Genomic DNA, 230,061 nt, shown 5'->3' with positions numbered 1-230,061 from the left:
GACCGATTCCTGGTGACAAACCGCCCGGATCGGGAACAGTGGGTACATCGGGGGAATCGGACCGTGTTCCCGAGGTGATGCCGCTCACTGCGGACCGGCCGAGTGAGCCACATCACGCCTAAATGCCCGATTTAATACGCTACTTGGGGATATCAGTAGCTGCCGGGCGAGCCGCCGATCCGGCCGTCGAGCGACCTGCTGAGCCGGTACGCGACCGGCCGGAAGCCGACCGCGGGCCAGTGCCCCGCCGCCAGCGGTGAGGCGGAGTGCCAGCGGGCCGACATGTAGCGGTGGCCGTGGTCGTACGCCCAGGCCAGCGCGGTGGCGAGCAGGACGCGGCTGACGCCCTCGCCGCGCGCGGAGGGTTCGACGTACGCCTCGGCCAGCTCCACGCAGGACTCGGGGATCACCGGGTCGGGCGTGGCGGGGACCAGCAGCACCATGCCGATCTCCTCGCCCCTGCGGGAGGCGATCCAGGCGGCGCTGCGCGGGTCGCCGAGCGCGTCGGCGTAGTAGACCCGCAGGGCGGCGAGCGCGCGTTCCGGCTGGGGCTGGAACACCGCGGACTCGCGCTGCCTGCGCGAGGACTCGGCGGCCATCCGGCCGATCTGCGGCAGGTCGCCGACGCCCGCGCGCCGGATGCCGAGCCCTTCGACGCCGCGCGGCTGGCGCCCGCGCGCCTTGACCGCCATCAGACCGTGCACCAATTCGCGGCCGAAGCCGAGGTCGGCCCAGGGCAGGGTGGCGGTCTCCCCCGCGGGCACGTCGACGTAGTGGACCAGCCGTCGCTCCGCGACGAGCCGGGCCGCGACGCGGGCGTACAGCGCGCGCAGCACCTCCGACTCGCGTCCGCCGGGCAGCGCGTGACCGCCGTGCGGGACCAGCGCGGAGTGCGGGTGGCTGCGCAGCCCCGCCGGGTCGTCCTGGGTGAGGTCCACCGGGACGGCGGCGAGGTGTCCGATCAGGCCGCCGTCGCCGTCGAGCGCGCGGGCGGCCTCGAGACCCGGAACGCCGATCAGCTTGCCCAGCAGCTCCTCACCGCGCACGGGGCCGTCGGCGAGCCACGAGCGTTGCGACGGCGGGCGGCGGGCGCGCGCGAACCAGCGGTCGTAGCGCTGCACGGCCTGGGGTATGTGCTCGGTGGTCAGCGGCGCGATGGCGACAGTCATGGTGGATGGGGACGCTAGCGGGGTGCGCGGTCCCACGGCAAGGCGAGGCCGGACCGGCGGCGGCCGGGAGGTCAACGGGCTTACGCGCGAGGGTCGTTCAGCCTGTCCAGGCGGGGTGTCGCGGGTCGTCGGCACGTACCAGGACATCGGCGGTCTGTTCCGGCATCGCCTCCCGGTCGTAACGGTCGAATGCGGGCAGCGTCCACCGGTCGGCCTGCGCCGTGCGCCGCTCCAGCGCGGCCGGGGACAGCCGCAGATGGACCGTCAGATCGAACGGCAGCCCCTGCCCGAGGAGCAGCGGCCCGTCGAGTACGAGGACGCCGCCGGGCGGCAGGCGCACGTAGTCGGCGCGCGTGGCGCGGTCGGTGGCGGCGTCCCACAGTGTCGGCAGGACGCGGCCCGAGCCGTCGGTGCCGAGCGGGTCGAGCACTTCGCGGCGCAGCGCGCCGGTGTCCAGCCAGAGCTGGTAGTACGCGTCGGCGTCCTGGTGGCCGTACTCGTAGCGCAGGGAGGCGGGCCGCAGGAAGTCGGCGGCGCGCACCCGGAGCGCGCGGCGGCCGAGAGCGGGCAGCGCGGCGGCGACGGCGTCCGCCAGATCGCCGGGGCGGGCGGCGTCCGCGCCGTCGACGGCCACCCGCCACCAGGGCCCCGGCCCGTCCGCGCTCACCCCCGCGGTCGCGTCCGCGATCCGCTCGGCGAGGGTGTCGGCCAGCCGTGACCAGGTGATCGGGGTGAGCTGCACACCGGCCATCCTGCACCGCCGTCACCCGTTCGGGCGACTTCGCTGCGCCAGGAGCGGGGCGGGGGGCGCGGTGGGCACATGCACCGGTCCTGGCGGGCAATGCTCGCGCCGGGCACCGTTCGCCGCCTCCCCCACATGGTGGAAATTCGCTACAAATCACTCATTTGCCACCGTGCGTGATCTATTACTTTTTGTGAGCCTGGAAGAACTCATGGTGACCGTCCCCATCACCCAGGAGAAAGCCCAATGATCCTGTCGATCTCCGGCGTCGTCCTTCTCGGCGTCATCTGCTTCCTGTTCTTCCGCAAGGACGGGCTGAAGGTGTCCCACGGCCTCGTCTGCGCCCTCTTCGGCTTCTACCTCGCGGGCACGGCCATCGCCCCGAGCATCAAGGCGGGCGGCGCGAGCCTGGCCAGCCTGCTGGGCGGGATCAAGGTCTAGGGCCCCGGCCCGGGACCTGGCCGTCGCCGGCGGGCGGCCACTCCAGTACGGGCCCGGCGCGGTCGTCCGCTCCGGGCCCGTGTCCATTCCGGCCGCCGCCCGTCCCCCCGCCGCACCCTCAGGGCGCCGCCCTTCCCCACGCGGCCCTTCCCGCACCCGAAGCCCGAACCCGAACCACCCATGGAGCACCCCGTGGCCAGGCGTCCCCTTCCCAGCATTCTGACCAGCCGACCCGCGCTCGTCCGCGGGCGCGATCTGGCGCGCACCGCGGCAGACAGCGCCACCGACGTGCTCCATCCGGTCATCACCATCGCCCGCGGCATGCGCAAGCAGGTGCTGTGGGCGGGCGGCTGGTGGGGCCGCACCCCCAAGGACCGCCGCGGCCCCGCGCTGCTGCTGGCCGCCGCGGGCGTGGTCGTCGTCGTGATGATGCCGTACGGCCCGCTGCTGGCGATCGGCGCGATCATGGCGTCCGCCGCGTGGATGGGCCGCGACCGCACCCCCGCCGCCCCGGCGGGCCCGAGCGAGGCCGAGACCGGCCGGCTCCAGGCGCTGTACGAGGCGCTGGTGCCGTACCTGTCGGACGCCGGGGACCCCGCGCCGCTGTACGCGCACGAGGGAAGCTGGGAGAAGGTGTTCAGCGAGTACGAGTTCCAGGGCGGTCGGCTCGCCCGGCTGCACCTGCGCTACCCGGCGTACTTCACCGACGGCGAGGCCGAGTCGCGCGCCCGGGTGGAGCAGCTTCTGCACGCCAAGGCGGGCCGGGGCCGGGAGTACCGTTTCGACTGGAACGAGGAGGAGAACCACCTCACCCTCACCGCGCTGGCGCCGCTGCCGACCGACATCGTCGCGCAGCGCTTCATCACCTCGCCCGGCGAGACGGTCCTCGGCTTCACCGACGCCGGTGCCGTCCAGCGGACGGTGCCGGTGACCGGCGGCGAGGGCACCAGGGACGCCCCGCCGGTCGTCTGGCGCACCGGCCCCCGCTCCACCGAGCCGCACCTGCTGGCGCTCGGCCAGCCCGGCACCGGCACCACCAGCCTGCTGCGGTCCATCGCGCTCCAGGCGCTGGTCCACGGTGACGTGGTGGTCGTGGACGGCAGCGGCACCGGTGAGTACGCGTCCCTGATCGGGCGGCCCGGCGTCCTCGCCGTGGAGGGCGGCCTGTCCGGCGCCTCCGCAACCCTCGAATGGGCCGCGCACGAGACGGAACGGCGGCTCATCGCCGTCAACCGGGCGCGGCAGAACGGCGATCCGGTCTCCGAGGACGTACGCCGTCCGCTGTGGATCCTGGTGGACCGGCCCACCGCGCTGACCCAGCTCGCCCTCGCCGAGGGGCGGCCCGATCCGCAGACCCTCCTCGACGTCCCGCTGCGGCACGGGCGCGCGGCCAATGTCGCCGTCGCCGTCGCCGACCAGCTCGACGCCACGGAGGCGCTCGCGCCCGTCGTGATCGCCCAGACCCGGGCCCGGGTCGTCCTCGGGCCGCTCGCCCCCGAGCACGTCGAGGCCGTTCTCGGCGCCCCGCAGCGCACCACCCCGGCCGCCGACGTTCCCCCCGGCCGCGGGTACGCCCGGCTCGGCACCGGGCCCGTCCTGCGCCTCCAGGTGCCCTCCACTCCCGACCCCTACGACGACGAGTGCGCCCAGTCGCACCGCGACGCCGTCCTCGGCCTCCTCCCCACCACCTCCGAGGCCGAGGCCGACTCCGACTCCGTCGAGGTCCCCGAGCCCGAGGAGTCCTCTCCCGCCGTCCTCGAACCGGCCCCCGTCGCCCTCCGCAAGGACGCCGTCGTCCGCACCGTCGCCGACCTGGAACTCGGCTAGCCCCTAGCCCCTAGCCTCGCGGCGGGACGTGCCCCGTAGGGGCGCGGGGAACTGCGCGACCAGCCGTCGCGGCGGCGAGCTGTGAGAACCGGCCCCGGCGGGGCAGTCGCTGTCGTGTCCGGGCTGACAGCCCGTCGTGGCTGGGCACGCAGTTCCCCGCGCCCCTGAAAGAGCGGCGCGCCGCCCCGGCGCAAAGGGGGCCGCAGAGGGGCCCTAGGCCACGAAGAGGCCGGTGGTTTCGCCGTCGGCGGCGCCGCCGGAGCGGACGACGTGGGCGGCTTGGGCAAGCCGGGCGGCAGCCTCAACGGCGGCGGCCCCGCTGACGGTGAAGGGAAGCCGGATGTACGGCTCAAAGGCGCCGTCGACGCCGAAGCGCGGCCCGGACGGCACGCGGACACCGAGCCGTTCACCGGCGACGGCCAGCCGCGAGCCGGACACGTCACCGGTGTGGACCCACATGGTCATACCGCCGCGGGGCACCGCGAAGTCCCAGTCGGGAGTGTGCTCACGCAAGGCGGCGACGAGGTCGTCGCGACACTCGCGGGCCCGCTCGCGGCGAGCCGCGAGGGCCAGGTCCCAGCCGCCGCCGCGCAGCAGCCAGGCGACGGCGAGCTGGTCGACGACGGGCGAGCCGATGTCGAGGTAGGCGCGGGCCGAGACCAGGCGGCGTACGACGTCCGGGGTGGTGCGGACCCAGCCGATCCGCAGCCCCGCCCAGACCGCCTTGCTGGCGGAGCCCACGGTCATGACGGTGCCGCCGCGGTCGAAGGCGGCCATCGGCCGCACCCCCGACTCCTCACCGTCCAGGACGAGTTCGGCCATCGTCTCGTCGGCCACGACGACGGTGCCCGCCGCGCGCGCGGCCTCGACCAGGTCGCGCCGCTGGTCCTCGCCGATGAGACTGCCGGTCGGGTTGTGGAAGTCCGGCATGACGTACGCCATGCGCGGCGCGGCGTCCCGCAGCACGCGCCGCCAGGCGTCCATGTCCCAGCCGCCGAGCCCCTCGCGCAGCGTGACCGGCACGAGCCGGGAGCCGGTCTCGCGGAAGAGCTCCAGCACATTGGCGTAACTGGGCGACTCGACGGCGACCCGTTCGCCGAAGCCGACCAGCCGCCGGGCCGCCGCCGCGATGGCGCCCATCGCCCCGGTGGTCACCATGATCTGCTCCGGCATGGTGGGCACACCGCGCGCGGTGTAGCGGTCGGCGATGGCCTCGCGCAGCACCGGCAGCCCCGCGGGGAAGTCGCCGTGCGTGGCGGCGTAGGCGGGCAGTTCGGCGAGCGCGCCCTCCATGGCGCGGGTCAGCCACGGCTCGGGCGCGGGCAGCGAGGCGCAGCCGAGGTCGATCACGGACCCGGCGGCGTCCGGCGGCAGCGGCTCCAGGCTGCGCGAGGGCAGCACATGGCCGTCGGGGATCGCGGTCCAGCTTCCGGCGCCGCGCCGCGAGCGGGCGAATCCCTCGGTGCGCAGCGCCTCGTAGGCGGCGGCGACGGTGGTCCGGCTGACGCCGAGCGCGAGAGCCAGTTCCCGTTCCGCGGGCAGCCGCGCGGCGACCTGTACCCGGCCTTCGAGCACCAGCAGCCTGATCCCGTCGGCCAGCCCCCGGTAGGCGGGCAGTTTCCGCCCGTGGCCCGTCGCCGCTCCGGCGCCGCGGCCGCTTCGCGGGCGCGGTTCGAGAAGCCGGGCGAGGTGCGCGGCGCCGACCGTCGCAGTCCACTGGGACACAGAAATCAGTCCACCTTCCACAGATTGGCCGTGGATCCGAAGCACTTACAGGCCACAGAGTGGCATGTGCGCCAACACGTCCGCCAGGGGGGTTCCGTTGTTCTCGTCGTTCCCGCACCCGTCGCTCTCGCCGGTCCCGTACCGCCGCCTCGTCCGTCTCTACGTCGGGCTGGTCCTGTACGGGGCCAGCTCAGCGCTGATGATCCGCGCCGCGCTCGGCCTGGACCCGTGGGACGTCTTCCATCAGGGGCTGTCCCGGCTGACCGGACTGAGCATCGGCGTCGTCTCCATTGTCGTCGGCGCGGCCGTTCTCCTCCTGTGGTGGCCGATCCGGCAGCGCCCCGGACTCGGCACGGTCTCCAACGTCTTCGTCGTGGGCCTGGCGATGGACGGGACCTGCCGCCTGGTGCCGCACGTGGAGGCCCTGGCCGTACGCGTCCCGCTGCTGGTGGCCGGGGTGGCGCTCAACGGCCTGGCGACCGGCCTCTACATCACCGCCCGTTTCGGCCCCGGACCGCGCGACGGCCTGATGACCGGCCTGCACCGCAGGACCGGCCGTTCCGTACGGCTGGTGCGTACCGGCATCGAGGTGACCGTGCTGGCCGCCGGTTTCGCGCTGGGCGGCGGCGTGGGGGTCGGTACGGTGCTCTACGCGCTGGCCATCGGCCCGCTCGCGCAATTCTTCCTGCGGGCCTTCGCGGAACCGGAGGGAGCGCCGGGTCCGGGCGTGGCCAAGGACGCGAACAGGGACGGGGCCACGGACGCGACCAGGGACGGGGAGGCGAATTCGGATACGAATTCGGGTGCTGACGCGGGCTCGACCCCGGACGTAATGCCCGCTTCTGCGGTGATTCGTCGGGACGCGCCCGAACGTGCTGCGGTCGATCCGATTTAGCCGGAGGCGGTGCGGACCGGTAGTGTACGCGGTTGGCCCAGCAGCTTGACCGTTACTGCATGCAAAAGATATGACGACACCGGGTGACATCTCCGCTCAGATGTGACAAACCGGGCACCGGTGGGTACAAACAGGGGCGACACGACGGGCGACGCATCTCCCTAAACGGGAATCTTCACCGCCGACCGGACGTTGACCGGATGACGACGACAGCGACACCTGTCCTGTGGGCGACCAAGCCCGGGAGGCACGATTCATGAGTGAGCGAGCTCTCCGCGGCACGCGACTCGGGGCCACCAGCTACGAGACCGACCGCGGTATCGATCTGGCCCCGCGCCAGACCGTTGAGTACGCATGCCGGAACGGACATCGATTTGAGATGCCGTTCTCGGTTGAGGCCGAGATTCCGCCGGAGTGGGAGTGCCGCGCCTGCGGCCAGACCGCCCTGCTGGTGGACGGAGAGGGCCCGGAGGAGAAGACGACCAAGCCCGCGCGCACGCACTGGGACATGCTGATGGAGCGGCGCACGCTCGAGGAGCTGGAGGAGGTGCTGGCCGAACGGCTGGCCGTCCTGCGCTCCGGAGCGATGAACATCGCCGTGCATCCGCGCGACAACCGCAAGAGCGCCTGACAGCGCGGGCTCACCCATGGGGGCGCCCCAGGGATCACCTCCCCGGGGACCAAGGCCCCCCGACACTTCCCCGCCGGGGGCGGAGCACCTGCTCCGCCCCCGGCGGGTTTTTGCGTGGCGCGGCGCTGATCCCGAGATCCGCGGGGCGCGGACCGCCGGACCCGCGCGCGTGATCAGTCCCGGTGGTCGACGACCTCGCCCTGGATGACCTTGCCGTCGGGCTTGTGGATCCGGATCTGCTCGTTGGCGTCCCGCGCCTGCTGGAAGAGGTCGCCGACGGAGCCGGGCTCCCCGGCGGCGGGCCGCGCCGCGAGGGCGCGGGCGTTGAGCCGGTCGACGCCCTTGCCGATGAGCCTGCGGGTCGGCGGGAACAGCAGGAACAGCGCCACGGCGTCGGAGAGGAAGCCGGGGATGATCAGCAGCAGGCCGCCGAGCATCGCCAGTCCGTTGCGCCCCTTGCTCTCGGCGGGCGGGGTCGGGGCCGCGTTCGGGTCCCGCGCGGCCTGCGCCTGGGCGGCCTGCACCTGCGCGGTCAGATTCCGCCACGCGCTGCGCCCGGCCCGCTTGACCGCGCTCGCGCCCAGTATCAGCCCGGCGACGATCAGCAGGAAGACCGTCAGCCCGCTGGTCGCCCCCGCCACCACGATGAGCAGCCAGATCTCCAGCACCGCCCAGGCCGCGACAGCCAGCGGCAGGATGGTGCGGACGCGCGAACGGCGCCGTCGCCGCGGGCCGGGCTGCTGCGGACGGACAGAGGGCGGAGTGCTCATCGTCATAGCTCAAGTGTGCCAAAGATCAGGTAAAGACCGGATCGGTGGACGCTTCCCTCTTCGGCTTCCGCGGGGGATTCCCGCGGACGCCCGTGCGCACGTCCGCGCGTCCCGCCCCCGCATGCCCCACGAAGGGGCTCAGGGGGCCGTGGGCGGCCTTACGCCTTGCGGCCGACGATCTTGCCCGCCCGGGAGCCCACGCCCCACGCGGTGACCCGCCACAGCGCCTCGACCACGATGTTGCGGCTCATCTTGCTGTCGCCGCGCTCGCGTTCGACGAAGGTGATCGGCACCTCGACCACGTGGAAGCCGCCCTTGACCGCGCGCCAGGCGAGGTCCACCTGGAAGCAGTAGCCGGCGGAGGCGATCTCGGCCATGCCGAGACCTTCCAGGGTCTCCTTGCGGAAGGCGCGGTAGCCGCCGGTCACGTCACGGATCGGGACGTCCAGCAGGAGCCGGGAGTAGGTGCTGCCGCCGCGCGACAGATACTCGCGGGACTTCGGCCAGTTGACGACCCGTCCGCCCGGGATCCAGCGCGAACCGAGCACCAGGTCCGCGCTCTTGAGCGCGGTCAGCAGCCGGGGCAGTTCCTCCGGCTGGTGGGAGCCGTCCGCGTCCATCTCGACCAGGACGCCGTAGCCGTGGTCGATGCCCCACTGGAAGCCGGCGAGGTACGCCGCGCCCAGGCCCTCCTTGCCCTGCCGGTGCAGGACGTGGACCTGCTCGTCGGCGCCCGCCAGCTCGTCGGCGAGCTTCCCGGTGCCGTCCGGGCTGTTGTCGTCGGCGACGAGGATGTGGGCGTCGGGTACCGACGTGCGCACCCGCTGCACGATCGGCTTGATGTTCTCGGCCTCGTTGTAGGTCGGGATGATGACCAGAACCTTGCCGAGCGGCCCGAAGCTCCGCTGCTCGCCGTCGTTCACTACTGCCCCTTTGCCATGCCCATGCGTGTGCGGTCGCGCCTGCCGAGCGCGAAGGCGACCGCACAGGACAGGAGCCCAACAATAGCGAGTGACCACTCAGGAAACGTACCGACGCGGTCGGCGAGAGTGATCTCGTCGCGCAGCGGGATGTCGGCACTCAGCACCTGCTGGGTGAACTCCGCGCTCTGCTGTTCGATCTTGCCATCAGGAGCGACGATCGCGCTGATTCCGCTGGTCGCGGCGGTGACGATGGCGCGGCCGTGCTCGACGGCGCGCAGCCGGGACATGGCGAGCTGCTGTTCGGGCTGGCCGGTGCGGCCGTAGGTGGCGTTGTTGGTCTGGACGACCAGGGCCCGCGCCCCGGCTTTCACCGTGTCGCGCACGATGCCGTCGTAGGCGACCTCGAAGCAGATCACGTCGCCGAGTTCGGCCGGACCGATCCGCATCACGCCGGTGCCCTTGCCGGGGTAGAAGTCCCGCGGGATCTGGTTGAGCATCGGGACGACCTTGGTCAGCGCCTTGCGGAAGGGCACGTACTCGCCGAACGGCACCGGGTGCTGCTTGGTGTAGTGGGCGCCGGGGCCGGTGACCGGGTCCCACACGATGCCCTCGTTCTGCACGTGGTCCTCGTCCGGGCCGTCGACCAGGGCGCCGACCAGCACCGGCACACCCACCGCCTTCACGGCCTCGGTGATCTTGTCGTACGCCTCCGGGTACGTGAAGGGGTCCAGGTCGGAGGAGTTCTCCGGCCACAGCACGATGTCGGGCTTGGGCACCTTGCCCGCCTCGATGTCGGCGGCGAGCTTGAGGGTGGCCTGTACGTGGTTGTTGAGGATCTGCATCGGTCGGCCGAGGAAGTGCATGCCGGGCTGCTGCACATTGCCCTGGACGACGGCGACGCGCACGTGGCCGACGGCATTGGTGTGCACCGGCACGAGCAGGCCGGACAGCAGGACGGCCACCGACAGGGCCAGGGCGGTCACGCCCGGCAGGACGGCGGCGCGGCGGGCTTTGTACGCCCGGTACCCGGCCAGGGCCGCCGCGGCCAGCAGCGTGCCGCTGAGCGCCACCGCGAAGGTCACCAGCGGGGCGCCGCCGAGCGCGGCGAGCGGGGTGTACGGGGAGGCGGTGTTGGCGAACGCCAGGCGCCCCCACGGGAAGCCGCCGAACGGCAGCCGGTCGCGTACCAGCTCCTGTGCGACCCACAGGCACGCGGTCCACAGCGGCCAGCCGGGCAGCCGCCGGGCGAGCACGATCAGCGCGGCCATCAGCACGAGATACGCCGCCTCGACCGCCGACAGCAGCGGTACGGCCAGCCAGATCACCGAGCGCAGCCACACCAGGAGCCACAGGAAGAAGGGGAACGCGAAGGCGAAGCCCAGCCAGGCCGCCTGGCGCACCGTCCTGCCCTCGAGCACCAGTGCCAGGGCCGCCACCGCCACCACCGACAGCGGCCACACCCCGTACGGCGGAAACGCCAGCGCCAGCGCGCAGCCGCTCACCGCGGCCACCGCCGACCTGGGCGCGGCCGCCCGCGCCGCCGCCGCGAACCGCTCGCGGCGCGACGCCTTCCCCTCCGCCCCAACCCCTGGCGCCGCTGACGGCTCCGTCAACGGCTCAACCGCGGTCGCCGCGGAAACGGTGTCGGGTCGCGGGCGCACGTCGCGGCCTTTCTTGCAGGTGAAGTGGTGATGAAGGCGACGGTACCCCGCCCCACCCGCCTGGGGGCACCCCCGGACGAAGTCTGGGGGTGCCCCCAGGCCGCGGAACAGAGAGCGGAAGGGCAGCGGAACGGGCCCGGACGCCCTTCGGGCCAACGCGGGACCCTCCCCCAGACTGCGGGAGGGCAACGGAACGGGCCCAGGCGCCCATCGGGCCGACCTGGGACCCTCCCCCAGACTGCGGGAAGGCAACGGAACGGACCCAGGCGCCCATCGGGCCAACGCGGGACCCTCCCCCAGACTCCGTCCGGGGGGACCCCCAGACTGCGGGAGGGCAACGGAACGGGCCCGGACGCCCTTCGGGCCGACCTGGGACCCGCTGGCTGCGGGTCAGTACCAAGGCCGTTGTCTACTGGGCGTCCGGGCCCTTCCCGGGTCACACCTGCCGACCGGGGCGCGTACGCGTTCCGGCGCCGCTGACGCTGGACCTGGCTGCCAGTGGCGGCGTGCACGTGCGGCGCGGCGCCCCATGGCCCAGCGGCGGTCGACAGAACCGCGGAGGGCCCCCGGTCCGACGTCCTGTGGTGGACTTGGCCGAACCTACTCGCCTCCGACCATCGGCTGTCAACACCCCCTTGACCTGCGGGGTTTCGCCAAATCAGCAGGTCAGTGCGGGGCCTTGCGACACGCCGCGACAGGCCGAGGGCACACCGTTCGGCCGCATGTGCCGAGCGATGGTCACCCGTTCGGCCGCTCGAAGACGGTACGGCCGCCGACGACGGTGCGCAGGGCGGACGGAAGCGGGCGTCCGGGGGTGAGATCGGGCAGGCCCGGGGTGCCGGAGCGCGGGTCGGTGGACCAGTTGGCGACACGTTCGTCGGGGGCCTGGACGACGAGGTCGCCGCTGTCCCAGACGGCGTAGTCGGCGGGGGCGCCGGGGACCAGGACGCCGGTGTCGTCCCGCCCGATGGCGCGCCAGCCGCCACGGGTGTGGGCGTTGAAGGCGGCGCGAGCCGAGACGCGGTGCTCGGGGGTGCGGTGGAAGGCGGCGGCGCGGACGGCGCCCCAGGGGTCGAGCGGGGTGACGGGGCTGTCGGAGCCGAGGACCAGCGGCACCCCGGCACGGGTCATGGCGGCGAAGGGGTTGAGGTCGCGGGCCCGGTCGACGCCGAGCCGGTCGGCGTACATGCCGTCCTCACCGCCCCAGGCCGCGTCGAAGGCGGGCTGTACGGAGGCCACGAGGCCGAATTCGGCGAAGGCCGCGATGGTGTCGGGGGTCATCAGTTCGGCGTGCTCCACGCGGTGCCGCAGTGCCCTGACGCGTTCCAGGCCGACGGCCGCGGCGGCGGCCCGTACGCCGTCGACGACCGCGCCGATCGCCGCGTCCCCGATGGCGTGGAAACCGGCCTGGAGGCCCGCTTCCGTGCAGAGGGTGAGGTGGCGGGCGATGGTCTCGGCGTCCAGGTAGCTGACGCCGGTGTGCGGCGCGTCGGCGTACGGGGCGTGCAGGCAGGCGGTGTGGGAGCCGATCGAGCCGTCCACGAAGAGGTCGCCGCCCGCGCCGATCGCGCCGAGGTCCCTGACCCGGTCGAGGTCGGCGGGGGTAGACGCGGCCTGCGCCCAGTAGCCGAAGACCCGCGGCCCGGCGTCGGCGGCGGCCAGCGCGAGGAGGCCGGTGAGGTCGTCCTCGGAGGAGATGTCGGGGCCCGCGCACTCGTGCAGCGCGCCGATGCCCTGTTCCGCGGCGTGCAGCAGCGCGGCGCGCTGGGCGGCGGCGCGCTGGGCAAGGGTGACGGCGGCGTACGCGGCGCGGCGTACCGCGTGGTGCGCGTCGCGGGTCAGCGGCGCCTGCGGGTCGAAGCCGGGCTCGTCCCGGACGCCGGGCACCAGGTCGAGCAGCGCGGTGCTGACGGCGGCCGAGTGGACGTCCGTACGGGTCAGGTAGAGGGGTCGTCCGCCGACCGCCTCGTCCAGCTCCGCGCGGGTCGGTGTGCGCCGCTCGGGCCACCGGCTCTCGTCCCAGCCGTGGCCGAGCAGCACGCGGTCGGCGGGCCGCTCGGCGGCGTACGCGGCCGTACGGGTCAGCGCGTCGGCCAGCGACGCGGCGCCGGACAGGTCGAGGCCGGTGAGGGCGAAGCCGGTGGCGGTGGTGTGCACGTGCGCGTCGGTGAAGGCCGGGGTCACCAGCGCCCCTTCGAGCCGGACGACACGGTCCACGCCGTCCGCGAAGGAGTCCGCGGCCCCTTCGGAACCGACCCACGCGACGGTGCCGCCGTCCACGACCATCGCGGTCGCGAAGGGGTCGGCGGGGCTGTAGACGGCGCCGCCGCGGAGCAGGACGGTGCCGGTCGGCGCGGGGGTGGCGGGGGGCTGCGGGGTGGAGGTGCGGTGCATGGGCACAAGTCTCCCCCGGTCGGGGCGCGCGCCGGACTCCGGGGTGGCGCCCCCGGCGCCTGCGCGCCTCCCGTGACGGCGGGTCGGCGGCGGCCGGACGCACGGCTCAGACGCGCGGCGGCCTGGCCTCGTACGCCGTGGACAGGACGACCGTGGTGCGGGTGGAGACGCCCGCGAGGGTGCGGATCCGGGTCAGGAGGTGTTCCAGCTCGATGGGGGCGGAGACCCGCACCTTGAGGATGTAGTTCTCGTCGCCCGCGACGCTGTGGCACGCCTCGATCTCGGGGACCTCGGCGAGGCGGTCCGCGATGTCGTCGGGGGCGCTGGGGTCGAACGGTTTGACGGAGATGAAGGCCGTCAGGGACAGGCCGACCGCCTCGGGGTCGACGATGGCCGCGTATCCGCGGATCACGCCGCGCTGTTCGAGCCTGCGCACGCGCTGGTGCACCGCCGAGGTGGACAGGCCCGTGGCCTTGCCCAGGTCGGTGTAGCTCATGCGCCCGTCGGCGACGAGAAGTTCCACGATGTGCCGGTCCAACTCCTCCATAGCGGATGACCTTACCCATAGGCACAGCGCCGCGTTACGTATGCATGTGCACGGTTCGGTCACATCCCGCGCCGGGTGTCGCCGTCGCGCTCACGCGGGCAGCAGCCGGTCCAGGTGGGCGTTGCTGAAGGTGCGGCCCGGATCCAGCTCGGCGGCCAGCGCCCGGAAGTCCGCCATACGGGGGTAGCGGGACCTGACCTCGGCGGGGTCGGCGACGTAGACCTTGCCCCAGTGCGGGCGCGGCGCGTACGGCGCGAGGCGCTGTTCGAGGCGGGGGAGGACGGCGGCGGTGTCCGGCACCCAGGTGAAGTGGAAGGCGACGCAGTCGTGCCCGTAGGCGGGGCTGAGCCAGAGCCGGTCGGCGGCGACGGTCCGCACTTCGCAGATCTGGAGCAGCGGCGCGATGTCGGCGCCGAGCCCGGCGAGGGCGTGGAGCGCGGGCAGGGCGTGTTCGCGGGGCAGCAGGTACTCGGACTGCAACTCGGCGCCGCTGCTGGGGGTGAATCCCGGCCTGAAGTGCGGCAGTCGCTCGTGCCAGGGTCCGGCCACGCCCTGCTGCGCGGTGCAGTTCACCGGGTCGGCGCCGGGGACGGGGTGCATCGGCCCGGTGGCGGGCGCGGCCCAGGGGAATTCAGGCGCGGGCGCGTCGGCGAGTTGCTTGAGCCAGACCTGCCCGAAGCGCGGCGCGCGCCAGTCGGTGAACATGCTGACGCTGTACGCGGCCCCGGTGATCGCGTCGAAGTGGCCGTCCAGGTCGGCCAGTTCGAGTCCGGTGAAGACGTGCTGGCGGAGGGCGAAGTCGGGGACCAGGTCGAGGGTGAGGGCGGTGACGACGCCGAGCGCGCCGAGCGAGACCACGGCGCCGTCGAAGCGGTCGCCGTCCTTGTCGCGGCTGAGCACGGCGACTTCGCCGTCCGCGGTGACGAGTTCGAGGGCGCTGACGGAGGTGCCGAGGCCGCCGTTGGCGTTGCCGGAGCCGTGGGTGCCGGTGGCGACGCTGCCCGCCACCGAAATGTGCGGCAGCGACGCCATGTTGGGCAGCGCGAAGCCGGACTCGTGCAGCCGCTGGGCGAGTTCGGCGTAGCGGACGCCCGCGGCGACGCGGACGGTGGCCGCGGCCGTGTCGATGTCGATGTCCGGTGGCAGGCCGGAGAGTTCGACGAGGGCGCCGTCGGTGTCGGCGATGTCGTTGAAGGAGTGGCCGCTGCCCAGCACCCGCACGCGGCGGCTCGCGGCGACCAGGGAGCGCAGGGCGCCGGTCGACTCCGGGCGGTGCACCCGTTCCGCCGAGAAGGTGATGTTCCCGGCCCAGTTGGTCCGCATCCCACCGTCACGCATTACGCCGCCACCCGTCACGCATCACGTCGCCACGCATTCTGCCGAGCCGCTTCCACCGGTCGGCGGGGCCCTGCCCGGCCACGCCCGGTCGCACCTTATCCGGCACTCCCGCAAGATGCCGCGCGGGGGCACGAGGGGTGCGCGGAGGCATGGTGAGGGCGCATGGACCGGCCGAAAGGCGGGATGTGACGAAGGCCACACCCCATGCATCCCTATGAGGTCGATGGCGTGATTACCCGCGTAGCGCGGCGGGAAGTGCTCGCTATGGCCGCGGGATTGACGCCGGGCCGGCCCGATGGAGGGCACATCCGTCCGATGGGGGAGACGCGAATATGCGTAACCATGTGCGCCACAACCGCAGTGAGCGGACCCAGCCGGCGCCCGAGGAGGGGCACGAACGCGAATTCGCGCTCGCGCTGCTGCCGGGACTGCCGGACGCCGACGACACGGATGACTCGTTCGAGGACGATCTCGACCTGGTCCGGGTGGACTGCCCGGAGTGCGCGCGGCCGATCGCGGTCTTCGCCGACGAGGACCGGCTTCCGGAGCACGCCCTGTGCCCCACGCCGTGGAACCCCTTCGGCCTGACCGTCTGCTCCGGCTCGGGCCGCCCCGTCGAGGAGGCCCGCCCCCTCGACGGCTCCCTGCCCGGTGAGGTCCACGACCTCGACCTCGGCACCCTCCTGGTCCTGCCCGACACCCTGGACTGGCGCACCCAGCCCTTCTCGCACGTGGGCGGCCCCGGCTCGCGCCCCTTCCGGGTACCGGCGCCCCGCGCGGCCTGATCCGGCGCCCCGACCGGGGCGCCGGGGTACCGCCCGCCGCCGGGTGACCGCTCAGCTCCGCGACTCGGGGCCCGCCACGTGGCGCGCGATCACCATGCGCTGGATCTGGTTGGTGCCCTCGACGATCTGCAGCACCTTGGCCTCGCGCATGTACCGCTCCACGGGGAAGTCGGCCGTGTAGCCGTAGCCGCCCAGGAGCTGGACGGCGTCCGTCGTCACCTGCATCGCCGCGTCGGTGCAGAAGAGCTTGGCCATGGCGGCCTGCCGGGAGAAGTCGAGACCGGCGTCGCGGGTCCTGGCCGCGGCCAGGTACAGGGCGCGGCCCGCCTCGATCTTGGTGGCCATGTCGGCGATCATGAAGCGCAGCCCCTGGAAGTCGGCCAGGGGCCGGGCGAATTGGCGCCGCTCCTTGACGTACGCGAGCCCGGCGTCCAGCGCGGCCTGGGCCAGGCCGACGGCGCAGGCGGCGATGCCGAGCCGCCCGGCGTCCAGCGCGGCCAGCGCGATGGCGAACCCCTGGCCCTCCTCGCCGATGCGGCGGCTGTCGGGGACGGTCACGCCGTCGAAGTGCACCTGCGCGGTGGGCGAGCCCTTCATCCCCATCTTCCGCTCGGGCGCGGCGGCGCTCAGGCCCGGCGCGTCGCCCGGCACCAGATACGCGGAGATGCCGCGCGCGCCGTCGCCGCCGCTGCGGGCCAGGACGGTGTAGAAGTCGGCGACCCCGCCGTGGGTGATCCACGCCTTGGTGCCGTCGATCGTCCAGTTCCCGCCGTCGCCGCCCGCCCCGCCCCCGTCCGCGCCGCCGCCGGTACGTACGGCGCGCGTCCGCAGGCTGGCCGCGTCGGAGCCCGCGGCGGGCTCGGAGAGGCAGTAGGCGCCGAGGAGGCTGCCGCCGAGCATGGCGGGCAGGTGCTCGGCGCGCTGTTCCTTGGCGCCGAAGTGCGCGAGCGCGTGGCAGGCGAGGGTGTGGACGCTGACGCCGAGGCCGATGGTGAGGCGGGCCGCGGCCAGTTCCTCCAGCACCTGGAGATAGACCTCGTACGGCTGACCCCCGCCGCCGTGCTCCTCCGCGTACGGCAGGCCGAGCAGTCCGGTCTCCCCGATCAGCGCGAAGGTCTCACGCGGGAAGTGGCCCGCGTCCTCCTCCGCGGCGGCCGCGGGCGCGATCTCCCGCTGGGCCAGGTCCCGGGTGAGCGCGAGCAGATCCCGCGCCTCCTCGGTGGGCAGGTGGCGGACAACCGGCTGCGGGCCGTGCTGCGACATCGCGGCACGCTCCTCCCTGTCGGGGGCGTCGGCGGCACGCCCTGGGTGTGGCGGCGCCGTCGGTGGGCAGTGCCCATGAACCGATGGTCCCCTGCCGGGTCGCGGCACGCGGTGATCAGCGGTTCTGGCGCGTTGGAGTATGCCTGATCGGACGCGCCACGTCACGGGCGCGAGTGTGTCTTGTCTTTCCCGCCCGCCCACCCGTGCGGGTGCTTTCTTCGTCTGCGGGTGCCGCCTGTGCCTGGTCGGTGCCGGGCCGGGGCACCTCCTCGAAATGCGGCTACCTGGCCTTGCTCATCCGGCACCCTTCTTGTCACCGCATTTCTGCGGGGGCACCCCGCCCCGTCCCCTCCTCGCCCATCGGCGTCCGCCTGTCCGTGGATGGCCGGGGTGGGTGTCCAAGACCGTGAGGGCACCCCGAACGTCCTCCACCCAAGGGGCCGCATGGGTGGCCCCCTCACACGGTCCGCAGGCGGACGGGTGCCCAAGACCGTCAGGGCCCCCGAGCGTCCCCCACCCAAGGGGGTGGGTGGCCTTCTCGGACGGTCCGCAGGCGGACGGGTGCCAAGGACAGGCGGCTTCCGCCGATCCCCACGGCGGAGGAACAGTCGGCCACCCTCACCGGTCATTGACACCTCCCTCAGCCGCAGCGCACGGGCGCATGCCGACGTCCCCGAGCACCCCCTCCCCCGCAACCCTCACCGACAGGCGGACGCCGACCACCTCACCCCCACGCACCCCCTCCCGGGACCCCCACCGGACCGCCCGACGCCGACGTACCGGAGCCCACCCACCCCCCCTCCCGGCCACACCCACCGGACAGGCGGACGCCGACGTACCCGGAGGGGACGGGCCGGGGTGCCCCCGCAGAAATGCGGTGACAAGAAGGGCACTGGATACCCACGACCAGGTAGCCGCATTTCGAGGAGGTGCCCCGGACCGGCACCGACCAGGCACAAGCGGCACCCGCAGACGACAAAGCACCCGCACGGGTGGGCGGGCGGGCGGGAAAAGAAGCAAGACACGACTGGAGTGACAGGTGAGTACGGCGACGGAGGCGGATGAGTACGATCACGCTCCCACGGGGCCGCAAGCGGCCCTACGCTGCTGCCCATGGAGAGCTTGGACGCCACGGATCCGCGCACAGTCGGCGGATACCCGCTGTTCGCGCGGCTCGGCGCGGGCGGCATGGGACAGGTCTATCTGGCGCGCACCCCCGCCGGGAGGGCACTGGCGCTGAAGACCGTACGGTCCGAGTTCGGGCTCGACCCCGGCTTCGGGGAACGGTTCGCGCGGGAGATCCGCCACGCGGACCGGGTGCGTTCGCCGTGGACGGTGGCGGTGGTGGACTACAGCCCGCCCGGCACCCGCCCCCCGTGGCTGGCGACCGAGTACGTGGCGGCGCCCTCACTGGCCGAGTGGGTCTCGGCGCACGGCCCGCTGCCGGAACCGGCCCTGGCGTCGCTGGCCGCCGAACTCTGCGAGGCGCTGCGGTCGGTGCACGCGGTGGGTCTCGCGCACCGCGACGTGAAGCCGTCGAACGTACTGCTCGGCCCTGACCGGCCGCTGCTGATCGACTTCGGCATCGCGCGGGCCGCGGAGGACTCCCGGCACACCAGGACCGGCGGGGTGATCGGCTCCCCCGGCTACATGGCGCCCGAGCAGGCGACCGCGGGCGCGTCCGCCGAGCCCGGCGACCTGTTCGCGCTGGCGGCCGTACTGGTCTACGCGGGGACCGGGCACGGCCCGTTCAACCGGCCGGGCGAGGAGCCGTCGACGCCCGCGCTGATGTACCGGATCGTGCATGAGGACGGCGACCTCACCGGGCTGCCCGACGCGGTGGCGCCGCTGGTCCACGCGTGCCTCGCCAAGGAACCGGCCGACCGGCCGACCGCCGAGGAGGCGCTGGCGCTGCTGCGGGAGGCGGGGCACCGTACGGGCGTGTGGCACGAGGTCCCGCCGCCCGGCCTCACCGACGAGCTGCGCGGCCGAGAAGCGCGGGTCCGCACGCTGCTGGCGGACCCGACGGCCGCCGTAGGGCCGTCGCCGTACTCCCCCACGGCGCCGCTGACCGCGCCCGGCCACGGCCCCGGCTCCGGAGGCCAGACCCCCGCTCCCCCGCACGCCGCGTACGCGCCGCCGCGTACACCGCCGCCCGTGTCGGGCCCCGTCCGGCCCACCGGGCCGTACTCGGGGCCGCAGCCCGCGCCGTGGGGTGCTGCGCGCCGCGCGCCGGGGATGGGCCGCGGTGCCCGCGTCGGACTGGTCGTCGCGGGCGTGCTGGCCCTGTTCGTGGTGGTCGGCGTGATCCTCGACCAGCAGCGCGGCTCCGGCGACGACAACAACGGGAGTCCCGGCCCGAGCACGAGCACCCACACCTCCGCGCCCGCCGACGCGCTGCCCGCCTCGTGGGTCGGCACCTGGGTCGGTACGGGGCCAGGCAATCCGAGCGGCAGCGGGGGCCAGCCGCGCAGCGACCGGTTCACCGTCACGCTCACCCTGCACGCGGGGGCGCGCGGCGAGGCCGTCGGCCAGGACGTCAGCAACATCCCCGAGGCGGGCACGGGGGCGGAGCGGGGCTGTACGGAGGCGCTGTCGCTGGCGCAGGTCCGGGGGAACACCATGACCTTGCGGGTCACCGCCGCCGAGCCCACGGACCCCGACTCGTCGCTGACCTGTCTGACAGGGCATGAGTACTCCGTCTCCATGACGGACGCGCGCACCCTGCGGATCGAGGCGGGGCCGCAGGCCGAGGGCGCCCCGAGCACGCTCACCAAGCGGAGCTGACGGGGAAGGCGCCGGTCAGGTTCCGGTGAGCCGCAGGCCCGCCCAGAGCGCGACCGTGGAGGCGATGAGCGTCGGCGGCACCGTGAGCAGCCCGAGCCGGGTGAAGGTGCCCAGGTCGGAGTCGGTGCCGTGGTCGCGCAGCACGCGCCGCCACAGCAGGGTGGCGAGCGAGCCCGCGTAGGTGAGGTTGGGGCCGAGGTTGACGCCGATGAGCACGGCGAGCACGGGGCCGGGGCCGCCCGCGGCGGCCAGCGGGAGCAGTGCGAGCACGGCGGGCAGGTTGTTGATCAGATTGGCCAGGACGGCGGCGAACGCGGCGGTCCCGAGCAGCGCGAGCAGGCCGCTGCCGTGCGGCAGCACCCGGTCGGCGGCGTCGGACAGCCCGTTGTCGACCACGGCCTTCACCACGACGCCGAGGGCGAGCACGAACAGGCAGAACAGCGGCCCGGCCGCCGCGACCAGGCCGCGGACCGTCGCCCGGCGGCGGCGCAGCGCCCGTACGCCCAGGACCAGCGCGCCCGCGAGCGCCGCCCAGGCGGGGTTGAGGCCGCCGAGCGAGGTGACCGCGAAGCCGGCCAGGGTCAGGCCGAGGACGACCAGCGTGAACACCGGTACGGCCGGCGGCTCGCCCTGCTCCGGCGGGTGCTCGCGGACGGCGAGGTCGGCGGCGAAGTAGCGGCGGAAGACGGCGTATTCGATGCCGACGGACAGCAGCCACGGCAGGGTCATCAGGAGCGCGAAGCGGGTGAAGGACACGCCGGCGGCCGTGAAGGCCAGCAGATTGGTGAGGTTGGAGACCGGCAGGAGCAGGGAGGCGGAGTTGGCCAGGTGCGCGGTCGCGTACAGGTGCGGGCGCGCCTTGGCGCCCGCCCGTGCGGCCGTCGCGATGATCACCGGGGTGAGCAGGACGACGGTCGCGTCCAGGCTGAGCACCGCCGTGACCAGCGCGGCCACGACGAACACCCCGGCCAGCAGCCGCTTGGGCTCGCCCCGGCAGGCCCGCGCGACCGCGTCGCCCGCCGCTGTGAACAGACCGTCGTCGGCGCACAGTTCCGCCAGGACGAGCACGGCCGCCAGGAAGCCGACGACCGGCAGCAGTTCCCTGGTCTCGTGCCAGGCGGCGGACGGCGTCACCGCCCCGATGCCGATGAGCAGTCCCGCGGCGGGCACCGCGGCCACCGCCTCGGGCCAGCCGCGCGGGCGCAGGACGGCGAAGCCGAGGACCAGCAGGAGAGCGAGGGCGGAGATCGTCTCCGCGACGGCGGTGTTCAGGGGGCTCTCCTCGGACGGACCACGGGCTCGCGTACCGCCTGATTCCACCACGTGGGCCGCGCGGCTCCGCCCCGACGCCCGCCCGACGCACTCAAGTGCGTCGTTTCTCACGGCCCCGCGCGCTGGCGGAGCCGTGACGGCGGACCGGGCGGCTAGCTGGCGTCGGCCAGCGACAGGGTGTGGAGCCGTTCCGGCGGGCCGGGGCGGGCGTAGTACCAGCCCTGGCCGGTGTCGCAGCCGAGGGCGCGCAGATGGTCGGCCTGGGTGCGGGTCTCGACGCCCTCGACGGTGACGGTCAGGTTGAGGGCGTGGGCGAGGGAGACGATGCCGCCGACGATCTTGAGGTCGACGGGGTCGGCGGCGTGGCCGCGCATGCCGCGGGTGAAGGAGCGGTCGAGCTTGAGGACGCTGACGGGGAGCCAGCGCAGGGAGGACAGGTTGGAGTAGCCGGTGCCGAAGTCGTCGAGGGCGATGGAGACGCCGAGGTCGACTATCTGCCGCAGGGGCTTGAGGGTGTCCTCGTCGGCGCCGATCAGAGCGCTCTCTGTGACCTCGAGGCAGAGCGAGGCGGGGTCGAGGCCGGTGTCCTCCAGGACGCGGGAGACCTCCTGGACCAGCTCGGGGTGGTGCAGCTGGATCGGTGAGAGGTTGACGTTGACCCGTGGCGGCGGACCGCCGCCGATGTGCTCGCTCTGCCAGGCGTACGCCTGGCGGGCGGCCCGCTCCAGGACCCAGCGGCCGAGGCCGACGATGTGTCCCGTGCTCTCGGCGAGCGGGATGAACTGGTCGGGCCCGAGTATGCCGTGGGTGGGGTGGCACCAGCGCACCAGCGCTTCGGCGCCGTGCACGGCGCCGTCGTCGAGGCCGACGAGGGGCTGGTACTCGATGAAGAACTCGTCGTGTTCCAGGGCGCTCGGGAGCTGGTTGGTCAGGCCGTGCCGGGTGATGGCGCGGGCGTCGGCGACCGGGTCGGCGACCTCGTACCGGTTGCCGCCCTGTTCCTTGGCGCGGTACATCGTGATGTCGGCGCTGCGCAGGACGTCGGCGGCGATCCGGGACTCGACGGGGCCGTGGACGATGCCGATGCTGCCGTGGACGGGCAGTTCGCGGCCGTCGAGCAGGACGGGGGCGGACAGCGCGTCCAGGATGCGTTCGGCGAGCGCGGTGACGGCGGCGAGGCTCGGCGGGTCGGTGTAGAGGGCGACGAATTCGTCGCCGCCGATCCTGGCGACGAGCTGGTCGGGCGAGGTGACGCAGGACTGGAGGCGTTCGGCGACGGCGACGAGGAGCTGGTCGCCCACCGCGTGGCCGAGGCTGTCGTTGACGGCCTTGAACCCGTCGAGGTCGAGGTAGCAGACGCCGATGCGGCTGGTGCCGTTGGCGGGGTCGGCGTCGAGCGCGGCGTCGAGGCGTTCGAAGAACAGGGCGCGGTTGGGCAGTCCGGTGAGCGCGTCGTGGGTCGCCTGGTGGCGCAGTCGGCGCAGCAGTCCGCGCCGTTCCGTGACGTCCTCGACGAGCGCGAGCTGGTACTGCGGGCGGCCGGTGGCGTCGCGCAGCAGGGACGCCCGGACGTTGGCCCACAAGATGGTGCCGTCGACCCGCTGGTAGGCGCGCTCGACGTCGTACGTGTCGCGTTCGCCGCGTACCAGCTCGCCGTTGAGCCGGCGGGTGCCGGTGCCGGTGCCGTCGTCCGTGTGGACCCACTCGGTGACATTGCGGCGCATGGTCAGGGATTCGCTGCCGAACATCCGGGTCATCGCGTCGTTGACCTCGAGGACTTCCCCGTCGAGGTCGGCGATGCCGATGCCGAGGGCGGCGCCCTCGAAGACGGCGCGGAAGCGGGCCTCGCTGGCGGCCAGGGCGCCTTCGGCGTCGCGCTGGGCGTCCAGGGCGGCGCGGATGATGGACTCCTGCTCGCGCAGAGTGCGTTCGCGCAGGGCCCGCGAGAAGCCGACGGCGACCGCGTGCTGGAGGCGTGAGCAGCGGGCCCGGCAGTCGTCGGTGTCGAGGCCGGGGCCCGGCGGGCAGTACAGGACGAGGTAGGCGTCGATGACCCCGAGGATGCTGGGCAGCGCCTCGGGGTCGGTGCAGTGCGCGGCGACCAGGGCGGTGCCGACCTCGGCGGCCGGGCGGGGGTCGAACGGGCGGCCCCTGAGGGTGTCGCTCAGCACACGGGTGAGCGGCACCAGGTGGTCCTCGAACTCGGCGCGGGTCATCGAGGTGACCGTCACCGGGTAGATGGCGCGTGCCCAAATGGCGGCGAATCTGCGCAGATTGTCGCCGGGGCGTGCGTCGGGCGCGGGCGCGCCCTCGTTTCCGGCCGCGGCCGGGAGCGCGGTCACGCTTTCAGCCCCACACCGGCGAGACCGTGGAGTACGGCGGGGTCGTCGTCGTCGCTGAGCGGGGCCTCGGGGCGCCAGTGCGGCAGCGGGACGACGCCGGGCTCGACGAGTTCGAAGCCGTCGAAGAAGCGTTCCACCTCTTCTTTGGTGCGCATGATCAGCGGGGTGGCGGTGCGCTGGTAGACGGCCTGGACGCCGCGCTGTCCGGAGGGAACGGGGCCGAACTGGAGGGTGGCGTGGGTGACGACCAGGACGCTGCCGGGGGCCAGCGCGTCGCGCAGCGCGGCGACGACCTCGTTCGGATGGTCGGCGTCGGACAGGAAGTGCAGGACGGCGACGAGCAGCAGGCCCATGGGGCGGTCGAAGTCCAGCAGCCGCTTGGTCTCGGGGTTGTCCAGCACCGAGCCGGGGTCGCGGAGGTCGGCGGCGGCGATGGTCGCCTTGTCGTTGCCCTCCAGGACGGCGCGGCTGTGGGCGACGGCGACCGGGTCGTTGTCGACGTACACCACGTGGGCGTCGGGGTTGGCCCGCTGCACCACCTCGTGCACATTGCCGAAGGTGGGGATGCCGGAGCCGATGTCGAGGAACTGGTCGATGCCGCGGTCCATCGCGAAGCGCACGGCGCGGTGCATGACCGCCCGGTTGGCCTGGCCGATCTTGGGCGCCCCCGGCATGGCCCGCATGGCCAGCCGCGCCGCCTCCCGGTCCACCTCGAAGTTGTGCGAGCCACCGAGGAAGTAGTCGTAGATCCGGGACACGCTGGGCACCGTCAGGTCGATGCCCTGCGGGGCCCAGGAAGGACGGTCGGTCACGGTTGCTGTCTCCAGGTCATCGGGCTCAACGGGCGCGTCGCACACGGTGTTTCGGCCGACGGGCGCGCACCTGTCTACCCTGTGAGGCTACTGATCACGTGTTCGGAGTGAAACACGCGACCGGAGATCCAGGGTCCGTTTTTGGTCAACAACCACCAGCATGTGCATATGCGAAAACGCGCAGATGCGGACTCGCGCACACACCAGCGCGGGTCCGCTGCCGGTGACGGCCGCGGACCCGCGATAGATTTTCGGACAGCATCAGACCAGTTCAGACCAGTTCGACCGACAGCGGTTCGGCGGCCTGTGCGGTCGCCGCCCCGGAACGTCGGACGGTCGCGGCCGGCGGCCGGTCAGCAGGTGCCCTCGTCCTGCCACACGCCCCACTCACCGGTGGTGCCGGGCTCCTCGTTGGTGGTCCACCACTTGGCCTTCCACTTGTGACCGTTGTGCGCCACCTCGTTGCCGCCGACGTAGACGGCGGAGGCGGCCCACTGGGCGACCGTGCAGGTGCCGCCGCCGGGCGGGCTGGTCGGCGGTGTGGTCGGCGGCGTCGTGGGCGGGTTGGTGGGAGGCGTGGCGCCCGCGAACTTCACCGAGTACTTGGCGAAGTCCCAGGAGTTCTGCGCCACGCTGCTGCACGTGCCCGAGGTGCTGCCGTTGTTGTCCGGCGGGCTGCACTGGCGGTCGCGGTTGAGCGACCAGAAGGTGAAGCGGCCCATGCCGTGGCTGGTCGCGTAGTCCAGCACGGTCTGGAAGTCGGCCTGGTAGAAGAACTCGCCGGTGTCGCTGCGGCCGTTCATGCCGGAGAAGCCCTCGTGGGCGTACGCGGTGGCGGTGTCCCAGCCGAAGGTGGTCTTCAGCAGGCCGTTGAAGGCGGTGAGCGCGCTGGTCTGCGACGCCGCCCCGTTGAAGCCGCCGTCGAAGGGCATGATCGAGAAGTTGTTGGGGGTGAAGCCCTGCGACTTGGCCTCGTTGAGCATCTGCTGGCCGAACCAGCCGGTGCCCGCCGCGGTGCCCGCCGTGGTCACCGAGATGAACAGGCCGGGGTTGTTCTGCTGGAGGATCTTGGCCGCGCCGATCTCGCGCGCCACGGCCGCGGTGTTCTCGTACTCCGGCTCCTCCAGGTCGAAGTCCATCGCCTTGAGCTGGTACTTGGTGATGACCTGCTGGTACGCGGCGGCCGTGGACGCGGCGTCGGAACACGCCTGGCCGAGCTTGGTGCCGCCGTAGCCGCCGATGGAGACGGACACGTCTCCGCCCTTGGCCCGGATCGCGGAGATCACGTTCGCCACCGCGGTGTCGGAGGACACCGCACTGGTCCCGTCCCATGTGGGGCTGCACCCACCGCCGTTGGGGGCGAGGATGAAGGCGAGCTGGAACGCCTTCAGGCCGGTCGCGTCCATGATGGCGGTCGCGCTCGGCGGGTTGTTGTCGTTGGGCATCAGATACGGGGCGGCGGCGTACCAGTTGTTGGTCAGGGCGTTCGTCGAGACCGTGGCTCCGCTGGCCTGACTTGGGCCGAGAGCGGCAACGGTACCGAGCCCGGCCACGGCCAGGGCGACGGCGGCCACGCCCGAGCCGATTGCTTTGAGACGGTTCACGTCTAGCCTCCTGTGGGGGAACGTGGCAGACAGAATCCTGCGGTGACGCGAACCCGTCAATAGTTGGTCCAGACCTTTGGACTAAACCACGAATTGGTCTCTACCACTTCGAGTCCAATTCCCCACGTGCGACGGCCTGTCCGCCCCCGCACGCACCCCGCACGCACCCGGCCCCGCCCCTCGCGTACGAGGAGCGGGGCCGGGCCGGAAACGGCCGGTCGGCCGGTCGGACAGACGACCGGAGACGGCTGGACGGACGGACGTCAGACGATGCCGACCGCCGCCAGCGCGCGGCGCTGGCCGGGGCTCGGCTGCGCCGGGAAGTAGACGTAGGCGACACCGCCGGTGCCGCCGCTGACGCCGCCGGTGGCGTTGATCCGCTTGGTCCTGAGCCAGATGGTCTCGAACTGGGCGCGCTTGTAGATGTTGCGCACCGCGTCGTCGCTGGAACTGGCCGGGTCGTTGGCGACGACGTCGCCGTCCGCGGTGAAGCCCGCGATGCACATCAGGTGGCCCGAGGTGCCGTATCCCGCGCCGTCCAGTTCGGTGGCGAGGAAGGACTGCGAGGTGATGACCGGGATACCGGCCTTGATCAGCCGCTCGATGTCGTCGAGCGAACGCAGCCGGGTGATGACGCCCTGGAGGTCCTTGTACGTGGCCGCGTAGGCCGCGTTGAAGGGCCAGTTGCCGCAGCCCTCGTACTGGTAGTCGTACGTGTAGCGGGCGCCCTGGTCGACCTGGGGGTCGGCGTAGGCGGGGTTCACCCAGGCCAGGTCGGCGGCCGTGGGGCCGCGGCCCCAGTACTCGATGACCATCGTCGAGGAGGTCGGGCTGCACCAGGCCTCGCCGCCGTTGTCGTACTCCGGGTACTCGCCCTTGTGGATGTTCTGCGAGTAGCGCGGCACCGGGAGTTCGACGCCCTTGGCCACGCCCGGCACCGACGCCGGGACGGTGAAGCGGTCCGGGATGTTGGACGCCATCGCGCCGAGCCGCCATACGGTGGGCGTGGCGCGGCTGCCGGGCTTGCGGAAGAGCGTCAGCCGCAGCCGGTACGAGGCCAGCAGCGGCCCGGCGGTGGTGTCGTCGATGGAGAAGGTGTCGGTCCAGATGCTGCTCTTGCCGTCGGTCTGGTCGTCCACCGAGGTGCGGCGGATGTCCTCGGGGCCGTCGCCCGCGGTCCACCGGCCCATGACGTACGCCGGGGTCGCGGTGCCGTCGGTGTAGGTGCCGAGCAGTTCGATCTGGATCCAGGTGCCCGCGGGGGTGTGCGCGTTCCAGGACGCGATCAGCTCGCTCGCGGGGTGCGGCACCCGGCGGACCGGCGAGGTCCAGGTGGCCGACTCCCACGTCGCGGTGGTGCCGGTGTGCGGGTCGGTGTAGTCGAGCGTGCCGGTGGCGCGGCCGATGACCACGCCGGGCCGGCGGCCCGGCAGCGGCAGCGTGCCGCGGTGGGTGCCGAACAGCCAGTCGGGCAGCGAGGTCCAGCCGTGGTAGTCGACGGGGGCGGCGTCGGGCGTGCCGCCGCCTGCCTGGTGTCGCGCGGCGTCGGGAACGGCCGCGCCGGAGGCGGTGGCCGGGGCGGCGGAGGCGGACTGCGCGGACGCGGTCGCGGTGGCCGCGGCCGCCGCGAGCGCGGCGGTCAGTACGGCACGCCGGGGCGCGGGTCTGGTCATGGCGGTGTTCCCCTCGATGTGATCGGGAATTCCTGCCCGCTCCTACGAGTGCATGACAGGTGGCCCCAACTATCGTCGTTCACCGGCCGTTTCCACCAGGGTTTCCGGCCGCGCGCCGGGAACAATATTGGACTGGACCACTGGCGCTCAACAGGGAAGAACCACCAGGTCACGCCCTGTCAGATTGAGCCGCTCGCCACCGCTTTCCGTACAGACGGCAATATCCTCGATGCGGGCGCCGAAGGTGTCGGGCAGATAGATGCCCGGTTCCACGGAGAACGCCATTCCCGGCTCCAGGGGGCGTTTGCTGCCCGCCACGATGTACGGCTCCTCGTGGGTGTCCAGGCCGATGCCGTGTCCTGTGCGGTGGATGAAGTGCTCGCCGTAGCCCGCGTCGGTGATGATGTCCCGGCCGACGGCGTCCAGTTCCTCCGCGGTGACACCGGGCCGGACCGCCGCGGTCTGCGCGGTCTGGGCGCGCAGCAGCACGTCGTACAGCTCACGGAAGGCGGCGGGCGGCTCTCCCACGGCGTAGGTGCGGGTGGAGTCCGAGCAGTAGCCTTCCGCGGTGGTGCCGCCGATGTCGATCACCACCGGGTCGCCCGCCCTGATCACGCGGTCGGACACCTCGTGGTGCGGGCTCGCGCCGTTCGGCCCCGAGCCGACGATCACGAAGTCGACCCGCTCGTGGCCCGCCTCGATGATGGCGTCCGCGATGTCCTTGGCGACCTCGCGCTCGGTGCGGCCGGGCACCAGCCACTCGCCGATCCTGCGGTGCACCCGGTCGATCGCCGCGCCCGCGCGGCGCAGCGCCGCGATCTCCGCCGGGGTCTTGCGCATCCGCAGCTCCGCCAGCACGTCACCGGCGAGGACGGCCTCGGCGTCCGGGAGCGCGGCCCGGAAGGCGAGCAGCTTCTCCGCCCACATGTGGTTGTCGACGGCGAAGCGGGCCACCGCGGCGGGCAGCCGCCGGGCGATGAGCGCGTACGCGTCGTCGGTCTCGTCGAAGCCGACGATCTCGATGCCGAGCCCGCCGGCGGGCGACGCCTGCGCGGCGGGCTTCTCCAGTCGCGGCACCACCAGGAAGGGCTCGCCCTCCACCGGCACCACCAGGCATGTCAGCCGCTCCAGCGGCAGCGCCTGATACCCGGTGAGGTAGCGCAGGTCCGCGCCGGGCGCCACCAGCAGGGCCTGGACGCCCGCCGTTTCGGCCTCGGCACGCGCCCTCGCCAGGCGCTCGGAGGTGTACAGCACGGATGCGGCTGCGCCGCCGCTCTCGGAGTGGGTCACCTTCGCACCGTACCGGGGCGCCCCCGGCGGCGCGTGCAGCGGTGGCGGGTCAGCGGCCCCGAGCCCCCGGCCACGCGACGGCGCGCGGGCCGCCGGGCGGGGCCCGCCGTAAGGTCGGGGGGTGAACGGACTGACGGTACGGGAGCTGGGGCGGCTGCTCGACGGGGCGGAGCCGTCCTGCGGGCGGACGCGGCTGATCGCCGTGGACGGGCACGCGGGCTCGGGCAAGAGCACGCTGGCCGGGCGGCTGGCGGCGGAGCTGGGCTGCGCGCCCGTCGTCCATCTGGACGACCTGGCCACGCACGAGGAGCCGTTCGAGTGGACCGGCCGCCTGGTCGAACAGGTGCTGACGCCACTGAGCGAGGGAAGGGCCGCCCGGCACCAGGTGTACGACTGGACGGCGCGCCGTTTCGCGGGCGAGCGGGAGATCCCGGCCGCGCCGGTCGTGCTGCTGGACGGCGTCGGCAGCGGGCGGCAAGCGCTGCGCCCGTATCTGGCGTTGCTGTTGTGGCTGGAGGTGCCCCCGGCGACCGCGCGGCAGCGCGGACTGCTGCGCGACGGACCGGAACTGGCGCATTTTTGGACCGGCTGGACTCGCGCGGAGGACGCGCATTTCGCCGCCGATCCGTCCCGCCCCTTCGCCGACCTTCTGGTGCGCCAGACCGACGACGCCGACGGCTGCCGGGCCGTCCCGAACCCCGCCCGTGATCACCGGGAGTGACGGCTCGGCGGCAGCCCGCCGCCACTCCCCCGGCGCCGGGCACACGTCCGTCAACACCGCTTGACCGGCCGGGTATCCAGCACTTACGTTTTCAACAAGCGGCCGGAGACGGCCGTTGACAAGACGCGGAGCCCCCGGTTGTTCCCCCGTGACCGGGGGCTCTGCCCTGTCTCCGGGCCGGAATCGGCCCGTCGAGAGCCGGTTTTTCTCACTCACGGTCACCGCCCGACGGCCGTACGTCGGGGCCGAGTTCCCCGCGCTCGCGCGGATTCCCGCTGTCCCGCAGGTCACGGCACCCTACGGCCCGCGGGACATCGCGGGTACGATGCGAAAAGGGCGGACCGGCAGCCGGGGGTGGACTGTCGCCTGTCCCAACTCCCGCCCGGTGCGCACGGGTTGGGACAGCGGGCGACAGTGCGGCGCGGGGGAACGATTGGTGGGGACTTGATGGACTTCGGCACCGAGCGTCCGGGCGCCCCGGCCGATCTCGCCTGGCTGCGCGGCGTCGACGCGTACACGATGGGCGCCTACGTCCAGGCCGAGGAGGAGTTCAGGACCGCGGTCCGGATCGACCCCGGCATGGCGGACGCCTGGCTCGGGCTGCACGCGCTGCGCGCCGACACCGCCACCGCGCTGCTCCAGATGTACCGGCACCGCGACCGCTTCGGCGAGCAGCGGGCCGCCCACCGCAGGACCCTCAACTCCTGGTACTGGCTGGGCTGGTGGGTGCAGCCGGTGCTGGAGACCAGCCGCGACCTGCTGCTGGCGCACGCCTCGCACTGGCTGGACGGCCGCCATGTCGCCGAGCTGGACCGGGCCCTGGCGGACTGCCCGCCGGTCGACACCGATCCGCAGGTCCGCTTCCTGCACGCCTGCCGCGCCTATCTCGTCAAGGACTGGGAGCGGCTGGTCCGGCACACCGAGCCGCTGCTGGGCGATCCCGTACTGGGCATCGAGGCCGGGCTGTTCGGCGGCATGGCCAGGGTCAGGCTGGAGATGTGCGGCCAGGCCGAGCCACTGCTGGCCGCCGCCTTGATGCGCTGCCGCAGCGAGCAGCCGCAGCGCAAGGAGTTGCGCTACTGGCTGGCCCGCGCGTACGAGGGCACCGGGCGTACGGCGGCGGCCGTGCCGCTCTACCGGGCGGTGCACCGCGTCGACCCCGCCTTCATGGACACCTCCGCCCGGCTGGCCGCGATCCACGAGACCGACGACGGCCTCGACGAGGGCGTGGGGCTGGCGGCCGTATCGCTGGCCGGGACCGGGCAGGCGATGCCGGAGGGCGGCGCCGACATGGAATCCGCGCTGCTGGCCGACCCCGGCGAGGGCCGCGGTCCGGGGCCGGAGCCCGACGAGTCGCTGCTGGCCGCGGGCCCGCTGGACGACGACGTACGCGACCGGTCCGCCGCCCCGCTCGGCGGGTCGCTGCCGGTGCAGGTCCCGATGGGCGGCTCCGACCCGGTGCTGCTCACCCAGGCGCTGGCGGAACTGGACAGGATGGTCGGTCTGGAGCCGGTCAAGCGCCAGGTCAAGGCGCTGTCCGCGCAGTTGCGGATGGCCCGGCTGCGGGCCGGGCAGGGCCTGCCGGTGCAGCCGCCGAAACGGCACTTCGTCTTCTCCGGGCCCTCCGGCACCGGCAAGACCACCGTCGCCCGCATCCTCGGCCGGGTCTTCTACGCGCTCGGACTGCTCGGCGGCGACCACCTGGTGGAGGCCCAACGCTCCGATCTGGTCGGCGAATTCCTCGGCCAGACCGCGGTGAAGGCCAATGAGCTGATCGACTCCGCGCTCGGCGGCGTGCTCTTCGTGGACGAGGCGTACGCGCTGTCCAACTCCGGCTACAGCAAGGGCGACGCGTACGGCGACGAGGCGCTTCAGGTGCTGCTCAAGCGCGCCGAGGACAACCGCGACCGGCTCGTGGTCATCCTCGCGGGTTACCCCGAGGGGATGGACCGGCTGCTGGCCGCCAACCCCGGGCTCAGCTCCCGCTTCACCACCCGCGTCGACTTCCCCAGCTACCGGCCGCTGGAACTCACCCGGATCGGTGAAGTCCTCGCCGCGGAGAACGGCGACCGCTGGGACGAGGAGGCGCTGGAGGAGCTGAAGGCCATCGCGGGCCACGTGGTGGACCAGGGCTGGATCGACGAGTTGGGCAACGGACGGCTGCTGCGCACCCTGTACGAGAAGAGCTGCGCCTACCGGGACCTGCGGCTGTCCGAGTACCCGGCCTCACCGAGCCGCGACGAACTGTCCACCCTGCGCCTGCCCGATCTCATGCAGGCGTACGGCGAAGTCCTCTCCGGGCGCGGGCCCGGAGCGACCCCGACCGACCCGGTCGAGTAGCACCGGGCCGCCGGGACGAGATCCGGAAGGGGCGTGCGGACCGCGTGTTCAGCGGTTCCGCACGCCCCTTCCGGGCACCGCCTACCGGACCAGTTCGCCGGAATCCTCCGCGGCGTGCGGGACGGGCACCTCCCGGACGGGGGAAGGCGCGCGGTGGGCGGGGTCCTTCACCTCGCCGACGAGCATTTCGAGGACGTCCTCCAGCGCGACCAGGCCGAGGACCCGCCCCGAGGCGTCGGCGACGGCGGCCAGGTGCGAGGCGGCGCGCCGCATCGCGGTGAGCGCGTCGTCCAGCGGCAGGTCGGCCCGCAGGGTGGTGATCGGCCGCCAGAGCCGCTGCGGCACGGGCCGGTCGAGGTCGTCCACGTCGAGGACGTCCTTGACGTGGAGGTAGCCGAGGAAGTCCGCGCCCGCGCCCGCGATCGGGAACCGCGAGTACCCGGTGCGCACCGTCAGCTCCTCGACCTGCCGCGGGGTGGCGGCCGGGTCGAGGGTGATCAACTCCGCCGGGGTGAGCAGCACTTCGGTGACCGGGCGGGTGCCCAGCTCCAACGCGTCCTCCAGGCGTTCCTGCTCGTCGATGTCGAGCAGCCCGGCCTGCCGGGCGTCCTCGACCAGCACGGTCAGCTGCGCGCTGGTGAACACGGAGTCGACCTCGTCCTTGGGCTCCACGCCGAAGGCCCGCAGGATCAGCCGGGAGCAGGTGCCGAGCACCGAGATCACCGGGCGGAACACCCTGGCGAAGCCGACCAGCCCCGGACTCAGCCACAGCGCGGTCTTCTCCGGCGCGGCCATCGCCAGGTTCTTCGGCACCATCTCGCCGATCACCAGGTGCAGGAAGACCACGACGGCCAGCGCCAGGACGTATCCGATCGGGTGCACGAAGTCCTCGGGGACGCGCACCGCCTCGAAGATCGGTTCCAGCAGGTGCGCGACGGTCGGTTCCGCGACCGCGCCGAGGGTCAACGAGCAGACGGTGATGCCGAACTGGGCGGCGGCCATCATCTGCGGGAGGTGTTCGAGGCCGTACAGCACGGTACGGGCCCTGCGCTGTTCGGCGGCGAGCGGTTCGATCTGGCTGCGGCGGACCGAGACCAGGGCGAATTCCGCGCCGACGAAGAAGCCGTTGCCGAGCACCAGCAGGACGGCGAACAGGAGTTGGAGAGCGCTCATCACGAGGTCGCCTCCCCCGCGACGCGATCCGTACGCACGATCCGTACGCGTTCGGCCCGGTGGTGGGTGACATCGCGGACCAGCAGCCGCCAGCCGGGCAGTTCGGCCTCGTCGCCCGGTTCGGGGATCCGGGTGAGCAGGTCGGCGACGAGGCCGGCGACCGTCTCGTAGGGTCCCTCGGGGGCGAGCAGGCCGATTCTGGCCAGGGTGTCGATCCGGCAGCTTCCGTCGGCGTCCCAGGCGGGACCGTCGGCCTCGGCGGCCGGGACCTGCGCCAGTTCGGGCAGGTCGGCGGCGTCGTGCTCGTCGCGCACCTCGCCGACCAGTTCCTCGACGATGTCCTCCAGCGTGACGACCCCGGCGGTGCCGCCGTACTCGTCGACGACCACGGCGATCGGCTGCTGGCTGCGCAGCAGCTCCAGGAGCTGCTGGCCCGGCAGGGTCTCCGGGACGAGCAGCGGGGCGACCGCGATGGTCCCCGCGGGGACGCGGTCGCGCCGCTCGGCGGGGACGGCGAGGGCGTCCTTGAGGTGGACCATGCCGATGATGTCGTCCAGCCGCTCCCGGTAGACCGGGAAGCGGGACAGGCCGGTGGCCCTGGTCAGATTGAGCACGTCGGCGGCGGTGGCGGTGTCCTCCAGCGCGCTGACCCGGACGCGGGGCGTCATCACGTTCTCCGCGATGAGGTCGCCGAGCGACAGGGTGCGCACGAAGAGGTCGGCGGTGTCCTGCTCCAGCGTCCCGGCGAGCGCCGAGTGCCGGGCCAGGGAGACCAGTTCCGTGGGGGTGCGGGCGGACGCCAGCTCGTCGGCGGGCTCGACGCCGACCAGCCGCACCAGCCGGTTGGCGGCGGTGTTCAGCACCTCGATGACGGGCCGGAAGACCCGCGAGAAGGCGCGCTGCGGTCCGGCCACCACACGGGCGACGGCCAGCGGGCGGGAGACCGCCCAGTTCTTGGGGACGAGTTCGCCGATCACCATCTGGACGGCGGAGGCGACCATCATGCCGACGACGACGGCGACGCCGGGGGCGGCGCCGTCCGGGACGCCGGCCGAGGTCAGCGGGCCGGTCAGCAGGTCGGCGAGTGCGGGTTCCGCCAGCATGCCGACGACCAGCGAGGTGATGGTGATGCCGAGCTGGGTGCCGGAGAGCTGGAAGGAGAGTTTGCGCAGGGCGGCCACGACACTGCGGGCCCGGCGGTCACCGGCCGCGGCGGCGCGTTCGGCCGCTGGGCGCTCCACGGTCACCAGGCCGAATTCGGCGGCGACGAAGAAGCCGTTGGCAAGGATCAGGACGAGGGCTGCCGCGAGCAGCAGCAGTGAGGTGCTCATGAGGCCGCCGCTCCGGATTCCCGGGAGGGAGGGGCGGCGCAGGTACTACCGGACGGTTCGTCCATCGGGGTGTGAGTGTCACTCCTTGGTTGGTCGGGGCCCCGCGGGCGGTGCTCCAGGGGTGCGGGGCAAGCGCGGTGGGCGCCGTTCGTCCCCCAGAGTAGCCATTGGTGCCGCGCCCGCGAAGGACGGCGGGGGCCGGGTTCACGGAAGGGTTCACGGACGGGTTCGCGGAAAGGTCACGGACGGATCGCGGGCCGCTTCGCGACCCGGTCCGTGGACGGAGCGCCCGCGGACGCGTGGGGCGGCGCGCACCGCCGCGCGCTCAGTGGCCGGCGGACGTCGTGCCCTGCGCCTCGCCCAGCGTCTCCACCAGCGAGCGCAGCAGCCTGGCGTCGTGCAGCGCCTGCTCCTTGGCGATACCGGGCTGGATGCCCATCACGGGCAGCGTCGTGCCGTCGGCGAGGTCGAGGTGGACCCAGGCGTCGCCCGGCCGCAGATTGACCCGCACCACCTCGGCCCACGCCAGCCGCCGCTTCACCGTGAGATTCACCACGGTCACACCGTCGGCCGTCACCGTCACCTTGGGGCGGCTGAGCAGCGCGAGCACCGCGGCGATCAGCACGCCCATCATGATCACGGTGATCCGGTCGCCGGTGCTCCAGGGCCCGGCGCCGTCGTGCGGCATCATCAGCGCGACGACGGTGAGCGCCACCACCAGCGCGGCGCCCAGGGACAGCAGCACCACGCGGGTGACGACGGGTCGGAAGGTACGCGGCAGCCCGTCGAGCGCCGCCCGCGTACGGTCCTCGGCGCCGGTCACAGCCGCGCGGCGTGGATGCCGGTGGTCAGGATCGCGCGGGCGCCCAGGTCGTACAGCTCGTCCATGATCCGCTGGGCGTCGCTGGTCGGGACCATGGCGCGGACCGCGACCCAGCCCTCGTGGTGCAGCGGGGAGACGGTCGGCGACTCCAGGCCCGGGGTGAGGGCGACGGCCTTCTCGACCTGCTCGACGCGGATGTCGTAGTCCATCATCACGTAGCGCCTGGCGACCAGGACGCCCTGGAGGCGGCGCAGGAACTGCCGGACCTTGGGCTCGTCCGGGTCGGCCCCGGTGCGCCGGATCACCACGGCCTCGGACTCCATGATGGGTTCGCCGAAGGCTTCGAGCCCGGCGTTCCGCAGCGAGGTGCCGGTCTCCACCACGTCGGCGATGGCGTGCGCGACACCGAGCTGGATGGCGGTCTCGACGGCGCCGTCGAGGTGGACGACGGACGCCTCGATGCCGTTGTCCGCGAGGTGCTTCTCGACGACGACCTCGTACGAGGTCGCCACCGTCTTGCCGTTGAGGTCCTGGACGGTGTCGGCGGTGCCGGGCTCGGCGGCGTAGCGGAAGGTGGAGCGGGCGAAGCCGAGCTGGAGGATCTCCTCGGCGACCGCGCCGGAGTCCAGCAGCAGGTCCCGGCCGGTGATGCCGATGTCGAGGCGGCCGGTGCTGACGTAGATCGCGATGTCGCGCGGGCGCAGGTAGAAGAACTCCACCTCGTTGTCCCGGTCGACCAGCACGAGCTCCTTGGACTCCTTGCGCTGCCGGTAACCGGCCTCATGGAGCATGGCCGCCGCGGGTCCGGACAATGAGCCCTTGTTGGGGACGGCGATGCGCAGCATGAGGACGGTTTCCTTCTCTGAAGAGAGTCTCGGCTCGTGGGCAGGGCTGTGGAGCGGTACGGGTGACAGCGGTACGGGTGGCAGGGGTGGTGGCCGGCTGTCTCTGAGCGCGTACGGGTCGCGTACGCGCTCAGAGATGGGCGTAGACGTCGTCGAGGGAGATACCCCGGGCGACCATCATCACCTGAACGTGGTACAGCAGTTGGGAGATTTCCTCGGCGGTGGCGTCGGCGCCCTCGTACTCGGCGGCCATCCACACCTCGGCGGCCTCTTCGACCACCTTCTTGCCGATCGCGTGCACGCCCTTGCCCACCAGCTCGGCGGTGCGGGACGTGCTGGGGTCGCCGGTGGCGGCCTTGTGCCGCAACTCGGTGAAGAGCTGCTCGAATGTCTTGTTGGCCATGGTGGGCCCTAGCCTACGGGGAACCGCCGCCTGCTCAGCGCCAGGGTTCGGAGACCGAGCGCAGGATGGTGGCCGTGGCGACGGCCGCGGTGACCGCTTCGTGCCCCTTGTCCTCATTCGAGCCCGGCAGTCCGGCGCGGTCCAGCGCCTGCTCCTCGGTGTCGCAGGTGAGGACGCCGAAGCCGACGGGCACACCGCTGTCCACGGCGACCTGGGTCAGCCCGGCGGTGACGCCGTGGGAGACGTACTCGAAGTGCGGGGTGCCGCCGCGGATGATGACGCCGAGCGCCACGATCGCGTCGTAGCCGCGGCCGGCCAGCACCTTGGCGACCACGGGCAGTTCGAAGCTGCCGGGCACGCGCAGCAGCGTCGGCTCGTCGATGCCGAGGTCGTGCAGGGCGCGCATCGCCCCGTCGACCAGGCCGTCCATCACCTGGGTGTGCCACTGCGCCGCGATCACGGCCACACGCAGGTCGCCGCAGTTCTTCACGGTCAGCTCGGGGGCGCCCTTACCGCTCACTTCTCTCCTCGGTGCTCGATGTGCTGTCGTGCCGGTTGTATCAAGCTGATCGCCCGTATCAAGGCCATCAGGTGTCTCATGGCAATCGTCCGTATCAGGACGTGGTCAGGATGTGGTCAGGACATGCTCAGGACGTGCTCGGAACATAGTCGGGACGCGTTCGGGACGCGCTTCGGACGCGCGGTCCCGCCGGCCCGGCCGGGCTACTGGTTGGCGCAGGTGGTGCTCTGGCCCGCGTCGAGCCACGGCAGGTCGTGACCCATCCGGTCCCGCTTGGTCCGCAGATAGCGCAGATTGTGCTCCCCGGCGGCGACCGGCATGGGTTCCCTGCCGAGGACGTCGAGGCCGTGCCGGACCAACGCGCCGGTCTTGGCGGGGTTGTTGGTCATCAGCCGCAGCGAGCCGACCCCGAGGTCGGTGAGGATCTGCGCGGCGGCGCCGTAGTCGCGTGCGTCGGCGGGCAGGCCGAGTTCGAGGTTGGCGTCCAGGGTGTCCCGGCCGCGCTCCTGGAGTTCGTACGCGCGCAGCTTGGACATCAGGCCGATGCCCCGGCCCTCGTGGCCGCGCAGGTACAGCACCACGCCCCGGCCCTCCTCGGCGACCTTGCGCAGCGCGGTCTGGAGCTGCGGGCCGCAGTCGCAGCGCTGCGAGCCGAAGACGTCACCGGTCAGGCACTCGGAGTGCACCCGGACCAGGACGTCGGTGCCGTCGCCGATGTCGCCCGCGACCAGCGCGATGTGCTCGACGCCGTCGGTGGTGGAGCGGTAGCCGAAGGCACGGAAGTCGCCGAAGGCGGTGGGCAGCGTGGTCTCGGCCTCGCGGCGGACGGTGGGCTCCGACGAGCGGCGGTACGCGATCAGGTCCTCGATGGAGATGATCGACAGACCGTGCTTGCGGGCGAAGGGCACCAGTTCGGGCAGCCGGGCCATCGTGCCGTCCTCGCGGGCGATCTCCACGATGGCGGCGGCCGGGTGCAGTCCGGCGAGCCGGGCCAGGTCCACGCCCGCCTCGGTGTGGCCGTTGCGGACCAGGACGCCGCCGGGCCTGGCGCGCAGCGGGAAGACGTGTCCCGGCCGGACGAAGTCGGTGGCCCGCGAGGCGGGGTCGGCCAGCAGCCGTATCGTGGCGGCCCGGTCGGCGGCCGAGATGCCGGTGGTGACGCCGTGCTCGGCGCTCGCGTCGACCGTGACGGTGAAGGCGGTGCGCATCGACTCGGTGTTGGCGTCGACCATCTGCGGCAGGTCGAGCCGGTCGAGGTCGGGGGCCTCCAGCGGTACGCAGATCAGCCCGCGGCACTCGGTCATCATGAAGGCGACGATCTCGGGCGTGACCTTCTGCGCGGCCACGATGAGGTCGCCCTCGTTCTCCCGGTCCTCGTCGTCCACCACCACGACCGGGCGGCCCGCGGCGATGTCGGCGATGGCCTGTTCGACCGGGTCGAGCACCAGGTCACCGTCCTCGTACCAGTCGTTGTGCAGTGCGGTCACGGCGTTCATGCCGTCACTCCCTCCGGAACGGTGTTCTGCGAGGTGGAGTCGGAAGCGGCTGCGTCGGAAGCGGTGGTGGCCGCGGCGGCCCTGGTCTGCTGCCACCAGGCGTACATCCCGACGATCACCAGGAAGAAGTAGATGATGTAGACCAGGCCCGAGAACGGCAGCCCGCTGTGGAAGTTGAGCGGTACGCCGACGGCGTCGACCGCGAGCCAGGCGAACCAGAACTCGACCCAGCCGCGGGCCTGGGCGACCATCGCCGCCAGCGTCCCGACGAAGATGTACGCGTCGGGCCACGGGTTCCAGGACAGCGACGGGTAGGCGAGGAAGAGCGAGGCGACGGCCACGGTGCCGAGCCCGGTGGCGACGACGAGCACCGCGCGCTCGCGCCAGGTGGCGAAGCGGACCGCGAGCCGTCCGCTGCCGTCCCGGCCGCGCCGCCACTGGTACCAGCCCCACACGGCGACGGTGATCACCACGAACTGCTTGCCGACGCCGCCGCCGAGGTGCGCGGCCCAGAAGGCGGCCACCAGCACGGCACCGGAGAGCAGTTGGACCGGCCAGGTGAGCATCGCGCGCCGCCAGCCCAGCGCCAGCGCGCCGAGACCGAGCAGATTGCCGATCATGTCCGACCACATCACGTGCTGGTCGAAGGCGGTGAACGCCTCGCTGTTCAGCCAGTGCAGGGCGCTCACTTCACGGCCTCCGGTTCCGGATCCTGCCCGGTGACGGCCGCGCGCTCGCCCAGCATCCGCTCGACGTACTTGGCGATGACGTCCACTTCGAGGTTGACCGGGTCGCCGGGCTGCTTGAGGCCGAGCGTGGTCAGCGCGAGGGTGGTCGGGATGAGGCTGACGGTGAAGAAGTCGGCGCCCGCCTCCACCACGGTCAGGCTGATGCCGTCGACGGTGATGGAGCCCTTCTCGACCACATAGCGGGACAGGTCGTCGGGGAGCGAGATCTTGACGATCTCCCAGTGCTCGGCGGGCTTGCGCTCGACGACCTCGCCGGTGCCGTCCACATGGCCCTGGACGAGGTGGCCGCCCAGCCGCCCGCCCAGTGCCATCGGACGCTCCAGGTTGACCCGCGAGCCGGGACCGAGCGCGCCGAGGCTGGAGCGGTTCAGCGTCTCGGCCATCACGTCGGCGGTGAAGTCGTCCTCGCCGAAGTCGACCACGGTCAGGCAGACGCCGTTGACGGCGATGGAGTCGCCGTGTTTGGCGCCTTCGGTCACGACGGGTCCGCGGACCCGGAAGCGGCTGGCGTCGCCCAGGTCCTCGACGCCGGTGATCTCACCCAGTTCTTCGACGATTCCGGTGAACACTTCAGCGCTCCTGAGGAGAGTGGGAGGAGTGGGACACGGCCGGTACGGCCGTGACGCGCACGTCGGGCCCGAGGCGGGCGACATCGGTCACGTCGAGCCGCAACGTCTGCGCGATGGTGGTGATTCCTGCGTCGCCGAGCGCGTTGGGCCCGGCGCCGAGCAGCGCGGGCGCCAGGTACGCGGTGACCGCGTCGACGGCTCCGGCGGCGACGAACGCCCCGGCCAGTGTCGGCCCGCCCTCCAGCAGTACCGAGCGCACCCCGCGCATGTGCAGTGCGGCCAGGAGCGCGGCCACGTCGACGCCGCCGCCCTCCGTACCGTCCTCGGTCCTGGCGTAGGGCAGACGTACGGTGTCGACGCCCGGCAGGTGGGAGGTGTCGGCGTCCTCGCCGACGGCGATGAGGGTCGGTGCCGCGTCGTCCAGCACGCGGGCGTCGGCGGTGGTACGGGCCCGGGTGTCGACCACGACGCGCAGCGGCTGGGTCACCCCGTCGATACCGCGTACGGCCAGATGGGGGTCGTCGGCCCGCAGGGTGCCGGAGCCGACCACGACGGCGTCGGACTCCGCGCGCAGCCGGTGCACGTCGGCGCGGGACTCGGCGGAGCTGATCCAGCGGCTCGAACCGTCGGCCGCGGCGATCCGGCCGTCGAGGGTGGCGGCGTACTTCCAGCGCACGTACGGGCGGCCGAGGCGGACCGAGGTGAGCCAGGCGACGTTGACCGCCTCCGCCTCGTCCCGCAGGAGTCCGCTCTCGACCTCGACGCCCGCCGCGCGCAGGGTGGCGGCGCCACCGGAGGCCGACGGGTTGGGGTCGGCGACCGCGTAGACCACGCGGACGATCCCGGCCTCGATGAGCGCCTGGGCGCAGGGGCCGGTACGGCCGGTGTGGTTACAGGGTTCGAGCGTGACCAGGGCGGTGCCGCCCCTGGCCCGCTCACCGGCCGCGAACAGCGCGTGCACTTCCGCGTGCGGGCCGCCGGCCCGCTGGTGCCAGCCCTCGCCGACCCGGGCGCCCTCGGCGTCGAGGATCACGCAGCCGACGACCGGGTTGGGGGCGGTGTCTCCGAGCGCGCGGGCCGACAGCGCGACAGCGCGTCGCATCGCGTCGGTTTCCGTGGCGGTGGCCACCGGGTCCTCCTGCCTCTTCGGGCACGGACTCCGGGGCGTTGGGATGCTGAGCGGGGAAACCGAACCATCGCGTACGCCGGTGACGGCCGCGGACCGCTCGCGCTGTGCGCGCGGGGCCGCTGACGGCGGCGTACCCGAGTGAACGCCCGCCGCGCACTGCCTCCCATCCGGACTTTCACCGTCGGTCCAGGAATTTCACCTGGTCAACCGGCCGCTGGCTGCGGACGGGTCGCGGACTGTAACCGCCGGTTCGGAATTACACCGACCCCGGAGTGCGCAAACGTCACTGGTACGGCACCAGTGTGCCACGCACACCCCCGCGGCCTCCAGGGCGTCCGTGTGCCCTGCCTCACACCGCGGGGGCGAACAGCTCCTCCTGGGCCGCGTCGGTGGCGGTGACCACGGCCCCGCGCAGGACGGCGCCGCCGTGCACGGCGCTGGCCCGTACGACGGTCGGCAGCGGCGAGATGCGTCCGAGGCACTCGGCGACGCGTTCGGCCAGGGCGGCCCCTCCGGCCTGGGCGACCTCACCGGCGAGGACGACCCGTCCGGGGTCGAGCACGGCGCAGATGGCGGCGGCCCCGACGGCGATCCGCGTGGACAGCTCGGCGAGGAAGCCTTCGGTGGTGGCGCCTCCGGCGAGCGCGGCGGTGACGGCCGCTGCGGCCCCCTCGGCTTCGTCGGCGCCGCCGACGGGGATTCCGTGCTCGCGGGCGAGCGCGCAGACGGCGCGGCTGCCGACCAGCCCGTGGTAGCCGTTGTCGCAGTCGGTGGCGGTCGGCAGTTCGGGGGTGCCGAGCAGCGGGAGGAAGCCTACCTCGCCGGCTCCGCCCGACGCGCCGCGGCGCAGTTTGCCGTCGAGGACGACGGCGGCGCCGACTCCCCCGCCGATCCAGAGCAGGACGAAGGTGTCGTCGTTCCGCGCGGCTCCCACGCGCTGTTCCGCGACGGCGGCGAGGTTGACCTCGTTCTCCAGCAGCACGGGCACGCCGAGCCGGGAGCGGATCTCGTCGACCAGGTCCGCGTGCCAGGAGCGCAGCGCGTTGGCGGCGCGCAGCCGTCCGGTCTCCGGGTCGACGAGGCCGGGCGCGCCGCAGGCGACGGTGTGGAGTTCGGTGGCGCCCGCGGTGCGGATGGCGCGGCGCAGCAGGGCCACGCCCTCGGCCACGGTCCCGGCCGGGTCGGCCCCGTCCGGGACGTGCAGGTCGGCGCGGGCGACGGTGCGGCCGAGGAGGTCGGCGATCTCCACGCCGATGCTCTCGACGCGGATGTCGAGTCCGGCGACGTACGCCCGGTCGGCGACGATGCCGTACACCCGCGCGTTGGGCCCGCGTCTGTCCTCGCCCGCCTCGCCGACCACTTCGATGAGTCCGGAGTCCTGGAGCCGCTCGACGAGGTCGGCGACGCTCGGCCGGGACATTCCGGTGAGTTCCTTCAACTGCCCCGCGGTGAGCGGGCCTTCCTGCTGGAGGAGGCGCAGGGCGAGGCGGTCGTTGATGGCGCGGGCGGTGCGCGGTGACGCGTTGCGGCCCGGAAGCGCGCGGGTGACGGTCATGCGGGGATCCTTCCAGACCGGGGCGGTGGGCCCGTACGCCGTACGGCTTCCCGGAGCGGGTGCCCGACGGGAGCGCGGACTGATCGAGTCCGTGAACCCGTTGAGCCGTCGGCCCGGCAACCCGGTCTCCTGGCAGCCGATGACCCCTTAACTTTCAGGGAGCCTTCCTGATAGTTTACGCCGCATGAAAACCGCCGCCGCCGACGACAAGACGGCTCCGTCCCGGATCCGCCGGGCCCATATGGCCATCGCCATCGCGTTCGCCGTCCACGGCGCGGCGAGCGGCACCTTCGCCACCCGTATCCCGTGGATCAAGGACCATCTGTCCCTGAGCCCCGGCGCTCTCGGTCTGGCGCTGGCCTGTCCCGCGATCGGCTCGTCGCTGATGATGCCGCTGGCGGGGCGGCTGATGCACCGCCTCGGCTCCCGTACCGCGCTGCGCGTCCTGCTCGGGATGTGGACGGCCGTACTGGCGCTGCCCGCGGTCATGCCGGGCCTGCCGTGGCTGTGCCTGGCGCTGCTCGCCTTCGGGGCCAGCGCGGGCATGGCGGATGTCGTCATGAACGCGATCGGCATCGAGGTGGAGCACCGCAAGGGCAAGTCGATCATGTCGGGGCTGCACGGCATGTGGAGCGTCGGCACGCTGGTGGGCGCGGCGATCGGCGTGCCCGCGGCGCACGCGGGGCTCGACGGCAGGATTCATCTGGGCGCGATGGCCGCGGCGCTGCTGGTGGCGAGCTATCTGATCTGCGCCGGGGTGCCCGACATCCGGCCGGACGCGGACCAGGCCGCGCCGCCGCGCTTCGCCCTGCCGCCGCGCACGGCGCTCGTGATCGGGGCGATCGGCTTCTGCGGGGTGTTCGCGGAGGGCGGCAGCTCCGACTGGTGCGCGGTCTACCTGCGCGATGTCGCCGGGGCCTCACCCGGCATCGCGGCGGTCGCGTACACCGCGTTCTCCTGCACGATGGCGGTCACGCGGCTCTTCGGCGACTTCGCGGTACGGCGGCTGGGCGCGGTACGGACGCTGCGGTCGGGCGGGGTGCTCGCCACCCTCGGCGGTCTGCTGGTGGTGCTCTCGCACTCGCCGCTGCCCGCCATCGCGGGCTTCGCGCTGCTCGGCATCGGGATATCCGTGGTCGTGCCGCTGTGCTTCGCCGCCGCCGGGCGCAGCGGCCCCAATCCGAGCCAGGCCATCGCGGGCGTCGCCACCGTCACGTACACCTCGGGCCTGGTCGCCCCGGCCGCGATCGGCGGTATCGCCGGGGCCACCTCGCTGACGGTCTCCTTCACGCTGGTCACCGTCCTCACCCTCGGCCTGGTGGTGGGCGCGGGCGTCGTCCGCCCGGCCGCGGGCAAGACGGTCACCGGCTCCTCCCCCGCGCCCGCGCCGGGGGTCGCCGCCGCGGCCGACTGATCCGGTACGGGGACGGCCGGGCGAGGCCGTACGGTCCCGATCGGCCGTCCCCTTACGGCGAACACGTCGGCGGGGCACTCGGCACGCGGGGCGGCGGCACGGTCCGGAAGATCCGGGAAACCCCTGGGAATCCCGGGGAATCGAAGGTCCGGCGGGCACGCACGGGGGATTCGTGCCCGCCGGACCGTGTCTTCACGTTAGCGGCCCTTCACTCACTGTTGGGCATACCCGGGGGCAAATCATGCCGCGGGAATACGCCATGGCACAGGCGCGCCTCCATACCCCTTACGTAGGCGCCATCGCCCGTACGTACGAAGGGAGTTGGGCCGTGACAGTCACATTCCGCGGCGCGCCGGGGACGACGGTCCGGGGACCGTTTCAGCCGACGGCCAGGTCCTGGAGGCCGACCACCTTGAGCAGCCGCAGCCGCTCGTACGCGGCGGTGCCGGGGCGCGCGGTGTAGACGATCAGCCGCTGGTCGTGCTCGGGGCTGAGCAGCACCTCGCAGTCCAACTCCAGCTCCCCGACGACCGGATGGCGGAAGCGCTTGGTGTCCGAGCGGCGCACCGCGACCTCGTGGTCGTCCCACATCCGGGCGAACTGCGGGCTCTCCGACCGCAGTTCGGCGACGAGCGCGGCCGGGCGCGGGTCGTCGGGGCGGGCCGCGAGCACGGCGCGAAGATTCGCCACATGGTGACGGGCCAGCGTCTCGTGGTCCTCCTCGGGGAACAGCGCGCGGGCGGAGGGGTCGGTGAACATCCGGCGTACGACATTGCGCAGCGCGGGCGGCCGCGCCGACACGTCGCCGAGCAGGGCCGCGGCCATCGCGTTCTGCGCGAGGACGTCGCCGAAGTCGCTCACCACCTGCGCGGGCGTGTCGTGCAGCCGGTCCAGGACCAGCAGCAGCCCCGGCCTGACGTGCCCGCTGCCGCCCGCCTCGCGCGGCGGCTCCTCCCCCGACAGGTGGAACAGGTGGTTCCGCTCGTCCGCGGTCAGCCGCAGCGCGCGGGCCAGCGCGGTGAGCATCTGGCGCGAGGGGCGCGGGCCGCGGGACTGTTCGAGCCGCGTGTAGTAGTCCGCCGACATCCCGGCGAGCTGGGCGACCTCCTCGCGGCGCAGCCCCGGCGTGCGGCGCCTGACCCCCTCGGCCAGGCCCACGTCGGCGGGGGCGAGGCGGGTGCGGCAGCGGCGCAGGAAGTCGGCGAGCTCGGGTCGGTTCACCCTTCCAGCATGCGTCCGCGCGGCGCGACTATCCAGGGAGTGCCACTCCCCGGATAGAGAGGTCTCTGCCGCCCGCGCTCCGGGCCGCGCAGGGTGGGAGACAGCGGCGGAACACCGGGTCCCGCCGCAGGTCCGCACCACGAGGAGCACCCCATGAAGATCCTGGTCACCGGCGCGACGGGACAGGTCGGACGCCGGTTCGTACCCCGCCTGCTGCAACGGGCGGGGACCGCCGACACCGTACGCGTCCTGGTACGCGACGAGGCGCGCGCCGAGCCCTTCACCCGGCTCGGCGCGGAGGCGGTGGTCGGCGAGCTGCGTGACGCCGACGACGTCCGCGAGGCCGTGTCGGGCGTCGACGCCGTGCTCAACATCGCCGCCGCCTTCCGCGGTGTCCCCGACGAGGAGGCGTGGGCCGTCAACCGCGACGCCGCGCTCGACCTCGGCCGCGCCGCCGCCGACGCGGGCGTGGGCCGTTTCGTGCAGGTCAGCACCACCTTGGTGTACGGCGCGGGCCGTGGCCGACCGGCCGTCGAGGACGACGAGACGCTGCCCGGCGCCTCCCTGTGGGGCGCCTATCCCGCCGCCAAGCGCGAGGCCGAGGTCGGGCTGCTCGCCCTCGGCCGCGACAGCGGGGTCGACGTGCGCGTCGGGCGGCTCTCCTTCGTCTACGGCGAAGGCGATCCGCACCTGCCGCAGGCGCTGCGGTGGGCCCGGGACTGGCCCGCCCACCGCCGGATGTCCATGGTCCACCACGCCGATGTCGCCCAGGGCCTCCTGCGCGTCCTGTACGCCCCCGGTGTGGCCGGGCGGATCTACAACATCACCGACGACGCGCCGGTCACCGCCCTCGACATCCACTGGATCAACGGGGCCGAGGTGCCTGCCGGTATGGCCGACCGCCCCCTCGCCGACCCCTGGGAGGGCATCTCCTCCCCCCTCCGCATCCACCACGAGCTGGGCTTCCGCCCCCTCCACCCCACCGTCTGGTCCGCCGCCGCGGCGGGCGCCCTCTAAGCGGCGCGTCCGGCGCCGCACCCGCACAGGCGCGCCCGCCGGCGAACTCTGATCCGCACGGGTGGTGCGGGCGGTGAAACCGGTCGCGCCGCGGGCGCGGGGGTGGAGCGGGCCGGGAGGGTGGGGGGATGCGGACGACGGACGAGGATGTCGCCTCGGTGGTGGGGCGGATGCGGCGGGTGGGGGGCCGCCGCGACGGACTGGGCGTGTTCAACGCCGTGTACGTGGAGGTGACACGCGCGGTGGGGCGGCAGTTGGCCGCGAACGGTTTCGAGGACGCCGAGACGGCGGCCCGGTTGGCGGTGCGGTTCGCGAACCGCTACCTCAAGGCCGTCGAGGACGACGCCAAGGGAAGGCAAGCGCCGGCGTCCTGGCGGCCCCTGCTCCGTATGCGCGCCCACCGCGACATCCACCCGCTCCAGTTCGCGCTGGCGGGCGTCAACGCCCATGTCGGCCACGACCTTCCCCTGGCGGTGGTCGACACCTGCCGCGCCACCGGCTGTGAACCCCCCGCCCTGGCCGCCGACTTCGACCGCGTCGGCGAGATCCTGACCGCCGTCGAGGAGCGCGTGCGCGAAGAGCTGATGCCCGGCCCCGACCTGCTCGAACTCGCCGATCCGCTGACCCACGTCGTGGGTTCGTGGAGCCTGGACCGGGCGCGGGACGCGGCCTGGGCGGCGGCCCGGCTGCTGTGGGCGCTGCGCGGCCGGCCGGACGCGTACGAGGAGTGCGTGCGCCGCCTGGACGCGGGCGTCGGCCTGATCGGCCGCTGCCTGCTCACGCCGGTGGGCCGTCGCAGCTGACGTACGGGCCCCGTGCTCAGTCCTCCGGCAGCAGCACCGGCGCGATCTCGTCGTAGCGGTCGCCGGGACCGGGATTCAGCGGGTCGGTCGCGCCGCCGAGGTGCCGCATGACACCCCACACCGCGTTGAGCGCGGTCTGCACGGCGCCCTCGGCCCAGCCCGCGGTCCAGGAGATGTCGTCGCCCGCGAGGAAGATGCCGCGCTTGTCGGCGGGCAGCCGGTCCTGCATGAAGTGGGTGAACAGCCGCCGCTGGTACCGATAGTGGCCGGGCAGGTTGGCCTTGAACGCGCCCATGAAGTACGGCTCGTTCTCCCAGGAGACCGTCACCGGATTGCCGATGATGTGCCTCCTGATGTCGACGCCCGGGTAGATCTCGCCGAGCGACTTCAGCATGACCTCCATGCGCTCGTGGGCGCTGAGCGGCAGCCACTTGAGGCTGTCGTCGCACCAGGTGTACGACAGGCAGATCGCGGCGGGCCGGTCGGGTCCGTCGTCCAGCAGGTACGTGCCGCGGGTCATCCGGTCGGTGAGCGTCATCGACATCAGGTCGCGGCCGGTCCGCGGGTCCTTGTCCAGCCAGAACGGCCGGTCCACCGGCACGAAGAGCTTGCTGGACTCCATGTAGTGGGTGCGCTCCATCGCCGTCCAGTGGTCGATCGGGAAGAGCGAGTCGTCGCAGGCGATCTTGGACAGCAGCAGCCAGCTCTGCGCGGTGAAGACGGCGGCGCGGTACGTACGGATGTCCCCCGACGCGTCGGTGACGGTGATCCGGTTGCCCGCGGTGCGGTGCAGCCCGGTCACGGCCGGGCGCGGCCGGCCGTCGCGGGCGGCGTGCAGCGAGCGCAGCGAGGTGCCCTTCGGCCAGTGCACGGTCTTGTCGGGCTCGCGTTCCCACAGTCGCAGCGGGAGCTGCTGCGAGCCGCCGACGATCCCGCGGTGGTCGTCGTCCGCGCCGGTGTAGACGACCCGCAGGATCTCCAGGATCGAGTTGGGGAAGTCGGTGTCCCAGCCGCCGGTGCCGAAGCCGACCTGCCCGAAGATCTCCCGGTGCCGGAAGGACGCGAAGGCCGGGGAGTCGCACAGGAAGCCGTAGAAGGTCTGGTTGTCCAGCTTCTCGACCAGTGCCGACCAGATCTCCCGGATCACGGGGATGTCCCGCTCGCGCAGGGCCCGTTGCATCGCGGAGAAGTCGGCGCCGTCCTCCAGGCACGCGTTCCAGGCGTGCATCACCTGGTGGTAGACCTCGGGCAGGTCGTCCACCGAGGTGGCGTAGTGCGACTCGCCCTTGAGGTCCACGACGGTCGAAGGCGTGCCGGGCGCCAGCGGGTTGGGGAACGGCTTGGTCTCCAGGCCCACCAGGTCCACGTAGTGCTGGAAGGCGGTGGACGAGGGCGGGAAGCGCATGGCGCCCAACTCCGCGGTGAGGCCGGGGTCGCAGCCGTCGAATCCGACCGTGCGCAGCCGCCCGCCGATCTGGTCCGCCTCGTAGACGACAGGCTTGAGGCCCATCTTCATCAGTTCGTACGCGGTGACGATGCCGGACAGGCCGCCGCCGATCACCGCGACCTCCGTGCCGTGCTCGGTGGGCGGCACCGCGCCGAGGCCCGCCGGGTGCGCCAGGAAGTCGTCATAGGCGTAGGGGAAGTCAGGCCCGAACATGGTGACGGGCGGCTGCTCCTGGGCTTCGGCGTGCTGCTCGTCGTGGACCGCGGTGGGCACGGACGTCATGGGGCGGCTCTCCTGGCTGAACTGGCGTGCGGGAAAAGGGGGGGTTACGGGCGCTCGCGGGACACTCCGGCGCGCGGGCTCAGCCGAGCGCGCGGTACAACTCCGGGCGGCGGTCGGCCAGATACGGCGTCTCCGCGCGGGCGGCGTCGATCAGCGCCGGGTCGACATCGGCGAAGACCAGTTCCTCGCCGGTCCCGGCCCGCGCGCGCACCGCGCCGTCCGGTCCGACGAGGCAGCTCAGCCCCGCGAAGTGGTAATCGCCCTCGGCCCCGCAGCGGTTGGCGTACGCCAGGTGCAGCTGGCTCTCGTACGCGCGGGCCGGGACGAGGGTGTGCGGCACGAATTCGTACGGCCGCATCAACGCGGTCGGCACGACGAGGAGTTGGGTGCCGCCGAGCGCGTGCGCCCGTACCGCCTCGGGGAATTCCACGTCGTAGCAGATCAGCAGCCCGATCCGTACGCCGTCGACGTCGGCCTGTACGACGGGTGTGTCACCGGCGGTGAAGGCGGACCGCTCGAAGTCCCCGAACAGGTGCGTCTTGCGGTAGTTGGCGAGCGGGGCGCCGTCCGGGCCGATCAGCCGCGCCGCGTTGTGCACGGCCGTACCGTCCCGCTCGGGGTAGCCGTAGACGATGGCGATCCCGTACCGGGCGGCGATCTCCGCCACCCGCCGCGCCGACGGTCCGTCGGCCTCCTCGGCCAGCGCCGCGAGGCGGTCGCCGACCGCGTAGCCGGTCAGCGACAGCTCGGCCGTCACCAGCAGCCGCGCTCCCCCCTCGGCGGCCCGTCGAGCCGCCTCCTCGAATCCGGCGAGCGCCGCGTCCACCGACTCGGGTACGCCGCCCGGCCCCTGATACAGCGCAGCGCGCAACGGTGCCATGAGTCTCTTTCGCCTGTTCAGAGGGGGTGTACGGGACTCCTTCGACAGTACGGTTCCGTGCGCGGCGGCGGCAAGACGCGATCATTGCGGCTGCTGCCGCTGTTCGTTGCGTCTTCTCCGGCACTACCGGCGATTCGTTGCGCCGGGTCGCCGCTGAGGGGCTCGCACGGCGCTAGCTGAGGGGCTCGCGGGGCGCGTCCTGGGGGGCACGGAAGCGGGCCCTCGCCCCGGGATTCAGGGGTGGGGGCCCGCTCGCGTGGTGCGGTGAGGCCGTTCGACCGGCCGTCAGGTCGGTTCAGCTACCGAAGCGGCGGTCCTTGCGGCCCTGCTCACCCTCGTAGCCGCTGGTCTCCTCGGTGGTCGCGGGGCTCGTGTCGGTCTCGATCCGCTCCTTGCGGACCCGGCCGTGCACGGTCTTCTGCTCGACGTGCTCGTCGACGCGCATGCGGACGCGCTCCTTCGGCACGACCTCGGTCTCGATGATCGCCTTGTCCTCGTGGAGGGTGACGACCTGTTCGGCCTCGCTGATGTCGCCCGTACGGCCCGCGGCGGTCTTCGGGTCGATGGGCTCACGGACGAGGTGGACCTCTTCGTGCCGGATCGGCACCGTCTGCTCGACTTCCTCGACGTCCACGACCTTGTGGAGCCGCGCCTGGCCGATGGTCTCCCGCTCGACCCGGACGTGCATCTCCTCCTCGGAGCGGATCATGGTCTCGCTCTCGGGGTCGAGACCGTCCGCGGCGAGGCGCTGCGGTGCGCCCGAGGCCATGGCGGGCGTGTCCTTGCCGGTGGAGGCGACCGGCGCGCCCGCGCGGGCCGCGGCGGTCTTGTCGGTGCTCGGCGCTCCGGTGTCCGCGGTCCGCGCGTGACGGCCCGCGGCGGTGCCCGCGGCCACTCCGGCGGCACCGGCCGTACCGGCGGCGGCTCCGGCCTTCGCGTCGCCGGTCCCGGCGCCCTGCCCGTTCGCGGCGCGGCCCACGGACCCGCCGGACCTGGCTTCCATGCCGTAGTAGCGGTAGAGGTTCTGCTCCTCCGACGCCGAGAGGTGTCCGCCCGAGTCCACGTCCACATTGGGCGCGCCCTTGACCTGGTCCTTCTCGTACGGAACCTCAAGATGGTCCTCGACCAGGCGGGCGGCACGCGTCGGCACGAATGTCTCGTTGTTGCCGAAGAAACCGGTCTTCACCGCGACCCACTCGACTTCGCCCGTGGCGTCGTCCAGGTACAGGTGGGCGGCTTCGCCGATCTTCTTCCCCTGAGCGTCATGCACCGCATGGCCCATGACCTTGGGAATCTGCTCACGCGTGATCATGTCGCCTCCTTCGTGCTGCCGGGGCCGATCTGGCCTCAGTACCCGTTGTACCCCGATCGGGTGACTTCAGCCACAATTCGCATGATTTGCGACATTACCCAACTTATGCCTCGGCAGGCGCACTCCGCGCTCTCACTCCGGGGCGCCTCCGCCGTAGCGGCGCAGCAGCGGGGAGAGGATCAGCACGGATTTGGTGCGGGTCACGAACGGCTCCCCCGCGATCTTCTCCAGCACCTGCTCGAAGTGCCGTACGTCGGAGGCGAAGACCTGGACCACGGCGTCCGCCTCACCGGTGACGGTGGAGGCGGACGCGACTTCCGGGTAGCGGGCGAGGCCGCGCCTGATGTCGCCGGGCGAGGTGTTGTGGCGGCAGTACAGCTCCACCAGCGCCTCGGTCTGCCAGCCGAGCGCGGCGGGGTCGACCCGTACGGTGAAACCGGTGATCGCGCCCGCCGCCAGCAGCCGGTCCACCCGGCGTTTGACGGCGGGCGCCGACAGGCCCACTTGGGCGCCGATGTCCGCGTAGGACCGCCGGGCGTCCTCGGCCAGGGCGTGCACGATGCGTTCGTCGAGATCGTTGAGCGGCTTCACAGCTCGCAGGATAGAGACATCTCCGACGACTCGGGACCAAGGCCCCCTGGCGACACCGGGACGGGCACCGGCGAGGGCACCGGCGCGGGCACGGGCACGGGCACCGGCGAAGGCACCGGTACCGGCGCGGCCACGGGCACCGGCGAAGGCACCGGCGCCCGACCCCGCGTCAGTTCCAGCTCGCGTGCAGCGGCTTGCCCTCCGCGTAGCCCGCCGCGCTCTGGATGCCGACGATCGCCTTCTCCGCGAACTCGTCGAGCGAGGCGGCCCCGGCGTACGTGCAGGAGCTGCGCACCCCGGCGATGACCGAGTCGATCAGGTCCTCGACGCCCGGCCGGGCCGGGTCGAGGAACATCCGCGAGGTGGAGATGCCCTCCTCGAACAGCGCCTTGCGCGCCCGGTCGTACGCCGACTCCTCGCTCGTACGGTTGCGGACCGCGCGCGCCGAGGCCATGCCGAAGGACTCCTTGTACAGCCGCCCGTCGGCGGCCTGCTGGAGGTCGCCCGGCGACTCGTACGTACCGGCGAACCAGGAGCCGATCATCACGTTGGACGCGCCCGCCGCCAGCGCCATGGCGACATCGCGCGGGTGCCGGACGCCGCCGTCGGCCCAGACGTGCTTGCCGTGCTTGCGCGCCTCCGCGGCGCACTCCATGACGGCGGAGAACTGCGGGCGGCCGACGCCGGTCATCATGCGGGTGGTGCACATGGCGCCGGGTCCGACGCCGACCTTGATGATGTCGGCGCCCGCCTCGATCAGGTCGCGGACGCCCTCGGCGGCCACGATGTTGCCCGCCACGATCGGCACCCGCGGGTCGAGCGCGCGCACGGCGCGTACCGCCGCGAGCATCGACTCCTGGTGGCCGTGCGCGGTGTCGACGACCAGGGTGTCCACCCCGGCGTCCAGGAGCTGCTTGGCCTTGCCCGCCACGTCGCCGTTGATGCCCACGGCCGCGGCGATCCGCAGCCGCCCGTTCGCGTCGACGGCGGGCTCGTACAGCGTGGCGCGCAGCGCCGCCTTGCGGGTCAGGATGCCGACGAGCAGGCCCTCGGCGTCCACAGCGGGCGCCAGCTTGCGGTGCGCGTCCTCCAGCCGGTTGAACGCCTCGCGCGGGTCGATGTCCGCGTCGAGCAGCAGCAGGTCCCTGGACATGACCTCGGAGAGCTGCGTGAAGCGGTCCACGCCGCTGAGGTCGGACTCGGTGACGACGCCGACCGGCCGCCCGTCCTCGACCACCACGCCCGCGCCGTGCGCCCGCTTGGGCAGCAGGGACAGCGCGTCGGCGACGGTCTGGGAAGGGGCGAGCGTGATCGGGGTGTCCAGCACCAGATGGCGCTGCTTGACGTAGGCCACGACATCGGCGACGACGTCGTGGGGGATGTCCTGCGGGATGACGACGAGGCCGCCGCGCCTGGCCACGGTCTCGGCCATCCGGCGGCCCGCGATGGCCGTCATATTGGCCACGACCAGGGGGATGGTGGTGCCCGTCCCGTCAGGGGACCTGAGGTCCACACCCTGGCGGGAACCGACCGCGCTGCGGCTCGGCACCATGAAGACGTCGTCGTACGTCAGGTCGTACGGCGGCCGAATATCGTTGAGGAATTTCACGCTGTTGCTCCCACCTGCGGCTTTGCCTTGCAGGCGAGCCGAAGTCAGCACGGAACCAGCACGGTGGCGCTGGTCAGTACCTCGTCCATCACACGCTTCAGCTTGTCGTCCGAGCCCGGGGTCAGGTGACCATAGATGTCCGCGGTTATCTGAATTGTAGAGTGCCCCGACCAGCGGGAGACCTCCAGGAGGGACACCCCGTCGGGGCCGCCGCGCATGGACCTGGCGGAGGAGGTCCGCGGCGTACCGGAGCAAGCAGGCTGAATCTTTCAGTCTGCGTGGTCGATACACGATGAATGACATAATCGCATGGCATCATGGCCTTTCGGACGGCCGGCAGGTGTGAGCGATCGGGGACCCGTATGGAGGCCAAGGGCTACGGCCACGCGGGAGCGCGCATCGATGTCACAGCGCTGATCCGAGCCGAGCTGCCGCACCTGACGGGCTCACTGCGGAAAGTGGCCGAGCTGGTGCTCGCCGACCCCAACTCCGTGATCGGCTGCTCGGCCGCCGAGCTGGGGCGGCGCACCGGCACGTCCCAGCCGACGGTGACGCGGTTCTGCCGCGCGGTGGGCCTGGAGTCGTACCAGCATCTGCTGATCGAACTGGTCCGTGAGAGCGCGCGCGGCGACGAGCCCGCCTGGGGCACCTCGGAGATCGGGCCGGACATCTCCCCCGACGACGACTTGCGGCGGGTGGTCACCGTCGTCGGCCAGGCAGATCTCGGCGCGGTGCAGCGGACGTTGGACACCATCGACCTGGCGTCGCTTGAGCGCGCGGCCCAGGCGGTCGCCCGAGCGCGGCGGATCGACGTGTACGGCGTCGGCGGCAGCGGCGCGGTGGCGGTGGAGACCGAGCTGCGGCTCTTCGGGATCGGATGCGCGGTGCGCGGGTGGAACGAGGTGCACGCCGCCACGACGTCGGCGGCCCTGCTCACCCCGGCCGATGTCGCCATCGGCATCTCTCACTCCGGATCGACCCGGGAGACGATCGAGCCGTTCGAACTCGCCCGCGCGCGGGGCGCCACCACAGTGGCGATCACCGCCGACCACAGGTCACCGCTGGCGCGGGCCGCTGAGGTCCGGCTGATCTCCGCAACCGCCGAGACCTCCTTCCGCGCCGGCAGCATCGGAGCCCGGCACTCGGTGCTGGTGCTGATCGACTGCTTGTACGTGCGCGTGGCGCAGCTGTCGTACGGCCGGGCCAGCGCGTCCATGGCGCTCACCGGGCACATCCCGGGCGACCACATGGTGAAGGGGCGCCGCGGGCGCTGAGTTTCAGCGCGCTGAGTTCAGTGCGCCCGAGTTTCAGTGCGCCGAGTTCAGTGCGCCGAGTCCGTCTGCCGATACCGGGGCGCGGGCGCGGCGGTGCACGCCGCGTCCTGCATGATTCATTCATCATTTCTGCGCATCGTGGTTGATTGAACCACCACCGTCTGCCAGCATGTGTGCGTCCGCCACGGTCGCCGGTGCACCGTTGGGACCTTCAGCCCCCTCCCCGTTCCCGCGTTCTAACGATCGGAGTAGGCCATGCCAGAACAGAACTCCTCCCTCTCCAGCGCTTCACAGCCGATGCACCGCCGGACGCTGCTACAGGCCGCGGGCCTGGGCGCCGGCGTCCTGGCCGCGGGCGGGCTGGCCGCCAACCGGGCGGCGGCCGCACCGGGGCCCGGCGATCCGACCGCCGGGGCGCTGAGTTCGGTGGATTCCGGAGACGGCACGCACGCCGCCGACGCGGCGGACTCTACCGCCGCGAGCGTGGACCTTCCGCTCACCGGAGGGCCGGACTTCCCGATCGGGCTGTTCTGGCCGCCGCACCCGTACGAGACCACGCTCGACCGCTACCAGGAGATCAAGGACGCCGGGTTCACCTTCCTGATCACCGGCAACTACCAATTCGATCCGCAAAGCGGCGGCTACGCCTTGCAGATGGCCGACCAGGTGGGCCTGAAGGTGCTGATCTCGGGCGACCCCCGGATCCAGGCGATCGCGCAGTACCTGTCGGTCACCGATGACCGGAGCGTGCCGTCCTCGCTCACCACCGCTGACGCGACGTCATGGGTGCGTGCGGCACTGGCCAGTTACGCGAACCACCCCTCGCTCGCCGGGTTCAACGTCTTCGACGAACCGGCCCAGTCCAGATTCCCCACGGTCGGGGCGCTCACCGGCATCGTGCGTGACGTCGCACCGGGGCTGCTGCCGTACTCCAACCTCGTGCCGGGTAACGGCCCGGACTACGCGGCCTTCGTGCAGGCGTACATCGACACCGTCAAGCCGCCGCTGATCTCGTTCGACCGGTACCCGATCCTCACCGACGGCATAGACCTCAACTACTTCGACAACTGGGCGATCTACCGCGAGGCGTCGCTGAAGTCCGGTCTGCCGGCGTGGACGTTCATCCAGTCGGTCGGCTACAACAACCACCGGGTGCCCACCGCCTCGCAGTTGGCCTGGCAGACCAACATCAGCCTGGCGTACGGCTGCAAGGGCATCCAGTACTTCACCTACTGGACGCCGGACCCCGCCCGTGGCGAGGGTTTCACCAAGGCGCTGATCACCGCCGACGGCAAGCAGACCCCGCTGTACGGCGCGGCCCGCAGGCTGAACCGCACCTGGCTCCAGCCGGTCGGCCGCCAACTCAAGCCGCTCCGCTCGGAGTCGGTCCAACACGCCAACGACGACCCGCTGCCGCCGAGCGCGGTGGCCTTCACCCCAGGCGACCACCTGACCTCGGCCACCGGGGACGCCGCCGTCATCGGTCTCTTCAGGAACACTCAGGACGACGGCACCCGCTACCTGCTCGTGGCCAACCGCAATCCCGACGCCCCCGCCTCGGTGCGGCTCGGCGTCAACCAGGCGCACGTCGGAAGCGTGGCGACCTTCGAGCCGGCCACCGGCCGCTACCGCGGAGCGGCCCAGCACGGCACGCTGAAGGTCCACCTCAAAGCGGGCGCGGCGGCGCTCTACCGCCTGTCGCCGCGCTGAGTCCGGAGGCTGAGCGACACTGGGCGGCCCCGGCCCGCCCGCACACCATGTGCGGGCGGGCCGAGCCATGCGGTGGGGCACGGCCGTCGGCGACGGACGCCTCGCCGTAACGGGTCGTCCCGTACCTCGGCGCCTCGATCACGGGCCGGTACCCGCCCGACCGTTCCGATATGAGAGCCGCGTGGGACACCCGCCCCGCCGACTGACCCGCGGCGTCCTCCGCACGGTCGACTCTCCCGGGTCGGTGATCCAGGTGGCTGTCCGCCGGGAGGGCTTCCTGCGGACGGCGACCCCTCGGAACACGGTCCGGGCACAACCAGATGAGGTCTGTTCGGCTGGGTAGACGCCCCCGGTGAGACACGGCGTACCGGCGTGTTGTGAGGGAGAGTCAGCTGATGCAGTTCGACGACGATGCCGCCCTGGACACCTCCGAGGTGCAGGACAACCGAGGCGGCACACGGGGCGGGATTCCCGGTGGCGGAAAGACCGTGGGCGGTGGGGTGGTAGGGCTGCTGGTCGTGATCGCCTCTGTGGTGTTCGGGGTGGACCCGGGTCTGCTCAGCTCGGGCGGCACTTCTGACAGCGCCGCGCGATCCGGCGGCTCCCAGGGCGTCGCGCCCGGCGATCTCGCGGCGAACTGCCGGACCGGGGCGGACGCCAACAAGAAGGACGACTGCCGGATCGTGGCCGTGGTCGACAGCGTCCAGGCATTCTGGAAGCAGACGGAGACAGCCGCAGGAAAGTCCTACACCCAGGCGCCGACCCTGCTGTTCACCGACAGGGTCAACACCGGCTGCGGGGAGGCGACGTCGGAGGTCGGCCCCTTCTACTGCTCCGCCGACGACAAGGTCTACCTCGACCTCGGGTTCTTCGACGAGCTCACAGGCAAGTTCGGCGCCAAGGGAGGCCCGTTCGCCGAGGCATACGTCATCGCGCACGAATACGGACACCATATTCAGGACCTCAGCGGCACCATCTCGCGCGGCAGCGGCCAGGGCGAGAACAGCGGCTCGGTGAAACTCGAACTCCAAGCCGACTGCTACGCCGGAGTGTGGGCCCACCACGCCACGACCACCCCGGACCCGGCGAGCGGAAAGCCGCTGATCACCGACCTGACGCGGTCCGACATCACTGTGGGCCTGGACGCGGCGGCCGCTGTCGGCGACGACCGTATCCAGCAGAAGTACCAGGGCAAGGTCACGCCGGACACCTGGACCCACGGCTCGTCGGCGCAGCGCCAGCAGTGGTTCACCAAGGGCTACACCTCCGGAGCCGTCTCGGCCTGCGACACCTTCGCCTGAGAGGTCAGCTCGTCCGGCCCCGTCCGCGGTGAGCGCGGACGGGACATGCCGAACACCCGATACCGCGCGCGGACAACGCCGTGCGCGGCGCGGAATGGGCGCCGCGTTCCTGAACGCTGAATTTCAAATGATGTCAATGCCGCTGAATGCCACTGCCCCTGAATGCCAGTGCCGGGGTCGCCCCGGCCCGGTCGCGGGCACTGGAGCGCTGCCCGCTGGAGGTGGAACCGCTGGTGATGCGGGCGGCGCCCCAGCATTGTCATCCTGTCCCGAAATATCCGGTGTACCCGTCATCGGAGAACGTTGTCGCAATACGACTGAGCGGTGTCCGCCCCGCGAGGGGCAGACACCGCTCAGTGGCAGGTCGAAGTGCGTCGCTACCAGCGGTACCAACGGCCACGGCTGCCACCGGAATTCGTCGAGCGGACAACGAATCCCAGCAGCCAGACCACCAGGACGACGATCGCCACCCACCACAGAATCTTGAGGGCGAACCCGGCGCCGAAGAGAATCAACGCGAGCAGAAGAACGAGCAGAAGCGGTCCCATAGTTTGTACCTCCCACTCGCGCGCTTGCCCCACGCCCACACTGACATGCGCGGATAATGTCACGGAACGGTATCCATCAGCTGGTGACAGGTGTCCTGGCGATGAGCGGGACAGGCGGTCGGGCGCCATAGTCACCGTGCCTCGACGACAGGCGCACTCGATTCCGAGTGCGCGCCAGACCCGTATCACCCCCTACCGCTCCGCAATTCCTTGTCCTCACCATGACGACCGGACGCTGCGGACTGTGTCGCGGACACCGCCGCGGGGATCCGGGCTGTTTCCGACTTCTGGTGCGACCGGTGGTGTCTCGCGCTGCGTCAGCGCGGTGACGGGACGGGGCGGGGCCGTCGAGGCGCGTCGACCGGAGTGACACACCGCCGACCGCCGCGTGCGGCCCGTGCGGCGTATTGACGCATACACGACCAATGGCTAGCTTCAGAGAGCGCTCTCTCGCCTCGTCGCGCCGGTCAACTCAACTCCGCTTCCCGCACGGCGAATTGGACCATGGACAACGATGTCAGGCTCTGTCGAGGACTACGGAAGGCATGCCCATGCGCCCACGCCGCGTCGGATCACCTCTCTCGCCCCGCAGGAGCCGGGCGCTCGTGCTGAGTTCATGCCTGGCGCTGCTGTCGGTCACCGCCGTCGACAGCGCGGTGGCGCGGCAGGCCGCCCCGCTAGCGCGGGCCGCGGCGTCGAGTTCCGTCGTCACCGACGGGAACGCCCGCTTCGAGGTGCTCAGTCCGACCCTGGTGCGGCTGGAGTACGCGGGCGACGCCGTCTTCCAGGACGGGACGACGTTCAACGCCGTCAACCGGTCCTTCCCCGTATCCGACGTCACCACGGACGTCACCGCGGACGGATACCGCGAGATCACGACGTCCGGGCTGACGTTGCGCTACAAGCGGGGCAGCGGCCCTTTCACGGCGGCCAACCTCACGGTGACGATGGCGGGCACGGGGGTGACCGCCACACCGGCGTTTCCTTCCTACTGCCCGGTCAACTCCGCCTGCGAGGCTGAGAATTCGCTGCTCAGCGGCTACGGCGTCGCCGCCTACGACCACACCGGGCACACCGGCTCCGGCTTCGTCGCCGGATACGAGCACACGGGCAGCGGCCTCACCCAGGACGTCTCCGCGGTGCCGTCGACCGGCGACTACCGGCTGTGGGTGCGCTACTCCAACGCGGCGGGCGGCACGGGCACCCTGTCCACCCGGGTCGGCTCGACCGCGGGCCCGGCGCTCAGCCTGCCCGCCACCTCGTCGTGGAACGCCTGGTCGACCGCGTCCGCCACGGTGCACCTGACCGCCGGCACCAACACCCTGAGCATCGTGCAGAACGCGGGTGACACCGGCAGGGTCAACATCGACAGCCTGGCGGTCACCCCGGTCGGCACCACGGCGTACCCGGCCGCGTCGACGGCGCTCACCACGACCGGCTACGGCGCGGGGCCGACGAACACCCTCGGCGGCTGGTCCCGGACACTGGACAATCCGGCGGCCGTGCCGGTGCCCGAGCACCCGGGGATCCTCGATCGCGACGGCTGGTACCTGCTGGACGACACCCGGACGGCTCTGCTGTCGGGCGCGCACGCGGTGACCGACCGGCCCTCGCACGGCGCCCAGCCGTACCAGGACGGCTACTTCTTCGGTTACGGCCAGAACTACAAGCAGGGCCTCGCCGACCTCAACTCCCTGACCGGCGGCGCCAATCTGCTACCGGAGTCGGCCTACGGCGTGTGGTACTCGCGGTACTACGGCTACTCGACGGCCGACTACGAGAATTCGCTGCTGCCCACCTTCCGCAGCACGAACACGCCGATCGACTGGCTGGTGGTGGACACCGACTGGAAGTCGCCGACGCAGTGGAACGGCTGGAACTGGAACAGTTCGCTCTTCCCCGATCCGCGGGCATTCCTCGACTGGACCAAGCAGCAGGGTCTCGCGGTGTCGATGAACATCCACCCGACCATCGACAGCGGCGACCCCAAATTCGCCGCGGCCAACTCCCGCGCGGGCGGCCTCCTGCCCGACGGCGGCAGTACGTACGCCTTCGACTGGTCCAACCCGGCGCATCTGGCCGCCTATCTCGATCTGCACCAGCCCTTCGAGCAACAGGGCGTGCGGGAGTGGTGGCTGGACTACTGCACCAACTGCGGTGCCTCGACCGCGTCAGATCCGCATGTGGGGCCGGACAATCTGATCAACCAGGCCTATGCGGACGACGCGGCGGCCAAGGGGCTGCGCGGCTTCTCCTTCGCACGGATCGGCGGCTCGGAGGAGGGCGGCGACAACAGCAACTACCCGGTCGGGCCCTGGTCCGAGCGGCGCAACTCGATGCAGTTCACCGGCGACACGCCCGCGACGTGGGACATGCTCGCCTTCGAGGCGAAGTTCACCGCCGCCGAGGCCGCCGCGGGAATCTCCAATGTCAGCCATGACATCGGCAGCTTCCACGGCGGTCATCTCGCCGACGATCTGTACGCCCGCTGGGTGCAATTCGGCACCTTCCAGCCGGTGGACCGGCTGCACTCCGACCACGGCGACCGGCTGCCGTGGAACTACAGCGGCGCTGCCGCGGCGAGCGCCGAGTCCTTCCTGCGGCTGCGGGAGGCGCTCGTCCCGTACACGTACACGCTCGCACAGCAGGCGAACGCGACCGGTGTGCCCATCGTCCGGCCGCTGTATCTCGACTACCCGTCCCAGGACGCCGCCTACAGCGCCACCGGCGAGTACCTGTACGGCGACGACGTCCTGGTCGCGCCGATCACCTCGCCCAACGACTCCAGCGGCAACGGCTCCGCGTCGGTGTGGGTGCCGCCGGGGAGCTGGACGGACTACTTCACCGGCCGCACCTACACCGGGCCCGCCACCGTCACCATCACCGGTCCGCTGTCCCGGATGCCGGTGCTGATCAAGGCCGGCGGCATCCTCCCCACCCGCACCGACTACGTCGACAACCAGGGGCAGCGGCCGTTGACGCAGGTGACGGTGAATGTCGCCGCGGGTGCCGACGGGGCCTTCTCGGTCTACTCCGACGCCGGCGAGGGCACGGGCTATCGCAGCGGCCAGGCGACCGAGGCGCCCCTGTCGTGGAGTGAGGCGGCTCGCACACTGACGATCGGCGCGCAGACCGGTTCCTTCAGCGGCGCGCCGACCTCCCGGGCCTACACCCTGCGGCTGTCCAACTCGCAGGCGCCGACCGCCGTTTCGGTCGACGGGGTGCAGGTCCCGGAGACCGCGTGGTCGTGGAACGTCAACCGCAGGACGGTGACGGTGACGACGGGCGCGCTCCCGCTCGGCTCCTCGCACACCGTGACGCTGTCCGGCAGCGCGTCCGCGAACCCGGCGTCCGGCGAGGTGATCGGCGCGGGCGGCCTGTGCCTCGACGTGCGCGGCGGGGTGGCCGACGACGGGACGGCCGTGCAGCTGTGGGGCTGCAACCACAGCGCGGCCCAGCAGGTCGCGTACCAGGCCGACAGTACCGTCCGGCTCCTCGGCAAGTGCCTGACGGCCACGGGCGGCGGGACGGCGAACCGTACGCCGGTGAGCGTCGCGGGCTGCTCGGGTGCCGCCTCGCAGACCTGGACGCACCGCTCCGACGGCAGCCTGCTCAATCCGGCCTCGGGACGCTGCCTCGACGTGCCGGACGGCAACACCACACCCGGCGCCGTACAGCTCCAGCTCTACGACTGCGCCGGTGTGACCGCGCAGTCGTGGAAGCTGCCGCCCGGTGCGGTCTCCGGCCCCGCTGCCCTGTGCGTGGACGTGACCAACGCCGATCCGGCCTCCGCCACGCCCGTGCAGTTGTCCGGCTGCAACGGCTCCGACGCGCAGCGCTGGTCCGCGCCCGGCGACCGCACGCTGCGGACCTTCGGCAAGTGCCTCGACGCGGTGGGCGGCAACACCGGCAACGGCACACGGACCCAACTGTGGGACTGCAACGGCACGGGCGCCCAGGTGTGGGAGAGCCGGGCCGACGGCACCTTGTTCAATCCGCAGTCGGGCCGCTGCCTCGACGACAAGGACAACGGCCAGCAGGCCGGGGATCCCGTGCAGTTGTGGGACTGCAACGGGACGGCGGCACAGCGCTTCCGCCTCGGCTGACCGGCACGCCCCGTCCGCTGTGACCCACCCCGTCGCGGACACGGTCAGACCGGCTGTCCGACCGTGTCCGCGACGGACCTCCGCGACGCTCTCGTCAGCAGCCGAGCGGCGCGGAACCGACGGCCACGTCGTCGAACCACAAGGTGTCGTCGCCCGTGGCGTAGCTCTCCCAGCCGAGTCGCAGGGCGGTCGGCCTGGGCGGCGTGGTGCGCGAGAGCCACTGCTGGTCGATGTCCTGGGTCGGCACGCCGTCGGCGTGCAATCCGGGTATCTGCGTGTCATTGAGCCAGGTGTCGAGCTTCGGCGCCGTGGTGTCGACCGCGAAGCGCAGACACTGCCAGGTGAGGGTCGGCAGCGGACTGCTCAGCGAGACCCCGGCCGGACTCTGCGCCGGGAGGGTGGCGTCGTCACTCTCCCGGTTCCACTGCAGGGCGCCGTTCTGGCCGCCGATCCGCAGCGCCCGGCCGCCCTGGGAGGAGTCCGGCATGGAGACGAAGGCGACGTGCGAGGTCGGGAGCGCCGTGGTGTGCCGCACCCACATACGGATGTAGACCACCGGGCCGACCGACGACAGATCAGCGGTGGAGGCGACGAAGGCGTGGTTGCAGTAGCCCGCCTTTCCGTCCACCCGCAGGGACTTCGAGCCGCTGTGCGCGACTGTCGTGTCGATGGCGGCCGTCCCCGTGCCTTGGCAGTCGGGTGCGGTGAAACGCCAGTCCCCGGCGGGACCGGCACCGCTCTGGTCCTCAAAGCCCGTGCATATCGTCGCGGAGTCGCATCCCGCGGGCGGCGAAGTGGTCGGGGGCGTCGTCGGCGGGGTGGTCGGGGGCGTGGTCGGCGGGGTGGTGGGCGGGGTGGTCGGGGGCGTGGTCGGCGGGGTGGTGCTGGCGCCTCCACAGGGCAGGTCGTTGAGGGCGAAGTCAGCCGGTTGCGCGCCCGCGGACCCAGCAGTTCCCTGCACGCCGAAGTCGACCGTGCCTCCTGCTGCCACGACCCCGTTGTAGGACGCGTTGACGGCGGTGACGGAGTGTCCGTTCTGGGTGACGGTCGCGTTCCAGGCCGAAGTGATCCTCTGATCACCGGCATACGTCCACGTCAGCCGCCAACCGCTCAGCGCCGCGCCGAGGTTGGTGACGTGCACCTGCGCGGTGTAGCCACCGGGCCATTCGTTGAGCGTGTACTCGGCCCGGCATCCGGACGCCGACGCGCCGAATCCGCTGGTGGGCACCGAGATCAGGAGCGAGACGGCCAGCGCTATGGCGGCGGCGACCGCCGTCCACAACCTGGGTGGTAACCGGAGAGTGCGAGCGGGCATAGGTGCCTCTTTCGGGGTGCTTGCGTGGGGGGAGCACAACATATGGGAGCGCTCCCATCCATCACAGCGCCCTGGCTGCACACTGTCAACGGATGCGGCCCGACCCAAGCGCGGCGCGACTCGGGCCGGTCTCGTCCGCAGGTGTTTACGAATTCTTGATCCACTGTTAGCTTCACAAATGGGAGCGCTCCCACTCGCAGACCCGTTCCCTCCCCCCACGCTGTCCCGGTGGCCCGGCCGCGGTGCGCCGCGGCCCCGGGAAAGCTCCCGGAAAGGTCATGATCTTGAAGCGAAAAAGAAGCTGGCAACTGTCGTTATTCGGTGTCTTCGCTCTTTTGCTCTCGGCGTTCGGCGCGGTCCTGCTCAGCCAGGGCTCCGCGCAGGCGCACGGCGTGGCGATGATGCCGGGCTCGCGCACCTACCTGTGCTACGAGGACGCCCTGACCCCCACCGGCGCCCTCACCCCGACCAACCCGGCCTGCGCCGCGGCGGTCGCCCAGAGCGGAACGACGTCGCTGTACAACTGGTTCGCGGTGCTCGACTCCAACGCGGGCGGTCGCGGCGAGGGTTACGTCCCGGACGGAACGCTGTGCAGCGCCGGCAACAAGTCACCGTACGACTTCTCGGCCTACAACGCGGCCCGCGCCGACTGGCCGAGGACGCACCTCACGTCGGGCTCCACGATCCAGTTGCAGTACAGCAACTGGGCCGCGCACCCGGGCACCTTCCGTGTCTATGTGACCAAGCAGGGCTGGTCCCCGACCACTCCGCTGGCCTGGGCCGACCTGGAGTCGATCGGAAGCACCACCAACCCGCCCGCGGTGGGGTCGCCGGGAACCGACGGCGGCCACTACTACTGGGACCTGACGCTGCCCTCGAACCGTACGGGTGACGCGATGGTCTTCATCCAGTGGGTCCGCTCGGACAGCAATGAGAACTTCTTCTCCTGCTCCGACATCGCGTTCGACGGCGGTCACGGCGAGGTCAGTGGCATCCACAACGGCGGTTCGACCACGAGCGGCACGACCACTGGCACGACGACCGGCACCACAAGCGGCACGACTACTGGCACCACGAGCGGCACGACGACCGGCACGACCACTGGCACTACGACCGGCACGACCACCGGCACCACAAGCGGCACCACGACCGGCGGCAGCACAGGCGGGACCGACCCCGGCTCCTGCATGGCGATGTACGCGGTCTCCAACTCCTGGAGCGGTGGGTTCCAGGGGCAGGTCACCGTGATGAACCACGGCGCCTCGCCGTCGAGTCACTGGAAGGTGAACTGGACGCTCGGCACCGGAACGCAGATCACCAGTCTGTGGAACGGAGTCCAGTCAGTCAGCGGAGGCAGCATCAGCGTCACCAACGCCGCCTACAACGGCACGATCCCACCGGACGGCGCTTCCACGACGTTCGGATTCACGGCCAACTCGACCGGCAACAACACGCCCATCGGCTCGATCACTTGCACGTTCTCCTAGCGCGCTGACGCGGCCGACAGCGCCCCGTACGGCCTCCTGCCGTGCGGGGCGACGGGCGCGGGGCGGCCGTCCCCGGACGCCGACCGGTTCACGCATTTCATATTCGCGTGCGAACGCGTCGTGCGCCTACGGACGAGCGTCCCTCTCTTCGGCGTCCCCGTTCGTGTCTTCCTCCAAGGCCACGGTCAGCTCGGTGTCGGTGTCGCGCCAGAAGGTCTCCGCGTCGCGCAGGATGTCCTTCACGATCCGCCACTCGCGCGGCTTGGCCGCCGCGTACTCCTGCCAGCCCTCGATCCGCAGCCGCCGCCCGTCGGAGCCGACCGGCCACCACGACAGGTCGGTGAGGCAGTCCGCGAGCGCGTCCCAGTTGCGGCCGAACCAGTCCGGCAGGTGCAGCCGCTCGGTGCAGCGGTCCATGAACGACTGGCGGTCGACGACCCCGGTCAGATCCAGTACGAGGGTGTCGCCCGGCGGTGTGGTGGCCGTCATCGCAGCACCGCCTCGAAGCTCTGGTAGTGGTCGGAGGTGTAGAAGATCTCGCCGTTGCGGCCGGTCACGATCCGTCGCGCGCCGCGGTCCGGGGCGTCCGGGGTCGGCACCGTGTACTCGTGGTAGTAGCCGCGCGTCCGGGCGGGCAGTTCCTTCTCGTAGTTGCCGAAGACGATGCCGTCCCTGCTGTACGGGTACGGTCCGCCGCGGTCGATCAGCGCCAGCGTGGTGCGGGCCTCGGGGGGCAGGTCGGCGGGGTGCACGACGTGGTGGCCGTCGGCCCAGGCGGGGGTGGACGAGGCGTGGGCGGCCCGCCCGGAGCTGTGGGCGGCCGGGACGACGGTGGGGGTCGCGCAGCCGCCGAGGAGGACCCCGAACAGAGCGAGCAGGCAGGTGGCGAGCACGGGGGCGACCGCGCGTGGAACGGACCGCAGCAGCATGCCGCCGATGCTGCCACACTTGATCACTTCCAGCGCGGAACGGCACTCCGCACGGGTCAAGCCGGGGGCATCGCGGGTGGCCGTGGGTCGGTGCCGGTTGGCGGTGCCGGTTGCCGTCGGGTCGGGGTCGGTTGCCCGCGCCGGCTGACCGTGGGTCGGTGCCGGGCCGGGGCGCCTCCTCGGAATGCGTCACACCTGGTCACACGGAATTCGGCGCCCGGCTGTCAACGCATTCCTGCGGAGTCACCCCGGCCCGTCCCCTCCGGTCGTTCGGCGGGCTGGTGGCCGTCCTCGTACCGCGGCGAAGCCTGAGGGGTCAGGGGCCGTCGGGGTCGGCGCGGTCGAGGGCGGGGCGGGGGGCGGGGGCGGTGGAGTGCAGGAGGTGGTCGGCGGCGGCGGTGTCGGTGACCAGGCTGGTGACGAGGCCGGAGCGGAGCACCGCGTCGATGGCGGCGGCTTTGCGGCGACCGCCCGCGATGGCGAGCACTTCGGGGATCCGGCGGAGCCGGTCGGCGTCGATGGTGATGCAGCGCTCGCCGAGGTCGCGGCCGACCCTGCGGCCCTGGGCGTCGAAGAGGTGGGAGGACATCTCGGCGGCGACGCCGAGGCCCGCGTAGTGCTCGCGCTCCTCGTCGGTGAGGGCGTCGTGGACGGTGGAGACGCCCGCTTCCCAGGAGCCGACGGAGACCACGGCGACGGTGACCTTGTCGAAGTAGCCCATGGCGGCGGCGATGCCGCTCTGGGCGCGCAGGGCGCTGGCGGTGGCGGGGTCGGCGAGCACCATTGGCGCGTACAGCGGATGCGCCTCGCCGCCGGAGACGGCGGCGGCGGTGCGTACCGCCTCGACGGAGCCGCGCTCGGTGGTGCCGACGTCGTAGACGCCGGTGAGCTGGACGACGGTGCAGGGCGCGAGCCGGTCCAGCGCGTTGGCCATGGTGATGATGGAGCGGCCCCAGGCCAGGCCCAGTACGTCGCCGTCGTCCACCAGCTCGCCGAGCAGGTCGGCGGCGACGGCGCCCAGATTCTCCGGGTCGGGCGCGTCCGCCTGGTCGGGCGGGGTCTCGACGACGACGGCGTGCCGCAGGCCGTAGTGGGCGCGCAGGGCGTCGGAGCGCTCGGCGTCCAGCTCGGCGGGGACGCGGATCTCGATTCTCACCAGGTCGCGTTCGAGGGCGGTCTCCAGGACCCTGGCCACCTTGAAGCGGCTGACCCCGAACTCCTCGGCGATCTGGATTTTGGACTTGCCCTCCAGGTAGAAGCGACGTGCCATCGCCGCCGCCTGGACCATCTCGCCGGGGCCCATGCGCACCTGTGTGCGGCCTGTGCTCACGTCGGTTCTCCCCAGTCGCCTATCTGATCCGCGTTGCCCCATGTGATCCGCTCCGCGCTCATCCTCGCAGATCGTGCCGTGTTACGGGCGCGTAGCGATGACGCTTCCGCCCGTGGTAACCCCCGGTAGGCGCCCCCTTCACCGGGGCACTTCCGCGGCCTTCGCGGCGGCCTGCTCGCGCAGCGCGCGGACCGCGGCGGCGGGGTCGTCCGTGCCGTACACCGCGGAGCCCGCGACGAAGACGTCGGCGCCCGCCTCGGCGCACCGCTCGATGGTCTCGGCCGAGACGCCGCCGTCGACCTGGAGCCACATGTCGAGGCCGTAGCGGTCGATCAGCGCCCTGGTACGACGGATCTTCGGCAGCATGATGTCGAGGAACGCCTGGCCGCCGAAGCCCGGCTCGACCGTCATGATCAGCAGCATGTCGAGTTCCGGCAGCAGGTCCTCGTAGGGCTCGACCGGGGTGGCGGGCTTGAGCGCCATCGACGCCCGCGCGCCCTTCGCCCGGATCTCCCTGGCGAGCCGGACCGGCGCCGCCGCCGCCTCCACGTGGAAGGTCACCGAGCCCGCGCCGGCCTCCACGTACGCGGGCGCCCAGCGGTCCGGGTCCTCGATCATCAGGTGGCAGTCGAGCGGCGTCTCCGTCGCCCTGCTCAGGGACTCCACGACCGGCACCCCCAGCGTGAGGTTCGGCACGAAGTGGCTGTCCATCACGTCGACATGGAGCCAGTCGGCGCCCTCGACCGCCTTCGCCTCCTCGGCGAGCCGCGCGAAGTCGGCGGAAAGAATGCTGGGGTTGATCTGCACGCTCATGGGTCCAGCAAACCAGATCCGGAGGACGTGTGTTCCCACCCACCGGTCCCGCCAACCCTCGGACACGGGACGAACGCCAGTGCCATGCTGGTGCCGATCACTCTCCGGCACGGTCCGGCGCTCCCAGGGCGTCGCGTCGGACGGCGGGGGGACGACACCACGAGCGGGCCCGGGGGGCACTCATGGCGGGCGGAGCGGGACGAATAGCGCACGTCGTCTGCGGGCGGCGGAGCAAGTGGGTCGTGCTCGGCCTGTGGATCGTCGTGCTGGTGGTGGTCTCGCCGCTGGCCCAGAAACTCACCGACGCGCAGAAGAACGACTCGGCGAGCTGGCTGCCGAGCAAGGCGGAGTCCACCCAAGTGCTGGAGCTCCAGAAGCAGTTCGTGCCGGAGAGCGCGCCCGCGGTCGTCGTGTACTCCCGGCCCAGCGGCCTGACCGACGCGGATGTGGCGAAGGTCGGCGCGGACGCCGCCTCGGTCAAGTCGCTGACCGCGCACGGCATCGTCGGCAGCCGTACGGTCGGACCGCAGCTCGACCGGCGGACCGCGCCGCGCGCCGCGCTGCTCATCGTGCCGATCACCATCGACCCGAGCGGCTGGAGCACCATCGCGGACGCGGTCAAGCAGCTCAGGTCCACCGTCGGGCAGGGCGACGACGGGCTCAGGACGCACATCACGGGCCCCGGCGGCTTCTCCGCGGACTCCGCCGACGCCTTCGCCGGGATCGAGGGCACCCTGCTGTACGCGGCCCTCGCCGTCGTCGTCGTGATCCTGCTGATCACCTACCGCAGCCTGAGCCTGCTCTTCGTGCCGGTGCTGTCCGTGATCGGCGCGCTGTTCACGTCGGAGGCGGTGATCTACCTCCTCGCCGAGCACGCCGGTCTGGTGGTCAACGCCCAGAGCGCGGGCATCCTCACCGTCCTGGTGTTCGGCGCGGGTACGGACTACGCGCTGCTGCTCGTCGCCCGCTACCGCGAAGAGCTGCGCGATCACGAGGACCGGCACGAGGCGATGGCGCTCGCCCTGCACCGGGCGGGCCCCGCGATCATCGCGAGCGCGGCCACGGTGGCGCTGAGCATGCTGTGCCTGCTGGCCGCCGACATGAACTCGACCTCCGGGCTCGGCCCCGTCGCCGCGATCGGTGTCGCGGTGGCCCTGCTGGCGATGCTCACGCTCTTCCCCGCCCTGCTGGTGATCTTCGGCCGCTGGGTGTTCTGGCCCGCGATCCCGCACGTGGGCAGCGCGGAGCCGACCGAGGCCGGTGTGTGGTCGCGGATCGGCACGGCGGTCGGCCACCGGCCGCGGTCGGTGTGGATCACGACGGTGGTCGTGCTCGGCGCGCTCGGCCTCGGGCTGTTCTCGCTGAAGGCGACCGGCCTGTCCAGCGCGGACAGCTTCACCGACACCCCGGACTCGGTGGTCGGCCAGAAGGTGCAGTCCCGCTACTTCCCGGCCGGCGGCGGCCAGCCGCTGGTGGTGATCGCGCGGGCGGGCGCCGCCGACGAGGTGCGTACGGCGCTGGCCTCGGTGCAGGGCGTCGTGCCCGGCTCGGTCGGCACCCCGCCGGGCGTGGCCGCGCAGAGGGACGGCCGGGTCTACCTGGAGGCCACTCTCGCCGACCGCGCGGACAGCGGGGCCGCCCAGCGGACCGTACGGCTGGCCCGCGACACCTTGCACCGCGTCCCCGGCGCGGACGCCCTGGTCGGCGGCGGGACGGCGGTGCAGAAGGACACGAATCAGGCGGCGAGCCGCGACAACAAGCTGCTGATCCCGCTGATCCTGCTGGTCGTCCTGCTGATCCTGGCGCTGCTGCTGCGGGCCCTGGTGGCGCCGCTGGTGCTGATGGCCACGGTGGTGCTGTCCTTCGGCGCCGCCCTCGGCGTCAGCTCGCTGGTCTTCCGGCACGTGTTCGGATACGCGGGCGAGGACACGGCGTTCCCGCTGTTCGTCTTCGTGTTCCTGGTGGCGCTGGGCATCGACTACAACATCTTCCTCATGACCCGCATCCGGGAGGAGACCGTCCGGCGCGGCACCCGCGACGGCGTCCGTACCGGTCTCGCCGCCACCGGCGGGGTGATCACCTCGGCCGGGCTCGTCCTCGCGGGCACCTTCGCGGTGCTCGGCACGCTCCCGGTCGTCGGCTTCGCCGAGATCGGCTTCGCGGTCGCCTTCGGCATCCTGCTCGACACCTTCGTCGTCCGCTCGGTGCTGGTCTCCGCGATCACCCTCGACCTGGGCCACCGGGTGTGGTGGCCGAGCAGGCTCGACGCGCCCCGTGCCGCCCCGGCGCAGGCGCGCGAGGAGGACCGGGAGCAGCCAGCGGACAGCCGTTAGGGCCTGTCCGGCGGACCATGGGCGCGTCAGCGCTCGCGGCGGGTGTTGAGCCGGGCCGCCTGCCGGGTCAGGTGGTCGCGCTCGGCGAGGTTCGGCGCCTTCGGGGCCGCCTGCGCGTAGAGCCGGGCCGCCGTCGCCAGGTCGCCGTCGCGCTCGTGGAGATACGCGGCGACCGCCGTGTACCGGGGCAGCGTGTCGTCGAGGGCGGCGAGCGCCGCGAGACCGGCGCGGGGGCCGTGCGCCTCGCCGACCGCCACCGCCCGGTTGAGGCGGACGACCGGGCTGTCGGTCAGGGCCGCCAGTTCGTCGTACCACTCGACGATCTGCGCCCAGTCGGTCTCCTCGGCCGTGGGCGCGTCCGCGTGGAGCGCCGCGATGGCGGCCTGGGCCTGGAACTCGCCCAGCCGGCCGCGGGCCAGCGCCGCCTGAAGGATCTCGACGCCCTCGGCGATCGCCCCGGTGTCCCACCGGCCGCGGTCCTGCTCGGCGAGCGGTACGAGGCTGCCGTCGGGCGCGGTCCTGGCGGCCCGGCGGGCGTGGTGCAGCAGCATGAGGGCGAGCAGCCCCGCCACCTCGGGGTGGTCGATCACGGCCGCGAGCTGCCGGGTGAGCCGGACGGCCTCGGCGGACAGGTCGACATCGCCGGAGTAGCCCTCGTTGAAGACCAGGTACAGGACCCGCAGCACCGTGGCGACGTCGCCCGGCCGGTCGAACCGCACGCCGGAGACGGTGCGTTTGGCCCGGCTGACGCGCTGTGCCATCGTCGCCTCGGGCACCAGATACGCCTGGGCGATCTGCCGGGTGGTCAGGCCGCCGACGGCCCGCAGGGTGAGCGCGACCGCCGACGACGCGGTCAGCGACGGGTGCGCGCACAGGAAGTAGAGCTGGAGGGTGTCGTCCGCGCCGGAGGCGGGCCCGCTCGCCGGTTCCTCGTCCACCCGGTCCTCACGCCTGCGCCGTGCCGTGTCCGCCCGCGTCGCGTCGAGGAACCGCCGCCAGGCCACCGTCACCAGCCAGCCCTTCGGGTCACGCGGCGGATCGTCGGGCCAGACGCGTACCGCTTCGACCAGTGCGTCCTGCACCGCGTCCTCGGCCGCCGCGAAGTCGGCTCCGCGCCGGACGAGGATCGCGAGCACTGCCGGGGTGAGGCTCCTGACCAGAGCCTCGTCCATCAGTGGGGGCACCCCGTGACGGTGGGGTGGGCGCCGAGGAACGGACGCAGCTCCAGCCACTCGTGGATCGGCTTACCCCCGGCGCCGGGCGCGGCCGACAGCTCCCCTGCCAGTTCGAGGGCCCGCTCGTAGCTGTCGACGTCGATCACCATCCACCCGGCGATGACGTCCTTGGTCTCGGCGAACGGCCCGTCGGTGACCGGCGGACGGCCCTCCCCGTCGTACCGCACGAAGGTCCCCTCGGGGGCGAGCGCTTGGCTGTCGACGTACTCGCCGGTCTCCTCGAGGCGGGTCGCGAAGTCGTTCATGTACGTCACGTGCGCCGAGATCTCCTCCGGCGTCCACTGCGCCATGGGTACGTCGTTCACCGGTGCCGGGGCGCCCCGGTAGTGCTTGAGCAGCAGATACTTCGCCATGGTGCTTCTCCTCGGTGCGGATGCGGCCCATTGTGATCGCGCTTCACCTCGGGGACGGAGCCGTGCGCGGGTTCTCGACATCGCCGCCGGATGTTTTTCGCCCGCGCGGCTGAACGCGGGCGACCGGCTCCCGGCGGGCGGTCAGGCCGTACGGCGCAGGAGGGCGAGGTACATCGCGTCCGTGCCGTGCAGGTGCGGCCAGAGCTGGATGTCGGGGCCGTCGCCGAGGGCGGGGACACCGGGCAGCAGCGGGCGTACGTCGATGCGCTCGGCGGCCGGGGCGCGGTCGTCGCGGAGGATGTCGTCCACGACGGCGCGGGTCTCCGCCAGGTGCGGGGAGCAGGTCGCGTAGCCGACGACGCCGCCGACGCGCACGGCGTGCAGGGCCTCGGTGAGCAGGCCGCGCTGGAGGGGGCCGAAGGTGGGTACGTCCTCGGCGCGCCGTCGCCAGCGGGCCTCGGGCCGGCGGCGGAGCGCGCCGAGGCCGGTGCAGGGCACGTCGACCAGGACGCGGTCGAAGGAGCCCTCGGCCCAGGCGGGGCGGGTGCCGTCGGCGACCACGACCTGGTACGGGCCGGGGTTGCCCGCCAGGGAGCGGGCCACGAGGCGGGCGCGGTGGGGCTGCTTCTCGGCGGCGACGAGTTCCGCGCCGCGCTGGGCCGCGAGGGCCGCGAGGAGCGCGGCCTTGCCGCCGGGGCCCGCGCAGGCGTCGAGCCAGCGGGCGTCCCGGCCGTCGAGCGGGACGGCGGCCAGCGCGGCGGCGACGAGTTGGCTGCCCTCGTCCTGCACGCCGGCCCGGCCCTCGCGGACCGCGTCCACGGCCGCCGGGTCACCGCCCTCGGCCAGCCGTACCGCGTACGGCGACCAGCGGCCGGGCTCCGTCGTGTCCGGCGGCAGCGACTCCATCAGCTCGCGCGCGGTCGACCGGCCGGGGCGCGCGGCCAGCGTCACCTCGGGCCGCTCGTTGTCCGCCGCCAGCAGGTCCTCGATCCCGGCCCGGCCGCCGCCGAGCGCGTCCCACAGCGCCGAGACGACCCAGCGCGGATGCGAGTGCACGACGGCCAGGTGGTCCTCGGGGTCCTCGTCGTACGGCGGCGCGACCAGTTCGAGCCACTCGTCAAGGTCGTGCGCGGAGACCTTCCGCAGCACCGCGTTCACGAACTTCGCCCGGCCGTCGCCGAGCACCACCCGGGCCAGCTCGACGCTCGCCGACACCGCCGCGTGCGTCGGGATACGGGTCCCGAGCAGCTGGTGGGTGCCCAGCGCCAGCACGTCGAGCACCGGCGGGTCCACTTCGCGCAAGGGCCGGTCCACGCAGGCCGCGATCACCGCGTCGTACGTTCCCTGCCGCCGCAGCGTCCCGTACACCAGCTCCGTCGCCAGCGCCGCGTCCCGCCGGTCGAACTCCCGGCCCTTCTTCACCGCCTCCGCCTCCGCCGCCTTCAGCAGGCCCGGCAGCACCAGATTCGCGTACGCGTCCCGCTCCCCCACCGCCCGCAGCGCCTCGAACGCCAGGATTCTGACGGGGTCACGCTGGGGTCGGCGGTACGGCTTGCCCTGCGGGCGGCGGCGCGGCTGGTCGTTCACGTGTGAAGGTGCTCCGATTTTTACGAAGGTCGGTCGCCGTCCACCCTAAGCGCCTGCGGCGCGGGGCGTACTCCTGCCCTGCGGACAGGCCTAGGGCCTGTCCGCCCTAGGCCCCGAGGCGGGAGCCGGACGGGATGCGGGCGCCCCGGGCCCAGTCGGCGGCGGCCATCCGCTTCTTGCCCTGCGGCTGCACCTCTCCGAGGAGTACGGCGTGGCTCCCCGTGCCGACGTACACGGCGTTCTTGGCGACGCCCAGCTCGCCGGGGGCGAGGTCGACGCGGTCGGGCTGGGGCCGGACGGGCCCGAGCTTGAGGCGTTCGCCGGAGGTCAGGGTCCAGGCGCCGGGCGCGGGGGTGCACCCCCGGATGAGGCGGTCGACGCGGAGCGCGGGCGCCGTCCAGTCGACGGCCGCGTCCTCGACGGTGATCTTGGGCGCGAGGGTGACCCCGTCGGCGGGCTGGGGCCGGGCGACGAGGCGGCCGTCCTCGATGCCGTCCATGGTGGCGACGAGCAGCCCGGCGCCGCTGCGGCCGAGCCGGGTGAGCAGGTCGCCGCTGGTGTCGGTCGGGCCGATCTCCTCGGTGAGGACGCCGTAGACGGGCCCGGAGTCGAGCCCCTGCTCGATGAGGAAGGTGGACGCGCCGGTGACCTCGTCACCTGCCATGACCGCGTGCTGCACGGGCGCGGCGCCGCGCCAGGCGGGCAGCAGCGAGAAGTGCAGATTGATCCAGCCGTGCGCGGGGATGTCGAGCGCGGCCTTGGGCAGCAGCGCGCCGTAGGCGACGACCGGGCAGGCGTCGGGGGCGATCTCCCGCAGCCGGGCGAGGAAGTCCTCGTCGCGGGGGCGCGCGGGCTTGAGGATTTCGACGCCGGCCTCGGCGGCCCGCTCGGCGACGGGGCTGGCCAGCAGCTTGCGGCCGCGCCCGGCCGTCGCGTCGGGCCGGGTCACGACGGCGACGACCTCGTGCCGGTCGGAGGCCAGCAGTGCGTCCAGTGCGGGTACGGCGACCTCGGGGGTGCCGGCGAAGACGAGCCTCATCGTGCGGGGTGTGCCTCTCGATGGTGGTTCACGGGCGGGCTTTTCGGCCTGACGGCTGGCCGCCGTCAGGGGGCGGGCGTCACTGCCCGCGCCCGAAGGTGTCGTGCGGCGAGATCTTCACCTGCGGCACGCTGTTCTCGCCCGGCACCCGCCAGATGCCGTCCGGGCCCTCGGTCGCCTCGCGGATCGCCTTGAGCGCGGCCTTGCGCTGCTCGGTGTCGAGCCGGTCGATGAAGATGACCCCATCCAGGTGGTCCGTCTCGTGCTGGATGCAGCGGGCGAGCCGCTGCGTGCCCTCGATCGTGACCGGGTCGCCGTACATGTTGCGGCCCTTGGCGACGACGCCGTACGCGCGCTTGCAGTCGTACGTCAGGCCAGGCAGCGACAGGCAGCCCTCGGGACCGTCCTGCTCGTCCTCGCTGAGCGTCAGCTCCGGGTTGATCAGGTGGCCCAGCTCGCCCTCGACGAAGTAGGTGAACACCCGCAGGGAGACGCCCAGTTGCGGCGCGGCCAGGCCCGCGCCCGGCGCGTCCCGCATGGTGTCGGTCAAGTCCTGTACGAGCGTGCGCAGTTCCTTGTCGAAGGTCGTGACCGGCTGCGCCGTCATGCGCAGCACCGGGTCACCGAAGAGGCGGATGGGCTTGACGGACACGGCGGCGGTCTCCTGGAACGGGCGTACGGCGGCGGCTCCGGACGCCGGGTGCCGGCCGTCCTGACCGCCCCGGGGACGGGGCAGGGGTCAATTCTAGAGGCGCGTTCGGCCCGCCGTGGCGGGGGTGCGCGCCCGGCCGCGCGCCCCCCGAGGGGTGGGCTGCGCCCCTTGCTGCGTGACTCCATGGGCGGCTGGCGCGTTGGTCAAGAGAGTTTGCCCGAATTCGGGTCAATGCACACGGCCCATTCCTTAAGTAACCGCCGGTTGGAGAGGCTTGTTGATGCCCGACCACGCAACCCCTGACGCCCAGGCACGGGCCAGCCTGCACCTGCTGGTGCGGGACATCGAAAGGGTCCGCCGCCAAGTGGACGCGCTGCGGACCCTGACCGCCCAGTTGGGCAACGTCTACCGGCCGCGCCGCAGCGGCCCCACCGCCGGATTCGTCGTGTACGGCCGCGCGCCCGCCCCGACCGTCCGGCTCGCTCAGGAGCTGCGCGACAGCGTGGAGACCCTGGTCACCGCGGCCGTGGAGTTCGACCGCTCCCTGGGGTTCTCCTGGGACGCCGTCGGCTCCGCGCTCGGCGTGACCAAACAGGCGGTGCACCGCCGGTACGGCGGGCGCCGCAGCGCGCCTCCCGGACCCGACGAGCAGGCCGCCTCCGGGCACGGGGTGGTGACCGGCAGCCCCGCGCCCCTCGCGTCCGTCCCCGCCGCCCGTTCCATGCCGGGGGCGCTTCCGCCGGGCCCGCTTCCGCTGGGGGCACTGGAAGCGCGCGAGCCACGCGACGACCGTGAGGACGCCGTCACGTCCTTCCCCGGGCCGCGCAACGGCTGACGCCGTCCCCTCCCCCCTCCCACCTCCGCGCCGTAGTCCCGCCGCCGCCCGCCACGCCGACAGGTCGGGCACCGCGCGCCTGCGGCGCGCTTCCGGGAGGGGGCTCGCCCCCTTTTCCCCCACGAGGGCCCGTCGCGGCTCGCCGTGCCTTCCCCCACCCTCCCCCCAGGGCCCTGGGACACGCGGTCCGCTTCCCACGACGGTCCGTCGTGGCTTGTCGCGCAGTTCCCCGCGCCCCTGGCGGGGCTCTCGGCCGCGTGGGGTGAGCGCACGTGGTCGTGCACGTGGCGGTGGCGCCGGTCTTTTGAGGGGCGCGGGGAACTGCGCGACAAGCCACGACGAGCCGTCGTGCGCAGACGACAGGTACAGCCCCCTCCAGGGGCGCGGGAAAGCCGTCGCGGGACAGGGGCCGTTCGGGGCGGTCAACCGGGTCACCGGGAAAGTGGGGAACCCCCGGCGGAGCCGGTCAGCCGATGTTGGGGGGGTCCATGCGGACGTGGACCGGGTCGGAGGCGCCACGGGTGGCGCGAGCGATCTGGGCCTCTTTGAGGGCGGCGGCGAGGGCGGAGCCGGTGCCGGGGGGCACGCGGAGCAGAAGCCGTTCCCACTGCTCGCCGGGCGGCGGCTCCCCGTGGCGGCGGGTGCGGCCGGGGCCGGGCGTGGGGACGGGCAGGGGCACGGGCCCTAGCTGGTCGGTACCCGGCGGGAGCCGCAAGGTGTCGAGGAGGTCGACCACGGCGGCCGGGGGCCCGACGACCGAGGCCATCCGGGAGACCGGCGGAAAGCGCAGCTCGGCGCGTTCGGCCAGCTCGCGCAGGGCGTGCCCGGCGGGGTCCCAGCGGACGAGGGCCTGGACGGGCCGCAGGGTCGGCTCGCCGAGGATGACGACGGTGCCGCCCTCGCCCGCGGGCCGTACGAGGGCGGCGGCGTGCGCCCAGCGCCGGAGCGCCTCCTCACCGGCGCGCAGGTCGGGCCGGTTCAGCAGCGCCCAGCCGTCGAGCAGCAGGGCCGCCGCGTAGCCGGTGTCGGCGACGGGTTCGGCGCCGGGGGTGGCGATGACCAGCGCGGGGGCCGCGCCGACCGAGGCGAGGACGGTGTCGCGCCCCGAGGTGCGTACCGGCACTTTGGGGAAGGCGCGCCCCAGCTCCTCGGCCGTGCGCCGCGCGCCCACGATCTGGGCGCGCAGCCGGAAGCCGCCGCACTCGGGGCAGTGCCAGTCGGCGGCGGGCCGCCCGCACCAGCCGCAGTGCGGGGTGCCGCCCTGCTCGCGGACTTCGAGCGGCCCGGCGCAGGCGGTGCACCGGGCGGGTTCGCGGCAGTTGTCGCAGGCGAGCCGGGGTACGTAGCCGCGGCGCGGCACCTGGACGAGGACCGGGCCGCGCGCCAGCGCCTCCCGCGTGACCTGCCAGGCGATCGACGGCAGCCGGGCGGCGCGCGCGGCCTCGTCCCTGGCCTGGTCGCCGTCGCCGACCGTGCGGATCAGCGGCGCCGCCGCCCGTACCTCGTCCCGGCTGGCCGCCAGCGGCAGCGCCCAGCCGCTGTCCACGAGCTGGGCCGCCTCGACGGTGCTGGTGAGGCCGCCGAGCAGGAACGCGGTCCGTTCCTCGGCGGCGCGCAACAGCAGGACGTCACGGGCGTGCGGCTGCGGGGCGTGCGGCTCGGCGTGGCTGGAGTCGCCGTCGTCCCAGAGCGCGACGAGGCCGAGGTCGGTGACGGGCGCGAACATCGCGGCGCGGGTGCCGACGACGGCCCGTACCGCGCCGCGGCTGACGGCCAGCCAGCGCCGGTACCGCTCCTCGGGGCCCGCGTCGGCGGTGAGCAGGACGTGGCGGCCCTCGCCGAGCAGTTCGGTCAGCGCCGCGTCGACCCGGGCGGCGGACCGGCCGTCGGGCAGTACGGCCAGGGCGCCGCGGCCAGAGGCGAGGGTGGTGGCGACGGCCACCGCCAGTTCGCGCGGCCAGTGCGGTCCGGGCAGCGCGAGCCAGACCGCGCGGGGCGTGTCGCCGCGGGCCAGCGCCTGGAGGTACGCGGGGCCCGTCGCGTACCGCCGCCAGCTCCCCGGCTCCGGCGCCGCCGGGTCCGGCAGCGGTCCCGGTGACGGGTCGCGCTCGGCGCGGGCCATCCTGGGCGGTACGGCGAGCTGGACGACGTCGGCGAGCGCTCCGGCGTACCGGTCCGCGACCTGGCGGCACAGCTTCAGCAGCGGCGGGGTCAGCACCTGCTCGGTCGACAGCACCTGCGCGAGCGGGGCGAGGGGGCCGCGGAAGTCGCTCTCGGCCCGCCGTTCGACGATGAAGCCGTCGTGCAGCGAGCCGCCTTCTCTCCTGCCCTTCACCACGCGCGCCCCGAAGCGGACCCTGACCCGTACGCCGGGTCTGGCCTCCTCGTCCATGGCCGCCGGCACCGCGTAGTCGAAGAACTGGTCCAGGTGCAGCAGCCCCTTGTCGACCAGCACCCGTGCCACCGGCAGCCCTTCGGCGAGGGCCGCCCCGCGCCATGTCCGCGGCTTGGCCTTGGGCTCCTTCGCCTTCTTGACGGTCTCCCGAATGAGCGCGAGCTGCTCCCCTGCGGGGGGCTCGGCGTCCTGACCGTTCTCGCTGCTCACCTTGCGATTCTTACAGACCCCTCGGACACACTCGCGCCGCCGCGAGACGGCGCCCCCATACCGGGGCGGGGGCGCCGTACGGACTTAGAGCCCGGCGGCCGAGCGCAGGGCGTCGACGCGGTCCGTCCGCTCCCAGGTGAAGTCCTCCAGCTCGCGGCCGAAGTGGCCGTAGGCGGCGGTCTGGGCGTAGATCGGGCGGAGCAGGTCGAGGTCGCGGATGATCGCGGCGGGCCGCAGGTCGAAGACCTGGCTGATGGCCTGCTCGATCTTCTCGACGTCGACGCTCGCGGTGCCGAAGGTCTCGACGAAGAGACCGACGGGCTCGGCCTTGCCGATGGCGTAGGCGACCTGGACCTCGCAGCGCGCGGCGAGCCCGGCGGCGACGACGTTCTTGGCGACCCAGCGCATGGCGTAGGCGGCGGAGCGGTCGACCTTGGACGGGTCCTTGCCCGAGAAGGCGCCGCCGCCGTGGCGGGCCATGCCGCCGTAGGTGTCGATGATGATCTTGCGGCCGGTGAGCCCGGCGTCACCCATGGGGCCGCCGATCTCGAAGCGGCCGGTGGGGTTGACCAGCAGCTTGTAGCCGTCGGTGTCGAGCTTGATGCCGTCGTCGAGCAGGGCCTTCAGCTCGACCTCGACGACGAATTCCCGGATGTCGGGCGCGAGCAGCGACTCCAGGTCGATGTCGGAGGCGTGCTGCGAGGAGACCACGACGGTGTCGAGGCGGACGGCCTTGTCGCCGTCGTACTCGATGGTGACCTGGGTCTTGCCGTCCGGGCGCAGGTACGGGATCTGGCCGTTCTTGCGGACCTCGGTCAGCCGCCTGGACAGGCGGTGGGCGAGCGTGATCGGCAGCGGCATCAGCTCGGGCGTCTCGTCGGACGCGTAGCCGAACATCAGGCCCTGGTCGCCCGCGCCCTGCTTGTTCAGGTCGTCGTCGGTCGCGGCGGAACCCGCGACGCGCTTCTCGTACGCGGTGTCGACACCCTGTGCGATGTCAGGGGACTGCGCGCCGATGGACACCGAGACGCCGCAGGAGGCGCCGTCGAAGCCCTTCTTGGAGGAGTCGTAGCCGATCTCCAGGATCTTGTTGCGCACCAGGGTGGCGATATCGGCGTAGGCGGTGGTCGTGACCTCGCCCGCGATATGCACCTGACCGGTGGTGATCAGCGTCTCGACGGCGACCCGGGAGTGCGGGTCGGCCTTGAGGAGGGCGTCGAGGATGGTGTCGCTGATCTGGTCAGCGATCTTGTCTGGGTGTCCCTCGGTGACGGACTCCGAGGTGAACAGGCGGCGGGACACATCGCTCCCTGGGGTTGCAGCGGCTGCTGGCTGAATCTGGGCGGAGTGCGCAGGGCTGCGCCCGGCACTCCACTGCAAGCTTATAGTCCGCCGCCGCGGACGTGACACGGCATCTCGGCCTTTGGATTCGTGGCGGAACGCGTCATCACGCGTCCACCCGAGTGTCACTTTCCGGCAATCTCGCGCCGACAAGATCCCACACCCGGTCCGCGAGATCCTCCTTGGGCCCGTACGGTACGGGGGTCTCGCTGCCGTCGGCGCCCAGTACCACAGCCTCGTTCTCCTCGGTGCCGAACGCCTTGCCGTCACCCACTTCGTTGACGACGAGCAGATCACAACCCTTTCGGGTGAGCTTGGCGCGTCCGTTGACGAGGACGTCGTCGGTCTCGGCGGCGAAGCCGACGACGAGCTGTCCCGGCCGGGCGCGGTGCGCGGAGATCTCGGCGAGGATGTCGGCGTTGCGGACCAGGGTGATCGGCGCGGGCTCCTGGTCGTCCTTCTTCTTGATCTTGCCCGCCGCGTACCGCGCGGGGCGGAAGTCCGCGACGGCGGCGGCCATCACCACCACGTCGGCGTCGGCGGCGGCCTTGAGCACCGCTTCCCTGAGCTGTTCCGCGGTGCCGACGGTGACGACGTCGGCGCCGGCCGGGTCGGGGAGCCCGGTGTTGGCCGCGAGGAGGGTGACCCGGGCGCCGCGCGCCACGGCGGTACGGGCCAGCGCGTAGCCCTGCTTGCCGGAGGAGCGGTTGCCGAGGTAGCGGACCGGGTCGAGGGGTTCGCGGGTACCGCCCGCGCTGATCACCACATGGCGTCCGGCCAGGTCCGGCTCGGCGGGTCCCCGGCGCAGCACGCGGCGGCAGACCTCGTAGATCTCGGCGGGGTCGGGCAGCCGTCCCTTGCCGGTGTCGACGCCGGTCAGCCTGCCGACGGCGGGTTCGATGACGACGCAGCCCCGGCGCCGCAGGGTGGCGACGTTCTCCCGGGTGGCCGGGTGCTCCCACATCTCGGTGTGCATCGCGGGGGCGAAGACCACCGGGCAGCGGGCGGTCAGCAGGGTGTTGGTGAGCAGGTCGTCGGCGAGGCCGTGGGCGGCCTTGGCGAGCAGGTCGGCGGTGGCGGGGGCGACCACGACGAGGTCGGCGTGCTGGCCGATCCGTACGTGCGGGACCTCGTGGACGTCGTCCCAGACGCGGGTGGAGACCGGGTTGCCGGACAGCGCCGACCAGGTGGCCTCGCCGACGAAGTGCAGCGCGGACTCGGTGGGCACCACCCGCACGCCGTGCCCCGACTCGGTGAGCCGCCGCAGCAGCTCGCACGCCTTGTAGGCGGCGATGCCACCGCTCACACCCAGCACGACCTGTGGTTTCGCCATCGTGTCTCCCGACCCGAGATCCGTCGTCCGAACCGTCCTGCGACCTGTCCCGCGACCCGTTCCGCGCGGGTCACCTGACACGTCCCATGACACACCACGGGCCCGGCGGTCGCTCCGCCGGGCCCGTGCTGAAACGCGTGTGGATGTGTGCTGGCGTCAGTGCGCGGGCGCCTCGACCGCTTCGGAGGTCAGCAGACCCGCGTTGATCTCGCGCAGCGCGATGGAGAGCGGCTTCTCGTGCACGTGGGTGTCCACGAGCGGGCCGACGTACTCCAGCAGGCCCTCACCGAGCTGGGAGTAGTACGCGTTGATCTGGCGCGCGCGCTTGGCGGCGTAGATCACCAGGCTGTACTTCGAATCGGTGGCTTCGAGCAGCTCGTCAATCGGAGGATTGATGATGCCCTCGGGCGTGGTGATGGAAGAGGACACGCTCTACCTACCCCTACTACTGATGGAAAACGGAAAAGACTGAGTCAGCTCAGTCAATCTGCATCAAGGCTAGCAGCTCACGCGCTACAGCCTCGACCGAGGTGTTGACAAGGGTCACGTCGAACTCGGCCTCGGCGGCCAGTTCGACCTTGGCCGCGCTCAGCCGTTCCTCGATCACCTCGGGCGATTCGGTGCCGCGCCCGGTGAGGCGGCGGACCAGTTCCTCCCAGCTCGGCGGCGCGAGGAAGACCAGGCGCGCCTCGGGCATCGATTCACGGACCAGCCGGGCGCCCTGGAGGTCGATCTCCAGCAGCACGGGCTCGCCCGCGCCGAGCTTGTCGAGCACGGCCGCGCGGGGCGTGCCGTAGCGGTTCCCGGCGAATTCGGCCCACTCCAGCAGTTCGCCGTTGGCGACGAGCTTGTCGAACTCGTCGTCGTCCACGAAGTAGTACTGGACACCGTGCTGCTCGCCGGGGCGCGGCTTGCGCGTGGTGGCGGAGACCGACAGCCAGACGTCGGGGTGCACCGTGCGCAGGTGGGCGACGACCGTGCTCTTGCCGACCCCTGAGGGGCCGGAGAGCACGGTCAGTCGCGGGTGTCTGTCCGGGGGGGCCGGAGTGGCCCCCTGCGAAGCGAGGGGGCGGGCCGCCCCCCGGGAGACTGTAGAACTCATGGAGCGATTATCCCTGGTTCCCGGAGGTGCTGGTGCCGCGGCGGGGCAAAGCTTGCCGGGGGCACGAGGACCGTCAGGCGGAGGCGCCGCCGAACTCGCGCTCCAGGGACGCGATCTGGTTCGAGCCCAGACCACGGACGCGACGGCTCTCGGAGATCCCGAGCCGCTCCATGATCTGCTTGGCGCGCACCTTGCCGACGCCGGGCAGGGACTCCAAGAGAGCGGAGACCTTCATCTTGCCGATGACGTCGTTCTCCTGGCCCTGCTTGATGACCTCGTGCAGAGAGGCGCCGGAGTGCTTGAGCCGGTTCTTGACCTCGGCGCGCTCCCGGCGAGCCGCGGCGGCCTTTTCGAGCGCGGCAGCGCGCTGTTCAGGGGTAAGGGGCGGAAGAGCCACGCCTACGTCACCTCGGATGTAGAGCAATCGGATATGGACCGTGTGGTGGAGCACACTCCCCCCGCGTTTACGGGGCGAGAAGCGACGCGAGTGAACGTCGCCGCTCCTGTCGGAGACTAGCGGTCCGAACGGCTCAAGTCAGCGAGAACAGACGAAAAGTCCTGGTCAGACTCGATCCAGCGGGATATTTGGGGCAAAGCGGAACAGGTTTCTGCGTCAATTCGTTCGGTGGTTGAATCTGAACCTTCTTTTTGACGTTTAAACAGCGCGCGACCGGCCCCATCAGGGGCTCGACCGGGGCAACGTTTTGGGGTCCGTCCGGGCCCCGGAGGACCCGGACTCCCCTGCCGCGCACCGTCGTTGGGCCGCCTACCCCCGACCGGTACGGCTACCCGCCCGCGACCGCCGCGCGCACCTCGTCGGTGAAGCGCGCCGCCGCCTCGCGCAGTCCCGCCGCGTCGGGTCCGTGCCGCAGCACGTCCCGGCTGACGCTGGGCACCACATTGGCCACCGCGGAGCCGAACAGCGCCGGCAGTCCCGCGGGCGTGGCGCCCTGCGCCCCGATGCCGGGCGCCAGCAGCGGCCCGTTGATGTCGAGATCCGCGCCCGCCTCCGACAGCGTCGCGCCGACCACCGCGCCGACCGAACCCAGCGGCGTCACACCCGCGTTCTCGGCCGCCATGTGGTCGAGCATCACCTGCGCGACGGACGCGCCGCCCGCCGCCGTCGCCCGCTGCACCTCCGCGCCCTCCGGGTTGGAGGTCAGGGCGAGGACGAAGACCCCGGACCCCGAGATCCGCGCCGCGTCCAGCGCGGGCCGCAGCGACTCGAAGCCGAGATAGGGGCTGACCGTGACCGCGTCGGAGAACAGCGGCGAGTCCTTGTCCAGATACGTGGCGGCGTACGCGGCCATCGTCGAGCCGATGTCGCCGCGCTTGGCGTCCATCAGCACCAGGACGCCCGCGGCCCGCGCCTCGGCGACCGCCCGCTCCAGTACGGCGATACCGCGCGAGCCGAAGCGCTCGAAGAACGCCGACTGCGGTTTGAGGACCGCCGTACGGTCGGCCAGCGCCTCGACCACGGTCATCGTGAAGCGTTCGAGACCGGCCACGTCGTCGTTGAGGCCCCACGCGGTGAGCAGCGCGGCGTGCGGGTCGATGCCGACGCAGAGCTGTCCGCGGGTGTCCATGGCCCGGCGCAGCCGCGCGCCGAAGGGTTCGAGTTCCACCTGCGGCGGGGTCGGGGTCATACCGGCACCTTCCGTGTGTCGGCGCCGACGGCGTCGGCGAGCGTGGCGTACGGGCTGGTGGCCAGGCGGGCGGCCAGGCCCTTGTGGACCGCGCGCATCCAGAAGGGGCCCTGGTAGATGAAGGCGCTGTAGCCCTGCACCAGGGTGGCGCCCGCGAGAATCCGCTGCCAGGCGTCCTCCGCGTCGCGGATGCCGCCGACGCCGACCAGCGTGATCCGGTCGCCGACCCGCGCGTACAGCCTGCGCAGCACCTCCAGGGAGCGGTCGCCCAGCGGCGCGCCGGACAGCCCGCCGGTCTCCGCGGTCAGCCGGGGGTCGGACGCCAGGCCGAGGCCGTCCCTGGCGATGGTGGTGTTGGTGGCGATGATGCCGTCGAGGCCCAGTTCCACGGCGAGGTCGGCGACGGCGTCCACGTCCTCGTCCGCCAGGTCGGGCGCGATCTTGACCAGCAGCGGCACGTGGCGGTCGGTCACCGTACGGTCGGCGGCCTCGCGTACCGCCGTCAGCAGCGGGCGCAGGGCGGCGGTCGCCTGGAGATTGCGCAGTCCCGGCGTGTTCGGCGAGGACACGTTGACCACCAGGTAGTCGGCGTGCGCGGCCAGCCGCTCGGTGGACGTCACGTAGTCGGCCGCCGCCGCCTCCTCCGGGACCGTCTTGGTCTTGCCGATGTTGACGCCGACGGTGGTACGGAAGACCGGTCGCCGGGCGGCGAGCCGGTCCGCGACGGCGGCGGACCCGTCGTTGTTGAAGCCCATCCGGTTGATCAGCGCGCTGTCGGCGACCAGCCGGAACAGCCGGGGCCGCGGATTGCCGGACTGGCCCTGCGCCGTGACCGTGCCGATCTCGACGTGGTCGAAGCCGAGCATGGCCATCGCGTCGATGGCGACCGCGTTCTTGTCGAACCCGGCCGCCAGCCCGAACGGGCCGTGCATCCGCAGGCCCAGGGCCTCGGTACGCAGCGACGCGTAGCGCGGCGCGAGCGCCGCCGCGACGAAGGTGCGCAGGACGGGGATCCGCGCCACCAGCCGGATCCACCGGAAGGCCAGGTGATGGGCGCTCTCGGCGTCCATGCGCCGGAAGAAGAGCCGGAAGAAGAGGTGGTACATCGTGTAGCGGTCATCTCCTCGGAGGGGGATGCGCCCCGGAAGGGGCGCGGGGAACTGCGCGCACAGCGGGCGCCGGGCCGCAGCTCACCCCTCGCGCGCCGCGATCAGATGCCGCGCGTGCTCCTGCAAGGAGCGCACCCCGATGTCGCCGCGCGTCAAGGCGTCGATGCCCTGGACGGCCGCGGCGAGCGCCTGGACCGTGGTCAGGCAGGGGATGCCGCGGGCGACGGCGGCGGTGCGGATGTCGTAGCCGTCGAGGCGTCCGCCGGTGCCGAAGGGGGTGTTGACGATGAGGTCGACCTCGCCCTCGTGGATGAGGGTGACGACGGTCGGCTCGCCCTCGGGACCCACGCCCTCGCTCTGCTTGCGCACGACCCGCGCCTCGATGCCGTTGCGCCGCAGGACTTCCGCGGTGCCCGAGGTGGCCAGCAGTTCGAAGCCGTGCTCGATCAGCGCGCGGGCCGGGAAGATCAGCGCGCGCTTGTCGCGGTTGGCGACCGAGATGAAGGCGCGGCCCTTGGTGGGCAGCGCGCCGTACGCCCCGGCCTGCGACTTGGCGTACGCGGTGCCGAAGACCGCGTCGATGCCCATGACCTCGCCGGTGGAGCGCATCTCCGGGCCGAGGATGGTGTCGACGCCCCGGCCCTGCATGTCGCGGAACCGCGACCAGGGCAGCACCGCTTCCTTGACGGAGATCGGCGCGTCCAGCGGCAGGGTGCCGCCGTCGCCCGTCGTCGGCAGCAGGCCCTCGGCGCGCAGTTCCGCGACGGTGGCGCCGAGCGAGATCCGCGCGGCGGCCTTGGCCAGCGGCACCGCGGTCGCCTTGGAGGTGAAGGGGACGGTACGGGAGGCGCGCGGGTTGGCCTCCAGTACGTAGAGGATGTCCCCGGCGAGCGCGAACTGGATGTTGATCAGGCCGCGTACGCCGACTCCGGCGGCGATGGCCTCGGTGGAGGCGCGCAGCCGCTTGATGTCGTGGCCGCCGAGCGTGATCGGCGGCAGGGCGCACGCGGAGTCGCCGGAGTGGATGCCGGCTTCCTCGATGTGCTCCATGACGCCGCCGAGGTACAGCTCGTGGCCGTCGTAGAGCGCGTCCACGTCGATCTCGATGGCGTCGTCGAGGAAGCGGTCGACGAGCACGGGGCGGTCGGGGCTGATCTCGGTGGACTCGGCGATGTAGGAGGCGAGCCGGGTCTCGTCGTAGACGATCTCCATGCCGCGCCCGCCGAGCACGTACGAGGGGCGGACGAGCACCGGGTAGCCGATCTCGTCGGCGATGGCCTTGGCGCCGTCGAAGGTGACGGCGGTGCCGTGCTTGGGCGCGGGCAGTCCGGCGGCGGCCAGCACGCGGCCGAAGGCGCCGCGGTCCTCGGCGAGGTGGATCGCCTCGGGCGAGGTGCCGACGACCGGCACCCCGTTGTCCTTGAGGGCCTGCGCCAGGCCGAGCGGGGTCTGGCCGCCGAGCTGCACGATGACACCGGCGACCGGGCCCGCGAGCGTCTCGGCGTGCACGATCTCCAGGACGTCCTCCAGGGTGAGCGGCTCGAAGTAGAGCCGGTCGGAGGTGTCGTAGTCGGTGGAGACGGTCTCCGGGTTGCAGTTGACCATCACGGTCTCGTACCCGGCGTCGTGCAGCGCGAAGGAGGCGTGGACGCAGGAGTAGTCGAACTCGATGCCCTGGCCGATCCGGTTGGGCCCGGAGCCGAGGATGATCACGGCGGCCTTCTCGCGCGGCGCGACCTCGCTCTCCTCGTCGTAGGACGAGTAGAAGTACGGGGTGTCGGCGGCGAATTCGGCGGCGCAGGTGTCGACGGTCTTGTAGACCGGGCGGATGCCGAGCGCGTGCCTGACCTCGCGGACGACGTCCTCGCGCAGGGAGCGGATGCCGGCGATCTGGGCGTCGGAGAAGCCGTGCCGCTTGGCGTCGGCGAGCAGTTCGGGGTCGAGGCGGTCGGCCGCGGCCAGTTCGACGGCGTACTCGTGGATCAGGAAGAGCTGGTCCACGAACCAGGGGTCGATCTTCGTGGCGTCGAAGACCTCTTCCGGGGTGGCCCCGGCGCGGATCGCGGTCATGACGGTGTTGATCCGGCCGTCGGTGGGGACGGCGGCGGTGGCCAGCAGCGCTTCCTTGTCCGCGGCGGAGACCGGGGTCACGAAGTCGAACTGCGAGCCCTTCTTCTCCAGCGAGCGCAGCGCCTTGTTGAGCGCCTCGGTGAAGTTGCGGCCGATGGCCATGGCCTCGCCCACCGACTTCATGGTGGTGGTGAGGGTGGCGTCGGCGGCCGGGAACTTCTCGAAGGCGAAGCGCGGCACCTTGACGACGACGTAGTCCAGCGTCGGTTCGAAGGACGCGGGGGTCTTCTCGGTGATGTCGTTGGGGATCTCGTCGAGCGTGTAGCCGACGGCCAGGCGGGCGGCGATCTTCGCGATCGGGAAGCCGGTGGCCTTGGAGGCGAGCGCGGAGGAGCGGGAGACGCGCGGGTTCATCTCGATGACGATGACCCGGCCGTCCTCGGGGTTGACCGCGAACTGGATGTTGCAGCCGCCGGTGTCGACGCCGACCTCGCGGATGACGGCGATGCCGATGTCCCGCAGGATCTGGTACTCGCGGTCGGTGAGGGTCATCGCGGGCGCGACGGTGATGGAGTCGCCGGTGTGCACGCCCATCGGGTCGAAGTTCTCGATGGAGCAGACGACCACGACGTTGTCGTGCTTGTCGCGCATCAGCTCCAGCTCGTACTCCTTCCAGCCGAGGATGGACTCCTCCAGGAGCACCTCGGTGGTCGGCGAGAGGGTCAGGCCCTGGCCGGCAATGCGGCGCAGTTCGTCCTCGTCGTGCGCGAAGCCGGAGCCCGCGCCGCCCATGGTGAAGGAGGGGCGGACGACGACGGGGTAGCCGCCGAGGGTGTCGACGCCCGCGAGCACGTCGTCCATGGTGTGGCAGATCACCGAGCGGGCGGAGTCGCCGTAGCCGATCTTCGCCTTGACGGCCTCGACGACGCCCTTGAACAGGTCGCGGTCCTCGCCCTTGTTGATCGCCTCGACGTTGGCGCCGATCAGCTCGACGCCGTACTTGGTGAGGACGCCGTTGTCGTGCAGCGAGATCGCGGTGTTGAGCGCCGTCTGGCCGCCGAGGGTGGGCAGCAGCGCGTCGGGGCGCTCCTTGGCGATGATCTTCTCGACGAATTCCGGGGTGATCGGCTCGACGTACGTGGCGTCGGCGATCTCCGGGTCGGTCATGATCGTGGCGGGGTTGGAGTTGACGAGGATGACCCGCAGGCCCTCGGACTTGAGGACCCGGCACGCCTGGGTGCCTGAGTAGTCGAACTCGGCGGCCTGGCCGATGACGATCGGGCCGGAGCCGATGACCAGGACGGACTGGATATCGGTGCGCTTAGGCACGCTGGCCCTCCATCAGGGAAACGAAGCGGTCGAACAGGTAGGCGGCGTCGTGCGGTCCCGCCGCCGCCTCCGGGTGGTACTGGACGCTGAAGGCGGGCCGGTCGAGCAGCCGCAGACCCTCCACCACGTCGTCGTTGAGGCAGACATGGCTGACCTCGGCGCGGCCGTACGGGGTGTCGCTGACCCGGTCGCGCGGCGCGTCCACGGCGAAGCCGTGGTTGTGCGCGGTGACCTCGACCTTGCCGGTGCCGCGGTCCTGCACCGGCTGGTTGATGCCGCGGTGGCCGTACTTGAGCTTGTACGTGCCGAAGCCGAGCGCCCGGCCGAGGAGCTGGTTGCCGAAGCAGATGCCGAACAGCGGGGTCCCGCGCTCCAGGACGGCCTGGATGACGGTGAGGTCGGCGGTGGCCGGGTCGCCGGGGCCGTTGGACAGGAAGACGCCGTCGGGCGCGACCGCGTAGACGTCCTCGACGCTCGCGTTCGCGGGCAGGACGTGCACCTCGATGCCGCGCTCGGCCATCCGGTGCGGGGTCATGCCCTTGATGCCGAGGTCGAGGGCGGCGACGGTGAAGCGCTTCTCCCCGATCGCCGGGACGACGTAGGTCTGCCGGGTGGCGACCTCGGCGGACAGGTCGGCGCCGGTCATCTCGGGGGCCTGCCGGACCCTGGCAAGCAGCGTGCCGTCGTCGGCCAGTGCCTCGCCGGAGAAGATGCCGACCCGCATGGCGCCGCGTTCGCGCAGGTGCCGGGTGAGGGCGCGGGTGTCGATGCCGCTGATGCCGACGACGCCCTGGGTGGTCAGCTCCTCGTCGAGCGAGCGCCGCGAGCGCCAGTTGGACGGGGTGCGGGCGGGGTCGCGTACGACGTAGCCGGACACCCAGATGCGGGACGACTCGGCGTCCTCGTCGTTGACGCCGGTGTTGCCGACGTGCGGGGCGGTCATGACGACGACCTGGCGGTGGTACGAGGGGTCGGTGAGCGTTTCCTGGTAGCCGGTCATACCGGTGGAGAAGACGGCCTCGCCGAAGGTCTCCCCCACCGCCCCGTAGGCACGGCCGCGGAAGGTGCGGCCGTCCTCCAGGACGAGTACGGCGGGTGCGGTGGCCGCCCGGACGGAGGTCGTCATTGTGCGCCTTCCTTCTTTGCCTGTTGTTCGGCCGGGCCGACGCCCGGTGTGTGGTCCGCGAAGGCGACTTCCGCCGCCCGTCGGCCGGGGGCGTCCTCGCCGCCGCTGACGCGGTTGATCTCCGCGACCCAGGCCGGGTGCTGCGCGGCCTGGTCGGCGCGGAAGCCGGAGTCGATGAGGGTGCCGCCGTGCTCCCAGGTGACGACCAGCAGGCCGCCCTCGGTGAGGACCTTGCCCGCGATGCCCTTGTCGAGGCGGGCGCCGCGCAGGGCGGCGGCGGGGACGAAGAAGCCGGGGGCGCCGACGCGGTCGGCGTCCAGGCCCTCCTCGGTGAGGGTGAGCGTCACTTTGCTGCGTACGCCGAGGCCGTGGGCGACGATCCGGTCCAGCCACTGCCCCGCGGTGGTGCTGCCGTGGTAGCGGCCGTCGAATTCCAGGAGCGGTTCGCCGGTCTCCTCGGGGGCCTGCGGGAGTGCGGGCAGGCCGCCCTGGAGAGTGCGGCGCCACTGCCAGCCCTGGCGCATCAGCCAGTACAGCAGGCCGACGAACAGGGCGAGGCCGACGATCCAGCCGATCCGGTCGGTCCAGTCGGTGACCTTCGCCGAGTGCTTGTCCGCGGCCCGCGCCGTACCGGCCGCCAGCAGTGTCAGAGGTGTCACGTGAGCTTCCCGTCCATGACCGTCGCCTGGCCCCGCAGGAAGGTGGCGTGCACCCGGCCCGGCAGTTCGCGTCCCTCGTAGGGGGTGTTGCGGCTGCGGGAGGCGAAGCCCGCGGGATTGACCACCCCACGGTATGCGGGATCGACCAGGACGAGGTTGGCGGGCTCGCCCTCGGCGAGCGGCCGTCCGTGGCCCGCGAGCCGTCCGATGACGGCGGGCCTGGCCGACATGCGGTCGGCGACGCCCGCCCAGTCCAGCAGTCCGGTGTCGACCATGGTGTGCTGCACGACGGACAGCGCGGTCTCCAGGCCCACCATGCCCATGGCGGCGGCGGCCCACTCGCATTCCTTGTCCTCGTGCGGGTGCGGTGCGTGGTCGGTGGCCACACAGTCGATGGTGCCGTCGGCCAGGGCCTCGCGCAGCGCGAGCACGTCCGCCTCGGTGCGCAGCGGCGGGTTGACCTTGTAGACCGGGTTGTACGTACGCACCAGCTCGTCGGTGAGCAGCAGGTGGTGGGGGGTGACCTCGGCGGTGACGTCCCAGCCCTTGGACTTGGCCCAGCGGACGAGTTCGACGGAGCCCGCGGTGGACAGGTGGCAGATGTGCACGCGGGAGCCGACGTGCGCGGCGAGCAGGATGTCGCGGGCGATGATCGACTCCTCGGCGACGGCGGGCCAGCCGGTCAGGCCCAGCTCGCCGGAGACGGTGCCCTCGTTCATCTGGGCGCCCTCGGTGAGCCGGGGCTCCTGCGCGTGCTGGGCGACGACGCCGTCGAACGCCTTCACGTACTCCAGCGCGCGGCGCATGATCACCGCGTCGTCCACGCACTTGCCGTCGTCGGAGAAGACCCGTACCCGGGCGGCCGAGTCGGCCATGGCGCCCAGTTCGGCGAGCTGCTTGCCCTCCAGGCCGACGGTGACGGCGCCGACCGGCTGCACGTCGCAGTAGCCGGACTCCTTGCCGAGCCGCCAGACCTGCTCGACGACGCCCGCGGTGTCGGCGACGGGGAAGGTGTTGGCCATGGCGTGCACGGCGGTGTAGCCGCCGATCGCGGCGGCCCTGGTGCCGGTCAGCACGGTCTCGGAGTCCTCGCGGCCCGGCTCGCGCAGGTGGGTGTGGAGGTCGACCAGGCCGGGCAGCAGGACCATCCGGCCCTCGCCGTCGACCACGGTGGCGTCCTCGGTCCCGTCGCCGGACAGGCCCGCGCCGATCCCGGCGATGGTCTCGCCGTCGATCAGGACGTCCTGCCGCTCGCCGCCCAGTACCTTCGCGCCACGGATCAGGATCTTGCTCATGGTTACTTGCTCTCCTCGGTACGGGCGGGGCCGGTCGTCGCGGGTGCGGTCTCGGGGACGGGCGCGGTGGCGGCGATGGCCGGTTCCGAGCCGCCGAGCAGCAGGTACAGCACGGCCATCCGGGTGCTGACGCCGTTGGCGACCTGCTCCACGACGGTGCAGCGCGGCGAGTCGGCGACCTCGGCGGTGATCTCCATGCCGCGGTTCATCGGCCCCGGGTGCATGACGATGGCGTGCTCGGGCAGCACCGCCATCCGCAGTCCGTCCACGCCGTAACGCCGGGTGTACTCGCGCTCGGTGGGGAAGAAGGCGGCGTTCATCCGCTCGCTCTGCACGCGCAGCATCATCAGCGCGTCGGTCTTGGCGAGCACCGCGTCGAGGTCGTAGCTGACCTCGCACGGCCACTGCTCGACGCCGATCGGCAGCAGGGTCGGCGGGGCGACCAAGGTGACGCGCGCGCCGAGGGTGTTGAGCAGCAGCACGTTGGAGCGGGCGACCCGGCTGTGCAGGATGTCGCCGACGATGGTGACGCGGCGGCCCTCCAGGTCGCGGCCGACGCCGGACAGGTGGCGGCGCATGGTGAAGGCGTCCAGCAGTGCCTGCGTGGGGTGTTCGTGGGTGCCGTCGCCCGCGTTGACCACCGAGCCGTTGATCCAGCCGGAGGTGGCCAGGCGGTGCGGCGCGCCGGACGAGCCGTGCCGGATGACGACGGCGTCGGCGCCCATCGCCTCCAGCGTCAGCGCGGTGTCCTTGAGGGATTCGCCCTTGGAGACCGAGGAGCCCTTGGCGGAGAAGTTGATGACGTCGGCGGAGAGCCGCTTGGCGGCGGCCTCGAAGGAGATGCGGGTCCGCGTCGAGTCCTCGAAGAAGAGGTTGACGACGGTACGGCCGCGCAGGGTGGGCAGTTTCTTGATGGGCCGGTCGGCGACGCGGGCCATTTCCTCGGCGGTGTCGAGTACGAGGAGGGCGTCGTCGCGGCTGAGGTCGGCGGCCGAGATCAGGTGGCGCTTCATGCGGGTCACTCCGGGGGTGCTGGGGCGGGTCAGGGCGCGCGGAAGCACAGGACCCCGGCGGGAGTCCTGTCCTGGGTGCGCTAGTCGTCCGCCGGGAGGCCCTCGCGCGGCGCCGCGTCGTCCCGGTCCCGGCGGTCGCGCCGGTCGCGGTCCTTGTCGTCCTTCTGGCCGAGCAGGACGGTGTCGCGGCCGTCCTCCTCGGTGAGCTGGACCTTGACGGTCTCGCGCAGCGAGGTGGGCAGGTTCTTGCCGACGTAGTCGGCCCTGATCGGCAGTTCGCGGTGGCCGCGGTCGACCAGGACCGCGAGCTGTACGGCGCGGGGGCGGCCGATGTCGTTGAGCGCGTCGAGGGCGGCGCGGATGGTGCGGCCGGAGAAGAGCACGTCGTCGACGAGGACGACGAGCCTGCCGTCGATCCCGGTGGCCGGGATCTCGGTGCGGGCCAGCGCGCGCGCCGGGTGCAGCCGCAGGTCGTCGCGGTACATGGTGATGTCGAGGGAGCCGACGGCCGTCGTGCGGCCGGTGATCTCGGCGAGCTTGGCCGCCAGGCGCTGCGCCAGATAGACGCCGCGGGTCGGGATGCCGAGGAGCACCACGTCGTCCGCGCCCTTGGCGCGTTCCACGATCTCGTGGGCGATACGGGTGAGGACGCGCGCGATGTCGGGTGCTTCGAGCACCGGACGGGCGGGCGCGGGGTTCCACTCGGCGGTATCGCGGTCTTCCGGGGTACTGCGGTCTTCGACCATGGGTCGGGGACCTCCTTCCCCGCCTCACGGGACGGGCATTAAAGGACGTCAGGGGTACGCGGCAACGGTATCAGGTGGCGCAGAGCGCCCAGGTCAGCGACCGATCGGCCCTTTCCGGCTTGACGAGCACGGATTACGCTGCGTAACCTCACAGTGAGTCACCGAGTTTCCGTCCGGGGAGCCATATGTCCAGCGATTACGCCAAGCAGCTCGGAGCAAAGCTCCGGGCCATCCGCACGCAGCAGGGCCTGTCCCTGCACGGCGTCGAGGAGAAGTCCCAGGGCCGCTGGAAGGCAGTGGTCGTGGGCTCGTACGAGCGCGGCGACCGTGCCGTGACCGTGCAGCGACTCGCCGAGCTTGCGGACTTCTACGGAGTTCCGGTCCAGGAGTTGCTGCCGGGTACGACCCCCGGCGGGGCGGCCGAGCCGCCCCCGAAGCTCGTCCTCGACCTGGAGCGCCTGTCCCAGGTCCCGCCGGAGAAGGCCGGGCCTCTCCAGCGGTACGCCGCCACGATCCAGAGCCAGCGCGGCGACTACAACGGCAAGGTGCTGTCGATCCGCCAGGACGACCTCCGCACCCTGGCCGTGATCTACGACCAGTCGCCGTCCGTACTCACCGAGCAGCTCATCGGCTGGGGCGTCCTCGACGCCGACGCGCGGCGCGCGGTCCAGCACGAAGAGGGCTAGGCGCCCGGCTCGCCCGAATAGTGCAGAAACGTCCCGCCGCCCGGTGCGGGCCCCCTTTCCGGGGCCCGCACCGGGCGGCTCCGCGTTCCGGGGCACCCGCCCCGAGGGGCGCGGTCCGCCGCGACGTGTCCCGCGGTTCCCCGCGCCGCTGACGGGTCCGCCCTCCCGTCTTCCGGACAGCGGACGACTCCCCGGGGGCGCGGGGAACCGCGCACTCAGCCGACGCGGCGCCGCACTCGGGACGACACCGCGAGCGGCACCCCCGGGGTCCTGGTCACCGCGACGGGGCCGGGAGGTAGCCCGCGGGGCAGGTGCTGAAGGTGCCACGGCCATGCGTGCGGCTCCGCAGCCCGGTGGCGTAACCGAACAGCTCGGCCAGGGGGACGGTCGCCGTGAGGACCGTGGAGCCCATGGCCACCACGCCGGAGGCGGTCACCCGGCCGCGGCGCGCGGCCAGGTCGCCGAGGACGGCGCCCACGGCGCTCTCGGGCACGGTGACCGTCACCTCGGTCACCGGTTCCAGCAGCACCATCGCGGAGGCCCGCAGCGCCTCGCGGAGCGCGAAACGGCCCGCCGTGCGGAAAGCCAGCTCCGAGGAGTCCTTCGCATGGGTCGCCCCGTCCGTCAGCGTGACGCGCACCCCCGTCACGGGGTGACCGCCCAGCGGCCCCTGCGCGAGAGCGTCACGGCAGCCGTCCTCGACCGCGCGAACGTACTCGCGCGGCACCCGGCCACCGGTCACCGTCGAGGTGAACACGAACTCCTCCTCCCCCTCCTTGGCGCCGAGCGGCGCCACATCGATGACGACATGGGCGAACTGCCCCGCCCCGCCGTCCTGTTTGACATGCCGGTGGACATGGCCCGTCACCCCGCGGACGACCGTCTCCCGGTAGGCGACCTGCGGGCGGCCGACGCCGACCTCCAGGCCGTGGGCGCGGCGGATCTTCTCCACCGCGACCTCCAGGTGCAGTTCGCCCATGCCCGCGAGCACCATCTGGCCGGTCTCGGGATCGGTCCTGACAGCGAGCGACGGGTCCTCCTCGACCAGCCGTGCGAGCGCCGACACCAGCCGTTCGGTGTCGGTGTTGCGGGCGGCCTCGACCGCGACGGAGACGACCGGGTCGGCCGCCACCGGGGGTTCGAGCACCAGCGGGGCGCCCGGCGCGCACAGCGTGGTGCCCGCGCGGGCGGCCTTCGGCCCGACCACCGCGACGATGTCCCCGGCGACCGCCTGTTCCAGCTCGGTCTGCCGGTCGGCGTGCAGCCGCAGGATGCGGCCGATCCGCTCGCCGCGCCCGGTGCCCGCGTCCAGCACCGTGTCTCCCTTCCTGATCTTTCCCGCGTAGATCCGCAGGCAGGTCAGCCGCCCGGTGGCGGTCGAGTTGACCTTGAACACCAGCCCGGCGAAGGATTCCGCCGGGTCGGCCGCGCGTTCGCGCGTTTGGCCGTCGAGCGTGCCCCGGACCGGGGGCACGTCCAGCGGCGACGGCAGATAGGCCGCCACCGCGTCCAGCAGCGGTTCGATGCCGCGGTCGCGGTAAGCCGAGCCGCAGAGGACCACGACGCCCTCTCCGCCGCGGGTGAGGTCGCGCAGGGCTGCCGTCAGGGTCGGCTCCGACAGCGCCGAGCGCGCGCAGAATTCCTCCAGCGCGGCCGGGTGCAGCTCCGCCACCGTCTCCTCCAGCAGCCGTCGCCGCCGGTCCGCCTCCTGTTTCAGCTCGTCGGGCACCGCGCCTTCGCGCGGGCCGCCGCCGTCCGTCCAGACCAGGGCGCGCATCCGCAGCAGGTCGACGACGCCCGTGAAGCCGTCCTCCCGGCCGATCGGGAGCTGGACGACCAGCGGGACGGTGTGCAGCCGCCGTCGGATGGAGTCGACCGCCCGGTCCAGATCGGCGCCCGCGCGGTCCAGCTTGTTGACGAAGACGATCCGCGGCACGCCGTGCCGGTCCGCCTGCCGCCACACCGACTCGCTCTGCGGCTCGACGCCCGCTACGGCGTCGAACACGGCGATGGCGCCGTCGAGCACCCGCAGCGAGCGCTCCACCTCGTCGGCGAAGTCGACGTGCCCCGGGGTGTCGATCAGGTTGAACCAGTGCCCGTCCCACTCGCAGCTCACCGCGGCGGCGAAGATGGTGATGCCGCGGTCGCGCTCCTGGGAGTCGAAGTCGGTGACGGTCGTCCCGTCGTGGACCTCGCCGCGCTTGTGGGTGGCGCCGGTGAGGTAGAGGAACCGTTCGGTGACGGTGGTCTTGCCCGCGTCCACGTGGGCGAGGATGCCCAGGTTCCTGACGTCGGCGAGTGCCGGTACGGACGGACGGTTCGGGTTGCTGCGCACGGCCTGTGACCTTTCGGATGATCCGGTGAGGTGGCGGCGCGATTGTCGTGACGTACGACCGATGTGGCCCCGTCCGGAGAGCTGTGAAGCCGCGCGGTCGTAGCGCCGAGCCGCGCCCGGGTGTCCGGGCGTACGGGGTACGGCGGCGGGCCTGGCAGGCAGGGCGGCGGGGTCGAGCGGATCGGTCGGGGGCCCGACGGGGTCAGGCGGGCGTCACGGGGCCACGGTGCCGGCCGCGCAGCGGGCACCGGGCGGACCGAGACACCAGAATCACCCGGTGCCGGGTCGGGGGAACGACGACTGCGCTGCGGTGACGCACGGCCGGGCTCCCCTCACTGGTCCGTTCACTCGTCATGGCACGCGCCGTCCGATGGTGGCGGCGCGTGGACGCGTGCCGAGTGTAGGGAGGCGGCTCCGGTCGCCGCACCGGGTTTTTCCGGTGCGGCGGGGCGGGCTCGGTGGCGGGCGGCGTCAGGCCGGGGCGCTCGCGTACATCCGGGAGACGACCTCGGGCAGCAGGCGTTCGGTGAGGCGCGGGGGCAGGGCCTGGAGGACGGCGAGGACGGGGGCCATGCGGTCGGGCAGCGCGCCGCCGGGGCCGACGCCCGCGAACTGGAGGGCGAGCGCCACCTCGTCGGGGCCGAGGGTGTCCGGGTCGAGCGCGGCGGCCAACTCCACGAGTCCGGGGTCGACGGCGGTCGGGCCGTACGCGCGGGCCCTGGTCACGGCGTCGGCCAGCTGGGCGAGGAGTTCGTCGATCCGGTCCGGGTCCGCGACGGCGGCGGTGACCGTGAGGTGCACATTGGACGGTGAGCCGCCGAAGGCGGGCTGCGGCTGGAGGTACCAGCCGAGCAGCCGCATCTCGTCCGCGACCACGAACGGGTCGAGCGCCGGGTCGGCGGAGGCGACGGCCACCAGCGACGCCTCGGGGGCGCCGAGCACCCGCAGCCCCTCGATCCGGCCGATCCCCTCGACCAGCCGTACGGTCGCCGCGTGCACGCGGCGGGACAGGTCGGTGTACCCGTCGGTGCCGACCCTGCGCAGCACCGCCCAGGCGGCGGCGAGCGGCCCGGCGGACTTGGTGCCCTGCAAGGTCGCGTTGACGACGGGGTAGCCCGGCCAGGAGGCGTGCGCGAACCAGCCGTGCCTGCGCAGTTCCGCGTCCCGGAAGAGCAGCACGGAGGCGCCCTTGGGCGTGTAGCCGTACTTGTGCAGGTCGACCGAGAGCGAGGTGACGCCGGGCACCGCGAGGTCGAAGGCGGGCGGCGGCGCGATGCCGTCGGCCAGCCGCCGGTGCGCCAGGTACCAGCCGCCGATGCAGGCGTCCACGTGGCACAGCGTGCCGCGTTCCGCTGCGGCCCGCGCCACCTCGGCGACCGGGTCGAGCACGCCGTGCGCGTAGGAGGGCGCGGAGACGACGACGAGGGCGGTACGGGGGCCGATGGCGGCTGTCATGTCCTCGGCCCGCACCCGGAAGGTCTCCGGGTCCACCGGGACGCTCACGACGGTGAGTCCGAAGAGCGCCGCGGCCTTGTGGAAGGCGGCGTGCGCGGTGACGGGGAGCACGATCTCGGGGGCGGTGACGCCGCGCGTCCTGCGGGCGTGCTCGCGGGCGGTGAGAACGGCCAGCAGGCAGCTCTCGGTGCCGCCGCTGGTGAAGGTGCCCGCCGTCCGCGGGCCGCCGCCGAGCACGGCCGCCGCCCGCCCCACGACGTCGTTCTCCAGCGCGACCACGCTGGGGAAGGCGGTCATGTCGAGGCCGTTGACGCCCGCGAAGGCGGCCTGGGCGCTCGCCGCCAGATCGTCGAGCCCGTCGAGTCCCGCGTCGTAGACGTACGCCATCGTCCGTCCGCCGTGCACGGGCAGGTCGGCGGCGCGCAGTCCGGCGAGGTGCTTCAGGATCGCGTCGTCGGTCCGGTCGTCCGTTTCGTCCATGCGCGGGAATCTAGGCCAGCGCCAGGACACACACCAGGCCCGAAGCAGAATATTGTTCAACTTCTGCTTCGGGCCCGGAAGGACGGGCCGGGCGCTCGGGCGCGGTTCCTACCGCTTGAGCGTCGGCTTCAGTTCCATCAGCCGGGCCAGCAGCCCGTTGACGAAGGCCGGTGACTCGTCGGTGGAGAACTCCTTGGCGAGCTGCACCGCCTCGTCCAGCACGACCGCGTCCGGGACGTCGTCCTCCCAGAGCAGCTCGTACGTGCCGAGCCTCAGCACATTGCGGTCCACGACCGGCATCCGGTCGAGCGACCAGCCGACGGAGTAGCTGGACAGCAGTTCGTCGATCCGCTCGGCGTGCGCCTCACAGCCCTCGACGAGCCGCATCGTGTACTCGGTGACCGGCGGCTGCCGGTCGTCGGTCCTGGCGAGCCGGATCCAGTCCGCCATGGCGGTCTTGGGGTCGACGCCCCGCTGTTCCGCCTCGAAGAGGATCTGGAAGGCCCGCTTGCGGGCCTTGTTCCGGGCAGCCACGGTTAGCTGTTCACCCGGCCGAGGTAGTCGCCCGTACGGGTGTCGACCTTGACCTTCTCACCCGTGGTGATGAAGAGCGGGACGCCGATCTCGTAACCGGTCTCCAGGCGGGCGGGCTTGGAGCCGCCGGTGGAGCGGTCGCCCTGGACGCCGGGCTCGGTGTACTCGATGACCAGCTCGACGGAGGCGGGCAGCTCGACGTAGAGCGCGGAGCCCTCGTACATCGCCACGACCGCCTCGAAGCCCTCGAGGAGGTAGTTGGCGGCGTCGCCGACCGTCTCGGGCGCGATGATGATCTGGTCGTAGGTCTCGGTGTCCATGAAGACGAAGTCGGTGCCGTCCTTGTAGGAGAACTGCATGCCGCGCTTGTCGACGTTGGCGGTCTCGACCTTCACGCCCGCGTTGAAGGTCTTGTCGACGACCTTCCCGGAGAGCACGTGCTTCAGCTTGGTGCGCACGAAGGCGGGGCCCTTGCCGGGCTTGACGTGCTGGAACTCGACTACGGTCCAGAGCTGGCCGCTGTCGAGCTTGAGCACGAGGCCGTTCTTGAGGTCGTTCGTGGTGGCCACGGTTGCGGAATCTCCTGAAAGTGCTGCTTCGGGGACCGAGGAGGGCACGCGCCCGTCACAGGGCGAGCAGTTCCTTGGTCGTGATGGTGAGTAGCTCGGGCCCGCCGTCCGCCAGTGGACGTACGACGAGTGTGTCGTCGATGCGGACACCGCCGCGGCCCGGAAGGTGGACCCCCGGTTCGACGGTGACCGGCACGCAAGCGTCCAGTTTACCCATGGCCGCAGGTGACAGCCGAGGGTCCTCGTCGATTTCCAGACCCACGCCGTGTCCCGACCACTGTGCCAGACCCTCCGCGTGGCCGGCGGCGGTGAGCGGGCTCCGGGTCGCGTGGTCGACGTCTCGGCAGGCCACACCGGGTGCGAGCGCCTCGCGGCCGGCCCGCTGGGCGGCGAACACCAGCTCGTAGAGGTCGATCTGCCAGGCTGCTGGAGCGGTGCCGATGACGAACGTACGGCCGACTTCGCAGCGGTAGCCGCGGTAGCGGGCGCCGAGCCGGACGGTCAGGAAGTCGCCCTCCTCGACGCGGCGGTCGGTCGGCACGTGCCGGGGCGCGCCGGAGTTCGGCCCGGTGCCGACGGAGGTGCGGAAGGCGGGGCCCTCGGCGCCGTGGTCGACCAGGCGGCGCTCCAGCTCCAGGGCGAGGTGCCGTTCGGTGCGGCCGACCAGGATCGACTCCAGCAGCTCGCCGAGGGCCTGGTCGGCGATCTCCGCGGCGATCCTGAGGTTGGCGATCTCGTGCTCGTCCTTGACCAGCCGGAGCTGTTCGACGGCGCCGCCGAGGTCGGACAGCGGGAGCGCGCCGACGACCGAGCTGATCGCCCGGTGCCGGGTCACCGTCAGGTGGTGCTCCTCGACGGCGAGGGAGTCGGCGCGGTGCTCGCGGGCCAGGTCGGCGGCGGCCACCGCCGCGTCGCCGTCCGGCGTCGCCAGCACCACCGCGCGCAGGTCGCCGGGCAGCGGTTCGTCGCGGTCGTCCTGCGGCGGTGTGAGGTGCACCAGCGCGTCGTCGTCCGGGCCGATCAGCAGCGCCGCGCCCTGCGGCGCGCAGCCGGTCAGGTAGCGGATGTTCGCGGGACGGGTCACCAGCGCGGCGGACGCGCCGTTCGCCGCGCACCGGTCGCGCAGCCGTGCTCTGCGTGCTGCGTGCACCTCGGACATGTGGCGAGCGTATGGGCGCGTCGGCGGCCCGGCTTCCTGAGCGCGTCCACCCGTGGCGCCGGGCCGCCGGCCGCCGCCTGCTCCCGTACCGCCGAAGGCTCACCTGCCGCGTGAGCCCGTACGCGGGCCGCTCGCCCGCCGCCGCCGGATCGTGCGGGCGGGCTACCAGACGGGCGGGCCCTGGGCGCTGCGGGCCACGACGCGGTCGAGGGCGGCGGCGGCGGAGACCACGTCGAGCTGGGAGTTGTCGATGATGGGCAGGCCCGAGCCGTACCAGCCCGCCATACGGCCGTGGATCCGGGCGACTTCCTCGTCCGACAGGCGGCGGTTGCCGGTGCGCTCCGCGTTGCGGGTCAGGACGACGTCCAGTCCCGGGAGCAGGACGACGGGGAGCAGGCCGGGCCCGACGTGCCGCTTCCAGCCGCCGAGGCCGACGGCGGGGCGGTCGGGGAAGACGGCGTCGTCGATGATGCAGGAGACGCCGTTGGCCAGGAAATTACGGGCGGCGAAGCCGCAGGTGCGGCGGGCCAGCCGGTACTGCGCCTCGGAGTGCTCGTTCCACCCCGCCTGCGGGTCGGCGAAACCGGCCCGCACCCATTCGCGTACGTCGTCCAGGCTGATGTGCGCGGTCGGCGCGCCGCGGTGGTCGGCCCAGTGCCGCGCGATCGTCGTCTTGCCCGCCCCCGCCGCGCCGATCAGCAGCACGGCTATCGGGCCGTGCGAGGCGCCGGACAGCGAGCCGTTGCCGTGCGGCGCCGGGACCTGCACGGGCGCGGGCGACGACAACGGGAAGTGCCCCGTACTGACGCCCGTCCCCTGGGGCGGGGTGGGGCCACCGGGCTGCGGCGCCCCCACAGCGTGCTGCATCTCGCCCCACTCCATCCCGTACGGAGGACCAGCTTCTTGAACCGGCCGGTAACGAACCCGTTCGACACGGAACGGTACAGCCCCTGACGGCCGTTGTGTGAACGAGCCGCGCTCCTCCAGGGTGCCCCGCTAGGAGCCGCCGTCCTCCGCGAGGGCGCGCAGCGCCAGCCGGTACGAGCCGATGCCGAATCCGGCGACCGTACCGGAGGCGACGGCGGCCACGACGGAGTTGTGCCGGAACGCCTCGCGCGCGTACGGGTTGGAGATGTGCACCTCGATCAGCGGCGCGGTCCGCTGCGCGGCGGCGTCGCGCATCGCGTAGGAGTAGTGCGTGAAGGCGCCGGGGTTGAGGACGACGGGAATCCGGCCGTCGGCCGCCTCGTGCAGCCAGCCGATCAGCTCCGCCTCGTCGTTGGTCTCGCGGACCTCGACGTCGAAGCCCAGCTCGGCGCCGAGCTTGGTGCACTCCTCGACCAGACCGGCGTACGAGGTCGCGCCGTAGACGTCGGGCTCGCGGGAGCCGAGGCGCCCGAGATTGGGGCCGTTGAGCACCAGGACGCGGGTGGTCACGCGGAGACCTCCCCGTAGGCGGCGAGCAGGACGGCCGGGTCGGGGCCCTCCAGCACGGTCGGCTTGGCGAGTCCGTCGAGGACGATGAAGCGCAGCATGTCGCCGCGGGACTTCTTGTCGACCTTCATGGTCTCCACCAGCTTCGGCCACTGGTCGCCGCGGTAGGTCAGCGGCAGTCCGACGGACTCCAGGACGGCGCGGTGCCGGTCGGCGGTCGCGTCGTCCAACCGCCCGGCCAGGCGGCCGAGTTCGGCGGCGAAGACCATGCCGACGGAGACGGCGGCGCCGTGCCGCCAGTTGTAGCGCTCGTTCTTCTCGATCGCGTGCGCCAGCGTGTGGCCGTAGTTGAGGATCTCGCGGAGGCCGGACTCCTTGAGATCCGCGGAGACGACCTCGGCCTTGACCCGGATGGCGCGTTCGATCAGCTCGCCGGTGTGCGGGCCCTCCGGGCCGCGGGCGGCGGCCGGGTCGGACTCGATCAGGTCGAGGATGCCGGGGTCGGCGATGAACCCGGCCTTGATGATCTCGGCGAGGCCGCTGACGTAGTCGTTGACCGGCAGCGAGGCGAGCGCGGCGAGGTCGCAGAGGACTCCGGCGGGCGGGTGGAAGGCGCCGACAAGATTCTTGCCCTCCGCGGTGTTGATGCCGGTCTTGCCGCCGACGGCCGCGTCGACCATGCCGAGCACGGTGGTGGGCACGGCGATCCAGCGCACTCCGCGCAGCCAGGTCGCGGCCACGAAACCGGCCAGGTCGGTGGTGGCGCCGCCGCCGACGCCGACGATCACGTCGGTGCGGGTGAAGCCGGTCTGGCCGAGCGCCTTCCAGCAGTAGGCGGCGACCTCGGCGGTCTTGGCCTCCTCGGCGTTCGGGAGCTGGATGGCGATGGCCTCGAAGCCCTGCTCCGCGAGGTCCTCGCGGATCGCCTCGCCGGTCCCGGCCAGCGCCTCGGGGTGCAGGACGGCCACCCGGCGCGCCTTGGGCCCGATCAGTCCCGGCAGTTCGCCGAGGAGCTGGTGACCGACCAGCACCTCGTACGCCTCGGTGCCCGCCGTGGCACCGACCTGGATACGGGTGGGGGGCGCCACCGCGTCGTTCTCGCTCATGCGTCCTTCAGTTGGAGTGCGTCGAGGACGGCCTCGGCCACGTCCTCGGGGGTGCGGTCGTCGGTGCTGACCACGGCGCGGGCGATCTCCGTGTACAGCGGGCGGCGTACGTCCATCAGCTCGCGCCACTGCTGGCGCGGGTTGACCGCGAGCAGCGGGCGCGGCGCGTCCAGGCCGACGCGGCGGACGGCCTGGTGCAGGCCGACGTCGAGGAAGACCACCGGCAGACCGGCCAGCAGGTCGCGGGTGGGGCCGTCCATGACGGCGCCGCCGCCCAGCGACAGCACTCCCTCGTGCTCGGCGACGGCGGTGCGGACCGCGGCGCGTTCCAGCTCGCGGAAGCGCGGCTCGCCGTCGTCGATGAAGATCTCGGGGATCGGCTTGCCCGCGACGGCCTCCACATCGGCGTCGGTGTCGCGGTACGTGGTGCCCAGCCGGTCGGCGAGCGCGCGGCCGACGGTGGTCTTGCCCGCTCCGGGCGGGCCGACGAGGACGATCGCCGGGCCGGTCACTTGATCGCCAGGTTGTCGAGGAAGCCGCGGACGCTGCGCCGGGTCTGTACGACCGAGTCGCCGCCGAACTTCTCCGCGACCGCGTCGGCCAGCACCAGGGCGACCATCGCCTCGGCGACGATGCCCGCCGCGGGCACCGCGCACACGTCGGAGCGCTGATGGTGGGCCTGGGCGACCTCGCCGGTGGTGACGTCGATGGTGGCGAGTGCGCGGGGCACGGTGGCGATCGGCTTCATCGCGGCGCGGACCCGCAGCACCTCTCCGGTGCTCATGCCGCCCTCGGTGCCGCCGGACCTGCCGGAGGCGCGCCGGACGCCGTCGGGGCCCGGCACGATCTCGTCGTGCGCCTTGGAGCCGGGCACCCGGGCCAGGTCGAAGCCGTCGCCGACCTCGACGCCCTTGATCGCCTGGATGCCCATCAGCGCGGCGGCCAGCCGTGCGTCGAGCCTGCGGTCCCAGTGCACGTGCGAACCGAGGCCGACCGGCACTCCGTACGCCAGCACTTCCACGACGCCGCCGAGCGTGTCGCCGTCCTTGTGGGCCTGGTCGATCTCCGCGACCATCGCCTTGCTCGCGTCCGCGTCCAGGCAGCGCACCGGGTCCGCGTCCAGCCGCTCCTCGTCGCCGGGCACCGGCACCACGCCGTAGGGCGCCTTCGCCCCGGCCAGTTCCACCACGTGCGAGACGATCTCGATGCCCGCGGTCTCCTTCAGGTACGACCGCGCGACCGCGCCCAGCGCCACCCGCGCCGCGGTCTCCCGCGCGCTGGCCCGCTCCAGCACCGGCCGTGCCTCGTCCAGGTCGTACTTCTGCATTCCCGCCAGGTCCGCGTGGCCGGGTCGCGGCCGGGTCAGCGGCGCGTTGCGCGCCAGGCCCGCCAGGATCTCCGGGTCCACCGGGTCGGCCGACATGACCTGTTCCCACTTGGGCCACTCGGTGTTGCCCACCATCACGGCCACCGGGCTGCCCATGGTGAGGCCGTGCCGTACGCCGCCCAGGAAGGTCACCTCGTCGCGCTCGAACTTCATCCGCGCCCCGCGCCCGTATCCCAGCCGCCGCCGCGCCAGCGCGTCCGCCACCAACTCCGTGGTGACCGGCACCCCGGACGGCAGCCCCTCCAACGTCGCGACGAGTGCGGGTCCGTGCGACTCCCCCGCGGTCAGCCAGCGCAACCTGCTCAACGGTGCTCCCTCGATGTGCGCGTCCCGGTCCGGCCGCCCCCGAGCAACGGCGTGCCGTCCTGTCCCCCGATCCTCCCACGCCGACGTGCCGTGCCCCGACACGGTCCACCGTGCGGACAGCGACCGGCCGGAACCGTCACCCCCGCGGCAGCGCGGCCTCGCCCGCCGCGCGCATGGCCGCGAGGGGGGCGGGGGCGTGGCCGGTGTACTGCTCGATCTGGAGGACGGCCTGGTGGACCAGGAGGTCGAGGCCGCCGACGACCGGGGCGTCGCGGCGGGACCAGGCGGCGGCCAGCGGGGTGGGCCAGGGATCGTAGAGGACGTCGAAGAGGGCGCCGGGGGTGGGCGGGACGGCGGCGGCGAGGTGGTCGGCGGCGCCGGCCGGGGTGGTGGCGATGACCAGCGGCTCGTCGAGGGCCTTGGCGGCGTCGGCCCAGTCGGCGACGCGCACGGCGACACCGAGGCGGTCGCCCCACTGCCGCATCTCGGCGGCGCGCGCCGGGCCGCGCACGTACGCGGTGACCTCGGCCGTGCCGAGCCGCGCGAGCGCGGCCAGCGCGGAGGAGGCGGTGGCCCCGGCGCCGAGGACCGCCGCGGACGGCGCGGAGGTGATGCCGCGCTCCCGCAGGGCGGCGAGCATGCCGGGGATATCGGTGTTGTCGCCCCTGCGGCGGCCATCGGGGCCGAGCACGACCGTGTTGACGGCCTCCACGGACGCGGCCGTCTCGGTGATCTCGTCCAGCAGCGGGATCACGGCCCGCTTGAGCGGCATCGTCAGCGACAGACCGCGCCAGACGGCGGGGTCGAGGCCGCCGATGAAGCCGGGCAGCGCGGCCTCGTCGACCTCGAAGCGGTCGTAGCGCCACGCGTCGGCGAGGCCCATCGCCTCGAACGCGGCCCGGTGCAGCACCGGGGAGAGCGAGTGCGCGATGGGTGACCCGAGCACCGCCGCACGGCGGGTGCCCGGGTGTCCGGTCGTGTCCACGGAAGAAGTGCCCCGGTCCTACTGGCTGTTGTACTGGTCGTAGAGCTTCTGGAACTCGGCGTGCGTCGAGGTGAACTTGGTCGTCTTGCCGTCCAGCGAGATGAAGTAGTACCAGTTCCCGCTGTCGGGGTTCATCGCCGCCTTCAGCGCGTCGACGCCCGGGTTGCCGATCGGCCCCGGCGGCAGGCCCTTGTACTTGTACGTGTTGTACGGGTCGTCCAGGGACTTGATCTTGGCGAGGCTGATGTTCGTGGCGCTGGTGTTCTTGATGTAGTTGTACGTCGAGTCGAACTGGAGCAGTCCGAAGGTCTCCTTGTTGGTGGGGACCATCCGGTTGTAGACGACCTTGGCCATCTTGCGGAAGTCGTCGTCGGTCTTGCCCTCGGCCTGCACCAGGCTGGCAACGGTGAGCAGTTGCAGCGGCGAGCTGAGATTCTGCTTCTTCGCCTCGGCGACCATGTCGAACTGGGCGTACTGCTTCTTCGCCTCGCCGACCATCTCGCGCAGCAGCGCTTCGGGCTTCATGCCCTTGGCGACGCCGTAGCGGGACGGGAAGAGGAAACCTTCCAGCGGGTCCTTCACCTTGGAGCTGGTGTCCGCCCAGTCCGGCAGTCCGAGGTTCTTGGCCTGGTCGTGCGCGACCTTCTTCGTACTGCCCGCGGAGAGGCCGAGACGCTTGTCGATGGCGTCGTAGATCTGCGCGTCGCGCATGCCCTCGGCGATGATCATCGCGTTCTGGGACTTGGGGTCGAGCATCATCGTGACGGCCGAGGCCGCCGACATCTGCTTGTTGAGGACGTAGACGCCCGCCTGGATGAACTGGCCCTTGGGGTTCTTGCGGGCTGCGGCGGTGAAGGCGTCGACGCTCTTGACCACACCGTCGGACTTGAGGATGTTGCCCATGGTGGTGATCGTCGAGCCCTTGGGGATCTCGACCTGGACCTCGCCCGCCCCGTTGCCCGAGTAGTCGGGGGCCGGGCCGAAGCGGTCCTGGTAGAAGTTGTAGCCGAAGTAACCGACGCCGCCGAGGCCGCCGCCCAGGACGACCAGGACGACCAGGCACGCGCAGCCGCTGCGGCGCTTCTTGCCGCCCTTGGCGGGGGCCGACTTGCCCGCGCGCCGGCCGCCGCCGCTCGTGCTGGTGGTCGCGGGGGCGTCGTCATCGTCGTCGTCACGGCCGGAGAAGAAGGCGTGCTCGCGCGGGTCGTCGTCCTCCCCCGCGTCCCAGTCGCCGGTGTTGCCCGGAGCCGTCCGCAGCGGGCGCGCGCCCGGTTCCTGCGGGTGACCGTCCTGCGCCCCCTGGACGCCTTGCGTGCCCTGCGCCGGGCCCTGGCCCTGTGGCTGGCCCTGGCCGTGCAGCGGCGCCTGCGGCTGACCCTGCCCCGGAGCACCCTGATTCAGACCGCCCTGTCCCGGACCGCCCGGCCCCTGCCCGGGCCCGTGGCCCTGGAACGGCGCCTGCGGCTGCTGCCGGTACTGGGGCTGCTGCGGCGGCGGGTAGCCGTTCTGCCCGTAGAAGTCGGGCTGCGGGCCGCCCGCGTACGGATCCTGCGGCTGGTGCCCGCCATACGGGTCCTGGTGGCCGTATCCGCCGACCGAGTGGGAGCCGGTGTCGTAGCCGTCGTACTGCGCCTGCGGGTACTGCTGCTGTTGAGGGTGCTGCTGGGGGTGCTGCTGGGGCTGGTACTGCCCCTGCGGGTGCTGCGGCTGCTGCTGCGGGTACCCCTGCTGCTCGTACTGCTGCGGGGTCTGGGGGTACTGCTGGCCGCCCTGCTGCTGCGGGTACTGCTGCTGGTGCTGACCGGTGGCGTAGGGGTCGTACTCCGCCTGCGGGTACGGCACCTGCTGCTGCGGCGGGTAGGGCTGCTGCGCCTGGTCGTAGCCGTCACCGAAGAGCGGGTCCTCGGGATGCCACGGTTCGGAGCCGGCGCCCCGGCCATAGTCAGTCATCGGTCCCCTTGGTACGCGGTCTGCAACCGGCTTGCCGACCCTGTGAAACGGGCGGCGCCCGAGGGGCGCCGCCGTGTCGCGCGAGACGTTACCGTATCGCGATCAGATGACCACTTCGACGCTCTCGCCCGGAGCTTTACCCGACACTCGTTCGGTCTCCAGCGCACTTTGCAAAATAATGACCGCGGCAGCCTGATCCACTACGGAGCGTCCCTTTTTCGCCTTCACTCCGGAGGCGCGGAGCCCTTGCGTGGCCGTGACCGTACTCATGCGTTCGTCCACCAGGCGCACCGGAACCGGCGAGATGACTTTCGCCACATGCTGGGCGAAGCCGCGGACCTTGGCCGCCGCCGGGCCCTCGCCCCCGTTGAGGGAGCGCGGCAGCCCGACGACGACCTCGATCGGCTCGTACTCCGCCACGATCGCGGCGAGCCGCCGCAGCGCCGCGGACACGTCCCGGCCGGGCACCGTCTCGACCGGCGTGGCGAGGATTCCGTCGGGGTCGCACGAGGCGACCCCGATGCGGGCGTCCCCGACGTCCACCGCGATCCTCCGGCCCCTCCTCATGCCGCCTTCCCGCCCCGGGCGGCTCGGATCCGGCGAACCGTCCGTCACGCCTTCTCGCCCACCAGGCGCTGGACGGCCTCGACGGCGTCCTGGACCGCGGCCGGGTTCTGGCCGCCGCCCTGGGCCACGTCGTCCTTGCCGCCGCCTCCGCCGCCGAGGGTCTTGGCGGCGGTGCGGACCAGCTCGCCGGCCTTGATGCCGCGCTCGCGGGCGGCCTCGTTGGTGGCGATGACGGTCAGCGGGCGGCCGTTGGCGACGGTGAAGAGGGCGACGACGCCGGGGCGTCCGCCGCCGATCCGCTGGCGGACGTCGAGGACGAGCTTGCGCAGGTCGTCGGCGCCGGTGCCCTCGGGGACGGTACCGGCGACCAGGGCGACGCCCTTGATGTCGGCGGCGCTCTCGGCGAGCCCTGCGGCGGCCTGGAGGACCTTCTCCGCGCGGAAGCGCTCGATCTCCTTCTCGGCGTCCTTGAGCTTGGCGAGCATCCCGGAGATCTTGTCGGGCAGCTCCTCGGGGCGGCCCTTGACCAGCTCGGTGAGCTGGGCGACGACCGTGTGCTCGCGGGCGAGGAAGTGGTAGGCGTCCACGCCGACGAGGGCTTCGACCCGGCGCACGCCGGAGCCGATCGAGGACTCGCCGAGCAGCTTCACCAGGCCGAGCTGCGCGGTGTTGTGCACATGGGTGCCGCCGCACAGCTCCTTGGAGAAGTCGCCGATGGTGACGACCCGGACCCGCTCGCCGTACTTCTCGCCGAATTCGGCGATGGCGCCCTGCCTCTTGGCCTCGGCGATCGGCAGGACCTCGGCGGTGACGTCCAGTTCGCGGGCGAGCACCTCGTTGATCTTCTGCTCGACGTCGGTGAGGACGGTGCCGGGGACGGCGGCCGGGGAGCCGAAGTCGAAGCGGAAGCGGCCGGGGGCGTTCTCGGAACCGGCCTGGGCGGCCGTCGGGCCGAGGGCGTCGCGCAGCGCCTGGTGGGTCAGGTGGGTGGCGCTGTGGGCGCGGGCGATGGCGCGGCGGCGTACGAGGTCGATCTGGGCCAGCACCCCGGCCCCGACGGTGACCTCGCCGACCTGGACGACGCCCTTGTGCACGCTGACGCCGGGCACCGGCTGCTGGACGTCGCGGATCTCGATCACAGCGCCGTTGTCGGCGCGGATGCGGCCGGTGTCGGCGAGCTGGCCGCCGCCCTCGGCGTAGAACGGGGTGCGGTCGAGCACCACTTCGATCTCGTCGCCCTCGGTGGCGGCGGGCGACGGGACACCGTCGACCAGCAGACCGACGACGGTGGCCTCGTTGTGGTTCTGGGTGTAGCCGGTGAACTCGGTGCTGCCGGAGCGGTCGGCGACCTCGCGGTAGGCGGACAGGTCGGCGTGGCCGGTCTTCTTGGCGCGGGCGTCGGCCTTGGCGCGGTCCCGCTGCTCCTTCATCAGGCGGCGGAAGCCCTCCTCGTCCACCGACAGGCCCTGTTCCGAGGCCATTTCGAGGGTGAGGTCGATCGGGAAGCCCCAGGTGTCGTGGAGCAGGAACGCCTTGTCGCCGGGGAGCACGCTGCCGCCGGCCGACTTGGTCTCGGTGATGGCGGTGTCGAGGATGTTGGTGCCGCCGCTGAGGGCCTTGAGGAAGGCGGTCTCCTCGGCGATGGCGACCGTCTCGATCCGCTTGCGGTCCGAGATCAGCTCCGGGTACTGCTCGCCCATGGTCTTGATGACGACGTCGGCCAGTTCGGCGACGACCGGTCCGGTGGCGCCCATCAGCCGCATATTGCGGATGGCGCGGCGCATGATGCGGCGCAGGACGTAGCCGCGCCCCTCGTTGCCGGGGGTGACGCCGTCGCCGATCAGCATCACGGAGGTGCGGATGTGGTCGGCGACCACGCGCAGCGACACGTCGGTGTCGTGGGCCTGGCCGTAGCGCACGCCGGTCAGTTCGGTGGCGCGGTCCATGACGACGCGCAGGGTGTCGGTCTCGTACATGTTCTGCACGCCCTGCAGGATCATCGCGAGGCGTTCGAGGCCGAGGCCGGTGTCGATGTTCTTGCTGGGCAGGTCGCCGAGGATCGGGAAGCTCTCCTTGCCCTCACCGGCGCCACGTACGTACTGCATGAAGACCAGGTTCCAGATCTCCACGTACCGCTCGTCGTTGACGGCGGGGCCGCCCTCGACGCCGAACTCGGGGCCGCGGTCGTAGTTGATCTCGGAGCAGGGGCCGCAGGGTCCGGGGACGCCCATGGACCAGAAGTTGGGGCCCATGCCGAGGCGCTGGATGCGCTCGGCGGGGACGCCGATGACGTCGCGCCAGATCTGCTCGGCCTCGTCGTCCTCCTGGTAGACGGTGATCCAGAGCCGGTCGGCCTCCAGGCCGTAGCCACCGTCCTCCAGGGAGCCGGTGAGCAGCTCCCAGGCGTACTTGATGGCGCCTTCCTTGAAGTAGTCGCCGAAGGAGAAGTTGCCGCACATCTGGAAGAACGTGCCGTGCCTGGTGGTCTTGCCGACCTCTTCGATGTCCGGGGTGCGGACGCACTTCTGCACGCTGGTGGCGCGGTCGAAGGGCGGCTTGACCTCACCGAGGAAGTACGGCTTGAACGGGACCATGCCCGCCGGGACCAGCAGCAGAGTCGGGTCGTCCGCGATGAGCGACGCCGAAGGGACAACGGTGTGCCCGCGCTCCTCGAAGAAGCGCAGCCAGCGGCGGCGGATTTCTGCCGACTCCATCAGTGTTCGTCCTTCCGGTTGTACGCAATGCTCCGGCGCGGTGCCGGGAGTTCGGACGGGATTTCGGATTGCGGGGCGCTGCCGGTGAGGCCGAGCGCGTCCTGGAGCTCGCTCTCGCGCTGCGTCATGCCCGCCCGTACGTCCTGGGCGAACACCCGCAGCCGCGCGCCGGTCTCCAGCGCGCGGTCGGCCGCGGTCGCCGCGAGGCTCTCGGGCGTGAGGCGGCGCAGCGCCCGGTTGACCTTGGTGGTGGCCCAGACGCCGGTGGCGGCGCCGGTGACGAACCAGAACATACGGCGGAACATGTGGCCTCAGTCCTTCGAGCGGTTGCGACGGCCGCCGCGCCGGGCGGCGGGGAGCACCTTGCCTGCCTTGACGGTCCTGGCACGGGAGCGGTCGGTGCCCGCCGCGCCGTTGGCCGCGCCCGCGCCCGCTCCGCCGGAGGTCCGCACGCCGACCGCGCGCCGTACGCCGTAGCTGAAGGCGGCGACCTTCACCAGGGGTCCGCCGAAGGCCGACGCGACGGTGGAGGAGAGCGCGGAGGCGTTGGCCGTCACCTCGGCGACCTCCGCGGTGATGGTGTCGACCCGGTCGAGCTGGCTGTGGGCGGTGCGCAGCGCGTCGGAGGCGTCGCCGAGCAGCGGTACGGCCTGCTCGGTGATGCCTGCCACGAGTTCGCTGGTCCGCTTGAGCGTCTGGGCGAGCCTGACCAGCGCGACGGCCAGGAACGACACCAGGATCGCCCAGAAGACCGCCACGATGAGGCCAGCCACCTCTGCACCGGACACGTTGCTCCGCTCCCTCACCGTCGGTATCTCACGGACACTTCGCCGCGCTGTTTCGGCCGCTTCTCACGGCTGCTTCCCGCGACCGCTTCCACGGCCGCTTCTCACGACCGCGGTCCGCGGCTGGTTTTCACCACGACATCGGCCTCCGACCCTATCGCGCCGGGCCTGCGCGTCCGTACCGCATTACGCGCGCGCCGGGGCTGTCCCACAACCGGGCAAGCGCGGGCGTTATACCACTACTCGGCGACGGGATTGTACGGTCCGCGCACAGTCAAGTACGCTCCGTACACCATGGAGACTGTGGGTAACCTCCCCGCCGAGCTGACCGGCTTCGTCGGCAGGACGTCCGAACTCGCGGCGCTCGACGCGCTGTTGTCGCCGGCGGCGGAGTCCCGGCTGAGCACCGTGACCGGGGTCGGCGGGGTGGGCAAGACGCGGCTGGCGCTGCGGGCCGCCAGGCACGCGCAGGACCGTTTCCTCGGCGGCGTCTGGCTGGTCGACCTGTCCGGGCTCGGCGACGCGTCGCTGCTGGATCACGCGGTCGCGGAGGCGCTGCGGCTGGCGGACCACACCACCCGCTCGACGCGTTCGGTGCTGACCGAGCGGCTGGCCGGCCGCGAGCTGCTGCTGGTCTTCGACGGCTACGACCGGGTGCACGCCGAAGTGGCCTCCCTCGCCGCGGAGTTGCTGCGCCGCGCGCCGGGGCTGCGGGTACTGGCGGCCGGCCGCAGGCCGCTGGGCATCACCGGGGAGCGGCTGCTGCCGCTGGCGCCGCTGCCCGCGCCGGACGCCCGCAGCGACGCCGTGCGGCTGTTCGCCGAGCGCGCCGCGGCCGTGCTGCCGGGCTTCACCGTGACACCGGCCAACAGCGGTCCCGTCCTGGAGCTGTGCGCCCGGCTCGACGGCCTTCCGCTCGCCCTCGAACTGGCGGCGGTCCGGCTGCGGGCGCTGTCGGTGGAGCAGGTGCTCGAACGGCTCGACGACCGCTTCCGGCTGCTGACCGGCGGCGACCCCACCGCGCCCGCCCGGCACCGCGCGCTGCGTACGGCGATCGGCTGGAGCCACGAATTGTGCACGCCGGGCCAGCGGCTGCTGTGGGCGCGGCTGTCGGTCTTCGCCGGACGGTTCGACCTGGACGCGGTGGAGTACGTGTGCGCGGGTCCCGACCTGGCCGAGGAGGACATCGTGGAGACGGTGTCCGCGCTGGTCGACCAGTCGGTGCTCAGCCGCGAGGAGGGCGCCGACGGTCTGGTGCGCTACCGGATGCTGGACACGGTCCGCGAGTACGGCGCGGGCTGGCTGGCCGCGCTCGGCGACGACGTACGGATGCGGCGGCGGCACCGCGACTGGTACCTGGGTCTGGCCACCTGGTGCGAGCTGGACTGGTTCAGCCCCCGGCAGTCGGAGGTGGCCGCGCGCGTCGAGGCCGAACTGCCCAATCTCCGGCTGGCGTTGGAGTTCAGTCTGGACGGCGCCGCGGACCGGCCGCCGGAGGACCCGGCCGTCGGCCAGTATCTGGCGGGCACCTTGTGGTTCTGCTGGGTCGGCTGCGGGCGGCTCGCGGAGGGCAGGCACTGGCTGGAGCGGGCCCTCGACCTCGCCGCGGGGCGCTCGGAGGCGCGCGCCAAGGCGATGTGGGTGTACGGCTATGTGACGCTGCTCCAGGGCGACTCGGTCACCGCGCTCGACGTGCTCCAGCAGTGCCGCAGCGACGCCGAGGCGGCCGACAACGGTACGGCGATGGCGTACGCGGTCCACCGGCTGGGCTGCCTCGCGCTGGTCTCCGACGACATGCCGCGGGCCGAGCGGTTCATCGGGGACGCGCTGCTGCGCTACCGCCGGATCGGCGAGCTCAACAGCAACGTCCTCATGGCGCAGGTCGAGTTGGCGATGGCGGTGGCCTTCCAGGGCGACCTGGACCAGGCGGTGACCCTCGCCGCGGAGGCCCGCGACATCTGCCACGATCACGGGGAGCGCTGGACGCTGGCCTACGCGCTCTACGTCCTCGGTTACGCCGCCTGGCTCGGCGGCGACCGCGCGGAGGCGCGGCGGCTGGCCGAGGAGGCGCTGGCCATCGACCACGCCTTCCGCGACCTGGTCGGCGCGGTGCTCGCCCTGGAGCTGCTGGCCCTCATCACCGAGGACGAGGGCGCCCCGCACGAGGCCGCGGTCCTCCAGGGCGCCGCGGGGCGCCTGTGGGCCTCGGTCGGCCTGCGCCTGTTCGGCTCCCGTTTCTTCAACGCCCCGCACGTGCTGTGCGAGGCGCGCGTGCGGGCGGCGCTGGGTGACGACGCCTACGCCGCCGCCCTGAGCGAAGGCGAGCGGTTCGGGCTGGACGCGGCGGTCCACCGCGCCCTCCACCGCCCGTCGCCCGCCGCCGCCACCCGCGAGCGTCCCGCCCGGAAGGCCCCCGCCAGGAGCGCGGCCCCCGCGGAGGTGGTCGCCCCCGAGTGAGGGGGACGGGGGTACTTCCCAGCGGCGGCTGGAGGACGCGCTACACGACCGACCACGACGGCGGCGTCACCGCCGGCCCCGGGGGCCGCTTGCCACCGGCCGGTTGACCGCGCCCCGGGGGGCGACCGCCTCCCGTACGGAGCGCGGCGCCCCACCTCGGCGACCTCCCCGGAGGGGGTCAGCGGGCGTAGTACTCGACGACGAGCTGCTCGTCGCAGATGACGGGAATCTCGTTGCGGTTGGGGTCCCGGTCCAGGCGGAAGGCGAGGGCCTGGAGGTTGGTCTGGAGGTAGCGAGGGGCCTCGCCCTCACCGGCCCAGCCGCCTTCGCGGGCGACGATGAACGGCGTCTTCTCGCGGGAGCGCTCGCGGACGGTCACGACGTCGTCCGGGCTGACCCGGAAGGACGGCTTGTCGACCTTGCGGCCGTTGACCTCGATGTGGCCGTGCACGACCATCTGGCGGGACTGGTAGATCGTCCGGGCCAGACCGGCACGGAGCACGAGGGCGTCCAGGCGCCGCTCCAGCTCGATGATCAGGGCCTCGCCGGTCCGCTTGCCGGAGACCTTCTTGGCGCGGTCGTACGCGCGCTGCATCTGCCGCTCGCTGATGTCGTACTGCGCGCGCAGCCGCTGCTTCTCCAGCAGCCGGGTCTTGTAGTCGCTGTTCTGCTTGCGACCGCGACCGTGCTCACCGGGCGGGTAGGGGCGGGCCTCGAAGTACTTGACCGCCTTGGGGGTGAGCGCGATGCCCAGCGCCCGGGACTTCTTGACCTTGGGACGCGACTGATTCACGTGCGTGGAACCTCCGTGTAAATTAGGTAAGGCTTACCTTAGCTGAGGAGAACGCATGTTTCGACCCGGGAACCCCATGCCTGGCGTACCAGCACATGGTCAGCCGCGTCCCGAAGTGGAAGAAGCGCCCCGGCTGCCCTCGGCAGCCGAACGCGCGCGAACTCTCGTCGAGAATAACTCGTCCGCCGTCGTGACGATTCCCGGCCTGGCCACGGCCGGATCCGACGTCATGACCCCGGTGCGCCGCTCCGTGGGGCCCACCGGCGACGTGTTCCTGCTGTTCCCCGACGAATCCCCCGCCGTGCGCGTGGTGCGGGCCGCGGGCGGCGAGGAGATCGAGGCTGTGCTGGAGATCACGGATGTGGCGCCGGTCGCGGTGCCGCACCGGATCCGCGGCAGGGCCTGGGTCGCCGGCTGGCTGACACCCGTCCCGGGCGGCGCGATGGAGTCCGGTACGACGCTGCTCCGCCTGGAGACCGGCGAGATCTCACTGGACGACCTGTGGGGCGCCGCCCTGGTCGAGCCCGACGAGTTCGCCGACGCCGCCGCCGACCCGCTCGCCGAGTACGAGAGCGAACTGCTCCAGCACCTCGCCGCCGCCCACAGCGCCCAGGTGGGTCTGCTGTGCGCCCTCGTCGGCCGCCGCGAGGCGTCCTGCGACGACGCCTTCGCGGGCGCGCGCCCGACGCTGAGCGCCGTGCCGCTGGCGCTCGACCGCTTCGGGCTGCGCGTGCGCTTCACCGGCGACAACAGCGTCTTCGACGCCCGCTTCGACTTCCCCGAACCCGTCCGCGACCGCGACGGGCTGCGCCGCTCGATGCACGCCCTCTTCGACGCGGCCCGCGACTGCTGATCCGGGGGTGGGTCAGTCCGAGGCCGGGGCCTCGCCCGCGAGCCGGGCGCGGACCCGGTCCAGGACGTCCGCGTAACGGGCCTCCGTGCCGTGCCGGGTCGGCTCGTAGTAGCGGCGGTCGCGCAGTTCGTCCGGCGCGTACTGCTGCGCGGCGATGCCGCCGGGCACGTCGTGCGGGTAGACGTACCCCTGCGCGTGGCCGAGCTTGGCGGCGCCCTTGTAGTGGCCGTCGCGCAGGTGCGCGGGCACGGGTCCCGCCTTGCCCGCCCGTACGTCCGCCAGCGCCGCGCCGATCGCGGTGGTGGCCGCGTTGGACTTCGGCGCGAGCGCCAGCGCGATGGTGGCGTGGCTGAGGGTCAGCGCGGCCTCGGGGAAGCCGATCATGGCGACGGCCTGGGCGGCGGCGACGGCGGTGGGCAGGGCGGTGGGGTCGGCGAGGCCGATGTCCTCGCTGGCGGAGATCATCAGGCGCCGCGCGATGAAACGCGGGTCCTCGCCCGCGTCGATCATGCGGGCGAGGTAGTGCAGGGCGGCGTCCACGTCGGAGCCGCGGATGGACTTGATGAGGGCGCTGGCCACGTCGTAGTGCTGGTCGCCGTCGCGGTCGTAGCGCACGGCGGCCCGGTCGACGGACTCTTCGAGGGTGGCCAGGGTGAGCGTGTCCTCGCCCTTGTCCAGGGCGGAGCCCGCACCCGCCTCCAGGGCGGTCAGGGCGCGCCGCGCGTCGCCGCCGGCGATCCGCAGCAGGTGCTCCTCCGCGTCGTCCGGCAGCGTCACCGCGCCGCCCAGACCACGCTCGTCGGTCACCGCGCGGCGCAGCACACCGCGCAGGTCGTCGTCGGTGAGCGGTTCGAGGGTGAGCAGCAGGGAGCGGGACAGCAGCGGCGAGATGATCGAGAAGTACGGGTTCTCCGTGGTGGCCGCGATCAGGGTGACCCAGCGGTTCTCGACGGCGGGCAGCAGGGAGTCCTGCTGGGCCTTGCTGAAGCGGTGGATCTCGTCCAGGAACAGCACGGTCTCGCGCTGGTACCCGCCCGCCTGGCGCTTGGCGCTCTCGATGACCGCGCGGACCTCCTTGACGCCCGCGGTGATCGCCGAGAGTTCGACGAAGCGCTTGTCGGTGGCCTTGCTGACCACGTACGCCAGCGTGGTCTTCCCGGTGCCCGGCGGCCCCCACAGGATCACCGAGGACGCGCCCGCCGGTCCCCCGCCGTCGGCCACCAGGCGGCGCAGCGGGGAGCCGGGGCGCAGCAGGTGCTGCTGGCCGACGACCTCGTCGAGGGTACGGGGCCGCATCCGTACGGCGAGCGGGCTGCTGCCCGGATCCCGCTCGTGACGGTCCTCTGCGGCTGCGGTGAACAGATCTGGCTCCACTCCGGCAGCCTATGCGCTGGGTGTGACAGCCCGGTCGGCGGCGGCGAGCAGGGCGTGGACCAGGCGCAGGTCGGTGCCGTTCTCGGGGTGCCACTGCACGCCGAGGGCGAAGCGCTCGCCGGGCGCCTCGACGGCCTCGACGGTGCCGTCGTCGGCGTGCGCGGCGGCGGTGAGGCCGTCGCCGAGACGGTCGACGGCCTGGTGGTGGTACGTGGGCACGTCCTGGGGGCCCGGCAGTACGCGGGCCAGCAGGGTGCCGGGCACGGGCGTGACGCGGTGCTCGCCGAAGGCGCCGGGCGCGGGGGCGTGGGCGTCGTGGCCGACGCGGTCCGGCAGGTGCTGGACGAGCGTGCCGCCGTACAGCACGTTCATGAGCTGCATGCCGCGGCAGATCCCGAGGACGGGGACGGCCGCGTCCAGGGCGGCGCGCAGGACGGCCGACTCCCAGCCGTCGCGCTCCGGTGCGGGCGGCCCGGTGCGCGGGTGCCGTCGTGCGCCGTAGTGCTCGGGCGCGATGTCGGGGCCGCCCGCCACGATGACCGCGTCCATCCGCGCGACGGCCGCCGGTGCGCGCTCGGCCGCGTCGGGCGGCAGCAGGACGGCGACGGCGCCCGCGGCCTGCACCAGGCGCGGGTAGACGGCGGGCAGCAGGACGGCCGAGGTGTCCCACAGCCCCCAGCGCGCCCGCTCCAGATAGGTGGTGACCCCCACCAGCAGCGTCCTCGGCACCGTCCCCGTCCTCCCGCGTCGGCCAATGGTCCGGACTCGTACCTTAACCGGCGCGATCGTCCGCCCCGGTGCTAGGACAGAAAGCCCCGCAGTAGTGACGCCGTGCCCGCGAGGTGCTGCCGCATCGTCTGCCGCGCCCGCGTTTCGTCGGCGGCCAGGACGGCGGCGACCAGGGCGGCGTGCTGGCCCTGGGAGTGCTCGATGTTGCGGACCAGCATGGGGATGCCGTCCAGGAGTTGGTTGACCCGGGCGCGGACGGCGGCGTACTGGCGGGCCAGCGAGGGGGAGCCGGACAGCTCGGCTATCGCGAGGTGCAGGAGCGTGTCGGCGCGCCGGTAGTCCTCGATGGAGGCGTCCCCGGTGGCGCGCAGCCGGGCCCGCAGCAGGTCGGCGTCCGCTCCGGTGAGGCGCGCGCGGGCGCAGAGCCCGGCGGCGCCCACCTCCAGCACCTCGCGGAAGCGGAGCACGTCGTCCAGGGCCGCCGCGTCCAGACCCGCCGCGCCCCGGCCCGCCGCGTCCAGGGGCGGGCCGTCCGCGCCGGGCGGCCTCGGCCGGACGAAGGTGCCGCCCTGGCGACCGCGGCGGCTCTCGACCAGACCCTGCTCGTGCAGCACGCGCAGCGCCTCGCGCAGGGTGACCCGGCTGATCGCCAGCCGCCCGGCGAGTTCCCGTTCCGGTGGCAGCCGTCCGCCCGCGGGGACCAGGCCGAGCCGGACCACTTGGAGCAGCCGTTCCACGGCCTCCTCGAAGCCGTTGCCGCCGCGCACCGGGCGCAGCACCGTGTCGAGCGGATCGGCGGCCTGCGCCGGGGGCTCCGCCGGCCGCCCGGCCGCTGACCCGGCCGCCGGCTCGGCCGTCGAATCGGCCGTCGAATCGGCCATCGGTTCCGTCATCCGCTCCGTCATGGCGAGGCCCCCTTCCCTTCAATGGTTCACAGCCATACCTTAAGTCTTCCGACCGATCCGAGAGGTTCCGCTGTGGCAGAACACACTCCAGCCCTGTCCGTCGGCGCGCTCCGCTCGCTGGTGGCGGCGGGCGAGATCCACACCGTCGTCCTGGCCTTCACCGATATGCAGGGGCGGCTCCAGGGCAAGCGGTTCGCGGCTCCGTTCTTCCTGGAGGAGGTGCTGCCGCACGGCTCGGAGGGGTGCAATTACCTGCTCGCCGTCGACATCGACCTCAATACGGTGGACGGCTACGCGATGTCGTCCTGGGAGCGGGGCTACGGCGACTTCGCGATGCGCCCCGATCCCTCGACGCTGCGCCGCGTCCCCTGGCAGGACGGCACCGCGCTGCTGCTGGCCGATCTGACGTGGGAGGACGGCAGCCCGGTCAGTGCCTCGCCGCGGCAGATCCTGCGGCAGCAGCTCGACCGGCTCGCCGGGCACGGCCTGACCGCGCACGCGGGCACCGAGCTGGAGTTCCTGGTCTTCCGCGACACCTACGAGCGGGCGTGGGACAGCGGCTACCGCGGGCTGACCCCGGCCAACCAGTACAACGCCGACTACTCGGTGCTGGCCACCGCCCGGGTCGAGCCGCTGCTGCGCCGCATCCGCAACGAGATGGCGGGCGCCGGGCTCGTCCCGGAGTCCGCGAAGGGCGAGTGCAACCTCGGCCAGCACGAGGTGGTGTTCCGTTACGACGAGGCGCTGACCACCTGCGACCAGCACAGCGTCTACAAGACCGGCGCCAAGGAGATCGCCTCGCAGGAGGGCATGGCGGTCACCTTCATGGCGAAGTTCAACGAGCGCGAGGGCAACTCCTGCCATATCCACCTGTCGCTGCGGGACGCGGACGGCGCCCCGGCGATGGCCGACCCCGAGGACCGCTCCCCCACCGCGATGTCCCCGCTGATGCGGCACTTCCTGGCCGGACAGCTCGCCGCCCTGCGGGAGTTCTCGCTGTTCTTCGCGCCGAACATCAACTCCTACAAGCGGTTCCGCCCCGGCTCCTTCGCGCCCACCGCGGTCGCCTGGGGCCGGGACAACCGCACCTGCGCGCTGCGCGTGGTCGGCTACGGCCCGTCGCTGCGGCTGGAGAACCGGGTGCCGGGCGGCGACGTGAACCCGTATCTGGCGGTCGCCGCGATGGTCGCGGCCGGACTGCACGGCGTCGAGCGGGAGTTGGAGCTGCCGGAGCCGTGTACGGGCAACGCGTACACGGAGTCGTACGAGCGGGTGCCCGGATCGCTGCGGGAGGCCGCCGAGCTGTGGTCGGGCAGCGACCTGGCCCGCGAGGTGTTCGGCCCCGAGGTCGTCGCGCACTACGCGAACATGGCGCGGATCGAGCAGCGGCAGTTCGACACCGCGGTCACGGACTGGGAGCGGTTCCGCTCCTTCGAGCGGATGTAAGGGCGGACGGGATGCAGGAGAGCCACGACGTACTCAACCCCGCCACCGAGGAGGTCGTCGCGACGGTCGCGGCGACCTCCCCGGAGGGTGTGGACGCGGCGGTCGCCGCCGCGGTGCGGGCCCAGCGGGGCTGGGCGGCGCTCGGGCCGGGTGAACGCGCCCGGCTGCTGCGGCGGTTCGCCGCCGAGGTCGACGCGCGCCTGGAGGAACTGGCCGCGCTGGAGGTGCGCGAGGCGGGCCACACCGTGGGCAACGCCCGCTGGGAGGCGGGCAACGTCCGGGACCTGCTGGAGTACGCGGCGGGCGGCGTCGAGCGCCTGAGCGGCCGTCAGATCCCGGTGGCGGGCGGCCTCGACCTGACCTTCCACGAACCGCTCGGCGTGGTCGGCGTCATCGTGCCGTGGAACTTCCCGATGCCGATCGCCGCCTGGGGCTTCGCCCCCGCGCTGGCCGCGGGCAACGCCGTCGTGCTCAAGCCCGCGGAGACCACCCCGCTGACCGCCCTGCGGCTGGCCGAACTCGCCCTGGCCGCCGGGCTGCCCGAGGGCCTGTTCCAGGTGGTGCCCGGCGCGGGTCCCGTCACCGGGACGCGGCTGGTCGACCACCCCGACGTGCGGAAGATCGTCTTCACCGGCTCCACGGCGGTCGGCAAGCGGATCATGGAGCGGTGCGCGGCCCAAGTCAAGCGGCTCACACTGGAGTTGGGCGGCAAGAGCCCCAACGTCGTCTTCGCGGACGCCGATCTGGAGCGCGCCGCGGACCCGATGGCGTTCCTGGACAACGCGGGCCAGGACTGCTGCGCCCGCACCCGGCTGCTGGTGCAGCGCGAGGTCTACGACCGCTTCCTCGACCTGCTGGCCTCCGGCGTGCGGGCGGTGCGGGTCGGCGACCCGGCGGACCCGGCGACCGCGATGGGCCCGCTGATCTCGGCGGCCCAGCGCGAGCGGGTCCGCGGCTACGTCACGCCCGAACTGCCAGTCGTGGCACGGGGATCCGCGCCCGAGGGCCCCGGTTTCTGGTACCCGCCGACGGTGCTCGCCCCGGCCGACCCCGGCGCGCCAGCGGCCACCGAGGAGATCTTCGGCCCGGTGGCGGTCGTGCTGCCCTTCGACGACGAGGCGGACGCGCTGCGGCTGGCGAACGCGACACCGTACGGCCTGTCCGGCTCGCTGTGGACCCGCGACCTGGGCCGCGCGCTGCGGCTCGCGCGCGGTGTCGCGGCGGGGAATCTGTCCGTCAACTCGCACAGCAGTGTGCGCTATTGGACGCCCTTCGGCGGCTTCAAGCAGTCGGGGCTCGGCCGCGAGCTGGGACCCGACGCGCTCACCGCGTTCACCGAGACCAAGAACGTCTTCATCGGCACCGAGGAGTAGCAGGGTATGCCCGAGACCACAGACAGCACAGACGTGACCGGCACGGCTGCCGCCGCCGGGACGGAGCAGCCGGTCTGCCGCCGCCTCGTCGGCCGTACCGCCGTCATCACCGGCGGCGGCAGCGGCATCGGCCTGGCCACGGCGCGGCGGTTCGCCGCGGAAGGGGCCAGGGTCGTGGTCGCCGACATCGACCAGGACAGCGGGCGGGCGGCGGCCGAGGAGACCGGCGGGCTCTTCGTCGCCACCGACGTGACCGACCCGGAGCAGGTCGAGGCGCTGTTCAAGGCCGCCCACGACACCTACGGCTCGGTCGACATCGCCTTCAACAACGCGGGGATCTCACCACCCGACGACGACTCGATCCTCACCACCGGGCTGGACGCGTGGCGCCGGGTGCAGGAGGTCAATCTGACGTCGGTCTACCTGTGCTGCAAGGCCGCGCTGCCGTACATGCGGCGGCAGGGCAAGGGAGCGATCATCAACACCGCGTCGTTCGTGGCGGTGATGGGCGCGGCGACCTCGCAGATCTCGTACACCGCGTCCAAGGGCGGGGTGCTGGCGATGACGCGGGAGCTGGGCGTGCAGTTCGCCCGCGAGGGGATCCGGGTGAACGCGCTGTGCCCCGGGCCCGTGGACACCCCGCTGCTGCGCGAGCTGTTCGCGAAGGACCCGGAGCGGGCGGCGCGGCGGCTGGTGCACATTCCGCTGGGGCGGTTCGCGGCGGCCGAGGAGATCGCCGCCGCCGTGGCGTTCCTGGCCAGCGACGACGCCGGATTCATCACCGCCGCCGAGTTCCTGGTGGACGGCGGCATCTCCGGCGCCTACGTCACGCCGCTGTAGCGGGCGGGCCGCTCGGCGGAACCGCTCAGACCAGCGTCTTCCAGTACGACCACCAGCGGGTCAGGATCAGCAGGATGAGCACCCCGTACCAGAGCACCGGCACGACCCAGTGGAACTCCAGCACGGCGGTGCGCGCGCCCTCGGGCACTTTGATGATCCGGTGCTTGACGTTGTGCACCGCCGTGTACCAGAACGCGGCGATGGTCACGACCCAGGCGAGGCTGCACCACAGGCAGAGCGAGCCGATGCTGTACAGCGACTGGTACTGGAGCCAGGTGCAGAATCCGACACCGAACAGGGTGCCCGCCTGGAGGCCGAGCCAGAACCAGGGACGGTAGCGGGCGCCGGCCAGGATGCCCATCGCGACGCAGATCATGACCGGGTAGGCGATCATGCCGATCATCGGGTTCGGGAAGCCGAACGCGTGGGCCTGCTCGCTCTTCATGATGTTGCCGCAGGAGATGATCGGGTTCAGGCTGCACGCGGGGGTGTAATTCGGGTCTTCCAGCAGCTTGAACTTGTCATCGGTGATCACGAACGCGGCGACCGTGCCGAGCAGGCCGCAGATCAGCAGCAGCCAGGTGTACGCGCGCCCTGCTCCGATGCCGTCGGCCGGCCGCCGCTCGTCCTCGGCGCCGCCGTCCGTACGCGTCTCGTCCAACGCGGAAGTCGTCATGATCGCCGATCTCTTAGGTCGTGGGGAGCGGGCACCCAACATTGTGCACCAGGGCGGTCAGGACTGGATAAGTCCTGCACGCCCTGGTACACGGAAGAGGGTCAAACGAGCCGCGCCTTGACGCTCGCGACCACCTCGGCGAGCGGGACCGCCGTCTGCTCGCCGCTGCCCAGGTCCTTGAGCTGGACGACGCCCTCGGCGAGGTCCCGCTCCCCCGCGACGAGCGCGAATCGGGCGCCGGAGCGGTTCGCGGACTTCATCGCGTTCTTCATGCCCTTGCCGCCGAAGGCGAAGTCCGCGGCGATCCCGGCCCTGCGCAGCGCGGTGACCGTGCCGAACAGCGCCCGCCGCGCCTCGTCGCCGAGCGGTACGGCGTAGACGTCGGTGACCGCGGGAAGGGCCAGTTCCACGCCCTCCGAGCGCAGCGCGAGCACCGTACGGTCCACGCCCAGCGCCCAGCCGACCGACGGCAGCGCGGGGCCGCCGATCATCTCGGAGAGCCCGTCGTAGCGCCCGCCGCCGCCGACCGCGGACTGCGAGCCGAGCCCGTCGTGGACGAATTCGAAGGTGGTGCGGGTGTAGTAGTCCAGGCCGCGCACCAGCCGGGGGTCGTCCTCGAAGGCCACGCCCGCCTCGGTCAGCAGCGCGCGCACCTCCTCGTGGTACGCCTTGCACGCCTCGCACAGGTGGTCGCGGATCAGCGGCGCGTCGGCGAGCTGTTTCTGTACGGAGTCGCGCTTGTCGTCGAGCACCCGCAGCGGATTGATCTCGATCCGGGCGCGGGTCTCCTCGTCCAGGTCCAGGCCGCGCAGGTAGTCCTGGAGGGCGGCCCGGTAGACCGGACGGCACTCGCGGTCGCCGAGCGAGTTGAGCAGCAGCCGGAAGTCGCGCAGCCCGAGGTCGGTGTACGCGTCCACCGCCAGGATGATCAGCTCCGCGTCGAGCAGCGGGTCCTCGGCGCCGATCGCCTCCGCGCCGACCTGCGAGAAGTGCCGGTAGCGGCCCGCCTGCGGGCGCTCGTAGCGGTAGTAGGAGCCGGAGTACCAGAGCTTGACCGGCAGATTCCCCGTCTTGTGCAGGTTGGCCTGGAGGGCCGCGCGCAGGACGGAGGCGGTGCCCTCGGGGCGCAGCGCGAGTTCGCTGCCGCCCTTGGTGGTGAGGGTGTACATCTCCTTGGTCACGATGTCGGTGGACTCCCCGACACCGCGGGAGAACAGTTCGACGTTCTCGAAACCGGGGGTCTCGACATAGCCGTAACCGGCCCGGCGGGCGGGCGCGGCGATGGCCTCGCGCACCGCGAGGAACACCGCGGAGTCGGGCGGCAGCAGGTCGTAGGTGCCCTTGGGGGCCTGGAAGGCGCGTACGGCGGAACTCACTGAATCCGTCACAATCCTCGTCGCGGAGCCGGGTCTCCGGCTCCTGGGCCGCGGGCCACCTCACCCAGGTAGGGGTTGGCGGCGCGCTCGCGGCCGATGGTCGTCTGGGGGCCGTGGCCGGAGAGCACCACGGTCGAGTCGTCGAGCGGCAGGCACACACGCGCCAGCGACTCGTACAGCTCGGCCATGGAGCCGCCGGGCAGGTCGGTGCGTCCGACGGAGCCGGCGAAGAGCAGGTCGCCGGAGAACAGCACCGACGGGATGTCGGCGGTCTCGGGCAGCCTGAACGTCACCGACCCCCTGGTATGGCCGGGCGCGTGCGCGACGGAGAACTCCAGACCCGCCACCGTCAGCGCGGCGCCGTCGGCCAGTTCCTTGACGTCGTCGGGCTCGCCGATGGTCAGCTCCCCCATCAGCGGCTGCCCGATGGCGCGGCCGAGCGCCTTCTCGGGGTCGCTGAGCATGTACCGGTCCTCGGGGTGGATCCAGGCGGGCACGTCGTGCACGCCGCAGACCGGTACGACGGAGGCGACATGGTCGATGTGGCCGTGGCTGAGGATGACGGCGACGGGCTTCAGTCGGTGCTTGGCGAGGGTGTCCTCGACGCCCTGGACCGCGAGGTGGCCCGGGTCGACGATCACGCACTCCTCACCCGCGGCGGGGGCGACCACATAACAATTGGTGCCCCAGGCCCCGGCGGGGAACCCGGCAATGAGCACGTTCGTCCTTCTGTCGTCCGCGGTGTCGGCCGCGGGAGATATCGGCCGTTCACGAGCCTACCGGCCGCCGTACCGCCGCAGCGAACTCGTATTGTGCCCTCATCGGACCGCGTGCGGACTGGACGGGGGACGCGCATGCCGCGAAGATCTGCGGCACGCGTATTCGCGTTCGAGCGCACCGCGGCACACGGCCTGCCGACAGGTCGTGGACAGCGGAAACACAGTCATCGCACAGCACTCACGAGACACGACCGGGAGACGGCGAAGTGGTCACCAAGGATCAGCGGCGGCGGCAGCTCGCCCGGGAGAAGTTCGAGCGGCAGCAGCAGCGGCGGGTGCAGATGCGCCGCAAGTCGCGGACGCGCAATTCGGTGATCGCCGCCGTGCTCGCCGTGGTCGTCATCGGCGGCGGTTCCGCCTGGGGCCTGGGCGCCTTCGACAGCAGCGGCAAGAAGAAGTCCACGGACGACGCGGCGGCCAACGCCAGCGCGTCGCCGTCGGCGACCCCCTCGAAGGCGCCGGACCCGTGCGGCAAGGCGGACGCGGGCGCGCCGGGCACGGAGCAGTGGAAGACCGAGCCGAAGATGGCGATCGACAAGAGCGCGAAGTACACCTTCACGCTCCAGACGACCTGCGGCTCGATCCCGATCGCTCTGGACGCGGCGAAGGCCCCCGACACCACGAACTCCTTCAAGTTCCTCGCGGACAAGGGCTTCTTCGACCACACCAAGTGCCACCGCCTGACCACCGAGGGCATCTTCGTCCTCCAGTGCGGCGACCCGACCGCGCAGGGCAACGGCGGCCCCGGCTACACGATCCCGGACGAGAATCTGACGGCGTTCGGCAAGGCCGACGCGCAGAAGACCGTGACGTACCCGGCGGGCACCGTGGCCATGGCCAACACCGGCCAGGCGCACACCGGCGGCAGCCAGTTCTTCCTGGTCTACAAGGACAGCCCGCTGGCTCCGAGCTACACGCCGTTCGGCACGATCGACGCCGCCGGTATGAAGGTGCTCGACAAAATCGCCGCCGCGGGCGCCCAGCCCGCCGACCAGACGACGGGCAACACCGCGCCGAACGCGACCGTGGTGATCAACAAGGCGACCGTCAGCAAATCCTGATTGGGCCCGCATCGGATGCGGACAGCCGGGGTGCTGGTCGCCTATGTTGGCGTTGGACCGGTCAGGGCGTGCGGCCCAACCGGTGAAATTCTGTGGAAGATGCCCGGCCGTGAGCCGGCCGGGCATCACGTGGAGGAGGCGCTGTGAGCAGCGACCCGTGGGGCCGCGTCGATGAGACGGGGACCGTGTACGTGCGTACGGCCGACGGGGAGAAGGAGGTCGGTTCGTGGCAGGCGGGTTCTCCTGAGGAGGCGCTCGCCTACTTCGAGCGCAAGTACGAAGGACTCGTCGTGGAGATCGGCCTCCTCGAACGACGGGTGCGGACCACCGATCTCGCGCCCAAGGACGCGCTGGCCGCGATCGAGCACCTGCGCGTCTCGGTGACCGAGGCGCACGCGGTGGGCGACCTGGCGGCGCTGGGCGAACGGCTCGACGCGCTGGTCGCGCTGGTGGACTCCCGGCGCGAGGAGCGCAAGGCGGCCAGGGCGAAGCAGAGCGAAGAGGCGAAGGTCGCCAAGGAGCAGCTTGTCGCGGAGGCCGAGCAGCTCGCCGAGAGCGAGCAGTGGCGGACCGCGGGCGAGCGGCTGCGCGCCCTGGTCGACACCTGGAAGGGCCTGCCGCGACTCGACCGCAAGGCGGACGACGAGCTGTGGCACCGCTTCAGCCACGCCCGTTCGGTGTTCTCCAAGCGCCGCAAGGCGCACTTCGCGTCGCTCGACGCGCAGCGCGAGGAGGCCAGGCGGACGAAGGAGAAGCTGGTCACCGAGGCGCAGTCGCTGTCGAACTCGACGGACTGGGGGCCCACCGCGGCCCGCTACCGCGAGCTGATGACGGAGTGGAAGGCGGCCGGGCGTGCGCAGCGCGAGGCCGAGGACGATCTGTGGAACCGCTTCCGCGGCGCCCAGGACGTCTTCTTCGCCGCCCGCTCCGAGGTGTTCGCCGAGCGGGACACCGAGCAGCGCGACAACCTCGCGCTCAAGGAGGAGCTGGTCGTCGAGGCCGAGAAGCTGCTCCCGGTGACCGAGCTGAAGTCGGCGCGTGCCGCCTTCCGCTCGCTCAACGAGCGCTGGGAGGCCATCGGGCACGTGCCGCGGGACGCGCGGCCGCGGATCGAGGCCCGCATGCACGCGGTGGAGCGTGCGCTGGCCGAGTCCGAGGAAGCCGAGTGGCGGCGCACCAACCCCGAGGTCCGGGCGCGGGCGGCCGGTCTGACCGGTCAGCTCCAGGCGGCGGTCGAGAAGCTCCAGAAGCAGATCGACGCGGCGCGCTCCGCGGGGAACACCGCGAAGGCGGACAAGCTCCAGTCGGAGCTTGACGGGCGTCAGGCGCTGCTGGACGCGGCCCTGAAGGGCATGGGCGAGTTCGGCGGCTGACCGGCCGCTCGCACGCCCGACGGCCCCGGCACTCATGATGAGTGCCGGGGCCGTCGGGCGTCCGCGGGCCGGTGGTGGGTCGTGCCCGCCCGCCCGCGGCCTCGCTTACCTCTGGCGGCCCGAGGTCACCCGGTAGACGTCGTAGACGCCCTCCACGCCGCGTACCGCCTTCAGGACGTGGCCCAGGTGCTTCGGGTCGCCCATCTCGAAGGTGAAGCGGGAGGTGGCGACGCGGTCGCGGGAGGTCTGGACGGCCGCGGACAGGATGTTGACGTGCTGGTCGGACAGCACGCGGGTGACGTCCGAGAGCAGCCGGGACCGGTCGAGGGCCTCGACCTGGATGGCGACCAGGAAGACCGACGACTGGGTGGGCGCCCACTCGACCTCGATCATCCGCTCGGGCTGCTGCGAGAGCGAGTCCACGTTGACGCAGTCGGCGCGGTGCACCGAGACGCCGTTGCCGCGGGTGACGAAGCCGATGATCGGGTCGCCCGGCACTGGGGTGCAGCAGCGGGAGAGCTTGACCCAGACGTCGCTGGCGCCCTTGACGATGACACCGGGGTCGGCGTTGGCCCGCCGCTTGGTGCGCCCCTGTGTGGGGGTGGTGATCTCCGCGATGTCCTCGGTGGCGCCCTCTTCGCCGCCGAGCGCGTCGACCAGCTTCTGCACGACGGACTGCGCGGTGATGTGCCCCTCGCCGATCGCCGCGTAGAGCGCGGAGATGTCGGGGTAGCGCATCTCGTGCGCGAGGGTGACCAGCGAGTCGCCGGTGAGCACCCGCTGGATCGGCAGATTCTGCTTGCGCATCGCGCGGGCGATGGCTTCCTTGCCCTGCTCGACCGCTTCCTCGCGGCGCTCCTTGGAGAACCAGGCGCGGATCTTGTTGCGCGCCCGCGGCGACTTGACGAAGCCCAGCCAGTCGCGGGACGGCCCGGCCCCGGCGGCCTTGGAGGTGAAGACCTCGACGGTGTCGCCGTTGTCGAGCGTCGACTCCAGCGGTACGAGGCGGCCGTTGACACGGGCGCCTATGGTCCGGTGGCCGACCTCGGTGTGCACGGCGTACGCGAAGTCCACCGGGGTGGCGCCCGCGGGCAGCGCTATCACGTCGCCCTTGGGTGTGAAGACGAAGACCTCGCTCTGCGAGAGGTCGAAGCGCAGCGACTCCAGGAACTCGCCGGGGTCCTCGGTCTCCTTCTGCCAGTCCAGGAGCTGGCGCAGCCACGCCATGTCGTTGACCGCGTCGTCCTTCTTGTCGGACCGCGGGCTGTCGGTGCGCACCTTGGAGGCGCCCGCCACCGCCTCCTGCTTGTACTTCCAGTGCGCCGCGATGCCGTACTCGGCGCGGCGGTGCATGTCGAAGGTACGGATCTGCAGTTCGACGGGCTTGCCGCTGGGCCCGATGACCGTCGTGTGCAGCGACTGGTACATGTTGAACTTGGGCATCGCGATGTAGTCCTTGAACCGGCCGGGGACCGGATTCCATCGCGCGTGGATGGTGCCGAGCGCCGCGTAGCAGTCGCGGACGGTGTCGACCAGGACGCGGATGCCCACCAGGTCGTAGATCTCCGCGAAGTCCCGGCCGCGGACGATCATCTTCTGGTAGACGCTGTAGTAGTGCTTCGGGCGGCCGGTGACGGTGGCCTTGATCCGGGCGGCGCGCAGGTCCTGCTGAACCTGGTCGGTGACCACGGCGAGGTATTCGTCGCGCTTGGGGGCGCGCTCGGCGACCAACCGGACGATCTCGTCGTACATCTTGGGGTAGAGGATCGCGAAGGCGAGGTCCTCCAGCTCCCACTTGATGGTGTTCATGCCCAGCCGGTGCGCCAGCGGGGCGTAGATCTCCAGCGTCTCGCGGGCCTTCTTCTCCTGCTTCTCGCGCTTGAGATAGCGCATCGTGCGCATATTGTGCAGCCGGTCGGCGAGCTTGATCACCAGGACGCGGGGGTCCTTGGCCATCGCGACGACCATCTTGCGCACGGTCTCGGCCTGCGCGGCCTCGCCGAATTTGACCTTGTCGAGCTTGGTGACGCCGTCGACCAGCAGCGCCACCTGGTCGCCGAAGTCGCGGCGCAGCGCGTCCAGGCCGTACTCGGTGTCCTCGACGGTGTCGTGCAGCAGCCCGGCCATCAAGGTGGCGGGGTCCATACCCAGTTCGGCGAGGATCGTGGTGACGGCCAGCGGGTGCGTGATGTACGGGTCGCCGCTCTTGCGCTTCTGGCCGCGGTGCCAGCGCTCGGCGACCTGGTAGGCCCGCTCGATCTGCCGGAGCTGGGCGCTGTCGCCCTTCGGGTCGTTGCCCCGCACCACGCGCAGCAGCGGTTCGAGCACCGGGTTGTACGGGCTGGAGCGCTGCACGCCGAGCCGGGCGAGGCGGGCACGGACGCGGCTGGAGGAGGCCCCGGGACGCGTCGGCGCGACGCTGCCGGGCGTACGCACCGGGCGTACGGCGGGCGCGGCCGGTTCTGGCGCGGCGGGCTTGGCGGGAGCGGGGGTGGGTGCGGCGGTCCGGCTGTCGGCGGACGTCCCCGTGCCACCCGCGGCCGGTTCCTTCCCGCCCGCGGCGTCGAGTGGCTGGGCCTGGTCTGGCAAGAGCACTCCTCACGCGGGGTAGAAGTTCTATGGTATCGACCTGCGGCGAGAGGCGGGCGCCCGAGCCCGCCGGGCGCCCGCCTCAGGGCCCCGTACCTGCCCCGCATACGCCGTACGGGGCCGCAGGACGCTCGTAGGAGGCCGCAACCGGGCCCCGCGGACCCGAATGGCGTACGAGAGCCCGTACGCGGCCCGAGAGCCCGTACGCGGTCCGGAGCGCGTCAGATCGCGACGAGGGTGTCCAGGGGGGCGTCCCCCAGGACCCGGGCCAGCCGCGCCCGGCCGCCGAGGAAGCCCAGCTCCAGCAGGACGGCCACGCCCGCGACGGTCGCGCCGGTCCGCCGGATCAGCTCCAGCGAGGCTTCCGCGGTGCCGCCGGTGGCCAGGACGTCGTCGATCACCAGGACGCGGTCGCCCTCGGCGAAGGCGTCGACCTGCACCTCGATCTCGGCGGTGCCGTACTCCAGGTCGTACGACTGCGCCAGGGTCTTTCCGGGCAGTTTGCCCGCCTTGCGGACCGGGACGAAGCCGAGGCCCGCGCGGGCGGCGGCCGGGGCGGCGAGGATGAAGCCGCGGGCTTCGAGGCCGACGACCTTGGTGGCGCCGTGCCGCGCGCACAGGGCGGCGAGGGCGTCCACCAGGGCGCTGAAGGCGACGGGGTCGGCCAGCAGCGGGGTGATGTCCTTGAAGATCACGCCGGGCTGGGGGTAGTCCGGTACGTCGCGGATGCGGCCGAGCAGCAGTTCCCTGAGCTCGGCGGAGGCTGCGTCCGTGGTGGTCATCGCGCTACTTTCGTCGGTTCATGTCGCGTCGGTCCATGACGTGCTTGTCGTTCCACGGCGCTTCGGGCCATGGAGCGCTCGTCGGTCGACGAGGGTCGGTCGATGAGGTTCGGTCGATGTGGTTCGGGAAACGGAAAATCGCCGCCGCCCGGTCGGTGTCGACCGGGCGGCGGCGATTCACGGTCAGCGCCGCTTGCCCGAGGGCCGGTTGCGGCCGCCGCGGGTGCCGCGGTTGGCGGACGCGCCGCGGGTGCCGCCGGAACGGCTGCCCGGGGCGGTGCCCTGGGCCCGCGGGCCCACCACACCGGCGCCGGCCGCTGCGGCTTCCGCCTGGTCGTCGTCCCCGTCCCCGTCCTCGGGGTCGGCGGGCTCCTCGCCGCGGGCGGCCGCCTCGGCGGCCTTCGTGGCGTCGGAGGCCCGGCGGGCGAGCACCCGCTTGCGGACCTGCTTCATCGCCGGGTCGCGCTCCTTGAGGTCCGCGACGATCGGAGTCGCGATGAAGATCGAGGAGTACGCACCGGCGGTGAGGCCGACGAACAGCGCGAGCGCGATGTCGTTGAGCATGCCCGCGCCGAGGATGCCGCCACCGATGAAGAGCAGCGCGCCGACCGGCAGCAGGGCGACGACCGTGGTGTTGATCGACCGCACCAGGGTGCCGTTGAGGCTGCGGTTGGCGATCTCGCTGTAGGTGTACCTGTTCTGCTTGGTGATGTCCTTGGTGGACTCCTTCAGACCGTCGAAGACGACGACGGTGTCGTAGAGGGAGTAACCGAGGATGGTGAGCAGACCGATCACCGTGCCCGGTGTGACCTCGAAGCCCACGATGGCGTAGACACCGACCGTGATCGTGAGGTCGTGGAGGAGGGCGATCAGTGCCGCGACGGCCTTGCGCCATTCGAAGGCGATGGCCAGATAGGCGACCACCAGCACCAGGAAGATGATCAGACCCTGAAGGGCCTTGTGGGAGATCTCCTTGCCCCAGCTCGGACCGACGATCTGCGCGTCGATGTCCTTGAGCGGGATGCCCAGTTCCTTGGAGATGTTCTGCTGGACGGACTTGGACGCCTCGGTGGAGATGTCGCTGACCTGGATGCGGAGCTTTCCGCTGCCCAGCTTCTGGATCGTCGCGTCGTGGCCGGCGGTGTGGCCCTCGATCTTGCTCTGCGCGTCCGCGACCGAGATGGAGGTCTTGGCCGTGGTGAAGTCCGCGCCGCCGGAGAACTCGATGCCGAGCTTGAGGCCGTTGACCACCAGGCCGACCGCGGCGACGACCGTGATCAGGATCGATACGCCGTACCAGATCTTGCGGTGGCCGACGAAGTCGTACGCGATCTCGCCGCGGTGCAGCCGGTGACCGAGATTGCTGAGCTTGGACATCAGGCTTCCTTCGTCTCGGTGGGCCGGTTGTGGCGGACGCTCCGACGCAGCGGCGCCTTCACGCCGAGCGCCTTGGGATCGAGACCGGACCACCTGTGGCCCTGAGCGAAGAACGGGCGACGGGCGAGGATCGTCATCAGCGGCTTGGTGAACAGGAACACCACGACGACGTCGAGCACGGTGGTGAGACCGAGCGTGAACGCGAAGCCCTGGACCTTGCCGACCGTCACGGTGAACAGCACGGCGGCGGCGAGGAAGGACACGAAGTCCGACACCAGGATGGTGCGCCGGGCGCGCGGCCAGCCGCGGGCGACCGCGGGTTGCAGCGAGCGGCCCTCACGGAGCTCGTCCCTGATCCGTTCGAAGAAGACGATGAACGAGTCGGCGGTGATACCGATGGCGACGATGGCACCACAGACCGCGGGCAGGTTCAGTGCGAAGCCGATCGCCTCACCGAGCAGACACATGATCGTGTAGGTGAGCGCGCCCGAGACCACGAGGCTCGCGAGCGCCACCAGGCTCAGTCCGCGGTAGTAGGCGAACATGTAGAGCACGACCAGGACGAGGCCGACGGCGCCGGCGATCAGACCGCCGCGGAGCTGCTCGCCGCCGAGGGCGGGAGAGACCGTGGTCGTGTCCTGGATGGAGAACGCCAGGGGCAGCGAGCCGTACTTCAGCACGTTCGCCAGGTCCTCGGCGGACTTCTGGGTGAAGCTGCCGGAGATCTGGGCGCTGCCGCCGGGCAGGGCCTGGGAGACCGACGGGGCCGAGACGACGTTGCCGTCCAGGTCGATCGCGAACTGGTTGTTCGGCTGGGCCTGGGAGGCGAGGTCGCCGGTGACCTTGGTGAACTGGCTGGCGCCCTTGGAGTCGAACGTCAGGTTGACGACCCAGCCGTTGCCCTGCTGCGAGTCGAAGTTCGCGCTGGCGCCGGAGACGCGCTTGCCGTCGATCAGCGTCGGGCCGAGCGCGTACTTGATCCACTGGTTGCCCTGCTGACCGCAGGCGACGACCTTGTCACCGGGCTTGGTGCCCTTGCTGGCCGCGGTGCGCTGCGTGGGGTCGGTGCAGTCGAGCTTGTCGAGCTTCGCCTGGAGGTCGGCGGGGATCGACAGGTCGGCGGCGCCCGTGCCGGGCGTGGTCGCCGGGTTGCTGGGCGTCGCGGTGGGCGTCGGTGTCGGCGCCTTGTTCACACTCGACTTCAGCGCGTCGGTGACGGCGCGGCCCTGCGGACTGGACGTGGTGCTCCCGGTGGCCTTCGGGGTGCCCGTCGCGCTGGGCGTGCCGCTCGGCTTCGGCGTCGTACCGCCGGAGGCAGAGGGGCTGGCCGAGGGCTTGGGCGCGGCCGTGGCCGGGTTGCCGTCCGCGGCGGTCAGCACCTGGCGGAAGGCGAGCTGCGCGGTGGTGCCCACCTGCTGCTCGGCCTGGGCGGCGTTGGTGCCCTTGGGGATGTTGACGATGATGTTGTTCGATCCCTGGGTCTGCACCTCCGCCTCGGAGACACCGAGTCCGTTGACACGGCGGTTGATGATGCTGACCGCCGTGTTCATATTGGACTTGGTGACCGCGTTCCCCTGGTCCGCCTTGGCGGTCAGCGTGATGCTGACACCGCCGGCCAGGTCGATGCCCAGTCGGGGAGTGGTGTTGCCGGAGAGGAACATTCCTCCGGTCAGCGCCACCAGGGCGATCACGATCACGGCCAGAGCGCGCCCGGGGTATCCCTGACTCCCCGGGGACGGCCTGCGGCCCTTGTTGGCTGCTGCCACCTTCTTGATTCTCCCTGTCCTACCGCCCCTGAGCCTGCACGCTCATGGGGTGGCCACGAAGTTGTGAGAGCCGGACCCTTACTTGGACGTGGAGTCGGGACCGTCCTGCCCCGGCGCGTCCTCGGTCTTGCTCAGATCGATGCGGTGCTCGCCCGAGTCCTTGGCGTCCTTCTTGACGTCGTCCGTCGCAGCGGCATCCCCGGAAGCCGCGTCGGCGGTGACGTCGCCTTCGGTGTCCTCGGTGTCGTCGTGCTCGATCTCCTCCGGCTCGATGCCGTGCACGATCCGGTTGAACTCCTCTTCGGCCAGCACGGCGCCGATGGCGTTCTTCGCGAAGTGTGCGTGCACCCCGTCCGTCAGCTCAAGGAGGACCGTCTCCTCGTTCACTTCCTTGACCACGGCGTACATGCCACCGATCGTGCGGACGCCCGATCCGGGCTCCATCTGGTTCCGCATGGTCAGTGCCTGGCGCTGCTTGTTCTTGGCCGAGCGCGTCATCATGAACATGACGCCAACAATCAGGACCAAGGGGAGGAGAGTGACGATACTCACGGTCTGGACGTTCCTTCGCACGGCCAACGTGGGGCTGGCCTGGGTTTCGGGATGTGGGTGCCGATCCGGAGGAAGGGCGTCGGCGGAGTCTAAGCGCTGGCTCGCCGCCTGAACAACGCCAAGCATGGCACTGGGGTTCCTGAAGGGGCGAGTCTATCGGCGGTCACGGTCCGAACAACCCGCTCTGTCCGGGTCCGGCGGGATTGTGCGGCGGTACCAGACCGAGGTGCGTCCAGGCCGCGGGCGTGGCCACCCGGCCGCGCGGTGTCCGGGCCAGCAGGCCCTCCCTGACGAGGAACGGCTCGGCGACCTCCTCGACGGTCTCGCGCTCCTCGCCGACCGCGACGGCGAGCGTGGACAGACCGACGGGCCCGCCGCCGAAGAGCTTCAGCAGCGCCTGGAGCACGGCCCGGTCCAGCCGGTCGAGACCGCGCTCGTCCACCTCGTAGACCTCCAGCGCCTTGGCGGCGATCTCCCGGCTGATCACACCGTCCGCCCTGACCTGGGCGTAGTCGCGGACCCGGCGCAGCAGCCGGTTGGCGATCCGGGGGGTGCCGCGGGAGCGTCCGGCGATCTCGGCGGCGCCGTCGTCGGCGACCTCGACGTCCAGCAGCCCGGAGGAGCGGCGGATGACCTTCTCCAGCTCGGCGGGGGCGTAGAACTCCATGTGGCCGGTGAAGCCGAAGCGGTCGCGCAGCGGGGGCGGCAGCAGTCCGGCCCTGGTGGTGGCGCCGACCAGGGTGAAGGGCGGCAGTTCCAGCGGGATCGCGGTCGCGCCGGGGCCCTTGCCGACGATCACGTCGACCCGGTAGTCCTCCATCGCCATGTAGAGCATTTCCTCGGCGGGCCGTGACATCCGGTGGATCTCGTCGAGGAAGAGCACCTCGCCCTCCTGGAGCGAGGACAGGACCGCGGCGAGGTCGCCCGCGTGCTGGATGGCGGGTCCCGAGGTGATCCGGATGGGCACGCCCATCTCGGCCGCGATGATCATCGACAGCGTCGTCTTGCCGAGGCCGGGGGCGCCGGAGAGCAGGACGTGGTCCGCGGTGCCCTGGCGCTGGCGGGCGGCCCTGAGCACCAGGTCGAGCTGCTGCCGTACGCGCTCCTGTCCGATGAACTCCCCCAGGTCCTTGGGGCGCAGCGCCGCCTCGACCGCCTGGTCCTCATGGTCGGCGGTGGCGCCGACCAGTCGCTCCGGCCGCTCGTCGGTGGCGTCGTCCCAGTTCATGGTTGGTCTCTCGGGTCGGTGTGGGGTCGGCGGTACGGACCGGCGTCACCGGTACGGGTGCGGCCGGCGGCGTCAACAGGGCGGTCAGCGGGTGCGGTTGAGGGTCTGGAGGGCCGCGCGCAGCAGCGCGCCGACGTTCGGCTCCCGCTCGGCCTCGGCCTGCGGGGTGACGGCGGCGACCGCCTCGTCGGCCTCGCGGGTGGCGTAGCCGAGGCTGAGCAGCGCGGCGTGCAGCTGCTCGCGCCAGGAGTCGCCGACCGGGCTGCCGATTCCCCGGTCCGCGCCGGAGCCGACCGGTTCGCCCAGCCGGTCCTTCAGCTCCAGGAGCAGCCGCTGCGCTCCCTTCTTGCCGATGCCGGGCACCGCGGTCAGCGCCTTCTCGTCGCCGACCGCGACCGCGGAGCGCAACGCGTCCGGGGTGTGCACGGCGAGCATCGTCTGGGCGAGTCTGGGGCCGACTCCGCTGACGGTCTGGAGCAGTTCGAAGACCTGCCGCTCGTCCTCGTCCGCGAAGCCGTAGAGGGTGAGCGAGTCCTCGCGGACCACCAGGGAGGTGGCGAGCTTGGCGGGCTGGCCGATCCGCAGCGCGGCCAGGGTGTTCGGGGCGCACTGGACGGCCATGCCCACGCCGCCGACCTCGATGACCGCGGTGTCGGGGGCGAGCGCGGCGACCTGGCCGCTGACGAAGGCGATCACTTGGCGGACTCCTGGGCTCGTACGGGGCGGTGGGCGGCGATGGCCTGCTGGAGGCGGTTGGTGGCGGCGCCGCGCCAGATGTGACAGATGGCCAGTGCCAGCGCGTCGGCGGCGTCGGCCGGTTTCGGCGGGGCGTCGAGCCGCAGCAGCCGGGTCACCATCGCGCCGACCTGCGCCTTGTCGGCCCGGCCGCTGCCGGTGACGGCGGCCTTGACCTCGCTGGGGGTGTGCAGGTGGACGGGCAGGCCGCGGCGGGCGGCGCACAGCATGGCGACCGCGCTCGCCTGGGCGGTGCCCATCACGGTGCGCACATTGTGCTGGCTGAAGACCCGCTCCACGGCGACCGCCTCCGGGCGGTGTTCGTCGAGCCACTCCTCGATGCCGCGCTCGATCAGGACGAGCCGGTCGCCGATCTCCGCGTCGGCCGGGGTGCGTACGACGCCGACGCCGACCATCGTCAGCGGGCGTCCGGGAACGCCGTCCACCACTCCGATGCCGCACCGGGTCAGACCCGGGTCCACGCCGAGCACTCGCATGCCGCCCCCTTCCGCGCCCGTCAGCCGCCGTCTTCGCCAACCTGTTCGTGCAGGTTATCGGTTGGGGCCGACAAACAGCGGAGGGGCCGACGGGGTGTGTCCCGTCGGCCCCTCCGGCTGACCGTCCGTCAGGGTCCGCTCGCGCGCGGCCCCGGCGTCACCGCCTGAGCGCGGCTCAGGCGTCGACCTTCTCCATGACCTCGTCGGAGACGTCAAAGTTGGCGAAGACGTTCTGCACGTCGTCGCTGTCCTCCAGCGCGTCGATGAGCTTGAAGATCTTGCGCGCGCCGTCCTCGTCCAGCTCCACCTGCATGGTGGGCAGGAAGTTGGCGTCGGCCGAGTCGTAGTCGATCCCGGCCTCCTGGAGCGCTTTGCGGACCGGCACCAGGTCGGTGGCCTCGCTGATCACCTCGAAGGACTCACCGAGGTCGTTGACCTCCTCGGCGCCCGCGTCGAGCACCGCGTCCAGCACGTCGTCCTCGCCCAGCTCAGCCTTGGGGACGATCACCACGCCCTTGCGGTTGAACAGGTACGACACCGAGCCCGGATCGGCCATCGAGCCGCCGTTGCGGGTCATGGCCACCCGCACGTCGGACGCGGCGCGGTTGCGGTTGTCGGTCAGGCACTCGATGAGCACCGCGACACCGTTGGGACCGTAGCCCTCGTACATGATCGTCTGGTAGTCGGCGCCACCGGCTTCGAGACCGGCGCCGCGCTTGACCGCGCTGTCGATGTTCTTGTTCGGTACCGAGCTCTTCTTCGCCTTCTGGATGGCGTCGAACAGCGTCGGGTTGCCGTCCGGGTCGGCGCCACCGGTCCGCGCCGCGACCTCGATGTTCTTGATCAGCTTCGCGAAGAGCTTGCCGCGCTTGGCATCGATCACGGCCTTCTTGTGCTTGGTCGTAGCCCATTTAGAGTGGCCGGACATCCGACTGTCTCCTTCGCGTCACCAAATGCTGTCTTTCGTCGCGCCGTCGATCCTACCGGGATCCGGTCAGCCCGCCGCGCGCACAGTGTCCACGAAGAATTCATGGACCCGGTGGTCGCCGGTCAGTTCGGGGTGGAACGACGTGGCGAGCACATTGCGCTGACGGACGGCGACGATGTGGCCACCGTACTCGGCGAGCACCTCCACGTCCGCACCCACCGACTCGACCCACGGCGCGCGGATGAAGACGCCCTCGACCGGGCCGCCCTCGACGCCCGTGACGTCGACGACCGCTTCGAAGGACTCGTTCTGCCTGCCGAAGGCGTTGCGGCGGACGATCATGTCGATGCCGCCGAAGGTCTCCTGGCCGGACCTGGGGTCGAGGATCTTGTCGGCGAGCATGATCAGTCCCGCGCAGGTGCCGTAGACCGGCAGGCCGCCGCGGATCGCCTCGCGCAGCGGTTCCATCAGGCCGAAGAGCACGGCGAGCTTGGAGATGGTGGTGGACTCGCCGCCGGGTATCACCAGGCCGTCGATTCCGGCCAGTTCCTCCGGGCGCCGGACGGGACCGGCCGCGGCGTCCGCCGCGGCCAGTGCCGTCAGATGCTCCCGGACGTCGCCCTGGAGTGCCAGGACGCCGATGGTGGGAGAGCTGGTCATCGTCGCCTTACCAGCCGCGGTTGGCGTAGTGCTCGGACTCCGGGAGGGTGTCGATGTTGATGCCGACCATGGCCTCGCCGAGGTTGCGGGAGGCGTCCGCGATGACCTTCGGGTCGTCGAAGAAGGTGGTGGCGCGGACGATCGCGGCGGCGCGCTTGGCCGGGTCGCCGGACTTGAAGATGCCGGAGCCGACGAAGACGCCCTCGGCGCCGAGCTGGCGCATCAGCGCGGCGTCGGCCGGGGTGGCCACACCGCCCGCGGAGAACAGCACGACGGGCAGCTTGCCCAGCACCGACACCTCCTTGACCAGCTCGTACGGGGCGCGCAGGTCCTTGGCGGCGGCGTACAGCTCGTTGTTGTCCAGGCCCTTGAGGCGGGAGATCTCGCCCTTGATCTGGCGCAGGTGGCGGACGGCCTCGACCACGTTGCCGGTGCCGGCCTCGCCCTTGGAGCGGATCATGGCCGCGCCCTCGGCGATCCGGCGCAGGGCCTCGCCGAGGTTGGTGGCGCCGCAGACGAAGGGGGTGGTGTAGGCCCACTTGTCGGAGTGGTTGACCTCGTCGGCGGGGGTCAGCACCTCGGACTCGTCGATGTAGTCGACGCCGAGCGCCTGGAGGACCTGGGCCTCGACGAAGTGGCCGATCCGGGACTTGGCCATCACGGGGATGGACACCGCGTTGATGATGCCCTCGATCATGTCCGGGTCGGACATCCGGGCCACGCCGCCCTGCGCGCGGATGTCGGCCGGAACCCGCTCCAGTGCCATGACGGCGACGGCGCCCGCGTCCTCGGCGATCTTCGCCTGCTCCGGGGTGACGACATCCATGATCACGCCGCCCTTGAGCTGCTCGGCCATACCGCGCTTGACGCGTGCGGTGCCGGTCTCGGGGGTGGTGGCGGAGGGGCTGGTGGACACGGTGACCTCACTCGCTGACGAAATCGGTGGCTTTTCTCCATGGTCCGGCCGGTCGCCGGGGGCGGGAAAGGGCCAATTCCGCCGCGGTGGCTCCCCGCGGGCCGGCGGGTGGCCGTGTGGCCCGCGCGGATCGGTGTGTCCGGCGGGTGCAGGTGCGCTCCGTGGTGCCGGGGCGTTCAGTGCGACCCGGCGCCGTCCGCCGTGAGCGGCACCGGCGGCTCGTCGTCCATCTCGAAGGCCAGCGGGAAGGGGGCGTGGCCCGCGAGCCGGAACCAGCGCACCACGCGGTGTCTGCGGACCGCCCGCGCGGCGCGTACCGCGTCGTTGTGGAAGCGCCGGGCCATCGGCACCCGCCGTACCGACTGGGTCAGCTCCTTGATCGCCTCGGTGCCGCCCGGCGCCTCCCCGATCTCGGCGACCGCGCCCGGCTCGGAGAAGACCGCGCGCAGCGCCTGGCTCAGCTCGCTCTCGGCGACCTCCCGCTGCTCCGGCTCGGCCTGCCGGGCGGCGTGCGCGGACTCGTACAGCACGATCGACGCGGCCGGGTCCAGCACACCGGCCGTGGCCAGTTCCTGGGCCACCGAGGCGCGGCGCAGCAGTTGCGCGTCCAGGGCGGCGCGCGCCGCGTCGATCCGGGCGTGCAGGCGGTCGAGGCGCCCGGCCGTCCAGCTCAGGTAGAGGCCGATCGCGACGATCGCGACCGCGACCCAGATGATGGTGGTCACTGTCAGTCCCTTGCCAGGCCGAATCTCGCCCGAAGGCTGGTGCGTTCGTCCGCGGCGACATGCGCGGCGCCGTCGGTGACGGTCTCGTAGACGGACAGGATGTCACCGCCGACCACCGACCAGTCGAATCGCCGCACATGGGCGCTGCCGCGGGTGCGCAGTTCGGTTCGGCGGGCGGGGTCGCCGAGCAGCCGCAGGGCGGCGGCGGCGAGCGCGTCGGCGTCCTCGTTGGCGAAGAGTTCGCCCGCCGCGCCCTGGTCGAGGACCTGCGCGAAGGCGTCGAGGTCGCTGGCGAGCACGGCGGCGCCCGCCGACATCGCCTCGACCAGGATGATCCCGAACGACTCGCCGCCGGTGTTGGGCGCCACGTAGACGTCGACGCTGCGCAGCAGCCGCGCCTTGTCCTCGTCGCTGACCATGCCGAGGAATTCGACCCGGTCGCGCATCGCCTCGGGCAGCGACTCGACGGCCTCCTCCTCGTCGCCGCGGCCCGCGACCAGCAGCCGGGTGCCGGGCAGCTCGGCGAGGATCTTCGGCAGTGCCCGGATCAGCACGGGCAGGCCCTTGCGCGGCTCGTCGATCCGCCCGATGAAGCCGATCGTGCCGCCCTGCCACTCCTTCTTGGGCTCGGCCCGCGCGAAGAAGTCCACGTCGACGCCGTTGGGGATGACGACCGCGTCGCCGCCCAGGTGCTCGACCAGGGTGCGGCGGGCGTACTCGCTGACCGCGATCCGGGCTCTGATCTTCTCCAGCGCGGGTTGCAGGATCGGGTACGCGGCGATCATCGCGCGCGACCGCGGGTTGGAGGTGTGGAAGGTGGCCACGATCGGGCCCTGCGCCGCCCAGCAGGCCAGCAGGCCGAGCGAGGGCGAGGCGGGTTCGTGGATGTGGATGACGTCGAAGTTGCCGTCGTGCAGCCAGCGGCGGACCCGGGCGGCGGACAGGAAGCCGAAGTTGAGCCGGGCGACCGAGCCGTTGTACGGGACCGGCACGGCGCGGCCCGCCGACACCACGTACGGCGGCAGCGGTGTCTCGTCGTCGGCGGGGGCGAGCACGGAGACCTCGTGGCCGAGGCCGATCAGGTGCTCGGCGAGGTCGCGGATGTGGAACTGGACGCCGCCGGGGACGTCCCAGGAGTACGGGCAGACGATCCCGATCCTCACGTTTTCTCCGTTCCGGAGTGGTCAGGTGGGCCGCCGGCCGTACCGCCCGCGCCCGACGGGCCGTCCGTGCCGGCCGTGCTGTGGGCGCCGTCCGTGCCGTCGGCCCTACCGGCGCCTTCGGCCGCGGCGGTGCCCGGGCCGCCCCGCGGGGAGACGCCGGACGTGCCCTCCGCCGTTGCTCCCGCGCTCTCCCCCGCCGTGTCGGCGCCGCCTGCCGGGGGTTCGGGGCGGGGTTCGAGGTCGGACAGCCACAGGCGTTGCAGCATGTGCCAGTCCTCGGGGTGCTCGGCGATGCCGGAGGCGTACGCGTCGGCCAGTCGCTGCGTCATCGCGGCCGTCTTGGACGTACGGTCGCCGGTCGCGGGGACCTCGACCGGCGGGTGGACGCGACCGCGCATGACGGGCGACTCGTCGTACCAGAGGGTGACGGGGAGCAGCAGCGCTCCGGTCTGCTGGGCGAGCATGGCCGGGCCCGCGGGCAGCCGGGTGCGCTCGCCGAAGAAGTCGACCTCGACGCCGCTGGCCGACAGGTCGCGGTCGGCGACCAGGCAGACCAGGCCGCCGGACCGCAGCCGCCGGGCCAGGGTGCCGAAGGCGGCGCCGCCGGTGTGCGGCAGCACCTCCATGCCCAGGCTCTCGCGGTAGGCGACGAAGCGGTCGTACAGCGTCTCGGGCTTCAGGCGCTCGGCGACGGTGGTGAAGGGGGTGTCGAGCGCGGTGGTCACCCAGGCGCCGGCCAGGTCGTAGTTGGCCATGTGCGGCAGCGCCAGGATGACGCCGCGCCCGGCGGCGAGGCCGTCGGTCAGGTAGTGGACGTCGGCGGGGTCGAAGCCGCCGCGGATGCGGTCCTTGCTCCAGGCCGGGAGCCGGAAGGACTCCATCCAGTAGCGCAGGTAGGACCGCATGACCGAGCGCGACAGCGCGCGCAGCCGTGCCTCGTCGGCGTCCGGCACGACCCGGACCAGGTTGGCCTCGAGGCGTCGGACGCCCTTGCCGCGCTGCCGCCACGTGACGTCCGCGATGGCGCGGCCGAGCGCTCGGGCGGCCGGTTCCGGCAGCGTCTTGACCGCGCTCCAGCCGAGCCCGTAGAGCCCGTCGGCGAGGCTCCCCCTGAGCCGCGCGGCCCGGGAGGCGTCCTCGCTCACGCGCTGCTCCCCTGCCCCGCGGCGGCGGCTGCGGCGTCGGCCTCCGCGGACTCGCGGCGTACGGTGACGACCCGCTGGACGAGGGTGACCAGGCTGCCCGCGGCGACCGCCCACAGGGCGATCGGCAGCAGGTACTGGATGCCGGGGACGCCGAATTTGTGCAGTCCGGCGAAGCCGCACAGGGTCAGCGTGATCACCAGGCGCTCGGCGCGCTCGACCAGGCCGTTGACGTTCACCGGCAGGCCGATCGCCTCGCCGCGCGCCTTGGTGTAGGACACCACCTGGCCGCTGGCCAGGCAGAAGATCGTCACCGCGCACAGCACGAGGTCGTCGCCGCGGCCCGCGTACCACATGGCGAGTCCGCCGAAGATGCCCGCGTCGGCGACCCGGTCGAGGGTCGAGTCGAGGAAGGCGCCCCAGCGGCTGGAGACCCCGGCCTGGCGGGCCATGTTGCCGTCCACCAGGTCGGAGAAGACGAAGAGCGTGATCACCACGGTGCCCCAGAAGAACTCGCCCCTGGGATAGAAGGCCAGTGCGCCCGCCATGACACCCGCGGTGCCGAGCAGGGTCACCGCGTCGGGGCTGACCCCCTTGCGGAGCAGAAATGCGGCGAACGGCGTGAGAACACGCGTGAAGAACGCACGCGCGTACTTGTTCAGCATGGCCTTCCCGACAGGTCGGAGGATGGTGTCACGGCGGCCGGAGCGGCAGCCGGATGGCCCATCGTAGCCAGCCCGCGCGCACCGGATGTCCCAGGCCGTGCCGGAGCGGCGGGGGCGGCGGCCCGGCGTACGACGTATGGACGCACCCGGACGGCCGTGGGAAGGTCGAAAGACCGCGGGCGTCGTCGAGGCCGCCTGTGCGTTGAGCGGTCTCCCGTGGCGCCCCTGTGACGCGCCCCCCACCGAGGGCGCGGTCCGTGCAGTGAGGACCGGGAGGCGAGAACGCGTGGGTGGTGCAGCGGACAGGAGAGACGCGCAGCCAGGAGCCGCCGGAAGGGCACCGGCGGCCGACCGCCCCGAGAACGTGCGCAATGTGGTGCTGGTCGGCCATTGCGGATCGGGCAAGACGACATTGGTGGAGGCGCTGGCGCTGACCACCGGCGCGGTGAACCGGGCGGGCCGGGTCGAGGACGGCGGCTCGGTGTCCGACCACGACGAGATCGAGCAGCGGCAGCAGCGCTCCGTACAGCTCTCGCTCGTCCCCGTGGAGTGGGGCGGGATCAAGGTCAATTTGCTGGACACCCCCGGCTACGCCGATTTCGTCGGGGAGTTGAGGGCCGGTCTGCGCGCCGCGGACGCGGCCCTGTTCGTCGTGTCGGCCGCGCAGGACGGCGAGGGCATCGGCGGCGCGACCCGGATGGTGTGGGAGGAGTGCGCGGCCGTCGGGATGCCGCGGGCGGTCGTGGTGACGCACCTGGAGTCGGTGCGGGCCGGTTTCGAGGAGATGGCGGCGCAGTGCGCGGCGGAGCTGGGCGGCGACTCCCCCGATTCGGTGCTGCCGCTGTATCTGCCGGTGCACGGGCCCGCGGGCCCCGACGGCCACGCCCCGGTGACGGGCCTGGCGGGGCTGCTCTCGCAGCGGGTGTACGACTACGCGTCCGGCGAGCGGGCCGAGGCCGAGCCGGACGCGGCGCTGGCGCCGCTGGTGGAGCAGGCGCGCAACCGGCTCATCGAGGGGATCATCGCCGAGAGCGAGGACGAGACCTTGATGGACCGCTACCTCGGCGGCGAGGAACTGGACGTCAAGACGCTCGTCGACGACCTGGAGCGGGCGGTGGCGCGCGGCTCCTTCCACCCGGTGCTGGCCGCCGCGCCCGCCGCGGACGGCGCCCGGCAGGGCCTGGGCACCGTGGAGCTGCTGGAGCTGATCACCGGCGGTTTCCCGACCCCGCTGGAGCGGGAGGCGCCGCCGGTCACGACGCCGGACGGCGGCGGGCGCCCCGCGCTGGTCTGCGACCCGGAGGGGCCGCTGGCCGCCGAGGTGGTCAAGACGTCCTCGGACCCGTACGTGGGCCGGATCAGTCTGGTGCGGGTCTTCTCCGGCACCCTGCGGCCGGACGAGACGGTGCACGTGTCGGGCCACGGCATGGAGGACCGCGGGCACGAGGACCACGACGTGGACGAGCGGGTCGGGGCGCTGTCGTCGCCCTTCGGCAAGCACCAGCGGCCGGTGCCCTCGGCGGGCGCGGGCGATCTGGTGTGCGTGGCCAAGCTGACCCGCGCCGAGACCGGCGACACGCTCTCGGCCAAGGACGGGCCGCTGCTGATGGAGCCGTGGGTGATGCCGGACCCGCTGCTGCCGATCGCCATCGAGGCGCACAGCAAGGCCGACGAGGACAAGCTCTCCCAGGGCCTGGCGCGGCTGGTCGCCGAGGACCCGACGATGCGTCTCGAACAGAATCCGGACACCCGGCAGGTCGTCCTGTGGTGCCTGGGCGAGGCGCACGCCGACGTCGCCCTGGAGCGGCTGCGCAACCGGTACGGGGTGCAGGTCGACGCGGTGCCGCACAAGGTGTCGCTGCGGGAGACCTTCGGCGAGCCGGTGACGGCCCGCGGGCGGCACGTCAAACAGTCCGGCGGGCACGGGCAGTTCGCGATCTGCGACATCCAGGTGGAGCCGCTGCCGGTCGGCTCCGGCATCGAGTTCGTGGACAAGGTGATCGGCGGGGCGGTGCCGCGGCAGTTCATCCCGTCGGTGGAGAAGGGCGTCCGCACCCAGGCCGCCCGCGGGGTCGCGCTCGGCTTCTCGGTGGTCGACATCCGGGTCACCCTCACCGACGGCAAGGCGCACTCGGTGGACTCCTCCGACGCCGCCTTCCAGACCGCGGGCGCGCTCGCCCTGCGCGAGGCCGCCGCGGGCGCGCCCATCCATCTGCTGGAACCGGTCTGCGAGGTCGGCGTGCTGGTGCCGGACGCGTACGTCGGTTCGGTGATGAGCGATCTGTCGGGGCGGCGCGGCCGGGTGCTGGGCACCGAACCGGCCGCAGACGGGCGGTCGGTGGTGCGCGCCGAGGTCCCGGAGATCGAGATCGGCCGCTACGCCGTCGATCTGCGGTCGCTGTCGCACGGCACCGGCCGGTTCAGCCGGCACTACGCGCGGCACGAGCCGATGCCCGCCCAACTGGCCACGAGACTGCGCCGGCAGGAGGAGAAGGACGAGGCGACCGCGCACGGCAGATGACGGGCGCGCGACGGAGAATCAGCGCCGGCGGACGCCGGAACAGCGCCGCTAAGTCGCCAAGTGGACATGTCCGCTGGCCAATCGGCGGCTCGCGGCCACGCCGCGGGCCGTCGCGCCGCTAATCTGGAGACTGCTCCGAACGTGTGACGTTCACCCGTGCGGGGAATGGGCCGGTCGGAGCCGTATGGACCGGTGAACCGGTGGATGTACGGGACTGGCGACTGGGGGCCTGTGGTGACGGACGGTATCGGGTTCGATTTCAGCCCAGGTGCGCAGATTCCGCTGACCGGCAGCGACGGTGAGACCGGTGCGACCCAGGCGCTGGCGTCCGCCGCGTACCGCGACACTCCGGTGACGACGCTGGTCGACGCCAACAGCGAGGCGAGCGTCAAGGCGCCGCGGCTGTCGCTGTTCGCGCCGAATCTGGGCGAGGCGTTCTCCCGCGCCATCCAGGTCAGGATGCTGGGCGCGGCGCGCAGTGAACTGGTGCAGTCCTTCGGTGTGGTGCCGCAGACCGTGGTGGAGCACGCGCTGGCCGCCAACCGGATCCGGCAGGAGCGCGACAACCGGCTGACCGTGGTGATGGGCGTGTGCGGGGTGCTGTTCCTGCCCGGCGTGCTGCTCTGGCTCGGCGCCTTCCAGTTGCGCAAGTCGCTCGGGTCGCTGAAGGCGCGGGGCAACAAGTCGGGGGCCTTCGGGGCCGTCGTGCTGGCCGTGGCCGCCGCCTTCACCGTGCTGCTCGCGGTACGGCCGCCGTTCAGCGGTTTCTGGCAGCAGTATTTCCGCGTCCTGATGATCGCGCCGATCATCGGCTGGTTCTGGGCGAAGCGGATCTGCGAGGCCACCGCGAAGGATCTGCGCAGCCGCTGGGCGGGCCTGGTCGCGGGCACCGCGGTCGGCGCGAAGATCCCCGAGGCGGTGCCGCGCAACCCCAACCAGACCCGCGCGGAGCTGCTGCGGCAGAGCCTGGCCAAGCTGTCCGCGGAGCAGAACAGCAATGTGGTCTTCTACGCGGGGCCCAAGGGCATACTCGGCATGGGCAGCCGGTGGGCGAACTGGCAGATGGCCGAGGAGCTGATCCCGCGCGAGGGGCTGGCCGAGATCCACCCGTTCCGGAGCTGGGACGTCATCCGCGCCATCCACGACCAGCTACGGATGATCGAGCGCGGCCCGCTGCACACCGGCGGCTTCCCCAAGCCGTCGATAAAGCACTGGGTCGTGGTGCCGGTCGGCGAGGGCGCGGGCAAGATCTCCCGGCCCACCGGACCCGAGGTCGACTCGTTCTCGGTCAAGGACTTCGAGATCCAGCGGATCTGCAACACGCAGCAGTTCGGCAAGGGCAACCGGCACTATCTGGGCATCCAGTTCACCCTCTGGGACGGCAATCTCGTCATCACGCTGATGACGACGGTGACGGTGCTGGCGCACACCCTGCGGATCGAGGTCACCGGGCACGCGCTCGGCCCGATCCACGGGATCTTCACCTCCGGGCCGCCCGCGAAGGAGAAGACGATCACCAAGCCGGTGAAGTTCTGGGAGACCAGGACCGTACAGCTCCCGCTGATCGAGTCGGACGAGGTGGTACGGCTGGCCGCCCGCGCGCCGCTGACCCGCTTCCCCGCCGTGCTGGACTACCTCGGCGGCACGCTGAAGCTGCCCGAGCCGTTCGGGCTGCGGCACACGTGGGCCGACAAGCCGTGGAAGCACCGGTTCATGGCCGACGACGCGCTGCGCGCGGCCACTCCGGTGCTGCGGGCGGTGCACGCCGCCGCGATCCAGGTGATGAGCGAGAACGGCGTGGACACCTCGCACTTCACCAGCCGCTCGATGATGCTGAGCGGTCTGTCACAGAGCGTGGAGCCCAGGAAGGCCGACGCGTACGACGCCTAGGACCTGTCCGGGCTCCGGCTCCGGCTCCCGCTCATGCGGGGTTCAGGGCGACGGGACGTTTCAGGACGACGGGACGTCCGTCAGGAGGGCCAGACGTCCGCGAGCATCTTGCGGGTGTCGGCGAGGAGCTGCGGCAGCACCTTCGTGTGTCCGACGACCGGCATGAAGTTGACGTCGCCGCCCCAGCGCGGCACTACGTGCTGGTGCAGGTGCGCGGCGATCCCGGCGCCCGCCACATCGCCCTGGTTCATCCCGATGTTGAAGCCCTGCGCGCCGGAGGCGGACCGCAGGGCGGTCATCGCCTGCTTGGTCAGCACGGCCAGTTCCGCCGTCTCGGCGCCGTCCAGCTCGGTGTAGTCGGCGACGTGCCGGTAGGGCACCACCATGAGGTGCCCGCTGTTGTACGGGTACAGGTTGAGCACCGCGTACACGTGCTCGCCGCGCGCGATGACGAGGCCGTCCTCGTCGGACTCGGCCGGGACCGCGCAGAACGGACATCCGTCACCGGCACCGGGGCCGGTGGGCTTGTTCTCGCCCTGGATGTACGCCATCCGGTGCGGGGTCCACAGGCGCTGGAACGCGTCCGGCACCCCCGCTCCGATCTGCTGTTCCGGCTCACTCGTCATGCCGTTCAGCATAGGACTTCCCCCGGAGCACGCGTGCTGCGGGGGAAGTCCCGGATCTCACGGGCGGCGGACGTCGGCGCCGTCAGACCTGGATGCGGCGCTCCACGGCGTCCACCATCTCGGCGATGGCCTCGTCGCGCGGAATGCCGTTCTTCTGCGAGCCGTCGCGGTAGCGGAAGGAGACCGTGCCGCCGGACATGTCCTCGTCGCCGACGATGACCATGTACGGCACCTTCAGCTTCTGCTGGTTGCGGATCTTCTTCTGCATGCGGTCGGAGGACGCGTCCACGTCGACCCGCAGGCCCTTGCGCCTGGCCTCCGCCGCGAACTCCTGGAGGTACGGCACGTGCGCGTCGCCGATCGGGATGCCGACCGCCTGCACCGGGGCGAGCCAGGCCGGGAAGGCGCCCGCGTAGTGCTCGAGCAGGACGGCGAAGAACCGCTCGATCGAGCCGAACAGCGCGCGGTGGATCATCACCGGGCGGTGCTTGGTCCCGTCGGGGCCGGTGTACTCCAGGTTGAACCGCTCGGGCAGGTTGAAGTCGAGCTGCACGGTCGACATCTGCCAGGTGCGGCCGATGGCGTCCTTGCACTGCACGGAGATCTTCGGCCCGTAGAAGGCGGCGCCGCCCGGGTCGGGGACCAGCGGCAGCCCCTGCTTCTCGGCCACCTTGCGCAGCGTCTCGGTGGCCTCCTCCCAGACCTCGTCGGAGCCGACGAACTTCTCCGGGTCCTTGGTGGACAGCTCCAGGTAGAAGTCAGTCAGTCCGTAGTCGCGCAGCAGATTCAGCACGAAGGTGAGCGTGGTGTCCAGCTCGTCGGCCATCTGCTCCTTGGTGCAGTAGATGTGCGCGTCGTCCTGGGTGAAGCCGCGGGCCCGGGTCAGACCGTGGACGACGCCGGACTTCTCGTACCGGTACACGGTGCCGAACTCGAAGAGCCGCAGCGGCAGTTCGCGGTAGGACCGGCCGCGGGCGTCGAAGATCAGATTGTGCATCGGGCAGTTCATGGGCTTGAGGTAGTAGTCCGTGCCCTCGTCGAGCTGCATGGGCGGGTACATGCCGTCGGCGTACCAGTCCAGGTGGCCCGAGGTCTCGAACAGGGTGCCCTTGGTGGCGTGCGGGGTGTAGACGAACTCGTACCCCTCCTCCTCGTGCCGCCTGCGCGAGTAGTCCTCCATGGTGCGGCGGATGATGCCGCCCTTGGGGTGGAAGACCGCGAGGCCCGAGCCGATCTGCTCGGGGATGGAGAAGAGGTCCAGCTCATTGCCCAGCTTGCGGTGGTCGCGCTTGGCGGCCTCCTCCAGGAAGTCCAGATGCGCCTTCAGCTCTTCCTTGGTGGGCCAGGCGGTGCCGTAGATCCGCTGGAGCATCGGGTTCTTCTCGCTGCCGCGCCAGTACGCCGCCGCGTTGCGCATCAGCTTGAACGCCGGGATGTTGCGGGTGCTGGGCAGGTGCGGACCCCGGCAGAGGTCCTTCCAGCACAGCTCGCCGGTCTTCGCGTCCAGGTTGTCGTAGATGGTCAGCTCGCCGGCGCCGACCTCGACGTCCGCGCCGTCGTCCGAGGACGCGGCGCCGCCCTTGAGCCCGATCAGCTCCAGCTTGTACGGCTCGTCGGCCAGCTCCTCGCGGGCGGCCTCGTCGGTCACGACCCGGCGCGAGAAGCGCTGGCCGCGCTTCTGGATCTCCTGCATCTTCTTCTCGACGGCCTTGAGGTCGTCGGGGGTGAACGGCTTCTCGACGTCGAAGTCGTAGTAGAAGCCGTCCTTGACCGGCGGGCCGATGCCGAGCTTGGCCTCGGGGTGCAGCTCCTGCACGGCCTGCGCCATCACGTGCGCGGTGGAGTGCCGCAGGATGTTGAGGCCGTCCTGGCTGGTGATGTCCACCGGCTCGACCTCGTCGCCGTCGGCGAGGGCGTACGCGAGGTCCTTCAGCTCGCCGCCGACGCGGGCGGCGATCACGGACCGCTCGCCGGGGAACAGTTCGGCCGCGGTCGTGCCCGTCGTGACCGTCCGCTCTTCCAGCTCAACGGAATCGCGTTTGATGATCACACGGACATCTGACACCGGTCTGCTCCTGACTCAGGTCCTGCTGGCTGTGGTGACTCGGCGGCGGCGGGCGCCGCACCGCTGAATCGTACCGAGCCGCGAGGGCTGCCCGCGAAGCGATAACCCGCGGGGGTGGCGGCGCGAGGTGCCGTGAGCCCCGACGACCGGCCGCATCGCGGTCCTCATCCCTGGGGCCGGTCCTGAGGAAGGCCCTGGGGAGGGCCGCCGAGCGGCGGTGCCGGGGTGTCGTCGCCGAGCGGTGTCCGGCTGAAGTCCAGCGGCAGCCGCACGTTCCGGTAGCGGCCGACCGCCGGATGCTCCAGGGTCTCCACGGTGCGCCGCTCGCGCAGATAGTCGTCGTCGGCCAGGGACTCCAGGGTGCGTACGGGCGCGCAGGCGATCCTCGCGGTCCGGCACGCCGACACGATCCGCGCGACGGTGCGGTCGGACACGTAGTCCGCGATGACCGCCTGGACCTCGTCCGACCGGCCGCCGCGCTGTCCCGCGGTGGCGAACCGGGGGTCGTCCAGCAGGTCGTCGCGCCCGGCGAGCACGAGGAAGCGCCGCCAGTCGGCGTCGGTGTACGGCATGACGCAGACCCAGCCGTCGCGGGCCGGATGCGGGCGCCGGGCGGGTGCCAGCGACCGCGCCCACCCGATGTCGCCGCGCGGCGGGTCGAAGGTGTGGCCCGCGAGGTGCTCGACGAGGTTGAACGCGGCCATGTTGTCGACCATCGGCACGTCCACCCACTGGCCGTGGCCGTCGCGCAGGCGGCTGTACAGGGCCGAGACCGTCGCGAGCGCCATCAGGAGGCCGCAGGTCTTGTCGGCCGTGACCGACGGCGAGTACGCCGGTTCGCCGCCGCGCAGGCGGTAGCTGTCGGCCATGCCGGACAGCGCCTGGACCGTGTCGTCGTAGCCGGAGACGTCGCGCAGGCCGGAGCGGGAGCTGTACGCCTGTCCGGTGCAGAGCACGATGTCGGGACGGACCCGCGCGAGCGCGTCATAGTCGAGGCCGAGCCGTTCGCGGGCGCTCGGCAGGATGTTGGTCACCACCGCGTCGGCCCCGGCCACCAGGTCGGTGAAGCGGCGTCGGTCCTCCCCCGTGGCCAGGTCGAGCACCACGGAGGTCTTGTTGCGCAGCAGCCGGAGCGACAGGGCCGAGAGACCGTCGGCCGCCGTCGGCCCGATCCTGCGCCCGATGTCGCCGCCCGGCGGCTCGACCTTGACGACCTCGGCGCCGAGGTCGGCCAGCAGCGAGGTCGCGTACGGCCCCATCACCACCGACGTGCAGTCGATCACGACGGTGCCCGCCAGCGGACCGCCGCGCGGGGCCGCGTATCGCGTCGGCACGGAATCTCCTGTCGGCACGGAATCTTCTGTCGGCACGCGATCTCCTGTCGGCACGCGGTCTCCTCGAAGATGTCGGTCTCGGCCCCGGGACCGGGCCACTTGTGCGCCGGGGCGCGGTGGCATCGTCTCCAGGACGGCCCCGGTGCCGCTCTGGAGTTGCCCACGCACTCGGCGGCGCCGACTTGTGCTCAGCCACAAAGGGGGCCGATAGCCTGGGGCGATGGACACTGGCGAGGGCGTCGCACGGTCGGTGACCCCCGCCGCCGCGTCCTCGGCGGCCGTGGGCACGCTGCGCGACCTGCTGGAGAGCCTGGGACCGCACACGCTGCGGCTCGTCGGCGGTGACCGGGCGCGGTTGGCCCGGCCCGCGGGCGAGCCCGTGGTCCACGGTCCCGACGAGCCGATCCACGACGTGGCGGGGGCTGTCGTACTGCTCACCGGGGGCAGGTCCGATCCCGCCGAGGTGACCGACCGGATACGGCAGGCCGCCGCCGCGGGCGCGAGCGCGGTCGTGGTGAAGGCGTGGGGCCGGGACCTGGGCCGGGCCGTCGAGGCCGCCCGCGAGGCGGACATCGCCCTGCTGTGCACGCCCGACGAGATGGCCTGGCGGCGCCTGGACGCGTTCGTCACCGCGGCCGGTGCCGCTCGGGCCGCCGTCCCCGAGGAGGCGGGCGGCATCGGCGACCTGTTCGGCCTGGCCAACGCGATCGCGGCGTCGCTGGGCGGGCCGGTCACGATCGAGGAGGTCGACGGCCGGATCCTGGCGTACTCCAACCTGCCGGACCAGGAGATCGACGAGATCCGGCGGTTGGCGATCCTCGGCCGCCGGACACCGGAACGGCCTGGCGACGCGGCGAAGTACCAGGCCGTGATCGCCGCGCAGGGCCCGGTGCGGTTCGCCAGTTCGGGTCCGGAGTACGCCGACCGGATGGCCGTCGCCGTACGGGCGGGGCACCAGGTGCTCGGCGTGATCTTCGTCCTGGCGGACCGGCCGAAGCTGGTGGACGACGCGGAACGCGCGCTGCTGGACGCCGCCCGCAGCGTCGCCTTGCACCTGCTGCGGTCGCGGGAGGCGGTCAGCCCCGAGCGGGAGCGGCGCGGCGACGCGCTCCGCGGTCTGCTGGCCTCCTCGCTGGACGCGGCGAGCGCCGCCGCGGCGCTGGCGCTGCCCGCGCGTGCCTCGTTCGTCCTCGCGACGGTACGACCGGTCGCCAGTGAGCTGCGGGCCGCCGACGCCGCCCGCGTCCGCGACCTGATCACGCTGCACGGTGAGCACTGGCACCCGGAGTCGGCGGCCGTGCTGGAGGCGGGCGACGTCGTCCTGCTGCTGCCCGTGCTCGACCCGCCCCAGGACGACCGGGGCCAGGCGCGGCTGGCCGCGCGGCTGCGCAGGCTGGGCACGGACCTGGTGACGGCGGCCCGCAGGTCCGCCGGGGTGGAACTGGTCGTCGGCTTCGGCGCCGTCGTCGACGGCCTCGCGGCCGTCGCCGGGTCCCGGCCGCTCGCCCGGCGGGTCGTGGACACGCTGCTCGACCCGCGCGCCGACCCGCCCCACGGCGGTGTCGCCACCCTCCACGACGTGCGCCCTCAGGTCGTCCTCGCCTGTCTGCGGTCCGGGGCGCCGATCGACGAGGACGTGCTGCGGCTGCCCGCCGTGCGCGCCGTCCTGCGCCACGACGCGGACCAGGGCACCGACTACGCCGGGACGCTGCTGGCGTATCTGGGGTCCGCCGGGAGCGTCGCCGCGACCGCCCGCGCCCTCGGCGTCCACGAGAACACCGCCCGCTACCGGGTCCGCAGGCTGACCGAGATGTTCGGGGTCGCCCTGGACGCGGGCGACGACACGCTCGTGACGTGGCTCCAACTGCGCAACGCCGTGCGCGGCCCCCGGGGCGCACGCGGCTGAGGCCCTTGTGGGGACCGACAAGTCGCGGGGTCGGGCCCGTGGCCTGACGACAACGGCGGGGGCGCCCGCGCCTTCTACCGTTCGGGGCGGAACGGAGGAATCAGATGACATCAACCCTGCTCGCCCACGTCCGCGTCGGCCTCGGCGGCCCACCTCGCGACGTCCTGGTCCGCGACGGGCGCGTCACGGCGATCGGCGCCGTCGGCGGCGTCCCGCCCGAGCCGGACACCGAGGTGATCGCGTTCGCCGACGCCACCCTCGTCCCCGGTTTCGTCGACGGCCATGTGCACATCGAGCAGTGGGTACGGAATCTGCGCGCCGTCGATCTCGGCGCCGCAGGGAGCCCGCGCGAGGCCGCGGTCATGATGCGGGACGGCATACGCGCGGCGCACCGTACCGGGATCGTCTGGGGTCAGGGCATTGTGCCCGCGCTGTGGGAGGAGGCTCCGCACAAGCGTGTCCTGGACGAGCTGGTGGGCGACGCGGCGGTGGCCGTCAGCACCATCGACCTGCACACCACGTGGCTGAGCAGCGCCGCGCTCGACCTGGTCGGCCTGCGCGGGCACCCCACGGGGGTGCTGCGGGAGACGGCGTCGATCGAGACCAAGGCGCGGCTGGCGGCGATGGTGCCGCCCGAGGAACTCGACGCCTGGGTCGGGGAGTCCGTCGCCGCGCTGCCCGCGCTGGGCGTCACCGGCCTGACCGACCTCGCCTACGCGGACAACGTCGAGGCGTGGCGCCGCCGGTCCCGGCCCGGCGCGGTGCCGGTCAGGGTGCTGGCCGGCATCTGGACGCCGTGGCTGGACGGCGCCATCGCCGCGGGGTTCCGTACGGGGCAGGTCGTCGCGGGGACCCACGGGCGGGTGCGGGTCGGGCCGTACAAGATCGTCAGCGACGGGTCGCTCAACACGAGGACGGCGTGGTGCGTCGATCCGTATCCGCACCCGGCCGGGGCCGGTGACGCGTGCGGGTTGTCGCTGGTGCCGCTCGACGAGCTGGTCGAGCTGATGGGCAGGGCGTGGGCGGCCGGGCTCGAACCCGCGGTGCACGCGATCGGCGACCGGGCGAACTCCGCGGTGCTCGACGCGTTCGAGCGGGTCGGGTGCCCCGGCAGGATCGAGCACGCCCAACTGGTGAGCGAGCGGGACATGCCGCGCTTCGCCCGGCTCGGCGTGGTCGCGTCGGTCCAGCCCCAGCACGCCGTGACCGACCGGGACGTGGCCGACCTGCACTGGCCGGGCCGCACCGACCGGGCCTACGCCTTCCGCTCCCTGCACGCCGCCGGTGCCCGGCTTGAGCTGGGCTCCGACGCGCCGGTCAGCCCGCTGGACCCGAGGCTGGCCATCGCCGACGCGGTCTTCCGTACCGACGACGACCGGCCCGCGTGGCACCCCGAGCAGAGCGTCCCGCTGGAGGTGGCGTTCGCGGCGGCCGGCGCGGGCCGGGGTCCGGTGTCCGTCGGCGACGTCGCCGACCTCGTGGTCATCGGCGGGGACCCGCGCGCGTTCGACCGCGCCGCGCTGCGGACCATGCCGGTGCTGACCACGATGGTCGGCGGCACGCTCACGCACCGGTCGGTCTGAGGGGCCGCCCCCGCGTCGGACCTGCCCGGCCGCGGTCGGGTGCCGTCCCCGGCGACGGCTTGCCTACGGGCCGGGCGCGTCCTCGGGGGCGCCGATCAGCCGCGACACGCGGGCGCCCAACCGCCGTGCGACGCCCTCCAGTTCCCGTGTCCGCGGCCTGATGCTGTCGGTCGAGCCGACCAGGCAGGCCGCGGCGGCGACCGAGTTGCTGGAGTCGCGTACCGGCGCGGAGATGGAGATGATCCCCAGTTCGTCGATGGACTTCATCGACAGCACGCCGTCGCGCCCGGCGCGGGCGAAGCGGCGCAGGAACTTCTCGACCTGCTCCGGCGGGTGCCTGTTCGGCAGGACCCGGCGCAGCTCGTCGGCCTCGAAGTCCGATGCCAGGGTCGGTCCGCCGTCGGAGCCGATGATGGGGGCGAGGCGCCCGAGCCACGGCGTCATGCTCAACCCCTCGCCGACGCTCTGGAGTTCTTCGACGAGCGTGAGGCTGTGCATCCCGTTCAGCACGGTGATGAACGCGCACACCCCGGTCGTCGCCGCCGCTTCGGCCACGAGCGGCCGGCCCTTTTCGAGGATCATCGGCAGGGTCGCGGCGCGATGCCAGCCGTGCACCGCCCAGCTCGCCTCGAACCGCGCGCCGTCCTTGCTCCTGCGGACGACTCCCGCCCGGCCGCACGACTCTAGCAGGCGGCGGACCCGGTCGGGCCGCAGCCCCGTCCCGGTCGCGATACCGGCCAACGAGTCGCGCCCCGCGGACAGATGCCACACGATCCGCAGTGCCGCCTCAAGGCCCAGCGGGCTGCCGTCGCGGCCGAGCGGACCTCCGGGCGCGATGTTCGGCCGGTCCAGTTCGTCGTCCACCGTGCGTTCGAGCAGCCGCCGCGCCTCGTCGAGCACACGGCGCGCCCGCGGTACGACCTTGGCGGCGCGGCTGACCGGCAGCCGGGCCGCCAGTACGGCGACGCATTCGCCGACGGGGCTCATGACCGGCACGGCGATCTCCACGCCCATGCCGATGGTCGACTCGGCGCGGAGCGCCCGCGGCGGGCCGTCGGTGTCTTCGAGGCGCGCCGCGCGCACGATCGCGCGCCGGGCGTCGTCGACCGACTCGCCCACCTTGGCGTGCGCGCGCAGGGGCCACACCGACTCGACCGAGGCGACCACCCGCATGCCCTGCGCCGTCGGTGCGGCCAGGCACGCGGTCTCGCCGGTGAGCGTCGCGACGAGCGTCAGCGCCGACCGGACGGACCTGGCGAACGGGGCCGCCGCGCGGCCGGAGAGCTCGATGGCCCGCCGTCCGATGCGGTAGGTCCCGTACGCGCTCCCGCGCTCCAGCAGTTCGAGTTCCGCCAGTTCACCACAGAGCCGGGAAGCGCTGCTCAGCACCGTGCCCAACCGTCCGGCGATCTCCCCGACCGGCATCGGCAGGGTGGGGTCGGGACGATTGCCGACCTGCTGCACCGCGTTCAGTCCCGACAACACATGTGTCGTCATCACCGGGTCCTCGACGATCCGTGTCGCGTGGGCCTTCCGTCGTGGCCGGGGCGACGTGCGTTCCCCGCACCGTAGCAGTGGCCCGCCCGCGCGCCCGGTGGTGCGCCGCCGCGGCGACCGTCCGGCCAGGGCGTTCGCGCAGAACCCTCAATTCGCCGTGCCGCGGTTTGCCGGAAACGCATCGTGCGGCGTGACAGCACTTCCGCGGTGCTTATAGTGAGCCAACTCGTTTTGAGCACCGCCGGATTTCCCTTTTCCACAGAACGGAAAACGGCGTATCGGTCCTCGCATGTTGTTCCCGACTGCCGCAAGGAGCCCGACTCACGTGTTCAGCAAACACCTTACTGGTAGACCGGCGACAGCCGTGACAGCAGTGGCCGGATTCGCCATGACCGTCGGCGTCCTCGCCGGTTGCACCTCGCATGCCACCGCGACCGCCGATTCCGTGGGCGAGGATTTCATCCGGGGGACGTACGACAAGAGCGTCGCACGACTGGTTCCTTCGGACATCGCGGGAAAGGGCGGGATCGACGTGGCGAGCGGGCCCGGCTATCCGCCGTTCTTGCTGCTCGCCGAGGACGGCAAGACCCTGGCAGGCGCGGAACCCGAGCTTCTGCGGGCCGTCGCCGACGTGCTGGGGCTGAAGGTGAGGTTCGCCGACGTCAAGTTCGACGCGATGATCCCCGGCCTCCAGACCAAGCGCTACGACATGGTCGCCGCGGCGCTCAGCATCACGCCCGCCCGGCTGAAGCAGGTCGACTTCGTCAGCGAGTACTCCGGCGGCACCTCGCTGATCGTGGACGCGGGCAACCCCGAGAAGCTGACCCTCGACACGATGTGCGGACACACCATCGCCGTCATGAAGGGCAGCATCTACGCCGAGAACTACATGCCGACGTTCGACCGGGACTGCGTGCGGGCGGGCAAGCCCGCCATCACCGTCTCGGTGTTCCCCGCCCAGGCCGACGCCACGCTCGCGGTCAGCAGCCGCCGCGCGGACGCCAGCATGTCCGACTACGGCCCGCTGTCCTACATCGCCGGGCAGTCCAACGGCCGGCTCGACGTGCTGAACGCGAACTACCTGCCGACCACATGGGGCTACGCGCTCCCGAAGGGCTCCGCCCTGGCGCCCGCGGTCGCCGCCGCGATGAACAATCTGATATCCGACGGCACGTACGGCAAGATCCTTGCCAAGTGGAAAGTGAACCAGGGCGAGATCGCGAAGTCAGAGGTGCACACCGATGGCCAACGCTGAAATGCCCTCGCTCGCGCAAAGAACCGGCGGCCCGGACGGCGGCGTGCTCAAGGTCGCGCGCACCCGGCATTACGGGCAGTGGATCGCGACCTTCGTCATCATTTCCCTGGCGGCCCTCGCCGTCAATTCGCTGATCACGAATCCTCGCTATCAGTGGGACGTCGTATTCAGCTATTTCCGCGATGTGCAGGTGGTGCACGGACTTGTCACGACGATCGTCCTGACCGTCGTCGCCATGGTCGTCGGAATCGTCATCGGCGTCCTGGTCGCGGTCTGCCGTGATTCCAGGAACCGGTCCGTCGCCGCCGCGGCGCTGGCCTACGCCGGATTCTTCCGCGGCACGCCGCTGCTGGTGCAGTTGATCTTCTGGTTCAACCTGGCCGCCCTGTACCCGGTGCTGTCGCTCGGCGTCCCGTTCGGCCCGACGCTGGTGTCGGGTGACGCGAACACGCTGATCACGCCGTATGTCGCGGCGATCCTCGGCCTCGGGCTGAACGAGGGCGCCTACATGTCCGAGATCGTCAGGGCCGGGCTCCAGTCGGTCGACCCCGGCCAGACGCAGGCCGCGCAGGCGCTGGGCATGCGCAGGGGCCAGATCTTCCGGCGCGTCGTGCTCCCCCAGGCCATGCGGGTCATCATCCCGCCCACGGGGAACCAGACGATCTCGATGCTCAAGACGACGTCGCTGGTCAGCGTCATCGCGATCCCGGAGATCCTCTTCCGGGTGCAGGAGATCTACTCGCGGACGTACGAGGTGATCCCGCTGCTGATCACCGTCAGCCTCTGGTACCTCGTGGTGACCACCGTGCTGAGCACGGGCCAGTTCTACCTCGAACGGCATTTCAAGCGCGGTGACACCCACTCCCCCGAGCCGTCGCTGCTGGCGGCGCTGCGGGCCGGGATCGTCCCGCGCAGGGCGAGGGCCGCCGCGCCGACGGGCCCGGCCGGCACCGAGGGAGGCCGCGCATGACCGCCGTCTCCACCCGGCCGATGGTCGAGGCCGTGGGCGTGCACAAGTCCTACGGCGGCAATCGCGTCGTCCAGGGGATCGACCTGACGGTCGCGGAGGGCGAGGTGCTGTGTCTCATCGGCCCGTCGGGGTCGGGCAAGAGCACGTTCCTGCGCTGCGTCAACCATCTGGAGAAGATCGACGCGGGCAGCATCAGCGTCGCCGGCGACCTGGTCGGCTACCGCGAGCACAACGGGTGGCTGCACGAACTGCGCGACGCGGAGACCGCCAAGCGCCGCAGCGAGATCGGCATGGTCTTCCAGCACTTCAACCTCTTCCCGCACATGACGGTGCTGGAGAACCTGATCGAGGCCCCGCTCCGGGTCCGCCGGGAGAAGCGCGGGGCGGCCGTCGAACACGCGCGGGCGCTGCTCACCCGCGTCGGGCTCGCCGACAAGGCGGACGCGTACCCGCGGGCGCTGTCCGGCGGGCAGCAGCAGCGGGTCGCGATCGCACGGGCGCTCGCCATGCGCCCCAAGCTGATGCTGTTCGACGAGCCCACCTCCGCGCTCGACCCGGAGCTGGTCGGCGAGGTGCTCGACGTGATGCGGGGTCTCGCCGCGGACGGCATGAGCATGATCGTGGTCACCCACGAGATCGGCTTCGCCCGCGAGGTCGCCCACACCGTGGCCTTCCTCGACGACGGCGTGGTCGTCGAGAGCGGCCCTCCCGAGCGGGTGCTGGGCAGTCCGCGGCACGAACGCACCCGTTCCTTCCTGGCGAAGGTCCTGTCATGACAACTCATCGAATCCGGAAGGAAGCACCGTGAGCAACCCGCTGGAGACCTTCGACGTGGCCGTCGTCGGCCTGGGCGCCCTCGGCAGCGCCGCCGCGTACCACCTGGCCAAGCGCGGAGTCCGCACCGTCGCGTTCGAGCAGTTCGACCTCGGACACGTACGGGGCGCGTCGCACGACACCTCACGCATCATCAGGACGTCCTACGGCGCGACCAGATACGTCCGGCTCGCCACGTCCGCGTACCAGGACTGGGCGGACTTCGAGAAGGTCGCGGGCGAGCGGCTGGTCACGGTGACCGGCGGGGTGATCTTCCTGCCCGCCGACGGCCCCTACAGCGCCGGTGACTTCACCGGCAGCCTGACCGAGGTCGGCGTCCCGTACGAGCTGCTGGACCCGGACCAGGTCCGGGCGCGGTGGCCGCAGTTCGACATCCCCGAGAACGTCGAGACCGTCTACACGCCCGACACCGGGATCGTGAACGCCTCCCGTACGGTGGCCGCGCTCCAGATGCAGGCGCGGGCCCACGGCGCCGAGTTGCGGGCGCGCACGCCCGTGACGGCGCTGAGGCCGGACGGCGCGGGCACCGTACTGGAGACGGCGGCCGGTCCCCTGCGGGCGAGGAAGGTGGTCCTGGCGGCCGACGCGTGGACGAACCGGCTGCTCGCCCCGCTGGACGCCGCGATACCGCTGGAGACGATGCAGGAGCAGGTCACGTACTTCAAGCCCGCCGACGCCGAGGCGTTCGACCCCGACCGCTTCCCGGTGTGGATCTGGGAGGACACCGACTGCTTCTACGGATTCCCCGCCTACGGCGAACCCACCGTCAAAGCCGCCCGCGACGTGTCGAACAACCTGATGACGCCCGAGGACCGGACCTTCGAGCCGTCCGCCGAACTGCTCGACCAGCTCTCGGCGTTCATGGGCGCCACGATCCCCGCCAGCGGCCACGTGCTGCGCACCGTCACCTGCCAGTACGCGATCACGCCCGACCGGGAATTCGTGCTGAGCCCGCTCGCGCGGTACCCCGACATCATCGTCGCCCTCGGCGCGGGCCACGCCTTCAAGTTCACCCCGGCCATCGGCCGCATCCTCGCCGAATTGGCGCTGGACGGTGAATCCACCGACGACATCTCGGCGTTCGCCGCGCCCGGCAGTGCCGCCTGACGGTCTCACAGGCCGGCGTTCCGCGACGGCCGCCGCGGAACGCACAACGGCCCGCCGACTGATGTCGGCGGGCCGTCACGGTACTTCGAGGCCGGTGAGCCTCGGTGGGCGATACTGGGATCGAACCAGTGACCCCTTCGGTGTGAACGAAGTGCTCTCCCGCTGAGCTAATCGCCCGGGACTCCTCGAACCATACAGCGCGACGGGCCCGCCGTTCAAACCACATGCGCGGCGTCGGCGGCGAGCCGCGCGAGCAGCCCGTGGCGTCCGCCGCGCATCATCAGCGCGTGGTTGGCGAGGAAGAGCGGGCGGCAGGGGACGGCGAGCAGCCGCATCAACGGCTTGCGGACGACGACTTCCTGTTCGTAGAGCAGCCGGGTGCGGGTCCCCGGGAGGCCGCCCGGCGTGATCGTCCAGCGGAACCAGCCCTCCAGGTCGCCGGTCATCGCGGCTTCCAGGACCCGCGTACTCGGGTCGTGCCGGACGGATCTGGCGCTGACGACGAGGTCGTACGGGAGGAGGGAGCGGAAGCGCAGCATGCCGGTGGTGTCGCCGGTCTGCCGCACCTCGCGGATCTGGGGCCACCAGACGGGGTAGTCGTCGGGCCGTTCCAGCACCCGGTAGACGGCGTCGGGGTCCGCGTCGAGCTGCCACGTCCTACGGAATCGGTAGTGACTCCAGTCCATACCGCAAGTGTGCGCGATCGAATCCGCGTACGGCGCGGGAACGCAAAGGATCCCGGGGAGCGGTGTGGAAACCGGTCCCCGGGATCCTCGAATCCGGTGGGCGATACTGGGATCGAACCAGTGACCCCTTCGGTGTGAACGAAGTGCTCTCCCGCTGAGCTAATCGCCCGGACGCGTGGACAACTTTACCGCACGTGGGAGGGGCCTCGGACCAGGCTCCCGAGGGCCCGCGACGGGCGCGCGGGGCCTAGCTGTCGGCCCAGGGCGTGTCGAGGCCGAACTGCCACAGGTAGCACCCGGCGAGTCCGGCCAGGGCGAGCACGGCGGCGGTGGTGAGCAGCAGATTGCGCCGCCGTACGCGGGGGTCCAGGGCGGCCCTGGCGGCGTCGGCGACCTTGCGGCGGGTCCAGCGCAGGACGCGCTGGGCCCAGGCGAACTCGGTGGCCCAGATCGCCATGCCGCCGAAGATCACCACCCAGCCGGGGCCGGGCAGCGGGAGCAGGACGACTCCGCCCGCGACGACGGCGAGGCCGACGAGGAAGACGCCGACCCGCCAGGACTGGTGCAGCAGCCGTGACTTCCTGATGAAGCCGGGGGCCCGTGACCCCAGCCGCGAATCCTTGGCCACGGCTCCGCCGGACTCGTCACTCTCCGCAGTCATACCGACAATTTACCCGACCGGCGTTCGTCACCGAAATGGCCGATCGGCCCGTCTCGGGACTAGGCCGGACGAGGTACCAGAAGCCTCACAAACCCCTCAGAGGGGTTTACAACGTCCTCGCAGGTGGCATGTCGATTTCGCCGACGTGCGAATCCCCGAGCGCACACTGAGCGAAAGGCCCTGGCGCTTATGAACACCACGGTCAGCTGCGAGCTGCACCTGCGCCTCGTTGTGTCGAGCGAATCCTCACTGCCTGTACCCGCGGGCTTGCGGTACGACACGGCCGATCCGTATGCCGTGCACGCCACCTTCCACACCGGAGCCGAAGAGACGGTCGAATGGGTGTTCGCCCGCGACCTGCTCGCCGAGGGGCTGCACCGCCCCACCGGCACCGGAGACGTCAGAGTCTGGCCGTCCCGCAGCCACGGTCAGGGCGTCGTCTGCATCGCCCTCAGCTCCCCCGAGGGCGAAGCGCTGTTGGAAGCACCGGCGCGGGCCCTGGAGTCCTTCCTGAAGCGGACGGACGCCGCGGTTCCGCCGGGCACCGAGCATCGTCACTTCGACCTCGACACCGAGCTCTCCCACATCCTCGCGGAGAGCTGAGACCCAGCCCGTCACCGCAGTCCGCGGCCGTCCTACTCGGGGGGACGCCCGGACCCGACCAGCGGAGCCGGACGCTCGCGCCCGGCCCGGCCGCCTGTCATCTCGACACGACTTCGCACGCGATTTCGCTCATGACATCGCTCGTGACGTCGCTCGCCGCGACACGCACGACACCGTCACCCGTCGCGTACGAGACACGCACGACAGCCGTCTCCGTGGGGCCTGCACCCCCACGGCGGCGGCTTTCGCGCGCTAGAGTCACCGGAACGCAGCCGACCGATCACGCCGGCAGGGAGCAGTTCCGTGCTGATCAACCATGACACCAGGTGCGCGCTCGACAGCGTCGTCGACCTCGTCAACACCGCGCCGCAGATCGAGGGCCGGGAATCGCTCGCGGACGTCGCGGACCTCCGCGGCTTCGTGGAACGAAACCAGGTCAGCGAGGTCGGACGGCTCGACGAGCGCGACCTCACCGCCGTCCACGCCGTACGCGCCCGCTTCACCGCCGTCTTCGGCGCCGCCGACAACGCGACGGCCGCCACCATGCTCAACGCGATGGTCGCCGAGGCGGGCACCACGCCGCGGCTGACCGACCACGACGGCTACGACTGGCACGTGCACTACTTCGCGCCGGGCGCCTCGCTGGCCGACCACCTCGCCGCGGACTGCGGCATGGCGCTGGCCTTCCTCATCGTCGCCGGGGAACGCGACCGGCTGCGGCGGTGCGACGCGCCCGACTGCCGCCGGGCCTTCGTCGACCTCTCCCGCAACCGCTCACGCCGCTACTGCGACAGCCGCACCTGCGGCAACCGGCTCCATGTGGCGGCCTACCGGGCCCGCCAGCGCGAGGCGAGCGCCTGAGCGCGGGCGGCACGAACAGCCGACCTGCGGACGCGGCCGCGTGCGTCCGCCCCCGGCCCGCGGCGTCAGAGCAGCAGCAGGTCGTAGATCGCGCCTGCCCCGAGCAGCCCTCCGATCACACACAGGAACAGCATCAGCGGGGGCTGCGAGAGGGCGTACAGGCACCCCTGCGGCTCTCCCTCCCCCGCCCTCGCGGCGGGTTCACGACCCTCGGCGCGCGGGCCTGGAACGACGTTCTCGACAGTGGATTCGGCACGGTCCGGCCGCGGAGGGGAGAGACGATCCCCGGAGGTGGGCAGCACAGGCCGATGATCGCGCAGAGAACGATCACTCGTCTCCCAACACGCCAACTCCCAGGGGTGTTTCGGACCCCCACACCCGTTCGAAGAGGGCCGTGCGGCGCACGCCTTCCGGTCAGATACCGCGCCGCTTGAGGATCTCCTCGACGTCGGCGAAGTCGGACAGACCGCTGTCCGCCGAGGCGCGCCGTTTCGTGCTCGGGCGGGAGGAGGCGGGCAGCGCGGGGCTGGAGGCGCCGGGCACGGCCGCCGGGGGCTGCTGCCCCTCCTCGGGTCCGACGCGCGCGGCGATCAGCCGGGTGACGCCGTACAGCAGCACGGAGACGCCGATGACGCCGAAGCCGAGCCAGACGGTGGGCTTGAAGATCAGGTCGGCCGCCCAGTCGCCGGTGGCGGTGCCGATCTTGCGGCCGAGGGTCACGAGCCCCGCCATGGCCAGGCCGACCGGCAGCAGCGACACGGCGGCGATGCGGGTGGCCCGCAGATAGCGTCGGCGGTAGGCGGTCTGCACGGCGATGGCCAGGCCCGCGGCGGACAGGACGGCGCATAGGGCGGTGGTCAGCATCCCGAGGCTCCTGCGGCAGTTGCGGATGGCCCCGTGAGGTCCGGCCAAGGGCCCGCACGAGGTCGCGTCCTCCCATCCTGCCTCGACACGGGCGCGCGAGGCCACGGCGGGGGGCCGGGTTCAGGGGGATCTCGGGGGTGCCTCCTCCCCGAGTGGGAGACTTGGACCATGGATCAACCCTCCCCCGCCGTGTCGCGTCCCCCCGTACTCGAGGTCTGGTGCGAGCTCCAGTGCCCGGACTGCCGCACCGCCCTGGACGACGTCCGCGCGCTGCGCGAGCGGTACGGCGACACGCTCGACATCCAGCTCAGGCACTTCCCGCTGCCCAAGCACGCGCACGCCCTGGCCGCCGCGCAGGCGTACGAGGAGGCGTACGAGCAGGGCAGCGGCTGGCCGTACGCGGAGGCCGTGCTGGCCAGGGTCGAGGAACTGGACAGCCGCGGTGAGGCGGTGCTGGTCGAGGTGGCGCGCGATCTCGGCCTGGACGCCGACGAGGTGGACACCGCGCTGATCGACGGCCGCCACCTGCTGGTCGTCGACTCCGACGAGGCGGAGGGCAAGGCCATCGGCGTTACCGGCACGCCCACGTATGTGATCGGCGGCGAGCGTCTGGACGGCGGCAAGAGCCAGGACGGGCTGCGCGAGCGGATCACCGCCATCGTCGACCGCCTGCTGGCCGAGGCGGGCTCGGCCGTCCCCGGCCCCGGCCCGGCCACCGGCGACGACGGGCAGGTCTGCCGGATCCCCGGCCGCGACTAGACCGGCACCGGGCTCATCGGGGTCGGGATCAGACGCGGGCAGCGGGCACGGGTCCGGGCTCAGACGCGGGCAGCGGGGTCGGGTCCGGGCTACAGCAGCGGCTTCGACAGGTGCCGCACCGTCGTGCCGTAGCCCAGCGACTCGTACAGCCGCAGCGCCGGTGCGTTGCCCGCGAAGACGTCGAGGGCGACGGCGGGGGCCCCGGCCTCGCGGCAGGCGTTCTCGGCGGCGAGCATGAGCGTACGGCCGTGTCCGCGGCCCCGGTGCGCGGTGTCGACCTCGACGGCCAGCACCCACGCGGGCGCGGCACGGTCGGCCTCGTCGTACAGCCGCAGCGCCACGCGGCCGACGGTCACACCGTCGTGCGCGAGGGCGTACAACGCGGCGCCCGGAGTGTCCCGGCCGCGCGGCAGCACGTGGTCGAAGGCGGCGGCCTCGCGGGCCGCCGCCTGCTCGCGCGGCATGCCGCGGTCGACCAGCGAGGCGATGAACTCCTCCGCGCTGTGCGCCCGCCACGGCCCGTACTCGGCGGCGGTCAGCGGGCGGGTGCGGCTGCCGGGCGGCAGCGGGTGCGGCGGGGCGGGCTCGCGCAGCGGCTTGAGCATGCCGCGGGCGCGTTCGACGTAGCCGAGCGCGGTGGCCAGCCGCAGCCCGTACTCGGCGGCGGCAGGGACCGAGACCTCCGCCCGCGCGCAGCCCCACAGCCGCAGCACCTCCTCGGCGGCCAGCGCGGCCACGGTGCCGCGCCCGCGCCGCCGGTCCGGCTCGTCGACGGCCAGCGCCGCGATCCGCCCGGTGCCGGGGCCGAGCCCCGGTTCCGCGCTCAGCTCGACACCGCCGACCGGGCGGCCGTTGACGCAGACGGTGAAGGCGCGGGCGCGACCGCCGTCGGGCGCGCGCCGCTCCGGGCCCGCGGGTCTGAGGGTCGTCGTCATGGTCGCGCTCCCGGGATGTCGCCGTACCGATCGCATGGGGTGCCGGGTGACGTTCTACCGCGCCCGGCCGCCGCCGTGCCGGGACTTGGGGGACCTACGGGTTCGGATCGGCCGCCGCGCGCTCGGCGAAGATCCGCATGGCCTTGGCCGTGACGGGCCCCGGAGCGGCGGACAGCCGACGGTCGTCCGTCCGGTGCACGCCCTGCACATCGCGCAGCGACGAGGTCAGGAAGATCTCCTCCGCCCGGTCGAGGACGTCGAGCGGCAGGTCGGTCTCCTGCGCGCCGGTCCAGTCGATCACCAGCTCGCGGGTGATCCCGGCCAGGCAGCCGGACGCCAGCGGCGGGGTCAGCAGCCGGCCGTCGAGGACGACGAAGACATTGGACCCGGTGCCCTCGCAGAGCCTGCCCCGGGTGTTGGCGAACAGCGCCTCGCTGGCGCCGTGTTCGTGCGCCCGCGCGAGAGCGACGACGTTCTCCCCGTAGGAGGTGGTCTTGAGCCCGGACAGCGCGCCCTTCTCGTTGCGCGCCCACGGGACGGTGACGACGGCGGTGGTGTCGGGGCGTACGGACGCCTCGCCGAGCGCCACGACCAGGGTGGTGCCCGCGTCGCCGCGGTCGGAGCCGAGCGGCGACGGACCGCCGGTGTACGTGATCCGCAGCCGTCCGAGCGGCATCGGGTTCGCGGCGAGCACGGCGTCGCAGGCGCGGCGCACCTCGTCCCGGTCGGGCTCCGGCAGGCCGAGACCGCGGGCGGACCTGGCGAGCCGCTCCAGGTGGCGGGTGACCGCGAAGGGCCGGCCCTCGACGGCCTTGAGCGTCTCGAACACGCCGTCGCCGACCGTCAGTCCGTGGTCGAACACCGACACGGTGGCGTCCGCGGTGTCCCGCAGTCCGCCGTCCACCCAGATCTTCACCGAAGCATCCCTCCGCTTGTCTCCTGGACTCCCGACGCTACCGCCAGCAGCCTGGCCGCCTTCAATTCGGTCTCGGCCCACTCGCCTTCCGGATCCGAACCCCAGGTGATCCCGGCACCGGTGCCGAAGCGCAGCAAGGGGGCGCCGGGGCCCGTCCTGTCGATCCAGAACGTCCGGATGCCGACGGCCAGTTCACCGGTCCGCCGGTCCGCGTCGACCCAGCCGATCCCGCCGCAGTACGGGCCGCGCGGGGCGGTCTCCAGCTCGCCGAGCACCCGCAGCGCGCTCGACTTGGGCGCGCCGGTGACCGAGCCGGGCGGGAAGGCGGCGGCGAACAGCTCCGGCCATCCGGCGTCGGGGCGCAGCTCGCCGCGGACGGTGGAGACCAGGTGCACCAGGCCGGGGTGCGGCTCGATCGCGCACAGCGCGGGCACGGTCACCGAGCCGGTGGCGCAGACCTGGCCGAGGTCGTTGCGCACCAGGTCGACGATCATGACGTTCTCCGCGTGGTCCTTGGGCAGCAGCTCGTCCGCGGTCCGCGCGGTGCCCTTGATCGGCCCCGACTCGACCGTCGCGCCGTCGCGCCGCAGGAACAACTCGGGCGAGGCGGTGGCGATCTCGACGCCGTGCGCGGGCAGCCGAATCGTTCCGGCATACGGGGCCGGGTTGCCGCGGGCCAGGACCGCGGACAGCGCGTCGATGTCCGGGCCGCCGTACCCGCCCCGGCTCTCCGCCTCGGGCAGCGGCGCGGTCAGGACCCGGCAGAGGTTGACCTGGTAGACCTCGCCGGCCGCGATGCGCTCGCGGATCGCGCGCACCCCGGCCACATAGGCCGCGCGGTCCAGCGAGGAGGTCCACGCGGCGGGGTCGGGGCCGCGCCAGGGGCGGGTCCGGGGTGTGGAGGGGGCGGGGTCGCGGCGTACGTCGCCGAAGCGGGCGCAGACCGTACGGCCCTCGAAGTCGGCGGCGACCGCCCAGAAGCCCGTGGAGTCGAGCGCGCTCAGGTCCGCGGTGACATCCCGCAGGTCGGAGGCGACGAGGCCGCCGAAGCGGGCCATGGGGGCGAGGTCACGCACGGGGCTTCCCTGGTGGACGGCGAGTGGACGACGAGAGGGCCGAACCGGTGCTCGGCGGCAGGTGGAGCCGAGTCTAGGCGGGGCGCCGTCGCGGTGCTCCGCCGGTCATGCGCCCGTCATTGGCCCGGCACGCTGCGGAAACCAGTTTTTGAGCTTGACCGGGAATCCGCTAGAGTTCACCACGTCGCCGGGACACGAGAGTGCCCCGGAGCTACGGCGCCTGCGGACGTGGCTCAGTTGGTAGAGCATCACCTTGCCAAGGTGAGGGTCGCGAGTTCGAATCTCGTCGTCCGCTCGACGTGGGGGATCTTCCCGAACCCCCGCTGTGTTGGTGGAGTGGCCGAGAGGCGAGGCAACGGCCTGCAAAGCCGTCTACACGGGTTCAAATCCCGTCTCCACCTCCAAGGACGATTAGCTCAGCGGGAGAGCGCTTCCCTGACACGGAAGAGGTCACTGGTTCAATCCCAGTATCGTCCACTGGACCCCACAGGGTCCTGGAGAAAGATCCCGCGCGATTAGCTCAGCGGGAGAGCGCTTCCCTGACACGGAAGAGGTCACTGGTTCAATCCCAGTATCGCGCACGCGTCATCAGCACCATCCGCGTCACCCGCACGACCGAGGACGATTAGCTCAGCGGGAGAGCACTTCCCTGACACGGAAGGGGTCACTGGTTCAATCCCAGTATCGTCCACGCGCAGGACACCGAGGGCCGGAAGCGATCGAGCTTCCGGCCCTCGGTCGTGCGGGTCCCTCGGTCGTGCGGGTCCACTCGGCCGTTGCGGGTCCCCTCGGCCGTGCGGGTCCCCTCGGTCGCGGGAGGACCGCCTCCGTCGTCGGGATCGGGGTCAACTGGCCCCGGAAAAGCGCAATGCCCGGGTATCTCGCGATACCCGGGCAAACGCAGTCGTCCGCCGTACCCCCGTCCCCACGGGGTTCACCGGTATGTCCCCGGCCCGGACCGCTCTTCCGGGCCTGGGGCGTTGTGTCAGCGCCCCATCAGGCCGGCTACGGACGACGCTTGTGTGACCACCGCGTCCACTCCACCGAAGAAGTAGGCGAGCAGGGCTGCCAGCGGCAGCACCATGGCCGCCGCCACCAGCGGATGCCGGGTGCCGGTCGGACGGGCGCCGACGATCAGCGCCCTGCCGCCGCGCACGGCACGCGCGGTGCGTTCCACCGTGTTCGCCATGGCCCTCTCCAGAGGTGAGGTGTGGTCAGATCTTCTGTTGTCAGATTTGGGGCGGCGGACGTTTGACCTCGGGGGACGAGTGCTTCGCCCGCCGCTTGACCTCAACATTAAGGGCGCGACGGCGGCCGGTCGTCATGCCCTCGTACCCCTTTACCGGCCTCCCGGAGGATGACGGCGAGCGGCCCGGATACTCCCCTGGGTGGAGGAGGCGACCTAGGTCACCAGGGGTATCCCGGAGGGGACACCGGGCCGGAGGGGCGGCTTTTCCTGAGGAGGGTCCGGGACCGCGTCGGTAGCCGGCGGGGTGACAGGGCGGTGACGGGGTCGGGCGACGGCGCGGTGACGGGGCGGTGCTCAGCCCGCCTGCTCGACCTCGCGCGGTACCGGCTGCTCCACCAGGGCGAGCACTCTGGTGGACATGAAGCGGGCGGTGCGGACCACCGTCCCATTGCGGGTGACTTCACTCACTTCCACGACACCTCGGCGCACCGCCGTCTCCACTCTGCGGCCCGCCCGGGTGGCGATGACCTCATAGGTGCGGGTGGTGTCCCCCGCGTCGACGACTATCTCCACACGATCACCTTTCACGGCGTCATTCCCCCTTGGCAGACGGTCCGTTGGCGAAGCGGGCGCGGTGCTGACCACCCGTCCGACGGGCGCGCTCCCACCTCTCAAGGATCCCACCGGGCACTGACAATTAGCGCCCGCGCGCCTGCGGGGCATCAGCGCGCGGGGGGACTTGAGTCCGTAAGCTGTGGGCGGCCGGCCCAGCGGCCGGTCAGTTCAGTGGAGTGGGGCCTCCCCCACCGGAGGCAGGGGACGGACGGACATGGCGATGATGCGGCTCCGGCGCGAGGATCCGCGGGTCGTCGGCGCGTTCCGGTTGCACCGGCGGCTCGGGGCGGGCGGCATGGGCGTGGTCTACCTCGGCGCGGACAAGCGCGGGCAGCGCGTCGCGCTGAAGGTCATCAGGCCCGAGCTGGCGGAGGATCAGGAGTTCCGCTCGCGGTTCGCCCGTGAGGTGTCCGCCGCCCGGCGGATCCGCGGCGGCTGCACGGCCCGGCTGGTGGCGGCCGACCTCGAGGCCGAACGCCCGTGGTTCGCCACGCAGTACGTGCCGGGGCCGTCCCTGCACGACAAGGTCGCCGAGGGCGGCACGCTGCCCGCCGCCGAGGTCGCCACGATCGGCGCGGCCCTCGCCGAGGGGCTGGTCGCCGTGCACGAGGCCGGGGTCGTGCACCGCGACCTCAAGCCGTCGAACATCCTGCTGTCCCCCAAGGGCCCGCGGATCATCGACTTCGGCATCGCCTGGGCGACCGGGGCCAGCACGTTGACGCACGTCGGTACGGCGGTCGGCTCGCCCGGCTTCCTCGCGCCCGAGCAGGTGCGCGGCGCCGCGGTCACCCCGGCCACCGACGTCTTCGCCTTCGGCGCCACCCTGGCGTACGCGGCGACCGCCGACTCGCCCTTCGGGCAGGGCAGTTCCGAGGTCATGCTGTACCGCGTGGTGCACGAGGAGCCGGATCTGACCGGCGTGCCCGACGCGCTCGCGCCGCTGGTCTACGCGTGCCTGGCCAAGGACCCCGAGGAGCGGCCGAGCACCGTGCAGCTCTCGGAACGGCTCGCCGAGATCGCCGCCCGCGAGGCCCGCGGGATCGGCGCGCCGCGCCGCGAGGGGCTGCCGAAGGCGGCCGGGCCGCGCCCGGAGCGGCCGACCGGCCGCAGGGCCGAGGAGTACGCGCAGCAGCACACCGAACGGCGGCCGGCCGGCGGGCCGACCAACGGGCGTACGGGTCCCGGTACCGCGCCCGGCCGCGGCAGCCGTACGGGCGGTGGCCAGGGGCCGCACGGCACCGGGGCCGGTGCCGGGGGGCAGGGCGGCGCCGGCACGTCCGGGGGGCGCTCCGGGTCGCGTACGCCGCCGCCTCGGCCGCCCGGCCCCCGGTCCTCCGGGACCCGCACCCCCGCCGCCCGGACGCCGACCGGGCGGCGTCCCGGTGCCAGCCCGAAGCGGCGCCTGTTGCGCCAGCGCGTCTTCGTCTTCGTCATCGTCACCCTTCTCGCGGCCGTCATCATCGCCGCCGCCCAGGGGTGCCACCGGCTCTCCCGCGGACTCGGCGTCCCGCCCACGGTCACCGTCTCGGCTTCCGCCGGGGATTCAGGCCCCTAGGGCTGCCGCCCGGGCGGCCCGATGTCGGCTTCCGTCACGGCCGATCGCGCCGTTCCCCCGGTTGGGTGCCACTTTCGGCCGTGCGGACAGTCCCGGCCAGCCGTGGCTCGTCGCGCAGTTCCCCGCGCCCCTACGGGGCCCACCCGGCGTCGCGGAGACAGTCCCGCCATGACGTGGCTGGTCGCGCAGTTCCCCGCGCCCCCAGGTGGGTGCCACATTCCGCCGCGCGAACAGCACCGGCCCGCTGCGCTTGCGCGCGCAGTTCCCCGCGCCCCTACGGGGCCCCAGTGCGGACGCCGGGTGGGGCGGGCTTTTGAGGGGCGCGGGGAACTGCGCGACCAGCCCATGTCGGGGCGCGGGTGAAGGACGGCAGGTACGAGCCCCGAAGGGGCGCGGGGAACTGCGCGACCGGCCCCCACCGGGGCGGGGGAACGGCGCGGGTGGCCAGGGCGGGGCGGGGCTGGCTCCGCGACGGGATGTGGCACTCGCGCGGGCGTCCGTACTCGTGAAGCCTCCCCCGCAGGGGGGCTGGCGTGGGTGGGCGGACTTCGGCTAGGTTTCCAAGCGCTTGCTTAGTAGGCTCGGGCGATCGGAAGGACGCGGCGCATGACGACCACCACCGCGAAGGACGGCCTCGGCGAGGAGGAGCTGCGCCGGCGGGCCAGGGCGCTGCTGGCGGCATGGGAGCCGGGGCGGACGGAGCCGCTGGAGTTCCTGCGGGCGCGGTTCGACGCGGGACTGGCGTGGGTGCACTTCCCCGAGGGCCTCGGGGGCCTGGGCGCGCCGAGGGCGGCGCAGGCGGCGGTGGACGCGGAGCTGACGGCGGCCAGGGCGCCGGACAACGATCCCCGGCGGATCGGCATCGGGCTCGGCATGGCGGCGCCGACCATCCTGCGGTACGGCACCGAGGAGCAGAAGTCCCGCTTTCTGCGACCGCTGTGGACCGGCGAGGAGGTGTGGTGCCAGCTCTTCAGCGAACCGGGCGCGGGCTCGGACCTGGCCGGGCTGCGCACGCGGGCGGTCCGCGACGGCGACGAGTGGGTCGTGGACGGCCAGAAGGTCTGGACGTCGAGCGCCCACACCGCGCGCTGGGCGATCCTCATCGCCCGTACCGACCCGGATGTGCCCAAGCACCGAGGGATCACGTACTTCGTGTGCGACATGACCGACCCCGGCGTCGAGGTGCGTCCGCTGCGGCAGATCACCGGGGAGGCCGAGTTCAACGAGGTGTTCCTCAGCGGGGTGCGGATTCCCGACGCGCACCGGCTCGGCGAGGTCGGCGACGGCTGGCGGGTCGCGCAGACCACGCTCATGAACGAGCGGGTGGCGATCGGCGGGCAGAGCCTGCCGCGTGAGGGCGGCATGATGGGCCCCGTCGCCGCGACCTGGCGCGAGCGGCCCGAGCTGCGGACGCCGGAGCTGCACGACCGGCTGATGCGGCTGTGGGTGGACGCGGAGGTCGCGCGGCTCACCGCCGAGCGGGTCCGCCAGCAGCTCGTGTCCGGCGCGCCGGGCCCCGAGGGCTCCGGGCTCAAGCTGGCCTTCGCCCGGCTCAACCAGCAGATCAGCGGCCTTGAGGTGGAACTCCTCGGCGAGGACGGTCTGCGCTACGGCGACTGGACGATGGTCAGGCCGCGCAGTGTCGACTTCTACGGCCGCGACGCGGGCTACCGCTATCTGCGGGCCAAGGGGAACTCGATCGAGGGCGGCACCTCCGAGATCCTGCGCAACATCGTCGCCGAGCGGGTCCTCGGCCTGCCCTCCGAGCCCCGCACCGACAAGGACGCCGCCTGGAAGGACCTCCCCCGATGACCGCCGCCTCCGCCCCCTCCCCCGGCCCCGCCGACCTCCTCTACTCCGAGGTCGAGGACGACCTGCGGGCCGCCGTGCGCGACGTCCTCGCCGACCGCTGCCCGCCGACGGCCGTGCTGGCCGCGATCGAGACCGACACACCGTACGACCCGGCGCTGTGGCGGGTGCTCGCCGCCGAGCTCGGCCTCGCCGGGCTGCTGGTGCCGGAGAAGCTCGGCGGCCAGGGCGCCTCCGCGCGGGAGGCCGCCGTCGTCCTCGAAGTCCTGGGCGGCGGCGCCGCGCCCACGCCCTTCCTCGGCAGCGCCGTCCTCGCCACCACCGCGCTGCTCGGCTGCGACACCGAGGACGCGGGGACGGCGGCGCTGCTCGGCCGCCTCGCCGCAGGCACGGCCACGGCGGCGCTGGCCGTCCCGCTGTCCGCCGCTCCCGGCGGTGCCTTCCCCACAGCGGTACGCGCCGACGCGGGCGGTCCGCTGACCGGCCGTGTCACCAGCGTCGTGGAAGCCCTCGTCGCGGACGTGCTCGTCGTCCCCGCCGTCGGCCCGGAAGGCCCGGGGCTCTACGAGGTCGCGGCGGCCGACGTCCGTACCGTACGGCCGGTCTCCCTCGACCTCACCCGGCCGCTCGCCGATCTGGAGCTCTCCGGCGCCGCCGGGCGTCTCCTGCCCGCCGCAGACCCGGCCGCCGCGCTGGACCGCGCCCTGCTCACCGGCGCCGGGCTGCTCGCCTCGGAACAGCTCGGCATCGCCCAGTGGTGCCTGGACGAGACCGTCCGGTACCTCGGTGAGCGCCACCAGTTCGGGCGCGTGGTGGGGTCCTTCCAGTCGCTCAAGCACCGGCTCGCCGACCTCTGGCTCGAGGTCGTCTCGGCCCGCGCCGCCGCCCGCTCCGCCGCCGACGCCCTGGCCACCGGCGCGCCCGACACCGCCGTCGCCGTGGCCGTCGCGCAGTCGTACGTCGCCGCCACGGCCGTCCACGCCGCGGAAGAGGCCCTTCAACTGCACGGCGGCATCGGCATGACGTGGGAGCATCCGCTCCACCTCTACCTCAAGCGCGCCAAGGCGGACGAGATCGCCCTCGGCACACCGGGGTACCACCGCGCGGCGCTGGCCTCTTTGGTGGGGCTCCCGCCCCGCCCGTGAGGACGCGGGCCCGTGGGCGCGCTGGAGGTGCCCCCAGCGCGCCTGAAGACCTGGCCCCGGCCGCCGCCCCGCGCGGCTACAGCCTCGTGGCGTAGAAGGCGACGGCCGACGCGGCGGCGACGTTGAGGGAGTCGACGCCGGGGGCCATCGGGATGCTGACCCACTCGTCGGCGGCGCGCAGGGCGTCCACGGAGAGGCCGTCGCCCTCGGTGCCGAGCATGAGGGCGAGTTTGGGGTAGCGGCGGGCGGCCAGTTCGTTGATGGTGATCGACTTGTCGGCGAGGCAGAGCGCCGCGGTGACGAAGCCCTGCTGGCGGAAGCGTTCGATGTCCTTGGGCCAGGAACTCAGGCGGGTCCAGGGGACTTGGAGGACGGCGCCCATGGAGACCTTGACGGCGCGCCGGTAGAGGGGGTCGGCGCAGCGCGGGGAGAGGAAGACGGCGTCCACGCCGAGGGCGGCGGCGCTGCGGAAGGCGGCGCCGAGGTTGGCGTGGTCGACGATGTCCTCGAAGATCGCGACGCGGCGTCCGGCGCCCTGGGCGGGGGCGGCGGCGAGCAGGTCCTCGGCCGTCGGCAGCGGCTTGCGCTGCATGGAGGCGAGGGCGCCCCGGTGCACGTGGTAGCCGGTGACCTGCTCCGCGAGGTCGGGGCTGACGGCGTAGACGGGAGCGGGCACCTCGTCGATGACATCGCGCATGACGTCCACCCACTTGGCGGACAGCAGCATCGAGCGCATGCGGTAACCGGCGTGCCGGGCCCGCCTGATGACCTTCTCGCCCTCGGCGATGAAGAGACCTTCGGCGGGTTCGCGACGCCGCCGCAGGTCCACGTCGGTCAGCGACGTGTAGTCGTGCAGGCGCGGGTCGTCGGGGTCGTCGATCGTGATGAGCTCAGCCACAGCCTGATACTGCCCTGTCCTCCGGCACCTGCCAACGGCGCATCCACAAGCCGTTCACCGGCCGGTACGGCCCTGCGCGACGCCGCCGCCCACGGTGACCACGTCGCCGATCACGATCACGGCGGGGGGACGTACGCCTTCCGCTTCCACGACGTCCGCGACGGTCGCCAGCGTGGCGTCCACCCGGCGCTGCGCGGCCGTCGTGCCCTCCTGCACCACGGCCACGGGTGTGTCGGCGGACCGGCCGCCCGCCACGAGCGTCGCCGCGATCGGGCCGATCCGCTCGACCGCCATCAGCAGCACGAGGGTGCCGCGCAGCCGGGCCAGCGCCGTCCAGTCGACCAACGAGCGCGCGTCGTCGGGCGCGACATGGCCGCTGACCACCGTGAACTCGTGGGCCACACCCCGGTGCGTGACCGGGATACCGGCCGCGCCCGGCACGCTGATGGAGCTGGAGATGCCGGGTACGACGGTGACCGGGACACCGGCCGCGGCCAGCGCCTCGGCCTCCTCCATACCGCGCCCGAAGACGTACGGGTCGCCGCCCTTGAGCCGGACCACGGCCTTGCCCGCCCTGGCGTGCTCGATCAGCGCGCTGTTGATGGCCTCCTGGGCCATCGCCCGGCCGTACGGGATCTTCGCCGCGTCGATCACCTCGACGTGCGGCGGCAGTTCGTCCAGCAGGTCGCGCGGGCCGAGCCGGTCGGCGATCACCACGTCCGCCTCCGCCAGGAGGCGGCGTCCGCGCACCGTGATCAGGTCCGGGTCGCCGGGGCCGCCGCCGACCAGCGCCACGCCCGCCGTCCGCGTCCGGTGGTGCGGCGCCACCAGCGTGCCGTCCCGCAGCCCCTCGACGACCGCGTCCCGTACCGCCGCCGACCGCCGGGGGTCCCTGCCGGTCAGCACCGCCACCGTCACGCCCTCCGAACGGCCCGTCGCGGGCGTCCACGCCGTGGCCGCCTCCGCGTCGTCGCTGCGCACGCACCACACCCGGCGGGCCTCCGCCTCTGCGGACGCCGCCGCGTTCGCCGCCGCGTCGGTGCTCGCCACCAGGGCGTACCAGGCGCCCTCCAGGTCCCCGTCCTCGTACGGCCGCCGCTCCCAGCGCAGCTCGCCCGCGTCGGCCATCGCCTCCACCGACGGCGTCGCCGTCGGCGACACCACCACGATGTCCGCCCCCGCCGACACCAGCGCCGGAAGCCGCCGCTGCGCCACCTGGCCACCGCCGACCACCACGACGCGCCGTCCGGCGAGGCGCAGCCCTACGGGGTACGCCGGGGCGTCCTTGCGATCCATGCGGTCCGGCTCCTTCTCAACGGTTTCCACTGCGTGCGGCGATCCTACGTTTCGGCCCCGGCCCCGGTCGGCCCCACCGTGCCCGGCCGCGCGCTTCCCCCCGCCCCTCCGGGACGCGTCCTCTTCCGCAGAAGGGTGAGCCGTCCTTCTTGGGGGCGCGGGGAATCGCGCGGCCGACCACGACGCACCGCCACTGTGCACGCCACAACGGGCGGCACCCCCTCGGGGCGCGGGGAACCGCGCGCTCGGCCAGGACGCACCGCGAGACTGTGCACACCACAGCAGGCGGCACCCCCTGGGGCCACGACCGCGCCGCCGGGGTGCATGCAGCCGTAAGCGGCACCCCCCTGCGGGGAGGAGGAACAGGGCCCGGGGAGGGCCTGAGCTTCAAGCGGGGGCACCCCGTGCGGGGGCTACCCCTTCTCGGTGACGCCCGCCGCGTCGAAGGTGGCGACTTCGTGCATGACGCGCGCCGCGCTCTGGACGAGGGGCAGCGCGAGCAAGGCCCCGGTGCCTTCGCCGAGGCGGAGGTCGAGGTCGACGAGGGGCCGCAGCCCCAGCGTGGTGAGCGCGGCGACATGCCCGGGCTCGGCGCTGCGGTGCCCGGCGATGCAGGCGGCGAGCACCTCGGGAGCGATCGCGCGAGCGACCAGGGCGGCGGCACCGGCGCTGACGCCGTCGAGGATGACGGGAGTACGGAGGGCCGCGGCGCCGAGCAGGAGCCCGACCATGGCGGCGTGTTCGAGACCGCCGATGGCGGTGAGGACGCCGATGGGGTCGCCGGGGTCGGGCCGGTGCAGGTCGAGGGCGCGCCGGACGACCTCGACCTTGCGGGCGTGCATCTCGTCGTTGATGCCGGTGCCGCGCCCGGTGACCTCGGCGGGGTCGACGCCGGTGTAGACGGCGATGAGGGCGGCGGACGTCGTGGTGTTCGCGATGCCCATCTCGCCGGTGAGCAGCGCCTTGTTGCCCGCGGCGACGAGGTCGCGGGCGGTCTCGATGCCGACCTCGATGGCGCGCAGCGCCTCTTCGCGGGTCATCGCGGGCCCCGCGGTGAAGTCGGCGGTGCCCGCGCGGACCTTGCGCGGCAACAGCCCCGGGGTGCTGGGCAGTTCGGAGGCGACGCCGACGTCCACGACGCAGACCTCGGCGCCGACCTGGTTGGCGAAGGCGTTGCAGACGGCGCCGCCGCCGAGGAAGTTGGCCACCATCTGCGCGGTAACCTCCTGCGGCCACGCGGTGACGCCCTGGGCGTGCACCCCGTGGTCACCGGCGAAGATCGCCACGGCCGCGGGCTCGGGAATCGGCGGCGGGCACTGCCGCGAAAGCCCGCTGAGCTGCGCGGAGATGATCTCCAGCATGCCCAGCGCGCCCGCCGGTTTCGTCATCCGCTTCTGCCGCTCCCACGCCTCGCCGAGCGCCTTGGCGTCCAGCGGGCGGATGCCGCGCAGCGTCTCTTCCAGCAGGTCGTGCGGCTCCTCGCCGGGCAGCGCGCGGTTGCCGTACTCCTCGTCGTGCACGACCCACGACAGCGGGCGGCGCTGCGACCACCCGGCCTGCATCAGCTCGGGCTCGTCGGGGAATTCGTCGACGTACCCGACGCACAGGTAGGCGACGACCTCCAGGTGCTCGGGCAGGCCGAGCTCGGTGACCATCTGGCGCTCGTCGAAGAAGGAGACCCAGCCGACGCCGAGTCCTTCCGCGCGGGCGGCGAGCCACAGGTTCTCCACGGCGAGCGCGGAGGAGTACGGCGCCATCTGCGGCTGCGTGTGGCGGCCGAGGGTGTGCCGGCCGCCGCGGGTGGGGTCGGCGGTCACCACGATGTTGACCGGGGTGTCGAGGATCGCCTCGATCTTCAGTTCGCGGAACTGCCGTGCCCGGCCCTTGGGGAGCGACTTGGCGTACGCCTCCCGCTGCTGCATGGCCAGTTCGTGCATCTTCTCGCGGGTCTTCGCCGACCTGATGACGACGAAGTCCCACGGCTGCGAGTGCCCGACGCTGGGCGCGGTGTGCGCCGCCTCCAGGACGCGCAGCAGCACGTCGTGCGGGATCGGGTCGGACCGGAAGCCGTTGCGGATGTCTCGCCGTTCGCGGATCACCCGGTGCACGGCGTCCCGGACGGCGGGCTCGTACGCCTCCGCCGCGGGCCCCTGCTGCGGGGCGACCGCGACCGGCAGCGGCTGGGCCTCTTCGGCCTCGGCGACAGCGGCGGCGACCGGCTCGGGTGCGACGGGCTCGGGTGCGACGGGCTCCGCGACGACGGCCTCGGGGACGGTCTCAGGGGCGGCCTCGGGTACGGCCTCCACGGGCGCGGCCTCGGCTTCGGGAGTCGCCTCGGGCGCGGTCTCGGCCGACTGCGCCGGAGCAGCGGCCTGTTCCGGTACGTCCGCCGGTTCCGGCTCGGCGACCGGCTCGGCCGCGGCGGGCGCGGGCGTCCCCTCGGCGGGCGTCTGCCGGACGGCCTCCACGGGTACGGCTTCCACGGGCGCGGCCTCGGCCGGTGCCGCTTCCACCGGTACGGCCTCGGGCAGCGGCGCCGGAGCCTGTACGGCCGCCGACGGCTGCTCCTCGGGCGCGACGTGCGGCGCCTCCTGCTCGGCCGGGGCCGCGGGCGCGGCCTGCTCGGGAGCGGGCGCGTACTCGGCTGCGGCGGGCTGAGCGGGCGGCACGGGCCGGACCGGCTCGACGGCCACGGCCTCGGGCTGCGCGGCGGGTTCGGGGACGGCCACCGGCGCCGGGGCCTGGGCCGGGACGGCGGCGACCGGGGCGGCGGCCGGAGCCGCGGTCTCCTCCGGCGCGTCGTCGGGCGCGAGGAACGCGCGCAACGGGTCGGCGGGCCGCGGCGGGACGACGCTGTCGGCGTGCGGGATCAGCGACGGCTGGGAGGCGGCGGGGGCGGCGGGCCAGCCGCCGACCTGCTCGGCGCCCGCCGTACCGGAGGCGGGAGTCCGGTCCGCGGCCTCGCCGGTCTGCTGGGCCGGGATGCCGGAGGTGTCGTCCTGCGGCACGTCGAGGTATTCGGGGCCGGAGGTCGGCGGGCCCGAGGCCCGTACCGGGGTCTGCGCCGGTGCCTGGGCGTGCGCGGGACCGCGGTCGGCCAGGGAGCGTACGGAGACGCCCCCGCCGATGCTGTCGGGCATCGGCGGGCCCATGTGCAGCGGGCGGCGCGGCGCGGCGGTCTGGGCGGCCTGGGCGCCGGCCGGCTGCGGCACACCGGCAGACGGCATCGGGACCGCGCCCGTGTCGCCGGGGCCGGCGAACTCGGCGGCCGGGGCCGCGTGCTCGGTACCGGTGTCGAAGCCGTAGCCGGGCGCCGGATTCCCCGCACCGGGCGTCGCGGCCTCGGCCACGGGCGGCACGGCCGGGGGCAGCGCCTCGCCGCCCTGCTGAGCGGCCTGCTGGACGTCCTGGGCCACGCCCTGCGGGAGCGGCTGCGGCGCGAGCACCGCCGCGTAGTCGATGGAGCCGGAGTCCCGGCCGCCCGCCTCGTGCGCGTCGGCGTGGGCCGGTACGGGCTGCGGCGGCACCGGCTGCGGGTCGCTCCAGGACCCCTGCGGGCCCGGCATGAGCAGCACGTCGTCCTCGTCGTCGATGCCCGCGCCGGGAGCGGCGGGCTGGTCGAGGTACGTGTACGCGGGTGCGCCCTGTTCGTCGGGAAGCGGTTCCGCGCCCCAGCCGGGGACGGACGGCTGCGGTACGGCAGTGCCGGGAAGCTCGGAGTGCGGCTGGCGAACCGCTTCCCCGACTGCGTTCTCCGGCAGCCCCTCGCCGGGGATCCGACCGGTGTCCGTCATGCGTGCCCCTCGCCCATCGGTTTCGCTCCTTCCAGCGCTGCACCGCGCGCGGCCCGACCCCCTCACGCAAGAGAACGAGCGTGCGGAGCAGCGGGCACGTGAGCGCCGGACGCCGCGGTTCTCGACGACCCGTCAACGCACGACGACGGCACAACGATCCGCCAGCCTACCCCGCTCGGCGCGGCGGCCCGTCCGGTGGTCCGCACCTCGGGACGCCCCGCGTACGATGCCCCGACACACGTCCGCGACCGGCGCAAACGCCTTCTGCGCAGGCGTTTTTGATCATGCACAGATCAGCGGCGCGTGCCGCAGAGGGCAAAGGTCACCGAGCGTTCCCGCTCGGCCCACTCGGAATCCAGTTCGACGGATTGCAGGAGAGCGCGTTCCACCTCGTAACCGCCTTCCTCCAGTGCCCTGCTGACCGCTTCGGCCTCGTCGCGGGTGGTCGCGCCGGTCACGATCCGCTCCGGGCGGCGGGCCGCGCAGGCGGCCGTCACCTCGGCGTCGACGCACCCGATCCGTACCGCGTCGGGCTCCGGAAGGTCGTCCAGCACCTGGGGCGCCGGGCCGTGTACGACCTGGAGTTGGACCCCGGCCCTGCGGCCGGTGGCGGTGATCCAGTCGCACGCGTCGGCGTCCCGGTCGACGGCGATGACGGCGGCGCCGAAGCGCGCGGCCTCGACGGCGACGGCGCCGTCCGCGGAGCCGATGTCCCACACGAGGTCGCCGGTGCGCGGGCCGAGCCGGGCGAGTTGGAAGGCGCGCAGATGCGCCGAGGTGTCGCCGCCGTATTCGGACGAGGGCAGCGCCCAGCCGCGGACCGGGCCGGGAAATCCGGGGTCGCGCCCGGCGATCCAGCCGCCGCGCTCCGCCGACGGTACGCCGAGACCGGCCGCTCCCGAACCGGCGGAGGTGGTGCCGCCGACGACCAGGACGACGTTCGGATCGCGCCAGATGTGGTCGGCGACGTTGTCGGAGGTGAGAACTGTCACCTGTTCCTGCTCGGTGCCGAGCGCTTCGCAGATGACGAAGGTGCGGTGGACTCCGGTGAGCAGCAGGGAGAGTTCGACCGGGCCCGCGCCGGGCGCGGTGAGCACGGCGACCTTCGGGTAGGCGCGGCAGACGTTGACCGCGCGGCGCAGGGAGCGGCCGTGCGCGACCACCACGCGGGCGTCGTCCCAGGGCATTCCGGCGCGGGCGAAGGCGGTGGCGACGGCGGAGACGCCGGGGATGACCTCGATCTCCAGGCCGTGTTCCGGCGCCCGCAGCGCGCGGACGACGCCGAAGAAGCCGGGGTCGCCGTCGGCGAGTACGACGGCGCTGCCGCGGTGCTTGGCGATCCTGCGGGCGGCGATCTCGATGCTGCCCAGCACGATCCGCTCGGCGTGCTCGGGGACGTGCGACAGCGCGAGATGGTGTTTGGTGCCCGCGACCAGGGTGGCGGCGTTCAGTGCGGCGCGGGCCGCGTCGGACGGAGGTGAGCCGTCCCATCCGATCACGGTGACCCGGTCGGCCATCGTCGTCTGCCTCCATGGCTGTGCGGATCGCTGCGGACCAGGTCACGGCACGGCGGCGTGGCGCGCCCCGGTCCCGGGGGGAGAACACTATCCGGGCCCGGGTGCCCGGGGACGAGGCGAGGGGGCAGGTATCCGCCACGGCGTCCTCGGAGCCGGTGGACGGGAGGGCTCAGCGCCAGTCGGCGTACGCGCTGAAGTCGGCGTGGGCGTCGTATCCGCCGTCGCCGGAAGCCTGGCCCGGACCCTCGTCCAGGTCCTCGGGCAGCACGCTCCACACCAGCAGGTCGGTGCGGATCTCGGCCCAGCGGCCGTCCTCGGTCTGGCTGCGGACGATGCCCGCGTTGCGCAGTACGCCCTCGCTGACGCAGCCGATCTTCTGCGCGACCTGCTGGGAGGCGGTGTTGTCGGCCGCGGTGCGCAGCTCCAGCCGTTCGAAGCGCTGGTCGGTGAAGAGCCAGTGGCAGACGGCCTGCACCGATTCGCTGGCGTATCCCTCGCCGCGCGCCCAGGCGGCGGTGAGGTAGCCCACCTCGCTGCCGCGGATCCGCCAGTCGGTGTTGTGCAGGTGGACGGTGCCGACCAGCCGCTGGGTGAGGAATTCGGTGACGGCCAGGACGATGCCGCGGCCGGACTCGCGCTCGGCGGGCGCGGTCCTGGTGACGAACGCGCGGGCGTCGTCCTGCGAATACGGCTGCGGTACGCCGGTCCACGCGATGATCAGCTCGTCGTTCATCATCTCTGCCAGGGCGGGGATGTCGGCCTCCTCGTACGCGCGCAGCACCAGCCGCTCCGTACTGATGGAGATGTCCGGAAAGGTGGGCGTCATTCGCTGCTCCGTAACCAGGGCATGTGTGGATTGCACAGCATGCAGCATCCCGCACGGCATGGGCCGGGCAGGGTCGCCGGGGCGGGAGTGGGGTGCGCGGCGGCGAACGCCCTTCCAGAGTAGGGCGAATGCCGGTCAGGGCGGGTATCCGTGAACGTCATCCGATCCTGCTACCGTCAGCCCGCGTGACAGTGCACCACGCAGCAGGAGTCGGCTATCAACGGGCAGCGGAGGTCTACGAGAGCTCCCGGCCCTCCTATCCGCTCGCCGCGCTCGCCGCGCTGGCGGACGCGTTGCCCCTGGAAGCGGGCCGTACCGTGGTCGATCTCGGCGCGGGCACCGGTAAGTTCACCCGTCTGCTGGCACTGACCGGGGCCGAGGTGCTCGCGGTGGAGCCGGTGAAGGAGATGCGGGAGCGGCTCGCCGAGCTGCTGCCCGCGGTCGCGGTGAACGCGGGGACGGCGGAGACGACGGGGCTGCCCGACGGCTGCGCGGACGCCGTGGTGGCGGCGCAGTCCTGGCACTGGTTCGAGGAGCCGGCCGCGCTGACCGAGGTGGAGCGGCTGCTGCGGCCGGGCGGCGCGCTGGCGCTGGTGTGGAACACCTTCGACACCTCGGAGCCGTGGATGCGCGACTTCCAGGACATCTACTTCCGGCTGGCGCCGCGCGATCTGCCCCGCCCGCCGCTGTCCTCCGGCCTCGGCGACGCGGGCTGGCGCAAGCCGTTCGAGTCGCGGCCCGGCTGGGGGGCGATCGAGGAGCGGCACTGGCCCAATCCGCACTCCACGACGGTCGCGGACATCGTCGACCGGATGATGTCGTCCAGCCATATCGCCGTCCTCGACGCGACCGCGCAGGGGCGGGTGCGCGCGGAGTTGGAGGCGGTGCTGGGGGCGCACCACGCGACGCGCAGCAGCGGCGCGATCGAGATGCCGTACGTGACGGACGTGTACTGGGTGCGGCACGGCTGAGGCCCCGCGCCCTCGGGGGGAGCGGGGCCCGTGCGCGGCGGTCAGGCCGCCGGGGCGCCGAAGGCCGGTATCACCGAGCCCTTGAAGGTCGTCTCGATGTACTGCTTCACCTCGGGCGAGTTGAGCAGTTCCGCGAGCTTCTTCACGCGCGGGTCGTTCTCGTTGCCCTTCTTGACGGCCAGGAAGTTGGCGTACGGGTTCCCGTCCGCCTTCTCCAGCGCCAGCGCGTCCTTGGCCGGGCTGAGATCGGCCTGGATCGCGTAGTTGCCGTTGATCACGCCCGCGTCCACGTCGTCCAGGGAGCGCGGGAGCTGGGCGGCCTCCAGCTCCTTGAACTTCAGGTGCTTCGGGTTGGCCGTGACGTCGGCGGGGGTCGCGGTCTGGTCGGTGCCCGCCTTGAGGGTGATCAGGCCGTTGTCGGCGAGCAGCTTGAGCGCGCGTGCCTCGTTGGTCGTGTCGTTCGGTACGGCGACGCTCGCGCCGTCCTTGAGCGCGCCGATCGACGTGATCTTGTGGGAGTACAGGCCCAGCGGCTCCAGCTCGACGTTGACGACGGGCACGATGTGGGTGCCGTTCTTCTTGTTGAAGTCGTCCAGGTAGGGCTTGTGCTGGAAGAAGTTCGCGCCGACCTCGCCCTGCTCGGTGGCGGTGTTGGGCAGCACGTAGTCGGAGAACTCCTTGACCTGGAGGTCGAGTCCGGCCTTCTTCGCCAGGTGGTCCTTGACGTAGTCGAGGATCTGCGCGTGCGGGGTGGGGCTCGCCGCGACCACGAGCGGGCCGCTGGTGTCCTTGGCGCTCGTCTTGGAGTCGGAGTCGGAGCCGCAGGCGGTGAGGCCGAGCGAGAGCGCGGCGGCGGCGAGGACGGCGGCGGTGATGGTGGTGTTCTTTCGCACGAAAAGTGCCTCTTTCTGGTTTATCCGGGTCGTGCTGGGTGGTACGGCGCCGCGACGCTGCGGTGCCAGGGGGACAGAAGCGGGTCGGGACGGGAGAGTCGGGCGGTCAGGAGGCTGTCGCCGGGCGCAGCAGGCGCAGCCGGGGGGCCGCGCCGGACCGGCCGCGGCGGGCGACGGTGCGGGCGGCGAAGTCCCCGACGAGCTGGACGAGGGTGACCACGACGACGAGCACGGCGACGATCACCCACATGAAGCCGGTCTCGAAGCGCTGGTAGCCGTAGCGCAGCGCGAGGTCGCCGAGGCCGCCGCCGCCGACCACCCCGGCCATCGCGGAGTAGCCGATCAGCGCGATGACGGTGGTGGTGGCGCTGGCGATCAGTGAGGCGAGCGACTCCGGCAGCAGCACCTTGCGGACCACCGTCCACGTACTGCCGCCCATCGCCTGGACGGCCTCCACCAGGCCGTGGTCCACCTCGCGGACCGCCGTCTCGACCAGCCGGGCGAAGAACGGGATCGCGCCGACGGCCAGCGGGACGACGGCCGCCTCCCAGCCGATGGTGGTGCCGACGATCGCCCGGGTGAAGGACATCAGGGCGATCATCAGGATCACGAACGGCAGCGACCTGCCGATGTTCACGACGACGCCGAGGACGCGGTTGACGGGCAGACAGCGCAGCAGGCCGCCCCGGTCGGTGAGGACCAGCAGGACACCGATCGGCAGCCCCGCGGCCACCGATATGACCGTGGCCCAGGCGACCATGCGCAGCGTCTCACCACCCGCCTGCGTGAGCAGCGGGTGCATCTCGGACCAGGTCACTTCGCCGTCTCCCCGACCGTGTTCCCGGCCTTCTCCCCCGCCGTGGTCCCCACCGTGTTCCCCGCCGTGTTCCCCGCCGTGTCTCCTGCCGCGACCGGCTCGGCCTTGGCGGCGACGACGGCGACGTCCAGGCCCTGCTCGCGCAGGTAGCCGATCGGCACCACGTTGTCCTCGAAGCGGCCCGGCAGCTCGATCCGCATCCGGCCGATCTGCCGTCCGTCGTAGGTCTCCATGGCCGCGCCGAGGATGGAGATGTCCACGTTGTACGTGCGGGCCAGCCGGGAGATCACCGGCCGGGTCGCGCTGTCGCCGTGGAAGGTGAGGTCGACCACCGTACGGTCGGGGCCCGACGCGTCGCCGTCCACGGGGAACAGCTCGTCGGCCAGCTCGGAACCGGGGGTGGCCAGCAGTTCGGCCACGGTGCCTGACTCCACTACGCGTCCGCCTTTCATGAGTGCCGCCGAGTCGCAGACCTGCTTGACGACGTCCATCTCGTGGGTGATCAGCAGGACGGTCAGGCCGAGCTGCCGGTTGAGGTCGCGCAGCAGCCGCAGCACGGACCGGGTGGTCTCCGGGTCGAGCGCCGAGGTGGCCTCGTCGGAGAGCAGCACCTTGGGGTCGCCCGCCAGGGCGCGGGCGATGCCGACGCGCTGCTTCTGGCCGCCGGACAGCTGCGCGGGGTAGGCGCGGGCCTTGTCGGACAGGCCGACCAGGTCGAGGAGTTCACCGGCCTTGCGGGCCCGCTGGCGGCCGGAGATCCCCAGGATCTCCAGCGGGAGTTCGACGTTGTCCTGCACGGTGCGCGAGGAGAGCAGATTGAAGTGCTGGAAGACCATGCCGATCCCGGCGCGGGCGGCGCGCAGGGCGGCGGGGGCGCGGTCGGAGCGTCCGGCCAGCGCGGTCAGGTCGCGGCCCGCCACCTCGACGGTGCCGGAGGTGGGGCGCTCCAGCAGGTTCACGCAGCGGATCAGGGTGCTCTTGCCCGCGCCGCTGCGGCCGACGACGCCGTAGACCTCGCCTTCGCGTACCCGCAGGTCCACCCCGTCCAGGGCGGTGACCTCACGGTCGCGCGAGCGGTAGACCTTTCTCAGGTCGGTGGTGGTGATCACAGGAGCGTCCATCGGGGTCGAGCGCGCGGCGGACGTACCACCGCACACGGGGGCGTTCTTCTCGGGACGCGGCACGCGGCGGCACACCGGAAAGGGCGGCGGGCCTCAAAGGATTTCGGCGGCGCTCTGGGCGCTGCGCCGGTGCGTGACGCGGGGCACTCGCTTCGGGGCGCGAGGCGTGGAGGTGGGCCCTCGGTCAGTCACACATTCGACACGCACAACGAACACCGGGCGTGATCGCCTCGGTCGCGCGGCTGCGGCTGTTCGTCGTGGTCATGCGTTCCAGTAAACCAGACGGGCGGCCGCGTTCCGAAATCCGGTCCGATTGTTCATTATGCGGACACACTCACGAGGCCGCCCCGGCGGGCGGCCGGGCGGGCGGGGACGGGAGATCCGGGCGGGCAGGGGTGGGAGATCCGGGCGTCACGCCCCGTAATAGAGTCGCCGCATGCTCGACGCGGTCCTCATCACGGTCTCGGTCACGGCGCTGCTGCTCGCGGCGTGGTGCGGTTTCGCCGCGTACCGTGACCAGCCGACCAACGACTGGCACTTCATCGCGATGGCCGTGGTCACCGCGGCCGCGCTGGTGCAGCTCGTGATCGCGATCGTGCAGCTCGCCCGCGGCGACCGGCCGCAGCACGGGATGGCGGTCTTCCTCCCGTATCTGCTGGGCGCGGCCGTGACGATCCCGGCGGCGGCCTTCATGTCCCTTGCCGAGCGGACGCGTTGGGGCTCGGCGATCGTGGCGGCCGGCGGCGTGGTGCTGGCCGTGCTCGAACTGCGGCTCAACGAGATCTGGGGAGCCGGCCATGGCTGACGGCACACGCGCGACACGGGCACGGGCACGGGCACGGGCACGGACGAAGACGCTGACGAAGGGCACGGACGGCATGAAGGACACGGGGGACGGCACCGCGGCCGAGGCGGCCCAGGACGCGCCGGGGACGCGGATCGGCCAGGGCCCCGGCCGGCTGCTGCTCTCGCTCTACGCGGTCTTCACCGTCGCGGCGCTGTCCCGGTCGATCGTGCAGATCGCGACCAAATACCACGAGGCACCGCTGGCGTACGTCCTGTCGGGCGTCGCGGGCGTGGTCTACGCGGTGATCACCGTCGCGCTGTGGAAGGGCGGCGAGGCGGCCCGCAAGGTGGCGCTGGTGTGCTGCTCGGCCGAGCTGGCCGGTGTGATCGCGGTGGGCACCCTGACGGTCGTGGACTCCTCGGCCTTCCCCGACGCGACCGTCTGGTCGGACTTCGGGATCGGCTACCTCTTCCTGCCGCTGGCCCTCCCCGTGGCCGGTCTGCTGTGGCTGCGCCGTGCCGCCCGCGAGGCGGGGCGGCCACAGGAACAGCAGACCGGGTCCGGGGCCTGATCCGTACGCGAGGCGCCGTGGATCGCGGCTCAGGCGGTGGCCGCGTAGCCCGCCGTGGCGGCGGCCTTCTCCATGGTCACCAGGCTCAGCCGACGGCTGACCGGCTCCGCGGCGCCCACCTGCTCGTAACCGAGCTTGCGGTACATCCGCAGATTGACCTGGCTGCGGTGGCCGGTGAAGAGCCGGTAGCGCTTGGCCTCCTCCTCGGCCGCCAGTCGCTCCTCGACGGCGTTGAGCAGCCGCCCGCCGAGGCCGTGTCGTTGAAGTCGCGGGTGGACGATCAGTTTCCCGATCCGCGCGGTGCCGTCGTCGTCGACGACTCCGCGTACCGAGCCGACGACCTCGTCGCCCAGGCGCGCCACCAGGACGCACCCCCCGGCGAGTTCGGCACGCAGCTCGTCCAGGGTCTGGGTGAGAGGTTCGATGCTGTAGTCGCCGTACAGCTCCGCCTCGCTCTGGTAGCAGAGGTACTGGAGTTTGAGGATCTTCTCGGCGTCCGAGTGCTCCGCCGTAGAGATGGTCACGCTCATGCCCATGCGCGCAGGCCTCCCCTTCGAATCCGTCCGGGCAGTTTGAGGGTGAGGTATGCGCCCGGAACGAGTGCCTGAACGGAGTTGGTGCGGATATGCGCCGCCTCCGTGGCGCCGATGATCGCACAAACCCTTCGGTGGGGTACCGCCTGCGCCCCACCCAGTTCAGTCTCGTACGGGCGCGCCAAGGGTGCCCACTGCCGCCGACTGTTTACCGTGCATTACCCCGTCTCACCGGGGATCCAACCCTCGAATTCAGGATCGTCCGAAGACAGCCGAGGCAGCGCGACCTCAGCGGTCCGATGCTGCCCTGTGAGATTCCCAACTCGCGGGAGATTTCCCGGTAAGTGGGGTCGGAACGGGACATCAGGGCCGTGACGACCTGCGGGCAGCGGCCGGGCAGCCGCCGTACCGCGGCCTGGACCGTACGGTGTTGCTCCGCCGCCAGCACCAACTCCTCGACCCCGCGCAGCTGCGCGGGCGGGCCCGCGGCGTCCGGGTCCCCGTACGGGCGTTCGCTGCGGATGCGGCGGGCGTGGGCGCGGGCCTCGGCGCGGACCGCGCGGCGCACCCAGCGGTCCGGCTCGGGCGGCGGGCCGCCCAGTTCCAGCAGCCGCAGCCAGACGGCCTGTTCGAGGTCGGCGGCCTCGACACCGCCGCCGGGCAGCGCCTCGGCCGCGGCCTCGGCGGCCAGCAGCGGCCCGAGCGGCGCGTAGGGGTCCGCGGGAGCGTCCGCGGGACGGCGGGCGCGGTCGTCGGTGTGCGGGGCCGCGGACAGGTCGGGGTGGTCCATGGGGATCTGCATATCCGCTGGCACGAGACGGCCGCGCCGGACGGTTGCCCGGCGCGGCCGTTTTCACCACATGGAGTGGCGGTGGCGGTTCAGGACGTCGGGGTTCGGGACGTCCAGAAGTCCTCGCGGGCCAGTACGGCGGTGTCGGCGTTGTCGGTGAACAGGCCGTCGATGCCGGTCGCGAACCACGTCTTGAAGGCGGCCAGCGGGTCGCCGTACGCGTTGGGGTCCGTGCCGACCTGGAAGTCGGCGGGCAGGAACTGGTTCTCGTTGCGCGCGGTGAAGGGGTGCAGCACCAGACCGGCCTTGTGCGCGTCCTTGACGACGGCGGTGGGCCGGAGCAGCCTGCCCGAGGCGTCGCGCGGGATGATCACGTCGGTGGTCGGGCCGATGCCCTGGGCGAATCCGGCGATCCAGCGCAGCCCGGCCGGGGTGACGAGGTCGGCCACGGTCCGCTTGTCGCCGGAGACGACGAAGTCCCAGGGCCGCGAGGTGAGGCCGTTGAGCAGGAAGATCTTGGGCGCGGCGCCGCCGAGCGCGCCGAGCCGCTGGAGGCTCTGCGCCTCGAAGGACTGGAGGAACTGCGGGGCGTCGGCGCGGTGCCTGCCGTACTGCTTGAGCAGCTTGATCAGCCGCTCCTCCAGCGGCAGGCCGATGCCGCGGAAGTACGTGGGGTGCTTGGTCTCGGTGTGCAGCCAGACCGCCTTGCCGCGCTTGCGGCCCTCGCGGTCGGCCCAGGCCAGCACCTCCTCGAAGGTGGGGATCGCCCAGCGGCCGTTGTAGACGGTGTTGCGCTGGCGGACGGCGGGCAGCCGTTCGACGGCGCGCAGCCGCTTGAGTTCGGCGAGGGTGAAGTCCTCGGTGAACCAGCCGGTGGTGGGGGTGCCGTCGATGGTCTTGGTGGTTTTGCGGCCGGCGAACTCCGGGTGGTCGGCGACGTCGGTGGTGCCGCCGATCTCCGGTTCGTGGCGGCAGACGAGGTGGCCGTCCCTGGTGGGTACGACGTCCTGCTCGACGACGTCCGCGCCGATCTCCAGCGCGTACTCGTAGGAGCCGAAGGTGTGCTCGGGCCGGTATCCGGCGCTGCCGCGGTGCCCGACGATGGTCGGGACCGGCAGCTTGGGCGCGCCGCCGTGGCCGGGGGCGCCGTGCCCGGGCCGGGCGGTGGACTGTTCCCGGGCCTGCGCCGTACCGGCCGTGCCGAGTACCGCGCCGCCCGCGCCGAGTGCCGCCGCGGACAGGACAGCGCGCCTGCCGAGGCCGGTCTTGTGCTGGTCATCCGTCATGCGCGCATCGTGCCGCGAAAGTCTGTCGCCCCGTCGACATCAGCCGTAACACACACCTAACGCGTGTCAACACTGCGTAGCGGACGTGTGAACCCGGCGTGCGGCGGGGCCCCGCGCGGAAGTATCGTCCTTGTGTACGGTGCGGCGTCCCGCGGTCCCGCCGGTCCTGCGGTCAGGCTGCCGTCGTACCGCGACATCGCAGCACCGCCGCCGTCCGTCCCGCCCAGGCGTGTCCGAACCGGAGGATCCGTTGTCCCGCATGTCCCGCAGCTTGCTCAAGGCGATTCTCGGAGTGCTCATGCGCGTCCTGTACCGCCCCGTGGTCGAGGGCGTGGACGGCATCCCCGGTGACGGTCCGGTGATCCTGGCCGGGAATCACGTCACCTTCGTCGACTCGATGTTCCTGTCGCTGGTGGTGGACCGGCAGGTGTACTTCATCGGCAAGGACGAGTACGTGACGGGCAAGGGCGTCAAGGGCCGGCTGATGGCCTGGTTCTTCACCACCTGCGGCATGATCCCGGTGGACCGGGACGGCGGCCACGGCGGTGTCGCGGCGCTGATGACCGGCCGCCGCGTGCTGGACGAGGGCAAGATCTTCGGCATCTACCCCGAGGGCACCCGTTCCCCCGATGGCCGTCTGTACCGCGGCCGGACCGGAATCGCCCGGTTGGCCCTGATGACCGGCGCCCCGGTGGTGCCCTTCGCGATGGTCGGCACCGACAAGGTGCAGCCCGGCGGCAAGGGGATGCCCCGGATCGCCCCGGTCACCATCCGCTTCGGCTCCCCGCTGACTTTCTCCCGCTACGAGGGCATGGACCGCGACCGGTATGTGCTCCGCGCCCTGACCGACGAGGTCATGAGCGAGGTCATGCGGCTCGGCGGCCAGGAGTACGTGGACATCTACGCGACGAAGGCCAAGGCCGCCTGATAGGGCGGGGGCCGCGCCCGGCGCCCGCCGTGACATGGCGGGTTCGCGGGGGCCGGTCTCGCGGCTGACCATGGCCGGTTCGGCGGCTCGCCGCGGCCGGCTGATCGCGGGCGTCGACGACTGGACGGACTGCCTGATGCTGATGCAGCCCGGCCAGGTCGACGCGGCCTCGACCGACGACACCATCCTGATCGGACTGGCCGCGCAGACCCCAACACCAAACCGATCGGCCCGCGTTTCACCGATGAGCCGCCCAGTACCGCGACTAGACGGCGTCGCCGTCCGCCCCGTCCCAGGCGTGCGCCCAGGTGTGCTGCACCGTCAGATCCGCCTTGATCTCGGCGAGTTGTACGGCGACGGCGGCCGGCGCCGTGCCGCCGCGTCCGTTGCGGGAGGCCAACGCGCCGGGGACGTCGAGGACATGGCGTACCTCGGGCGTCAGATGCGCGGAGATCTTCGCGAACTGCTCGTCGGTGAGCTGGTCGAGTTCGATGCCCTCGGCCTCGCAGACCTTGACGCACTCCCCCGCGACCTCGTGCGCGACCCGGAAGGGCACGCCCTGCTTGACCAGCCACTCGGCGATGTCGGTGGCGAGCGAGAAACCGGCCGGTGCCAGGGTCTCCATCCGCTCCCGGTGGACGGTGAGCGTGGCCATCATGCCGGTGAACGCCGGGAGCAGCACCTCCAGTTGGTCGCAGGAGTCGAACAGCGGCTCCTTGTCCTCCTGGAGGTCGCGGTTGTACGCGAGCGGCAGCGCCTTGAGCGTGGCCATCAGTCCGGTGAGGTTGCCGATGAGCCGTCCGGACTTGCCGCGCGCCAGCTCCGCGATGTCGGGGTTCTTCTTCTGCGGCATGATCGACGAGCCGGTGGAGAAGGCGTCGTGCAGGGTCACGAAGGAGAATTCCTTCGTGTTCCACAGGATGACCTCTTCGGCGATCCGGGAGAGGTTGACGCCGATCATCGCGGTGACGAAGGCGAATTCGGCGGCGAAGTCGCGGGACGCCGTGCCGTCGATGGAGTTGCCCACCGAGCCGTGCTGGAAGCCGAGTTCCTTGGCGACGGCCTCCGGGTCCAGGCCGAGCGAAGACCCGGCGAGCGCGCCGGACCCGTACGGGGAGACGGCCGTGCGGTCGTCCCACTGCCGCAGCCGCTCCGCGTCCCGTGACAGCGCCTGTACGTGGGCGAGCACGTGGTGTGCGAAGAGCACGGGCTGGGCGTGCTGGAGGTGGGTGCGGCCGGGCATCGCGGTGTCCGGGTGCGCCTCGGCGAGGCCGACCAGCGCGCTCTGGAGGTCGGCGATGAGCCCGCCGATGGTCCGCGCGTGGTCGCGCAGGTACATCCGGAAGAGCGTGGCGACCTGGTCGTTGCGCGAGCGTCCGGCCCGCAGCTTGCCGCCGAGGTCGGCGCCGACCCGCTCCAGCAGGCCGCGTTCCAGCGCGGTGTGCACGTCCTCGTCGGCGATGGTGCCGGCGAAGTCGCCGGAGGCCACGTCCGCTTCGAGCGCGTCGAGTCCGGCGATCATCCGGTCCAGCTCGTCGGCGGTCAGCAGCCCCGCCTTGTGCAGCACCCGGGCGTGCGCGCGGGAGCCCGCGATGTCGTACGGCGCGAGCCGGAAGTCGAAGTGCACGGAGGCGGAGAGCTTGGCCAGCGCCTCGGCGGGGCCGTCGGCGAACCGGCCGCCCCACAGCCGCAGGTTGTCGTTGCCGCCGCCGGAGCCGCCGGTGTTCGTGTCCGTCACTTCGTCAGGTCCCGCTTCGCGGCGATCTTGCTGGACATGCCGAAGATCTCGATGAAGCCCTTGGACAGCGACTGGTCGAAGGTGTCGCCGGTGTCGTACGTCGCCAGGTTGAAGTCGTACAGCGACTCGCCGGACTTCCGGCCGGTGACGACGGCCCGGCCGCCGTGCATGGTCATCCGGATGTCGCCGGAGACGTGCTCGTTGGCCTCGGCGATGAAGCCGTCGAGCGCCCGCTTGAGCGGGGAGAACCACAGGCCGTCGTAGACCAGTTCGCCCCAGCGCTGCTCGACCTGCCGCTTGTACCGGGCCAGTTCGCGCTCGACGGTGACGTTCTCCAGCTCCTGGTGCGCGGTGATCAGCGCGATGGCGCCCGGCGCCTCGTAGATCTCACGGGACTTGATGCCGACCAGCCGGTCCTCGACGATGTCGATCCGGCCGATGCCCTGGGCCCCGGCCCGCACATTGAGCTGCTGGATGGCTTCGAGCACGCTGACCGGCTTGCCGTCGATGGCCACCGGGACGCCCTGCTTGAAGGTGATGACCACCTCGTCGGCCTCGCGCGGCTCGGCCGGATTCTGCGTGTACTCGTACACGTCCTCGATCGGCGCGTTCCAGATGTCCTCCAGGAAGCCGGTCTCGACGGCCCGCCCGAAGACGTTCTGGTCGATGGAGTACGGCGACTTCTTGGTGGTCGCGATCGGGAGGTTCTTCTCCTCGCAGAAGGCGATGGCCTTGTCGCGGGTCATCGCGTAGTCGCGGACCGGCGCGATGCACCTCAGGTCGGGCGCCAGCGAGGAGATGCCCGCCTCGAACCGCACCTGGTCGTTGCCCTTGCCGGTGCAGCCGTGCGCGACGGTGGTGGCGCCGTGCTTGTTGGCTGCGGCCACCAGGTGCTTCACGATGGCCGGCCGCGACAGCGCGGACACCAGCGGATACCGGTCCATGTAGAGGGCGTTGGCCTTGATCGCCGGGAGGCAGTACTCGTCGGCGAACTCGTCCTTGGCGTCCGCGACCTCGGCCTCGACCGCCCCGCAGGCGAGCGCCCGCTTGCGGATGACGTCCAGGTCCTCGCCGCCCTGGCCGACGTCCACCGCGACCGCGATGACTTCGGCGCCGGTCTCCTCGGCGATCCAGCCGATGGCGACGGACGTGTCCAGACCGCCGGAGTAGGCGAGTACGACGCGCTCGGTCACGGGGCTCTCCTTACGATGCATACGCTGACTGGTATAAGTATGCACTCGACCGTATGCTTCGTCAACGCGGCAGGTCAGAGGGGTGTGAGACCGTATAACCGGCCGGTCCGGAGCTATGCCTCGCCCTGGGCGAGGCGGAGCAGGTGGTCGGCGAGTTTCTGGCCGCCGGCCGGGTCGCGGCTGATCAGGACGACGGTGTCGTCGCCCGCGATGGTGCCGAGGATGTCGTAGACCTCGGCCTGGTCCATGGCGGAGGCGAGGAACTGGGCGGCGCCGGGCGGGGTGCGGACGACGACGAGGTTGGCGGACGCCTCGGCGGAGATGAGGAGTTCGGCGGCCAGGCGCCGCATGCGCTCTTCCTTGACGGACTCGCCGAGCGGGGCCTGCGGGGTGCGGAAGCCGCCCTCGGAGGGGACGGCGTAGATGAGTTCGCCGTCATTGGTGCGGATCTTGACCGCGCCGAGTTCGTCGAGGTCGCGGCTGAGCGTCGCCTGGGTGACGCTCAGCCCGTCGTCGGCGAGCAGCTTGGCGAGCTGGCTCTGCGACCTGACCGGCTGGCGGCCGAGGATGTCCACGATCCTGCGGTGCCGCGCGGTACGGGTCTGCGGTACGGCCTGGCTGCCGTTGTGCTGCTGCGCCTCGGTCATCGTCGTGTCAACTCCGTCATTCTCCGGCTCCGCTCGCCCCGGAGGCCCGGTGCACCTGGTCGAGGACGCCAGGCAGCGCCTGGAGGAACGCGTCCGTGTCGTCGTCGCCGACGATCAGCGGGGGCGCGAGCCGTACCGTGTCGGGCACGGCGGCGTTGACCAGGAACCCGGCATCCTGAGCCGCCTTCTGGATCTGCGCTGAGAGCGGCTCGGTGAGCACGATACCCAGCAGCAGGCCCGAACCGCGCACATGATCGACCAACGGGTGTCGCAGCGCCTCGACGCCCTGCCGCAGCTTCTCGCCCTGCCGCTTGACGTGGTCGAGCAGGCCGTCGGCCGCGATCGTGTCGAGGACGGCGAGCGCGGCGGCGCAGGCGACCGGGTTGCCGCCGAAGGTGGTGCCGTGGGCGCCGGGCGTCATCAGCTCCGCGGCCGGGCCGAAGGCGAGGGCGGCGCCGATGGGCAGGCCCGCGCCGAGGCCCTTGGCCAGGGTCACCACGTCCGGCTCGACACCCTGTGCCTGGCACTCGAACCAGTGGCCGGTCCTGCCGATGCCGGTCTGCACCTCGTCGAGCACCAGCAGCGTGCCGGTGGCCGCGGTGATCTCGCGGGCGGCGGCGAGGTAGCCGGGCGGCGGCACGACCACACCGTTCTCGCCCTGGATCGGCTCGATGATCACCAGCGCGGTGTCGGTGGTGACGGCCGCCCGCAGCGCGTCCGCGTCGCCGTACGGCACGTGCGTGACGTCGCCGGGCAGCGGCTCGAACGCCTCGCGCTTCTTGGGCTGGCCGGTCAGCGCGAGCGAGCCCATGGTGCGGCCGTGGAAGGCGCCGTCGGTGGCGACCATGTGCTGACGCCCCGTCAACCGGCCGATCTTGAAGGCCGCTTCGTTGGCCTCAGCGCCGGAGTTGGCGAAGAAGACCCGGCCGGGGCGGCCGGAGAGCTGGAGCAGCCGCTCGGCGAGCGCGACGGGCGGTTCGGCGACGAAGAGGTTGGACACATGGCCGAGCGAGGAGATCTGCCGGGTCACCGCCTCGACGACCGCGGGGTGCGCGGTGCCGAGGGAGTTGACCGCGATGCCGCCGAGGAAGTCGACGTACTCCTTGCCGTCGGCGTCCCAGAATCTGGCGCCCGCGCCGCGGACCAGCGGGATGCGCGGGGTGCCGTAGTTGTCCATGAGCGAGCCCTGCCAGCGCTGGGTCAGTCCCTCGTTGCCGCTCACCGCGCTTCTCCTTCTCCCTGGTCGGATACGGTGCCCGCGGCCGGTGCGCCGGCCGCGTCGGTGACGTCGTCCGGCACGACCATCGTGCCGATGCCCTCGTCGGTGAAGATCTCCAGCAGGATCGAGTGCTGGACCCGGCCGTCGATGACGCGGGCGGTGTTCACGCCGTTGCGCACGGCGAACAGGCAGCCCCGCATCTTGGGGACCATGCCGCTGGACAGGTCGGGCAGCAGCTTCTCCAGCTCCGTCGCGGTCAGGCGGCTGATGACGTCGTCGCTGTTCGGCCAGTCCTCGTACAGGCCCTCGACGTCGGTGAGGACCATCAGCGTCTCGGCGCCCAGCGCGGCGGCCAGGGCGGCGGCGGCCGTGTCGGCGTTGACGTTGTAGACGTGGTGATCGTCTGCGGAGCGCGCGATGGAGGAGACGACCGGGATACGGCCGTCGGCCAGCAGCGCCTCGATCGCGCCGGTGTCGATGGCGGTGATCTCGCCGACCCGGCCGATGTCGACCAACTCGCCGTCGATACGCGGGCGGTGGCGGGTGGCGGTGATGGTGTGGGCGTCCTCGCCGGTCATGCCGACGGCCAACGGGCCGTGCTGGTTGAGCAGTCCGACCAGCTCGCGCTGGACCTGGCCCGCCAGCACCATCCGGACCACGTCCATCGCCTCGGGCGTGGTCACCCGCAGACCGGCCTTGAACTCGCTGACCAGGCCGTGCCGGTCGAGCTGCGCGTTGATCTGCGGGCCGCCCCCGTGCACGACGACCGGCTTGAGGCCCGCCTGCCGCAGAAAGACCACGTCCTGCGCGAAGGCGGCCTTCAACTCCTCGTCCACCATGGCGTTTCCGCCGAATTTGATGACGACGACCCTGCCGTTGTGGCGGGTCAGCCACGGCAGCGCCTCGATGAGGATCTGGGCCTTGGGCAGCGCCGTGTGCTTGCGCGCGGCGGGCCGGCCCTCCGGCTTCGCGGCTCCGGGGTTCCCATCGTCGGTCATGAGCTGTACGCGCTGTTCTCGTGGACGTAGTCGGCGGTGAGGTCGTTCGCCCAGATCACCGCGGACTCCGTACCGGCCGCGAGGTCCGCCGTGACGACCACCTCGCGGAACCGCATGTCGACCAGGTCGCGGTCCTCGCCGACCGAGCCGTTCCTGCACACCCACACGCCGTTGATGGCGACGTTGAGCCGGTCGGGCTCGAAGGCGGCCGAGGTCGTGCCGATCGCGGACAGCACACGGCCCCAGTTGGGGTCCTCGCCGTGGATCGCGCACTTGAGGAGGTTGTTACGGGCGATGGAGCGGCCCACCTCGACGGCGTCGTCCTCGGAGGCCGCGTTGACGACCTCGATCCTGATGTCCTTCGAGGCGCCCTCGGCGTCGCCGATGAGCTGGCGGGCGAGGTCGCCGCAGACCGCGCGGACCGCCTCGGCGAACTCCTCGTGCTCCGGGGCGATTCCGGACGCCCCCGAGGCCAGCAGCAGCACGGTGTCGTTGGTCGACATGCAGCCGTCGGAGTCGATCCGGTCGAAGGTCAGCCGGGTGGCGGCGCGCAGCGCCGTGTCCAGGGCGGGGGCTTCCACGTCGGCGTCCGTGGTGAGGACGACCAGCATGGTGGCCAGGCCCGGCGCGAGCATGCCCGCGCCCTTGGCCATGCCGCCGACGGTCCAGCCCGCGCCGCCCGCGACGGCCGTCTTGTGCACGGTGTCGGTGGTCTTGATGGCGATGGCGGCCTTCTCGCCGCCGTACTCGGACAGTTCGGCCGCGGCCTTCTCGACTCCCGGCAGCAGCTTGTCCATCGGGAGCGGCAGACCGATCAGGCCGGTCGAGGCGACCGCGATCTCGCCCGCGCCGTGGTCGTCGGCGCCGAGGACCTCGGCGACCTTCTCCGCGGTCGCGTGCGTGTCCTGGAAGCCCTGCGGGCCCGTACAGGCGTTGGCGCCACCGGAGTTGAGGACCACGGCGGCGACGGAGCCGCCCTTGACGACCTGCTCCGACCAGAGCACCGGCGCGGCCTTCACGCGGTTGGAGGTGAAGACGCCCGCGGCGGCGCGGCGCGGTCCGGTGTTGACCACGAGGGCCAGGTCCGGGTTGCCGTTCTCCTTGATCCCGGCGGCGATCCCCGCCGCCGTGAATCCCTTGGCTGCCGTGACACTCACTGCTTCTCCTCGTTCCCTTCTCCGCCCGCTCGGCACAGAGCCGCGCCGATCGTCGTTGCCTGCCGCCCGGCGGCCTCGCGTGCGTCGGTCACCGGTTCTCCTCGTTCCCTTCTCCGCCCGCCCGGCACAGAGCCGCGCCGTGCGTCACGGTGCGACTCCGATGGTGGAGAGTCCTGTCGCCTCGGGGAGTCCCAGGGCGATGTTCATGCTCTGCACCGCGCCGCCGGCGGTGCCCTTGGTCAGGTTGTCGATGGCGCTGATCGCGATCAGGCGGTGGGTGCTCTCGTCGTACGCGATCTGGATCTGGACGGCGTTCGAGCCGTAGACGGCGGCGGTCGCGGGCCACTGCCCCTCGGGGAGCAGGTGCACGAACGGCTCGTCGGCGAGGGCCTTCTCGTACGCGGCCCGCAGGTCGTGGCCGGTGACGCCGGGGCGGGCCTTGGCGCTGCACGTGGCGAGGATGCCGCGCGGCATGGGGGCGAGGGTGGGCGTGAAGGACACACTGACCCGCTCGCCGGCCGCCGCGCTGAGGTTCTGGATCATCTCCGGCGTGTGCCGGTGGCCGCCGCCGACTCCGTACGGGCTCATCGAGCCCATCACCTCGGAGCCGAGCAGATGCGGCTTGGCCGCCTTGCCCGCGCCCGAGGTGCCGGAGGCCGCGGTGATGACGGCCTCCGGCTCGACCAGCGCGGCGGCGTACGCGGGGAACAGCGCGAGCGAGACCGCCGTCGGGTAGCAGCCGGGCACCGCGACGCGCTTGGACCCCTCCAGCGCGGCGCGGGCGCCCGGCAGTTCAGGCAGCCCGTACGGCCAGGTCCCGGCGTGCGGGCTGCCGTAGAACCTCTCCCAGTCGGCGGCGTCGGTCAGCCGGAAGTCGGCGCCCATGTCGACGATCAGCACCTCGTCGCCGAGCTGCGCCGCGACCGCGGCCGACTGGCCGTGCGGCAGCGCGAGGAAGACCACGTCGTGTCCCGCCAGCACCTCGGCCGTGGTCGGCTCCAGCACCCGTCCGGCCAGCGGCAGCAGGTGCGGCTGAAGCGCGCCGAGCCGCTGCCCGGCGTTGGAGTTCCCGGTCACCGCCCCGATCTCGACCTCGGGGTGCCCCGCGAGCAGGCGCAGCACCTCCCCGCCCGCGTACCCGCTGCCCCCGGCCACCGCTGCCCGCACCACCATCGAACCCTCCTCGTCGATGGCATGACTATACGTTTCAACGCAGTATTATGCAAAGATCCCGTCGCCCCGCCTACCGGCACTTCCCCCGTTGCTAGGCTGCGCGCATGCCGAACCTGGGGCCCGTCGTCTGGCCGCCCGAGCCGATCAGGACCGCGAGGCTCGTACTGCGCGGGTCCGAGGCGCGTGACCGGGCGGCGTTCATCGAGTTGCTGGCGTCGCCGGAGGTGCATACCTACCTCGGCGGCCCCCGGCGGCGTGCCGAGCTGGAGCGCGAGCTGCCCGAGGTGCCCGAGCAGTGGCCGGGAAGCTTCGTCGTGGAGCTGGACGGCGCGATGATCGGCCAGCTCCTGCTCAGGCGAGCGGCGGAGAGCCACCGCCCGGCCGCCCGGGGGAAGGCCGATCTCGGCTATCTGTTCCTGCCGCGGGCGTGGGGCCTCGGGTACGCCGCCGAGGCGGGCGCGGCGGCGCTCGACTGGTTCGACGGCGTCCTGCCCGGCGAGCCGGTGATCCTGGCCACCCAGAGCGCCAACCTCGCCTCGATGCGCCTCGCGGCCAAGCTCGGGTTCACCGAGGTGGAGCGGTTCCATGCCTGGGACGCCGAGCAGTGGCTGGGCCTGCGCCCGCCGCTCCCGGCATCCGCGTAGGACCGAGGGCCCCGGTCGCAGCGGCCGAGCCGTACGTCGGCGCGGCCCTCGGCGGAGTCAGAGGGCGCGCAGGGCGGGCAGGAGCGTCTTCTGCGACCAGTCGAGGAAGGGCTCCTGGTGGTCGCCGCCGATCTGGATCAGGGCGATCTCGGTGAAGCCCGCGTCGATGTAGGACGCGACCGCTTCGGCGAACACGTCGGGGTCGCTGCCGCAGGGAATGGCCTCGGCGATGTCCTCGGGGCGCACGTGCTCGTTGGCTCCGGCGAAGGCCGCCGGATTCGGCAGTTCCGCATTCACCGGCCAGGGCCCCACGGACCAGCGGAACTGCTCGTGGGCCCGGGCGACGGCGGTGTCGGTGTCCGGGTCGTAGCAGACCGGGAGCTGGCCGACCCTCGGCTTTCCCGTACCGCCGTGCGCGTCGAAGGCGTCGAGCAGTTCGCTCTTCGGCTCCGTGGCGATCACCAGATCGGCCAGCCGGCCCGCGAGCGAGCAGGAGCGCTCGCCCGAGACCGCGATGCCGAGGGGCGGCGGGGTGTCCGGGAGGTCCCACAGCTTGGCGTTGTCCACCTCGAAGTGGGCGCCCCGGTGGTTCACGACATCGCCCGCGAGCAGGGCGCGGATGATCCCGACCGCCTCTTCCAGCATCTCGACCCTGGTCCGCGCGGAGGGCCACCCACCGCCGACCACGTGCTCGTTGAGCTGCTCACCCGAGCCCAGCCCGAGCCGGAAACGCCCCTCGGACAGCAACTGCATCGTCGCGGCCTTCTGCGCGATCACCGCCGGGTGGTACCGCTTGGTCGGGCAGGTCACGTAGGTCATGAGCGGGATGCGGTACGTGGCCTGGGCCGCGGCCCCCAGCACGCTCCAGGCGTACGGGGAGTGCCCCTGGGAATCGAGCCAGGGGAAGTAGTGGTCCGAGGTCACGGAGAAGTCGAATCCGGCCCGCTCGGCGCCGACCACATGGTCCACCAGCGCGCGGGGGCCCGCCTGCTCCGTCATCATCGTGTATCCGAATTGCACCATGCGAGGCGTTTAGCCGATCTTCCCGGCCGGGAAACCTCCCGCTCGGCTGAGGGGGCGGTGCGGGGGTAGGCGTAACGGACGGGCAGAGGGGGGACCGGTCCCCCGGTCAGGACACGTCGCGATCGCACACGGGCAGGTGGCTTCAGGATGACAAGCGGGACCGGCGGCAGTGCCGCACCCGGCAGGGACGAGACACCGGAGCAGCGCGCCGACCGGCAGTGGGGCGAGCTGCTCCAGGAACTGCGGGTCGTCCAGACCGGTGTGCAGATCCTCTTCGGCTTCCTGCTGACGGTCCCGTTCCAGCAGCGCTTCGCGCATCTGTCCGACGGCGAGCGCACGCTGTACATCGTGACCGTGATGCTGGGCGCGGCGACGACGGGCGCCCTGGTGGGGCCCGTCTCGCTGCACCGGATGCTGACGGGACAGCGGCTGAAGCCCGAGACGGTCGCGTGGGCGTCGCGTCTGACCGTGGTGGGTCTCGTCCTGCTCGTGTGCACCATGGCCACGGCCTTGCTCCTCGTCCTGCGTGTCGCCGGTGGCGCGACGGTCGCGATCCCGATAGTGGCGGGAATGGTCGTATGGTTCGGCCTCGCCTGGCTCGTCCTCCCCGCGGTGGCGCGACACCGCGCCCTGTCGGCGGACGGGTCCGACTGACCTCGACGTTCCCGCAGGGGAGCAGGACACGGAAAGAAGCGAGACATGACAGAGTCAGAGCCCACCGGCAGTGAGACGCGGCGCGCCGACGGAGCGGTGCTGTTCGACGTCGACGGCACCCTGATGGACACCGTCTATCTGCACACCGTCGCCTGGTGGGAGGCCCTGAGCCAGCACGGCCACCGGGTCGGCACGGCCCGTATCCACCGGCTGATCGGGATGGGCAGTGACCATCTGCTGGACGCGCTGCTCGGCGAGGACCGCGACCACGGCGAGGACGACACGATCAGCGCCGCTCACGACAGCCTCTACGCCCAGTACTGGTCCCGGCTGGTGCCGCTGCCCGGGGCTTCCGACCTGCTCAGGGCCTGCGCGGCGCGCGGCTGGCAGGTCGTGCTCGCCTCGTCGGCGAAGGGCGAGGAGGCCGACGTGATGCTCCGCGCCCTCGACGCCGATGAGGCGATCACCGCCGTGACCACCTCCGACGACGTGTCCTCCAGCAAACCCGCCCCCGACCTCGTACGGCAGGCGCTGGAGAAGGCGGGGGTCCCGGCCGGGCGCGCGGTCTTCGTCGGCGACGCCGCATGGGACGCGCAGGCGGCCTCCAAGGCGGGCGTGCGCTGCCTCGGCGTGCTCACCGGCGGCTGGACGCGCCAGGAGTTGAGCGAAGCGGGAGCCGAAACCGTCTACGAATCCGTCGCGGACCTGCTCACCCACCTGGACGACAGCGTCCTCGCCACGCCACCCCGATGACCGGCCGCCGGGCCGGCGTACGCGTGGCGTCACGACGCCGTCGCGGAAAGTTTCCCGCTCTCGGGCCCCCGGTCACACGTGTCAATCATGTGACGCGGGTACGCGGACAGTAGGGAATTGTCACTTCTGTGGGTGATTGTTCCGTTTCGACCGCTCTCGAAAGGAACGACGACATGAAAGCGCTGGTCTACAACGGCCCTTACGACGTCTCCGTCGAGGATGCGCCGGACGCGCGGATCGAGCAGCCCAACGACGCGCTGGTCCGGATCACCACCACCAACATCTGCGGCTCCGACCTGCACATGTACGAGGGCCGCACGACCGTCGAGCGGGGCAAGATCCTCGGCCACGAGAACATGGGCATCGTCGAGGACACCGGGCCCGCGGTGACCCGGATCAAGCCCGGCGACCGGGTGTCGGTGCCGTTCAACATCGCCTGCGGAAGCTGTCGCAACTGCGTGAACGGCTGGACCGCCTTCTGCCAGCGCGTCAACCCCACCGAGGGCATGGACGGCGCCGCGTACGGCTACGCCAACATGGGCCCGTACGACGGCGGCCAGGCCGAACTGCTCCGCGTGCCGTACGCCGACTTCAACCTGCTCGAACTGCCCGCGGGTGACGAGCACGAGGCCAAGTTCACGATGCTCTCCGACATCTTCCCCACCGGCTGGCACGGCACCGAACTCGCCGGCCAGCGCGCCGGGGACAGCGTCGCCGTCTTCGGCGCGGGACCCGTCGGACTGCTCGCCGCGCACAGCGCCCTGATCCGCGGCGCGTCCCAGGTCTTCGTCGTCGACCGGCAGGCCGACCGCCTCGCCCTGGCCGAGTCCATCGGCGCCACCCCCGTCGACTTCTCCGAGGCCGACCCCGTGGAGCAGATCCTGGACGCCACCGACGGGCGCGGCACGGACTGCGGCGTCGAAGCCGTCGGCTACCAGGCGCACGACCCGTCCGGCCAGGAGCACCCGGAACTCGTCCTGGACAACCTGGTCAAGGCCGTCCGTACCACCGGCGGCATCGGTGTGGTCGGCGTCTACATGCCCGAGGACCCGGAAGCAGCCGAGGAGGGCGCCAAGCACGGCCGGATCGCCTTCGACTACGGCACCTTCTTCACCAAGGGTCAGCACATGGGCACCGGCCAGTGCCCCGTCCTGCGCTACAACCGCGCCCTGCGCGATCTGATCGTCACCGGCCGGGCCGACCCGTCCTTCCTGGTCTCCCACGAACTCCCGCTGGACGAAGCCCCCGACGCCTACCGGCACTTCGACAAGCGCGACGACGGCTGGACGAAGGTCCTGCTCCACCCCTGACCCGAGGCCACGATGGCGGCCCGACGCGACCATGGGCCGGGGATGACCGGAGCTTGACCCGGCGGGCAGCATGGAGGGATCGGGGCGGGCAAGGAGCCCGACGTGATGAGAACCGGTGCCGTGGCCCTGACCCTGCTCGTGGCCGTCGCGGCGGCGGTCGCCGCCGTGGCGGTCGGCCCCTGGTGGTGGACGGCCGCCGCCGTCCTGGCCCTGCTGGGGCTGCTCGGCCTGTACGACCTGACGCAGCGCCGCCACTCGGTGCTGCGCAACTACCCGGTGATCGGCCATGCCCGCTACCTGCTGGAGAAGATCCGCCCGGAGCTCCAGCAGTACTTCGTCGAGCGGAATTTCGACGGCCGCCCCTTCGACCGCGACACCCGCAGCATCGTCTACGAACGCGCCAAGGGCACCGCGGCCGAGGAGCCGTACGGCACCGAACTCGACGTCTACCGCTCGGGCCACGAGTTCCTGGTGCCGTCGATGGCGCCGCGGCCCGTACCGGACGATCCGCCGCGGGTGCGGATCGGCGGTCCCGACTGCGCCAAGCCGTACGACATGGCGCTGCTGAACGTGTCGGCGATGAGTTTCGGCTCGCTGTCGGCCCAGGCGGTCCTGGCGCTCAACAAGGGCGCGGCGGACGGTGGTTTCGCGCACGACACCGGTGAAGGGGGCCTGTCGGAGTACCACCTGCGGCACGGCGGCGACCTGGTCTGGGAGATCGGCACCGGCTACTTCGGCTGCCGCACCGACGACGGCGACTTCGACGCCGGGGAGTTCGCCGACAAGGCCGCCCACGACAGCGTCAAGTGCGTGTCGCTGAAGCTGTCCCAGGGCGCCAAGCCCGGTATCGGCGGCGTCCTGCCAGGGGCCAAGGTCAACGCCGAGATCGCCCGGGTGCGGGACGTCCCGCAGGGCGAGACCGTCGTGTCCCCGCCGTACCACCGGGTCTTCGACACGCCCCGTGAGCTGATCCGGTTCATCGCCCGGATGCGGGAGCTGTCGGGCGGCAAGCCCGCGGGCTTCAAGCTGTGCGTCGGTTCGCGCCGCCAGTTCCTGGCCGTCTGCAAGGCGATGGTCGAGGAGGGCACCGCGCCGGACTTCATCATCGTGGACGGCGCCGAGGGCGGTACCGGCGCGGCGCCGCTGGAATTCGCCGACCACGTCGGCACCCCGCTCACCGAGGGCCTGACCACCGTGCACAACGCGCTGGTCGGCGCCGGTCTGCGGGACCGGGTCAGGATCGGCGCGAGCGGCAAGATCGCCACCGGCAGCGACCTCGTCAAGCGCATGGTCCAGGGCGCGGACTACGGCAACGCCGCCCGCGCCATGATGTTCGCCGTCGGGTGCATCCAGGCGCAGCGCTGCCACACCAACACCTGCCCCGTCGGCGTCACGACCCAGGACCCGCGGCGGGCCCGCGCGCTGGACGTCGGCGACAAGTCCGTCCGGGTGCGCAGGCTCCAGGAATCCACCGTCGCCAGCGCTCTTCAGATCATGGCGTCGATGGGTGTCACCGATCCGTCGCAGCTGCGCCCGCACATGCTGCGCCAGCGTGTCGACCCCTACACCGTCCGCTCCTATGACGAACTGTACGAGTGGCTGGCTCCCGGTCAGCTGCTCGCCGAACCGCCCGCCTCGTGGGCCGCCGACTGGGCCGCCGCCGACCCCGACCGCTTCACCGTCTGAGCCGTACCGCTGTGCGCACCGGCTGCCCCGCGCACCGGGCCGCACCCCGAAGCGCGCACCGCCACACCGCCACACCGTCTGAGCTGGAGGAATCATGGCCCGTACCGTTGCCCGCGTCATCGTGGACGCCCTGGCCGAACTGAACGTACGCCAGGTCTTCGGCGTCGTCGGCGACGCCCTCAACCCCCTGACCGACGCGATCCGCACCACCGAGGGCGTGGAGTGGGTGGGCTGTCGGCACGAGGAGGCGGCGGCCTTCGCCGCGAGCGCGCAGTCCCAGCTCACCGGCGGCCTCGGCGTCTGCATGGGCACGGTCGGCCCCGGCTCGGTGCACCTGCTCAACGGCCTGTACGACGCGGCCAAGAGCCACACCCCGGTGCTGGCCATCGCCGGTCAAGTGCCGCTGTCCGAGCTGGGCAGCGACTACTTCCAGGAAGTCGACAACGACGCGCTCTTCAGCGATGTGGCGGTCTTCCGGGCCACCGTCACCTCGCCGGAGCAGATGCCGCTGCTGCTGGAGACCGCGGTCCGCACCGCCCTGGGACGCAAGGGCGTCGCCGTGCTGTCGGTCCCCGGCGACATCGGGGAGAAGGAACTGTCCACGGACCGGCCGGCCCGTTTCTCGCTCACCACGCCGAGCACCCGGCCGGACGAGGACGCCGTCCGCGCCGCCGCCGATCTGCTGGACCGGGCCGAGCGCGTCACCCTGCTGGTCGGCCGCGGCGCCCGGGGCGCCCGCGACCAGGTCATGGCCCTCGCCGACCGGCTGGCGGCGCCGATGGTGCTCACGTTGAAGGCCAAGGAGGGCTTCGAGGGCGACAACCCGTTCCAGGTCGGACAGACCGGTCTGATCGGCAACCCCGCGGCGGCCTCCGCACTCCAGGACGCCGACACCCTTCTGCTGCTGGGCACCGACTTCCCTTACCGCGACTGGTATCCCGAGGGCCGCACCGTGGTCCAGGTCGACACCGAGCCCACCCACATCGGCCGCCGCGTCCCGGTCGAGATCGGCCTCGTCGGCGAGGTCGGCGCGACCGTACGGGACCTGCTGGTCCAGTTGGACGCCGCACCGTCCGCGTCGGCGAAGGCCCGTGACCGCAAGCACCTGGACCAGGCCGTGGAGCGCTTCGCGTCCTGGCGGGAGGGGCAGGCCCGGCTGGCGGCCCCCGACCACGACAAGGGACTGATCGGCCGCGTCCGCTCCGCCCTGGACAACCGCGAGCACGGCATCCGTCCCGAGGCGCTCGCGGCGGCGGTCGACCGCCACGCCGCCGACGACGCGGTGTTCACCTCCGACACGGGCATGGCCACCGTGTGGCTGTCGCGTTTCGTGGAGATGCGCGGCGACCGCCGCCTCCTGGGCTCGTACAACCTCGGCTCGATGGCCAACGCCATGCCGCACGCGCTGGGCGCGCAGATGCTGGACCGGGGCAGGCAGGTCGTGGCGTTCTGCGGCGACGGCGGCCTGAGCATGCTGCTCGGCGACCTCATGACGCTCAAGACGTACGACCTGCCGGTCACCCTCGTCGTCTTCGACAACCGCCGGCTGGGCATGGTCAAACTGGAGCAGGAGCAGTCGGGGCTGCCGGAGTTCGGCACCGTCCTGGACAACCCCGACTTCGCGGCGGTCGCGACCGCCTTGGGCCTGACGGGTATCCGGGTCACCGACCCCGACGAGTTGGACGACGCCGTCCGCACCGCGCTGGCCGCGCCGGGCCCGGTGCTCCTGGACGTCCTCACCAACCCGGACGAGATCGCCGTTCCCGCCAAGCCCACCGTCGAGCAGGGCTGGGGCTTCGCCGTCGCCAAGATGAAGGAGATCGTCCGGAGCTCCGGCGACAACTCGCACTGAGGGCACCGGCGTTGCGCGGTCGGGGGCATCGGGGCATCGAGCCGTCAGACCGTCGAACCGTGTGCCGTAAGTGCCGTCGTGCCGTCGAGCCGTCGTCCCAAGTAGCCTCCCGCGTGGGATCTTTGAGGTGTCGTCCGGCCGACTCCGGCCGGGCCGACGTGGAGATGGGGGAACATGATCGCTCTGGTACTGATCGGCGTGCTGGTGGTCGTCGTCGGCGGGTGCGCGTGCGTGGTGTGGGCGAGTCGCGGCGGGCCCCGCTGGGTGCGCGCGGTGGCGTCGGTGACCCTCGCCGCCGGTGAACTGGTGCGCGGCTCCGAGCGGAACCGGCGACAGCGGGAGCGCCGACGCCTGAACCGGTCCGGCAGCGGCAGCGACTGACGGCGGTCGCCGCTGGGTTGGCGACGTCACCTCACCCCCGCACCGGCCTTGGAGCAGCGCATGTCGTCGTTGGACGAGCTTGAAGCTGTTCTGAGCGCGGCGCGGTCAGGACTTGGTGGCGCGGAGGATCACGAATTTGGGGTCGGAGGCGACGATGTCGCAGGTGCCGAAGAGGCGGCGCAGGCGGAGGTGGTAGCCGAGGTGGCGGTTGCCGATCACCCAGAGTTCGCCGCCGGGGCGCAGGACGGTACGGGCGGCGGTGAACATCCGGCGGGCCGTGATGTCGGTGGTGGCCTGGTGGGAGTGGAAGGGCGGGTTGAGGAGGACGAGGTCGGCGCTCTCGGCCGGGACCCCGGTCAGGCCGTCGGCGACCAGGAACTCCGCCTTGGTCGCGGGGTCGGCGTTGGCGCGGAAGGTGGCCTCGGCCGAGGCGACCGCCTGGTGCGACTCGTCGGCGAACAGCACGGCGGACTCGGGGTTGGCGAGCGCGGCGGCCGTCCCGACGACGCCGTTTCCGCAGCCGAGGTCGACCACGCGGTCCGGGCCGTGCCGGACGGGGAGGTGCTGGAGCAGGAAGCGGGTGCCGATGTCGAGCCGTTCCGCGCAGAAGATGCCCGCGTGGTTGGTCACCGTACGGCCGGAGACCGCGCCGATGCCGTCCGGCAGCGCGTAGGTGATCGGCCAGGGGCTGGCGGTACGGGTCCGGCCCGCGGCCGGGGCGCAGAAGATCAGCCGCGCCTTCTTCTCGGCCAGTGACGTACGCGTCGGTCCGAGGATCCGCTCGAAGAGGTTGAGCGTCGAGGTGTGGATCTCGGTGGTCATGCCGGTGCCGACCACGACGGTGCCCTCGTGCACGGCGGGCGCGAGGCGGTGGAGCTGGTCCTCCAGCAGCGCGAGGCTCTTGGGGACCCTGATCAGCAGGACGTCCACGCGGTCCGGCGGGGTGTCGCGGGTGGACAGCAGCCGGACGCCGTCGGCCTCCTCCGGCGCGTTGCGCAGCAGATTCGCGCGGGTCGCCTCCTGGGCCAGGAAGGAGTCCGAGATCTGGGTGGGGCGGTGCGCGGCCAGCGCGGTGGTCAGCGCGCCCCAGCGGTCACCGACCACGACGACGGTCCCCGACAGGTCCACGGACCCGGCCGCCGTACGCCCGCCGGCCGCGCCGTCCGCCTGCGCGGCGGGACGGGAACCGGCGCGGGCGTCGCCCGGCGGATCGGCCCGCTGACCGGTGCGGGTGTCGCCTCGCGCGTCGGCCCGCGGGTCCGCCCGAGCGTCGGCTCTCGTGTCGGCTCGGGTGTCCGCGAGATGCCGGAGCGCGTACGCGTCGGCGGCGTCCCAGGCCCGCAGTTGGTCGCGCGGGTCCTGCGGGAAGCGAGTGAGGTCGAGGTCACCCCAGGGCGTCGTGAATCGGATCATGGTGCTCACAGGCTAACCGCTACGCCACCACTGAGCGGTCGGCCGGTGGCCGTGAGGCGTCGGACGGGGGTCGGGCCACCCCCCTCGGGGCCCCCTTCAGCCCCCCTCGGGACCCCCTTCAGGCCCCCCTCGGAGCCGCTTACGCGGGGGTTTCACCGAGCTGGCGGGGCACGGCTCCTTCACCGCCGCGGGCCGGGCGCTGGGCTCCACGCGGGCAAGGAGCGGGACCCGGAGGCATGTCCAGCCCCCGGGCCCCTCGAAGTGCCGCCCCGTGCACACACCGGCGCACTTGAGGCCGCGGGTCAATCTGATGTCGACTCGTTCTACCGTTGAACTACCGGCCCGTGAAAGAGGACCAGACAGGATTCGAACCTGCACCTGACGACCTTGCCCGCGGCCGATCGATCCGGTGATCGGCGGCGACTGCTGAGTCTGGAGCGAGAGTCTGAGATTGATCGCGGTCTGCCTCTGCCATTTGGGCTACCCCCGCGAGTGGTGCGGGGCGAGGGACTCGAACCCCCACTGGAACCGCGTCGTTCACGACAAACTTCAGCTTCAGCTTTGCGCTCCTGGCGCACCCTCCGCGCTCCGGCGGAGGGGATCTAGGGGGGTCACTGCGCGAACAGGAACCCGAACACGGCCTCGCCGACGCGCCGGTCGGTGACCTCCGTGCCGTTGGCCTCCTCGCGGGCGAACTTCACCGCCTGCTGCAACTTCTCGACCCGGTCCAGCAGTTCGTTCACCCGGCGGGCGGGGAGCGCGCCGGAGAACTTCACCGTGGTCCAGTAACCGACCGCCACGTCCTCGTAGTACACCTCGACCTGGGCCGGGTGCTTCTCGGTGGCCTCGGCCTTCACGTGGTTGCGCGGGACCTTCTTGGTGCGGATCGTCCGTACCGGCTCGGTCTTCCAGGCGTCCGTGGAGGCGTCCAGATTCCAGCCCTCGGCCGCGTCCAGCACCGGCAGCTTGCGCACGAAGGTGTTGAGGTCGGTGAGCTGCTTCTCCAGGAAGAGCAGATACGACACGGGCACGTCGCTGACGACAGTGCGGCCGTCGACCGTGACATCGGCGCGCGCCTCGCAGTTGGCCCAGTCCTTGGTGGCGGTCACGTCGAAGAGCCGGGTGAGCGCCGCGGCGGTGTCCCGCAGCACATTCTCGGCCTTGACCTGCACCCGGGTGGACTCGGGCGGCAATTGCTCGCCCTCCTCGTCCTTCGGCTGATAGCTCCGCGAGATCCCGGAAAGCAACGCGGGCTTCTGCAAGTCGTGATGAGCGGTCGTCAGTTCCTGCTGCGCCTTGGACTTGACGCCCTTCTCGACCGCGATGATCTGATTGAGTTTCGCCACACACAGACCGTAACAGCGCGCCGACCACGCGTTCGACCGGTTTTCGCGGCGCCGGGCTTCGAATGTCCCGCCCGGCCGCCGACTCCGGAACCCCACGCCTCACTTCCGCCGCGACCCGACGCCGACTCCCCCGCAGGTAACCGCACATTATGGACGAAGTCCCGTTGAGAGCTCGGTCGTTACCGGCGCGCACGCCTCGGGCGTCTGGTACTGTCACGACCGCCAGTCAGCCATAGGTCGGTCTTCAACGACGGATCTGACTGATGACACGGGGTAGGAATCAGAGCTCGGCGCAGTGCTTCCCGGGGATCCACGGGCCGAGCGATGTGAATTCGCAATAGATTTTTGAGTGTCGTTGCCGCGATCGACCGCGCCCGAATACGGGGGTGCGCCGTCCGATCGCGACAACGTCTATTGGTCGCTGCCGGCTGGAGGTTCAGCCGTGGGCGAGATTGAGATCGGGGGCGATCTTGCGAAGGCCGAATCATTTCACCGAGCTTGTGCTGCGTCATGCCGCTGAACTGCCGGACAAGGACGCGTACTTCTTCCTGCCCGGCAGCACGCCGGGCGCCGAGGCGCAGCGGCTGACCTACGCGGCGCTGGACGCCGAGGCCAAGCGGATCGCCTCCTGGTTACAGGAACACGGCGCCGTCGCAGGACAAGTGCTCCTGCTCTACCCCTCGGGCCTGGACTTCGTCGCGGCCTTCGTCGGCTGCCTCTACGCGGGTTCGGTCGCGGTGCCGGCGCCGCTTCCCGGCGACCAGGGCAACCAGGCCGCCCGGCTCACCGGCATTGTGCGCGACGCCGAGGTCCGCGCGGTGCTCACCGACTGCGCCAACGAACCCGCCGTCAGCGCCTGGCTGCGCGAGTCGGGCGTGACCGGCGTCGCCGTCCTGGCCAGTGACGACCCCGCCCAGGGCGACGCGCGGGCGTGGACCAGTCCTCAACTCACCGCAGATTCGCTGGCGTTCCTCCAGTACACCTCCGGCTCCACCAGCGAGCCCAAGGGTGTGATGGTCTCCCACGGGAACCTGATGGCCAATCAACTCGCCATCCAGCACGTCCTCGGCACCCACCAGGACAGCCGCATGGGGTGCTGGCTGCCCGCGTACCACGACATGGGCCTGATCGGGCACATACTCCACTCGCTGTACGTCGGCGGCTCGACCGCGCTGATGTCCCCGGTCTCCTTCCTCATGCGGCCGGTGCGCTGGTTGCAGATGATCAGCGAGTACGGCGTCGCCGTGAGCGGCAGCCCCAACTTCGGCTACGACCTGTGCCTGCGCCGGGTCACCGACGAGCAGTTGGCCACCTTGGACCTGAGCAAGTGGCAGCACGCCTCCAACGGGGCCGAGCCGATCAGGGCGGAGACGGTGCGCGCGTTCACCGAGCGCTTCGCGCCCGCGGGCTTCCGGCCCGAGTCCGTCAGCCCCTGCTACGGCATGGCCGAGACCACACTGCTGATCTCCGGCGTGCGGGCGGACCAGAATCCCGTCTTCCGTACCGTGGACGCGGCGGCCCTGGAGCAGGGGCGGCTGCGCGACGCGCCGCGGGGCGGCGGCACCCGCGACCTGGTCGGCAGCGGCGTGGTCGACCCGGCCGACTTCAGTGTGAAGATCGTCGATCCGGACGAGCGCTGCGAGCAGCCCGAGGGCGGCGTCGGCGAGATCTGGGTCAAGGGCGCCAGCGTCTCGTCGGGGTACTGGAAGCGTCCCGACACCAACGCCGAGATCTTCGACGCCGCGATCGTGTCGGCGGCGGGCTCGGACCCGGGCTGGCTGCGCACCGGCGACCTCGGCGTCCTGGACGCGGGGCAGCTCTACGTGACCGGCCGCCTGAAGGAAATGATCCTGATCAACGGGCGGAACATCTACCCGCACGACGTCGAGCGCGAGGTGCAGTCCCTGCACCCGGCCTTCCGCGGCGGCGCCGGGGCGGCGTTCTCGGTGGACGACGGCGAGGAACACCTCGTGCTGGTGCAGGAGTTCCGCCGCGGCGCCGCGCAGGACCCGGCGGAGCTGTGCGCCGAGGTACGCGCCCACGTCCGCCGTGAATTCCAGGCCAGTTGCAGTGTGCTGCTGGTCCGCCCGGCCACGGTGCGCAAGACCACCAGCGGCAAGATCCAGCGCACTTTGATGCGGTCGCTGCTGCTGGAGGACCGGCTGGGCGCGGTCCACCAGAATCTCGACAAACAGGTGGCCAACCTCGTGGCCGGGCCACTGGTCACCTCGGCGGGCTGAGCCGTGGACCACACACCTCACCGCCTCGCCGAGCGGCTGGAATGGGATCTCGGCGATCCGAGGGAGCCGGGCACGCTCTTCAGCCATGCCCGCAGCCTGGAGCTGGACGAGCGCGAGGAGTTCCCCGCCGCGCTCTGCGACCTGCTGGACGGGCTCGGCCTGCACGAGTTCTACGTCCCCGCCGCCCACGGCGGCCGGCTGACGGACTACGAGCAGTTGGTGCAGCTCATGCGGACGGTGGCGCGCCGCGACCTGACGGTGGCGATCGCGCACGGCAAGACGTATCTGGGCGCGGTGTGCGTCTGGGTGAACGGCTCGGCGGAGCAGTCCCGTCGGCTCGGTGCGGCCATCGCCTCCCGGCTGCCGGTCGCTCTCGCGCTGACCGAGCGCGCCCACGGCAGTGACCTGCTGGCGGGCGAGGTCGTCGCGGAGCCGTCCACCGGGACACCGGCCACCGGTACCGCGCCCACCGGTTCGCCCACCGGGACGCCGGCCGCGGGCTACCTGCTCAGCGGCGAGAAGTGGCTGATCAACAACGCCACGCGCGGCGCCCTGCTGTCCGTGCTCTGCCGTACCGATCCGGCGGGCGGCCCCCGTGGCTACTCCGTCCTGCTGGTGGACAAGCGCGACATGCCCGCCGACGCCTACCGGCACCTGGACAAGGTGCGTACGCACGGCATCCGCGGCGCGGACATCTCCGGGATCGCCTTCGACCGGGCCCGGGTCCCCGCCGACGCCGTGGTCGGCGAGGTCGGGGGCGGCCTGGAGACGGTGCTCAAGGCGCTTCAGTTGACGCGCACCATGTGCGCGGCGCTCTCCCTGGGCGCCGCCGACCACGCGCTCGCGCTCGGTCTCGACTTCGCCGCCGAACGCGGCCTGTACGGCCGGTCGTTGATCGAACTGCCGCAGGCACGCAGGACCCTGGCGGAGAGCGCCGCCGACGTGCTGGCCGACGAGGCGCTGACGCTGGTCGTGGCCCGCGCGGTGCAGACCCTCCCGGCGGAACTCTCGGTCGTCTCGGCGGTCACCAAGTACCTGGTGCCGACCCGTACCGAGGCGGTCGTCACCGCGCTGACCCGGCTGCTCGGCGCCCGCGCCTTCCTCAAGGACGTCTACGCGGGCGGCCGGTTCCAGAAGGTGGACAGGGACCACCGGATCGTCGGCCTCTTCGACGGCAACACCCTGGTCAACCTCAACTCGCTGATCAGCCAGTTCCGTTTGCTGGTGCGGGCCCACGAGCGCGGTACCGGGGACGTGCCGGGAGCGGTCACCGCCTTCCGCCTGTCCGCGCCGCTGCCCGCCGTCGCCGTCGACCGGCTCTCGCTGATCGCCCGCCACGGCAGCGGTGTCCTGGCCGCGCTGCCCGACTGCGTCGAGGAGTTGCGCGGCCTCGCCGCGCGCGATCGCGCGGTCGAGCCCGCCCTGCGCGCCGCGCGGCGGCTGCTGACCGTCGTGGACGAGGTGCACGCGGAGATGGCCGGGTTCCAGGACGCGCAGACCGAGACGCCGCCGGCGGCCTTCGAGGCCGCCCGGCGCTTCGCGCTGTGCTTCGCCGCGGCGGCCTGCGTCGGCCTGTGGACGCACAGCCACATCGAGGCGGAGACGGGCGCGACGGCGCCCCTGTGGCGGGACGCCCTGTGGCTGCGGGCCGCCCTCGCCCGGCTGCTCACCGCGCTCGGCGTGCCCGACACGGCGGACCCCGAGGCGCTGGACGACGTGCTCGACGCCGCGGGCGCCCTGCACGCGCAGGGACGGCTGGTCTCGCTGCTGCCGCTGTCGCTGCGCCCGGACGGCCCCGCGCGGGAGACCGACCGGACCGCCGCGACCGGCCACGCGCCGACACCGGCACCCCCTTCGGCGGCGGCAGTGAGGAGCGCGACATGACGGACGGTCAGGAAGCGCGCGTGGCGGCCCGGGTCGCCGAACTCAACGCCGCCTTCGGCGATCCCGCCGACCCGGCCAACCCGGTCGGCAACGCGCGGCTGTTGGCGGCCGACGAGGCCGGTGAGCTGTCCGCGGACGGCGAGAAGCTGCTGGACGCGTTCGGCCTCAACGCCGAGTTCGTGCCCACGGCGCTCGGCGGCCGGCTGGAGCGGATCGACTCGCTGGCACGCGTCCTGCGCGAGGTGTTCCGGCGGGACGTGGCACTCGGACTCGGCTACGGCGTCACGTCGTTCATGGCCGCGGTCAACGTGTGGACCGAGGGCGACGCACGGCAGCGGGCCCGGCTGGCGGAGATCCTGCTGGGCGGCGGCCGGGTCTCCGTGGCGTACCACGAACTCGCGCACGGCAACGACTTCCTGCGCAACGAGTTCGAGGCGCGGGTGCGGTCCGACGGCTCGTTCGTCCTGCACGGCGCCAAGCAGGTCATCAACAACGCCGAACGGGCCCAGGCATGGCTGCTGTTCAGCCGCACCGACCCGGCGCCGGGGCCGCGCAGCCACTCGGTGCTGATGGTCGAGCGCGCCGAGGTGGCGCCCGAGCGGCTGACCGTACTGCCCCGCTACGGCACCGTCGGCGTACGCGGCTGCCTGCTGTCCGGCCTGGACTTCGACCGGGCACCGGTCCCGGAGCACGCGCTCGTCGGGCAGTTGGGGCACGGCGCCGACGTGGCCCTGCGCTCCTTCCAGCTCACCCGCGGCGCGCTGCCGGGAATGGCGCTGGGCGCGGCGGACACGGCGCTGCGCACGGTGGTGTCCTTCGCGCGGGGACGGCACCTCTACAAGCGGACGGTGGCCGAGATACCGCAGGCGCGGGCCACGCTCGGCGGCGCGTTCCTGGACCTGCTCATCAGCGACTGCCTCTGCCTGGTCGGGACCCGCGCCGTGCACCTGCTGCCGGACGAGGCGAGCGTCTACGCCTCGGCGGTGAAGTATCTGGTGCCGACACTGCTGGGCGAGGCCGTCCACGGTCTCTCGGTCGTGCTGGGCGCCCGGTTCTACCTGCGCGACGGGGAGTTCGGCGTCTTCCAGAAGCACCTGAGGGACCTGCCGGTGCTCAGCCTGGGCCACGCGGGCGCGGCGGCGTGCCAGGCGACGATCATCCCGCAGTTGCCGCGGCTGGCCCGGCGTTCCTGGTTCAGGACGGAACCTGCCCCCGACGCCCTGTTCGACCCGCGCGCCGATCTGCCGGGGATTCCGTTCGACCGGCTCGCCCTGACCGGCGACCGGGACGGCCTGAGCGCGTCGCTGGTCGCCGCCGCGGACACGGCGCCGGACGGCACCCCGCACGAGGCGGCCGTGCGCGCGCTGGCGCTGCACCTCACCGACGAACTGCGCCTGATCCAGGCGGAGAGCCTCGCGCTCGCGCCGCTGGACCGTACGGCGCTGGCCTCGCCCGCGAGTTTCGCGCTGTCGGACCGCTACGCGGTGGTGCTGGCGGGTGCCGCGGTGCTCGGCGTGTGGCGCCGGGCACGGGCGCGGGGCGGGGATTCCTTCCTCGCCGACCCGGCGTGGGCCGCCGCGGCCCTGGACCGCCTCGTCCGGCGCCTCGGCCGCCGTCCCGCCGGGCTGCCCCCCGACTGCGCCGGGCGGGTGTGGGAGGAGTTGCTGCGCCGCCACACCGAGCGCCGCGGTTTCGATCTCTACGACACCGCCCTGGCCGGTTGACGGCGCCCGCCGCCCCGTACCAAGAACCCCTACTCGGATCTGGAGGAACCCGTGACCGACACGACTACCGGCAGTTCAGCGCCCCGCCCCGACAGCACACCGCGGCCGCACACGGCCGAGTCGCTGGCCGGGTGGCTGGTCGGCCACGTCGCCGCCTACACCCGGCTGTCCGCCGACGAGATCGATCCGACGGCGCCGCTGACCGACTATGGCCTCGACTCCGTGGCGGCGCTCAGCCTCTGCGGTGACATCGAGGACGAGTTCGACCTGGTCGTCGAGCCCACGGTGGCGTGGGACCACAGGACCGTGGACGCGCTCGTGGCGTACCTGCTCGACGCACTCGGGCCGCGGTCGGAACCGGCCTGACGGAACACACCGGCCGCCGCCCACGCGAACCCGGCGGTCGACCTTCCGCCCGGCCCCGGCGGCCGTCCGCCCGCACCAGCCGTCGTCCGCCCGCACACCAGCCGTCATCCGCTCGAACCCCCGCCTTCCGACCGCCGGACGCTCCGGCCCGGAGGGTCCCCCCTCCCCCGCAGATGCCGACCGAACCAAAGGAAAACGAGAATGCACCTCAGCCCCAGCCCGTCGTGGCCGCAGATCGTGCTCGCGGTACTGCTGGCCTCCGATGTCCTGATGTCGCTGCGCCCGCCGAAGTTCATCCAGGTCTGCCTCGACGGAGTCAACCTGCCGCGGGACTGGTGGTGGGTGCTGATCGTCGTCAAGACCCTCGCCATCGTGGGCCTGTTGGTGGGCATCAAGCACGACGGCATCGGCTTCGCCGCGAACGTCGGCGTGATCGTCTACTTCCTGTGCGCGTCGTTCGCGCACATCCGGGCGCGCTTCCTGAAGCAGGAGTTCTGGGTCAACTGCCTCGGGTTCCTGGCCATCGCCGTCGCCGCCTTCATCGTCTCGTTCGCGGTCTGAGGAGGCGTCGGATGAAGAAGCCGCCGAAGAACCTGGGGCTGCTGTTCGACTGGCACGTCGAGCAGTCCCGCACCACCGAGCTGATCCTGGACCGGCCGTTCGACATCGCTCCCGACGGCGGCGCGGACTACGACGCCGCCGCGCTGGCCGAACTGGTGCGGGAGGCGTCGGCCTGGCTGTACGAGGCCGGCGCGCGCAAGGGCGACCGGATCGCCGTCGTCAAGCGCAATCACTTCGACATGATCCTGCTGGCCGCCGCGGCCGCGCGGATCGGCGCCACCGCGGCGACGATCTCGGGGGCCAACTACCCCGAGCACCTGGCGGTGATGCTCAAGCGGCTCGACCCCTCGGTCACCGTGATCTCCTCGTACGTGCTGGAGGCGGCCGACCGCGTCGGGGTGGACCTGCGGTCGTTCGGCACCACCGTGCTGATCGACGGCGCCGACGCGGGAGCCGGTCTGCTCACGATCGACGGGCTGCGGGGCAGCGCCGTCCCGGCCCTCGATCTACGGGCCGACAGCGAGCCGATGATGATCACGCACACCTCGGGCACCACGAACACGCCGAAGCTCGTCGCGCACACCGCGGACTCCTGCCGGGCCGGCACCCGCCTGGAGCTGCTGCCGATGCCGCTCGCCGTCAACGGCCAGAAGGACATCGCGCTCAGCTCCATATCGTTCGCGCACTCGCGCGCCTACGCCTGGGCCATGGCGCAGCTCCGGTGGGCACCGAAAGCGCTGGTCATCGCCAGCAGCCACGAGGCCGACGACGTCGAGCGGGTGCTCGACCGGGCCCGGCCGACGACGATCGAGGCCACCCCGAACGTCTTCCAGCGCTGGGTGCCGCTGGTACGGCGCAGGCCGGAGCTGTTCGCGCGGGTCCGCTACTACATGAACACCTTCGACCTGATGCACCCCTCCATCGCCCGGCCGTTCGTGAACGCCTCCGAGCGCCGGTTCGTGCTGTGGGGGCACAGTTGGGGCCAGAGCGAGGTCGGCCCGATGGCCGGCTTCGGCTACACCCGCGGTCAGATCAACCGCCGTGCGGCCTCCGGCGGGAACATGAACATGATGGGCAACCCCTGGCCGGGGCTGGTGAGCGTCAAGGCCGCGGACCCCGAGACCGGCGAGCCGGTCAAGCGCGGCGAGGTCGGCGTGCTGTTCGCGAAGGCCAAGTCGATCTGCGTCGACTACGTCGGCGAGTCCGACCGTTACGCGGAGAAGTGGAAGGGCGCCTGGTGGAACACCGGTGACGTCGGCCACCGGGACGCCCTCGGCCGGATCCACTTCGTGGACCGCGCGGTGGACGCCATTCCGGGCGGGAGCGCCACGGAGCTGGAGAGCGAGCTGCTGGACCGGATCGACAACGCCGTCGAGGTGATCGTCCTGACCCGCGGCGACCAGAGTCCCGTCCCCGTCGTCAGCCTCGACGGACCGGACCTCACCGCCGAGGAGTGGGCCGAGGTGACGCGCGGTCTGGCACCGCTCGCGGCCCCGGTGTTCATCCCCTGGGACCGCCTTCCGCGGACGTCCACGTGGAAGGTGCGCCGCAAGGAACTGCGCTCGATGGTGTTCGAGGAAAGCGCCGACGACACCGTATTGGAGGAGCGATTCACGTGACAGCGACGCGCGATCCGTACGGCACCGCCCTGGAGTCGGTGCTGCGGACCGTCCCGTACAACAGCGGGACGGAATACCTGCACTGGTACCACAAGAGCGCGCCCGATCCGCGGCACGGGCTGGCGTGCATCTACCAGACGCTCTACGTGGCGGAGCGCGCGACGGCGCTCGGCGCGCCCGAGGCGAAGATCCTCCAGGATCTCCGGCACATAGCGGCGGTCTTCGAGACCGGCGGCGACGTCGTGGTGCTCGACCCGTACCTCCTGCACCTGACGCCGATCCGGTTCCCCGCGCGGGAGGTCGCGGCCGGGCACTCGTCGGTCGAGGTCGACGCCGCGCCGGTCAGGCTGGACGCCCGGGGCGGGCGGCACCCCGGCCGGCTCGCGGCGGTGTACCGGTCCTCCGACCACGGCTACCGGATCCGGCTGAGCTACTCCAAGTACAGCGTGGAGAAGGACACGTACATCCTGAGCAGGCACTTCACGCTGCGCTCGGAGAACGAGTTCGTGTACGCCGACTTCTCGTCCGACATGCTGGGGCTGCTCACCCACCCCGAGCAGAACAGCGTGTCGATCCGGGCGCTGGTGGCCGGGGCGGAGGTGACCGCCGAGGCGATCATCCCGCTCAAGGGCTTCGCCGACCGCGAGTTCTCGGCCGCCGACATCTGGCTGCGGTCCGGCCAGGGCGTGGCGTCCCGCAACGGCGACGGCGCGCACGCCTCGGCGGTCTGGGCGGACCTGGAGCGCAGTACGGGCCTGGGGCGCGCGGACATCGAGGAGCATCTGGTGTCGGCCGCGCAGGTGTATCAGAAGATCGCCGATCACCGGACGGACCTGCCGGGCTACTCCTTGCAGGACGCATGACGAATCGGGAGCGCATGGAGCTTCGGCGCGTTTTCATCGCCGGCACGATCCAGGGGGCCAACGCCGATCTGCGGATCGACGACCAGGGCTATCGCGAGCAGATCGCGGCTCTGGTGCGGGCGCGTTTCCCCGAGGCGGAGTGCTTCGACCCGAGCACCGGGGTCACCCGTCAGCTCGCCGACCCGACGACGATGTCGGTGATCGGCAAGCTGATCGGCGACGTTCCCCCGGTGCTCGACCTCGGGTCGCTGCCCGCGGAACTGGCCGCGCTGCGGGCCACGTTCAACGAGATGACCCGGGAGGCGGCCGACTGCGACCTGTGCATCGCCTTCCTGCCGGGCCGCACGCTCAGCATGGGCACCGCCATGGAGATGCAGGCCGCGTTCTCGGCCGGTGTGCCGGTCGTGGCGGTGACCTCGCTGGTCGACAACCTCGCGGTGATGTCGGTGTCGTCGTGGGTCGCGCGTGACCTGGACGCGCTCGCGGGACTCCTGGACGGGCTGCGGGAGATGAGCGTCCCGCTACCGGAGCGGGGTCACGGTGCGGACCGCGCCCTCGCCGGGGACGCCGCTCGCTGAGACGCGCGGTGCGCTCCCGCACGCGGGACGCGGCTCACGCCCGGCGCGCCACGCGGTAGCGCAGGTAGAGCACGCTGGAGCTGAACGCGCGGGTCTCGACGAGGTCGAGGTCCACCCGGTGCTCGTCCCGGGGGAAGAACGGGACGCCGCCGCCGACGAGTACCGGGTAGACGCGTGCCCGGTACTCGTCGATCAGGCCCGCGGCGGCGGCCTGGGCTGCGAGCGTCGCGCCGCCGATCGCGATGTCGCCGTCCCCCGGCTCGGCCCGCAGCCGCTCGATCTCCCCCGCCAGGTCGCCGGAGGCCAGCCGGGCGCGACCCTCCACCTCCGACAGCGTGGTGGAGAACACCACCTTGGGCAGCGGCTTCCAGAGCGCGGCCCATTCGAGTTGGGCGGCGTCCATCGGCGGATCGTGGTCGGCGGTCTCCCAGTACAGCATCGTCTCGTACAGCCGCCGCCCCAGCAGATGGACGTCGATCTGCCGGATCTCGTCGATCCAGGAGCGAAAGACGTCCGGGTCCGGCTCCGTCCAGTTGAAGTCGCCGTCCGGCCCGACGATGTAACCGTCGAGTGAGACGTTCATCGAATAGGTCACCTTGCGCATGAGAAGTCCTCCTCCATGGCGAATGCGAAAGTCACGACCCGATATCTCGACATACCCCACGCAATTGCCGGAGAATCTCGCGTCGTTGATCGGCTCGTATCCAGGCTGGTATACCTGCACGCATGTCACGCACCGCGCATTCCATGACGCCGCGCGCGCTTTTCCTCGCGCTGGTCAGCTTAGCCTCGACCCTGGCCCTCTCCGCACCCGCGGCGGTCGCGGACGACGCGAAGGCACCGCCCGGATTCGTCGCCCTCGGTTCGGTCGACCGCTCGATCATCCAGGAAATGCGTTACGCCACTGCGCACGACTTCGTCGGAGCGCCGGTGGACGGTTACGTCCAGCCGATGTGCGTCCTCACCCGCCCGGCGGCATTGGCACTCCACAAGGTGCAGCGCGCACTGCTGAGGACCGGGTATTCGCTGAAGGTCTACGACTGCTACCGCCCCCAGCGCGCCGTCGACCACTTCGTCCGCTGGGCGGAGGATCTGAACGACCAGAAGATGAAAGGCGAGTTCTACCCGGACGAGAACAAGGCCGATCTGTTCACCGACGGCTACATCGCGGCGAAGTCCGGCCACAGCCGGGGCAGCACGATGGACCTCACCATCGTCAGGCTTCCGGCCGCCAAGACCCGCGCCTACGTCCCCGGCGAGCCGCTGACCCCGTGCTACGGCGCCCGCGCCGACCGCTTCCCCGACAACTCGATCGACATGGGGACCGGCTTCGACTGCTTCGACACCCTCGCGAACACCCTGGACCCGCGGATCACCGGCGTCCAACTGGCCAACCGGCTGACCCTCAAGAACGCGATGGAAGCCGCCGGTTTCACCAACCTGCCGGTCGAGTGGTGGCACTACACCCTCGACCACGAGCCCTACCCGGACACCTACTTCGACTTCCCCGTCGCGCGGTCGTCGCTGAACTGACCCCGGAGCCGGGGCCCGGCCGCCGCCCCTTGAGGGCTCGGCGGCGGGCCGTTCCGGCGGGCGTCAGTCGTCGGGCGTCAGGCGAGGGAGCCGGAGGCGCGGCCGGGCGGCGGGCCGCCCGGGTCTCCGCCCTCGGAGGCGGCGGACGCCGCCGTGTCGTCGCTGTCCTGCGGCAGGGCGGCGCGCTTGGGCAGGAACACCAGGGCCAGGACGGCCGCGACGACGACGATGACGCCGCAGGCCAGCAGCACGGTGTGCATCGCGACGACGAACGCGTCGCGGACGGCGTCGAGAACGGCCTGGCTCTTGAGCTTGGCCGCCACGGCGACGCCCGCCGCGGGGCTGCGACCGGCGGCGTCCTGGATCTGCTGGGGCGACTTCCCGAGGTCCAGGTGGCCGCGGTACGTGGAGTTGGCCGCGGAGCCGAGCACGGCCACGCCGATCGCACCGCCGACCTGCCGTACCGCCTGGGTGAACGCCGACCCGACGCCGCTGCGTTCCTTGGACAGCGAGTTGAGGGCCGCCGCCATCGTCCGGGTCAGGGACATGCCGAGTCCGGCGCCGATGATCGTGAGCCAGATGGCGATGAACCCGTAGCCCGAGGTGGTCGAGGTGGCCATGCCGATGAACAGGCCGACGCCCATCAGCACGAAGCCGAGCGCCGGTACGGCGCGCGGACCGAGCTGCGCGGGGAGCTTGTTGACGACGCTGGCGCCGACCAGCAGGCCGCCGATCAGCGGCAGCAGCCGCAGGCCGGTGCCGAGCGCGTCGGTCCCGAGCACCGCCTGGTAGTACTGCGGGAGGGCGAAGATCAGGCCGAACATCGCGAAGCTGACGACGGTGGCGAGGACCGAGCCCCACACGAAGCCGCGGCTGCGGAACAGTTCGAGGTCCACCAGCGGGCTGCCGCCCGCGGCGGTGACCCGGCGCTCCCAGAAGGTGAACAGCACCAGGGCCAGCGCGCCGCCGACGATCGCCAGCACCACCACGGTGTCGCCCCAGCCGCGTACACCGGCCTCGATCGTGCCGTACGTGATGGCGGTCAGGCCGAGGCTGGAGATGAGGACGCCGACGTAGTCGATGCCGATGCCCGCGCTGCCGCGGGACTCGGGGACCAGCTTCGCGACCGCGAAGCTGCCGAGCGCCACGAGCGGCACGTTGACCAGGAAGACCGAGCCCCACCAGAAGTGGTTGAGCAGCGCGCCGCCGACGATCGGGCCGAGCGGCAGGCCGAGCATTGTGGAGATCGCCACGACCGTGATGGCCTTGGTGCGCTCCTCCTCGCTCTCGAAGATGTTGAGCAGCACCGATGTGCTCAGCGGCACGAGGAAGGCGCCCGCCAGGCCCAACAGCGCGCGGGAGGCGATCAGTTCGGTCGCCGTGTTGGAGTAGGCGCAGGCGAGCGAGGCCACGCCGAACAGGATCAGCGAGGCGAGCAGGAATTTCTTGCGGCCGTATTTGTCGCCCATCAGGCCCGCGGGCAGCAGGACCGCGGCCAGGACCAGCGTGAAACTGTCGACGATCCACTGGAGTTGGCTGGTCGAGGCGCCGAGGTCACTGCTGATCGTGGGGACGGCGACGTTGAGGATGGTCGAGTCGACGCCGACGGCCAGCAGGCTTAACCCGATCGCTCCGAGTGCCCACCATTTCCTGGTCTCCGTGCTGCTCATTCCGCCGCTCCTAGGTCTCGGGGAGATCGGCCGGGCCGTCGGTGTTCACCGCGTCCCAGCGCTTCCACATGGGGTCGGCCTCGGAGTCGAGCCAGGCGAACAGCCGGTGGGCCGCCCGCACGCGCCCGGCCCGTTCCGAGTCCTCCGGGAACAGCGCCAGCCCCTCGCCGGTGATGTCCACGAAGGACGTCAGACTCTCCAGCCGTCGTTGGAGCACGCCCGACCACGCGTCCTCGGTGATCTGGTAGTAGGTCGAGCGCTGACCTGCCCGGGTGACGGCCTGCACCATCCGCGCCTCGGTCAGCAGTTTCAGCGTGGTGGTCAGGGACGCCCGGCTGGCCTGGACCGCCTGCGCGATCTGCGCGGGGGTCTGGGCCGGCGGCTCGCTGACCATGAGCCAGGCCACCGTCCGCCCCATGATCGGCGGCCACCCGGCCTGGCTCATGAACCAGGACGTGACGCGTTCCATCCACGCCTCGACGTCCGGACCCGGCCTCGACTCCCCGCCCTGGCCGAGGGGTTGGGGTGTGGGGTCAGGACCCGGACCGGTCATGTCTGCCATCGTACGGAACCTTCTCGTTGTTGCTGTACCCGCTACTCGTTTCAGTCATCAATGTAACGTCAAGATACGGCTTCCGCACGGTCGTCGGCGGTCACGGCGCGCCACTCGGCGGCGGTCAGGGTGGGTTCCGCGGGCGCGACCGTGCCGACGACGGCGGCGAGCGCGGCCTGGACGTCCGGTGCGCCGAGCGCGTCGGCCTCGCCCGACAGCGTGTTGACCAGCAGCGCGGCGGAGCAGACGACGGGGTGGAGCAGCGCCGCCTCGCCGATCGTGTCGGCCTGGCGGCGGCGTTCGGCGGCGTAGCGGGTCAGCCGCGGGTCCTCGGACCTGGTCTGCACGTCGGGGTAGCAGACGTCCTGCGACGTGGCGAGGATCCAGGGCGTGTCGACGACCGCGCCGACCGCGCGCTGCACGGCCTGCGCCGCGCCGGGGACCAGGCCGCCGCACTCGGACAGCGTCCGGTCGAGGGCGGCGGCGGCCAGCGCGGCGCTGCTCATGCCGTGTCCGTAGACCGGATTGAAGGCGGCGACGGCGTCGCCGACGACCGCGAGCCCGTCGGGCCAGCGCACCAGGCGCTCGTAGAAGAGCCGGCGGTTGGCCGTCGAGCGGGATGCCTGCACGGGGGTCAACGGCTCTGCGTGGCGCACCAGTTGCGAGATCAGCGGGTGGCGCAGGGAGTCCAGGTAGTCGCGGAACCCGTCCTCGTCGCCGGGCGGTTCTGCGCCGCGGGTCCCGGAGAGGGTGACCATCCAGCGTCCCCGCTCGATCGGCAGCAGGATGCCGTTGCGGCCCGGCACCCCGGCGCGGTGGTCGGCGTAGACGCTGACGAGCGGGAAAGGACCGCGGGCGCCCTCGGGTGCGGCGAAGATCCGGGTGGCGTAGGCCATGCCCGAGTCGATGACGTCCTCCTGGACGGGCGGCAGGCCCAGCACGCCGAGCCAGCGCTTCATCGGGGAGCCGCGGCCGGTGGCGTCCACGACGATGTCCGCCTCGACGACCGACATCCCGCCGCCCGTACGCGGCTTGTAGGTGACGCCGGTGATCCGGTCGGCGTCGCCGCGCAGGCCGATGATGTCGGTGTCGGCGAGCACGGTGATCCGCTTGTCGCGCAGCGCCTGGTCCCGCACGGTCCAGTCGAGCAGCGGCCGGCTGGCCGCGATCATGAACTGCGTCTCGGGCATGCGCTGTTGCCAGCCGTAGGCGGTGAGCGAGACCAGGTCCTCGGGCAGCCGGATCCGGTGGGCGCCGTCGGCGAGCAGCCGGTCGACGGTGCCGGGCAGCAGCGATTCCATGAGCCGCGCGCCGCCGGACCACAGGACGTGCGTGTGCTTGGCCTGCGGGACTCCGCGGCGCGGGTCGGGCCCCTCGGGCAGCCGGTCCCGGTCAAGGACCGTGACGGTGTCGACGTGGCGCAGCAGCGCGACGGCCGCCAGCATTCCGGCCATGCCCGCGCCGAGCACGACGGCGCGGCCTCCGGCGACGGGCCCGGTGGGTCCCGTGGGCCCCGTGGATGTTCCGACCATGGTGTCCTCTCACGTTCCTTTCCTGATGGATGCCCTGGGGTGCGCCTCGGGGCGGGGGCCTCGGCCGGGACTCATGCCGGGGCTTCGGCCTCGGCCGGTCGTCGCGCGTACGGGCGGCGACCTGGGTCCGTAGCCGGGCCCGGCGGCGGGTCCTGGGCGGCCCGGCGTCTCCCGGCAGACGGCCGGCTCATGACGCGGGGACCCGGCCGAGGCAGGCGGCGACGGCCGTGGCCACGGCGGGCCACTGCTCGGCCAGGTAGAAGTGGCCGCCGGGGAAGCGCCGGAAGGACGTCCCGCCCGTGGTCTCCCGGCGCCATCCCTCGGCGTCCGCACCGCGCGCCCAGGGGTCGTCCTCGCCGAGGAACACGCTGATCGGGCAGCGCAGCGGCACGCCGGGACGGTAGGCGAAGGCGTCCAGCGCGCGGTAGTCGCCGCGCAGCACCGGCAGGACCATGGCGAGGATGCCCGGGTCCGCGAGCAGCGCGCCCTCGGTGCCGCTCAACGCGGTGAGGTCGGCGACGAGTTCGGCGTCGCTGCGGCGGCCCAGGTGCGCGTTGCGGTGCACGGCGGGCGCTCCCCGCCCGGAGGCGATCAGCGCCACCGGGCGGGTCCTGCCGCCCGCCTCCAGGCGGCGGGCCACCTCCCAGCCGACCAGGGCGCCCATGCTGTGTCCGAAGAGCGCCAGCGGAGCGGTGTCGGGCAGGTGCCCGAGCGCGTCGGCGACGGCGTCGGCGAGGCGTCCGATGTCCTCGGTGCAGGGCTCGTTGCGCCGCTCCTGCCGACCGGGGTACTGGGCGGCCAGCACCTCCACGCCGGGCGGCATGTGCGCGCTCAGCGGCTTGAAGAAGGTCGCCGATCCCCCGGCGTGCGGCAGGCAGACGAGCTGCACCGCGCCGGGACCGGGCGCCGCGGGCGTGTAACGGGTGATCCACGGACCGGTCTTCAGGTCCCAGGCGGTCATGGTTTCCTCCTCAGCGCCGCCGGGCCGGTTCGGCGACGACGGATGGAGCGGTGGGCGTACGGGGGTGGATGCCGGTGGCGGCCAGGTCTCCTGTGGCGCCCGCGCGGGGCGGCCACGGGATGCCGGGGCTGCCGTCGCGCCCGCGCGGGGCCGCCGCGCCGGATCGGGGTCCGGGCGCGGCGTCGGCCGGAGGTCCTTCCGGCCGGCGCCGCGGGCGCGTCAGTCGGGGTCGAGGGCGGACAGCCAGCCGTCCACGGCCGCCGCGGTGGCCGCGGCGTGCTCGGCCTCGATCATCGAGAAGTGGTCGCCCGGCACGTCGACGGTGTCGTGCGGCAGCGCCCAGTCGACCCGCCAGCCCTCGGCCGCACCGCCCTGGTGGCCGCCGATCGGTTCGCTCGCCCGTACCAGCAGCGTGGGCGCGGTGAGGGCGTCGAGGCCGTAGTCGAACCCGGCGTAGCGGGCGCGGGCGGTGAGCCATGCCTCGCCCGCGTCGTCGGCGGAGGTCTCCACGACCTCCCGGCGCTCGCGCAGCGAATTCTGCAGGGTGTCCGTCCAGTCGGCGCCGAGCCCGTGCCCGCCGCCCCAGGTCGGCGTGTCGATGAGTACGAGTCCGGCCGGGGCGTGTCCGTCCGCCGCCAGTCGGGCCGCGGTGACGGCGGCGATGTTGCCGCCGCCCGAGTAGCCGAGGACCGCGAACCGCCTTCCCCCGGCGGCCTGTTGGGCCGCCTGTGCCAGCGCCCCGGTCAACGAGTCGACGGAGCAGGGCAGTTCCTCGCCGGACACGAAGCCGGGCAGGCCCACGACGGTGGTGGCGCGCCGTCCGCCGAGGCCGGCGGCGAACCGCGCGTACTGGTGGAAGTTCTGCCGCCAGATGAAGGTCGGGAAGCAGATCAGCAGCGGCTCGTCCGGGCCGTCGGCGAGCTTCACCGTCCGCAGGGGGCGGGTCAGTTCGGCGGTGGTGGTGAACTGGGCCCGGTAGTCGGCGAACCTGGCGAGCAGGTCGTGCGCCTCCTCGCCCCGGCCGAGTTCCACGGCGCGTTCGAACAGGCCGCTCAGGCCCTCGGCCGAGCGCACGGCGGGCGCCGCCGGGGCGGCGGATCCCGTGGCGGCGTCGCCGAGTTCGCGGTCGAGGTGGGCGGCGAGCGCGTCGACGCTGGCGTGGTCGAAGACCAGGGTGCTGGGCAGCGCGATGCCGGTGACGGCGCTGAGCGTGGTGGACAGTTCGACGGCGGACAGCGAGTCGAAGCCGAGGGTGGACAGTTCGCGGTCCGGGTCGACGTGCTCGCCCGACGGGTGACCGAGCACCCGGGCGACCTGGAGGCGTACCACGCCCAGCAGTTCGGCCGGCCGCTCGTCGGGGCCGAGCCCGGCGAGCCGTTCCCGGAAGGTGCCGGACTCCTGCGGCGCCGCCGGTTCCGCGGCGGGCGCGGGGCTGACGGAAGGGGCCGGGAAGGTGGCGGTCCGGCGCGTCGCGCCCGTAGCGCCCGTAGCGCCCGTAGCGCCGAGCCAGTAACCGGCGCCTTGGAACGCGTAGGTGGGCAGGTCGACGACGCGGGCGCCGGTGCCCGCGAACACCGCCTCCCAGTCGGGCCGGACGCCGCGGGTCTGCACCGCGGCGACCGCGGCGAGCAGCGTGCGGGCCTCCGGCCGGTCGCGGCGCAGCGCCGGGACGACGACGGCGCCCGCGGCGGCCTCCCCCAGGCTGTCGCGCGCCATGGAGCTGAGCGCGGAGTCGGGGCCCAGCTCGACGTAGGTGGTCACACCGGCGGCCGCCATCGTCCGCATGCCGTCGAGGAACCGGACGGCCGAACGGATGTGGCGGGCCCAGTAGTCGGGTGAGGTCAGCTCGCCGGGCCCGGCGATCGTGCCGGTGACGTTGGAGAGCACGGGGATCTCCGGTTCGGCGAAGGTCATCGTCGCGGCCAGGTCCCTGAAGGCGTCCAGGATCGGGTCCATCCGCGTGGAGTGGGAGGCGATGCTGATCGCCAGCCGCCGGGTCTTGCGGCCCCGCTCGGCCCAGTGCGCGACGAGTTCGTCCACCGCGGCCTCGTCCCCGGAGACGACCACGGCCCGGGGGCCGTTGACCGCGCCGAGCGACACCTCGTGGTCGCGTCCGGCGAGCATCGGCGCCAGTTCGGCCTCGGACGCCTGGATCGCGGCCATCGCGCCGCCGGGCGGCAGGTCGCCCATCAACCGCCCGCGCGCGGCGACCAGTTCGGCCGCCTCGGGCAGCGACAGCACCCCGGCCAGGTGCGCGGCGGACAGCTCGCCGACCGAGTGGCCGATGAGGTGGCCGGGCCGCACGCCCCACGATTCCAGCAGCCGGTACAGCGCGACCTGGACGGCGAAGGTCACCGGCTGGGTGTACCGGGTCTCGTCCAGCAGGGCCGCGTTCGGCGATCCGGGCGCCGCGAACGCCAGCTCGCGCAAGGGGCGTTCGAGGTGCGGGTCCAGCGCCGCGCAGGCGCCGTCGAAGGCCGCCGCGTACGCCGGGAAGGTGGCGTACAGCTCCTGTCCCGCGCCCGCGCGCTGTGCGCCCTGGCCGGTGAAGAGGAAGGCCGGGCGACCGCTCGCGGACGGCGGCCCGACGGCCGCGTCCGGGTCGGGTACGCCGTCGGCGAGCGCCCGCAGTCCGCGCAGCGCCTCCTCGCGGTCGGCGGCCAGGACCGTGCCGCGGGCGGTGAGTTCCGCGCGGGTGGTGGCGAGGGAGTAGCCGACGTCGGCCACCGCGAGCTCGGGCCGGTCGGCGAGGTGGTCCGCGAGCCGGGCGGCCTGGGCGCGCAGCGCGCGGCTGCCGTCGCCCGAGACGGGCAGCAGGACGGGCACGGCGGGGGAGGCCGCGGCATCGGCATCGGCGGTCCTTTCACCGACGCCCCCTTCTCCGACGGTGCTTTCACCGACTGCCGCAGGAGCGCGTACGCCGGTCGGCGGGGCGGGATCCGCGAG

General features: G+C 72.4%; 195 protein-coding genes, 7 tRNA genes and 1 riboswitch (1 of these 203 cut by a window edge). Of the genes, 65 read left to right on the top strand and 137 right to left on the bottom strand.

Going from position 1 to position 230,061, the window contains the following annotated elements; genetic code table 11:
• Nucleotides 1–152: 152 nt before the first annotated feature.
• Both ACIQCJ_RS24605 and ACIQCJ_RS24600 read right to left on the bottom strand, forming a co-directional pair.
• Complete coding sequence (locus ACIQCJ_RS24605) at nt 153–1,169, bottom strand: GNAT family N-acetyltransferase (RefSeq protein ID WP_355347165.1); 1,017 nt, start codon at nt 1,167–1,169, stop codon at nt 153–155.
• A 97-nt stretch (nt 1,170–1,266) separates the two neighbouring features.
• On the bottom strand, nt 1,267–1,911 hold the full coding sequence (locus ACIQCJ_RS24600) for a uridine kinase (RefSeq protein ID WP_401715748.1): 645 nt from the start codon (nt 1,909–1,911) through the stop codon (nt 1,267–1,269).
• A 246-nt stretch (nt 1,912–2,157) separates the two neighbouring features.
• Between ACIQCJ_RS24600 and ACIQCJ_RS24595 the strand changes: the two genes are divergently transcribed.
• Nucleotides 2,158–2,352 carry a hypothetical protein gene (locus tag ACIQCJ_RS24595; protein WP_188279792.1) on the top strand — a complete coding sequence of 65 codons (195 nt, stop codon included), beginning with the start codon at nt 2,158–2,160 and terminating at the stop codon, nt 2,350–2,352.
• A 192-nt stretch (nt 2,353–2,544) separates the two neighbouring features.
• Nucleotides 2,545–4,179, top strand: a complete 1,635-nt coding sequence (locus ACIQCJ_RS24590; protein WP_391050644.1) for a hypothetical protein — start codon at nt 2,545–2,547, stop codon at nt 4,177–4,179.
• Between the two features lie 213 nt (nt 4,180–4,392).
• Here the strand turns inward: ACIQCJ_RS24590 and ACIQCJ_RS24585 are convergent, their stop codons facing one another.
• Entirely contained in the window at nt 4,393–5,904 is a 1,512-nt protein-coding gene (locus tag ACIQCJ_RS24585; protein ID WP_402712524.1) for a PLP-dependent aminotransferase family protein, read from the bottom strand.
• A 64-nt stretch (nt 5,905–5,968) separates the two neighbouring features.
• Between ACIQCJ_RS24585 and ACIQCJ_RS24580 the strand changes: the two genes are divergently transcribed.
• Nucleotides 5,969–6,799 carry a YitT family protein gene (locus ACIQCJ_RS24580; RefSeq protein WP_401307234.1) on the top strand — a complete coding sequence of 277 codons (831 nt, stop codon included), beginning with the start codon at nt 5,969–5,971 and terminating at the stop codon, nt 6,797–6,799.
• A 256-nt stretch (nt 6,800–7,055) separates the two neighbouring features.
• Complete coding sequence (locus ACIQCJ_RS24575; RefSeq protein ID WP_093713023.1) at nt 7,056–7,430, top strand: RNA polymerase-binding protein RbpA; 375 nt, start codon at nt 7,056–7,058, stop codon at nt 7,428–7,430.
• A 173-nt stretch (nt 7,431–7,603) separates the two neighbouring features.
• Here ACIQCJ_RS24575 and fxsA read toward each other — a convergent pair whose 3' ends face one another.
• The 6 genes from fxsA to ACIQCJ_RS24545 all read right to left on the bottom strand — a co-directional run bounded on the left by fxsA (nt 7,604) and on the right by ACIQCJ_RS24545 (nt 15,063).
• Nucleotides 7,604–8,206, bottom strand: coding sequence for an FxsA family membrane protein (fxsA, locus tag ACIQCJ_RS24570; RefSeq protein ID WP_355347151.1), 603 nt, complete (start codon nt 8,204–8,206; stop codon nt 7,604–7,606).
• Nucleotides 8,207–8,358: 152 nt separating this feature from the next.
• The gene (locus ACIQCJ_RS24565; RefSeq protein WP_355347148.1) at nt 8,359–9,123 is read right to left on the bottom strand and encodes a polyprenol monophosphomannose synthase; all 765 of its coding nucleotides are present in this window, start codon (nt 9,121–9,123) and stop codon (nt 8,359–8,361) included.
• Complete coding sequence (gene lnt, locus ACIQCJ_RS24560; RefSeq protein WP_355347145.1) at nt 9,123–10,736, bottom strand: apolipoprotein N-acyltransferase; 1,614 nt, start codon at nt 10,734–10,736, stop codon at nt 9,123–9,125. The genes ACIQCJ_RS24565 and lnt overlap by 1 nt, the downstream gene beginning before the upstream one ends.
• A gap of 786 nt (nt 10,737–11,522) precedes the next feature.
• Nucleotides 11,523–13,178: an amidohydrolase gene (locus ACIQCJ_RS24555; RefSeq protein WP_402712523.1), complete on the bottom strand. Its 1,656-nt coding sequence runs from the start codon at nt 13,176–13,178 to the stop codon at nt 11,523–11,525.
• 106 nt (nt 13,179–13,284) lie between these two features.
• Complete coding sequence (locus tag ACIQCJ_RS24550) at nt 13,285–13,725, bottom strand: Lrp/AsnC family transcriptional regulator (protein WP_355347139.1); 441 nt, start codon at nt 13,723–13,725, stop codon at nt 13,285–13,287.
• A gap of 90 nt (nt 13,726–13,815) precedes the next feature.
• On the bottom strand, nt 13,816–15,063 hold the full coding sequence (locus ACIQCJ_RS24545) for an FAD-binding protein (protein WP_402712522.1): 1,248 nt from the start codon (nt 15,061–15,063) through the stop codon (nt 13,816–13,818).
• 332 nt (nt 15,064–15,395) lie between these two features.
• On the opposite strand from ACIQCJ_RS24545, the gene ACIQCJ_RS24540 reads away from it, so the two are divergent.
• Nucleotides 15,396–15,848 carry a hypothetical protein gene (locus ACIQCJ_RS24540; protein ID WP_401307219.1) on the top strand — a complete coding sequence of 151 codons (453 nt, stop codon included), beginning with the start codon at nt 15,396–15,398 and terminating at the stop codon, nt 15,846–15,848.
• Nucleotides 15,849–15,899: 51 nt separating this feature from the next.
• On the opposite strand, the gene ACIQCJ_RS24535 is transcribed toward ACIQCJ_RS24540, so the two are convergent.
• Complete coding sequence (locus tag ACIQCJ_RS24535; protein ID WP_402712520.1) at nt 15,900–17,111, bottom strand: acyl-CoA dehydrogenase family protein; 1,212 nt, start codon at nt 17,109–17,111, stop codon at nt 15,900–15,902.
• A 1,113-nt stretch (nt 17,112–18,224) separates the two neighbouring features.
• Between ACIQCJ_RS24535 and ACIQCJ_RS24530 the strand changes: the two genes are divergently transcribed.
• The gene (locus ACIQCJ_RS24530) at nt 18,225–19,898 is read left to right on the top strand and encodes a serine/threonine-protein kinase (RefSeq protein ID WP_402712518.1); all 1,674 of its coding nucleotides are present in this window, start codon (nt 18,225–18,227) and stop codon (nt 19,896–19,898) included.
• Nucleotides 19,899–19,913: 15 nt separating this feature from the next.
• On the opposite strand, the gene ACIQCJ_RS24525 is transcribed toward ACIQCJ_RS24530, so the two are convergent.
• From ACIQCJ_RS24525 to ACIQCJ_RS24500, 6 genes are all read right to left on the bottom strand, one after another.
• Nucleotides 19,914–21,170 carry an SLC13 family permease gene (locus tag ACIQCJ_RS24525; RefSeq protein WP_391161368.1) on the bottom strand — a complete coding sequence of 419 codons (1,257 nt, stop codon included), beginning with the start codon at nt 21,168–21,170 and terminating at the stop codon, nt 19,914–19,916.
• 152 nt (nt 21,171–21,322) lie between these two features.
• Entirely contained in the window at nt 21,323–23,512 is a 2,190-nt protein-coding gene (locus ACIQCJ_RS24520; RefSeq protein WP_402712517.1) for a putative bifunctional diguanylate cyclase/phosphodiesterase, read from the bottom strand.
• The gene (locus tag ACIQCJ_RS24515; protein ID WP_391050623.1) at nt 23,509–24,324 is read right to left on the bottom strand and encodes an SAM-dependent methyltransferase; all 816 of its coding nucleotides are present in this window, start codon (nt 24,322–24,324) and stop codon (nt 23,509–23,511) included. The genes ACIQCJ_RS24520 and ACIQCJ_RS24515 overlap by 4 nt, the downstream gene beginning before the upstream one ends.
• 353 nt (nt 24,325–24,677) lie before the next feature.
• Nucleotides 24,678–25,928 (bottom strand): carbohydrate-binding protein, encoded by a 1,251-nt coding sequence (locus tag ACIQCJ_RS24510; RefSeq protein ID WP_402712515.1) that lies wholly within the window; start codon nt 25,926–25,928, stop codon nt 24,678–24,680.
• 263 nt (nt 25,929–26,191) lie between these two features.
• Nucleotides 26,192–27,601 carry a C39 family peptidase gene (locus ACIQCJ_RS24505; RefSeq protein ID WP_391050620.1) on the bottom strand — a complete coding sequence of 470 codons (1,410 nt, stop codon included), beginning with the start codon at nt 27,599–27,601 and terminating at the stop codon, nt 26,192–26,194.
• Between the two features lie 147 nt (nt 27,602–27,748).
• Nucleotides 27,749–28,891: a Xaa-Pro peptidase family protein gene (locus ACIQCJ_RS24500; RefSeq protein ID WP_355347111.1), complete on the bottom strand. Its 1,143-nt coding sequence runs from the start codon at nt 28,889–28,891 to the stop codon at nt 27,749–27,751.
• Between the two features lie 121 nt (nt 28,892–29,012).
• Here ACIQCJ_RS24500 and ACIQCJ_RS24495 point away from each other — a divergent pair, with 121 nt between their 5' ends.
• Together ACIQCJ_RS24495 and ACIQCJ_RS24490 are read left to right on the top strand one after the other, a co-directional pair.
• Entirely contained in the window at nt 29,013–29,612 is a 600-nt protein-coding gene (locus ACIQCJ_RS24495) for a uridine kinase (protein ID WP_401307206.1), read from the top strand.
• 447 nt (nt 29,613–30,059) lie between these two features.
• Complete coding sequence (locus tag ACIQCJ_RS24490; RefSeq protein ID WP_391160744.1) at nt 30,060–31,952, top strand: AAA family ATPase; 1,893 nt, start codon at nt 30,060–30,062, stop codon at nt 31,950–31,952.
• 81 nt (nt 31,953–32,033) lie between these two features.
• Here ACIQCJ_RS24490 and ACIQCJ_RS24485 read toward each other — a convergent pair whose 3' ends face one another.
• The 11 genes from ACIQCJ_RS24485 to ACIQCJ_RS24435 all read right to left on the bottom strand — a co-directional run bounded on the left by ACIQCJ_RS24485 (nt 32,034) and on the right by ACIQCJ_RS24435 (nt 42,545).
• Complete coding sequence (locus ACIQCJ_RS24485; protein ID WP_402712513.1) at nt 32,034–33,125, bottom strand: hemolysin family protein; 1,092 nt, start codon at nt 33,123–33,125, stop codon at nt 32,034–32,036.
• The gene (locus ACIQCJ_RS24480; protein ID WP_402712511.1) at nt 33,125–34,456 is read right to left on the bottom strand and encodes a hemolysin family protein; all 1,332 of its coding nucleotides are present in this window, start codon (nt 34,454–34,456) and stop codon (nt 33,125–33,127) included. The genes ACIQCJ_RS24485 and ACIQCJ_RS24480 overlap by 1 nt, the downstream gene beginning before the upstream one ends.
• A 325-nt stretch (nt 34,457–34,781) precedes the next feature.
• Complete coding sequence (locus tag ACIQCJ_RS24475) at nt 34,782–35,279, bottom strand: PH domain-containing protein (protein ID WP_355347096.1); 498 nt, start codon at nt 35,277–35,279, stop codon at nt 34,782–34,784.
• Nucleotides 35,276–36,124 (bottom strand): ATP phosphoribosyltransferase, encoded by an 849-nt coding sequence (gene hisG / locus ACIQCJ_RS24470; RefSeq protein ID WP_355347093.1) that lies wholly within the window; start codon nt 36,122–36,124, stop codon nt 35,276–35,278. The genes ACIQCJ_RS24475 and hisG overlap by 4 nt, the downstream gene beginning before the upstream one ends.
• 130 nt (nt 36,125–36,254) lie before the next feature.
• Entirely contained in the window at nt 36,255–36,527 is a 273-nt protein-coding gene (locus tag ACIQCJ_RS24465) for a phosphoribosyl-ATP diphosphatase (protein WP_188279811.1), read from the bottom strand.
• A 34-nt stretch (nt 36,528–36,561) separates the two neighbouring features.
• Complete coding sequence (gene ribH / locus ACIQCJ_RS24460; protein ID WP_188279812.1) at nt 36,562–37,047, bottom strand: 6,7-dimethyl-8-ribityllumazine synthase; 486 nt, start codon at nt 37,045–37,047, stop codon at nt 36,562–36,564.
• A 203-nt stretch (nt 37,048–37,250) separates the two neighbouring features.
• A complete protein-coding gene (locus tag ACIQCJ_RS24455; protein ID WP_355347088.1) occupies nt 37,251–38,543 on the bottom strand; it encodes a bifunctional 3,4-dihydroxy-2-butanone-4-phosphate synthase/GTP cyclohydrolase II in 1,293 nt (430 codons plus the stop codon).
• The gene (locus tag ACIQCJ_RS24450) at nt 38,540–39,232 is read right to left on the bottom strand and encodes a nicotinamide riboside transporter PnuC (protein WP_188279813.1); all 693 of its coding nucleotides are present in this window, start codon (nt 39,230–39,232) and stop codon (nt 38,540–38,542) included. Before ACIQCJ_RS24450 ends, ACIQCJ_RS24455 begins: the two co-directional genes overlap by 4 nt.
• Entirely contained in the window at nt 39,229–39,861 is a 633-nt protein-coding gene (locus tag ACIQCJ_RS24445; RefSeq protein ID WP_355347085.1) for a riboflavin synthase, read from the bottom strand. The genes ACIQCJ_RS24450 and ACIQCJ_RS24445 overlap by 4 nt, the downstream gene beginning before the upstream one ends.
• Before the next feature lies 1 nt (nt 39,862).
• Entirely contained in the window at nt 39,863–40,990 is a 1,128-nt protein-coding gene (ribD, locus tag ACIQCJ_RS24440) for a bifunctional diaminohydroxyphosphoribosylaminopyrimidine deaminase/5-amino-6-(5-phosphoribosylamino)uracil reductase RibD (protein WP_355347082.1), read from the bottom strand.
• A 149-nt stretch (nt 40,991–41,139) separates the two neighbouring features.
• Nucleotides 41,140–41,270, bottom strand: a riboswitch (FMN riboswitch).
• Between the two features lie 69 nt (nt 41,271–41,339).
• Nucleotides 41,340–42,545 carry an ROK family protein gene (locus ACIQCJ_RS24435; protein WP_402712508.1) on the bottom strand — a complete coding sequence of 402 codons (1,206 nt, stop codon included), beginning with the start codon at nt 42,543–42,545 and terminating at the stop codon, nt 41,340–41,342.
• Between the two features lie 184 nt (nt 42,546–42,729).
• On the opposite strand from ACIQCJ_RS24435, the gene ACIQCJ_RS24430 reads away from it, so the two are divergent.
• Complete coding sequence (locus tag ACIQCJ_RS24430; protein WP_391160751.1) at nt 42,730–43,959, top strand: MFS transporter; 1,230 nt, start codon at nt 42,730–42,732, stop codon at nt 43,957–43,959.
• A gap of 378 nt (nt 43,960–44,337) precedes the next feature.
• On the opposite strand, the gene ACIQCJ_RS24425 is transcribed toward ACIQCJ_RS24430, so the two are convergent.
• Complete coding sequence (locus ACIQCJ_RS24425; protein ID WP_402712506.1) at nt 44,338–45,180, bottom strand: helix-turn-helix transcriptional regulator; 843 nt, start codon at nt 45,178–45,180, stop codon at nt 44,338–44,340.
• Nucleotides 45,181–45,333: 153 nt separating this feature from the next.
• Between ACIQCJ_RS24425 and ACIQCJ_RS24420 the strand changes: the two genes are divergently transcribed.
• Both ACIQCJ_RS24420 and ACIQCJ_RS24415 read left to right on the top strand, forming a co-directional pair.
• Complete coding sequence (locus ACIQCJ_RS24420; RefSeq protein WP_402712504.1) at nt 45,334–46,197, top strand: NAD-dependent epimerase/dehydratase family protein; 864 nt, start codon at nt 45,334–45,336, stop codon at nt 46,195–46,197.
• A 128-nt stretch (nt 46,198–46,325) separates the two neighbouring features.
• Nucleotides 46,326–47,000, top strand: a complete 675-nt coding sequence (locus ACIQCJ_RS24415; RefSeq protein WP_402712503.1) for a DUF5995 family protein — start codon at nt 46,326–46,328, stop codon at nt 46,998–47,000.
• 16 nt (nt 47,001–47,016) lie between these two features.
• Here ACIQCJ_RS24415 and ACIQCJ_RS24410 read toward each other — a convergent pair whose 3' ends face one another.
• The 5 genes from ACIQCJ_RS24410 to ACIQCJ_RS24390 all read right to left on the bottom strand — a co-directional run bounded on the left by ACIQCJ_RS24410 (nt 47,017) and on the right by ACIQCJ_RS24390 (nt 53,121).
• Nucleotides 47,017–48,729 (bottom strand): FAD-dependent oxidoreductase, encoded by a 1,713-nt coding sequence (locus ACIQCJ_RS24410; RefSeq protein WP_391050599.1) that lies wholly within the window; start codon nt 48,727–48,729, stop codon nt 47,017–47,019.
• 79 nt (nt 48,730–48,808) lie between these two features.
• A complete protein-coding gene (locus tag ACIQCJ_RS24405) occupies nt 48,809–49,609 on the bottom strand; it encodes a carbon-nitrogen hydrolase family protein (protein WP_355347061.1) in 801 nt (266 codons plus the stop codon).
• A gap of 295 nt (nt 49,610–49,904) precedes the next feature.
• Nucleotides 49,905–50,921 carry a PRC and DUF2382 domain-containing protein gene (locus ACIQCJ_RS24400; RefSeq protein ID WP_355347058.1) on the bottom strand — a complete coding sequence of 339 codons (1,017 nt, stop codon included), beginning with the start codon at nt 50,919–50,921 and terminating at the stop codon, nt 49,905–49,907.
• 132 nt (nt 50,922–51,053) lie between these two features.
• The gene (locus ACIQCJ_RS24395; RefSeq protein WP_355347055.1) at nt 51,054–51,512 is read right to left on the bottom strand and encodes an Lrp/AsnC family transcriptional regulator; all 459 of its coding nucleotides are present in this window, start codon (nt 51,510–51,512) and stop codon (nt 51,054–51,056) included.
• 169 nt (nt 51,513–51,681) lie between these two features.
• The gene (locus ACIQCJ_RS24390; RefSeq protein WP_391050593.1) at nt 51,682–53,121 is read right to left on the bottom strand and encodes a GuaB1 family IMP dehydrogenase-related protein; all 1,440 of its coding nucleotides are present in this window, start codon (nt 53,119–53,121) and stop codon (nt 51,682–51,684) included.
• 362 nt (nt 53,122–53,483) lie between these two features.
• Between ACIQCJ_RS24390 and ACIQCJ_RS24385 the strand changes: the two genes are divergently transcribed.
• The 3 genes from ACIQCJ_RS24385 to ACIQCJ_RS24375 all read left to right on the top strand — a co-directional run bounded on the left by ACIQCJ_RS24385 (nt 53,484) and on the right by ACIQCJ_RS24375 (nt 57,406).
• Entirely contained in the window at nt 53,484–54,395 is a 912-nt protein-coding gene (locus ACIQCJ_RS24385; RefSeq protein ID WP_355347049.1) for a MurR/RpiR family transcriptional regulator, read from the top strand.
• A 255-nt stretch (nt 54,396–54,650) separates the two neighbouring features.
• Nucleotides 54,651–56,105, top strand: a complete 1,455-nt coding sequence (locus ACIQCJ_RS24380) for a hypothetical protein (RefSeq protein ID WP_402712502.1) — start codon at nt 54,651–54,653, stop codon at nt 56,103–56,105.
• 395 nt (nt 56,106–56,500) lie between these two features.
• A complete protein-coding gene (locus tag ACIQCJ_RS24375) occupies nt 56,501–57,406 on the top strand; it encodes a neutral zinc metallopeptidase (RefSeq protein ID WP_391160763.1) in 906 nt (301 codons plus the stop codon).
• A 377-nt stretch (nt 57,407–57,783) separates the two neighbouring features.
• Here ACIQCJ_RS24375 and ACIQCJ_RS24370 read toward each other — a convergent pair whose 3' ends face one another.
• The gene (locus ACIQCJ_RS24370; protein WP_355348845.1) at nt 57,784–57,954 is read right to left on the bottom strand and encodes a hydrophobic protein; all 171 of its coding nucleotides are present in this window, start codon (nt 57,952–57,954) and stop codon (nt 57,784–57,786) included.
• Nucleotides 57,955–58,559: 605 nt separating this feature from the next.
• On the opposite strand from ACIQCJ_RS24370, the gene ACIQCJ_RS24365 reads away from it, so the two are divergent.
• Nucleotides 58,560–62,060, top strand: a complete 3,501-nt coding sequence (locus ACIQCJ_RS24365; RefSeq protein WP_402712501.1) for a ricin-type beta-trefoil lectin domain protein — start codon at nt 58,560–58,562, stop codon at nt 62,058–62,060.
• A 94-nt stretch (nt 62,061–62,154) separates the two neighbouring features.
• On the opposite strand, the gene ACIQCJ_RS24360 is transcribed toward ACIQCJ_RS24365, so the two are convergent.
• Complete coding sequence (locus ACIQCJ_RS24360; RefSeq protein ID WP_402712500.1) at nt 62,155–63,375, bottom strand: cellulose-binding domain-containing protein; 1,221 nt, start codon at nt 63,373–63,375, stop codon at nt 62,155–62,157.
• Nucleotides 63,376–63,653: 278 nt separating this feature from the next.
• On the opposite strand from ACIQCJ_RS24360, the gene ACIQCJ_RS24355 reads away from it, so the two are divergent.
• Nucleotides 63,654–64,862 (top strand): lytic polysaccharide monooxygenase, encoded by a 1,209-nt coding sequence (locus ACIQCJ_RS24355; RefSeq protein ID WP_402712498.1) that lies wholly within the window; start codon nt 63,654–63,656, stop codon nt 64,860–64,862.
• 126 nt (nt 64,863–64,988) lie between these two features.
• Here the strand turns inward: ACIQCJ_RS24355 and ACIQCJ_RS24350 are convergent, their stop codons facing one another.
• The 4 genes from ACIQCJ_RS24350 to rpe all read right to left on the bottom strand — a co-directional run bounded on the left by ACIQCJ_RS24350 (nt 64,989) and on the right by rpe (nt 67,934).
• On the bottom strand, nt 64,989–65,351 hold the full coding sequence (locus tag ACIQCJ_RS24350) for a barstar family protein (protein WP_355348833.1): 363 nt from the start codon (nt 65,349–65,351) through the stop codon (nt 64,989–64,991).
• The gene (locus tag ACIQCJ_RS24345) at nt 65,348–65,791 is read right to left on the bottom strand and encodes a ribonuclease domain-containing protein (protein WP_355348830.1); all 444 of its coding nucleotides are present in this window, start codon (nt 65,789–65,791) and stop codon (nt 65,348–65,350) included. Before ACIQCJ_RS24345 ends, ACIQCJ_RS24350 begins: the two co-directional genes overlap by 4 nt.
• Nucleotides 65,792–66,107: 316 nt before the next feature.
• On the bottom strand, nt 66,108–67,121 hold the full coding sequence (locus tag ACIQCJ_RS24340) for a sugar-binding domain-containing protein (protein ID WP_391160773.1): 1,014 nt from the start codon (nt 67,119–67,121) through the stop codon (nt 66,108–66,110).
• Between the two features lie 138 nt (nt 67,122–67,259).
• On the bottom strand, nt 67,260–67,934 hold the full coding sequence (rpe, locus tag ACIQCJ_RS24335) for a ribulose-phosphate 3-epimerase (protein ID WP_355348824.1): 675 nt from the start codon (nt 67,932–67,934) through the stop codon (nt 67,260–67,262).
• 182 nt (nt 67,935–68,116) lie between these two features.
• On the opposite strand from rpe, the gene ACIQCJ_RS24330 reads away from it, so the two are divergent.
• Nucleotides 68,117–70,267: an MMPL family transporter gene (locus ACIQCJ_RS24330; RefSeq protein ID WP_402712497.1), complete on the top strand. Its 2,151-nt coding sequence runs from the start codon at nt 68,117–68,119 to the stop codon at nt 70,265–70,267.
• Between the two features lie 26 nt (nt 70,268–70,293).
• Here the strand turns inward: ACIQCJ_RS24330 and ACIQCJ_RS24325 are convergent, their stop codons facing one another.
• The 5 genes from ACIQCJ_RS24325 to def form a co-directional block, all read right to left on the bottom strand.
• Complete coding sequence (locus ACIQCJ_RS24325) at nt 70,294–71,439, bottom strand: RNA polymerase sigma factor (RefSeq protein ID WP_402712496.1); 1,146 nt, start codon at nt 71,437–71,439, stop codon at nt 70,294–70,296.
• Nucleotides 71,439–71,855, bottom strand: coding sequence for a YciI family protein (locus tag ACIQCJ_RS24320; protein ID WP_355348815.1), 417 nt, complete (start codon nt 71,853–71,855; stop codon nt 71,439–71,441). The genes ACIQCJ_RS24325 and ACIQCJ_RS24320 overlap by 1 nt, the downstream gene beginning before the upstream one ends.
• A 141-nt stretch (nt 71,856–71,996) precedes the next feature.
• Nucleotides 71,997–73,442, bottom strand: coding sequence for an RsmB/NOP family class I SAM-dependent RNA methyltransferase (locus tag ACIQCJ_RS24315; protein ID WP_402712494.1), 1,446 nt, complete (start codon nt 73,440–73,442; stop codon nt 71,997–71,999).
• A 106-nt stretch (nt 73,443–73,548) separates the two neighbouring features.
• On the bottom strand, nt 73,549–74,481 hold the full coding sequence (fmt, locus tag ACIQCJ_RS24310; protein WP_391160780.1) for a methionyl-tRNA formyltransferase: 933 nt from the start codon (nt 74,479–74,481) through the stop codon (nt 73,549–73,551).
• A gap of 79 nt (nt 74,482–74,560) precedes the next feature.
• Nucleotides 74,561–75,133, bottom strand: a complete 573-nt coding sequence (gene def / locus ACIQCJ_RS24305; protein ID WP_391046667.1) for a peptide deformylase — start codon at nt 75,131–75,133, stop codon at nt 74,561–74,563.
• A gap of 280 nt (nt 75,134–75,413) precedes the next feature.
• Here def and ACIQCJ_RS24300 point away from each other — a divergent pair, with 280 nt between their 5' ends.
• A complete protein-coding gene (locus ACIQCJ_RS24300; protein ID WP_355348803.1) occupies nt 75,414–75,968 on the top strand; it encodes a hypothetical protein in 555 nt (184 codons plus the stop codon).
• Between the two features lie 466 nt (nt 75,969–76,434).
• On the opposite strand, the gene ACIQCJ_RS24295 is transcribed toward ACIQCJ_RS24300, so the two are convergent.
• From ACIQCJ_RS24295 to pyrR, 14 genes are all read right to left on the bottom strand, one after another.
• A complete protein-coding gene (locus ACIQCJ_RS24295; RefSeq protein WP_402712493.1) occupies nt 76,435–78,573 on the bottom strand; it encodes a primosomal protein N' in 2,139 nt (712 codons plus the stop codon).
• A gap of 84 nt (nt 78,574–78,657) precedes the next feature.
• Nucleotides 78,658–79,875 (bottom strand): methionine adenosyltransferase, encoded by a 1,218-nt coding sequence (gene metK / locus ACIQCJ_RS24290; protein WP_401307156.1) that lies wholly within the window; start codon nt 79,873–79,875, stop codon nt 78,658–78,660.
• Nucleotides 79,876–80,020: 145 nt separating this feature from the next.
• Nucleotides 80,021–81,247 (bottom strand): bifunctional phosphopantothenoylcysteine decarboxylase/phosphopantothenate--cysteine ligase CoaBC, encoded by a 1,227-nt coding sequence (gene coaBC / locus ACIQCJ_RS24285; RefSeq protein WP_391046660.1) that lies wholly within the window; start codon nt 81,245–81,247, stop codon nt 80,021–80,023.
• A 156-nt stretch (nt 81,248–81,403) separates the two neighbouring features.
• Nucleotides 81,404–81,676, bottom strand: coding sequence for a DNA-directed RNA polymerase subunit omega (rpoZ, locus tag ACIQCJ_RS24280; RefSeq protein WP_033174507.1), 273 nt, complete (start codon nt 81,674–81,676; stop codon nt 81,404–81,406).
• Between the two features lie 49 nt (nt 81,677–81,725).
• Nucleotides 81,726–82,349: a guanylate kinase gene (gene gmk / locus ACIQCJ_RS24275; RefSeq protein WP_355348790.1), complete on the bottom strand. Its 624-nt coding sequence runs from the start codon at nt 82,347–82,349 to the stop codon at nt 81,726–81,728.
• A gap of 73 nt (nt 82,350–82,422) precedes the next feature.
• Nucleotides 82,423–82,746 (bottom strand): integration host factor, encoded by a 324-nt coding sequence (locus tag ACIQCJ_RS24270; protein ID WP_093712873.1) that lies wholly within the window; start codon nt 82,744–82,746, stop codon nt 82,423–82,425.
• 388 nt (nt 82,747–83,134) lie between these two features.
• Complete coding sequence (gene pyrF / locus ACIQCJ_RS24265; protein WP_402712549.1) at nt 83,135–83,974, bottom strand: orotidine-5'-phosphate decarboxylase; 840 nt, start codon at nt 83,972–83,974, stop codon at nt 83,135–83,137.
• A 17-nt stretch (nt 83,975–83,991) separates the two neighbouring features.
• The gene (locus ACIQCJ_RS24260) at nt 83,992–85,101 is read right to left on the bottom strand and encodes a quinone-dependent dihydroorotate dehydrogenase (RefSeq protein WP_402712491.1); all 1,110 of its coding nucleotides are present in this window, start codon (nt 85,099–85,101) and stop codon (nt 83,992–83,994) included.
• A gap of 84 nt (nt 85,102–85,185) precedes the next feature.
• Entirely contained in the window at nt 85,186–88,503 is a 3,318-nt protein-coding gene (gene carB, locus ACIQCJ_RS24255; protein WP_355348779.1) for a carbamoyl-phosphate synthase large subunit, read from the bottom strand.
• Nucleotides 88,496–89,629, bottom strand: coding sequence for a glutamine-hydrolyzing carbamoyl-phosphate synthase small subunit (gene carA / locus ACIQCJ_RS24250; protein WP_355348776.1), 1,134 nt, complete (start codon nt 89,627–89,629; stop codon nt 88,496–88,498). Before carA ends, carB begins: the two co-directional genes overlap by 8 nt.
• Nucleotides 89,626–90,288: a hypothetical protein gene (locus ACIQCJ_RS24245; protein ID WP_401307142.1), complete on the bottom strand. Its 663-nt coding sequence runs from the start codon at nt 90,286–90,288 to the stop codon at nt 89,626–89,628. Before ACIQCJ_RS24245 ends, carA begins: the two co-directional genes overlap by 4 nt.
• Nucleotides 90,285–91,583, bottom strand: coding sequence for a dihydroorotase (locus ACIQCJ_RS24240; RefSeq protein WP_402712488.1), 1,299 nt, complete (start codon nt 91,581–91,583; stop codon nt 90,285–90,287). The genes ACIQCJ_RS24245 and ACIQCJ_RS24240 overlap by 4 nt, the downstream gene beginning before the upstream one ends.
• A 2-nt stretch (nt 91,584–91,585) precedes the next feature.
• Nucleotides 91,586–92,596: an aspartate carbamoyltransferase catalytic subunit gene (locus ACIQCJ_RS24235; RefSeq protein WP_391160785.1), complete on the bottom strand. Its 1,011-nt coding sequence runs from the start codon at nt 92,594–92,596 to the stop codon at nt 91,586–91,588.
• Nucleotides 92,597–92,676: 80 nt separating this feature from the next.
• Complete coding sequence (pyrR, locus tag ACIQCJ_RS24230; protein WP_355348764.1) at nt 92,677–93,342, bottom strand: bifunctional pyr operon transcriptional regulator/uracil phosphoribosyltransferase PyrR; 666 nt, start codon at nt 93,340–93,342, stop codon at nt 92,677–92,679.
• A gap of 185 nt (nt 93,343–93,527) precedes the next feature.
• Between pyrR and bldD the strand changes: the two genes are divergently transcribed.
• Nucleotides 93,528–94,028: a transcriptional regulator BldD gene (gene bldD, locus ACIQCJ_RS24225; protein WP_033174517.1), complete on the top strand. Its 501-nt coding sequence runs from the start codon at nt 93,528–93,530 to the stop codon at nt 94,026–94,028.
• Nucleotides 94,029–94,302: 274 nt separating this feature from the next.
• On the opposite strand, the gene fusA is transcribed toward bldD, so the two are convergent.
• The 16 genes from fusA to ACIQCJ_RS24145 form a co-directional block, all read right to left on the bottom strand.
• On the bottom strand, nt 94,303–96,363 hold the full coding sequence (fusA, locus tag ACIQCJ_RS24220; protein ID WP_402712485.1) for an elongation factor G: 2,061 nt from the start codon (nt 96,361–96,363) through the stop codon (nt 94,303–94,305).
• Nucleotides 96,364–96,834: 471 nt separating this feature from the next.
• A complete protein-coding gene (locus tag ACIQCJ_RS24215; protein ID WP_402712484.1) occupies nt 96,835–98,298 on the bottom strand; it encodes a pyridoxal phosphate-dependent decarboxylase family protein in 1,464 nt (487 codons plus the stop codon).
• A 108-nt stretch (nt 98,299–98,406) separates the two neighbouring features.
• Entirely contained in the window at nt 98,407–98,832 is a 426-nt protein-coding gene (gene nusB / locus ACIQCJ_RS24210) for a transcription antitermination factor NusB (RefSeq protein WP_188285183.1), read from the bottom strand.
• Between the two features lie 2 nt (nt 98,833–98,834).
• On the bottom strand, nt 98,835–99,401 hold the full coding sequence (efp, locus tag ACIQCJ_RS24205) for an elongation factor P (RefSeq protein ID WP_188285184.1): 567 nt from the start codon (nt 99,399–99,401) through the stop codon (nt 98,835–98,837).
• Between the two features lie 55 nt (nt 99,402–99,456).
• Entirely contained in the window at nt 99,457–100,560 is a 1,104-nt protein-coding gene (locus ACIQCJ_RS24200) for a M24 family metallopeptidase (protein ID WP_355348750.1), read from the bottom strand.
• 162 nt (nt 100,561–100,722) lie between these two features.
• Nucleotides 100,723–101,427 (bottom strand): AAA family ATPase, encoded by a 705-nt coding sequence (locus tag ACIQCJ_RS24195; RefSeq protein ID WP_391160793.1) that lies wholly within the window; start codon nt 101,425–101,427, stop codon nt 100,723–100,725.
• Between the two features lie 129 nt (nt 101,428–101,556).
• Nucleotides 101,557–101,997, bottom strand: coding sequence for a type II 3-dehydroquinate dehydratase (aroQ, locus tag ACIQCJ_RS24190; protein WP_355348746.1), 441 nt, complete (start codon nt 101,995–101,997; stop codon nt 101,557–101,559).
• On the bottom strand, nt 101,994–103,100 hold the full coding sequence (gene aroB, locus ACIQCJ_RS24185) for a 3-dehydroquinate synthase (RefSeq protein WP_355348743.1): 1,107 nt from the start codon (nt 103,098–103,100) through the stop codon (nt 101,994–101,996). The genes aroQ and aroB overlap by 4 nt, the downstream gene beginning before the upstream one ends.
• On the bottom strand, nt 103,097–103,612 hold the full coding sequence (locus ACIQCJ_RS24180) for a shikimate kinase (protein WP_355348740.1): 516 nt from the start codon (nt 103,610–103,612) through the stop codon (nt 103,097–103,099). Before ACIQCJ_RS24180 ends, aroB begins: the two co-directional genes overlap by 4 nt.
• Nucleotides 103,609–104,793, bottom strand: a complete 1,185-nt coding sequence (gene aroC, locus ACIQCJ_RS24175) for a chorismate synthase (RefSeq protein ID WP_355348737.1) — start codon at nt 104,791–104,793, stop codon at nt 103,609–103,611. Before aroC ends, ACIQCJ_RS24180 begins: the two co-directional genes overlap by 4 nt.
• Nucleotides 104,794–104,929: 136 nt before the next feature.
• A complete protein-coding gene (locus tag ACIQCJ_RS24170) occupies nt 104,930–105,778 on the bottom strand; it encodes a shikimate dehydrogenase (RefSeq protein ID WP_402712482.1) in 849 nt (282 codons plus the stop codon).
• 18 nt (nt 105,779–105,796) lie between these two features.
• The gene (gene mltG / locus ACIQCJ_RS24165) at nt 105,797–107,728 is read right to left on the bottom strand and encodes an endolytic transglycosylase MltG (protein WP_402712480.1); all 1,932 of its coding nucleotides are present in this window, start codon (nt 107,726–107,728) and stop codon (nt 105,797–105,799) included.
• Nucleotides 107,729–107,830: 102 nt separating this feature from the next.
• Nucleotides 107,831–108,295, bottom strand: a complete 465-nt coding sequence (gene ruvX / locus ACIQCJ_RS24160; RefSeq protein WP_402712548.1) for a Holliday junction resolvase RuvX — start codon at nt 108,293–108,295, stop codon at nt 107,831–107,833.
• A 44-nt stretch (nt 108,296–108,339) separates the two neighbouring features.
• Nucleotides 108,340–111,009 (bottom strand): alanine--tRNA ligase, encoded by a 2,670-nt coding sequence (gene alaS / locus ACIQCJ_RS24155; protein WP_391160801.1) that lies wholly within the window; start codon nt 111,007–111,009, stop codon nt 108,340–108,342.
• On the bottom strand, nt 111,009–111,314 hold the full coding sequence (locus tag ACIQCJ_RS24150; RefSeq protein WP_188285194.1) for a DUF6167 family protein: 306 nt from the start codon (nt 111,312–111,314) through the stop codon (nt 111,009–111,011). Before ACIQCJ_RS24150 ends, alaS begins: the two co-directional genes overlap by 1 nt.
• Before the next feature lie 6 nt (nt 111,315–111,320).
• Nucleotides 111,321–111,797: a DUF948 domain-containing protein gene (locus ACIQCJ_RS24145; RefSeq protein ID WP_402712477.1), complete on the bottom strand. Its 477-nt coding sequence runs from the start codon at nt 111,795–111,797 to the stop codon at nt 111,321–111,323.
• A 291-nt stretch (nt 111,798–112,088) separates the two neighbouring features.
• Here ACIQCJ_RS24145 and ACIQCJ_RS24140 point away from each other — a divergent pair, with 291 nt between their 5' ends.
• Complete coding sequence (locus ACIQCJ_RS24140; RefSeq protein ID WP_402712476.1) at nt 112,089–114,251, top strand: ATP-binding protein; 2,163 nt, start codon at nt 112,089–112,091, stop codon at nt 114,249–114,251.
• A 178-nt stretch (nt 114,252–114,429) separates the two neighbouring features.
• Here ACIQCJ_RS24140 and rpsD read toward each other — a convergent pair whose 3' ends face one another.
• Nucleotides 114,430–115,044: a 30S ribosomal protein S4 gene (gene rpsD / locus ACIQCJ_RS24135; protein ID WP_188285197.1), complete on the bottom strand. Its 615-nt coding sequence runs from the start codon at nt 115,042–115,044 to the stop codon at nt 114,430–114,432.
• 133 nt (nt 115,045–115,177) lie between these two features.
• Between rpsD and ACIQCJ_RS24130 the strand changes: the two genes are divergently transcribed.
• Complete coding sequence (locus ACIQCJ_RS24130; protein WP_402712547.1) at nt 115,178–115,897, top strand: DUF2470 domain-containing protein; 720 nt, start codon at nt 115,178–115,180, stop codon at nt 115,895–115,897.
• A 12-nt stretch (nt 115,898–115,909) separates the two neighbouring features.
• Here the strand turns inward: ACIQCJ_RS24130 and ACIQCJ_RS24125 are convergent, their stop codons facing one another.
• From ACIQCJ_RS24125 to ACIQCJ_RS24115, 3 genes are all read right to left on the bottom strand, one after another.
• Nucleotides 115,910–117,271, bottom strand: a complete 1,362-nt coding sequence (locus ACIQCJ_RS24125; protein ID WP_355348717.1) for a replication-associated recombination protein A — start codon at nt 117,269–117,271, stop codon at nt 115,910–115,912.
• 9 nt (nt 117,272–117,280) lie between these two features.
• Nucleotides 117,281–118,000 (bottom strand): gamma-glutamyl-gamma-aminobutyrate hydrolase family protein, encoded by a 720-nt coding sequence (locus tag ACIQCJ_RS24120; RefSeq protein WP_402712475.1) that lies wholly within the window; start codon nt 117,998–118,000, stop codon nt 117,281–117,283.
• A 71-nt stretch (nt 118,001–118,071) separates the two neighbouring features.
• Entirely contained in the window at nt 118,072–118,905 is an 834-nt protein-coding gene (locus tag ACIQCJ_RS24115) for a FadR/GntR family transcriptional regulator (protein WP_402712474.1), read from the bottom strand.
• A gap of 72 nt (nt 118,906–118,977) precedes the next feature.
• Between ACIQCJ_RS24115 and ACIQCJ_RS24110 the strand changes: the two genes are divergently transcribed.
• From ACIQCJ_RS24110 to ACIQCJ_RS24100, 3 genes are read left to right on the top strand one after another with little or no spacing between them, the layout of a single operon-like run.
• On the top strand, nt 118,978–120,351 hold the full coding sequence (locus tag ACIQCJ_RS24110; protein WP_402712472.1) for a glutamine synthetase family protein: 1,374 nt from the start codon (nt 118,978–118,980) through the stop codon (nt 120,349–120,351).
• An 11-nt stretch (nt 120,352–120,362) separates the two neighbouring features.
• On the top strand, nt 120,363–121,724 hold the full coding sequence (locus ACIQCJ_RS24105) for an aldehyde dehydrogenase family protein (RefSeq protein ID WP_401855094.1): 1,362 nt from the start codon (nt 120,363–120,365) through the stop codon (nt 121,722–121,724).
• A gap of 6 nt (nt 121,725–121,730) precedes the next feature.
• Nucleotides 121,731–122,564: a 3-oxoacyl-ACP reductase gene (locus tag ACIQCJ_RS24100; RefSeq protein WP_355332501.1), complete on the top strand. Its 834-nt coding sequence runs from the start codon at nt 121,731–121,733 to the stop codon at nt 122,562–122,564.
• Nucleotides 122,565–122,589: 25 nt separating this feature from the next.
• Here ACIQCJ_RS24100 and ACIQCJ_RS24095 read toward each other — a convergent pair whose 3' ends face one another.
• The 3 genes from ACIQCJ_RS24095 to ACIQCJ_RS24085 form a co-directional block, all read right to left on the bottom strand.
• Nucleotides 122,590–123,240 carry a vitamin K epoxide reductase family protein gene (locus ACIQCJ_RS24095; protein ID WP_355332503.1) on the bottom strand — a complete coding sequence of 217 codons (651 nt, stop codon included), beginning with the start codon at nt 123,238–123,240 and terminating at the stop codon, nt 122,590–122,592.
• 101 nt (nt 123,241–123,341) lie between these two features.
• Nucleotides 123,342–124,628 carry a histidine--tRNA ligase gene (gene hisS, locus ACIQCJ_RS24090; protein WP_391046610.1) on the bottom strand — a complete coding sequence of 429 codons (1,287 nt, stop codon included), beginning with the start codon at nt 124,626–124,628 and terminating at the stop codon, nt 123,342–123,344.
• Nucleotides 124,625–125,335, bottom strand: coding sequence for an MBL fold metallo-hydrolase (locus tag ACIQCJ_RS24085; protein ID WP_402712471.1), 711 nt, complete (start codon nt 125,333–125,335; stop codon nt 124,625–124,627). Before ACIQCJ_RS24085 ends, hisS begins: the two co-directional genes overlap by 4 nt.
• A gap of 266 nt (nt 125,336–125,601) precedes the next feature.
• Here ACIQCJ_RS24085 and ACIQCJ_RS24080 point away from each other — a divergent pair, with 266 nt between their 5' ends.
• Both ACIQCJ_RS24080 and ACIQCJ_RS24075 read left to right on the top strand, forming a co-directional pair.
• On the top strand, nt 125,602–126,456 hold the full coding sequence (locus ACIQCJ_RS24080; protein WP_355332507.1) for a peptidylprolyl isomerase: 855 nt from the start codon (nt 125,602–125,604) through the stop codon (nt 126,454–126,456).
• A gap of 143 nt (nt 126,457–126,599) precedes the next feature.
• Nucleotides 126,600–127,829 (top strand): DUF349 domain-containing protein, encoded by a 1,230-nt coding sequence (locus tag ACIQCJ_RS24075; RefSeq protein ID WP_188285205.1) that lies wholly within the window; start codon nt 126,600–126,602, stop codon nt 127,827–127,829.
• Between the two features lie 105 nt (nt 127,830–127,934).
• On the opposite strand, the gene ACIQCJ_RS24070 is transcribed toward ACIQCJ_RS24075, so the two are convergent.
• The 15 genes from ACIQCJ_RS24070 to pgsA form a co-directional block, all read right to left on the bottom strand.
• Nucleotides 127,935–130,418, bottom strand: a complete 2,484-nt coding sequence (locus ACIQCJ_RS24070; RefSeq protein WP_402712469.1) for a RelA/SpoT family protein — start codon at nt 130,416–130,418, stop codon at nt 127,935–127,937.
• 221 nt (nt 130,419–130,639) lie between these two features.
• A complete protein-coding gene (locus ACIQCJ_RS24065; protein WP_355332509.1) occupies nt 130,640–131,200 on the bottom strand; it encodes an adenine phosphoribosyltransferase in 561 nt (186 codons plus the stop codon).
• A gap of 183 nt (nt 131,201–131,383) precedes the next feature.
• On the bottom strand, nt 131,384–132,577 hold the full coding sequence (secF, locus tag ACIQCJ_RS24060; protein WP_402712468.1) for a protein translocase subunit SecF: 1,194 nt from the start codon (nt 132,575–132,577) through the stop codon (nt 131,384–131,386).
• Complete coding sequence (secD, locus tag ACIQCJ_RS24055; protein WP_355332515.1) at nt 132,577–134,343, bottom strand: protein translocase subunit SecD; 1,767 nt, start codon at nt 134,341–134,343, stop codon at nt 132,577–132,579. Before secD ends, secF begins: the two co-directional genes overlap by 1 nt.
• 78 nt (nt 134,344–134,421) lie before the next feature.
• Nucleotides 134,422–134,895: a preprotein translocase subunit YajC gene (gene yajC / locus ACIQCJ_RS24050; protein WP_355332517.1), complete on the bottom strand. Its 474-nt coding sequence runs from the start codon at nt 134,893–134,895 to the stop codon at nt 134,422–134,424.
• 163 nt (nt 134,896–135,058) lie between these two features.
• Complete coding sequence (gene ruvB / locus ACIQCJ_RS24045) at nt 135,059–136,123, bottom strand: Holliday junction branch migration DNA helicase RuvB (RefSeq protein WP_402712466.1); 1,065 nt, start codon at nt 136,121–136,123, stop codon at nt 135,059–135,061.
• An 84-nt stretch (nt 136,124–136,207) separates the two neighbouring features.
• Nucleotides 136,208–136,819: a Holliday junction branch migration protein RuvA gene (gene ruvA, locus ACIQCJ_RS24040; protein ID WP_355332522.1), complete on the bottom strand. Its 612-nt coding sequence runs from the start codon at nt 136,817–136,819 to the stop codon at nt 136,208–136,210.
• Nucleotides 136,816–137,355 carry a crossover junction endodeoxyribonuclease RuvC gene (gene ruvC, locus ACIQCJ_RS24035; RefSeq protein ID WP_401855083.1) on the bottom strand — a complete coding sequence of 180 codons (540 nt, stop codon included), beginning with the start codon at nt 137,353–137,355 and terminating at the stop codon, nt 136,816–136,818. The genes ruvA and ruvC overlap by 4 nt, the downstream gene beginning before the upstream one ends.
• A gap of 175 nt (nt 137,356–137,530) precedes the next feature.
• Entirely contained in the window at nt 137,531–138,283 is a 753-nt protein-coding gene (locus ACIQCJ_RS24030) for a YebC/PmpR family DNA-binding transcriptional regulator (RefSeq protein ID WP_188285213.1), read from the bottom strand.
• 66 nt (nt 138,284–138,349) lie between these two features.
• Nucleotides 138,350–138,943, bottom strand: a complete 594-nt coding sequence (pdxT, locus tag ACIQCJ_RS24025) for a pyridoxal 5'-phosphate synthase glutaminase subunit PdxT (RefSeq protein ID WP_355332527.1) — start codon at nt 138,941–138,943, stop codon at nt 138,350–138,352.
• Between the two features lie 7 nt (nt 138,944–138,950).
• Nucleotides 138,951–139,859, bottom strand: coding sequence for a pyridoxal 5'-phosphate synthase lyase subunit PdxS (gene pdxS / locus ACIQCJ_RS24020; RefSeq protein ID WP_355332529.1), 909 nt, complete (start codon nt 139,857–139,859; stop codon nt 138,951–138,953).
• Between the two features lie 176 nt (nt 139,860–140,035).
• On the bottom strand, nt 140,036–140,584 hold the full coding sequence (locus ACIQCJ_RS24015; protein WP_355332532.1) for a hypothetical protein: 549 nt from the start codon (nt 140,582–140,584) through the stop codon (nt 140,036–140,038).
• 2 nt (nt 140,585–140,586) lie between these two features.
• Nucleotides 140,587–141,747, bottom strand: a complete 1,161-nt coding sequence (locus ACIQCJ_RS24010) for a glycosyltransferase (RefSeq protein WP_391160824.1) — start codon at nt 141,745–141,747, stop codon at nt 140,587–140,589.
• On the bottom strand, nt 141,744–142,892 hold the full coding sequence (locus ACIQCJ_RS24005) for a phosphatidylinositol mannoside acyltransferase (protein WP_355332536.1): 1,149 nt from the start codon (nt 142,890–142,892) through the stop codon (nt 141,744–141,746). The genes ACIQCJ_RS24010 and ACIQCJ_RS24005 overlap by 4 nt, the downstream gene beginning before the upstream one ends.
• The gene (pgsA, locus tag ACIQCJ_RS24000) at nt 142,889–143,554 is read right to left on the bottom strand and encodes a phosphatidylinositol phosphate synthase (RefSeq protein ID WP_402712465.1); all 666 of its coding nucleotides are present in this window, start codon (nt 143,552–143,554) and stop codon (nt 142,889–142,891) included. Before pgsA ends, ACIQCJ_RS24005 begins: the two co-directional genes overlap by 4 nt.
• 286 nt (nt 143,555–143,840) lie before the next feature.
• Between pgsA and ACIQCJ_RS23995 the strand changes: the two genes are divergently transcribed.
• Entirely contained in the window at nt 143,841–146,075 is a 2,235-nt protein-coding gene (locus ACIQCJ_RS23995) for an elongation factor G-like protein EF-G2 (protein WP_391046583.1), read from the top strand.
• Between the two features lie 204 nt (nt 146,076–146,279).
• Entirely contained in the window at nt 146,280–147,965 is a 1,686-nt protein-coding gene (locus ACIQCJ_RS23990; protein WP_355332546.1) for a hypothetical protein, read from the top strand.
• A gap of 80 nt (nt 147,966–148,045) precedes the next feature.
• On the opposite strand, the gene ACIQCJ_RS23985 is transcribed toward ACIQCJ_RS23990, so the two are convergent.
• The 3 genes from ACIQCJ_RS23985 to ACIQCJ_RS23975 form a co-directional block, all read right to left on the bottom strand.
• Nucleotides 148,046–148,603: an HIT domain-containing protein gene (locus tag ACIQCJ_RS23985; RefSeq protein ID WP_188285222.1), complete on the bottom strand. Its 558-nt coding sequence runs from the start codon at nt 148,601–148,603 to the stop codon at nt 148,046–148,048.
• Nucleotides 148,604–148,673: 70 nt separating this feature from the next.
• Nucleotides 148,674–150,656 (bottom strand): threonine--tRNA ligase, encoded by a 1,983-nt coding sequence (thrS, locus tag ACIQCJ_RS23980; RefSeq protein WP_391160829.1) that lies wholly within the window; start codon nt 150,654–150,656, stop codon nt 148,674–148,676.
• A gap of 164 nt (nt 150,657–150,820) precedes the next feature.
• On the bottom strand, nt 150,821–151,990 hold the full coding sequence (locus ACIQCJ_RS23975; protein ID WP_402712464.1) for a CaiB/BaiF CoA transferase family protein: 1,170 nt from the start codon (nt 151,988–151,990) through the stop codon (nt 150,821–150,823).
• A 220-nt stretch (nt 151,991–152,210) separates the two neighbouring features.
• Between ACIQCJ_RS23975 and ACIQCJ_RS23970 the strand changes: the two genes are divergently transcribed.
• Both ACIQCJ_RS23970 and ACIQCJ_RS23965 read left to right on the top strand, forming a co-directional pair.
• On the top strand, nt 152,211–153,896 hold the full coding sequence (locus ACIQCJ_RS23970) for a PucR family transcriptional regulator (protein WP_402712462.1): 1,686 nt from the start codon (nt 152,211–152,213) through the stop codon (nt 153,894–153,896).
• A 104-nt stretch (nt 153,897–154,000) separates the two neighbouring features.
• Entirely contained in the window at nt 154,001–155,479 is a 1,479-nt protein-coding gene (locus ACIQCJ_RS23965; RefSeq protein WP_402712461.1) for an amidohydrolase, read from the top strand.
• A 63-nt stretch (nt 155,480–155,542) separates the two neighbouring features.
• Here the strand turns inward: ACIQCJ_RS23965 and ACIQCJ_RS23960 are convergent, their stop codons facing one another.
• A complete protein-coding gene (locus ACIQCJ_RS23960) occupies nt 155,543–156,976 on the bottom strand; it encodes a hypothetical protein (RefSeq protein WP_402712460.1) in 1,434 nt (477 codons plus the stop codon).
• 364 nt (nt 156,977–157,340) lie between these two features.
• On the opposite strand from ACIQCJ_RS23960, the gene ACIQCJ_RS23955 reads away from it, so the two are divergent.
• Genes ACIQCJ_RS23955 through solA form a run of 4 tightly spaced genes read left to right on the top strand, consistent with a single transcriptional unit; the run spans nt 157,341 to nt 161,142 of the window.
• Nucleotides 157,341–158,231: an ABC transporter substrate-binding protein gene (locus tag ACIQCJ_RS23955; protein ID WP_402712459.1), complete on the top strand. Its 891-nt coding sequence runs from the start codon at nt 157,341–157,343 to the stop codon at nt 158,229–158,231.
• Nucleotides 158,218–159,201 (top strand): amino acid ABC transporter permease, encoded by a 984-nt coding sequence (locus ACIQCJ_RS23950; protein WP_402712458.1) that lies wholly within the window; start codon nt 158,218–158,220, stop codon nt 159,199–159,201. The genes ACIQCJ_RS23955 and ACIQCJ_RS23950 overlap by 14 nt, the downstream gene beginning before the upstream one ends.
• A 20-nt stretch (nt 159,202–159,221) precedes the next feature.
• Entirely contained in the window at nt 159,222–159,977 is a 756-nt protein-coding gene (locus ACIQCJ_RS23945) for an amino acid ABC transporter ATP-binding protein (RefSeq protein ID WP_401721622.1), read from the top strand.
• A 28-nt stretch (nt 159,978–160,005) separates the two neighbouring features.
• Nucleotides 160,006–161,142: an N-methyl-L-tryptophan oxidase gene (gene solA, locus ACIQCJ_RS23940; RefSeq protein WP_402712457.1), complete on the top strand. Its 1,137-nt coding sequence runs from the start codon at nt 160,006–160,008 to the stop codon at nt 161,140–161,142.
• A 105-nt stretch (nt 161,143–161,247) separates the two neighbouring features.
• Here solA and ACIQCJ_RS23935 read toward each other — a convergent pair.
• From ACIQCJ_RS23935 to ACIQCJ_RS23920, 4 genes are all read right to left on the bottom strand, one after another.
• Nucleotides 161,248–161,319 (bottom strand) — tRNA-Val (locus tag ACIQCJ_RS23935).
• Between the two features lie 38 nt (nt 161,320–161,357).
• On the bottom strand, nt 161,358–161,828 hold the full coding sequence (locus tag ACIQCJ_RS23930) for an SRPBCC family protein (protein WP_355332571.1): 471 nt from the start codon (nt 161,826–161,828) through the stop codon (nt 161,358–161,360).
• Nucleotides 161,829–161,925: 97 nt separating this feature from the next.
• Nucleotides 161,926–161,997, bottom strand: a tRNA-Val gene (locus tag ACIQCJ_RS23925).
• A gap of 78 nt (nt 161,998–162,075) precedes the next feature.
• Nucleotides 162,076–162,489, bottom strand: coding sequence for a TIGR02611 family protein (locus ACIQCJ_RS23920; RefSeq protein WP_355332573.1), 414 nt, complete (start codon nt 162,487–162,489; stop codon nt 162,076–162,078).
• Between the two features lie 189 nt (nt 162,490–162,678).
• Between ACIQCJ_RS23920 and ACIQCJ_RS23915 the strand changes: the two genes are divergently transcribed.
• Together ACIQCJ_RS23915 and ACIQCJ_RS23910 are read left to right on the top strand one after the other, a co-directional pair.
• Nucleotides 162,679–163,092: an SsgA family sporulation/cell division regulator gene (locus tag ACIQCJ_RS23915; protein ID WP_003959770.1), complete on the top strand. Its 414-nt coding sequence runs from the start codon at nt 162,679–162,681 to the stop codon at nt 163,090–163,092.
• A gap of 303 nt (nt 163,093–163,395) precedes the next feature.
• On the top strand, nt 163,396–163,953 hold the full coding sequence (locus tag ACIQCJ_RS23910; RefSeq protein WP_355332576.1) for a CGNR zinc finger domain-containing protein: 558 nt from the start codon (nt 163,396–163,398) through the stop codon (nt 163,951–163,953).
• A 414-nt stretch (nt 163,954–164,367) separates the two neighbouring features.
• Here the strand turns inward: ACIQCJ_RS23910 and ACIQCJ_RS23905 are convergent, their stop codons facing one another.
• Nucleotides 164,368–164,817: a hypothetical protein gene (locus tag ACIQCJ_RS23905; protein ID WP_391046554.1), complete on the bottom strand. Its 450-nt coding sequence runs from the start codon at nt 164,815–164,817 to the stop codon at nt 164,368–164,370.
• A 168-nt stretch (nt 164,818–164,985) separates the two neighbouring features.
• Here ACIQCJ_RS23905 and ACIQCJ_RS23900 point away from each other — a divergent pair, with 168 nt between their 5' ends.
• Complete coding sequence (locus ACIQCJ_RS23900; RefSeq protein WP_402712456.1) at nt 164,986–165,576, top strand: DsbA family protein; 591 nt, start codon at nt 164,986–164,988, stop codon at nt 165,574–165,576.
• An 89-nt stretch (nt 165,577–165,665) separates the two neighbouring features.
• On the opposite strand, the gene ACIQCJ_RS23895 is transcribed toward ACIQCJ_RS23900, so the two are convergent.
• The 3 genes from ACIQCJ_RS23895 to ACIQCJ_RS23885 form a co-directional block, all read right to left on the bottom strand.
• Nucleotides 165,666–166,511, bottom strand: coding sequence for a GNAT family N-acetyltransferase (locus ACIQCJ_RS23895; RefSeq protein WP_402712455.1), 846 nt, complete (start codon nt 166,509–166,511; stop codon nt 165,666–165,668).
• Between the two features lie 94 nt (nt 166,512–166,605).
• The gene (locus tag ACIQCJ_RS23890; RefSeq protein WP_402712454.1) at nt 166,606–167,427 is read right to left on the bottom strand and encodes an aminotransferase class IV; all 822 of its coding nucleotides are present in this window, start codon (nt 167,425–167,427) and stop codon (nt 166,606–166,608) included.
• Nucleotides 167,424–168,503 (bottom strand): chorismate-binding protein, encoded by a 1,080-nt coding sequence (locus ACIQCJ_RS23885; RefSeq protein WP_355332593.1) that lies wholly within the window; start codon nt 168,501–168,503, stop codon nt 167,424–167,426. Before ACIQCJ_RS23885 ends, ACIQCJ_RS23890 begins: the two co-directional genes overlap by 4 nt.
• Nucleotides 168,504–168,725: 222 nt before the next feature.
• Here ACIQCJ_RS23885 and ACIQCJ_RS23880 point away from each other — a divergent pair.
• From ACIQCJ_RS23880 to ACIQCJ_RS23860, 5 genes are all read left to right on the top strand, one after another.
• Nucleotides 168,726–168,798: transfer RNA gene (locus ACIQCJ_RS23880), tRNA-Gly, on the top strand.
• A 35-nt stretch (nt 168,799–168,833) separates the two neighbouring features.
• Nucleotides 168,834–168,907, top strand: a tRNA-Cys gene (locus tag ACIQCJ_RS23875).
• 1 nt (nt 168,908) lies between these two features.
• Nucleotides 168,909–168,980, top strand: a tRNA-Val gene (locus tag ACIQCJ_RS23870).
• Nucleotides 168,981–169,012: 32 nt separating this feature from the next.
• Nucleotides 169,013–169,084: transfer RNA gene (locus tag ACIQCJ_RS23865), tRNA-Val, on the top strand.
• A gap of 38 nt (nt 169,085–169,122) precedes the next feature.
• Nucleotides 169,123–169,194, top strand: a tRNA-Val gene (locus tag ACIQCJ_RS23860).
• Between the two features lie 294 nt (nt 169,195–169,488).
• On the opposite strand, the gene ACIQCJ_RS23855 is transcribed toward ACIQCJ_RS23860, so the two are convergent.
• Both ACIQCJ_RS23855 and ACIQCJ_RS23850 read right to left on the bottom strand, forming a co-directional pair.
• Nucleotides 169,489–169,692 (bottom strand): hypothetical protein, encoded by a 204-nt coding sequence (locus ACIQCJ_RS23855; RefSeq protein WP_355332595.1) that lies wholly within the window; start codon nt 169,690–169,692, stop codon nt 169,489–169,491.
• 354 nt (nt 169,693–170,046) lie between these two features.
• On the bottom strand, nt 170,047–170,280 hold the full coding sequence (locus ACIQCJ_RS23850; protein ID WP_188285447.1) for a hypothetical protein: 234 nt from the start codon (nt 170,278–170,280) through the stop codon (nt 170,047–170,049).
• A gap of 241 nt (nt 170,281–170,521) precedes the next feature.
• On the opposite strand from ACIQCJ_RS23850, the gene ACIQCJ_RS23845 reads away from it, so the two are divergent.
• The 3 genes from ACIQCJ_RS23845 (at nt 170,522) to ACIQCJ_RS23835 (ending at nt 174,816) form a co-directional block, all read left to right on the top strand.
• On the top strand, nt 170,522–171,862 hold the full coding sequence (locus ACIQCJ_RS23845) for a serine/threonine-protein kinase (RefSeq protein ID WP_355332597.1): 1,341 nt from the start codon (nt 170,522–170,524) through the stop codon (nt 171,860–171,862).
• A gap of 606 nt (nt 171,863–172,468) precedes the next feature.
• A complete protein-coding gene (locus tag ACIQCJ_RS23840; RefSeq protein WP_402712452.1) occupies nt 172,469–173,674 on the top strand; it encodes an acyl-CoA dehydrogenase family protein in 1,206 nt (401 codons plus the stop codon).
• Nucleotides 173,671–174,816 (top strand): acyl-CoA dehydrogenase family protein, encoded by a 1,146-nt coding sequence (locus tag ACIQCJ_RS23835; RefSeq protein WP_402712451.1) that lies wholly within the window; start codon nt 173,671–173,673, stop codon nt 174,814–174,816. Before ACIQCJ_RS23840 ends, ACIQCJ_RS23835 begins: the two co-directional genes overlap by 4 nt.
• A gap of 76 nt (nt 174,817–174,892) precedes the next feature.
• Here the strand turns inward: ACIQCJ_RS23835 and ACIQCJ_RS23830 are convergent, their stop codons facing one another.
• From ACIQCJ_RS23830 to ACIQCJ_RS23810, 5 genes are all read right to left on the bottom strand, one after another.
• A complete protein-coding gene (locus tag ACIQCJ_RS23830) occupies nt 174,893–175,714 on the bottom strand; it encodes an RNA methyltransferase (protein WP_355332605.1) in 822 nt (273 codons plus the stop codon).
• 54 nt (nt 175,715–175,768) lie between these two features.
• The gene (gene cobA / locus ACIQCJ_RS23825; protein WP_355332608.1) at nt 175,769–177,010 is read right to left on the bottom strand and encodes a uroporphyrinogen-III C-methyltransferase; all 1,242 of its coding nucleotides are present in this window, start codon (nt 177,008–177,010) and stop codon (nt 175,769–175,771) included.
• Between the two features lie 413 nt (nt 177,011–177,423).
• Nucleotides 177,424–180,804 (bottom strand): nicotinate-nucleotide--dimethylbenzimidazole phosphoribosyltransferase, encoded by a 3,381-nt coding sequence (gene cobT / locus ACIQCJ_RS23820; RefSeq protein ID WP_402712449.1) that lies wholly within the window; start codon nt 180,802–180,804, stop codon nt 177,424–177,426.
• Nucleotides 180,805–181,097: 293 nt separating this feature from the next.
• Complete coding sequence (gene cbiE / locus ACIQCJ_RS23815; RefSeq protein WP_401307028.1) at nt 181,098–182,321, bottom strand: precorrin-6y C5,15-methyltransferase (decarboxylating) subunit CbiE; 1,224 nt, start codon at nt 182,319–182,321, stop codon at nt 181,098–181,100.
• 169 nt (nt 182,322–182,490) lie between these two features.
• Nucleotides 182,491–183,147, bottom strand: a complete 657-nt coding sequence (locus ACIQCJ_RS23810) for a GNAT family N-acetyltransferase (protein WP_401307025.1) — start codon at nt 183,145–183,147, stop codon at nt 182,491–182,493.
• 185 nt (nt 183,148–183,332) lie between these two features.
• Here ACIQCJ_RS23810 and ACIQCJ_RS23805 point away from each other — a divergent pair, with 185 nt between their 5' ends.
• Nucleotides 183,333–184,118, top strand: coding sequence for a class I SAM-dependent methyltransferase (locus ACIQCJ_RS23805; protein WP_355332619.1), 786 nt, complete (start codon nt 183,333–183,335; stop codon nt 184,116–184,118).
• A 41-nt stretch (nt 184,119–184,159) separates the two neighbouring features.
• Here the strand turns inward: ACIQCJ_RS23805 and ACIQCJ_RS23800 are convergent, their stop codons facing one another.
• The 3 genes from ACIQCJ_RS23800 to ACIQCJ_RS23790 form a co-directional block, all read right to left on the bottom strand.
• Nucleotides 184,160–185,011 carry a MetQ/NlpA family ABC transporter substrate-binding protein gene (locus tag ACIQCJ_RS23800; RefSeq protein ID WP_402712448.1) on the bottom strand — a complete coding sequence of 284 codons (852 nt, stop codon included), beginning with the start codon at nt 185,009–185,011 and terminating at the stop codon, nt 184,160–184,162.
• 106 nt (nt 185,012–185,117) lie between these two features.
• Entirely contained in the window at nt 185,118–185,828 is a 711-nt protein-coding gene (locus ACIQCJ_RS23795) for a methionine ABC transporter permease (protein WP_355332624.1), read from the bottom strand.
• Complete coding sequence (locus ACIQCJ_RS23790) at nt 185,825–186,937, bottom strand: methionine ABC transporter ATP-binding protein (RefSeq protein WP_402712447.1); 1,113 nt, start codon at nt 186,935–186,937, stop codon at nt 185,825–185,827. The genes ACIQCJ_RS23795 and ACIQCJ_RS23790 overlap by 4 nt, the downstream gene beginning before the upstream one ends.
• A gap of 448 nt (nt 186,938–187,385) precedes the next feature.
• On the opposite strand from ACIQCJ_RS23790, the gene ACIQCJ_RS23785 reads away from it, so the two are divergent.
• A complete protein-coding gene (locus ACIQCJ_RS23785) occupies nt 187,386–187,754 on the top strand; it encodes a hypothetical protein (protein WP_401307017.1) in 369 nt (122 codons plus the stop codon).
• A 73-nt stretch (nt 187,755–187,827) separates the two neighbouring features.
• Nucleotides 187,828–188,307: a hypothetical protein gene (locus tag ACIQCJ_RS23780; protein WP_355333557.1), complete on the top strand. Its 480-nt coding sequence runs from the start codon at nt 187,828–187,830 to the stop codon at nt 188,305–188,307.
• A gap of 29 nt (nt 188,308–188,336) precedes the next feature.
• Here ACIQCJ_RS23780 and ACIQCJ_RS23775 read toward each other — a convergent pair whose 3' ends face one another.
• The 3 genes from ACIQCJ_RS23775 to ACIQCJ_RS23765 form a co-directional block, all read right to left on the bottom strand.
• The gene (locus ACIQCJ_RS23775; protein WP_355332631.1) at nt 188,337–188,843 is read right to left on the bottom strand and encodes a GNAT family N-acetyltransferase; all 507 of its coding nucleotides are present in this window, start codon (nt 188,841–188,843) and stop codon (nt 188,337–188,339) included.
• Between the two features lie 205 nt (nt 188,844–189,048).
• Nucleotides 189,049–189,630 (bottom strand): sigma-70 family RNA polymerase sigma factor, encoded by a 582-nt coding sequence (locus tag ACIQCJ_RS23770; RefSeq protein WP_402712445.1) that lies wholly within the window; start codon nt 189,628–189,630, stop codon nt 189,049–189,051.
• 89 nt (nt 189,631–189,719) lie between these two features.
• Nucleotides 189,720–190,916, bottom strand: coding sequence for a glycerophosphodiester phosphodiesterase (locus ACIQCJ_RS23765; RefSeq protein WP_402712444.1), 1,197 nt, complete (start codon nt 190,914–190,916; stop codon nt 189,720–189,722).
• 259 nt (nt 190,917–191,175) lie between these two features.
• On the opposite strand from ACIQCJ_RS23765, the gene ACIQCJ_RS23760 reads away from it, so the two are divergent.
• Nucleotides 191,176–191,844 carry a lysophospholipid acyltransferase family protein gene (locus ACIQCJ_RS23760; RefSeq protein WP_355332639.1) on the top strand — a complete coding sequence of 223 codons (669 nt, stop codon included), beginning with the start codon at nt 191,176–191,178 and terminating at the stop codon, nt 191,842–191,844.
• A 265-nt stretch (nt 191,845–192,109) separates the two neighbouring features.
• On the opposite strand, the gene argH is transcribed toward ACIQCJ_RS23760, so the two are convergent.
• The 7 genes from argH to argC form a co-directional block, all read right to left on the bottom strand.
• Nucleotides 192,110–193,582 (bottom strand): argininosuccinate lyase, encoded by a 1,473-nt coding sequence (gene argH, locus ACIQCJ_RS23755; protein ID WP_402712443.1) that lies wholly within the window; start codon nt 193,580–193,582, stop codon nt 192,110–192,112.
• Nucleotides 193,579–194,775 (bottom strand): argininosuccinate synthase, encoded by a 1,197-nt coding sequence (locus ACIQCJ_RS23750; protein WP_355332643.1) that lies wholly within the window; start codon nt 194,773–194,775, stop codon nt 193,579–193,581. The genes argH and ACIQCJ_RS23750 overlap by 4 nt, the downstream gene beginning before the upstream one ends.
• A gap of 113 nt (nt 194,776–194,888) precedes the next feature.
• A complete protein-coding gene (locus ACIQCJ_RS23745; RefSeq protein ID WP_188280110.1) occupies nt 194,889–195,422 on the bottom strand; it encodes an arginine repressor in 534 nt (177 codons plus the stop codon).
• Between the two features lie 16 nt (nt 195,423–195,438).
• The gene (locus ACIQCJ_RS23740; protein WP_391046505.1) at nt 195,439–196,644 is read right to left on the bottom strand and encodes an acetylornithine transaminase; all 1,206 of its coding nucleotides are present in this window, start codon (nt 196,642–196,644) and stop codon (nt 195,439–195,441) included.
• Nucleotides 196,641–197,639 (bottom strand): acetylglutamate kinase, encoded by a 999-nt coding sequence (gene argB / locus ACIQCJ_RS23735; protein WP_402712442.1) that lies wholly within the window; start codon nt 197,637–197,639, stop codon nt 196,641–196,643. The genes ACIQCJ_RS23740 and argB overlap by 4 nt, the downstream gene beginning before the upstream one ends.
• Nucleotides 197,636–198,796: a bifunctional glutamate N-acetyltransferase/amino-acid acetyltransferase ArgJ gene (gene argJ, locus ACIQCJ_RS23730; protein WP_391160883.1), complete on the bottom strand. Its 1,161-nt coding sequence runs from the start codon at nt 198,794–198,796 to the stop codon at nt 197,636–197,638. Before argJ ends, argB begins: the two co-directional genes overlap by 4 nt.
• Nucleotides 198,797–198,940: 144 nt before the next feature.
• Entirely contained in the window at nt 198,941–199,969 is a 1,029-nt protein-coding gene (gene argC, locus ACIQCJ_RS23725; RefSeq protein WP_355332655.1) for an N-acetyl-gamma-glutamyl-phosphate reductase, read from the bottom strand.
• Nucleotides 199,970–200,073: 104 nt separating this feature from the next.
• Here argC and ACIQCJ_RS23720 point away from each other — a divergent pair, with 104 nt between their 5' ends.
• Nucleotides 200,074–200,613, top strand: coding sequence for a GNAT family N-acetyltransferase (locus tag ACIQCJ_RS23720; RefSeq protein WP_402712441.1), 540 nt, complete (start codon nt 200,074–200,076; stop codon nt 200,611–200,613).
• Between the two features lie 57 nt (nt 200,614–200,670).
• Here ACIQCJ_RS23720 and ACIQCJ_RS23715 read toward each other — a convergent pair whose 3' ends face one another.
• The gene (locus ACIQCJ_RS23715; protein ID WP_402712440.1) at nt 200,671–201,636 is read right to left on the bottom strand and encodes an LLM class F420-dependent oxidoreductase; all 966 of its coding nucleotides are present in this window, start codon (nt 201,634–201,636) and stop codon (nt 200,671–200,673) included.
• 147 nt (nt 201,637–201,783) lie between these two features.
• Between ACIQCJ_RS23715 and ACIQCJ_RS23710 the strand changes: the two genes are divergently transcribed.
• The 6 genes from ACIQCJ_RS23710 to ACIQCJ_RS23685 all read left to right on the top strand — a co-directional run bounded on the left by ACIQCJ_RS23710 (nt 201,784) and on the right by ACIQCJ_RS23685 (nt 208,272).
• Entirely contained in the window at nt 201,784–202,290 is a 507-nt protein-coding gene (locus ACIQCJ_RS23710) for a DUF6328 family protein (protein WP_355332664.1), read from the top strand.
• A gap of 45 nt (nt 202,291–202,335) precedes the next feature.
• Nucleotides 202,336–203,043 carry an HAD family hydrolase gene (locus ACIQCJ_RS23705; RefSeq protein ID WP_401721388.1) on the top strand — a complete coding sequence of 236 codons (708 nt, stop codon included), beginning with the start codon at nt 202,336–202,338 and terminating at the stop codon, nt 203,041–203,043.
• A gap of 173 nt (nt 203,044–203,216) precedes the next feature.
• Nucleotides 203,217–204,353 (top strand): glutathione-independent formaldehyde dehydrogenase, encoded by a 1,137-nt coding sequence (locus ACIQCJ_RS23700; protein ID WP_355332670.1) that lies wholly within the window; start codon nt 203,217–203,219, stop codon nt 204,351–204,353.
• 105 nt (nt 204,354–204,458) lie between these two features.
• Complete coding sequence (locus tag ACIQCJ_RS23695) at nt 204,459–206,039, top strand: FMN-binding glutamate synthase family protein (RefSeq protein WP_401721382.1); 1,581 nt, start codon at nt 204,459–204,461, stop codon at nt 206,037–206,039.
• A 94-nt stretch (nt 206,040–206,133) separates the two neighbouring features.
• A complete protein-coding gene (locus ACIQCJ_RS23690; RefSeq protein ID WP_355332673.1) occupies nt 206,134–207,891 on the top strand; it encodes a thiamine pyrophosphate-dependent enzyme in 1,758 nt (585 codons plus the stop codon).
• Nucleotides 207,892–208,065: 174 nt separating this feature from the next.
• Entirely contained in the window at nt 208,066–208,272 is a 207-nt protein-coding gene (locus ACIQCJ_RS23685) for a hypothetical protein (protein WP_391046484.1), read from the top strand.
• Nucleotides 208,273–208,377: 105 nt separating this feature from the next.
• Here ACIQCJ_RS23685 and ACIQCJ_RS23680 read toward each other — a convergent pair whose 3' ends face one another.
• Nucleotides 208,378–209,685: a methyltransferase gene (locus ACIQCJ_RS23680; RefSeq protein WP_355332678.1), complete on the bottom strand. Its 1,308-nt coding sequence runs from the start codon at nt 209,683–209,685 to the stop codon at nt 208,378–208,380.
• 611 nt (nt 209,686–210,296) lie between these two features.
• Nucleotides 210,297–211,031 (bottom strand): hypothetical protein, encoded by a 735-nt coding sequence (locus ACIQCJ_RS23675; RefSeq protein ID WP_355332681.1) that lies wholly within the window; start codon nt 211,029–211,031, stop codon nt 210,297–210,299.
• A gap of 500 nt (nt 211,032–211,531) precedes the next feature.
• On the opposite strand from ACIQCJ_RS23675, the gene ACIQCJ_RS23670 reads away from it, so the two are divergent.
• The 8 genes from ACIQCJ_RS23670 (at nt 211,532) to ACIQCJ_RS23635 (ending at nt 220,866) form a co-directional block, all read left to right on the top strand.
• Nucleotides 211,532–213,271 (top strand): fatty acyl-AMP ligase, encoded by a 1,740-nt coding sequence (locus tag ACIQCJ_RS23670; RefSeq protein ID WP_402712439.1) that lies wholly within the window; start codon nt 211,532–211,534, stop codon nt 213,269–213,271.
• Between the two features lie 3 nt (nt 213,272–213,274).
• Nucleotides 213,275–215,155 carry an acyl-CoA dehydrogenase family protein gene (locus ACIQCJ_RS23665; RefSeq protein ID WP_402712437.1) on the top strand — a complete coding sequence of 627 codons (1,881 nt, stop codon included), beginning with the start codon at nt 213,275–213,277 and terminating at the stop codon, nt 215,153–215,155.
• Entirely contained in the window at nt 215,152–216,879 is a 1,728-nt protein-coding gene (locus ACIQCJ_RS23660) for an acyl-CoA dehydrogenase (protein ID WP_402712435.1), read from the top strand. Before ACIQCJ_RS23665 ends, ACIQCJ_RS23660 begins: the two co-directional genes overlap by 4 nt.
• Nucleotides 216,880–216,930: 51 nt before the next feature.
• Nucleotides 216,931–217,245 carry an acyl carrier protein gene (locus ACIQCJ_RS23655; protein WP_188280097.1) on the top strand — a complete coding sequence of 105 codons (315 nt, stop codon included), beginning with the start codon at nt 216,931–216,933 and terminating at the stop codon, nt 217,243–217,245.
• 201 nt (nt 217,246–217,446) lie between these two features.
• The gene (locus ACIQCJ_RS23650) at nt 217,447–217,806 is read left to right on the top strand and encodes a DoxX family protein (protein WP_188280096.1); all 360 of its coding nucleotides are present in this window, start codon (nt 217,447–217,449) and stop codon (nt 217,804–217,806) included.
• Nucleotides 217,807–217,817: 11 nt separating this feature from the next.
• A complete protein-coding gene (locus ACIQCJ_RS23645; RefSeq protein ID WP_401306973.1) occupies nt 217,818–219,425 on the top strand; it encodes an AMP-binding protein in 1,608 nt (535 codons plus the stop codon).
• Entirely contained in the window at nt 219,422–220,288 is an 867-nt protein-coding gene (locus tag ACIQCJ_RS23640) for a hypothetical protein (RefSeq protein ID WP_355332693.1), read from the top strand. The genes ACIQCJ_RS23645 and ACIQCJ_RS23640 overlap by 4 nt, the downstream gene beginning before the upstream one ends.
• Nucleotides 220,285–220,866, top strand: coding sequence for a hypothetical protein (locus ACIQCJ_RS23635; protein WP_391046469.1), 582 nt, complete (start codon nt 220,285–220,287; stop codon nt 220,864–220,866). The genes ACIQCJ_RS23640 and ACIQCJ_RS23635 overlap by 4 nt, the downstream gene beginning before the upstream one ends.
• 34 nt (nt 220,867–220,900) lie before the next feature.
• Here the strand turns inward: ACIQCJ_RS23635 and ACIQCJ_RS23630 are convergent, their stop codons facing one another.
• Nucleotides 220,901–221,470, bottom strand: coding sequence for a dihydrofolate reductase family protein (locus ACIQCJ_RS23630; RefSeq protein ID WP_391046467.1), 570 nt, complete (start codon nt 221,468–221,470; stop codon nt 220,901–220,903).
• Between the two features lie 122 nt (nt 221,471–221,592).
• Here ACIQCJ_RS23630 and ACIQCJ_RS23625 point away from each other — a divergent pair, with 122 nt between their 5' ends.
• On the top strand, nt 221,593–222,399 hold the full coding sequence (locus tag ACIQCJ_RS23625) for a M15 family metallopeptidase (RefSeq protein WP_391160907.1): 807 nt from the start codon (nt 221,593–221,595) through the stop codon (nt 222,397–222,399).
• A gap of 77 nt (nt 222,400–222,476) precedes the next feature.
• Here ACIQCJ_RS23625 and ACIQCJ_RS23620 read toward each other — a convergent pair whose 3' ends face one another.
• The 5 genes from ACIQCJ_RS23620 to ACIQCJ_RS23600 form a co-directional block, all read right to left on the bottom strand.
• Nucleotides 222,477–224,069, bottom strand: coding sequence for a DHA2 family efflux MFS transporter permease subunit (locus ACIQCJ_RS23620; RefSeq protein ID WP_355332705.1), 1,593 nt, complete (start codon nt 224,067–224,069; stop codon nt 222,477–222,479).
• A gap of 10 nt (nt 224,070–224,079) precedes the next feature.
• Nucleotides 224,080–224,631, bottom strand: coding sequence for a GbsR/MarR family transcriptional regulator (locus ACIQCJ_RS23615; protein ID WP_402712434.1), 552 nt, complete (start codon nt 224,629–224,631; stop codon nt 224,080–224,082).
• Nucleotides 224,632–224,690: 59 nt separating this feature from the next.
• Nucleotides 224,691–226,154, bottom strand: a complete 1,464-nt coding sequence (locus ACIQCJ_RS23610) for an FAD-dependent oxidoreductase (RefSeq protein WP_402712433.1) — start codon at nt 226,152–226,154, stop codon at nt 224,691–224,693.
• Between the two features lie 187 nt (nt 226,155–226,341).
• Nucleotides 226,342–227,115, bottom strand: coding sequence for a thioesterase II family protein (locus ACIQCJ_RS23605; protein ID WP_402712432.1), 774 nt, complete (start codon nt 227,113–227,115; stop codon nt 226,342–226,344).
• 219 nt (nt 227,116–227,334) lie between these two features.
• Nucleotides 227,335–230,061, bottom strand: the 3' portion of a protein-coding gene (locus tag ACIQCJ_RS23600; protein ID WP_402712431.1) for a type I polyketide synthase. It continues 1,416 nt past the right edge of the window; the window shows 2,727 of its 4,143 coding nt (coding positions 1,417–4,143); its start codon lies beyond the right edge, outside the window; its stop codon occupies nt 227,335–227,337.

The sequence above is a fragment of the Streptomyces sp. NPDC093221 genome, from assembly GCF_044753885.1.
Lineage (GTDB): Bacteria > Actinomycetota > Actinomycetes > Streptomycetales > Streptomycetaceae > Actinacidiphila.
This window is presented reverse-complemented; position numbering and strand designations above follow the sequence as displayed.

Bases quoted from the DNA above. Each gene is read 5' to 3' on its own strand.
- ACIQCJ_RS23705 (WP_401721388.1), top strand. From the start codon at position 202,336: ATGACAGAGTCAGAGCCCACCGGCAGTGAGACGCGGCGCGCCGACGGA.
- ACIQCJ_RS23620 (WP_355332705.1), bottom strand. From the start codon at position 224,069: ATGAGCAGCACGGAGACCAGGAAATGGTGGGCACTCGGAGCGATCGGG.
- ACIQCJ_RS24555 (WP_402712523.1), bottom strand. From the start codon at position 13,178: ATGCACCGCACCTCCACCCCGCAGCCCCCCGCCACCCCCGCGCCGACC.
- bldD (WP_033174517.1), top strand. From the start codon at position 93,528: ATGTCCAGCGATTACGCCAAGCAGCTCGGAGCAAAGCTCCGGGCCATC.
- gmk (WP_355348790.1), bottom strand. From the start codon at position 82,349: ATGAGTTCTACAGTCTCCCGGGGGGCGGCCCGCCCCCTCGCTTCGCAG.
- ACIQCJ_RS24405 (WP_355347061.1), bottom strand. From the start codon at position 49,609: ATGGCACCGTTGCGCGCTGCGCTGTATCAGGGGCCGGGCGGCGTACCC.
- secF (WP_402712468.1), bottom strand. From the start codon at position 132,577: ATGTCCAAGCTCAGCAATCTCGGTCACCGGCTGCACCGCGGCGAGATC.
- ACIQCJ_RS24580 (WP_401307234.1), top strand. From the start codon at position 5,969: ATGTGCGCCAACACGTCCGCCAGGGGGGTTCCGTTGTTCTCGTCGTTC.
- ACIQCJ_RS24535 (WP_402712520.1), bottom strand. From the start codon at position 17,111: ATGTCGCAGCACGGCCCGCAGCCGGTTGTCCGCCACCTGCCCACCGAG.
- ACIQCJ_RS24260 (WP_402712491.1), bottom strand. From the start codon at position 85,101: ATGTACCACCTCTTCTTCCGGCTCTTCTTCCGGCGCATGGACGCCGAG.
- ACIQCJ_RS23680 (WP_355332678.1), bottom strand. From the start codon at position 209,685: ATGATCCGATTCACGACGCCCTGGGGTGACCTCGACCTCACTCGCTTC.
- ACIQCJ_RS24410 (WP_391050599.1), bottom strand. From the start codon at position 48,729: ATGACGTCCGTGCCCACCGCGGTCCACGACGAGCAGCACGCCGAAGCC.
- ACIQCJ_RS23615 (WP_402712434.1), bottom strand. From the start codon at position 224,631: ATGGCAGACATGACCGGTCCGGGTCCTGACCCCACACCCCAACCCCTC.
- ACIQCJ_RS23985 (WP_188285222.1), bottom strand. From the start codon at position 148,603: ATGCTGAACGGCATGACGAGTGAGCCGGAACAGCAGATCGGAGCGGGG.
- ACIQCJ_RS24595 (WP_188279792.1), top strand. From the start codon at position 2,158: ATGATCCTGTCGATCTCCGGCGTCGTCCTTCTCGGCGTCATCTGCTTC.
- ACIQCJ_RS24095 (WP_355332503.1), bottom strand. From the start codon at position 123,240: ATGACGACTTCCGCGTTGGACGAGACGCGTACGGACGGCGGCGCCGAG.
- ACIQCJ_RS23745 (WP_188280110.1), bottom strand. From the start codon at position 195,422: ATGACCGAGGCGCAGCAGCACAACGGCAGCCAGGCCGTACCGCAGACC.
- ACIQCJ_RS23660 (WP_402712435.1), top strand. From the start codon at position 215,152: ATGACGGACGGTCAGGAAGCGCGCGTGGCGGCCCGGGTCGCCGAACTC.
- ACIQCJ_RS23610 (WP_402712433.1), bottom strand. From the start codon at position 226,154: ATGGTCGGAACATCCACGGGGCCCACGGGACCCACCGGGCCCGTCGCC.
- ACIQCJ_RS24030 (WP_188285213.1), bottom strand. From the start codon at position 138,283: ATGTCCGGCCACTCTAAATGGGCTACGACCAAGCACAAGAAGGCCGTG.
- argC (WP_355332655.1), bottom strand. From the start codon at position 199,969: ATGGTGGTGCGGGCAGCGGTGGCCGGGGGCAGCGGGTACGCGGGCGGG.
- ACIQCJ_RS23695 (WP_401721382.1), top strand. From the start codon at position 204,459: ATGAGAACCGGTGCCGTGGCCCTGACCCTGCTCGTGGCCGTCGCGGCG.
- ACIQCJ_RS23635 (WP_391046469.1), top strand. From the start codon at position 220,285: ATGACGAATCGGGAGCGCATGGAGCTTCGGCGCGTTTTCATCGCCGGC.
- ACIQCJ_RS23855 (WP_355332595.1), bottom strand. From the start codon at position 169,692: ATGGCGAACACGGTGGAACGCACCGCGCGTGCCGTGCGCGGCGGCAGG.
- ACIQCJ_RS24100 (WP_355332501.1), top strand. From the start codon at position 121,731: ATGCCCGAGACCACAGACAGCACAGACGTGACCGGCACGGCTGCCGCC.
- ACIQCJ_RS24140 (WP_402712476.1), top strand. From the start codon at position 112,089: ATGGAGACTGTGGGTAACCTCCCCGCCGAGCTGACCGGCTTCGTCGGC.
- ACIQCJ_RS23780 (WP_355333557.1), top strand. From the start codon at position 187,828: ATGAAGGACACGGGGGACGGCACCGCGGCCGAGGCGGCCCAGGACGCG.
- ACIQCJ_RS24360 (WP_402712500.1), bottom strand. From the start codon at position 63,375: ATGCCCGCTCGCACTCTCCGGTTACCACCCAGGTTGTGGACGGCGGTC.
- ACIQCJ_RS23690 (WP_355332673.1), top strand. From the start codon at position 206,134: ATGGCCCGTACCGTTGCCCGCGTCATCGTGGACGCCCTGGCCGAACTG.
- ACIQCJ_RS23840 (WP_402712452.1), top strand. From the start codon at position 172,469: ATGACGACCACCACCGCGAAGGACGGCCTCGGCGAGGAGGAGCTGCGC.
- ACIQCJ_RS24355 (WP_402712498.1), top strand. From the start codon at position 63,654: ATGATCTTGAAGCGAAAAAGAAGCTGGCAACTGTCGTTATTCGGTGTC.
- ACIQCJ_RS24330 (WP_402712497.1), top strand. From the start codon at position 68,117: ATGGCGGGCGGAGCGGGACGAATAGCGCACGTCGTCTGCGGGCGGCGG.
- ACIQCJ_RS24465 (WP_188279811.1), bottom strand. From the start codon at position 36,527: ATGGCCAACAAGACATTCGAGCAGCTCTTCACCGAGTTGCGGCACAAG.
- cobT (WP_402712449.1), bottom strand. From the start codon at position 180,804: ATGACGGACACCGGTCGGATCCCCGGCGAGGGGCTGCCGGAGAACGCA.
- ACIQCJ_RS23970 (WP_402712462.1), top strand. From the start codon at position 152,211: ATGGACACTGGCGAGGGCGTCGCACGGTCGGTGACCCCCGCCGCCGCG.
- ACIQCJ_RS23630 (WP_391046467.1), bottom strand. From the start codon at position 221,470: ATGCGCAAGGTGACCTATTCGATGAACGTCTCACTCGACGGTTACATC.
- ACIQCJ_RS23920 (WP_355332573.1), bottom strand. From the start codon at position 162,489: ATGACTGCGGAGAGTGACGAGTCCGGCGGAGCCGTGGCCAAGGATTCG.
- coaBC (WP_391046660.1), bottom strand. From the start codon at position 81,247: ATGGCGAAACCACAGGTCGTGCTGGGTGTGAGCGGTGGCATCGCCGCC.
- ACIQCJ_RS24235 (WP_391160785.1), bottom strand. From the start codon at position 92,596: ATGAAGCGCCACCTGATCTCGGCCGCCGACCTCAGCCGCGACGACGCC.
- ACIQCJ_RS23905 (WP_391046554.1), bottom strand. From the start codon at position 164,817: ATGCTGACCACCGCCCTATGCGCCGTCCTGTCCGCCGCGGGCCTGGCC.
- ACIQCJ_RS24370 (WP_355348845.1), bottom strand. From the start codon at position 57,954: ATGGGACCGCTTCTGCTCGTTCTTCTGCTCGCGTTGATTCTCTTCGGC.
- ACIQCJ_RS24240 (WP_402712488.1), bottom strand. From the start codon at position 91,583: ATGAGCAAGATCCTGATCCGTGGCGCGAAGGTACTGGGCGGCGAGCGG.
- ACIQCJ_RS24150 (WP_188285194.1), bottom strand. From the start codon at position 111,314: ATGTTCCGCCGTATGTTCTGGTTCGTCACCGGCGCCGCCACCGGCGTC.
- cbiE (WP_401307028.1), bottom strand. From the start codon at position 182,321: ATGGCCGACCGGGTCACCGTGATCGGATGGGACGGCTCACCTCCGTCC.
- ACIQCJ_RS24325 (WP_402712496.1), bottom strand. From the start codon at position 71,439: ATGGACGAGGCTCTGGTCAGGAGCCTCACCCCGGCAGTGCTCGCGATC.
- ACIQCJ_RS24345 (WP_355348830.1), bottom strand. From the start codon at position 65,791: ATGCTGCTGCGGTCCGTTCCACGCGCGGTCGCCCCCGTGCTCGCCACC.
- ACIQCJ_RS23810 (WP_401307025.1), bottom strand. From the start codon at position 183,147: ATGACGCCCACCTTTCCGGACATCTCCATCAGTACGGAGCGGCTGGTG.
- ACIQCJ_RS23700 (WP_355332670.1), top strand. From the start codon at position 203,217: ATGAAAGCGCTGGTCTACAACGGCCCTTACGACGTCTCCGTCGAGGAT.
- ACIQCJ_RS24105 (WP_401855094.1), top strand. From the start codon at position 120,363: ATGCAGGAGAGCCACGACGTACTCAACCCCGCCACCGAGGAGGTCGTC.
- ACIQCJ_RS23715 (WP_402712440.1), bottom strand. From the start codon at position 201,636: ATGGTGCAATTCGGATACACGATGATGACGGAGCAGGCGGGCCCCCGC.
- ACIQCJ_RS24385 (WP_355347049.1), top strand. From the start codon at position 53,484: ATGGAGGCCAAGGGCTACGGCCACGCGGGAGCGCGCATCGATGTCACA.
- hisG (WP_355347093.1), bottom strand. From the start codon at position 36,124: ATGCTGCGCATCGCCGTCCCCAACAAGGGCTCATTGTCCGGACCCGCG.
- ACIQCJ_RS24200 (WP_355348750.1), bottom strand. From the start codon at position 100,560: ATGTCCGAGGTGCACGCAGCACGCAGAGCACGGCTGCGCGACCGGTGC.
- carA (WP_355348776.1), bottom strand. From the start codon at position 89,629: ATGACGACCTCCGTCCGGGCGGCCACCGCACCCGCCGTACTCGTCCTG.
- ACIQCJ_RS24400 (WP_355347058.1), bottom strand. From the start codon at position 50,921: ATGATCACGCGTGAGCAGATTCCCAAGGTCATGGGCCATGCGGTGCAT.
- pdxT (WP_355332527.1), bottom strand. From the start codon at position 138,943: ATGACCAGCTCTCCCACCATCGGCGTCCTGGCACTCCAGGGCGACGTC.
- ACIQCJ_RS24375 (WP_391160763.1), top strand. From the start codon at position 56,501: ATGCAGTTCGACGACGATGCCGCCCTGGACACCTCCGAGGTGCAGGAC.
- ACIQCJ_RS24490 (WP_391160744.1), top strand. From the start codon at position 30,060: ATGGACTTCGGCACCGAGCGTCCGGGCGCCCCGGCCGATCTCGCCTGG.
- ACIQCJ_RS23945 (WP_401721622.1), top strand. From the start codon at position 159,222: ATGGTCGAGGCCGTGGGCGTGCACAAGTCCTACGGCGGCAATCGCGTC.
- ACIQCJ_RS23650 (WP_188280096.1), top strand. From the start codon at position 217,447: ATGCACCTCAGCCCCAGCCCGTCGTGGCCGCAGATCGTGCTCGCGGTA.
- ACIQCJ_RS24485 (WP_402712513.1), bottom strand. From the start codon at position 33,125: ATGAGCGCTCTCCAACTCCTGTTCGCCGTCCTGCTGGTGCTCGGCAAC.
- ACIQCJ_RS23895 (WP_402712455.1), bottom strand. From the start codon at position 166,511: ATGACGACGACCCTCAGACCCGCGGGCCCGGAGCGGCGCGCGCCCGAC.
- ACIQCJ_RS24530 (WP_402712518.1), top strand. From the start codon at position 18,225: ATGGAGAGCTTGGACGCCACGGATCCGCGCACAGTCGGCGGATACCCG.
- ACIQCJ_RS24540 (WP_401307219.1), top strand. From the start codon at position 15,396: ATGCGTAACCATGTGCGCCACAACCGCAGTGAGCGGACCCAGCCGGCG.
- ACIQCJ_RS24350 (WP_355348833.1), bottom strand. From the start codon at position 65,351: ATGACGGCCACCACACCGCCGGGCGACACCCTCGTACTGGATCTGACC.
- ACIQCJ_RS23960 (WP_402712460.1), bottom strand. From the start codon at position 156,976: ATGACGACACATGTGTTGTCGGGACTGAACGCGGTGCAGCAGGTCGGC.
- ACIQCJ_RS23760 (WP_355332639.1), top strand. From the start codon at position 191,176: ATGTCCCGCAGCTTGCTCAAGGCGATTCTCGGAGTGCTCATGCGCGTC.
- ACIQCJ_RS23915 (WP_003959770.1), top strand. From the start codon at position 162,679: ATGAACACCACGGTCAGCTGCGAGCTGCACCTGCGCCTCGTTGTGTCG.
- ACIQCJ_RS24605 (WP_355347165.1), bottom strand. From the start codon at position 1,169: ATGACTGTCGCCATCGCGCCGCTGACCACCGAGCACATACCCCAGGCC.
- ACIQCJ_RS23930 (WP_355332571.1), bottom strand. From the start codon at position 161,828: ATGGACTGGAGTCACTACCGATTCCGTAGGACGTGGCAGCTCGACGCG.
- ACIQCJ_RS23645 (WP_401306973.1), top strand. From the start codon at position 217,818: ATGAAGAAGCCGCCGAAGAACCTGGGGCTGCTGTTCGACTGGCACGTC.
- ACIQCJ_RS23765 (WP_402712444.1), bottom strand. From the start codon at position 190,916: ATGACGGATGACCAGCACAAGACCGGCCTCGGCAGGCGCGCTGTCCTG.
- ACIQCJ_RS24435 (WP_402712508.1), bottom strand. From the start codon at position 42,545: ATGACCGTCACCCGCGCGCTTCCGGGCCGCAACGCGTCACCGCGCACC.
- ACIQCJ_RS23785 (WP_401307017.1), top strand. From the start codon at position 187,386: ATGCTCGACGCGGTCCTCATCACGGTCTCGGTCACGGCGCTGCTGCTC.
- aroB (WP_355348743.1), bottom strand. From the start codon at position 103,100: ATGAGCGAGAACGACGCGGTGGCGCCCCCCACCCGTATCCAGGTCGGT.
- ACIQCJ_RS24380 (WP_402712502.1), top strand. From the start codon at position 54,651: ATGCCAGAACAGAACTCCTCCCTCTCCAGCGCTTCACAGCCGATGCAC.
- fxsA (WP_355347151.1), bottom strand. From the start codon at position 8,206: ATGACGATGAGCACTCCGCCCTCTGTCCGTCCGCAGCAGCCCGGCCCG.
- argB (WP_402712442.1), bottom strand. From the start codon at position 197,639: ATGACCGACGATGGGAACCCCGGAGCCGCGAAGCCGGAGGGCCGGCCC.
- ACIQCJ_RS23710 (WP_355332664.1), top strand. From the start codon at position 201,784: ATGACAAGCGGGACCGGCGGCAGTGCCGCACCCGGCAGGGACGAGACA.
- ACIQCJ_RS23775 (WP_355332631.1), bottom strand. From the start codon at position 188,843: ATGGGCATGAGCGTGACCATCTCTACGGCGGAGCACTCGGACGCCGAG.
- ACIQCJ_RS24455 (WP_355347088.1), bottom strand. From the start codon at position 38,543: ATGAACGCCGTGACCGCACTGCACAACGACTGGTACGAGGACGGTGAC.
- ACIQCJ_RS23685 (WP_391046484.1), top strand. From the start codon at position 208,066: ATGATCGCTCTGGTACTGATCGGCGTGCTGGTGGTCGTCGTCGGCGGG.
- ACIQCJ_RS24430 (WP_391160751.1), top strand. From the start codon at position 42,730: ATGAAAACCGCCGCCGCCGACGACAAGACGGCTCCGTCCCGGATCCGC.
- alaS (WP_391160801.1), bottom strand. From the start codon at position 111,009: ATGGAGTCGGCAGAAATCCGCCGCCGCTGGCTGCGCTTCTTCGAGGAG.
- ACIQCJ_RS23990 (WP_355332546.1), top strand. From the start codon at position 146,280: ATGTACGGGACTGGCGACTGGGGGCCTGTGGTGACGGACGGTATCGGG.
- ACIQCJ_RS24550 (WP_355347139.1), bottom strand. From the start codon at position 13,725: ATGGAGGAGTTGGACCGGCACATCGTGGAACTTCTCGTCGCCGACGGG.
- fmt (WP_391160780.1), bottom strand. From the start codon at position 74,481: ATGAGGCTCGTCTTCGCCGGCACCCCCGAGGTCGCCGTACCCGCACTG.
- ACIQCJ_RS23720 (WP_402712441.1), top strand. From the start codon at position 200,074: ATGCCGAACCTGGGGCCCGTCGTCTGGCCGCCCGAGCCGATCAGGACC.
- ACIQCJ_RS23900 (WP_402712456.1), top strand. From the start codon at position 164,986: ATGGATCAACCCTCCCCCGCCGTGTCGCGTCCCCCCGTACTCGAGGTC.
- ACIQCJ_RS24420 (WP_402712504.1), top strand. From the start codon at position 45,334: ATGAAGATCCTGGTCACCGGCGCGACGGGACAGGTCGGACGCCGGTTC.
- ACIQCJ_RS23835 (WP_402712451.1), top strand. From the start codon at position 173,671: ATGACCGCCGCCTCCGCCCCCTCCCCCGGCCCCGCCGACCTCCTCTAC.
- ACIQCJ_RS24480 (WP_402712511.1), bottom strand. From the start codon at position 34,456: ATGAGCACCTCACTGCTGCTGCTCGCGGCAGCCCTCGTCCTGATCCTT.
- ACIQCJ_RS24415 (WP_402712503.1), top strand. From the start codon at position 46,326: ATGCGGACGACGGACGAGGATGTCGCCTCGGTGGTGGGGCGGATGCGG.
- ACIQCJ_RS23625 (WP_391160907.1), top strand. From the start codon at position 221,593: ATGTCACGCACCGCGCATTCCATGACGCCGCGCGCGCTTTTCCTCGCG.
- ACIQCJ_RS24065 (WP_355332509.1), bottom strand. From the start codon at position 131,200: ATGACCACCACGGACGCAGCCTCCGCCGAGCTCAGGGAACTGCTGCTC.
- ACIQCJ_RS24300 (WP_355348803.1), top strand. From the start codon at position 75,414: ATGCCCGACCACGCAACCCCTGACGCCCAGGCACGGGCCAGCCTGCAC.
- ACIQCJ_RS24115 (WP_402712474.1), bottom strand. From the start codon at position 118,905: ATGACGGAGCGGATGACGGAACCGATGGCCGATTCGACGGCCGATTCG.
- ACIQCJ_RS23605 (WP_402712432.1), bottom strand. From the start codon at position 227,115: ATGACCGCCTGGGACCTGAAGACCGGTCCGTGGATCACCCGTTACACG.
- ACIQCJ_RS24505 (WP_391050620.1), bottom strand. From the start codon at position 27,601: ATGACCAGACCCGCGCCCCGGCGTGCCGTACTGACCGCCGCGCTCGCG.
- ruvC (WP_401855083.1), bottom strand. From the start codon at position 137,355: ATGCGAGTGCTCGGCGTGGACCCGGGTCTGACCCGGTGCGGCATCGGA.
- rpe (WP_355348824.1), bottom strand. From the start codon at position 67,934: ATGAGCGTGCAGATCAACCCCAGCATTCTTTCCGCCGACTTCGCGCGG.
- mltG (WP_402712480.1), bottom strand. From the start codon at position 107,728: ATGACTGACTATGGCCGGGGCGCCGGCTCCGAACCGTGGCATCCCGAG.
- ACIQCJ_RS24320 (WP_355348815.1), bottom strand. From the start codon at position 71,855: ATGGCGAAGTATCTGCTGCTCAAGCACTACCGGGGCGCCCCGGCACCG.
- pgsA (WP_402712465.1), bottom strand. From the start codon at position 143,554: ATGCTGAACAAGTACGCGCGTGCGTTCTTCACGCGTGTTCTCACGCCG.
- ACIQCJ_RS23770 (WP_402712445.1), bottom strand. From the start codon at position 189,630: ATGGACCACCCCGACCTGTCCGCGGCCCCGCACACCGACGACCGCGCC.
- ACIQCJ_RS23965 (WP_402712461.1), top strand. From the start codon at position 154,001: ATGACATCAACCCTGCTCGCCCACGTCCGCGTCGGCCTCGGCGGCCCA.
- ACIQCJ_RS23845 (WP_355332597.1), top strand. From the start codon at position 170,522: ATGGCGATGATGCGGCTCCGGCGCGAGGATCCGCGGGTCGTCGGCGCG.
- ACIQCJ_RS23950 (WP_402712458.1), top strand. From the start codon at position 158,218: ATGGCCAACGCTGAAATGCCCTCGCTCGCGCAAAGAACCGGCGGCCCG.
- ACIQCJ_RS24545 (WP_402712522.1), bottom strand. From the start codon at position 15,063: ATGCGTGACGGTGGGATGCGGACCAACTGGGCCGGGAACATCACCTTC.
- ACIQCJ_RS24575 (WP_093713023.1), top strand. From the start codon at position 7,056: ATGAGTGAGCGAGCTCTCCGCGGCACGCGACTCGGGGCCACCAGCTAC.
- cobA (WP_355332608.1), bottom strand. From the start codon at position 177,010: ATGGATCGCAAGGACGCCCCGGCGTACCCCGTAGGGCTGCGCCTCGCC.
- ruvB (WP_402712466.1), bottom strand. From the start codon at position 136,123: ATGAACTGGGACGACGCCACCGACGAGCGGCCGGAGCGACTGGTCGGC.
- ruvX (WP_402712548.1), bottom strand. From the start codon at position 108,295: ATGAGGAGGGGCCGGAGGATCGCGGTGGACGTCGGGGACGCCCGCATC.
- pyrR (WP_355348764.1), bottom strand. From the start codon at position 93,342: ATGGTCGAAGACCGCAGTACCCCGGAAGACCGCGATACCGCCGAGTGG.
- ACIQCJ_RS24195 (WP_391160793.1), bottom strand. From the start codon at position 101,427: ATGCAGCACGCTGTGGGGGCGCCGCAGCCCGGTGGCCCCACCCCGCCC.
- ACIQCJ_RS24215 (WP_402712484.1), bottom strand. From the start codon at position 98,298: ATGGACGAAACGGACGACCGGACCGACGACGCGATCCTGAAGCACCTC.